The 230,686-nt window shown below is 29.6% G+C and carries 213 protein-coding genes, 7 tRNA genes, 2 rRNA genes, 1 other RNA gene, 2 pseudogenes, 3 riboswitches and 4 other annotated features (1 of these 232 cut by a window edge); of the genes and pseudogenes, 189 read left to right on the top strand and 36 right to left on the bottom strand.

What is annotated here, in order from left to right; all coding sequences use genetic code 11:
• The 4 genes from T514_RS0103775 to T514_RS0103790 all read left to right on the top strand — a co-directional run.
• Nucleotides 1–124, top strand: a 23S ribosomal RNA gene (locus tag T514_RS0103775); the annotation flags it as partial.
• A gap of 80 nt (nt 125–204) precedes the next feature.
• A 5S ribosomal RNA gene (gene rrf / locus T514_RS0103780) occupies nt 205–321 on the top strand.
• A gap of 130 nt (nt 322–451) precedes the next feature.
• On the top strand, nt 452–1,192 hold the full coding sequence (locus T514_RS0103785) for an NAD-dependent protein deacylase (RefSeq protein WP_027623566.1): 741 nt from the start codon (nt 452–454) through the stop codon (nt 1,190–1,192).
• Between the two features lie 85 nt (nt 1,193–1,277).
• Nucleotides 1,278–1,351: transfer RNA gene (locus tag T514_RS0103790), tRNA-Cys, on the top strand.
• Nucleotides 1,352–1,431: 80 nt separating this feature from the next.
• Here the strand turns inward: T514_RS0103790 and T514_RS0103795 are convergent.
• Nucleotides 1,432–2,382, bottom strand: coding sequence for a magnesium transporter CorA family protein (locus T514_RS0103795; protein ID WP_027623567.1), 951 nt, complete (start codon nt 2,380–2,382; stop codon nt 1,432–1,434).
• A gap of 317 nt (nt 2,383–2,699) precedes the next feature.
• On the opposite strand from T514_RS0103795, the gene T514_RS0103800 reads away from it, so the two are divergent.
• Complete coding sequence (locus tag T514_RS0103800) at nt 2,700–3,203, top strand: hypothetical protein (protein WP_027623568.1); 504 nt, start codon at nt 2,700–2,702, stop codon at nt 3,201–3,203.
• Between the two features lie 23 nt (nt 3,204–3,226).
• Here T514_RS0103800 and T514_RS0103805 read toward each other — a convergent pair whose 3' ends face one another.
• On the bottom strand, nt 3,227–4,390 hold the full coding sequence (locus T514_RS0103805) for a zinc-binding metallopeptidase family protein (protein WP_027623569.1): 1,164 nt from the start codon (nt 4,388–4,390) through the stop codon (nt 3,227–3,229).
• Between the two features lie 151 nt (nt 4,391–4,541).
• On the opposite strand from T514_RS0103805, the gene T514_RS0103810 reads away from it, so the two are divergent.
• From T514_RS0103810 to T514_RS0103860, 11 genes are all read left to right on the top strand, one after another.
• Nucleotides 4,542–4,754 carry a sigma factor G inhibitor Gin gene (locus T514_RS0103810; RefSeq protein ID WP_027623570.1) on the top strand — a complete coding sequence of 71 codons (213 nt, stop codon included), beginning with the start codon at nt 4,542–4,544 and terminating at the stop codon, nt 4,752–4,754.
• On the top strand, nt 4,733–6,157 hold the full coding sequence (locus T514_RS0103815; protein WP_027623571.1) for an aminotransferase class I/II-fold pyridoxal phosphate-dependent enzyme: 1,425 nt from the start codon (nt 4,733–4,735) through the stop codon (nt 6,155–6,157). Before T514_RS0103810 ends, T514_RS0103815 begins: the two co-directional genes overlap by 22 nt.
• A 30-nt stretch (nt 6,158–6,187) precedes the next feature.
• Complete coding sequence (locus T514_RS0103820) at nt 6,188–6,868, top strand: dTMP kinase (protein ID WP_027623572.1); 681 nt, start codon at nt 6,188–6,190, stop codon at nt 6,866–6,868.
• 78 nt (nt 6,869–6,946) lie between these two features.
• Complete coding sequence (locus tag T514_RS0103825; RefSeq protein ID WP_027623573.1) at nt 6,947–7,276, top strand: cyclic-di-AMP receptor; 330 nt, start codon at nt 6,947–6,949, stop codon at nt 7,274–7,276.
• Between the two features lie 13 nt (nt 7,277–7,289).
• Nucleotides 7,290–8,231 (top strand): DNA polymerase III subunit delta', encoded by a 942-nt coding sequence (locus tag T514_RS0103830; protein ID WP_027623574.1) that lies wholly within the window; start codon nt 7,290–7,292, stop codon nt 8,229–8,231.
• A gap of 7 nt (nt 8,232–8,238) precedes the next feature.
• Nucleotides 8,239–9,144, top strand: coding sequence for a PSP1 domain-containing protein (locus tag T514_RS0103835; RefSeq protein WP_027623575.1), 906 nt, complete (start codon nt 8,239–8,241; stop codon nt 9,142–9,144).
• Between the two features lie 9 nt (nt 9,145–9,153).
• Nucleotides 9,154–9,357, top strand: coding sequence for a heavy-metal-associated domain-containing protein (locus T514_RS0103840; protein ID WP_027623576.1), 204 nt, complete (start codon nt 9,154–9,156; stop codon nt 9,355–9,357).
• A gap of 82 nt (nt 9,358–9,439) precedes the next feature.
• Nucleotides 9,440–9,610: a DUF362 domain-containing protein gene (locus T514_RS0103845; protein ID WP_027623577.1), complete on the top strand. Its 171-nt coding sequence runs from the start codon at nt 9,440–9,442 to the stop codon at nt 9,608–9,610.
• A gap of 189 nt (nt 9,611–9,799) precedes the next feature.
• Nucleotides 9,800–10,561, top strand: a complete 762-nt coding sequence (locus T514_RS0103850; protein WP_034868140.1) for a tRNA1(Val) (adenine(37)-N6)-methyltransferase — start codon at nt 9,800–9,802, stop codon at nt 10,559–10,561.
• Nucleotides 10,554–11,399: a 16S rRNA (cytidine(1402)-2'-O)-methyltransferase gene (gene rsmI, locus T514_RS0103855; protein WP_027623579.1), complete on the top strand. Its 846-nt coding sequence runs from the start codon at nt 10,554–10,556 to the stop codon at nt 11,397–11,399. Before T514_RS0103850 ends, rsmI begins: the two co-directional genes overlap by 8 nt.
• A 169-nt stretch (nt 11,400–11,568) precedes the next feature.
• Nucleotides 11,569–12,663 (top strand): C40 family peptidase, encoded by a 1,095-nt coding sequence (locus T514_RS0103860; protein WP_027623580.1) that lies wholly within the window; start codon nt 11,569–11,571, stop codon nt 12,661–12,663.
• A 394-nt stretch (nt 12,664–13,057) separates the two neighbouring features.
• On the opposite strand, the gene T514_RS0103865 is transcribed toward T514_RS0103860, so the two are convergent.
• Nucleotides 13,058–13,300: an AbrB/MazE/SpoVT family DNA-binding domain-containing protein gene (locus T514_RS0103865; RefSeq protein WP_027623581.1), complete on the bottom strand. Its 243-nt coding sequence runs from the start codon at nt 13,298–13,300 to the stop codon at nt 13,058–13,060.
• Between the two features lie 659 nt (nt 13,301–13,959).
• On the opposite strand from T514_RS0103865, the gene fsa reads away from it, so the two are divergent.
• Nucleotides 13,960–14,601, top strand: coding sequence for a fructose-6-phosphate aldolase (gene fsa, locus T514_RS0103870; RefSeq protein ID WP_027623582.1), 642 nt, complete (start codon nt 13,960–13,962; stop codon nt 14,599–14,601).
• Nucleotides 14,602–14,958: 357 nt separating this feature from the next.
• Here the strand turns inward: fsa and T514_RS0103875 are convergent, their stop codons facing one another.
• On the bottom strand, nt 14,959–15,900 hold the full coding sequence (locus T514_RS0103875; protein ID WP_051541768.1) for a polysaccharide deacetylase family protein: 942 nt from the start codon (nt 15,898–15,900) through the stop codon (nt 14,959–14,961).
• Between the two features lie 605 nt (nt 15,901–16,505).
• Here T514_RS0103875 and T514_RS26465 point away from each other — a divergent pair.
• Nucleotides 16,506–16,673 (top strand): hypothetical protein, encoded by a 168-nt coding sequence (locus T514_RS26465; RefSeq protein WP_156939792.1) that lies wholly within the window; start codon nt 16,506–16,508, stop codon nt 16,671–16,673.
• A 155-nt stretch (nt 16,674–16,828) separates the two neighbouring features.
• Nucleotides 16,829–17,296, top strand: a complete 468-nt coding sequence (gene ispF, locus T514_RS0103885) for a 2-C-methyl-D-erythritol 2,4-cyclodiphosphate synthase (RefSeq protein ID WP_027623584.1) — start codon at nt 16,829–16,831, stop codon at nt 17,294–17,296.
• A 15-nt stretch (nt 17,297–17,311) separates the two neighbouring features.
• On the opposite strand, the gene T514_RS0103890 is transcribed toward ispF, so the two are convergent.
• Nucleotides 17,312–18,343, bottom strand: a complete 1,032-nt coding sequence (locus T514_RS0103890) for an AI-2E family transporter (protein WP_027623585.1) — start codon at nt 18,341–18,343, stop codon at nt 17,312–17,314.
• 178 nt (nt 18,344–18,521) lie between these two features.
• On the opposite strand from T514_RS0103890, the gene T514_RS0103895 reads away from it, so the two are divergent.
• The 3 genes from T514_RS0103895 to T514_RS26470 all read left to right on the top strand — a co-directional run bounded on the left by T514_RS0103895 (nt 18,522) and on the right by T514_RS26470 (nt 20,721).
• Nucleotides 18,522–18,905 carry a RidA family protein gene (locus T514_RS0103895; RefSeq protein ID WP_027623586.1) on the top strand — a complete coding sequence of 128 codons (384 nt, stop codon included), beginning with the start codon at nt 18,522–18,524 and terminating at the stop codon, nt 18,903–18,905.
• 158 nt (nt 18,906–19,063) lie between these two features.
• Nucleotides 19,064–20,599, top strand: coding sequence for a sodium-dependent transporter (locus T514_RS0103900; protein ID WP_027623587.1), 1,536 nt, complete (start codon nt 19,064–19,066; stop codon nt 20,597–20,599).
• A gap of 14 nt (nt 20,600–20,613) precedes the next feature.
• A complete protein-coding gene (locus T514_RS26470; protein WP_156939793.1) occupies nt 20,614–20,721 on the top strand; it encodes a MetS family NSS transporter small subunit in 108 nt (35 codons plus the stop codon).
• Between the two features lie 39 nt (nt 20,722–20,760).
• Here T514_RS26470 and rluF read toward each other — a convergent pair whose 3' ends face one another.
• From rluF to T514_RS0103920, 3 genes are read right to left on the bottom strand one after another with little or no spacing between them, the layout of a single operon-like run.
• A complete protein-coding gene (gene rluF / locus T514_RS0103910; RefSeq protein WP_034868143.1) occupies nt 20,761–21,516 on the bottom strand; it encodes a 23S rRNA pseudouridine(2604) synthase RluF in 756 nt (251 codons plus the stop codon).
• A gap of 28 nt (nt 21,517–21,544) precedes the next feature.
• Complete coding sequence (locus T514_RS0103915; RefSeq protein WP_027623589.1) at nt 21,545–22,870, bottom strand: HAMP domain-containing sensor histidine kinase; 1,326 nt, start codon at nt 22,868–22,870, stop codon at nt 21,545–21,547.
• Nucleotides 22,871–22,891: 21 nt separating this feature from the next.
• Nucleotides 22,892–23,554, bottom strand: coding sequence for a response regulator transcription factor (locus T514_RS0103920; protein ID WP_027623590.1), 663 nt, complete (start codon nt 23,552–23,554; stop codon nt 22,892–22,894).
• Between the two features lie 183 nt (nt 23,555–23,737).
• Here T514_RS0103920 and T514_RS0103925 point away from each other — a divergent pair, with 183 nt between their 5' ends.
• A complete protein-coding gene (locus tag T514_RS0103925) occupies nt 23,738–25,234 on the top strand; it encodes a glucosaminidase domain-containing protein (protein ID WP_027623591.1) in 1,497 nt (498 codons plus the stop codon).
• Nucleotides 25,235–25,274: 40 nt separating this feature from the next.
• Here the strand turns inward: T514_RS0103925 and T514_RS0103930 are convergent, their stop codons facing one another.
• Complete coding sequence (locus tag T514_RS0103930; protein WP_027623592.1) at nt 25,275–25,517, bottom strand: hypothetical protein; 243 nt, start codon at nt 25,515–25,517, stop codon at nt 25,275–25,277.
• A 145-nt stretch (nt 25,518–25,662) separates the two neighbouring features.
• Here T514_RS0103930 and T514_RS0103935 point away from each other — a divergent pair, with 145 nt between their 5' ends.
• Both T514_RS0103935 and T514_RS0103940 read left to right on the top strand, forming a co-directional pair.
• Nucleotides 25,663–26,238: a nucleoside recognition domain-containing protein gene (locus tag T514_RS0103935; RefSeq protein ID WP_027623593.1), complete on the top strand. Its 576-nt coding sequence runs from the start codon at nt 25,663–25,665 to the stop codon at nt 26,236–26,238.
• A 12-nt stretch (nt 26,239–26,250) separates the two neighbouring features.
• Nucleotides 26,251–26,769 (top strand): spore maturation protein, encoded by a 519-nt coding sequence (locus tag T514_RS0103940; protein WP_027623594.1) that lies wholly within the window; start codon nt 26,251–26,253, stop codon nt 26,767–26,769.
• Between the two features lie 58 nt (nt 26,770–26,827).
• Here the strand turns inward: T514_RS0103940 and T514_RS0103945 are convergent, their stop codons facing one another.
• Complete coding sequence (locus T514_RS0103945; RefSeq protein ID WP_027623595.1) at nt 26,828–28,195, bottom strand: MATE family efflux transporter; 1,368 nt, start codon at nt 28,193–28,195, stop codon at nt 26,828–26,830.
• Between the two features lie 103 nt (nt 28,196–28,298).
• Here T514_RS0103945 and T514_RS0103950 point away from each other — a divergent pair, with 103 nt between their 5' ends.
• The 13 genes from T514_RS0103950 to T514_RS0104010 all read left to right on the top strand — a co-directional run bounded on the left by T514_RS0103950 (nt 28,299) and on the right by T514_RS0104010 (nt 41,421).
• Nucleotides 28,299–28,865, top strand: a complete 567-nt coding sequence (locus T514_RS0103950; protein WP_027623596.1) for a uracil-DNA glycosylase — start codon at nt 28,299–28,301, stop codon at nt 28,863–28,865.
• A gap of 79 nt (nt 28,866–28,944) precedes the next feature.
• Nucleotides 28,945–29,183, top strand: a binding site (T-box leader).
• Nucleotides 29,184–29,278: 95 nt separating this feature from the next.
• Nucleotides 29,279–31,219, top strand: a complete 1,941-nt coding sequence (gene metG, locus T514_RS0103955) for a methionine--tRNA ligase (protein ID WP_027623597.1) — start codon at nt 29,279–29,281, stop codon at nt 31,217–31,219.
• A 260-nt stretch (nt 31,220–31,479) separates the two neighbouring features.
• Nucleotides 31,480–32,415: a glucosaminidase domain-containing protein gene (locus T514_RS25535; RefSeq protein ID WP_051541770.1), complete on the top strand. Its 936-nt coding sequence runs from the start codon at nt 31,480–31,482 to the stop codon at nt 32,413–32,415.
• Between the two features lie 193 nt (nt 32,416–32,608).
• Nucleotides 32,609–33,376 carry a TatD family hydrolase gene (locus T514_RS0103965; RefSeq protein ID WP_034868145.1) on the top strand — a complete coding sequence of 256 codons (768 nt, stop codon included), beginning with the start codon at nt 32,609–32,611 and terminating at the stop codon, nt 33,374–33,376.
• Between the two features lie 300 nt (nt 33,377–33,676).
• Nucleotides 33,677–34,717 (top strand): 3D domain-containing protein, encoded by a 1,041-nt coding sequence (locus T514_RS0103970; protein ID WP_027623599.1) that lies wholly within the window; start codon nt 33,677–33,679, stop codon nt 34,715–34,717.
• 212 nt (nt 34,718–34,929) lie between these two features.
• Nucleotides 34,930–35,487, top strand: a complete 558-nt coding sequence (rnmV, locus tag T514_RS0103975; protein ID WP_027623600.1) for a ribonuclease M5 — start codon at nt 34,930–34,932, stop codon at nt 35,485–35,487.
• A complete protein-coding gene (gene rsmA / locus T514_RS0103980; protein ID WP_027623601.1) occupies nt 35,474–36,310 on the top strand; it encodes a 16S rRNA (adenine(1518)-N(6)/adenine(1519)-N(6))-dimethyltransferase RsmA in 837 nt (278 codons plus the stop codon). The genes rnmV and rsmA overlap by 14 nt, the downstream gene beginning before the upstream one ends.
• Before the next feature lie 95 nt (nt 36,311–36,405).
• Nucleotides 36,406–37,650, top strand: a complete 1,245-nt coding sequence (locus T514_RS0103985; RefSeq protein ID WP_027623602.1) for a DUF7922 domain-containing protein — start codon at nt 36,406–36,408, stop codon at nt 37,648–37,650.
• A gap of 80 nt (nt 37,651–37,730) precedes the next feature.
• Nucleotides 37,731–38,321 carry a hypothetical protein gene (locus T514_RS0103990; RefSeq protein WP_027623603.1) on the top strand — a complete coding sequence of 197 codons (591 nt, stop codon included), beginning with the start codon at nt 37,731–37,733 and terminating at the stop codon, nt 38,319–38,321.
• Nucleotides 38,322–38,438: 117 nt separating this feature from the next.
• Nucleotides 38,439–39,215, top strand: coding sequence for a prolipoprotein diacylglyceryl transferase (locus tag T514_RS0103995; protein ID WP_027623604.1), 777 nt, complete (start codon nt 38,439–38,441; stop codon nt 39,213–39,215).
• An 18-nt stretch (nt 39,216–39,233) separates the two neighbouring features.
• Entirely contained in the window at nt 39,234–40,073 is an 840-nt protein-coding gene (locus T514_RS0104000; RefSeq protein WP_027623605.1) for a YhfM domain-containing protein, read from the top strand.
• 167 nt (nt 40,074–40,240) lie between these two features.
• A complete protein-coding gene (locus T514_RS0104005; protein ID WP_027623606.1) occupies nt 40,241–41,089 on the top strand; it encodes an Mrp/NBP35 family ATP-binding protein in 849 nt (282 codons plus the stop codon).
• Nucleotides 41,090–41,232: 143 nt separating this feature from the next.
• Entirely contained in the window at nt 41,233–41,421 is a 189-nt protein-coding gene (locus tag T514_RS0104010; RefSeq protein WP_027623607.1) for a ferredoxin, read from the top strand.
• Between the two features lie 63 nt (nt 41,422–41,484).
• Here the strand turns inward: T514_RS0104010 and T514_RS26900 are convergent, their stop codons facing one another.
• Entirely contained in the window at nt 41,485–41,661 is a 177-nt protein-coding gene (locus T514_RS26900; protein ID WP_169735797.1) for a hypothetical protein, read from the bottom strand.
• A gap of 156 nt (nt 41,662–41,817) precedes the next feature.
• On the opposite strand from T514_RS26900, the gene T514_RS0104020 reads away from it, so the two are divergent.
• The gene (locus T514_RS0104020; protein ID WP_051541771.1) at nt 41,818–42,921 is read left to right on the top strand and encodes a sensor domain-containing diguanylate cyclase; all 1,104 of its coding nucleotides are present in this window, start codon (nt 41,818–41,820) and stop codon (nt 42,919–42,921) included.
• A gap of 73 nt (nt 42,922–42,994) precedes the next feature.
• Here T514_RS0104020 and T514_RS0104025 read toward each other — a convergent pair whose 3' ends face one another.
• Nucleotides 42,995–43,999 (bottom strand): DUF3048 domain-containing protein, encoded by a 1,005-nt coding sequence (locus tag T514_RS0104025; RefSeq protein ID WP_027623609.1) that lies wholly within the window; start codon nt 43,997–43,999, stop codon nt 42,995–42,997.
• 310 nt (nt 44,000–44,309) lie between these two features.
• Between T514_RS0104025 and T514_RS0104030 the strand changes: the two genes are divergently transcribed.
• The 3 genes from T514_RS0104030 to T514_RS0104040 all read left to right on the top strand — a co-directional run bounded on the left by T514_RS0104030 (nt 44,310) and on the right by T514_RS0104040 (nt 47,463).
• Complete coding sequence (locus T514_RS0104030) at nt 44,310–46,427, top strand: anaerobic ribonucleoside triphosphate reductase (RefSeq protein ID WP_027623610.1); 2,118 nt, start codon at nt 44,310–44,312, stop codon at nt 46,425–46,427.
• A gap of 1 nt (nt 46,428) precedes the next feature.
• On the top strand, nt 46,429–46,932 hold the full coding sequence (nrdG, locus tag T514_RS0104035) for an anaerobic ribonucleoside-triphosphate reductase activating protein (protein ID WP_027623611.1): 504 nt from the start codon (nt 46,429–46,431) through the stop codon (nt 46,930–46,932).
• A gap of 165 nt (nt 46,933–47,097) precedes the next feature.
• A complete protein-coding gene (locus T514_RS0104040; RefSeq protein ID WP_027623612.1) occupies nt 47,098–47,463 on the top strand; it encodes an ArsR/SmtB family transcription factor in 366 nt (121 codons plus the stop codon).
• 194 nt (nt 47,464–47,657) lie between these two features.
• Here the strand turns inward: T514_RS0104040 and T514_RS0104045 are convergent, their stop codons facing one another.
• Nucleotides 47,658–48,299 carry an MBL fold metallo-hydrolase gene (locus T514_RS0104045; protein ID WP_027623613.1) on the bottom strand — a complete coding sequence of 214 codons (642 nt, stop codon included), beginning with the start codon at nt 48,297–48,299 and terminating at the stop codon, nt 47,658–47,660.
• 291 nt (nt 48,300–48,590) lie between these two features.
• Between T514_RS0104045 and murI the strand changes: the two genes are divergently transcribed.
• The 19 genes from murI to T514_RS0104140 all read left to right on the top strand — a co-directional run bounded on the left by murI (nt 48,591) and on the right by T514_RS0104140 (nt 74,985).
• A complete protein-coding gene (gene murI / locus T514_RS0104050) occupies nt 48,591–49,376 on the top strand; it encodes a glutamate racemase (RefSeq protein WP_027623614.1) in 786 nt (261 codons plus the stop codon).
• A gap of 204 nt (nt 49,377–49,580) precedes the next feature.
• Nucleotides 49,581–49,916, top strand: coding sequence for a DUF3870 domain-containing protein (locus tag T514_RS0104055; RefSeq protein ID WP_027623615.1), 336 nt, complete (start codon nt 49,581–49,583; stop codon nt 49,914–49,916).
• Nucleotides 49,917–49,940: 24 nt separating this feature from the next.
• Nucleotides 49,941–50,114, top strand: a complete 174-nt coding sequence (locus T514_RS26475) for a hypothetical protein (RefSeq protein ID WP_156939794.1) — start codon at nt 49,941–49,943, stop codon at nt 50,112–50,114.
• A gap of 331 nt (nt 50,115–50,445) precedes the next feature.
• Nucleotides 50,446–52,212: an N-acetylmuramoyl-L-alanine amidase gene (locus tag T514_RS0104065; protein WP_051541773.1), complete on the top strand. Its 1,767-nt coding sequence runs from the start codon at nt 50,446–50,448 to the stop codon at nt 52,210–52,212.
• Nucleotides 52,213–52,283: 71 nt separating this feature from the next.
• Nucleotides 52,284–52,503, top strand: a binding site (T-box leader).
• A 131-nt stretch (nt 52,504–52,634) separates the two neighbouring features.
• A complete protein-coding gene (ileS, locus tag T514_RS0104070; RefSeq protein ID WP_027623617.1) occupies nt 52,635–55,742 on the top strand; it encodes an isoleucine--tRNA ligase in 3,108 nt (1,035 codons plus the stop codon).
• A gap of 218 nt (nt 55,743–55,960) precedes the next feature.
• On the top strand, nt 55,961–56,959 hold the full coding sequence (locus T514_RS0104075) for a LacI family DNA-binding transcriptional regulator (RefSeq protein ID WP_027623618.1): 999 nt from the start codon (nt 55,961–55,963) through the stop codon (nt 56,957–56,959).
• Nucleotides 56,960–57,171: 212 nt separating this feature from the next.
• Nucleotides 57,172–61,230, top strand: a complete 4,059-nt coding sequence (locus tag T514_RS0104080; protein WP_027623619.1) for an AAA domain-containing protein — start codon at nt 57,172–57,174, stop codon at nt 61,228–61,230.
• A 130-nt stretch (nt 61,231–61,360) separates the two neighbouring features.
• Entirely contained in the window at nt 61,361–62,068 is a 708-nt protein-coding gene (locus tag T514_RS0104085) for an MgtC/SapB family protein (protein WP_027623620.1), read from the top strand.
• Between the two features lie 140 nt (nt 62,069–62,208).
• A complete protein-coding gene (locus T514_RS0104090; RefSeq protein ID WP_027623621.1) occupies nt 62,209–63,246 on the top strand; it encodes an ABC transporter substrate-binding protein in 1,038 nt (345 codons plus the stop codon).
• A gap of 51 nt (nt 63,247–63,297) precedes the next feature.
• A complete protein-coding gene (locus T514_RS0104095) occupies nt 63,298–64,980 on the top strand; it encodes an ABC transporter permease (RefSeq protein WP_027623622.1) in 1,683 nt (560 codons plus the stop codon).
• A gap of 11 nt (nt 64,981–64,991) precedes the next feature.
• The gene (locus tag T514_RS0104100) at nt 64,992–66,068 is read left to right on the top strand and encodes an ABC transporter ATP-binding protein (RefSeq protein ID WP_027623623.1); all 1,077 of its coding nucleotides are present in this window, start codon (nt 64,992–64,994) and stop codon (nt 66,066–66,068) included.
• A 348-nt stretch (nt 66,069–66,416) separates the two neighbouring features.
• Nucleotides 66,417–67,100 carry a beta/alpha barrel domain-containing protein gene (locus T514_RS0104105; RefSeq protein ID WP_027623624.1) on the top strand — a complete coding sequence of 228 codons (684 nt, stop codon included), beginning with the start codon at nt 66,417–66,419 and terminating at the stop codon, nt 67,098–67,100.
• Between the two features lie 86 nt (nt 67,101–67,186).
• Nucleotides 67,187–68,254 (top strand): mannose-1-phosphate guanylyltransferase, encoded by a 1,068-nt coding sequence (locus T514_RS0104110; protein WP_027623625.1) that lies wholly within the window; start codon nt 67,187–67,189, stop codon nt 68,252–68,254.
• A 195-nt stretch (nt 68,255–68,449) separates the two neighbouring features.
• Nucleotides 68,450–69,055, top strand: a complete 606-nt coding sequence (locus tag T514_RS0104115; RefSeq protein ID WP_027623626.1) for a DNA-3-methyladenine glycosylase — start codon at nt 68,450–68,452, stop codon at nt 69,053–69,055.
• A 110-nt stretch (nt 69,056–69,165) separates the two neighbouring features.
• Nucleotides 69,166–70,353: a nickel pincer cofactor biosynthesis protein LarC gene (gene larC, locus T514_RS0104120; protein WP_027623627.1), complete on the top strand. Its 1,188-nt coding sequence runs from the start codon at nt 69,166–69,168 to the stop codon at nt 70,351–70,353.
• A gap of 11 nt (nt 70,354–70,364) precedes the next feature.
• A complete protein-coding gene (gene larE, locus T514_RS0104125; RefSeq protein ID WP_027623628.1) occupies nt 70,365–71,183 on the top strand; it encodes an ATP-dependent sacrificial sulfur transferase LarE in 819 nt (272 codons plus the stop codon).
• Nucleotides 71,176–71,922, top strand: a complete 747-nt coding sequence (larB, locus tag T514_RS0104130) for a nickel pincer cofactor biosynthesis protein LarB (protein ID WP_027623629.1) — start codon at nt 71,176–71,178, stop codon at nt 71,920–71,922. Before larE ends, larB begins: the two co-directional genes overlap by 8 nt.
• A 237-nt stretch (nt 71,923–72,159) precedes the next feature.
• Entirely contained in the window at nt 72,160–73,539 is a 1,380-nt protein-coding gene (locus T514_RS0104135; RefSeq protein ID WP_027623630.1) for a radical SAM/SPASM domain-containing protein, read from the top strand.
• A 255-nt stretch (nt 73,540–73,794) separates the two neighbouring features.
• Nucleotides 73,795–74,985 (top strand): ABC transporter substrate-binding protein, encoded by a 1,191-nt coding sequence (locus T514_RS0104140; RefSeq protein WP_027623631.1) that lies wholly within the window; start codon nt 73,795–73,797, stop codon nt 74,983–74,985.
• Nucleotides 74,986–75,031: 46 nt separating this feature from the next.
• Here T514_RS0104140 and T514_RS0104145 read toward each other — a convergent pair whose 3' ends face one another.
• Nucleotides 75,032–76,153 carry a glycosyltransferase family 4 protein gene (locus tag T514_RS0104145; RefSeq protein WP_027623632.1) on the bottom strand — a complete coding sequence of 374 codons (1,122 nt, stop codon included), beginning with the start codon at nt 76,151–76,153 and terminating at the stop codon, nt 75,032–75,034.
• A 156-nt stretch (nt 76,154–76,309) separates the two neighbouring features.
• Here T514_RS0104145 and T514_RS0104150 point away from each other — a divergent pair, with 156 nt between their 5' ends.
• Genes T514_RS0104150 through T514_RS0104160 form a run of 3 tightly spaced genes read left to right on the top strand, consistent with a single transcriptional unit; the run spans nt 76,310 to nt 79,113 of the window.
• Entirely contained in the window at nt 76,310–77,317 is a 1,008-nt protein-coding gene (locus tag T514_RS0104150; RefSeq protein ID WP_027623633.1) for a CotS family spore coat protein, read from the top strand.
• Nucleotides 77,318–77,333: 16 nt separating this feature from the next.
• Nucleotides 77,334–78,086, top strand: a complete 753-nt coding sequence (locus tag T514_RS0104155) for a protein kinase family protein (protein WP_027623634.1) — start codon at nt 77,334–77,336, stop codon at nt 78,084–78,086.
• A 10-nt stretch (nt 78,087–78,096) separates the two neighbouring features.
• Nucleotides 78,097–79,113: a CotS family spore coat protein gene (locus T514_RS0104160; RefSeq protein ID WP_027623635.1), complete on the top strand. Its 1,017-nt coding sequence runs from the start codon at nt 78,097–78,099 to the stop codon at nt 79,111–79,113.
• 41 nt (nt 79,114–79,154) lie between these two features.
• On the opposite strand, the gene T514_RS0104165 is transcribed toward T514_RS0104160, so the two are convergent.
• Nucleotides 79,155–80,279, bottom strand: a complete 1,125-nt coding sequence (locus T514_RS0104165) for a glycosyltransferase family 4 protein (protein ID WP_027623636.1) — start codon at nt 80,277–80,279, stop codon at nt 79,155–79,157.
• 143 nt (nt 80,280–80,422) lie between these two features.
• Between T514_RS0104165 and T514_RS0104170 the strand changes: the two genes are divergently transcribed.
• From T514_RS0104170 to spoIIR, 12 genes are all read left to right on the top strand, one after another.
• Nucleotides 80,423–81,427, top strand: coding sequence for a CotS family spore coat protein (locus T514_RS0104170; RefSeq protein WP_027623637.1), 1,005 nt, complete (start codon nt 80,423–80,425; stop codon nt 81,425–81,427).
• A gap of 107 nt (nt 81,428–81,534) precedes the next feature.
• Nucleotides 81,535–82,410: a sporulation peptidase YabG gene (gene yabG / locus T514_RS0104175; protein ID WP_027623638.1), complete on the top strand. Its 876-nt coding sequence runs from the start codon at nt 81,535–81,537 to the stop codon at nt 82,408–82,410.
• 254 nt (nt 82,411–82,664) lie between these two features.
• Entirely contained in the window at nt 82,665–82,898 is a 234-nt protein-coding gene (locus T514_RS0104180) for a Veg family protein (RefSeq protein WP_027623639.1), read from the top strand.
• 518 nt (nt 82,899–83,416) lie between these two features.
• Nucleotides 83,417–84,979, top strand: a complete 1,563-nt coding sequence (locus tag T514_RS0104185; RefSeq protein WP_027623640.1) for a DUF3794 and LysM peptidoglycan-binding domain-containing protein — start codon at nt 83,417–83,419, stop codon at nt 84,977–84,979.
• 105 nt (nt 84,980–85,084) lie between these two features.
• Nucleotides 85,085–85,882, top strand: a complete 798-nt coding sequence (locus tag T514_RS0104190) for a cyanophycinase (RefSeq protein ID WP_027623641.1) — start codon at nt 85,085–85,087, stop codon at nt 85,880–85,882.
• Between the two features lie 3 nt (nt 85,883–85,885).
• Complete coding sequence (gene cphA / locus T514_RS0104195) at nt 85,886–88,501, top strand: cyanophycin synthetase (protein WP_027623642.1); 2,616 nt, start codon at nt 85,886–85,888, stop codon at nt 88,499–88,501.
• Between the two features lie 136 nt (nt 88,502–88,637).
• A complete protein-coding gene (ispE, locus tag T514_RS0104200; RefSeq protein WP_027623643.1) occupies nt 88,638–89,480 on the top strand; it encodes a 4-(cytidine 5'-diphospho)-2-C-methyl-D-erythritol kinase in 843 nt (280 codons plus the stop codon).
• A gap of 151 nt (nt 89,481–89,631) precedes the next feature.
• On the top strand, nt 89,632–89,826 hold the full coding sequence (locus tag T514_RS0104205) for a CLC_0170 family protein (RefSeq protein ID WP_027623644.1): 195 nt from the start codon (nt 89,632–89,634) through the stop codon (nt 89,824–89,826).
• Nucleotides 89,827–89,855: 29 nt separating this feature from the next.
• Nucleotides 89,856–91,313: a spore germination protein gene (locus T514_RS0104210; protein WP_027623645.1), complete on the top strand. Its 1,458-nt coding sequence runs from the start codon at nt 89,856–89,858 to the stop codon at nt 91,311–91,313.
• Between the two features lie 25 nt (nt 91,314–91,338).
• Nucleotides 91,339–92,439 carry a GerAB/ArcD/ProY family transporter gene (locus T514_RS26905; protein WP_027623646.1) on the top strand — a complete coding sequence of 367 codons (1,101 nt, stop codon included), beginning with the start codon at nt 91,339–91,341 and terminating at the stop codon, nt 92,437–92,439.
• Nucleotides 92,436–93,632, top strand: a complete 1,197-nt coding sequence (locus T514_RS26910) for a Ger(x)C family spore germination protein (protein WP_051541775.1) — start codon at nt 92,436–92,438, stop codon at nt 93,630–93,632. The genes T514_RS26905 and T514_RS26910 overlap by 4 nt, the downstream gene beginning before the upstream one ends.
• A gap of 83 nt (nt 93,633–93,715) precedes the next feature.
• A complete protein-coding gene (spoIIR, locus tag T514_RS0104225; protein WP_027623648.1) occupies nt 93,716–94,369 on the top strand; it encodes a stage II sporulation protein R in 654 nt (217 codons plus the stop codon).
• A gap of 47 nt (nt 94,370–94,416) precedes the next feature.
• Here spoIIR and T514_RS23780 read toward each other — a convergent pair whose 3' ends face one another.
• Nucleotides 94,417–95,607: an MGDG synthase family glycosyltransferase gene (locus T514_RS23780; protein ID WP_034868154.1), complete on the bottom strand. Its 1,191-nt coding sequence runs from the start codon at nt 95,605–95,607 to the stop codon at nt 94,417–94,419.
• A gap of 263 nt (nt 95,608–95,870) precedes the next feature.
• On the opposite strand from T514_RS23780, the gene ypeB reads away from it, so the two are divergent.
• The 9 genes from ypeB (at nt 95,871) to phnD (ending at nt 106,577) form a co-directional block, all read left to right on the top strand.
• Nucleotides 95,871–97,241: a germination protein YpeB gene (ypeB, locus tag T514_RS0104235; protein ID WP_027623649.1), complete on the top strand. Its 1,371-nt coding sequence runs from the start codon at nt 95,871–95,873 to the stop codon at nt 97,239–97,241.
• Nucleotides 97,242–97,549: 308 nt separating this feature from the next.
• A complete protein-coding gene (locus tag T514_RS0104240) occupies nt 97,550–98,581 on the top strand; it encodes a D-alanine--D-alanine ligase family protein (protein WP_027623650.1) in 1,032 nt (343 codons plus the stop codon).
• Between the two features lie 36 nt (nt 98,582–98,617).
• A complete protein-coding gene (locus T514_RS0104245) occupies nt 98,618–99,598 on the top strand; it encodes a DUF814 domain-containing protein (protein ID WP_027623651.1) in 981 nt (326 codons plus the stop codon).
• Nucleotides 99,599–99,643: 45 nt separating this feature from the next.
• Nucleotides 99,644–100,066 carry a YwiB family protein gene (locus T514_RS0104250; RefSeq protein WP_027623652.1) on the top strand — a complete coding sequence of 141 codons (423 nt, stop codon included), beginning with the start codon at nt 99,644–99,646 and terminating at the stop codon, nt 100,064–100,066.
• A gap of 121 nt (nt 100,067–100,187) precedes the next feature.
• Nucleotides 100,188–100,490: a hypothetical protein gene (locus T514_RS0104255; protein ID WP_027623653.1), complete on the top strand. Its 303-nt coding sequence runs from the start codon at nt 100,188–100,190 to the stop codon at nt 100,488–100,490.
• A gap of 210 nt (nt 100,491–100,700) precedes the next feature.
• On the top strand, nt 100,701–102,299 hold the full coding sequence (locus T514_RS0104260; RefSeq protein ID WP_027623654.1) for a CTP synthase: 1,599 nt from the start codon (nt 100,701–100,703) through the stop codon (nt 102,297–102,299).
• Nucleotides 102,300–102,464: 165 nt separating this feature from the next.
• Entirely contained in the window at nt 102,465–102,809 is a 345-nt protein-coding gene (locus T514_RS0104265; protein ID WP_027623655.1) for a hypothetical protein, read from the top strand.
• A gap of 201 nt (nt 102,810–103,010) precedes the next feature.
• Entirely contained in the window at nt 103,011–104,522 is a 1,512-nt protein-coding gene (gene rho, locus T514_RS0104270) for a transcription termination factor Rho (RefSeq protein ID WP_027623656.1), read from the top strand.
• 162 nt (nt 104,523–104,684) lie between these two features.
• Complete coding sequence (gene phnD, locus T514_RS0104275) at nt 104,685–106,577, top strand: phosphate/phosphite/phosphonate ABC transporter substrate-binding protein (protein ID WP_242850551.1); 1,893 nt, start codon at nt 104,685–104,687, stop codon at nt 106,575–106,577.
• 56 nt (nt 106,578–106,633) lie between these two features.
• Here phnD and rpmE read toward each other — a convergent pair whose 3' ends face one another.
• On the bottom strand, nt 106,634–106,846 hold the full coding sequence (gene rpmE / locus T514_RS0104280; protein WP_027623658.1) for a 50S ribosomal protein L31: 213 nt from the start codon (nt 106,844–106,846) through the stop codon (nt 106,634–106,636).
• 165 nt (nt 106,847–107,011) lie between these two features.
• Here rpmE and T514_RS0104285 point away from each other — a divergent pair, with 165 nt between their 5' ends.
• From T514_RS0104285 to mreB, 29 genes are all read left to right on the top strand, one after another.
• Nucleotides 107,012–107,599: a thymidine kinase gene (locus tag T514_RS0104285; RefSeq protein ID WP_027623659.1), complete on the top strand. Its 588-nt coding sequence runs from the start codon at nt 107,012–107,014 to the stop codon at nt 107,597–107,599.
• The gene (locus T514_RS0104290; protein WP_027623660.1) at nt 107,600–108,532 is read left to right on the top strand and encodes a DUF1385 domain-containing protein; all 933 of its coding nucleotides are present in this window, start codon (nt 107,600–107,602) and stop codon (nt 108,530–108,532) included.
• Nucleotides 108,533–108,538: 6 nt separating this feature from the next.
• Nucleotides 108,539–109,411, top strand: a complete 873-nt coding sequence (gene prmC, locus T514_RS0104295) for a peptide chain release factor N(5)-glutamine methyltransferase (RefSeq protein ID WP_027623661.1) — start codon at nt 108,539–108,541, stop codon at nt 109,409–109,411.
• A 93-nt stretch (nt 109,412–109,504) separates the two neighbouring features.
• Nucleotides 109,505–110,578: a peptide chain release factor 1 gene (prfA, locus tag T514_RS0104300; protein ID WP_027623662.1), complete on the top strand. Its 1,074-nt coding sequence runs from the start codon at nt 109,505–109,507 to the stop codon at nt 110,576–110,578.
• A gap of 30 nt (nt 110,579–110,608) precedes the next feature.
• Entirely contained in the window at nt 110,609–111,217 is a 609-nt protein-coding gene (locus T514_RS0104305; RefSeq protein WP_027623663.1) for a hypothetical protein, read from the top strand.
• 79 nt (nt 111,218–111,296) lie between these two features.
• Nucleotides 111,297–111,998 carry a ZIP family metal transporter gene (locus tag T514_RS0104310; RefSeq protein ID WP_034868204.1) on the top strand — a complete coding sequence of 234 codons (702 nt, stop codon included), beginning with the start codon at nt 111,297–111,299 and terminating at the stop codon, nt 111,996–111,998.
• Nucleotides 111,999–112,036: 38 nt separating this feature from the next.
• The gene (locus T514_RS0104315; RefSeq protein ID WP_027623665.1) at nt 112,037–113,089 is read left to right on the top strand and encodes an L-threonylcarbamoyladenylate synthase; all 1,053 of its coding nucleotides are present in this window, start codon (nt 112,037–112,039) and stop codon (nt 113,087–113,089) included.
• An 88-nt stretch (nt 113,090–113,177) separates the two neighbouring features.
• Complete coding sequence (locus T514_RS0104320) at nt 113,178–113,633, top strand: low molecular weight protein arginine phosphatase (RefSeq protein WP_027623666.1); 456 nt, start codon at nt 113,178–113,180, stop codon at nt 113,631–113,633.
• A gap of 68 nt (nt 113,634–113,701) precedes the next feature.
• Nucleotides 113,702–114,151, top strand: coding sequence for a ribose 5-phosphate isomerase B (gene rpiB / locus T514_RS0104325; RefSeq protein WP_027623667.1), 450 nt, complete (start codon nt 113,702–113,704; stop codon nt 114,149–114,151).
• A 17-nt stretch (nt 114,152–114,168) separates the two neighbouring features.
• Nucleotides 114,169–114,798: a uracil phosphoribosyltransferase gene (gene upp / locus T514_RS0104330; RefSeq protein ID WP_027623668.1), complete on the top strand. Its 630-nt coding sequence runs from the start codon at nt 114,169–114,171 to the stop codon at nt 114,796–114,798.
• Nucleotides 114,799–114,926: 128 nt separating this feature from the next.
• Nucleotides 114,927–115,415 (top strand): deoxycytidylate deaminase, encoded by a 489-nt coding sequence (locus T514_RS0104335; protein WP_027623669.1) that lies wholly within the window; start codon nt 114,927–114,929, stop codon nt 115,413–115,415.
• Nucleotides 115,416–115,429: 14 nt separating this feature from the next.
• Complete coding sequence (locus T514_RS0104340) at nt 115,430–116,464, top strand: glycosyltransferase family 4 protein (protein ID WP_027623670.1); 1,035 nt, start codon at nt 115,430–115,432, stop codon at nt 116,462–116,464.
• A gap of 33 nt (nt 116,465–116,497) precedes the next feature.
• On the top strand, nt 116,498–117,652 hold the full coding sequence (gene wecB / locus T514_RS0104345) for a non-hydrolyzing UDP-N-acetylglucosamine 2-epimerase (protein ID WP_027623671.1): 1,155 nt from the start codon (nt 116,498–116,500) through the stop codon (nt 117,650–117,652).
• 130 nt (nt 117,653–117,782) lie between these two features.
• Nucleotides 117,783–118,961 carry an acetyl-CoA C-acetyltransferase gene (locus tag T514_RS0104350; protein WP_027623672.1) on the top strand — a complete coding sequence of 393 codons (1,179 nt, stop codon included), beginning with the start codon at nt 117,783–117,785 and terminating at the stop codon, nt 118,959–118,961.
• A 633-nt stretch (nt 118,962–119,594) separates the two neighbouring features.
• A complete protein-coding gene (locus T514_RS0104355; protein ID WP_027623673.1) occupies nt 119,595–119,957 on the top strand; it encodes an ATP synthase subunit I in 363 nt (120 codons plus the stop codon).
• Nucleotides 119,958–119,975: 18 nt separating this feature from the next.
• Nucleotides 119,976–120,656, top strand: coding sequence for a F0F1 ATP synthase subunit A (locus T514_RS0104360; protein ID WP_027623674.1), 681 nt, complete (start codon nt 119,976–119,978; stop codon nt 120,654–120,656).
• Between the two features lie 31 nt (nt 120,657–120,687).
• Nucleotides 120,688–120,942, top strand: a complete 255-nt coding sequence (gene atpE, locus T514_RS0104365; protein WP_027623675.1) for an ATP synthase F0 subunit C — start codon at nt 120,688–120,690, stop codon at nt 120,940–120,942.
• 41 nt (nt 120,943–120,983) lie between these two features.
• A complete protein-coding gene (locus T514_RS0104370; protein WP_034868158.1) occupies nt 120,984–121,460 on the top strand; it encodes a F0F1 ATP synthase subunit B in 477 nt (158 codons plus the stop codon).
• A gap of 2 nt (nt 121,461–121,462) precedes the next feature.
• A complete protein-coding gene (locus tag T514_RS0104375) occupies nt 121,463–122,002 on the top strand; it encodes a F0F1 ATP synthase subunit delta (protein WP_027623677.1) in 540 nt (179 codons plus the stop codon).
• 10 nt (nt 122,003–122,012) lie between these two features.
• Nucleotides 122,013–123,515, top strand: a complete 1,503-nt coding sequence (atpA, locus tag T514_RS0104380; RefSeq protein ID WP_027623678.1) for a F0F1 ATP synthase subunit alpha — start codon at nt 122,013–122,015, stop codon at nt 123,513–123,515.
• Nucleotides 123,516–123,545: 30 nt separating this feature from the next.
• On the top strand, nt 123,546–124,397 hold the full coding sequence (gene atpG / locus T514_RS0104385; protein WP_027623679.1) for an ATP synthase F1 subunit gamma: 852 nt from the start codon (nt 123,546–123,548) through the stop codon (nt 124,395–124,397).
• A gap of 18 nt (nt 124,398–124,415) precedes the next feature.
• Entirely contained in the window at nt 124,416–125,813 is a 1,398-nt protein-coding gene (atpD, locus tag T514_RS0104390) for a F0F1 ATP synthase subunit beta (RefSeq protein WP_027623680.1), read from the top strand.
• Nucleotides 125,814–125,827: 14 nt separating this feature from the next.
• On the top strand, nt 125,828–126,097 hold the full coding sequence (locus T514_RS23785; RefSeq protein ID WP_051541777.1) for a F0F1 ATP synthase subunit epsilon: 270 nt from the start codon (nt 125,828–125,830) through the stop codon (nt 126,095–126,097).
• Nucleotides 126,098–126,409: 312 nt separating this feature from the next.
• A complete protein-coding gene (locus tag T514_RS0104400) occupies nt 126,410–127,099 on the top strand; it encodes a YwmB family TATA-box binding protein (protein ID WP_027623681.1) in 690 nt (229 codons plus the stop codon).
• A gap of 23 nt (nt 127,100–127,122) precedes the next feature.
• A complete protein-coding gene (gene murA / locus T514_RS0104405; RefSeq protein ID WP_027623682.1) occupies nt 127,123–128,382 on the top strand; it encodes a UDP-N-acetylglucosamine 1-carboxyvinyltransferase in 1,260 nt (419 codons plus the stop codon).
• A gap of 79 nt (nt 128,383–128,461) precedes the next feature.
• Nucleotides 128,462–129,514 (top strand): stage II sporulation protein D, encoded by a 1,053-nt coding sequence (gene spoIID, locus T514_RS0104410; protein ID WP_156939795.1) that lies wholly within the window; start codon nt 128,462–128,464, stop codon nt 129,512–129,514.
• 158 nt (nt 129,515–129,672) lie between these two features.
• Nucleotides 129,673–130,407 (top strand): M23 family metallopeptidase, encoded by a 735-nt coding sequence (locus tag T514_RS0104415; RefSeq protein ID WP_027623684.1) that lies wholly within the window; start codon nt 129,673–129,675, stop codon nt 130,405–130,407.
• 107 nt (nt 130,408–130,514) lie between these two features.
• Entirely contained in the window at nt 130,515–130,769 is a 255-nt protein-coding gene (gene spoIIID / locus T514_RS0104420; protein WP_027623685.1) for a sporulation transcriptional regulator SpoIIID, read from the top strand.
• Between the two features lie 94 nt (nt 130,770–130,863).
• Nucleotides 130,864–131,895, top strand: coding sequence for a rod shape-determining protein (mreB, locus tag T514_RS0104425; protein WP_027623686.1), 1,032 nt, complete (start codon nt 130,864–130,866; stop codon nt 131,893–131,895).
• Between the two features lie 67 nt (nt 131,896–131,962).
• Here mreB and yyaC read toward each other — a convergent pair whose 3' ends face one another.
• Together yyaC and T514_RS0104435 are read right to left on the bottom strand one after the other, a co-directional pair.
• The gene (gene yyaC, locus T514_RS0104430; RefSeq protein ID WP_027623687.1) at nt 131,963–132,496 is read right to left on the bottom strand and encodes a spore protease YyaC; all 534 of its coding nucleotides are present in this window, start codon (nt 132,494–132,496) and stop codon (nt 131,963–131,965) included.
• Between the two features lie 63 nt (nt 132,497–132,559).
• Entirely contained in the window at nt 132,560–133,279 is a 720-nt protein-coding gene (locus T514_RS0104435) for a tRNA 2-thiocytidine biosynthesis TtcA family protein (RefSeq protein WP_027623688.1), read from the bottom strand.
• Between the two features lie 263 nt (nt 133,280–133,542).
• Here T514_RS0104435 and T514_RS0104440 point away from each other — a divergent pair.
• The 9 genes from T514_RS0104440 (at nt 133,543) to hpf (ending at nt 140,528) form a co-directional block, all read left to right on the top strand.
• A tRNA-Thr gene (locus tag T514_RS0104440) sits at nt 133,543–133,618 on the top strand.
• A gap of 5 nt (nt 133,619–133,623) precedes the next feature.
• A tRNA-Tyr gene (locus T514_RS0104445) sits at nt 133,624–133,709 on the top strand.
• A gap of 21 nt (nt 133,710–133,730) precedes the next feature.
• Nucleotides 133,731–133,806 (top strand) — tRNA-Thr (locus T514_RS0104450).
• A 5-nt stretch (nt 133,807–133,811) separates the two neighbouring features.
• Nucleotides 133,812–133,897: transfer RNA gene (locus tag T514_RS0104455), tRNA-Tyr, on the top strand.
• A 135-nt stretch (nt 133,898–134,032) separates the two neighbouring features.
• A riboswitch (SAM riboswitch) is annotated at nt 134,033–134,134 on the top strand.
• Between the two features lie 74 nt (nt 134,135–134,208).
• A complete protein-coding gene (metK, locus tag T514_RS0104460; protein WP_027623689.1) occupies nt 134,209–135,384 on the top strand; it encodes a methionine adenosyltransferase in 1,176 nt (391 codons plus the stop codon).
• 216 nt (nt 135,385–135,600) lie between these two features.
• Nucleotides 135,601–137,820: an SF1B family DNA helicase RecD2 gene (gene recD2, locus T514_RS0104465; RefSeq protein WP_027623690.1), complete on the top strand. Its 2,220-nt coding sequence runs from the start codon at nt 135,601–135,603 to the stop codon at nt 137,818–137,820.
• Between the two features lie 41 nt (nt 137,821–137,861).
• A complete protein-coding gene (locus T514_RS0104470; protein ID WP_027623691.1) occupies nt 137,862–138,899 on the top strand; it encodes a hypothetical protein in 1,038 nt (345 codons plus the stop codon).
• Nucleotides 138,872–139,549 (top strand): ComF family protein, encoded by a 678-nt coding sequence (locus T514_RS0104475; RefSeq protein ID WP_027623692.1) that lies wholly within the window; start codon nt 138,872–138,874, stop codon nt 139,547–139,549. Before T514_RS0104470 ends, T514_RS0104475 begins: the two co-directional genes overlap by 28 nt.
• A gap of 448 nt (nt 139,550–139,997) precedes the next feature.
• Complete coding sequence (gene hpf / locus T514_RS0104480; protein ID WP_027623693.1) at nt 139,998–140,528, top strand: ribosome hibernation-promoting factor, HPF/YfiA family; 531 nt, start codon at nt 139,998–140,000, stop codon at nt 140,526–140,528.
• An 11-nt stretch (nt 140,529–140,539) separates the two neighbouring features.
• Here hpf and T514_RS0104485 read toward each other — a convergent pair whose 3' ends face one another.
• Entirely contained in the window at nt 140,540–141,313 is a 774-nt protein-coding gene (locus T514_RS0104485) for a hypothetical protein (protein ID WP_027623694.1), read from the bottom strand.
• A 173-nt stretch (nt 141,314–141,486) separates the two neighbouring features.
• On the opposite strand from T514_RS0104485, the gene secA reads away from it, so the two are divergent.
• Together secA and prfB are read left to right on the top strand one after the other, a co-directional pair.
• The gene (gene secA / locus T514_RS0104490; protein WP_027623695.1) at nt 141,487–143,997 is read left to right on the top strand and encodes a preprotein translocase subunit SecA; all 2,511 of its coding nucleotides are present in this window, start codon (nt 141,487–141,489) and stop codon (nt 143,995–143,997) included.
• Nucleotides 143,998–144,013: 16 nt separating this feature from the next.
• Nucleotides 144,014–145,121, top strand: a protein-coding gene (gene prfB, locus T514_RS0104500; RefSeq protein ID WP_423219344.1) for a peptide chain release factor 2 whose coding sequence is annotated in 2 segments (ribosomal slippage) — nt 144,014–144,091 and nt 144,093–145,121 — 1,107 coding nt in all. Because the reading frame shifts where the segments join, the coding sequence is not laid out codon by codon here.
• Between the two features lie 21 nt (nt 145,122–145,142).
• Here prfB and T514_RS0104505 read toward each other — a convergent pair.
• Nucleotides 145,143–146,477: a M28 family metallopeptidase gene (locus T514_RS0104505; RefSeq protein ID WP_027623697.1), complete on the bottom strand. Its 1,335-nt coding sequence runs from the start codon at nt 146,475–146,477 to the stop codon at nt 145,143–145,145.
• 127 nt (nt 146,478–146,604) lie between these two features.
• Here T514_RS0104505 and T514_RS0104510 point away from each other — a divergent pair, with 127 nt between their 5' ends.
• The 7 genes from T514_RS0104510 to T514_RS0104540 all read left to right on the top strand — a co-directional run bounded on the left by T514_RS0104510 (nt 146,605) and on the right by T514_RS0104540 (nt 155,357).
• Entirely contained in the window at nt 146,605–148,770 is a 2,166-nt protein-coding gene (locus T514_RS0104510; protein WP_027623698.1) for a Tex family protein, read from the top strand.
• A 90-nt stretch (nt 148,771–148,860) separates the two neighbouring features.
• Nucleotides 148,861–148,975: riboswitch (FMN riboswitch) on the top strand.
• Between the two features lie 95 nt (nt 148,976–149,070).
• Nucleotides 149,071–149,691, top strand: a complete 621-nt coding sequence (locus T514_RS0104515) for an ECF transporter S component (protein WP_027623699.1) — start codon at nt 149,071–149,073, stop codon at nt 149,689–149,691.
• A 117-nt stretch (nt 149,692–149,808) separates the two neighbouring features.
• Nucleotides 149,809–151,461: a hypothetical protein gene (locus T514_RS0104520; protein ID WP_027623700.1), complete on the top strand. Its 1,653-nt coding sequence runs from the start codon at nt 149,809–149,811 to the stop codon at nt 151,459–151,461.
• A gap of 30 nt (nt 151,462–151,491) precedes the next feature.
• Nucleotides 151,492–151,755, top strand: a complete 264-nt coding sequence (locus T514_RS0104525) for an EscU/YscU/HrcU family type III secretion system export apparatus switch protein (RefSeq protein ID WP_027623701.1) — start codon at nt 151,492–151,494, stop codon at nt 151,753–151,755.
• Between the two features lie 4 nt (nt 151,756–151,759).
• Nucleotides 151,760–152,446, top strand: a complete 687-nt coding sequence (locus tag T514_RS0104530; protein WP_027623702.1) for a metallophosphoesterase — start codon at nt 151,760–151,762, stop codon at nt 152,444–152,446.
• Nucleotides 152,447–152,521: 75 nt separating this feature from the next.
• On the top strand, nt 152,522–152,806 hold the full coding sequence (locus tag T514_RS0104535; protein ID WP_027623703.1) for an ArsR/SmtB family transcription factor: 285 nt from the start codon (nt 152,522–152,524) through the stop codon (nt 152,804–152,806).
• A 37-nt stretch (nt 152,807–152,843) separates the two neighbouring features.
• The gene (locus T514_RS0104540; RefSeq protein ID WP_027623704.1) at nt 152,844–155,357 is read left to right on the top strand and encodes a CoA-disulfide reductase; all 2,514 of its coding nucleotides are present in this window, start codon (nt 152,844–152,846) and stop codon (nt 155,355–155,357) included.
• Nucleotides 155,358–155,392: 35 nt separating this feature from the next.
• Here the strand turns inward: T514_RS0104540 and T514_RS0104545 are convergent, their stop codons facing one another.
• Nucleotides 155,393–156,286 (bottom strand): DUF2225 domain-containing protein, encoded by an 894-nt coding sequence (locus T514_RS0104545; RefSeq protein WP_027623705.1) that lies wholly within the window; start codon nt 156,284–156,286, stop codon nt 155,393–155,395.
• 158 nt (nt 156,287–156,444) lie between these two features.
• Here T514_RS0104545 and yjbM point away from each other — a divergent pair, with 158 nt between their 5' ends.
• Complete coding sequence (gene yjbM, locus T514_RS0104550; protein WP_027623706.1) at nt 156,445–157,233, top strand: GTP diphosphokinase; 789 nt, start codon at nt 156,445–156,447, stop codon at nt 157,231–157,233.
• A gap of 32 nt (nt 157,234–157,265) precedes the next feature.
• On the opposite strand, the gene leuS is transcribed toward yjbM, so the two are convergent.
• From leuS to T514_RS0104580, 5 genes are all read right to left on the bottom strand, one after another.
• Nucleotides 157,266–159,704: a leucine--tRNA ligase gene (leuS, locus tag T514_RS0104555; RefSeq protein WP_027623707.1), complete on the bottom strand. Its 2,439-nt coding sequence runs from the start codon at nt 159,702–159,704 to the stop codon at nt 157,266–157,268.
• A 72-nt stretch (nt 159,705–159,776) separates the two neighbouring features.
• Nucleotides 159,777–159,980: a binding site (T-box leader), on the bottom strand.
• A gap of 85 nt (nt 159,981–160,065) precedes the next feature.
• Nucleotides 160,066–160,141, bottom strand: a tRNA-Gln gene (locus T514_RS0104560).
• A 596-nt stretch (nt 160,142–160,737) separates the two neighbouring features.
• Nucleotides 160,738–161,352: a J domain-containing protein gene (locus T514_RS0104570; RefSeq protein WP_027623709.1), complete on the bottom strand. Its 615-nt coding sequence runs from the start codon at nt 161,350–161,352 to the stop codon at nt 160,738–160,740.
• The gene (locus T514_RS0104575) at nt 161,336–162,220 is read right to left on the bottom strand and encodes a DUF5685 family protein (protein WP_027623710.1); all 885 of its coding nucleotides are present in this window, start codon (nt 162,218–162,220) and stop codon (nt 161,336–161,338) included. The genes T514_RS0104570 and T514_RS0104575 overlap by 17 nt, the downstream gene beginning before the upstream one ends.
• 3 nt (nt 162,221–162,223) lie before the next feature.
• Nucleotides 162,224–162,769, bottom strand: a complete 546-nt coding sequence (locus T514_RS0104580; protein ID WP_027623711.1) for a class IV adenylate cyclase — start codon at nt 162,767–162,769, stop codon at nt 162,224–162,226.
• Between the two features lie 158 nt (nt 162,770–162,927).
• Here T514_RS0104580 and T514_RS0104585 point away from each other — a divergent pair, with 158 nt between their 5' ends.
• The 3 genes from T514_RS0104585 (at nt 162,928) to T514_RS0104595 (ending at nt 164,665) form a co-directional block, all read left to right on the top strand.
• Nucleotides 162,928–163,134, top strand: coding sequence for a hypothetical protein (locus tag T514_RS0104585; protein ID WP_027623712.1), 207 nt, complete (start codon nt 162,928–162,930; stop codon nt 163,132–163,134).
• A 32-nt stretch (nt 163,135–163,166) separates the two neighbouring features.
• Nucleotides 163,167–163,445, top strand: coding sequence for a spore coat protein (locus T514_RS0104590; RefSeq protein WP_027623713.1), 279 nt, complete (start codon nt 163,167–163,169; stop codon nt 163,443–163,445).
• A 185-nt stretch (nt 163,446–163,630) separates the two neighbouring features.
• A complete protein-coding gene (locus T514_RS0104595) occupies nt 163,631–164,665 on the top strand; it encodes a nucleoid-associated protein (RefSeq protein ID WP_027623714.1) in 1,035 nt (344 codons plus the stop codon).
• 55 nt (nt 164,666–164,720) lie between these two features.
• Here the strand turns inward: T514_RS0104595 and fba are convergent, their stop codons facing one another.
• From fba to T514_RS0104610, 3 genes are all read right to left on the bottom strand, one after another.
• Nucleotides 164,721–165,665, bottom strand: coding sequence for a class II fructose-1,6-bisphosphate aldolase (gene fba / locus T514_RS0104600; protein ID WP_027623715.1), 945 nt, complete (start codon nt 165,663–165,665; stop codon nt 164,721–164,723).
• 167 nt (nt 165,666–165,832) lie between these two features.
• Nucleotides 165,833–166,213, bottom strand: coding sequence for a DUF4363 family protein (locus tag T514_RS0104605; protein ID WP_027623716.1), 381 nt, complete (start codon nt 166,211–166,213; stop codon nt 165,833–165,835).
• Between the two features lie 16 nt (nt 166,214–166,229).
• Entirely contained in the window at nt 166,230–166,907 is a 678-nt protein-coding gene (locus T514_RS0104610) for a DUF421 domain-containing protein (protein ID WP_027623717.1), read from the bottom strand.
• A gap of 123 nt (nt 166,908–167,030) precedes the next feature.
• Between T514_RS0104610 and T514_RS0104615 the strand changes: the two genes are divergently transcribed.
• Nucleotides 167,031–168,689 (top strand): nucleoside kinase, encoded by a 1,659-nt coding sequence (locus tag T514_RS0104615; RefSeq protein ID WP_027623718.1) that lies wholly within the window; start codon nt 167,031–167,033, stop codon nt 168,687–168,689.
• A 68-nt stretch (nt 168,690–168,757) separates the two neighbouring features.
• Nucleotides 168,758–169,087, top strand: coding sequence for a hypothetical protein (locus tag T514_RS0104620; protein ID WP_027623719.1), 330 nt, complete (start codon nt 168,758–168,760; stop codon nt 169,085–169,087).
• Between the two features lie 42 nt (nt 169,088–169,129).
• On the opposite strand, the gene pssA is transcribed toward T514_RS0104620, so the two are convergent.
• Nucleotides 169,130–169,642 (bottom strand): CDP-diacylglycerol--serine O-phosphatidyltransferase, encoded by a 513-nt coding sequence (gene pssA, locus T514_RS0104625; protein ID WP_027623720.1) that lies wholly within the window; start codon nt 169,640–169,642, stop codon nt 169,130–169,132.
• 207 nt (nt 169,643–169,849) lie between these two features.
• On the opposite strand from pssA, the gene T514_RS0104630 reads away from it, so the two are divergent.
• Together T514_RS0104630 and T514_RS0104635 are read left to right on the top strand one after the other, a co-directional pair.
• Nucleotides 169,850–170,278, top strand: a complete 429-nt coding sequence (locus T514_RS0104630; RefSeq protein WP_027623721.1) for a CBS domain-containing protein — start codon at nt 169,850–169,852, stop codon at nt 170,276–170,278.
• A 357-nt stretch (nt 170,279–170,635) separates the two neighbouring features.
• Nucleotides 170,636–171,577: a YegS/Rv2252/BmrU family lipid kinase gene (locus tag T514_RS0104635; RefSeq protein ID WP_027623722.1), complete on the top strand. Its 942-nt coding sequence runs from the start codon at nt 170,636–170,638 to the stop codon at nt 171,575–171,577.
• 18 nt (nt 171,578–171,595) lie between these two features.
• Here the strand turns inward: T514_RS0104635 and T514_RS0104640 are convergent, their stop codons facing one another.
• Nucleotides 171,596–173,446 (bottom strand): YgiQ family radical SAM protein, encoded by a 1,851-nt coding sequence (locus tag T514_RS0104640; RefSeq protein ID WP_027623723.1) that lies wholly within the window; start codon nt 173,444–173,446, stop codon nt 171,596–171,598.
• A 281-nt stretch (nt 173,447–173,727) separates the two neighbouring features.
• A riboswitch (M-box (ykoK) riboswitch) is annotated at nt 173,728–173,893 on the top strand.
• 264 nt (nt 173,894–174,157) lie between these two features.
• Here T514_RS0104640 and T514_RS0104650 point away from each other — a divergent pair.
• The 8 genes from T514_RS0104650 (at nt 174,158) to T514_RS0104690 (ending at nt 181,973) form a co-directional block, all read left to right on the top strand.
• Nucleotides 174,158–175,423, top strand: a complete 1,266-nt coding sequence (locus tag T514_RS0104650) for a magnesium transporter (protein ID WP_027623724.1) — start codon at nt 174,158–174,160, stop codon at nt 175,421–175,423.
• Nucleotides 175,424–175,557: 134 nt separating this feature from the next.
• Nucleotides 175,558–176,265, top strand: coding sequence for a spore cortex-lytic enzyme (gene sleB / locus T514_RS0104655; RefSeq protein ID WP_027623725.1), 708 nt, complete (start codon nt 175,558–175,560; stop codon nt 176,263–176,265).
• A gap of 62 nt (nt 176,266–176,327) precedes the next feature.
• Nucleotides 176,328–176,565 (top strand) — a binding site (T-box leader).
• 54 nt (nt 176,566–176,619) lie between these two features.
• Complete coding sequence (gene cysK, locus T514_RS0104660; RefSeq protein ID WP_027623726.1) at nt 176,620–177,531, top strand: cysteine synthase A; 912 nt, start codon at nt 176,620–176,622, stop codon at nt 177,529–177,531.
• 56 nt (nt 177,532–177,587) lie between these two features.
• The gene (epsC, locus tag T514_RS0104665; RefSeq protein WP_027623727.1) at nt 177,588–178,157 is read left to right on the top strand and encodes a serine O-acetyltransferase EpsC; all 570 of its coding nucleotides are present in this window, start codon (nt 177,588–177,590) and stop codon (nt 178,155–178,157) included.
• A 12-nt stretch (nt 178,158–178,169) separates the two neighbouring features.
• Nucleotides 178,170–179,153 (top strand): tRNA epoxyqueuosine(34) reductase QueG, encoded by a 984-nt coding sequence (gene queG, locus T514_RS0104670; protein WP_027623728.1) that lies wholly within the window; start codon nt 178,170–178,172, stop codon nt 179,151–179,153.
• Nucleotides 179,154–179,191: 38 nt separating this feature from the next.
• On the top strand, nt 179,192–179,911 hold the full coding sequence (locus T514_RS0104675; protein ID WP_027623729.1) for a lysophospholipid acyltransferase family protein: 720 nt from the start codon (nt 179,192–179,194) through the stop codon (nt 179,909–179,911).
• A gap of 87 nt (nt 179,912–179,998) precedes the next feature.
• Nucleotides 179,999–180,640, top strand: a complete 642-nt coding sequence (nth, locus tag T514_RS0104680; RefSeq protein ID WP_027623730.1) for an endonuclease III — start codon at nt 179,999–180,001, stop codon at nt 180,638–180,640.
• Nucleotides 180,641–180,800: 160 nt separating this feature from the next.
• Complete coding sequence (locus T514_RS0104690) at nt 180,801–181,973, top strand: NAD(P)-dependent malic enzyme (protein WP_027623731.1); 1,173 nt, start codon at nt 180,801–180,803, stop codon at nt 181,971–181,973.
• A 145-nt stretch (nt 181,974–182,118) separates the two neighbouring features.
• Here T514_RS0104690 and T514_RS0104695 read toward each other — a convergent pair whose 3' ends face one another.
• A complete protein-coding gene (locus tag T514_RS0104695) occupies nt 182,119–183,363 on the bottom strand; it encodes a competence/damage-inducible protein A (protein WP_027623732.1) in 1,245 nt (414 codons plus the stop codon).
• A 123-nt stretch (nt 183,364–183,486) separates the two neighbouring features.
• On the opposite strand from T514_RS0104695, the gene T514_RS0104700 reads away from it, so the two are divergent.
• The 9 genes and pseudogenes from T514_RS0104700 (at nt 183,487) to T514_RS0104745 (ending at nt 190,901) form a co-directional block, all read left to right on the top strand.
• Complete coding sequence (locus T514_RS0104700) at nt 183,487–183,789, top strand: response regulator (protein ID WP_242850559.1); 303 nt, start codon at nt 183,487–183,489, stop codon at nt 183,787–183,789.
• A 17-nt stretch (nt 183,790–183,806) separates the two neighbouring features.
• Nucleotides 183,807–184,802 carry a CPBP family intramembrane glutamic endopeptidase gene (locus T514_RS0104705; protein WP_027623734.1) on the top strand — a complete coding sequence of 332 codons (996 nt, stop codon included), beginning with the start codon at nt 183,807–183,809 and terminating at the stop codon, nt 184,800–184,802.
• Nucleotides 184,803–184,848: 46 nt separating this feature from the next.
• Nucleotides 184,849–185,940: pseudogene (locus tag T514_RS27630) on the top strand (ATP-binding cassette domain-containing protein); the annotation flags it as partial.
• Between the two features lie 51 nt (nt 185,941–185,991).
• On the top strand, nt 185,992–186,207 hold the full coding sequence (locus tag T514_RS27245; protein ID WP_027623736.1) for a hypothetical protein: 216 nt from the start codon (nt 185,992–185,994) through the stop codon (nt 186,205–186,207).
• 125 nt (nt 186,208–186,332) lie between these two features.
• Nucleotides 186,333–186,908 (top strand): LemA family protein, encoded by a 576-nt coding sequence (locus T514_RS0104720; protein ID WP_027623737.1) that lies wholly within the window; start codon nt 186,333–186,335, stop codon nt 186,906–186,908.
• 2 nt (nt 186,909–186,910) lie between these two features.
• Nucleotides 186,911–187,723, top strand: coding sequence for a TPM domain-containing protein (locus tag T514_RS0104725; RefSeq protein WP_027623738.1), 813 nt, complete (start codon nt 186,911–186,913; stop codon nt 187,721–187,723).
• Nucleotides 187,724–187,963: 240 nt separating this feature from the next.
• Nucleotides 187,964–188,956, top strand: coding sequence for a zinc dependent phospholipase C family protein (locus tag T514_RS0104730; RefSeq protein WP_027623739.1), 993 nt, complete (start codon nt 187,964–187,966; stop codon nt 188,954–188,956).
• Nucleotides 188,957–189,151: 195 nt separating this feature from the next.
• Nucleotides 189,152–190,201, top strand: coding sequence for an S-methyl-5-thioribose-1-phosphate isomerase (gene mtnA, locus T514_RS0104740; protein WP_027623740.1), 1,050 nt, complete (start codon nt 189,152–189,154; stop codon nt 190,199–190,201).
• A gap of 46 nt (nt 190,202–190,247) precedes the next feature.
• Nucleotides 190,248–190,901 (top strand): class II aldolase/adducin family protein, encoded by a 654-nt coding sequence (locus tag T514_RS0104745; RefSeq protein ID WP_027623741.1) that lies wholly within the window; start codon nt 190,248–190,250, stop codon nt 190,899–190,901.
• Nucleotides 190,902–191,092: 191 nt separating this feature from the next.
• Here the strand turns inward: T514_RS0104745 and T514_RS0104755 are convergent, their stop codons facing one another.
• On the bottom strand, nt 191,093–192,133 hold the full coding sequence (locus tag T514_RS0104755; protein ID WP_027623742.1) for a M42 family metallopeptidase: 1,041 nt from the start codon (nt 192,131–192,133) through the stop codon (nt 191,093–191,095).
• Nucleotides 192,134–192,277: 144 nt separating this feature from the next.
• Between T514_RS0104755 and T514_RS0104760 the strand changes: the two genes are divergently transcribed.
• The 26 genes from T514_RS0104760 to ssrA all read left to right on the top strand — a co-directional run bounded on the left by T514_RS0104760 (nt 192,278) and on the right by ssrA (nt 223,637).
• Nucleotides 192,278–193,654: a VanW family protein gene (locus tag T514_RS0104760; RefSeq protein WP_027623743.1), complete on the top strand. Its 1,377-nt coding sequence runs from the start codon at nt 192,278–192,280 to the stop codon at nt 193,652–193,654.
• 93 nt (nt 193,655–193,747) lie between these two features.
• Nucleotides 193,748–194,698 (top strand): AAA family ATPase, encoded by a 951-nt coding sequence (locus tag T514_RS0104765; RefSeq protein ID WP_027623744.1) that lies wholly within the window; start codon nt 193,748–193,750, stop codon nt 194,696–194,698.
• Nucleotides 194,695–195,852 (top strand): DUF58 domain-containing protein, encoded by a 1,158-nt coding sequence (locus tag T514_RS0104770; RefSeq protein WP_027623745.1) that lies wholly within the window; start codon nt 194,695–194,697, stop codon nt 195,850–195,852. Before T514_RS0104765 ends, T514_RS0104770 begins: the two co-directional genes overlap by 4 nt.
• Nucleotides 195,853–196,123: 271 nt before the next feature.
• Entirely contained in the window at nt 196,124–198,112 is a 1,989-nt protein-coding gene (locus tag T514_RS0104775; protein ID WP_169735798.1) for a transglutaminase-like domain-containing protein, read from the top strand.
• Nucleotides 198,113–198,263: 151 nt separating this feature from the next.
• A tRNA-Leu gene (locus tag T514_RS0104780) sits at nt 198,264–198,346 on the top strand.
• Nucleotides 198,347–198,382: 36 nt separating this feature from the next.
• On the top strand, nt 198,383–199,156 hold the full coding sequence (locus tag T514_RS0104785; protein ID WP_027623747.1) for an N-acetylmuramoyl-L-alanine amidase family protein: 774 nt from the start codon (nt 198,383–198,385) through the stop codon (nt 199,154–199,156).
• Between the two features lie 68 nt (nt 199,157–199,224).
• The gene (locus T514_RS0104790; protein WP_027623748.1) at nt 199,225–200,058 is read left to right on the top strand and encodes a Cof-type HAD-IIB family hydrolase; all 834 of its coding nucleotides are present in this window, start codon (nt 199,225–199,227) and stop codon (nt 200,056–200,058) included.
• A 68-nt stretch (nt 200,059–200,126) separates the two neighbouring features.
• Nucleotides 200,127–201,134: a spore photoproduct lyase gene (splB, locus tag T514_RS0104795; RefSeq protein WP_027623749.1), complete on the top strand. Its 1,008-nt coding sequence runs from the start codon at nt 200,127–200,129 to the stop codon at nt 201,132–201,134.
• Nucleotides 201,135–201,258: 124 nt separating this feature from the next.
• Nucleotides 201,259–201,726: a tRNA (uridine(34)/cytosine(34)/5-carboxymethylaminomethyluridine(34)-2'-O)-methyltransferase TrmL gene (gene trmL, locus T514_RS0104800; RefSeq protein WP_027623750.1), complete on the top strand. Its 468-nt coding sequence runs from the start codon at nt 201,259–201,261 to the stop codon at nt 201,724–201,726.
• A 14-nt stretch (nt 201,727–201,740) separates the two neighbouring features.
• Nucleotides 201,741–202,580, top strand: a complete 840-nt coding sequence (locus T514_RS0104805; RefSeq protein ID WP_027623751.1) for a DegV family protein — start codon at nt 201,741–201,743, stop codon at nt 202,578–202,580.
• An 835-nt stretch (nt 202,581–203,415) separates the two neighbouring features.
• On the top strand, nt 203,416–204,531 hold the full coding sequence (locus T514_RS0104810) for a BMP family lipoprotein (RefSeq protein ID WP_027623752.1): 1,116 nt from the start codon (nt 203,416–203,418) through the stop codon (nt 204,529–204,531).
• An 80-nt stretch (nt 204,532–204,611) separates the two neighbouring features.
• Nucleotides 204,612–206,156, top strand: coding sequence for an ABC transporter ATP-binding protein (locus T514_RS0104815; protein WP_027623753.1), 1,545 nt, complete (start codon nt 204,612–204,614; stop codon nt 206,154–206,156).
• Entirely contained in the window at nt 206,149–207,240 is a 1,092-nt protein-coding gene (locus T514_RS0104820) for an ABC transporter permease (RefSeq protein WP_027623754.1), read from the top strand. The genes T514_RS0104815 and T514_RS0104820 overlap by 8 nt, the downstream gene beginning before the upstream one ends.
• Entirely contained in the window at nt 207,233–208,168 is a 936-nt protein-coding gene (locus tag T514_RS0104825) for an ABC transporter permease (RefSeq protein WP_027623755.1), read from the top strand. The genes T514_RS0104820 and T514_RS0104825 overlap by 8 nt, the downstream gene beginning before the upstream one ends.
• Nucleotides 208,169–208,301: 133 nt before the next feature.
• Nucleotides 208,302–209,657: an RNA polymerase factor sigma-54 gene (gene rpoN, locus T514_RS0104830; RefSeq protein WP_207640920.1), complete on the top strand. Its 1,356-nt coding sequence runs from the start codon at nt 208,302–208,304 to the stop codon at nt 209,655–209,657.
• A gap of 340 nt (nt 209,658–209,997) precedes the next feature.
• A complete protein-coding gene (locus T514_RS0104835) occupies nt 209,998–211,026 on the top strand; it encodes a sugar-binding transcriptional regulator (protein ID WP_027623757.1) in 1,029 nt (342 codons plus the stop codon).
• A gap of 148 nt (nt 211,027–211,174) precedes the next feature.
• Entirely contained in the window at nt 211,175–212,182 is a 1,008-nt protein-coding gene (gene gap, locus T514_RS0104840; RefSeq protein WP_027623758.1) for a type I glyceraldehyde-3-phosphate dehydrogenase, read from the top strand.
• 225 nt (nt 212,183–212,407) lie between these two features.
• Entirely contained in the window at nt 212,408–213,604 is a 1,197-nt protein-coding gene (locus tag T514_RS0104845) for a phosphoglycerate kinase (RefSeq protein WP_027623759.1), read from the top strand.
• Nucleotides 213,605–213,790: 186 nt separating this feature from the next.
• Nucleotides 213,791–214,540, top strand: coding sequence for a triose-phosphate isomerase (tpiA, locus tag T514_RS0104850; protein WP_027623760.1), 750 nt, complete (start codon nt 213,791–213,793; stop codon nt 214,538–214,540).
• Nucleotides 214,541–214,550: 10 nt separating this feature from the next.
• Complete coding sequence (gene gpmI, locus T514_RS0104855; RefSeq protein ID WP_027623761.1) at nt 214,551–216,092, top strand: 2,3-bisphosphoglycerate-independent phosphoglycerate mutase; 1,542 nt, start codon at nt 214,551–214,553, stop codon at nt 216,090–216,092.
• A 107-nt stretch (nt 216,093–216,199) separates the two neighbouring features.
• Complete coding sequence (gene eno, locus T514_RS0104860) at nt 216,200–217,495, top strand: phosphopyruvate hydratase (protein WP_027623762.1); 1,296 nt, start codon at nt 216,200–216,202, stop codon at nt 217,493–217,495.
• A gap of 208 nt (nt 217,496–217,703) precedes the next feature.
• Nucleotides 217,704–217,931 carry a preprotein translocase subunit SecG gene (secG, locus tag T514_RS0104865; protein ID WP_027623763.1) on the top strand — a complete coding sequence of 76 codons (228 nt, stop codon included), beginning with the start codon at nt 217,704–217,706 and terminating at the stop codon, nt 217,929–217,931.
• 84 nt (nt 217,932–218,015) lie between these two features.
• Nucleotides 218,016–220,037: a sodium-translocating pyrophosphatase gene (locus tag T514_RS0104870; protein ID WP_027623764.1), complete on the top strand. Its 2,022-nt coding sequence runs from the start codon at nt 218,016–218,018 to the stop codon at nt 220,035–220,037.
• A 150-nt stretch (nt 220,038–220,187) separates the two neighbouring features.
• Nucleotides 220,188–222,440 (top strand): ribonuclease R, encoded by a 2,253-nt coding sequence (gene rnr, locus T514_RS23795; RefSeq protein WP_084284299.1) that lies wholly within the window; start codon nt 220,188–220,190, stop codon nt 222,438–222,440.
• 224 nt (nt 222,441–222,664) lie between these two features.
• Nucleotides 222,665–223,135: an SsrA-binding protein SmpB gene (smpB, locus tag T514_RS0104880; RefSeq protein ID WP_027623765.1), complete on the top strand. Its 471-nt coding sequence runs from the start codon at nt 222,665–222,667 to the stop codon at nt 223,133–223,135.
• A 174-nt stretch (nt 223,136–223,309) separates the two neighbouring features.
• Nucleotides 223,310–223,637: a transfer-messenger RNA gene (gene ssrA / locus T514_RS26030) on the top strand.
• Between the two features lie 319 nt (nt 223,638–223,956).
• On the opposite strand, the gene T514_RS0104890 is transcribed toward ssrA, so the two are convergent.
• Nucleotides 223,957–224,367, bottom strand: a complete 411-nt coding sequence (locus T514_RS0104890) for an LAGLIDADG family homing endonuclease (RefSeq protein WP_027623766.1) — start codon at nt 224,365–224,367, stop codon at nt 223,957–223,959.
• A 174-nt stretch (nt 224,368–224,541) separates the two neighbouring features.
• Nucleotides 224,542–225,147 carry an ECF transporter S component gene (locus T514_RS0104895; RefSeq protein ID WP_027623767.1) on the bottom strand — a complete coding sequence of 202 codons (606 nt, stop codon included), beginning with the start codon at nt 225,145–225,147 and terminating at the stop codon, nt 224,542–224,544.
• Between the two features lie 189 nt (nt 225,148–225,336).
• On the opposite strand from T514_RS0104895, the gene T514_RS0104900 reads away from it, so the two are divergent.
• From T514_RS0104900 to T514_RS0104925, 6 genes and pseudogenes are all read left to right on the top strand, one after another.
• Entirely contained in the window at nt 225,337–225,678 is a 342-nt protein-coding gene (locus tag T514_RS0104900; RefSeq protein ID WP_027623768.1) for a PadR family transcriptional regulator, read from the top strand.
• Nucleotides 225,675–226,400: a DUF2812 domain-containing protein gene (locus T514_RS0104905; protein ID WP_027623769.1), complete on the top strand. Its 726-nt coding sequence runs from the start codon at nt 225,675–225,677 to the stop codon at nt 226,398–226,400. The genes T514_RS0104900 and T514_RS0104905 overlap by 4 nt, the downstream gene beginning before the upstream one ends.
• A 382-nt stretch (nt 226,401–226,782) precedes the next feature.
• On the top strand, nt 226,783–228,294 hold the full coding sequence (gene yjeM, locus T514_RS0104910) for a glutamate/gamma-aminobutyrate family transporter YjeM (protein ID WP_027623770.1): 1,512 nt from the start codon (nt 226,783–226,785) through the stop codon (nt 228,292–228,294).
• 176 nt (nt 228,295–228,470) lie between these two features.
• A pseudogene (locus T514_RS23800) lies at nt 228,471–228,900 on the top strand (sugar O-acetyltransferase).
• Nucleotides 228,901–229,016: 116 nt separating this feature from the next.
• Complete coding sequence (locus T514_RS0104920) at nt 229,017–229,709, top strand: response regulator transcription factor (protein WP_027623771.1); 693 nt, start codon at nt 229,017–229,019, stop codon at nt 229,707–229,709.
• A gap of 16 nt (nt 229,710–229,725) precedes the next feature.
• A protein-coding gene (locus T514_RS0104925) for a sensor histidine kinase (RefSeq protein WP_027623772.1) crosses the window boundary here: on the top strand, nt 229,726–230,686 show its 5' portion. It continues 89 nt past the right edge of the window; only the first 961 of its 1,050 coding nucleotides appear in the window; it begins with the start codon at nt 229,726–229,728; its stop codon lies off the right edge, out of view.

Here is a 230,686-nt window from a genome sequence, read left to right on the forward strand (position 1 = left end):
AGATTAGATTTCCCATAGCGTAAGCTAGTAAGACCCCTTGAAGAACACAAGGTTGATAGGCTAGAGGTGTAAGTGTAGCAATACATTCAGCTGACTAGTACTAATAGGTCGAGGGCTTGATCTTAAAATTACTTTGTGCAATTTTGAAAGAATATTTCTTTCAAACTGATTTAAAACGAAATCGAAGATTTCTGTAAATCAGCATCTGGTGATTATGGCTCAAAGGTAACACCCGTTCCCATACCGAACACGAAGGTTAAGCTTTGAAGCGCTGATGGTACTGCAAGGGAGGCCTTGTGGGAGAGTAAGTCGTCGCCGGGTCAAAAAAACACACCAAGTAATTAGCTTGGTGTGTTTTTTTATATATTTAATTAGATATATAAAAACTAGATAAAATTAGGTTAAAAGGTATATAATAATTATAATAATAATTAATTAGGGAGTCGATAATATGGATAGCATAAAAAAACTTGAAGAAATTATAAAAGATAGTTCTAATGTAGTGTTTTTCGGAGGAGCAGGAGTTTCTACTGAGAGCAACATACCAGATTTCAGATCAGCAGCAGGATTATATAACTCAAAAAATAATTTCGCTTATCCACCAGAAGTTATGCTAAGTCATAGTTTTTTTTGTGATTATACTGAAGACTTTTTTAAATTTTATAAATCAAAAATGATATATAAAAATGCAAAGCCTAATGCAGCACATTATGCTCTTGCAAAGTTAGAGAATATAGGAAAATTAAAGTCAGTTATAACCCAAAATATAGATGGACTTCATCAAGAAGCTGGATCTAAAGAAGTGATTGAGCTCCATGGAAATATACATAGAAATTATTGTACCAATTGCAATGCATTCTTTAATTTAGATTATGTACTAAATAGTAAAGATGTTATTCCTAAATGTGATCATTGTGGAGGAATAGTAAAACCGGATGTAGTTTTATATGAAGAGGAATTAGATATGGAAGCAATAAATAAGGCGATTTATTATGTTGAAAATGCTGATGTATTAATAATAGGAGGTACATCTTTAGCAGTATATCCAGCAGCAAACCTAGTTCATTATTATAAGGGAAATAAATTGATTCTTATAAACAAGTCCTCAACACCGTATGACAATAGAGCTTCTCTAGTTATTAATAACAAAATAGGAGAAGTTTTGGGAAAAGTAGTAGATAAATTAGAGTAAATTAATGATGATATCATTTAAAAGTTGTTGACAAAATAATTTTTAAATGATATCATATTAAAGTGTCAGGGATATAATAGAATATGGCGCTATAGCCAAGTGGTAAGGCAAAGGTCTGCAACACCTCTATCCCCGGTTCAAATCCGGGTGGCGCCTCCAGTTAAAAAAGGATTCAACACCATTGTTGAATCCTTTTAGTTTTTATTTAATAATTAAAACATATCTTTTTTATTTAATAATTAAAACATATCTTTTTTATTTAAGAAAATAACTACAACTGTAGCAATGGTAATTACAATACCAAATATTATCCAAAATCCATAAGGGGAGTTTGCAAAAGGAATTGCATTTACATTCATACCAAACATTCCTGAAATCATATTAGGTATAGACATTACTATAGTAACAGATGCTAAAAGTTTCATAACTATATTTAAATTATTAGAAATTACAGAAGCAAATGCATCCATTGTACCACTTAATATGTTACTGTAGATATTAGCCATTTCTATTGCCTGTTTATTCTCTATTATTACATCTTCTAAGATATCTTGATCTTCCGGATATTTTTGCATAATATCAAGTTTAAGCATTTTTTCAAGAGTTATTTCATTTGATTTAAGTGACGTTGAAAAATAAACAAGTGATTTTTCCAAGGATAAAAGTTGAATTAATTCTTTATTTCTCATAGATTTATGAAGTCTTTTTTCAATCATTAAGCTTTTTTTATCTATTTGTCTTAAATATATCAAATAATAACTAGCTACTCTATAAAGTATCTGAAGAATAAATCTAGAACGTTTAAAAGTAAAGAAAGATCTGACCTTTCCATCAATGAAATCTAAAACAACTTTACTATTTTTTAAACATATGGTAATTAGCACGCTTTCAGTATGTATAATGCCAAGAGGATAAGTATCGTAGGTTAATGAGTTATCCTCCATTTCTGTAAAAGGAATATCTAATAGAACTAATGCATTATTATTTTCATCAATATCTATACGAGAAGTTTCTTCATCATCTAGAGGGGCTCTTAAAAATTCTAAAGGAACATTAACTTTCTTGGATATAAATAATAGTTCTTGGTCAGATGGAGCTACTATATTAATCCAGCAACCAGGTTCTATATTATCTATTTGTTGTAATATTGTGGAATTATTTTCTTCTAATGTTTTATATATTGTAATCATAATAAACCTCCTAGACCAATAGTAATACTTATATTATATCTTATATATTTATAATGTCTATAACATAGAATTAAACTGAAACAAAAAATTCAATAAGCTTATATTAAATGAATAATAAATTTCAGTTTTATTATGAAAAGATATGAAAAATGAAGAGATACAGAGGTAATATAAACATGTTGATGAAGAATAATAAAAACTTGTGTGTAGTAAGGATTAAAGAACTATTACAAGCTATAATCGATGTGGATTAATATTAAAAAGCCTAGTATAATCTCTATGTTATAATAAATAGGGTGGTTTTTGGAGGGGTTTATATGGGTAATATGTATAAAGAGACAATATCAAGAAGGAAGTTGCCTTCGATAGTAAAATTATTTACTATACTAGTTGTGGCTTTGTTTTTGGCGGAAGTTATCAAAGATACGACTATCAATGGACAAGATATTGGAAGGATAGCAATAGTGTTCTGTGTAACTTTAGTTGTAGGAACCTTAGTTTTTGAAATATTCCGTTGTAGGGTAAAATATACCTATTCTATAATTGCAGATCAATTTATTATTCATAGGATAAAAGGATCAGAGGATAAGGTAGTTGAGAATATAAAGTTAAGAAATATCCAATATATAGGCAGAAATGATATGCCTAAATTAAATGAAAGTATTAAGAGTTCTAAAAAGTATGTATGTTCAATACTTAATTTAAATCCTTATTATTGCATTTATAAAGATGGAGATAAATTAAAGAGATTTTACTTTGAACCAAGTACTAGATTGATTGAAAGAATAAAAATAAATAGAGAAAAAAGATTAGCTAGTTAAAAACTAAGCTAATCTTTTTTTATTTAAATGCTTTTTAACTGTAAATGAAACTCACTTTTTATTTCTTGTAAAAGAGATTCCTTTTCTATTATATCTAAGGCTGTTAAAGATAGAGCTTGAGCGGTTTTTATAACTTTATCATGAGCAAATGGTGAGAGTGTTGCCATTCCAAATTCTTTTGAAGAGTATTTTATACGATCATCATCTATAACAGAGATATAAGGGTGTATACATGGAACTAGATGGCTCACTGTACCTAAACTAAGAGCAGATAAAGTGTTTTTAGCAGGGCCTATTTCTATAATTCCACTTTCTTTAAGGTTATGAGAAAATATTCTTGATAAAGTAGTATTGGTTATTAGTTCTTCGTAAGGAAGTTCATATATGCTAGATTCAGAATGTATATCCATTAAGTCACCTATAGTTTTCACTAAATCCCTAAGTTTTTTTTCAAGTTCAGTTACATGCCACATTTTTGGGCCTCTTAAATAAAATTTACTCTCGCATTCTGAAGGTAATAAAGAAGGAGAAGTTCCCCCTTTTGTTATAATACCATCAATAGTCATTTCGTGCTGAATTCCTTTTGATAGTGCATTTATAACATTAAAAGTTAGGAGACAGGCATCTAGTGAAGAATAAGAGCCTACTGTTCTAGATTTTAATCCTAATTCACCTCTATACATTATTTTTAGTGGAAGTAAAGCCATAGAGGTACCACTCTCAGCAGTTGCAATATCAGGATGAGCCATTAAAACTACATCGATGTCATTAAATACGCCTTGTTTTGCCATAGTTACTTTTGAACTACCTATAAATTCTCCAGGACAGCCTATAACTATAATAGAACCATGCAATTTATCTATAACACTAGATAGAGAAAGGGCTGCCCCAATAGAAATAGAAGAAATTAAGTTGTGACCAGTTATATGGCCTTCATTTTCTATAGCATCATACTCACAGATAAAACATATTTTTGGATGGCCATCACCATATTGAGCATAAAATGCAGTGGGGATATTTATAAAGTTTTCTTTTACATTAAAGTTATATTTTTTTAATATATTTATTAGGTAACTACAACTTTTATATTCATGAAAACTAACCTCAGGATTATCATATATATATTTAGAGAGGTTAAATATCTCTTTGTCTATACTATGTAAAAAACTAACTATGTTTTGTTTCATAATATCAACTCCATAATTAAAAGATGTTATTAGTATAACCAAAATTTATTTAATATATTTATGTGGACAAAATAAATATGGACACTATCCTGAATAAAATATAGTATAAGAGGCAAAAATTTAGATACTAGCAATTTCAAGGAGGATTTTTATGAGAAAACAATGCTGTATTATATGTGGAAAGCCTCTAAATGGTGGTATAATTATTAATGGAAAAGGGATATGCAGAAGTTGTGAGAAAAAAATAATAAATGTTAGAATGGATACAGATTTTTATATGTATTATAAGAATTGCATAAAAAAATCTATAATATACCCTATGATAAGAGGAGAGGATAGTAAGTGTCAAAATTACCACTTGTAGAAGGGGTTTTAAAATATGTGAGGGAAGACAATATTTCATTCTCTATGCCAGGTCACAAAAATGGAAGAGGATTTTTCACTACTTTAAAAGGAAAAGAGTTAATGGACAATTTCATAAATTGTGATATCACCGAAGTTGACGGTGTAGATAATCTTCATAAGGCTGAAGGCATAATTAAGGAGTCAAGTGAACTTCTTTCAAAATTCTATGGTAGTGAAAAATCATATTTTTTAGTTAATGGAAGTACCAGTGGGAATTTAATTATGATTTTTTCTTCATTTAATGAAGGCGAAAAGATAATTGTAGATAGAAATTGCCATAAGTCTGTATTTAATGGAATTATAATGAGAAAGTTAAAACCAGTATATATAAAAAACATAATAGATACTGAATATAATGCTCCATTTTCTATTGATATGGAGCATTTTTTTAAAGTTATACAAGAAAATAAAGATGCTAAGGGAATTATATTAACTTATCCTAATTATTATGGTGTTTGCTTTGACATAGAAAAGGTAATTAAAGAGGCACAGAAAAATAATATGAAGGTTTTAATTGACTCTGCTCATGGTGCACACTTTGGGGCTAATGATAACTTACCTAAGAGTGCAGTAAAGGCAAAGGCTGATATGGTAGTAGTAAGTGCGCATAAAACACTAGCTAGTGTCACTCAAACTGCATTTTTACATGTAAATAATAAAGAGGATATAGATAAGGTGAATTTTTATTTTAGTGTTTTTTCTAGTACTAGCCCTTCATATTTATTTATGTGTACAATGGATTATGCAAGGTATTATCTAGAAAGTTATGGAGAGAAGGATTATGATAATTTAATCTATTTAGCAGATAAATATAGAAAACGAATAGAAAAAATAGATCATATTAACATAATAAGTAGAGAATACGTTAGAAAAAATTATGATTATGATTTAGATCCAACAAGATATATTTTAAACTTAGATAAGGGGTATAATGGAAATTTGTTATTGGATTACTTAAGGGAAAAAAGCATACAATGCGAAATGAGTGATACCTTTAATTTAGTATTAATATTTTCTCTATTTAATACTGAAGAAGAATTTCAATATCTTTATAACACTTTAAAGGAATGTGATATATTTAAATTTAAGGCTAATAGTATAGAATTAGTAAATAATTATCATATACCTAAAGAACAAATATTACCTTATGAAGCTATGGAAAAGAGGAAAAGAAGAGTTAGGATAAGTGAAGCCGTAGGTTGCATATGTGGCGAGAATGTTATACCTTATCCTCCAGGTATACCAATAATTATGATGGGCGAAATGATAGATAAAGATATCATAAATATGTTAGAATATTATATAGAAAATCATATTAATATATTAGGAATAGATGAAAATAAAATAACAATATTAGAATAATAGAATGAAGGTTGGTATAAAATGAAGGAGATAAAAAAAGGAAAGTTAATAGTATTAGAAGCTTGTGATGGTAGCGGAAAGGCAACACAAACTAAAAAACTTTATGAAAGACTTATTCTTGAAGGATATGATGTACTAAAGGTTGAGTATCCTGATTATGAAAGTGATTCTTCAGCTTTAATAAAGATGTATCTAAATGGGGAGTTTGGAGACAAGCCAGAAGATGTAAATGCATATACAGCATCTACTTTTTATGCTGTAGATAGATATGCTTCTTTTAAAAAACATTGGAAAAGCTTTTATGATAGGGGAGGTATTATATTAGCTGATAGATACACTACATCAAATATGGTTCATCAAGCGGCTAAAATAGATAACGTAGAGGAAAAAAATAAATTTTTAAATTGGCTATGGGATTTAGAATTTAATTTGATGGAATTACCTGTACCAGATATAGTAATATTTTTAAATATGCCACCTGAATATAGTAAAGAACTTATATTTAATAGAAAAAATAAGTTTACTGGTGAAGATGAAAAGGATATACATGAAAAAAATGAAGAATATCTAGTGCATTCTTATAAAAATGCTTGTGATATTGCTGAGAAGTATAATTGGGAGCAAATAAATTGTATCTCTAAGGGTAATATAAAAACTATTGATGATATACATGAAGAAGTATATGAAGCTATAATTAAAAAACTACAATAAATATGTTAGAATTTTTATAAAATATGGTAGAATATAGTTATAGATTGATTCATAATCAGTTAATAGGGAGGGAATTTTATGAAGCTTATTATTGCAGTTGTTCAAGATGATGACGCTAGTGATTTAATAGATTTATTAACAGATGCAGGTTTTAGAGTAACTAAGCTTGCTACTACGGGTGGATTTTTAAAGTCAGGCAATACAACACTTATGATAGGTGTTGAAGAAGAAAAAGTAGATAAAGTAATAGGTACTATTGAGGAAATCTGTAAGACAAGAAAACAGGTTGTAACAGCACCATCACCTATAGCAGGATCAACTGGAATATATGTTCCATATCCTGTTGAAGTTGAGGTAGGGGGAGCTACTGTATTTGTATTAGATGTAGATAAATTTGTAAAAATATAATGGAGGAATAGCATTGAGCTTTCAGGATATAATAGGGCATAGTGATATTAAAAATGAAATTATTAATTCTATTAAGCATGAAAGGTTTGCCCATGCACATATAATTTCAGGAGAAGATGGTATAGGAAAAAGTCTAATAGCAAAAGAAGCGGCTTTTAAACTTTTAAATAAGAAATCTGGTAGGGAATATGCTGATATAATAGAGTTTAGGTTATTGAAGAATAAGAAGTCTATAGGAGTTGAGGAATTAAAATCAATTATTAGAGAAATAAACACTAAGCCCTACGAAGGAGATAAAAAGGTAATAATTATCCATAATGCGGATTCTATGACAGTAGAAGCGCAAAATGCATTTTTAAAAACTGTAGAAGAGCCTCCTAAAGGAATCTTTATATTATTATTATGTGAAAAGGTAGAAAATTTACTAGATACAATAAAATCTAGATGCCAAATATATAAGCTTCACCATTTATATAAAGAAGATATGGAGGAGTTTTTGTTAAAAAAGTATTCTTATTTGGATAAAAAAGAACTGAATTCTATATGTGTGATTAGTGATTGTATCCCAGGACGAGCAGAAAGGTTTATGGAAGATTCTGAATTAAAGGATATACGAAATCTAACGTTAGATATATTGGTAAATATTACAGATGAAGATGTAGATATATTTAATTATGAAGAGATGTTATTAAAATATAGATCTAATTGGGAAGAAACCTTAACTTGGTTTCTTTCATACATAAGAGATGCTTTAATATATAAGGAAACGGGAAATAATAATATTATAGTTAATATAGATAAAATGGATGGTATAAAGGGGATTTCAGAAATATTTTCATTTACTCAATTAAATGATATTATAGACATAATAAAAGATACAAGACTTAAATTAGAAAGTAATGTGAATGCAGCACTAGTTTTTGACTCAATGTTGCTTAAAATGCAGGAGGTATAAATATAATATGGTAAAAGTAGTAGGTGTACGTTTTAAAAAAGCCGGAAAGATATATTATTTTGCCCCAGGAGATTTAAATATAAATAAAGGTGATAGCGTTATAGTTGAAACTGCTAGAGGTGTGGAATTTGGAGAATGTGTTATTGGAATAAAAGAAATAGGTGAAGATGAGATAGTATCACCGTTAAAAAGTGTTATAAGGAGAGCTACAGAAGAAGATATACAGAAGCATTTAGAAAATAAAAATAAACAAGAAGAGGCTTTTGCTATTTGTTTAGAGAAAATTCAGCAACATAATTTACAAATGAAGCTTATAGATGTAGAGTATACATTTGATAATAATAAAGTTATTTTTTATTTCACTGCTGATGGAAGAGTGGATTTTAGAGAATTAGTTAAGGACTTGGCAGCTATATTTAGAACCAGAATAGAATTAAGGCAAATTGGAGTAAGAGATGAGGCAAAGATGATAGGTGGACTTGGTCCTTGTGGAAGAGCAATGTGTTGTTCAACTTATTTAGGTGATTTTGCTCCAGTATCAATAAAGATGGCTAAGGAACAAAACTTATCCTTAAATCCAACAAAAATATCAGGAATTTGTGGTAGACTTATGTGTTGCTTAAATTTTGAGCAGGAAACCTATGAAGAAATCAGAAAAAGGCTTCCTAAAGTTGGATCTATAATTAGAACGGAGTATGGAGATGGAGAAGTAATTTCTAATAGTGCAGTAAAAGAATGTGTAAAAGCTAAAATAAAAGTTTTAAATGGAGAGGAGATTATAAAGGAAGTTCCAATAGAAGAATTAAGCTTAGTCTCTGGATCCTATGAGGGAATAGTGAACGAAGATGACATAAAGATAGAAATAGATGAAGAAGATGAAGCTATAATTAAGGAACTATTCAAAGAAAACTAGGAGGAAGCTATGAAGTCGGTTTTGAAAGTGTGTAATATGAAAACTATGGTTGATGTAAGTAATATTAGAAAAGCTATTTCAAAAAATGAAGGGGTAATAGCTTGCCACATAAGCCCAGAAAAAGGAGAAGTTAATGTAGTCTATGATAACTATTCTATAAGCTTAGATGATTTGACAGAATGTATAGAAGATTTAGGATATACTATTTTGTAAAAATGACTTTAAAAATTTTTATAAACGTGGTAGAATATAAATCGGATATACTTGTCCAAAACTTTAAGGAGGTGTACATATTATGGCATACAAAATAGCAGATACTTGTATAAGCTGTGGAGCATGTGCTTCAGAATGTCCAGTTAACGCTATAAGCCAGGGAGACACTCAGTTCGTTGTAGATGCAGGAGCTTGTATCGATTGCGGAAACTGTGCTAATGTTTGCCCAGTAGGAGCAGCTGTTCAGGAATAATAATAGTAAGAAAGACCACTGTTAAGGTGGTCTTTTTTATAAATTAATACATTATAAAGAATTATGAAACAAATAATAGTTAAGAATTATTTGTTTCTTTTTTATTATATAGATTGTAATATATTTGACATCCTAAGGTAATTAGCCAATAATATTAATTAAAGTTGAATTAGAAAGGGAATATTATATATGTTAAAAGCCAAATTAGTTAAAGAAGATGAAACTTTAGATGATTTACAGCTAAAAGAAATCTTTGTAATACAAAAGGTACATGGGTTTAGATTTGGAATGGATGCTGTTCTATTAGCCAATTTTGCGAAATTTAAGAAGAAAGATCTTGTTGTAGATTTATGTAGCGGTACTGGTATAATACCATTTATAATAACAGGTAAAAATGAAATTAGTCATATAACTGGAGTAGAAATACAAGAGGATATGGTAGAAATGGCTAATAGAAGTGTTTTATATAATGAACTTGAAGATAAAATGCAATTTGTACATGGAGATTTAAAGGATGAAAAGCTATTAAAGACAATAGGAAAAGTTGATGTAGTAACTGTGAATCCTCCCTATAAGTTGCAAAACTCAGGTATAATAAATGAAAATAATAAGGATGCCATAGCTAGACATGAGATTTGTTGTACTTTAGAGGACGTAATAAAAGCTTCAAATATTCTTTTAAAAGACAAGGGAAAGTTATATATGGTACACAGACCTGAAAGAATAGCAGATATATTATGTATAATGAGAAAATATAAAATAGAACCTAAATTAATAAGAATAGTTCAACCAAATGTAAAGAAGGCTCCTAACTTAATATTAATTGAAGGGCAAAAGAATGCAGGCAAGTTCTTGAAATGGGATAATACTTTATATGTATACTCTGAAAATGGAGAGTATACAGAAGAAATAAATATGATTTACGGTAAAATGGAGGATAGTCATGACTAGAGGAAAACTTTTTGTTGTGCCAACACCTATAGGAAATTTAAAAGACATAACTTTAAGAGCATTAGAAATTTTAAATTCTGTAGATATAATAGCAGCTGAAGATACAAGACAGACATTAAAACTTACAAATCATTATAATATAAAGAAAACATTAATAAGTTATCATCAGCATAATGAACAGGGGAAAAGTGATAATTTAATAGAAATACTTAAAGAAGGAAAAAGTATAGCATTAGTAAGTGATGCTGGTACTCCTGGTATATCTGATCCGGGTAGTGTTATTATATCAAAATGTATAGAAGAAGATATAGACTTTGAAGTGCTTCCAGGGGCTACAGCTGCTATTACTGCACTTGTATATTCAGGTATGGATACTACTAAATTTTTATTTAGAGGTTTTATTCCAAGGGATAATAAAGATAGAAAAGTAGTTATGGAGGAAGTAAAAGATAGAAAGGAAACTTTAATTTTTTATGAAGCGCCTCATAGATTGATAAATACTTTAGAATTTTTAAAGGAAAATTTAGGGCAACGTAGAATAGCTATATGTAGAGAATTAACGAAACTTCATGAGGAAATCATGAGGTTTACAATTGACGAAGCTATAAAGCATTATAAAGTAAACAATCCAAGAGGAGAATATGTACTTATTGTAGAAGGAAAAAGTGAAGAAGCTATAGAACAAGAAGAAATTTCAAAATGGGAAGGTCTTACTATAGAGCAACATATATTAAAATATATGAATGAAGGATTTAGTAAAAAGGATGCCATAAAAAAAACAGCTAAGGATAGAAAGCTATCTAAGTCAGAAGTATATAAGTATTCCTTAAATATTTAATATAAATATAGTAATATATTAAATATTTAATTTGATAATATAATAAATACACATTTTTACATTGAGATTTTTAATAAATAGATGGTATAATAAAATGGTAATAAAAATACATATTCCAAAGAAAAAATACAAAATTCACATAAGATTTAATTTTTCGGGGGGTGTTGGTGTGAATAAAAGATTAGTGTCTATTATTACCGCATTAACGATAGTAGCAACATTTAATGTTTCAGTATTAGCAGAACCACTATCTGAAAAGATAAAAATTCAACAACAGAAAATTCAAGAAAACACTAAATCATTAAAGGATGCTCAAAAGAAAAGAGAAGATTTAGAAGTAACTGTGGAAAAAATGGACAATCAAATCGAAGGGCTTATGAAAAATATAAATGACACAAAAAAGAATATTAAGAAAACTCAAAATGATATAAAGGTTGTAGAAAAGGATATTGAAAAAGCTGAAAATAATATAAAAACTGAACAAGATTTATTTAACAAAAGAGTTAGAGCCATGTATGTAAGTGGTGCAGGAAGTTATTTGGATATAATACTTGAGGCTAAGGGATTAAGTGATTTAATATCTAAGGTAGAAGCCGTTAAAAAGGTTATAGAATTTGATAACAAAATAATTGCAGATCTTAACGGTAAAAAACAAGATATAGAAAAGAAAAAAGAAATTTTAAATAATCAAAATAATAAGTTATTGGCTCTTAAGGCAGATAATGAAAAAAAATTAGCAGAGATGAATAATAAAAGAAAAGAGCAGTATAATTTAGTAGCGGAGCTAGAACGTCAAGAGAAAATGTATGCTTCAAAAATTAATGAGTCACAATCATACATAAATTCTGCTATGGCACAGATTAATAGCATTAGAAAGTCAGCACCTAAGTATACTCCTTCTAGAGGATCAGCATCTATATCTTCGAATTCTATAGTTGCATATGCATCAAACTTCTTAGGTACACCTTATGAGTGGGGTGGAAATGGACCAAGTACTTTTGATTGTTCTGGTTATGTAAAATATGTGTACGAGCATTTTGGTGTAAGCTTACCAAGAGTAGCGGAAGATCAACAGAATGTAGGTTCATCAGTATCAAGAGATGAATTACAACCAGGAGATTTAGTGTTCTTTGGATATCCTGCACATCATGTGGGAATATACGTAGGAGATAACTGTTATATGCATGCACCAAAAACGGGAGACGTAATTAAAATATCACCTTTGACTAGAAGTGATTATAGTGGTGCAAGAAGAGTAAGATAAGTTTAATATAATTTGGAGAGAATATTTATTCTCTCCAATACACAATGATTTAATTATAAATTTTAGTTTTAAATGTTGATAAGATTTATTAAAATCCTTAAAGTTCATTTTATTAATATATTCATGTCTATATTTATCATATCTATAATAAGATAATTTTATATTTCTCACTTCATTTATATTGGTCATAAGCAATTTATGCATTTTTATAAAAATTTATAATTAGATATGCTTGTTTTATTGTATAAATATATTTTCCAACTTTTTCATAAAGAGTTGGATTTTTTTTGTTGGTTCTTATTTTTTTAAAGTAGTAATCCAAAATTAAGGGAATATAAAAACCCACATGAAACATGTGGGAATAGAGGATTAATATCCTATAAATAAAATTATATTATTCACCTTTTAATTCATTTAAACAATTCTTGCAGATATTTTTACCTTTATAATTAATAACATCTCTTGCATCTCCGCAGAATATACAAGCAGGTTCATATTTCTTTAATATGATTTGTTCACCGTCAACATAAATTTCTAAAGCATCTTTTTCAGCAATATCCAAAGTTCTTCTCAATTCTATTGGAATAACAATTCTTCCAAGTTCATCCACTCTTCTTACAACTCCAGTTGATTTCATTATATAGTTCCTCCTTAATAACAGATAATTTAAATACATAATTCGACATATTTTCTTGTAAATAGTAACATAGTAACCATTAAAAGTCAATATATAAATTATGAATTATTTTATAATATTACAAATTTCTTATTTAATTTCATCTAATGTTACTATACTACCAATTTATTCAAATGTCAATATATTTTTGAAGTGAAAATACATTTTTTTACTAATAGCTTAAGTGCTTATAGTTCAAAGGATAAAGAGACATTTGATAATATATAACATTGTATTAGTTGCTATATAAATAAATAGTTAACATTGACTGTTAATTTAAAAAATAGTAACTTAATGGTATTTATGTAGTTGATGTCGAATTATCAAATATATTTTTATAATAAATATGAAAAGCATGTTAATATTAATTGAATATAAGATAAAACATAACAATTTGACTTACATATATAGTAATATGGATCAGTATATGTATATATGTTTGCATATAGCTATATAGTTGACTAAATTAATGTAAAAAACAAGTAATTTTTTATAATGACTTTTATCTTAACTAGTTACCAACATAAAGAGTTAAGAATAGGGAATTAAATTTATAAAATATAAAATTTGTTAAATATGATATAATAATTATATAAAAATTCCGAGAGGAGAGATTGTAAATGAAAATATTTATTGATACTGCTAACGTAGAAGAGATTAAAAAAGTAGCAGAATGGGGGATACTAGATGGAGTAACTACTAATCCTTCATTAATTGCAAAGGAAGGAAGAGATCTAAAAGATGTAATCGAAGAAATATGTTCAATTGTTGATGGACCTATCAGTGCAGAAGTTATAAGCTTAAAGTCTGAAGAAATGGTAAAGGAGGCAATGGAACTTTCTAAAATACATAAAAATATAGTAATAAAAATACCTATGTGTGAAGAAGGACTTAAGGCTGTAAGTAAGTTAAGTAAGCAAGGTATAAAAACAAATGTTACATTAATATTCTCAGCACAACAGGCACTACTTGCTGCAAAAGCAGGAGCATCTTTTGTAAGTCCTTTTGTAGGTAGATTAGATGATATAGGAAATGGTGGATTTTCAGTAGTTAGTGATATAGCTGAAATATTTGATATATATGGAATAACCACTGAAATTATAGCTGCTAGCATAAGAACACCTATGCATGTATTAGAATGTGCAAAAATAGGAGCAGATATAGCTACAATACCATATAAGGTATTAACTCAAATGTTAAAACATCCTTTAACAGATAATGGTATAGAAAAATTCTTAGAAGACTACAAAAAGATGCAGTAATCTAGGCAATTGTATTTAATTTATAAATAAAATATTTGAAATAAATGTAAATGCCTTATTTGCGATAAAAAGAAAATAAATAAAAAAATGAAAGAAATACAATGCATATTGTCTAAGTATTCCACAGCTGAATGGACAAGTTATCAACAGGGTAAATGTTAGTAATGTTGATAAGTATATGTATGTCAATGAAATCAAAGATCAATATCCATGATGTTATCCACAAATTATGTGGATAATGTCATGGATATTGTTGATAAGTTTGGACAAGGGTGAATAAATTGAAATTTTATTTTATAATCTATTAAAATTTTATTTATTCAATATTGTCGAAAAATAATTTTGAAAGGACGACATTTATTTATAATTTCTATTTGTTAATCTTCTATGAAATTCATTTATGTCAAAATTAGCACTAATATATACTCTATCTAAGGTATATATCCCATCACTTTTATCTGACCAAGTACCATTTGTAGTAAAGGCCATTTTATAATCGGTTTCTTTAATTGCTTTTATAGTATTTTCATTCCAATTGCCATAGGGGTAAGCAATATAAGATATTTTCCTGCCTAAGATATTTTCTAAAAAAAATTTTGAATTTTTTAAAGTTTCTAATTGTTTATTATAAGTTAAAGTAGCAAGTTTTTCATGATCAACAGTATGACTTTGAACTTCTATGCCGTTATTAGCTAATTCTATAATTTGATTGGAAGTTAAATAACCTTTACGGTTATCTATATTATTAGTAATTACAAAGACTACTGCATTAAAGCCAAATTCTTTTAAAATAGGATATGCATTAGTGTAGTTATCTACATAACCATCATCAAAGGTTAACACTACAGATTTTTCTGGTACAGGTGAATTATTGACGAAAAATTCATGCAATTCATTTAACGTAAGAGTTGTATAACCTTTTTCTTTAAGAAAGCACATTTGCTCTCTAAACTTTTCTTTTGGAATTCTTAGTTCATTTCCTTTTTCATAAGCTATTGAATGGTACATTAGGACAGGAATGCCCTTATTATTATATTTTAAATTTGGTCCTGTAAAAGTTCTATTATTAAGTACATTCTTTGGAGTTTCTTTATTTAGAGAAGACGCTATAGGAGGTTTTATTGAAGCATCTATAGCAGTTTTCTCAGGGATGTTAATTTCTTTGTTGATAACTTGTGTATTATTATTTTGAATATCTTTTGCAGCTATATTTAGGTTTTTGGAGCAAGATGTAAGTATACAGGGAAATATGAAGCTAATAATGAATAATGAACATTTTTTCGATAAATTCTTAAACATTGTTACACCTCACAATAAAAATATAATAAACCCTTTATTTTAAAGGCTTGAAGCAAATTATTCTTTATATATGGAGAAATAGTTTGTGTGTATAATAATATAACTATACACATTGTCCACAATTTGGGTGTGGATAACTTGTGAAATTAATGTTGATTTTTAATGTTTTCAAGCTAATATAAATAATAAACAATATTCACTCAATAATTTTTGTTGAAAAATGTATAAATTTTTGAAAATCTAAAAATTATTATTAACATTATCCACAGAAATGTGGATAAGTTGTGGACAACTATTGATATACTATTTTAGTTTAACCAGATTTAAGTAAAATATGTAAAAAAGAATTTTTTTCTAAATAAGTGTATCAAAAATTATAATATTTAAATATTATAAAGTATGTTGCTTCATAGCCCATTTATGCAACTATTTATTAATATTTTTATTAAAATTATACCATGTAAAATTGGTAAATGCGCTTAGTTCATTAGAATTAAGTGCATATTTTTATAAATAAAAATTATATTTTGAGAATTTTCTTAACAATTCGTATATTTTGTGATATCATTATAGTATAAAATAAATTGGTAAAGGGTGTGACGAAAGTGAAAGATAACGTAATCTATGTTGATTTTTCAAAAAAGCATAATGGTAAGAGAGGTAATGAAAGTTTTTATAGAAGAATCATAAATAGGATTAAAATGATTTTTCATTTAAAAGCAGGAGTTCCCACACCTAAAAATGTAATCAATTACAGAAAGAATATATCTTAAATACAACAAGCAGTAATATATATATCAGTGTATAAATATCAGTATATAAATAGAAGGCACATTAAGCATATGTGCCTTTTTTCTGTAGCTTTTATCATATGATATGTTGATGTATACTTATATGGATAAAATATAATTTAAAAAGGAGAATAAATATGAGAATTGGAATGGGATATGATGTCCACAAGTTAGTAGAGAGAAGAAAGCTTATTATAGGAGGAGTAGATATACCTTATGAAAAAGGATTATTAGGGCATTCTGATGCAGATGTATTGCTACATGCTATAATGGATAGCTTATTAGGAGCAGCAGCTTTAGGGGATATAGGAAAGCATTTTCCGGATAACAATATTACATATAAAGATATAAGCAGTATAAAACTTTTAGAAAAAGTAAATAGACTGATAAGAAGTAGTGGATATGAAATTATAAATATTGATGCAACCATAATAGCACAAAATCCTAAAATGTCACCACATATTCAGGTTATGAGAGAGAATATATCAAAATCATTAGAAATATCAGTAGATATGATAAATATAAAAGCTACAACAGAGGAAGGCTTAGGATTTACAGGGAAAGGCGAAGGTATAGCTGCACAAAGTATTTGTCTTATAGAATAATAATAAAGGGATAGATTAATCTTCATCTATCCTTTTGCTATTATCTTTTACATTTAATATATCTAATAGGAAAATAAATAATGGTATACCTATGAGTAGCCCCCATACTCCCATAAAGTGTTCTGATATTATAAGAACTGAAAATACAACAAATACAGGTAAATGGGTTTTAGCTGACATAAACTTTGGATTTAATACATAACTTTCTAGTGCATGCAATAAAGTTATCAGTATAATTACATATAATACTTTTGTAAGCCCTCCAATGTTGAAGGCTATTATAGAGAGAGGTATTAAAGATATTATAGTGCCAGCTACTGGTATTAAACCAAGTATAAATATCATCAATCCTAATCCAAGAAGTTGAGGAAATCCCATTATGCTTAAACTTATTATAGATAGTATAGTGTTTGTAGTTGAAATTAAGATTTGAGCCTGAATTACTTTACCAAAAGAATTTAAAAAGTTTACACCAAAATATTTTGTGTATTGATAAAAAATTCTTATCCTACTATTATTAAATTTGTCTAAGAAGTCGCTTATTTCGGCTCTTTCCAGCATAAAAAAAATACTTAAAATAAAGGCTATTACTATATTGAATCCCCATCGACCTATATTAGTAGCAAATTTTATTAAAAAATTAGTACTATTTTTTAAATAATCATCAATATTCATGCCTTTAAATAAAGGCATTATAAACTGCTCTATTTTATATTGTTGAGTATTGATCTTAAATTCACTTAATTCTTTTATAATGTCTGAAATTTGATTTATTATTATAGGTACATATTTATAAACAAATAAAGAAAAACTTATAAATAAAAATAAATATAAAATTATAGTAACCAGCTTTTCATTTATGTAAGCAACCTTATTTATTTTTGTAACTATAAATTGCTGAAGACTATATATAAGGTAAGTTAATAAAAAAGTTAGTAATATTAAATTTAGAAAAGATCTTAATAAATAAAAAAATAAAATCAAAGTTAAAAATACTAAGACTCTTTTTACAAAATCCTTTTTCGTTAGACTATTAAACAATCCCATATTTTTTTCCCCTTCGTATATAATAATATAGTTTAATTATACATTTAAAAACGTTTATTTAATATATAAAATGTTATTATTAGTATGCAACTTATTAGATAAAAAATTTACATGATTAAAGGAAATAATATGATGATGTTGAATACTAACTATATAAACTTCAAGGAGGTATGTATATATGAAAAAAGTTATTAGTACAGATTTGGCACCAAAGGCTATAGGACCATATTCACAAGGCATAATGGTTGGTGATTTAGTATTTGTATCTGGGCAGATACCAGTAAATCCACAAACTGGTGAAATAGTTACAGGAGAAGATACAATTACATTACAAACTCATCAATCATTGAAAAATATTAAAAGTATATTAGAATCTCAAGGCTTAGGATTTGAAAATGTATTAAAAACTACTGTTTTCATTACAAGTATGGATGACTTTGCTAAGGTGAATAGTGTCTATGCAGAATATTTCAAGGAGCCATATCCAGCTAGATCTTGTGTACAGATAGGAAAGCTACCTAAAGGAGCTTTAGTTGAAATAGAAGTTATTGCTCACAAGTAAAGATGGCAGTATTTCTATTGACAATTCTATATTAATATATATATAATGGCGATTGCAAAGGTAAATTTTAAAAAAATTTTAAATTTACTATTTGTAGTCGCCATTAATAGTTATTACATAGATTAATAAACTTTATACAAATAAAGGGGGGAGGGCTTATGGAAAAAGATAATAGAGAACAATGGGGATCAAGATTTGGATTTATTATGTCAACTATAGGTGCAGCAGTAGGTTTGGGAAATTTATGGAGATTTCCGTTTATGGCTTATCAAAACGGAGGAGGAGCATTTTTAGTACCTTATTTTGTAGCATTATTAACAGCTGGACTGCCTTTAATGATTCTTGAATTTGGATTTGGTAGTAAAATGAGAGGTGCGAATACTTTGGCATTTGCAAAGCTAGGCAAAAGGTGGGAGTGGCTAGGTTGGTGGCCTGTTATGATTCCACTTATAGTGGTTACTTTTTATTCTGTTATCATAGCTTGGGGCATTAACTATTTCGTATTTTCTTTTACAGGAGCATGGGGAAATGATCCAAATGCTTTTTTTGGAGTAGAATTTTTAAAAATTAGTAGAGGCCCTTGGAATTTTGAAGGGATAAGGTGGAATATAGCTATTGCAGTAGCATTAGTTTGGTTTTTTAATTATTACATAACACAAAAAGGTATTTCAGCAGGAATAGAAAAAGCTTGCAAAATAATTACACCAACACTGGCAATATTGATGGTTATAATGACAGTTAGAGGTATTACATTACCAGGAGCAGCAGAGGGATTAAATTGGTTTTTGAAGCCTGATTTTAGCAAAATCGCCAATGGAAGGGTATGGATATCAGCTTATGCACAGGTGTTTTTTTCAACAACGTTAGCTGTAGGAGTTATGACAGCATATTCAAGCTACTTACCTCCAAAATCAGATATAGTTAATAATGCTTGTATTACAGTTTTTTCAAATGCCAGTTTTGATTTTTTATCAGGATTATGTGTATTTAGTATTTTAGGATATGCAGCATATGCATCTAATCTTCCTATGGATAAAGTTGTGGCAGCTGGTCCAGGAATAGCTTTTGTAGCCTTTCCTAATGCTATAAATTTAATGCCAGGGGGAGCAGTAGTTAGATCAATATTAGGAGCTATGTTCTTTTTCTGTTTAATAATAGCGGGAATATCTTCAAGTATATCTATGGTTGAATCTTTTGCATCAGCAGCTTTAGATAAGTATAAAATTCCAAGAGAAAAGATGATAAGAAAAATTTGCTTATCAGGTTTTCTTGCTAGTATGTTATTTTCAACTTGTTCTGGAATACATCTACTTGATATAGTTGATCATTTTGTATCAAATTATGGAATAGCCCTAATAGGGTTAGTTGAGGCTATAGTGCTAGGTTATGTATATAAGACAGAGCGGATGAGAGTAGAGGTAAATGAATATTCTGATATAAAAGTAGGGCTTTGGTGGGATGCTTTAATAAAATATGTAACTCCAATTTTACTAAGTTATATGACCATTGATAACATTATTACAGAATTTAAGGCTCCATATGGAGGTCATCCGGCGAGTGCTCTAATTGTATTTGGATGGTTAATTGCTATAGGTATATTTATTATAGGAGTATACTTAAGTAGGAGACCTTGGCCAGATGAAAATATTCTTAAGATAAATAATGAAATTGAGAATATGGCTTGCAAAAGTTAGAAGGGGGAATCTATATGGAAACTAGTTCGATTATAATGCTTATATTTGGAATTATATTGCTTTATGGAGGATTAGGTTATTTTATATATAGAGCTTTAAAAGTAGAAAAACAAAAACACTAGATTAATAGAAGCAGGATTATTTTATCCTGCTTTTATAATTTATTTAGAAGCTTCTTCAGTTTTTACAGATGTTTTTACTAATTTGTTTATTGTATCTATCTCACTTTGTGTAAGGTATCTCCATTTTCCTATAGGTAGATTTGAAAGTGTTACGTTCATAATTCTTATTCGTTTAAGTTTAACAACTTTATATCCTAAGGCTTCGCTCATTCTTCTAATTTGTCTATTCAATCCTTGAGTTAGTATTATTCTGAACACAAATTTTCCCTCTTTATATACTTTGCAAGGCTTTGTCATTATGTTAAGTATTTTAACCCCAGAAGACATTTCTTTAATAAATTCATTTGTAATAGGTTTATCAACAGTAACTATGTACTCCTTCTCATGGTTGTTTCCAGCTCTTAAAATTTTATTTACTATATCGCCATCATTTGTAAGAAATATAAGTCCTTCTGAATCCTTATCCAATCTTCCTATATGAAATATTCTTTGGGGATAATTAATAAAATCGATAATATTACCTTTTATCTTTTTTTCAGTAGTACAGGTTATACCCACAGGTTTGTTTAGAGCTATATATACTAGTTTAGGTTTTTTACTTATAATCTTACCATTTAGCTTTACCTCATCACCAGGAAAAACCTTTGATCCAGTAAGGGCAATTTCATCATTTATTGTAACTTTGCCATCTGCTATTAATTTATCAGCTTCTCTTCTAGAGCAAATACCTTTTTCACTAATAAATTTATTTATTCTTATTGAATTTTCATTATCATGTTGAATGTTATTATTCATATAATAATAAACCCCATTTCTAGTAAAGTTAATTTTTATTATTCTTTATATATTTATTATTTATTATGAAATAGAAAATTGATCCTTCGTTAATCTTACTATTAACTCCATACTGAAAGTCGTGAAGCTTTAGAATTTCACTACATATTGCCAATCCCAACCCCATTCCACCACTTTCAGAATGTTTATAATATCTATTCCATATTTCAGATAATTTATTTTCTTCAATACCAAGTCCATTATCTTTAACGGATATAATTATATCACTATTATTATACTTTGAGGATATATCTATGGTTGAATTATCCGGACTGAATTTTATAGAATTATCAATAAAGTTAAAAAGAACTCTTTCTAGGGCATTCTTATTTCCATAAATATATATATTTTTATTATTCAACTCAAAATTTAAATTGATTTTAATTCCCCTTTTTTCAGCTTTAGTGAGAAACCTATATAAACAAGAATAAAGAAGATCATATAAGTTTATATAATCTTTATTTAATTTATGAATTCCTTCCTGAAGTTTAGATAGTTCTAATATATCTATTACTAATGAGTTAAGTTTATCTACTTCGTTTATAATTTCTTTGGAATATTTTTTAGCTTCATCAAGAGAAACTAGACCATCCTCTATAGCTTCACTATAATTTCTTATTATACTTAATGGTGTCTTAAAATCATGAGAAACATTAGCAATAAAGTCTCTTTGTAGTGAGTATTTTTTCTCTAAATTTAATGCCATGTTGTGAAGGCTTAAAGATAAATCTTCTATCTCATCTCCAGTAGATACCTTTATATCCGTGGAAAAATTTCCGTTGGCAATATCATTTGAAGCTTTTTGAAGCTTTAATATAGGGTAAGTAAATTTTTTGCCTATAAGAGATATAAATGGAATAGATAATATTAAGGCTAATAAAAATACAGCAGTTAATATTATATATGTTATTTTTAAATATTCAGAAACAGTTTTTATATTTTGAAATACTACTATTTCCCCTAAATCTGTATTTAATTTATAATATAAAAACTCCTCATTCATTCCATTTCTAAATGTACCCTTTTCGTTGAGAGTATCTATATTGTGTATAAAACCCATCATGCCCATCCTACCTTTGCCTAGCATAAATATTGATTTATTTTTTATAATGAAGCCGGGTATATCAATAGTGTTTAGTGATGTACCATTTTTAATAGAATCATAGGCACTTTCACATTTGTTTTTTAAATCATTATATTGTTGTGCTATATAAAACTTTGATAAGAAAATACTGCTGCCCATAAAACATAAAGTAACCACAATAGTTATCATAAAAAAGAAATTTTTAATAAGTTTTTTTGTTATTTTTTCCATAGTGTACTTCCTCCTAGGGAGTTATATTTCAAATTTATATCCTACTCCCCATACAGTTTTTATGTTTTTTTCACAAAAGGTTATTTTCTCTCTTAAATTTTTTATATGAGTATCTACTGTTCGAGTATCACCAACAAAGTCATATCCCCAAACTTTATCTAAAAGTTGACTACGATTAAAAACTTGGGAGGGATTTTTACATAAAAACAATAATAAATCAAATTCTTTTGGTGTTAAGTTTATAGTTTCATTATTGTCCAAAACCTCCCTTTTTTCCTCATTTATAATTAAACTACCAAAAGCTAAAGATTTATTTCTATGGAAACATGCATTTATTCTTAAATTCACTCTAAGGACTAGCTCACGCATGCTTAAGGGTTTTACCATATAATCATCTGCACCTAGTTCAAGTCCAAAAATTCTATCATCCTCTTCACCACGAGCAGTAGTAAGTATTACAGGAGTATTAGAAATAGATTTTATTTTTCTTAATAAGAACCAACCATCTTTTTTGGGCATCATAACATCCAGTATAATTAAGTCAAAGATATTACTTTCTATGATTTTTTCCCCTTCCTCACCATCATAAGCTGTAAAAACTTCATAGCCTTCTTTTTTTAAATATAAACTCATTACATCTGATAATTTTTTTTCATCTTCGATTATAAGAATTTTATTTTTCATAATTTTTATCCTTTCTATATACATATATTATTAGAAATTATATCAATTATTATATAAATTTTATTGTAATACTTATATAATGTTATTAGGGAAAAATATATGAATAATTTCCCATAGAAAAATTATAGAATATTCTATATAATTATGATATGGAATAATTTTTTCATCAGGAGGTAATTTTTAATGAAAATAGTAAAAAATACTGTGGTAGCTTTGGCAATTACTAGTACCATGTTTGCAGGTAGTGTATTTGCATCAGATAGTGGAATTAAGGAGTTTGAACCTAGGACAAGCATATCTACGGATAAAAAATGGACAATACAATTTAATTTTAGCTTGAATAAAGAAACTATTAATAGTGATAATATAATTGTAACAGATATAAAGGGAAATAAAATAAAAGCTTATATAGCCCCAGGAGAAAATGATAAAAGTGTTGTAGTGACCCCAAAAACAGAGGGATATGTTCCAGCTCAGGCTTACTATTTAAATTTAAGTACAGGAGTACAATCTGCAGGAGGAAAAAAATTAGTACAACCAGTTAGGATGAAGTTTACTATAGCAGATAGATACTTAGACACTTCTAATTATGAAAATTTACCTAAGATTACAGACCTAAAAATGCAATATGAACCAATGCTTCCTAATCAAAAACAAATCTTTTATATAAATTCCTCAGCAGGCTCACAGACACAATACAGAATATATGTTAGCAAATATACATATAAAACAGATAGTTATGGAGCTTATGAAGAGATAACCAATGGGTATACATATGCTAATGATGGAAAGATAACTTCCAATAAATTTTTTGATGCGGGAGAAAATGGGGAAAAATATAAAGTCCTAATATATGTAAAAAGACCTAATGTAAAGGGAGCACAATTGGATGATAATACAGACTTTGATAACTATTATATAGATTATTTTAGATGTGTTAAAAGTATTAGTGATAAGGGTGTTACTAAGGTGAATTATGATAAAGGGTTACAGGAAGTTTTAAATAGCCAAATAAAACCTGGAGTTTCAGTAACAGATGAAGGGCCGTCTTCTTGGGTAGGTGCAAGCAATAATCAAATTAAGTATTATTTAAATCCAAATAACTTTATGGACGAATCCGGAAAATATATGTTTTTAAAATTAAATTATATAGATGATAGTATAACAGAGCAAGATTTAAACAATATACTTAAAGGAAGAGGTACACTAGAGAATACAGGTAAAGCATTTATACAGGCAGGTAAAGATAATAATGTAAATCCTGTATATTTGGTTGCTCATGCTATACATGAAACTGCTAGTGGAACATCTAAACTTGCTAGTGGTATTGAAGTGGACGGGGCTGAAGGTAAAAAGAAAGTTTATAACATGTTTGGAATAAAGGCTATTGATTCAGATCCAGAAAAATATGGCTCAGAGTATGCTTATAGTCAAAAGTGGTTTACCCCAGAAGCGGCTATAATAGGTGGAGCTAAATTTATAGCAGAAAAGTATGTAAATAATCCTAAAGAAAAAAGAGATACTTTATATAAAATGAAGTGGAATCCGTTTGCGCCTGGAAGTTATCAATATGCAACAGATATAGGCTGGGCATATAAACAGGTGCAAAATATTAAGACTTTACTTGCTCAATGTAAAAATCCTACTTTAGTATTTGAAGTACCGGTATATAAGAAATAATATAAAGGGTTTATCCTTATTAAGGATAAACCCTCATTTTTTAATTAAGTTTACTTTTAAGTTTTTTTTGATCTTTTTCATCTACAAATGGAGCGTAAAATTCAAATGTTTTTTCATGACCACAGTGTGAACAAACACAACTACATACATCATAAGGAATTCCATCTATAAGATCTATTTGTAAGTTATCTGCAAAATATTCTCCTCCACAGACTTCGCAAGGAGTACTATTTATAATATTATATTCGCTTTCAATATATTCCATTATTTCCTTTATAGTCATAGGAAGCCTCCAATACAACAAATTTATAAATACATTATACATGGTAACACTATTAAAATTTAATTGCAATACAAAGGGGATATTACACATATACATTAATTGAGTAATAATTATGAGATATGTAAATATTTAGGAGGAGGAGTATATGATAAATTATATTTGGTTTTTCATATTGAGTTTTGGCATTGTTATAGGGCTGATTACTGGAAGAGGAGAAATTATTTCTAAAGCCATATTAGCTTCAACAAATTCTACTGTTGAATTAACAATCAAGTTGTTAGGAACAATGTGTCTTTGGTGTGGGGTAATGAAAATAGCTGAAAAAAGTGGACTAACTGATAAAATAGCTAAGGTATTAAAGCCTATTTTAAGGTTGATATTTAAAAAGGAAGGTAAAAATGAGGAAGCATTAGGAGCTATAGTTATGAATATTACTGCTAATATGATGGGATTATCAAATGCAGCGACCCCATTTGGAATCAAAGCTATGGAAAATATGCAGAAATTAAATAATAATAATGATACTGCTACTAATGATATGGCTTTATTTTTAGTTTTAAATGGAGCGTGTATACAATTTATACCCACTACTGTAATATCTATAAGAGCAGCGGCAGGATCTAATAGTCCAGGAGAAATAATATTACCTGCTATATTGACTACAGGAATAGCTGCTTTAGTTGGAGTCATAAGTTGTAAGATATTGCAAAATTATTTTTAGCAGGAGGAGCTCATGAATATAGGAAATATAATAATACCAATAATAATTATTTCAATAGTTACATATGGAATGTTGAAAGGTGTTAAAGTATACGAATGTTTTATAGAAGGAGCCAAGGATGGTATAACTATATGCTTTAAAATTTTCCCATATCTATTAGCTATGATACTTGCAGTAGCTGTGCTTAGGGAATCTAAAGCATTGGACTATATAATAATGTTAATAAGTCCAATAGTGAAATATATAGGGCTGCCAGGGGAAGTAGTGCCGCTTGTATTAATTAAACCACTATCTGGTAGTGGAGCATTAGGAGTATTTACAGATATAATAAACAATTATGGAGCAGATAGCTATATTGGAAGAATAGCATCTACCATAATGGGATCTACTGAGACTATATTTTATACTCTTACAGTTTATTTTGGAGCGGTAGGTATAAAGAAAATTAGGCATACACTTTGGGCAGCTATAATTGCAGACTTAACAGCTATAATTATAGCTGTTATAGTGGTAACTTCAATATTTTACTAATAATAAAAACCCTATGTTTACAAATTACATAGGGTTTTCAATATTTGTATATTAGTATTTATGTGTTGGTATTTGTCAAATGGTTTTGGATAAGTTTATTAAATCTTTTTCTAAATAAAGTAATCATAATTATTGCATCAATAACCCATTGAATAGATGTTATCCACCAGACATAAGTAACTGATGCTTTTAATGAATATATAAAATATAGCATAAGTGGAAGTCTAATAACCCAGTTAGAAATTAAGGCAACTATGAAAGGAGATTTAGTATCCCCAGCACCTTTCAAGGAACCACCAAGTATCATAGAAATACCCATAGCAGGCTGCTCTATAGATGCTATCATAAGACATAGTGTGCCTAAACCTATTACCTCTATTTCTGCTTTATTTATAAAAAGTGAAATAAGAAATTTAGGAAATAATAAAAACATTAAACCACACATAAGCATCACAATAGTTCCTAAAATAGTGCAAGTATATGCATATTGTTTGGCTTCAGATAGTTTATTTTCTCCAATTTTATGTCCAACTAAGGTAGTAGCCGCAATTGCAAAACCAGAACCAGGCATAAAAGAAATTGATTCTATTGTAGTGGTTATTTGATTTGCAGCAAAGGCCACTGCACCAAGATACATAATCATTACAGTTCCTAATAGTCTTGTTAAATTAAAAGCTGCCTCTTGAAGAGATGAAGGAATGGACAGCTTTAGTAATCTTTTTAATTTGTTTAGTCTTAAATTTTCAATATACTTAAATCTAGGCTTTACTTGTGAGAATTTTATTGTGTATATAACTATGAAAATAAATCCACTTATATGACCTAGAGCAGTGGCTATAGCGGCTCCTCTTATACCTAGTTCAGGCAAGCCAAATTTTCCGAAAATTAATGCCCAATCTAAAAACGTGTTTACTATATTTACTATAGCAGAGGCGATGAGGGGAATTCGAGTATTTTTTGACCCCCTTAATATTGAATTTAGAACATTCATTACCATATTAAAAAATAATCCTATGGATGTTATTCTCATATAAATTATTCCTTGGGATAATATTTGATCTCTAGCCCCAGCATAGTATAAAATTTTAGGAGAAAAAGTAAAAGCAGTTATACATATTAAAAGAGATAAAATAGAGCCGTTTAGTAATCCCATAGTGGCATATTCTTCAGCAACAGATTTTTCATTAGCTCCTAATTTTCTAGATACTAGAGAAACAGTTCCAACTGAAATTCCAGCAGCAATGAAAATATTACTTAAGGTGTACATTATCTCAGAACTAAGTCCCACAGTACTTACAGCAACTTGTCCACCATATTGACCAACCATCATAGTGTCTAAAACCCATATCATCATATATAGAATCATTTCACCTACCGCAGGCAATGCTAGAGATACTACTTCTTTTATAAGTTTTTTGTTAAACATAAATTCCTCCCATTTTAAAACTTTTATTGTGACAAATATTATAATTAGAGTAAAATAAAGATATAAATATTATAATATAAAATTTCAGTTTGAGGTGACAAAATTGTTGAAATGGAAAGAACTTTATGATGAATGTTTAAATTGTAATAAATGTGAACTTAAAAATAGCAGAAATAATATGGTATTTGGAGAGGGAAATCCTAGATCTAGACTTATGTTTATAGGAGAAGCACCTGGTGCAGACGAGGATAGATTAGGGAGGCCTTTTGTTGGTAGAGCAGGTATGCTCTTAACAAAGGGATTAACAGCACTAGACTTAATAAGAGAGAGGGATTATTATATATGTAATATATGTAAATGTAGACCTGAAAATAATAGAACACCTAATGAAGTGGAGGCAGAAGCATGTTTACCTTACTTAAGGAATCAAGTTGCATTAATAAAGCCAAAAATTATTATATGTTTAGGATCCACTGCTATGAAATATATACTTGGTTCTGATTGGAGAATAACTAGAGATAGAGGTAAGTGGATTGAGAGAAAGGGATGTTACATAATGCCTACCTTTCATCCAGCAGCTCTTTTTAGAGATGAGAGTAAAAAAATATTATTTTGGCAGGATTTAAAAAGTGTTAAAAGAAAATTTGATGAATTAAGAAACGATTTATAGTATATTTAAAAACAATTATGGAAATAATAAATGAAATAAAGTGGTTGACAGTAAAATTTATATATATTATGATTAAACTTGAAATGCAATGATGGGAAGAGTAATAAATGAAACTGTTTAAAAGAGAGCTGGAAATAGGTGAAAGCCAGTAATAGGGAAGTTTATGAACATGGCCCCAGAGCATATTACTCAAAATTAAAGTAGAGTAATACGGGAAGCAACCGTTATATTGCAGAGTGATTATATAGTCACTTCATAAGGTTTTATTTGTGAAAATGAAACGAACTAGAGTGGTAACGCGTTAAATACGCCTCTATGCAGTTTATACTGTATAGAGGTTTTTTTAGTTTATAAATAACAGAATATGAAGTATAAATTATACATTATTTAAAATAAATAAAGGAGGGGTTTTCATGGAAAAGAAAACTTTTTATATTACTACACCTATATATTATCCATCAGCAAATCTACACATAGGAAATACTTATACAACTATAGCAGCTGATGCATTAGCTAGATTTAAAAGACTTACAGGATATGATGTAATGTTCTTAACAGGAACAGATGAGCATGGACAAAAAATTCAAAGATTAGCAGAAGCTAAAGGCGTAACTCCAAAGGAATATGTAGATAAAATAGTTGCAGGAATCAAAGATTTATGGGAAATGATGAATGTAAGTTATGATAAATTTATCAGAACTACTGATGATTATCATGTAAGTGCTGTTCAACAGATTTTTAAGCAATTATATGATCAAGGAGACATATATAAAAGCGAATATGAAGGATGGTATTGTACACCTTGTGAGTCTTTCTGGACAGAAACTCAGTTGCAAGATGGAAAATGTCCTGATTGTGGAAGACCAGTAGAAAAAGCTAAGGAAGAAGCATACTTCTTTAAAATGTCAAAATATGCACCTAAGCTTATAGAGTATATAGAAACTCATCCTGAATTCATTCAACCAGAGTCAAGAAAAAATGAAATGTTAAATAACTTCTTAAAACCAGGATTACAAGATCTTTGTGTATCAAGAACTACATTTGATTGGGGAGTTCCTGTAACTTTTGATGAAAAACATGTTATATATGTATGGATAGATGCATTAGCTAATTATATAACAGCACTAGGGTATAATGGTGAAAATCAGGATTTATTAAATAAATACTGGCCAGCAGATGTACACCTTGTTGGAAAGGATATCTTAAGATTCCATACAATATACTGGCCAATAATGTTAATGGCGTTAGGATTACCACTACCAAAGCAAGTATTTGGTCATGGATGGCTACTAGTCGATGGAGGAAAAATGTCAAAGTCAAAGGGTAATGTAGTAGATCCTGTGGTGCTTGTAAATCATTTTGGAACAGATCCAGTAAGATATTATCTTTTAAGAGAAATACCTTTTGGAGCAGATGGTATATTCAATAATGAAATATTTATAAAGAAGATAAATTCAGATTTAGCTAATGATTTAGGGAATCTTTTATCAAGAACTACAGCTATGATTGAAAAGTATTTTGACGGAACAATGCCAGCTCAATTAGCTAAAGAAGATATAGATGACAGTCTAATAGAATTAGCCTTAGATACACATAAGAAGGTAGAAAAACATATAGATAGTTTAAGAATACCAGAAGCTTTAGATGAAATTTGGGCACTTATAGGAAGAGCTAATAAATATATAGATGAAACTACACCATGGATATTAGCTAAAGATGAAACTAAGAAAGAAAGACTAGGAACTGTTCTTTATAATTTAGCAGAAACTCTAAGGATAGTTTCAGTATTAATATCAGCATTCTTGCCAGAAACTAGCATAAAAATAAATAAACAGTTGAATATAGAACTTACTACTTGGGAGAGTATATCATCTTTTGATGGTACAAGAGCAGGAACTAAGATAATTAAGGGAGAAGCAATATTCCCAAGAATAGATGTAGAAGCTAAAATTGAAGAATTAAATAAATTAAAAGAAGAGCAAATGAAGGCTAATGCACCAAAGTCACAAATGCAACCTTTAAAAGAAGAAATAGCTATAGAGGACTTTGAAAAAGTTGACTTAAGAGTAGTAAAGGTTTTAGAATGTGAGCCTGTAAAGGGAGCAAAAAAACTTCTTAAGTTAAAAGTAAACTTAGGTGGAGAAGAAAGACAAGTAATATCAGGAATAGCAAAATACTACAAACCAGAAGAGTTAGTTGGAAAATATGTGGTTCTTGTAGCAAACTTGAAACCTGCAAAATTAAGAGGAGAAATTTCACAAGGAATGATTTTAGCTGCTTCAACTGATGATGATAGTAAATTATTCGCAGTTACTATTCCAGAAGAACTTCCAACTGGTAGTATTGTAAGATAAACAGAATTCTAAGCTTCGGAATGAGTTTTTACTCCCTCTGAAGCTTAGAAATCGTTATCCAGGGACGTAGCCGCTCTTTACTTCCACTTTGAAGAAGAGGGGAGTATTAGAGCGGGTAGTCATCGGATAAAAAATTAATCCCCTTTTATTAGGGGATTAATTTTTTTATAATTTGTGAAATTGTAGAAAATTAATATGATTTTTAGTATAATTAAAATGAATTTTTCAACTAATGATATTAATGTAGGGAGAAACTAATTATGAAAAGAATAATATATAAAATCACTTATTCTTTATTTATATTGCTGTTTTTTTTGGGTATGGAGGTAAAAGCAGCAGGTTCCAGTAATATAAATTGGAATAGTTATTATCCAAACTATAAGACATTTACCAAGTTTAATGATGTACCTATAGATAAGAAATTCACAATTCGATTTTCAAAAAGTTTAGATAAAAATCTGGTAAATAGTAGTTTAATAGAAATAAAGGATAGCAATATGAATAGCATTCCTATTACTATCAATATAAAAAATGATAAAATTGAGGTTATTCCCAAGAGCAATTTAAATTATGGACAAGCATATTGTTTAATTATAAATAGCAATAAAAATAAAAAAGGATGGATAAAGTATGGGGCGATTTCTCCAATTAAGGTTAAAACAATAGCTCCTTTACCAAATGATAATACTAATGAAGTTAAGGAACTTTCCCAACAGGAGTTTATAGATTTGGTATCTGCTGGAGCAATGAAAACTTATAAAAAATATGGTGTTATTCCTTCTGTAACTATAGCTCAAGCAATTTTAGAAAGTAATTGGGGGAAAAGTGACAAGGCCGTACAATGCAACAATATTTTTGGAATAAAAGCAGATAAAAGCTGGACAGGTGAGAAAAAGGAGCTTCCAACAACAGAATGGATAAATGGGAAATTAGTTCCAGCAATGGCCGAGTGGAGAGCATACCCTTCTTTTGACGAATCTATAGAAGATCATGGTCAATTTTTGTATACAAGACCTCGATATGCTGATGCAGGGGTATTTGAGGCTACAAATTATAAAGAACAGATAATTGCTATAAAAAACGCAGGATATGCTACAGATCCTAAGTATGCAGAAAAGATTTGTAGTTTAATTGAAAGATATACATTGTGGAAATATGATGAAAATGGAAAAGATTTATCAGAAAAACTTCAATAAAAGATGAAAAAGCCGTTAATTTAATAACGGTTTTTTATTTTTCATATTTATAATTTGAAAATTTATTTTAAGTTTCCTTCTAGTGAAACGAGGAAAAAGTCTTTGTATTTGCAAAGCTGTACTCTAAAAAAGTTGCATCGCAATGTTTTTATATTATAATATAAAATTAAGTATATATTTAGGAGGAAGATCAATGTTTATATTTGATTCACATGCACATTATGATGATGAGTCCTTTGATGAAGATAGAGAATTAGTAATAAAAGAATTAAAAGAAAATAATATAATAGGAGTATTGAACTGTGGAGCATCCTTACAGGGGGCTAGAGATTCTGTAAAGCTTGCTAAAGAAAATAGTTTCTTTTATGCAGCAGTGGGTATACACCCCGAATTTGCCAATGAAGTAGGTGATTTAGCTTTAAATGAATTAAGAGAGCTTAGTAAACATGAGAAGGTAAGGGCTATAGGAGAAATAGGACTTGATTATTATTATGATGAAAATCCATCAAGAGAAGTACAAAAAACTGCTTTTATAAAGCAAATGGAGTTAGCACAGGAACTCAAACTTCCGGTAATAATACATAATAGGGATGCCCATGAGGATACACTTGAAATTTTAAAGATGTTTCCAGAAGTAAAGGGAGTAATACATTGCTTTTCTGGTAGTGTAGAAATTGCAAGGGAGTGCTTAAAGTTAGGATATTATATAGGCTTTACAGGTGTAATAACCTTTAAAAATGCTAGGAAAATAGTAGATGTAGCAAAAGAGGTACCACTAGATAGGATTTTAGTTGAGACGGATTGTCCTTATATGGCACCTGTACCTTACAGAGGGAAGAGAAATAGGTCTGAATACATAAAATACATTATAGAGCAGTTGGCACAAGTTAAGGATTTAGAACCGGAAAATGTAAGTGAACAAACTATTTTAAATGTTAATAAGTTGCTAAATTTAAAATAATAGTGTAAAATATGTTTATGTAACTTTAGAAAAGTAAATTAATTGTAATTAATGGGATAAAAATACTTTTTTGGTACAAGTGATTAAAATAAAAATAACAGGCATATAATATAATAAGTTTTACTAAGTTATTCCACCTAATTTGGGCTGTCAAATATGTTAAAACCGCAATCATTTTTTTTTATATATTTATGCACAGTGTTGCATTAGACAGTCGAAAATTTTAAGGAAATTTGACAAAACGTAATTTGAACATTATAATGTTCAATTGTCTGCGCGTTTTGCCAAAGGGAGGTTTTTGTGGTGGAAAAATTAAAAAATTCTATTAAAAGTTATTTTTCCAATGGTCCTAAGGCAATCTTTATCGTGATATTGATTTTAATGATCTCTACAATTATAATAACTAGTACAAGAAAGACTTTGTATGTTTATGTAGATGGTAAAGAGAAAAAAATAACTACTTTTAGAGCGAACTTAAAGAACGCTTTAGTTGCTAATAGCATAGTAGTAGGACCAAAGGATAAGACAACACCTGGTCTCGACAGTAAAATAAAAAATAAAGATAAAATATACATTAAAAAAGCAGTCAATGTTGAAGTGAATGTAGATGGTAAGAAACTAGTTCTTCAATCAGCAGAAAAAGATATAGAGACAATGCTTGCTGAAGAAGGAATAAAGCTTAATGAATATGATAAAGTTTCTCCATCAAAAGAAGATCCGTTAAAGGATGGCTTACAAGTAGCCATTACTAGGGTAGAAACTAAGATTATTAAAGAATCAAAATCAATAGATTATGCTACAGTTTTAAAAAAGAATAATGACTTAGAAGAAGGAAGAAAGAAAGTTATTCAAGAAGGAAAATCAGGTGAAAAGGTTACAACAACAAGAGTAGTATATGAAAATGGCAAAGAAGTAAGTAAAAAAGTAATTAGCGAAGTGGTTACTAAAAAGCCAGTTGAAAAAGTGGTAGCTATGGGAACTTTGGGGGTATATACTCCTTCACGTGGTGTAAGTGTTCGTTATTCCAATGTTATGAAAATGAGGGCAACTGCTTATACAGCAGATTATGCTTCTACGGGTAAAAGTCCTGGAGATTATGGTTATGGAATAACAGCTACAGGAACTGTAGCAAGAAGAAACCACGGTGGATATAGTTCTATAGCTGTAGATCCAAGAGTAATTCCCCTAGGAACTAAGGTATATGTAGAAGGTTATGGTTATGCTATAGCAGAGGATACTGGAGGAGCAATAAAAGGTGATAGAATAGATGTATTCTTTGATGGTAATAATGAAGTATACAATTGGGGAGTAAAATGGGTAAATGTGTATATATTGAAGTAATGTGAAAGGAGCCATAGGCTCCTATTTTTTCTATATACATAAACAAAGTTATTGGCTTCAGAGGGGATTTTTACTCCCACTGAAGCTTAGAAATCGTTATTTAGGAAAGTAGCTGCTTTTTATTCTCACTTTGAAGAAAATGGGAGTATTAGAGCGGGTAGTCATCGGATAAATATTTATATAATGTAAGACGTAATTAATAGGAGGATAACATGATTAAGGAAGTTATTGTAGTAGAAGGAAGAGATGATATTACTGCTGTAAAAAGGGCTGTAGATGCAGAAATTATAGCGGTAGGTGGTTTTGGAATAAATGCAAAAGTTATAGGAAGAATAAAGGAAGCCCAAAAAAGGCAGGGAGTTATAATTTTAACCGATCCAGATTTTGCAGGGGAAAAAATTAGAAAAATAATATCTAAAAGAGTACAAGGAGTAAAACATGCGTATATTTCTAAAGATGAGGGCTTAAAAGATGGAGATATAGGAGTGGAAAATGCATCTCCTGAAAGTATAATAAGTGCATTAGAAGCTGCTAAATTTGAGGTAAAAGAAAAAAGGTGTGAATTTAGCATTCAGGATATGATGTATTTTGGACTTTGTGGTAATAATAAATCTAAAGAGAATAGAGATAGGTTAGGAAAATTATTGAGAATAGGATATTGTAATACATCTCAGTTTTTAACTAGATTAAATAACTATGGAATAACAAAGGATGAATTTATAAAAGCATTAGAGATTATTGATAAGGAGAATGAAAATGGAAAAAAATAATACTAAAGAGATAGTAAGCAAGTATAACTTTAAATTTACCAAGAGTCTAGGACAAAACTTTTTGATAGATTCACAAGTTTTAATGGATATTGTAGATGGCGCAGAAGTAAATAAAAATGATTTCATAATAGAGATAGGACCAGGAGTAGGTACATTGACTAAAGAACTTCTTAAAGTTTCAAAAAAGGTTACAGCCATTGAATTGGACTCAGATTTAGTACCTATTCTAAAAGAGGAGTTAAAGGAATATGAAAACTTTAGCATTATAAATAAGGATGCGTTAAAGGTAGATTTTGATGAAGTAATTGGGAAAGAAGAATCAGTAAAATTGGTAGCTAATTTGCCGTATTATGTGACTACACCTATAATTGCTAAGTTACTCAATGAACACTATAAATTTAAATCTTTAACTATAATGATACAAAAAGAGGTAGGAGAAAGAATAGCAGCAGAGCCAAATACTAAGGAATATGGTGCTTTATCACTATTAGTACAATATTATTGTGATATAAAGGTAATAAGAAAGGTATCTCCAGCTTCGTTTATACCAAGACCAAAGGTAGATTCTATAGTTATCAGATTAGACAGATTAGATACTCCCAAGGTTAAAGTAGAAGATGAAAAATTGTTTTTTAAGATAATAAGAGCATCATTTAATATGAGAAGGAAAACTCTTTGGAATGCTCTTAAAAGTTTAGGAATAAATAAAGATTTATTGGAGAAAGCATTAGAAGAAGCTGGTATAGATCCAAAAAGAAGAGGGGAAACATTATCCATAAATGAGTTTGGAAAACTATCAGATTGTATAGGTAAATTAGCATAAATAAAAATCTTTTTATAACTTTTACTTGTTATTGTTCACTTTTTGAATAATGTCTCATATATTATAATGAATAAAATATATGGAGGTACTTTAAGTTGGCACAAAAAAAGAGTTATAGTAGATATTTTATTATATTGCAAGAAGACGAAAGAGGATATGCTCTTGCTTCTGATAAATTACCTACCGGTTATGTAAAGTTGGAGCTAAAGAATGATAAATGTAAGGTTTCTTATTATGTTCAAAACTTAAAGAAGGAATCAGCACCTTACTATATGACATTAATACTAGGGAAGAAAGATACTAATAAAATAATAAAAATTGGGGAATTGAACATAGATAATTATGGAAGATCAGAGGTATCATATGAATATCTAGCTGATAATATAGCTGATACTGGAATGTCCATGGATAATGTGTCAGGAGCAGCTATAGTTAAATTATTGGATAAAAATATAATATCAGTACTTAGTGGATTTTTAACATCAGATATACCTAAATGGAGAGAATATGAAATAATTGAAGCTGCAGTTAGAGGAGAAAAGGAAGAAGAAGTACAAGAAAAGGTAGAAGAGAAATTAGAGGAAAAAGTAGAAGAAAAAGTAGAAGAGAAAGTGGAAAAAAAGTTAGAGGAAAAGATAGAAACAAGAGTAGAGGAAGAAAAAAATATATTCGATAAGTATGAAGAAAGTATAGAACAAAGCAAACAACAGGTAGAAGAGCCAAAGTTTGAGATAGCTGAAGTGGAAAGGCAGGAAGAACCTGTTGTACAGGCAGTAGATAGAAAAGAAAGCATAGAAGATGTTGAAAAAATAGATGAAGTTATAAATTTAGATAAAGAAGATAATTTAAAAAATAATGTAGAAGAAAAAATAATAGAAAACAAAGATATGAGAGATGATAAAAGAAATAAAGATTGGCCTAATGGAAAGACTGGTGAATTTTTTAGGGAAGTAGCTAAAGGGTTTGAGGAATTAAAAGGAGAAATCGAAGACATAAAGAAATGTGTATGGTATAGGGTGCCTATAAAAGATGCAAGTGATATGTGTTGCATTTCAAACTATAATAAATATGCAATAATGTATTATCCTATGGTAAACTATTATAAATATATAGTACCTTATGGTCACTATGTTGTAGGATATAAATGTGATAGTGAAGGAAAAATGAAATATTTAGTATATGGTATTCCAGGAGGAAAGGACAAAAAATATCAGCCGTTTGGTGGGAAGTCTGGATTTGTAACTTGGGTACCAGCAAGGTCTAGAAATAATGAATATGAAGGTTACTGGTTAATGTTTTATGATTTTAGAACTTGTACTATATTAATCCCTGTTAAATAGGTATGCAAAGGCATACCTATTTTTATTAATATTTTTAAAAGGTGTATCATATAATTTAATAAAAAAGGAGTATGATTAGTATGAGGGTTATTATATTAAACAAGAAGAGATTAGGGGTTTCAATAATTATTATAGGGCTTATGATAATAATGTTTAGTATGCAAAATAAATTCAGAGATCAAATGAAATTAACTACATTAATGCAAAGTAACATAAATTCATTAAAAGAGTATACTGCCCTAAATGGTAAGTTAACATATAAATTACCTTCAGAGTGGATTACTACTGAAAGATCTTTTGGAGGTAGTGAAATAATTTATCATAATGATTTTCAATCTAAGGATTTAAAAATACATGGATTTGCACAAGTGTGGGATATGAAAGAGGATTTGGATACATTTCTTAAAAAAAGTGAGGAGATATCAAAAAAGCAAAATATAATTAGTAATTACAGTGTTAAAGAAGTAACAATAAATAATAGAAAGTGGAAATTAGTTGAATATGTAATACAAAATTCGGAAAATTTAAAGTTTAGAAGCTACGAATATTTTATAAAAAGTAATGATAAGCTTATTAGATTTTCATTTTTTGTCAGGAATGAAAATTTCAAGGAGAACATGCCTGTTATATTTAAAACTATAGTACAAACCTTAAATTATGATGGCAAATAATATAATAAAAGTAATTAATGTTAGAAAATAAAATATAATTATTGATTAGTTTATATGTTATAATGTTATTAAAGTTTTAACTTTAAGTGACTTATTACATAGGAGGAAATAATAAGTATGAAGCCAGTATTATTTGAGGTACTAGGTATAAAAGTATATGGATATGGAACTATGATAGCATTAGGAATTCTATCAGCATTATTATTATTAAATTATAGAGTAAGAAATAAAAATTATAATGAAGATGATATTTTTAATATGTCTATAATTGCTATAATATCTGGAGTAATAGGTGGCAAGTTATTATATATTATAACTGAGATTAAGGATATAATTTCAGATCCATCTATATTGAAGAATGTTGGTAATGGTTTTGTAATATATGGAGCTATAATAGGGGGAGCTGTAGCAGTATATTTATTTTGTAAGAAAAAACATTGGGAACCATTAAAGGTATTTGATACAGTTATACCTACTGTTTCATTAGCACAAGGTTTTGGTAGGATAGGATGTTTTTTTGCAGGCTGTTGTTATGGAAAGGCTACAACATTATCTATAGGAGTTGAATTTACTAATTCCCCATTTGTGTCTTCTGGAGTTATAAGACATCCGACACAAATTTATTCTGCTATTTTTGATTTTTTATTAACCTTTTTTTTATTGTGGTATGATAAAAAAGAAAGAAAAAGTGGTAGAGTATTTTCTGCTTATGTTATAATATATAGCATTGGTAGAATAATAGTAGAGTTTTTTAGAGATGATCCTAGAGGTGTAGTAGGAGTATTATCTACTTCTCAATTTATAAGTTTATTTACAGTTATAATAGGGATCATCATTTTTAATTTAGACAAGTTTAAGAAGCTTAAACAAAATGATGAAAATATTTACAATTAACCTAGGAGGTTAAGTAGATTGTTAAAGGGTACAAGGAATTTAAAGAAAAAAGTAATATTAGTATTATTAGCTTTTAGTTTGTGTTTTACTGGTTGTGGTAAACTGGATTCATTAAAGGTTAAGTTTGGATTGAAAAATAATGACTTTGAATATATAAAACAAAATAAAATAGAAAAAATAGTTATACAAAATACTAGAGATCAAGGGTATAGATTTGTAGTAACTGATAAGAGAGCTATTCAAGAACTTTATGAAATTTTGTCAAGTGCTAAAGAAGCAAAAGAAAAATCAACACTAAAACCAGATTATGTTTTTGAAATGCATGAGGCTCATGATAAGGTTCATAAGTTTAATTATATAGCAGGATTAGATAAAAAGGATGCAGGAAACTTATATAGTGAAGATAAAATATATATTGTATCTAAAAGAATAGATAATGATATAATAAAAAGTTTTTGGAATATAAGAATTCCTAAAGATTTTACTGATATTTATTATAATTCAATTTTAAAAGTTTTAAATGAGTACTCAAAGAGTGTGAATAAAAACAAAAATATAGGTATCAACTTGGATGAAGATATAGATATATCAAAGTTTATTCTTTCTACAGATTTAGAGGATTTTAAGAGCAAACTAAAGGGAAAATATAATAATGCAAGTTTAGTAGAAGGAGATAATTCTAAATATAATGTAGTAATGACAGTAAAAACTCAAGGATATAAACGACTTTTATATAAATCTATTATAACTTTTTATGATAGAGTAGATAAAAGCGAAACTAAGTATTATGTAAAGGCTGAATATAAAAGTAGATCTTGGAATGTAGAAGTATCTAATAGTAGACCAGATGGATTTTAAAGATATTGCGTAATAGCAATATCTTTTTTAGTTTAGTTAGGGAAATATTGTACATAATAATAAATGGTTCATATTTTTGTAGTTTAGTATTAAGTGTTCAACTATTTAACATTTAGTGCTATAATTATTAAAGTATTCATACATAGAGATAGTTGGGAGGAAAACTTATGAGTAATTGTGAAAGTTGTCCAAGTAAGGGTAAATGTGATAGCAAAGAAGCTAGTTGTTCTAAATTAGTACCTAAGCATGGAAAGATAAAGCATATAATTGGAGTAATTAGTGGTAAAGGTGGAGTTGGAAAGTCTACAGTTACTGGTATATTAGCAGTTCAGTTAAGAAAAGCTGGATACAAAGTTGGAGTTTTAGATGGAGACATAACAGGACCATCAATGCCAAGATTCTTTGGAATAAATGAAGAAAGAGCAGATATACTTCAAATAGAAAATACTGAAGAAGTGAAGTTTAGTCCTGTAGAAACTTCACTTGGAATAAAAGTTATTTCTTTGAATTTATTAACTGAACAGGAGGAACAACCTGTTATTTGGAGAGGTCCAGTTATTACAGGAGTTTTAACACAAATGTATGTTGATACCGAATGGGGAGATTTAGATTATCTTCTTATTGACATGCCACCAGGAACTGGAGATGTAGCATTAACTATAATGCAAAGTATTCCTGTAGAAGGTATGGTAGTAGTATCAACTCCTCAAGAAATGGTTTCTATGATTGTTAAAAAAGTTGTAATAATGGCAGAAAAATTAAATGTTAATATAATAGGCGTTGTAGAAAATATGTCTTATGTTCAATGCGGAAAATGTGGTGAAAAGATAAGAGTATTCAGTAAAAAATCTGCAGAAGAACAAGCTGAATATTTGCAAATTCCATTAATTTGTGAAATGCCAATTAACTTAGATTTAGTAGAAAGCATGGAAAAGGGTGAAGCTGAAAAATTTGTAAGTGAATATGAAGGATATAATGAATTAATAAATAATTTTAATTTATTATCTAATAAATAAAAGAATTAAAACATATAGCCTTATGAAGAATAAGGCTATATGTTTTTTTGCTAAATTTGGAATCAAAATATGGTTATAAATAAATAATAATAGGGTAAAAATAAAACTATAATATTACTTATATATATAAGGAGGTTATAGCAATGAGAGCTTTTATAAATAAGGAAGCATGTATAGGTTGTGGATTATGCCCATCAGTAGCACCAGATGTTTTTGAAATGGATGATGATGGAAAGGCTAGAACTATAGTAGAGGATGTACCAAGTTCATCTGAAGATGCTGCTAAAGAAGCAGAATCTAGTTGCCCAACAAATGCAATTGCTACAGAATAATGAAAAAATAAGGAGATAGATTTCTCCTTATTTTTTTATAGTAGTAAGTATTTATGTATGGCTTTAGAAGAAGTCGATTAATTTATCATTTGTAAGTCTCATTACATTAGGATCTATGTTTACTGTATCTCCTACATGTACATTTTCAGGGAGACTAAATTTACTTACCTCCGTAGTGATTCCATTCTCAAAACTTACAAAGGCTTCTGTATTATTCATATCAATTATTCTTCCTAGCATAATGTTACCTCCATTATAATAATATTATTAATAGTATTTACATGTTTAATTAATTTAATTACTGTATTAAAAACAATGATATAAATAAGTTGTAAATTAAATCTATGGAGGATATAATTCTAATTAAAAGTATAGCGTGATCAAATGGAGGCAAAAATGATTAACAAGTTGTTAATTGGCATATTAATATTATTAATAGGTGTTATTTTGCTACAAACAATAAAAACTAGGAAAATGGAAAGTTATATTCAAACAGTAGAAAAAATAAGATCAACATTATATGATGTTGCTTATACTATAAGTAATACAGATAATGAAGAGGAGATATATTCTAGAATATTAAATACATCTATAAAATTAATTCCATATGCTTCTAAGGGAAGTATAATTATATTAGATGATGATAATAAGTTTTATTTCAAAACTTTAGTGGGATATCCAAAAGATTTAATGAATATTTCTTTTAGAAAGGAAGAATTATTTATAAATAATATAGAATCTAAAGAAAGTATAATAATAGAAAATCCTTTTAAATTTGATGAAAATTTTTTAAGTAAGCGGAACATTAATAAGTTAAAAGAAAATAACGCACTAGATATTAGCTGCACTATAAGTTGTCCACTATATATAGATAATGATTTAATAGGATTGCTAAATATAGATAGTACAAGCTATAATAAGATTTTTACAGAAGAAGATAGGATATTTATGAATTATATAAAAAATGAATTGGAGTTAGTATTAAAAAATTCTTTAACACAGAAGAAATTAAGGTATATGGCAAATTATGATGAGCTTACTGGGCTTATTAATAGAAGATATTTTAAGAGTATTTTTATAAAAGAAATAGAAGAAATAAAAAAGGAAATGAGTATGCTAGCAATTGTAGCAATGGATATTAACAATTTTAAATGCATTAATGATACTTATGGGCATAATATAGGAGATGGAATACTAAAGGTTTTTGCCCAAGTATTAAAAAGTAGCATTACAGAAGAACATATATGTGCTAGAATATCAGGAGATGAGTTTATACTATTATTTAAAAATTATACTCTAGAAAATGCAGAAAATAAAATAAAAGAAATAAAGAATGAATTAAGAAATTTAAATTTAGTAAATATAAATTTAGATTTTAGTTATGGTATTTATTGCGTTAGTTATGATGATAAAATATCATTAGATGATATTTTGATAAAGGCAGATAGAGAAATGTATAAAGATAAAAAGAAATATCATTGTAATAATGAAAAAGGTTAGTAACATATATTATAATGAGGATGATAATATATATTTAATAAATTAAACGTATATTATCATCCTCATTGTTTAATTATTTAATTTTTATTTCAGCCTGCTTATCTATAATGTTCCACCAAGTTTTTCCTTGAGATAAAGGGACTTCTTTATTTTGGTCATCTAAAAATACAGTGTTAGAATTAAGATCTTTTTTATACCATTTACCTTTAATAAATTTACCATTACTGATAATATAGCATGTACCTTCACCTGTAAGACGTATGTTTATATGTTGTAAGGCATCTTTTTTTAATGTTATATCTGTTATTTGAACTATAATATTATTTACAACTATGGGGGCATTATCTTCTCTATTTTTACATTGATTTGATGACATATACTTATAGTATAGTCCATCTTTATATGTGTAAGAAGTATTATAATATTTATTAAGTTTTAATAATGTGCTACTACAATCAGATAAAGTAGCATTTTTCCAATAATCACTGTTAAATTTAAAGTGAAATTTAGAGCTAAAAGAAAATTTATTTTGTTTTATCAATTCCCTTAACTTAGATGAAGAAGTATAAAGACTATGTTCATATTTTCTGCTTTTATCTCGCCAATAAGCTTTTCCGTATGTAAATTCATTTAAACTAGGTAATTGTTCTTTTTTTATTCTTATTTCAGCTTCTTCACTATAGCCACAATGGGCAAATGGAAGATTATTTTCTATAGCTATATCAAGGAAATAAGGTCTAGCACTTCTGACAGGTCCAATTTTTTCTGAGTCGTTTTTATGATAAAGGGCCATAAATCTAGGGATTCCACCTTCTGCCATGGTTTCATAAACTATATCTGCTTGGATCAAACCAGATTGAGGACGAGCGTCTTTTGAGTTTTCTATTATTACCATAAATGGTATTTTGTCATAAATATCTTTTGTTATCTTTTCTCCTGTATAAGGGGAAAAATATGATTCTTCAATTTTTTTGGGAGGTTCTTCTGTTGCTATATCCTTTTTTTCTTCATTAGGTTTATTACAACTACTAAACATAATAAATGGTATACATAGTAATAAAAAAATGATTTTTTTCATAATAAATACTCCTATTCTATAGTTAATCTTAATATTATTTTATACAAATTTTACCATATATGCAAATGTAAAATCTTTATATAATAATTATATTTGAAGTTATTACATTTAAAGTAATAAAGGTACCAAATTATATATTTTTAAAATATCAACATCATCATGGGTATAAGAAAATGAAAAATAGGAAGATAATAAGGAGAAAATAAATCTAGTATCATTTCAATGTTATTTTTAAAATTGCCTAAAATAATTTGCCATAGTATAATGTCAAGGTGCATACACAATATATGGTAGGTAGGGGGAATTAGTTGTGCTACATGTTGTAAAAAGAGATGGCAGGAAGGCTACGTTTGATTCGACAAAGATTACGAATGCTATAAAGGGAGCTTCTGAAGAAATAGGGTATAATCTAAAGGAAAGTGAGTTCATAGATTTAACTCAAAAAGTAATAAGAAGGTTAGAAGATACTGAGGAAAAGGAAATTTCTGTTGAAGAAATTCAAAATATATTAGAAAAAACTCTTTTAGAGAATAACTATAGAGAAGTGGGAACGGCTTACGCAAACTATAGAAAAGAAAGAACCAAAATAAGAGAAATAAAATCTGATTTAATGAAGGCAATAGAGAAAATAGGAGTGGAAACGGATAGAGATAATGCCAATGTAGGAAATAATTTTTCATCAAAATTATTAAGAATAGCTAGTGAATCTAATAAATGGCATAATCTATATACAATGCCTAAGCATTTGGCAAAGGCACATGAAAATGGAGATGTATATTATCATGATTTAGATAGTTATAATTTAACTACTAACTGTTTACATATACCCACTAAGGAAGTATTGCTTAGAGGATTTAATACAGGATATGGATATATAAGACCGCCTAGAAGAATAGAGTCAGCTTGTGAATTATCATGCATTTTATTACAATCTACTCAAAATGATATGTTTGGAGGACAAGCACATCCAGATTTTGATAATGATATGGCGTCCTTTGTAGAGCCTACTAGAAATGAGATAAGGGAAGAGTTAATAGAAGTAGGTTTGGATAGGGAAAAAGTAGAAGAATTAGTAGAAAAAAGATTAATGAAAAATATAAGTCAAGCAATGCAGGGCATTGTATATAATTTAAATACAATGCATTCTAGAGCAGGTTCTCAAGTACCTTTTAGTTCAATAAATATAGGTATTCCTCAATCAAAGGATGCAGCGCTTATATGTGAAATATTTTTAAAAGAATATGAGAAAGGCTTAGGAAAAGGGGAACAACCAATATTCCCTAACATTATATTTAGGGTGAAAAAGGGAGTAAATAAAAATCCTAGTGATCCTTATTTTTACTTATTTGAGTTAGCATGCGAAGTTGCTAGTAAAAGAATGAATCCTACTTTTATGAATATAGATGCTGATTTTAATCTTGAGTATTATGAAAGAGGATATCTACCTGCGACCATGGGATGTAGAACTAGAGTGCAGTCTAATATAAATGGTGAGCCTACAGTAAAAGGAAGAGGTAATATAGCTCCAACTACCATTAATTTACCTAGATTAGGTATATTAGCTAAAGGAGATATAGATAAATTCTTTAGTCTTCTAGATAATAGATTAAATTTAAGTAAAGAATCTTTATTGCATAGATATGATGTACTTAAGAGATTAAGGGTAAAGGATTTACCTTTTGTGGCTGGACAAGGGTTAATGAAAGGTTCAGAAGATTTATTGCCTGAAGATAGCATAGAGCCAATTTTAAAGCAGGGTACTTGGGCTATAGGATTTATAGGTCTTGCAGAAACTTTAACTGCTTTAATTGGAGAACATCATGGGCAGTCAAAAAGGGCAAAGGAATTAGGATTAAAAATTATAAGTTATATAAAAGAATTTGCTGATAGAATTACAGAAGAAACTCATTTAAATTGGAGTTGTTACGCCACTCCTGCAGAAGGATTGAGTGGTAAGTTTATTTTACAGGATAAAAAAGTTTTTGGAGAGATAAAAGGTGTTACTGATAAGAATTACTATACTAATGGTTTTCATATACCAGTAGGATATTCTATTTCTATAAAGGATAAAATAGATATAGAAGCGCCATATCATAAATTATGTAATGGAGGACATATTACATATATAGAATTGGACGATTATCCAACACAGGATGTAATAATGGATATATTAAACTATGCATATGAAAATACTAATATAAATTATATAGGTATAAATTTTCATATAAGATACTGTAAGGATTGTGGAACATATCTTATTAATGATGAAAATAGTTGTCATGAGTGTGGAAGCTTAAATATTCAGGGAATATCAAGAGTTACAGGATATTTAAGTTTAGATGAAAGATTTGGAGCTGGAAAAGTGGCAGAAAGAAAAGATAGGGTATCTCATACTCATGGAGTGCGTTTTTATGAGGTGATGAACTAACATGGAGGAGCTTCAGGTAGCAGGATTTTTAGATAATTCTTTAGTAAATGGGCAGGGGCTGAGGTCTGTATTATTTGTCTCAGGTTGCCATCATAACTGTAAGGGATGTCATAATAAAGCTATGCAGGATTTTTCTTATGGAGAGAAAGTAAATATAGAGGAGATTTTCTTTAGAATAAAAAGAAATATTCCTATAATAAGAGGAGTAACATTTTCAGGAGGAGAGCCTTTTGAACAAGCAGGTGCATTATGGAAGTTGGCTGAACTAGTTAAAGAGGAAGGACTTAATATTTGGTGCTATACAGGATATACCTTTGAATATATATTAAATAATATAAATAATGAAGGTTGGAAAGAATTAATAAATACTATAGATGTTTTGGTAGATGGTAGATTTGAAGAAGATAATGTTATAAAAGATTTGAAGTATATGGGTTCTAGTAATCAAAGAACTATAGATGTAAAGGAAAGTTTAAAAAATAATAAAGTAATTATTTATAGTTAAGCTAAATCTAGTAGGTAACCTTACCATGAAAATTATAAGCATAATAAGTTTTTATGGTGAAGGTTATTTTTTATATTAATTTTTATTTATCACCTTTAAAGTTGAATAAAAAATTAAAAGAATATATAATACATATGAAGATATTTTGGTATTTGAGGTGAAAAAATGAAAAGTACTGAAGAGATAGAGGTTTGCAGCTGTTGCAAAGTTCATAACGATTGTGTTAATTGTGTAAAAAAGAATATGTTAGATAATGAAACCTTTACAAGATTATCTGATTTGTTTAAGGTGTTGGGGGATTATACTAGAATTAAAATAATATATGCTTTATTCAATAAGGAATTATGTGTTTGTGATATTGCAGAGTTGCTAGATATGAGTCAGTCTTCTATATCTCATCAATTAAGAATATTAAAGGCTGCCAGGTTGGTAAAGTTTAGAAAAGAAGGTAAAGTGGTATTTTACTCTTTAGATGATAATCATATAGATCAAATAATAAATTCAGGATTAGAACATGTTGAACATAGTTAAGGCACATTAAAAAAATAAATAAGTCAGTATGCTAGGCTATTTTGCATCATACTGCGTCATCAGAACCCACTGATAGCTCTACTAGCAGTGGAATCTGCTTCCTTGCCTGATACAAAATATCCGTTGCATCTTTGACTTGTTATTTATTTTAATGTGCCTGAAGAGTCATAGCAATATGACTCTTTAATTTTAAGTTATTTGTAATCTAGTATTTCTACGTGATTTTCAAGGTCATTTAAGTCTCCAGTAATAGTTATAGAATTACTGTTAGCTTTATGAGCATTTTTTATATGTTTAAGAAAAGTTTCAAGTCCTTCTAATGGAAAAGTAAGATCAGGAGTTTTGTAGTGCATAGGTATTATCATGTGACTTTTAATTAACTTTGTTATCTGAGCTGCTTCTTTACCATCAATAGTATAATGACCACCTACTGGAATAAATAATATATCCACGTTTTCCAATTCCTTTAATTCTTCCTTAGATGGAACGTATCCTAAATCACCTAGATGGCATAGCTTATATTCATCTACTTGGAACAAGTAAATTATATTTTCACCACGTTTTGCTCCTTCTACTTCATCATGATAGGATGGTATACCTTGAATATTAATATCAGAAACGTAGAAATGACCAACTTTATCAACTATTTCTGTATCTTTTAAGGAAATTTCTTTTGTATAATCATGATCAAAATGATGGTGACTAATTGTTACTATATCCACATCCCCAGAAAAAGTATTATATCCTATAGAGTTATCAAAAGGATCTGTTAAAATAGTTCTTCCCTTAGAATCTTTTATAAGAAAAGAAGAGTGTCCTAGCCATGTTATTTCCATAATTCACACCTCTGTAATAATATTTTATATTAATTATTATATCCTAAAATAAGTTATTAAAATAATTTTCTGAAAATATAAAATAACAAAACAATTGACAAGCTTGGACTAATTTGATACAATATTTTTAAAAGATAGATGAAGTGATATTAAATAAATTTAATATATACTGTTCATTATATTGGTATACAAATTAAGTATAAAATAAAACTTTGTATATATAAATGTAATGAAGCCGGTTTTCTGATTGACAGATAACCGGCTTATATTTTTTGTGGGAGGGCGGTTTTTATGATGAAAAAAAATAGTGCAATAGGAGTTATGGATTCTGGAGTAGGAGGACTTACTACTGTAAAGGAGCTTCAAAAACTTTTGCCAAAGGAAAATCTAATATATTTTGGAGATAATAAAAATGTACCATATGGCAATAAAAGTGAGGAAGAAATTATAGCTCTAACTAGAAGAATGATAGAATTTCTTATAAGCCAAGATGTAAAAGTAATCGCTGTAGCATGTAATACAATATCCACAATAATAGATGAGATAAGTAAGGATTATGATATTAAAATAATTAAAGTAATTGATCCTGTAGTTGATAATATAAAGAATACGCTAAAAAAAGACAAGGTTGGATTAATAGCAACTAATTTCACAGTTAATAGTGGTTATTATGATAAGATGTTGGGGAATATAAGGGTATTTGGAAAAGGGTCTGCAGAGCTTGCTGCAATTGTTGATAGTGGAAAGATAGATAGAGAAGAAGTTAAAAGAATAATAAAACTACATGTAGATAAAATAATTGAAGCGGGACATGTAGATACAATAATATTAGGATGTACTCATTATCCAATACTAAAAGATTTATTCCAGGAGTGCTATCCAGATATTAACTTTATAAACCCAGCGTTCCAACAAGCAGAGGCGATAAAGGATTACTTAAAAGAAAAAGAATTAATTAATGAAGTAGAAGATAAATACTTTAAGATATTTACTTCAGGAGATAAGGATAAGTATGATGTAATAATGGAGATGTTAGATTTAGAAGGTCCAAAGGAGATAATACAATATAAAGATTGATTTATATATTTTCAGAAAAAAGATTCGGACTGATTAAAAACAATCAGTAATCCGAATCTTTTTAATTTAAAGTTGATATTAATATCTCTTTAGTTAATTAAAGTACTAATAATTTAATTAATTTTGAATAGTCAGTAGTTTATAACTAATGAACTAGTGTATAATCTAATATATAGTTATAACAAAATTAAGGAGGGATACTAAATGAACTATGATAAAAATACCATATACATAACAGGTATAGCTAGAGCTAATAACACTGATCCAATTACAGTAATGTATAACTGTTTCTTTTTAGGAGTAATAGTTAATAGGGAAAGTGGAATTATTGTAGACATAACATGCAATACAATTAGCAATGTTACTACAGATTTTATAAGATCTATTCTTGTAGGATATAATCTTGGAAAGGATTTAGAAAAGATGATAAACGAAGTACATGAAAGATTTTTAGGAACAGCGCAAAAGGCTTTGGTGGTAGCTTTAAAGGATGCTTACAATAAATTTTTAATTGAAAGAAAAAAGCACAATAAGGAATAGATATAATAAGATTGGGTGATTATTATGGGGATAGTATTATTTACTCCTGCTTTAATAATACTGGTGTTAGCTATTTTTAAAGTAAATGTGAAGGTATCCATGCTTTTAAGTATATTAGTAGCATCGGTGAATTTAATATATTTTTGGTTTAGTAAAGATAATGTTAAAAAATCTAATATTAAATATATGAAGATATAATTATAAAAGATAAAAATATATCAAATTGAAAAGATGATTTTATGAGTTGGATATATTTTTTGGTATAATTTTTAAATATGATATATTTTTAGGTATAAAAAATTTGAAAATTATATTATAATGTAATTAAGTATGATAAAAAAATTACGAAATAAATTTTTAGATTATAGAGCATAGAGCAAAGAGCATAGATAAAAAAGTAGCATAATTTTTAGTAAAAAATAAAGAAAAATTATCCTTAATCTGTGCTTTATGATCTATGCTTTAAAAAGTTGTAGTCATATTTAAACATAAAATTAAATATAAGTGGGGTGGTTACTTGAAGAACGTCGTGATAAAGTTTATAACAATATGTACATTTTTATTAGCCATATTTTTAGGTGCAGGTCAGGTAAATGCAGCTTCAAATTATAAGGCATGGCCTTCTAAAGATAAGGTTGAGCAAAATAAGACTTGGATTATAAAATTTAATAGTGAAATAAAGAGAAGCAGTATAAATGAAAGCAACATTTATGTTACCAGCGAAAGTGGACAAACCATTCCTGTTAATATACAAATTGCTGCAGATAATAAATCTATACAAGTTTCCTTAAAAAATACATACAAGTATGAATCTAGTAGAAAGTATTTTTTAGTAGTAACTGAAGGAGTACAAAAGGTATCGGGAAAGGCTTTAGCAGACCCAGTAAAAATGCAATTTACTATTAAAGAGGATACATCACCTAAGCCTACAAATAAAGATCTTGTTGTATGTATAGACCCTGGTCATGGAGGAAAAGATATTGGTATTACAGGAGCTACTGGAGTAACTGAAAAGGATGTAGATTTAAGTGTTGCTTTAAAAGCAGGTAATATATTAGAGAAAAATGGAGTAAAGGTAATTTATACAAGAAAAGATGATAATATTACTTGGGAAAAGGATGATATGAAACCACGTTTGCAAGTTCTAAGTATAGAAAAAGTAGATTATTTGGTAAGTATTCATTGTAATATGGCGAGTAATAGTGATGCTAATGGTGTAGAGACATTTTATTTAAGTGGAGATTCAAAGGGTGGAAAGTTAGCTGACAATATACAGAAAAAAATAGTTTCTTCTACAGGAATTAGGGATAGAGGAGCAAAGACAGGGGATTTTCCTGAATTAACATTTGCTAATGTTCCATCAGTAAAAGTCATTCTAGGATTTTTAAATAATCCTGACGAAGAAAAAAAGTTAGCAAGCATTGATATGCAAAATAAATATGCTCAAGCTATAGCAGATGGTGTTATTAGTTCTAGAGAAGTACAAGGTGTAGAGGATTTAATAAAATATGTTTCTGTAGAAGATATAATAAATAATGTAACTGAAGGAGAAAAATACACATTACCAGAAAAAGTAAAGGCAAAGACCAAAGATGGAAATGTTGAAGAGGTTAGTGTAACTTGGGGTAATAGAACTGTAGATACCAGTAAGGCTGGAACTTATAGCTATACTGGAACTGTTGATGGATATAAGGGCACAGTTAGTTTAGCTTTACTTGTAACATCTAAAGGTGATAGTAGATATGTGGTATGTATAGACCCAGGTCATGGAGGGTATGATTCTGGAGCAGTTGGACCAACAAAGGTAAAAGAAAAAGATGTTACTTTATCCGTTGGACTTAAAGTAGGAAATATTCTTCAAAGTAAAGGTGTAAAGGTAGTTTATACAAGAACAAGTGACAATGTTTCATGGCCTTCAAATGAAAGACAAGATCTTCAGAAAAGATGTGATATATCTGATAGTGTAAAAGCAAATTATTTTGTAGCTATTCACTGCAATTCTAATGATGTAGCTGCTGCTAATGGAACTGAAACTTATTATAGTAGTGGAAGTGCAGCGGGTGAAAAGCTAGCTACATATGTTCAAAATGAACTTATTAAAAATCTAGGCACTACAGATAGAAAAGTAAAGACTGCAGGATTTTATGTACTAAAAAATACGGATGCTCCATCTATTTTGGCAGAATTAGAGTTTATATCTAATCCAACAGGAGAGAAAAATTTAAATAGTGATTCTTTCCAAAATAAATGTGCCCAAGCTATAGCGGATGGAATATTAAAAGCTTTGGGAAAATAAATTGACAATAAAAAATTGTTATAATATAATATAAGATAAATTAAGAGACAATAATTAAATTTTTAGCTGTTTTAAAGGCTGTGAAGAGGAAAAGTAGTTAAGATGGATACCTTAAAGAGAGTGGAGGTTGGTGAGAATCCACAGGTAAAATTTTAATGAAAATCACCTTGGAGTCGAATGCCGAAGTAATAGTAAGCTTATCCGTAATCCTGCGTTAAAGGATAGAACATTATTGTGTTTGAATTTATTTAATACCATAGGTGGTATAGCGAATATAACTTCGTCCTATTTAGGGCGAAGTTTTTTTATTATTGCGAAACCAATATAATTTAGTATATGTTGTTTTGAGAAAGATATTTCCATTAAAGTGATTAATAAATAAAAACAAAGTTAAAATAAATAAAAATAGGAGGGATCTGCATATGTATAAAAAAATCGATAATTCCAAAGGTTTTGTTCAAATAGAAAAAGATGTATTAGAACTTTGGAATGAAAAACATATAGTAGAAAAGAATTTTGAATTAAACAAGGATGGAGAGTACTTTACATTTTATGATGGACCACCAACAGCAAATGGTAAACCTCATGTAGGTCATGTACTTACAAGAGTTATAAAGGACTTAGTACCAAGATATAAAGTTATGAGAGGATATAGGGTATTAAGAAAGGCTGGATGGGATACTCATGGTCTTCCAGTAGAGCTAGAAATAGAAAAGAAATTAGGAATTTCAGGAAAGCAACAAATAGAAGATTATGGCGTAGAAAAGTTTATAAAAGAATGTAAAGAATCTGTATTCACATATTCTAAGATGTGGAAGGATATGTCAGAGAAATTAGCATTTTGGGTTGACATGGATAACCCATATGTCACATATCATAATGATTATATAGAATCAGTATGGTGGGCATTAAAACAAATGTGGGATAAGGGACTTTTATATAAAGGACATAAGGTAATTCCTTATTGCCCAAGATGTGGAACAGCCCTTTCTTCACACGAAGTTGCTCAAGGATACAAAGATGTAAAAGAAGCTACAGCTTTTGTAAAATTTAAGGTAAAAGGTGAAGAAAATAAATATATACTTGCATGGACAACAACTCCTTGGACATTGCCAAGTAACGTAGCTCTTGCTGTAAATAAGAGTTACGATTATGTAGAAGTTTTAAATAATGGAGAATATTTAATTCTTGCAAAAGGACTTTTAAATGTACTAGAAGGAGAGTATGAAATAGTAAAGGAATTCAAGGGAGAGGATTTACTTGGATTAGAATATGAACAGTTATTCAATTTTTATACTCCTGAAGAAAAAGCTTTCTATGTATTACATGGAGACTTTGTTACATTATCAGATGGTACAGGTGTTGTTCATATGGCACCAGCCTATGGTGAAGATGATAATATAGTTTGCAAGAAACATGGATTACCATTAATTAATTTAGTTGATGGAGAAGGAAAATTTGTAGATTGTGTAGAGCCATGGAAAGGACTATTTGTTAAAAAGGCTGATCCTAAGATATTAGAATACATGAAAGAAAAAGGAATACTTTATAAATCAGAAAAGTTTACACACTCATATCCTCATTGCTGGAGATGTGATACTACACTTCTATACTATCCAAAGGATAGCTGGTTTGTAAAAATGACATCTTTAAGAGATAAGCTTTTAGAAAACAATAATAAAGTTAATTGGTATCCGGATAATATAAGAACAGGAAGATTTGGTAAGTTCTTGGAAAATGTTATTGACTGGGGAATCTCAAGAGATAGATATTGGGGAACACCTCTTCCAATTTGGGAATGTGAATGTGGTCATAGAGAATGTATAGGAAGTGTTGCTGAACTTAAAGAAAAGGGAATAAATGTACCTGAAAATATAGAATTACACAAACCATACATTGATAATGTTAAATTATCATGCCCACATTGTGGAAAAGAAATGACAAGAACAGGAGAAGTTATTGACTGTTGGTTTGACTCAGGTTCAATGCCTTTTGCTCAACATCATTATCCATTTGAGAACAAGGAAATATTTGAATCAAATTTCCCTGCTCAATTTATTTCTGAAGCAGTAGATCAGACTAGAGGCTGGTTCTATACATTAATGGCTATATCTACATCATTATTTGATACAAATCCATTTGAAAATTGTATAGTTTTAGGTCATGTTCTTGATAAGCATGGACTTAAAATGTCAAAGCATAAGGGAAATGTTGTAGATCCATTTGAAGTGCTAGATAAAGTAGGAGCAGATGCTTGTAGATGGCATTTCTATACAGCTAGTGCACCATGGCTTCCAACTAGATTCTCTGTTGAGGATGTAGAAGAAACTCAAAGAAAGTTCTTAAGCACTTTATGGAACGTTTATTCTTTCTATGTGCTTTATGCTGATTTAGATAAATTTAATCCATTAGAATACAAAAACTTTGTAAGTGATAATGTAATGGATAAGTGGATTATGTCTAGATTAAATACATTAATTAAAGATGTAGAAGAACATATGGATGGATATAGAATAACTCAAGCAGCACTTGCTATAGAAGATTTTGTTGATGAGTTATCTAACTGGTATGTAAGAAGAAACAGATCAAGATTCTGGAGTGAAAAATTAACAGATGACAAAATTGGAGCTTATGTAACATTATATAGAGTTTTAACGACTGTATGCCTTGTTGGAGCACCATTTGTACCATTTATAACTGAAGAAATATATGAAAACCTAGTAAAATCTTTAGATAATGATGCGCCAGAAAGTATACATTTATGCAAGTGGCCAGAATACAATGAAGATTTAATGGATAAAGAATTAGAAAGAGAAATGGAAGAAGCTTATAAAATAGTTAAGCTTGGAAGAAGTGCAAGAAATGGATCTAACATAAAAAATAGACAGCCGCTTTCAAAAATGCGTGTAAGCTCAAAATCTCTTCCAGAATATTATGGAGATATAATAAGAGATGAACTTAATATTAAGGAAGTTCTATTTGGAGCAGACTTATCAAAATATGTTAACTTTGATATTAAACCAAACTTACCTGTACTAGGTAAAGCTTATGGTAGATATATTCCAGTTATAAGAAAAGAGCTTGGTGCTATGGATCAAATGGAACTTGCTCAAAAGATTCAAACAGGTGGTAGTGTAGTTATAAAAACTGGAGATGTGGAAATAGAACTAAATAGCCAAAACTTACTTGTAACAATGCAGGGACTTGAAGGATTTGCTTTTGCAGGTGAAGGTACTATAGGTGTTGTATTAGATACAACTATAACTGATGAATTAAAAGAAGAAGGAAACTTGAGAGAAATATTAAGTAAAGTTCAAAATATGAGAAAAGAAAGTGGTTTTGAAGTAGCTGATAAAATTAAATTATATGTAACTGGAAATGAATTACTTGAAAGTGTAGTAAATAAGTATGAAGATTTAATTAAGAGAGAGACTCTTTCTACAGAAGTTTACTACAATAAAGAAAGAGAATATACAGAATGCAAAATCAATGGTGAAGACTTTAAAATTGCAGTTGAGGTTGTAAAATAGGCAATATGTTTAAAAAGAGCATAGAAGAATATTCTTCTATGCTTTTTTTAAAAGCTTTAGAGAGTATTTTTTTATAATATGGTTAAGTTTAATAGTAAGTAATTTATGAAGGAATTTATTCTAATATGGAGAATATATAGTTTATAGCAAAATATAGTTGTAATATGAAAATTTTAAAAGTATAATTAATGAAAATAAACTGTATTAGGAGTGATAATATGGCAGCATCAATTAAAGACGTTGCGAGGGAAGCAGGGGTATCAATAGCTACCGTATCTAGAGTATTAAATGATGTGGATGTAGTTAATGAAGAAACAAAGAAAAAAGTTTTGGCTGCAATAAAAAAATTGGGATATAGACCTAATATAGTAGCTAGAAGTCTTAAGACTCAGAAAACAAAAACTGTTGGTATAATTATACCTGATATATCTAATCAATTTTATCCTGAAATTGTTAGAGGTGCAGAAGACGTAGCTAATATTTATGATTACAATATAATATTATGTAATACAGATTTAGATGCTGAAAAGGAAACAGATTATTTAAAGGTATTAAAGGAGAAAATGGTAGATGGAGTACTATATATGAGTACTTCTCTTGGAGAGGATACAATAGGTTTAATTAATGAGCTTGAACTTCCAACAGTATTAGTAGAAACTATAGATAAGGATAGAAGTTTTCCAAGTGTAACTATAGATAATGAACAAGCAGCTTATGATGCAGTGAAATACCTTGTAGAAAAGGGTAATAAAAAAATTGCTTACATAGGCCCTAATGATGACGTGATGAACGCAACATCTTTAAGGTATAAAGGATATAAAAAGGCATTAACTGAAAATAATATACATTTGGATTCAAACTTAGTGTGTTTTTCTGGAATTAAAGCTAGAGATGGATATGAAGGGATAAGAAAAATTTTAAGTAATACTCCAATAGATAGTGTATTTTGTGCTAGTGATGAAATTGCTATGGGAGTAATAAATTCTTTGAGAGATAAAGACATAAATGTACCAAAAGATGTAGATGTTTTTGGATTTAATAATATTTATGGTGCAGAAATATTCTATCCAAAGTTAACTACTATTGCTCAACCTATGTATGATATGGGTTCAGTAGGAATGAGAATGCTTATTAAAATGATAAATAAAGAGTCTTTAGAAAAAGAACATTATGTTTTAGATTATCAATTAATAGAAAGAAATTCCTGTAAAAAATAGAAGATAAATCTCTATAAGATAAAAAACACAGCAAATGCTGTGTTTTTTTATTTTTTAAATAAATAAATATGTCATTTGTATAGGGATAATGTTTTATGAAAATTTTGAAATGAAATTATCCAAATGGTATAATTTAACATACAAGGAATATATTAATAGATTAAATTGTTTTTTAATATAATAAATATCAACTATAAATAGGGGGGATTGGTATGAAAACGAGAGAAAAGATTAAAAACATATTTAATTATCTCCTTAGTGTAAAAAGTATTAATGAAAAAATAGTCAGAAATATTAAGGAATATGATAAGGTTTTTTTGGAAAAGGATATAGATGGTTTAGTAGGTTGTAGTGTGAATAAAGACTTGTGTGGAGATTGGTGGATAAAAGTTGATAAAAGATCCAAGGATATATACAATTATTTATTTAATGTTTATCAGAATATACAGAAAAAAGGAGAGAATATAGAATTAGTTCATGGAAATGGATTGGTTAAGTTATCTGTTAATGGAGAAGATATATATCACCCGATTTTTACTACACCATTAGAGTTAAGTTTTCAATTAGAAGAAGGAAATTTTTATTTAAAAGCATGTACTAATGCAAATTTAGAAAACTATTTTCTTCAAAACCTTACTATAGATCATTCTAAGTTATCAAAATTAAAAGATGATATAAAATTTGAAGGTATAAATTCAAGAGATACAGAGACTATAGAAAAGTATTTTAAAGATATAATAAATATATTAAATAATGGTGACTTAAATATGCCTGAAAAACCGTCAATACATATAGAATCAATGTTTATAATTAGAAAAGCTAGTACGAATTTATGGAGAGAAGAAATAAAAAATATATTAAGTGAATTAGATAAAGGATTAGCTATTCCAAAATCTATAGAGGCATTAGTAAGTGACAATATTATAGTAGAAGATGAAAAAGTAAAAGAAGAATGGGGAAAAATAAGTGAAGATTTATTATTTCCACTCCCTGCCAATGAAGAGCAAAAAGAAGTTGCTAAAAGAATAGGAGAAAATTTTGGAGTAGTAGTACAAGGGCCGCCGGGAACAGGAAAGAGTCATACCATAGCTAATTTGATATGTCATTTTTTAGCTCATGGCAAAAAGGTATTGGTAACCAGTGAAACGGATAGGGCTTTAAAAGTTTTAGAAGAAAAAATACCCGAGGAGATAAGATCATTATGTATAAGTTTATTAGGTAATGATGCAAAGTCCTTTAGGGAGTTAGAAGAGTCTGTAAGAAAAATAACCGATAGTTTATCTTTAAACCCAAGAGATTTGGAAAAAGAATTAAATATGCTTAGAAAGGAACTAAATTTATGTAAGGATAATGAGAAAATATTAGTTACCAAGTTAAAGGAAATAGATGAGAGAGAAAATAAAAGTATAAATTATTGTGGTCAGAATTATAAGTTAGTGGATATTGCAAAGTGGTTAAGAGACAATGAAGCGGAATATTCTTGGATAGAGGATGATATAAAGCCGTATAGCAAGTCACCTATTTCAGAAAAAGATTTTGAAAAATTAAAGGATTATGTTAATAAAATAAGTAAGGAAGATATAGAAATAATTAATAAGGTAGGAATTATAATAGATAAATTTTCTGGTTACAGAGAAATCTATGATGCTATTATTAAATATATGAAATTAAAAGAAAAGTATGATGGAAATAGAAATCTAATAGAAGGTTGGAATATCTATGACAATAAGAGATTTCAGTATACAGAAGTAATAAATGTTATAGAAAATGCTATATGTAAATTAGACAACGTAGAGAGAAAAGGTTTTAGTAAAGTTTTAGTAGATTATTATACTAGTAATATATTAAGCCATTCTATTTCAGGTTTATTATTAAGATGGAATGGATATATTAAAAGACTAGCTGTAATAAAAAAAGAATTAAATGACCATTGTATATGTCTGCCTAAAGATGTAAATATAATGAATTTTGAAAAAGATTTTAATAAGGTTTATGAGGAATTAAACAAGAAAGGAAAGTTAGGCAAATTTTTCTTTGTGATTAATAAAGATTGCAGATATATAGAAGAATGTTTAGTTGATTATAAACCATTAGAAACGTTACCACAAGCTATTACAGTAAAGTTATATTTGGAGGAGAAATTCATAGAGCGAAATGTAATAGATTTGTGGAATAATACTTTTAAATCATATGAAAATCTAATAATAGATAAGAAATGTATCAACAACATAAAACTCATAGAGGAGTATATGAGTATAATAGAAGATATAGTTAGTTGGGATGAAACAGTAAAGTTAGAAGTGTCCAAGCTATTAGGAAGAATACAATTCCCAATAAACATGAACTGGTATATAAAAGATACATTAAAACATATAAAAAATTGTATAATTGCCATTAATGAAATTTATGAATATAAAGATGTGGAAGCTTATTTACAATCAATAAAAAATTTGTTGTATGATATTAGAGAATTAGATATATTATATAACGCTATAGAGAATCTAAATTTAGATGAGCTAAAAGAAGCATTTCTAGAAATAAATAGATTGAAAAAAATGAAATCTTATGTAAGTGATATGAAGTTAATATTATCAAAATTAAGTAATACGTGTCCTAAGTTGGCTTTAAAAATATTATCTGGGGACATAGAAAATCTGAAAAATTGGAATAGGGCTTGGAGATGGGCAGAGTGGAATTCTATGTTAAATGATTTAAATAATATTAACGAAGTTGATTTAGAAGAAAGGCTAGAAAATGAGAAGGAAAAAGAAAGATATTTAATTAAAGAAATAATAAGTAAACAGACTTGGTACAATCAGGTACTTAAGATCTCAGAGAATGAGAAGAGAAGCCTATTCTCTTGGTTACAGGCAGTAAAAAGAATTGGAAAGGGTAAGGGAAAATATGCAGGAGAATATGCCAAGTTAGCTCAAAGGGAACTGGAGAATTGTAAAAGTTTTATACCTGTTTGGATAATGCCTTTAAATAGAGTAATAGAGAATATCAAACTTACTGAAGATAAGTTTGATGTAATTATATTTGATGAGAGCAGTCAAAGTAATATATTTGCGTTATGTGCTTTGATGAGAGGAAAAAAGGCTGTTATAGTGGGAGATGATAAGCAGATAAGTCCTGAACTTATAGGAATAGAACAGGAAAGTATAAAAAATCTTATCAATAGTTATCTTAGAGACATTCCTAATAAGGAATGGTTTGATTTACAAACAAGTTTGTATGATACTGCTTTAAGAGTATTTCCAAGTAGAGTTATGTTAAAAGAACACTTTAGATGTGCTTCTGAAATAATAGGTTTTAGCAATAGATTATGCTACTCAGGAGAAATACTACCTTTAAGATATCCCCAAAGGTTTGAAAGATTTGACCAACCTATAGTGCCTGTAAAGGTGATGAATGGAAAACGTGAGGAGAAAAAAGGAATTAATATAGAAGAAGCAGAAGCAATAGTTGGAATGATATATGATTGTTGCAGAGATAGAAACTATAGAGGAATGACTATGGGTGTTATATCTTTGCTAGGGGAAGCTCAGGCAGATTATATACAAGAACTTTTAAGAAATAAAATTGGTGAAGAGGAGATGATTAGAAGAAAGATAGTCTGTGGGGATGCTTATTCTTTTCAGGGGGATGAAAGGGATATAATGTTTTTATCAATGGTTATAGGAGATAACATGAAATTTGTACCACTTACTAAGGAGTCAGATATTAGGAGATTTAACGTAGCTGCTAGTAGGGCTAAAAATCAAATGTGGTTATTTTACTCCATAGATCCACAGAGCTTAAATAGGGATTGTGTAAGATTTTCCATTTTGGATTATTGTATCAATTATGAGAGTTATGGGAAAGAAAATAAAAATATTGATTATGTATTCTATTCACAGCTTCAAAGAGATGTATATAAAATATTATCAGAAAAAAATTATAATATATGTCCTAATGTAAATATAGGTGGATATAAAATAGACTTTGTATTAGAAGGGTTTAAAAATAAAGTTGCTATAATATGTGAGGACCAAGATGAAAAAACTATATTAAATTGGGATGAACAGTATGAGGCACAATTAAAATTAAAGTCTTCTGGTTGGAATATTATAAAGATAAGAAATATACACTTTTATAGGAATATGGATAGTACTATGAATAAGATTTTTTCAAAACTTGAAAAACAAGCAATGCTTCCCTACAAGGATAATAAGGATGTAGTAAATAATAAGCAGTTATTTAAAAGTTCAAAATCACTTAAAGTAGTATAAAAATATTGTTTAAAGGTGAAACATTAAAATATTATATAACAATATGGCATAAATATAGTGTTTATTATATAATATAGACACTATATTTTTATTATTGAAGAAGTTTATAATATATAAAGGGGAAGTACAAATGAGTTTACAAGAAGTAGTTATAAGGTTGACGCTTGCTATTACAATAGGTGGAATTATAGGATATGAAAGAGAATTTCAACGTAGGCCAGCTGGTTTTAGAACGCATGTGTTAGTATGCGTTGGGGCAGCAGTTATATCGATGATACAACTTTTTGACTTACAATATACAGTAAATTTAATTAAATCTAATCCTGAATTAGCTCCTTCAATAAAGACTGAAGTTGGTAGATTAGGGGCCCAAGTTATAAGTGGAATAGGTTTTTTAGGAGCAGGAACTATAATACGTGACAGTGGGGCTGTAAAAGGCTTGACAACAGCAGCAAGTTTATGGACTGTAGCTTGTATTGGGCTTGCTGTTGGGATGGGACATTATACTTTAAGTATATTATCTAGTATAGCAGTAGTAATTTCACTAGTTACTTTAAAAAAATTTGAGTCCAGGTTTATGGAGAAGAGTAAGTTAGTACAATTAGAAATAGAATATTTGGAAAAAAATAATATGATTCAAAAAGTTTCAGAATACTTTGAAAGGAAGGATATAAAAGTTAGGAATATAGAATTTGTTTTTGATATTACTCAGGAAAATGAGAAGAATGTTTATGGAAAGAGTTTATTTACTATAATGATACCTAGATATATTAATTTATCTCAAATATTAAGGGATTTAGTTATTGTCGATGGAATTGTAAAGGTAAATGTAGTGTAGTAAATAAAGATGATTTTATAAAAATGCTTGTGATTATTTGAGAAGTAGTTCTCAATAGGCACAAGCATTTGTCATTTTTAAATAAAATTATGCATATATAAATCCAAAACTAAATAAATATATGATAAGGAGGGGGTCATATGTTAAAGATAAAAAAGGTGTTAGGATTAGTTTTAGCTTCAACTATGTTAATAACAATGGTTTCTGGCTGTGGAGCTAAAGAAACAGAAGAGAAAAATAAGGTTAAAGCTGAAAAACTCACTATATATTGTGGACTAATGGAAGATCATATGGTAGCAGCTGTAAAAGAATTTGAAAAGGAGACAGGCATTAAAGTTGATGCAGTAAGAATGAGTTCAGGAGAAATAATGGGGAGAGTAAAGGCTGAAAAGGAAAATCCTAAGGCATCTATATGGTTTGGAGGTCCAGCAGATGGATTTATACAGGCTCAAAAAGATGGGTTGCTAGAAAAATATATATCAGCAAATGCTAAAGATATACCAGAACAGTTTAAGGATAAGGATGGATATTGGACAGGAATATATAAAGGTTACTTGGGGTTTGTTTCAAATAAAAAGTTATTAGGAGAAAAGGGTGCTCAAGCTCCACAAAGTTGGGAGGATTTATTAAAACCTGAATTTAAAGGACAAGTAGTAATTGCAAATCCAGGATCATCAGGAACAGCATATACATTACTTTCCACTGTTATACAAATAATGGGCGAAGAAAAAGGCCTTGCATATATGAAAAAATTAAATGGACAGATTAAATCATATCAAAAGTCTGGAACTGCTCCAGGAAGAATGGTTGGTCAAGGTGAAGCTACAGTAGGAGTAACATTTTTACATGATGCTATAAAATATAGAGAAGAAGGAATGAAGGACATAGTATTATCAGTACCTAAAGAAGGAACAGGTTATGAAATAGGAGCTGTAGCTGTTCTAAAAGGTGGCCCAGATCAAGAAGCAGCTAAAAAGTTTGTTGATTGGTGCTTAACAGTAAAGGCTCAAGAATTAGGTCAAACAGTAGGATCTTATCAATTCTTAACTAACCCACAAGCCAAAGCACCAAAACAAGCGAATGAACTAAAGGACACTAAGCTTATTAACTATAACCTTGAATGGGCTGGTAGTCACAAAAATGAATTAATTGAAAAATGGAGTAATGCTATCAAATAATTTAAAGCCCATCTTTTAAGATGGGCTTTAATAAAAAGCCGAGGTGATTATATGAATAATAGAATTAAAACAGAACTAGATGATGCAAAAAAGATTATAAGAGATCCTATACTTTTTACTGTAATAATAATAGTAATAGCAGCTCTTATTATATTTATATTATGGCCATTATATGATGTTTTAAAGGAGAGCTTTTTACAAGGTAATGGGGGAATAACATTTAAATATTATAAGCAGATATTTAGTCAAGTTGAGACTAAAACTGTATTAATCAATACATTAGTACTTGGAGTGTTTGTAAGTGTAGTATGTACAGTTATAGGGTTTTTATTTGCATATGCAAATGCATATATTAATCTAAAATTTAAAAAGATATTTAGCATACTTACCATACTTCCAATAGTATCTCCACCTTTTGCTTTAGCAATGTCATTTATAATGCTTTTTGGACAAAGAGGTTTTATAACCTATAGTATATTAGGAATTAAGGATGCCAATGTGTATGGATTTTGGGGACTAGCTATAGTGCAAATACTAACATTTTTCCCAGTAGCATATTTAGTTTTAACAGGGTTATTAAAGCAAATAGATCCTTGCTATGAAGAAGCAGCAAGAAATATGGGAGCATCAAGAATTTATATATTTAAAACTATTATATTACCTTTGCTTAGACCAGGAATAGCTAATGCATTTTTATTAGTATTTATTCAGAGTGTTGCGGACTTTGGAAATGCAATGGTAATAGGAGGGAACTTTACTACTCTAGCGGCAAAAACCTATTTGCAAGCTATGGGGAATTATGATATTAAGGGTGGAACAGCATTGGCTACAGTGCTTTTAAGTATATCTATAATAATGTTTGTATTACAGAAGTATTGGGTTGGAAATAAATCTTATGTAACTGTTACAGGAAAGCCTTCAAGACAGAGGGATTATATAACCGAAAAATCAATTATAATTCCTGTAGAAACTCTGTGCTATCTAATATGTATATTTATACTTATACTTTATGTGTTAATACCTTATGGATCTTTTGTTAAGCTATGGGGTATTGATTATACACCTACACTAAGCCACTATAAATATATAATGAATTTAGGAATGAAACCTCTATGGGATACAACATTATTATCTTTAATAGCAATGCCTATAACTGGAGTTATGGGTATGATAATAGCATTTTTAATAGTTAGGAAAAAATTTTTCGGAAGAGAAGCTGTTGAGTTTGTATCAATGCTTTCTATGGCAGTTCCGGGAACAGTAATTGGTATGGGATACGTTTTAGCATATAATAAAAAACCATTAATATTAACAGGTACATCAGCTATTATAATATTAGCTTTTATATTTAGAAGTATGCCCGTAGGAATAAGATCAGGAGTTGCGTCTCTTAAACAGATAGATCCAGGAATTGAGGAAGCAGCACAAGATTTAGGTGCTAATTCTTTTAAGGTGTTTACATCTGTTACAATCCCTTTAATCAAGTCTGCTTTCTTTAGTGGTCTTGTTTATAGCTTTGTAAGAAGTATGACTGCTGTTAGTGCTGTAATATTTTTAGTATCAGCCAATTATAATCTACTTACAGTAACAATTATGTCTCAAGTTGATGTTGGAAGGATAGGAGTAGCAGCAGGATATTCCACTCTATTAATACTTATAGTTATGATGGTAGTTGGAATTATGAAATTCCTATTAAGAAAGATAGGAATAAAAACTTCAACTAGAGAAGTTTAGGAGGAATTATAATGAGTTCAAAGTTTGTTAAATTAGAAAATATAACAAAAATTTATAAGACTGTTGGAGGTAAGACCTTTACAGCAGTAGACAACATTTCTATTCATATAAAACCAGGTGAATTTGTGACACTATTAGGACCTTCAGGGTGCGGGAAAACTACTACATTAAGAATGATAGCTGGGTTTGAGGTGCCTACCAATGGGTATGTGTATATAGGAGAAGAAAAGGTTAACAATCTTACACCAGATAAAAGAGATACTGCAATGGTATTTCAGAGTTATGCTTTATTCCCACATTTAAATATATTTGAAAATATAGCTTATGGTTTAAGAATAAAAAAATTACCTCAAAAAGATATAGAAAAAAGTGTAAGAAATATACTAGAGCTTGTAGGATTATCAGATTTGGAGAATAGGGCGCCTAATCAACTGTCAGGGGGACAACAGCAAAGAGTAGCTTTAGCAAGAGCTTTAGTAATGCAGCCTTCGGTACTTTTATTTGATGAACCTTTATCTAATTTAGATGCTAAGCTTAGAGTTTATATGAGAACAGAGATAAGAAAAATACAAAAGAAAATTGGGATAACTAGCATTTATGTAACTCATGACCAAGCCGAAGCTATGAGTATGTCTGATAGAGTAATTATAATGAACAAAGGATTAATAGAGCAGGTAGGAACACCTCAAGAAATATATAAAAATCCCGCTACAGACTTTGTGGCTGACTTTATAGGGATAGCAAATATATTTGAATCTTATATTAAAGAAGTAGAAGGAGAATATGTCTATATAGAACTTTTTGATAAAACATTTAAAATTAAACCTAACAGAAAGTTTAGATTAAATGATAAAGTTAAAGTTGTTATTAGACCTGAAGCATTATATTTTGAAGAAGAAGGAGATATAAAAATAGGCATAAAATCTTCAGTGTTTATGGGCTCTTATCAAGATTATATTTTAAAGTATAAGGATATAGATATAAAACTTGTAGACTATAACCCATTAAATAAAAAAGTTTATGAAGAGGGACAAAGTACTTTCCTTAAAATTGATGAAGGAAGTGTTCATATAATACCTATAAGTTAAAATGAATAATAATTTTTAAACCACCAATCCACTTTATTGCTCATAGCATATTATGAACAATAAAGTGGATTGGTGGTTTTTGGGTACTAATTTTCGCAAGTTAGAAGTTAATTATAGTAAGATCCTCAAAAATGGGGAAAACTATGTTATAAAGTTAAAAATTTTATAGCAAATGTTAGCTAGGAGGTGAATAAAATGTTACAATATGAAATATATTTTAAGATTTAATCTACAATGGTGACTTTTTCATTGAGAATTATACAGGAAAATAAATTTGTAGAGTTCTCAATAAAATAAAAGATAAACTAGGTTTAAAAATTATAGAAAAGCATATGAGGAGGATTTATTTTGGAGAACAGGGTAAAGGATAAAAAATATGTGCCAGTAATAGAAACAAGACTTAGAAAGAGAATTGTAGAGGTTCCAAAGGAAATATATGATGCAAGTGGAATCAATGTTTTAGGAAAAAGGATAAAATCATTAATTTTTTCAACAGATGTTGCCATAATCAAGAATTCCAATGCGGACGGAGTAATTGCAGTTTATCCATTCACTCCTCAGCTTTCCATAACACATGCTATTATAGAAGTATCTCCTAGTCCAGTATTTGTAGGAGTAGGAGGAGGACTAACAACAGGACAAAGATCTATTGATATTGCACTTAATGCTGAGTTATATGGAGCTTTTGGTGTGGTAATGAATGCTCCTACGCCAAATGAATTGATTAAGGAAATGAAACAAAGAATTGATATTCCTATTGTAATTACTGTAGTATCAGAAAAGGAAAACATTGAAGAGAGGATAAAGGCAGGTGTTTCTATATTTAATGTTTCAGGAGGAGCTAAAACAGCTCAGATTGTTGAAAATATAAGAAGGAGATTCCCGGATGTAGCTATAATTGCAACAGGGGGGCAGAATGTGGAAAGTATTCGTAATACAATTAAAGCAGGGGCTAATGCAATTACATATACCCCTCCAAGTACTGGGGAAATGTTTTCTGACATCATGGATAAGTATAGGGAGACACTATAAACAATGAAGGTTATTTAAAACTTTTAATTCACCACTCCGCTTTATTGTTCATAATATAATATGAACAATAAAGCGGAGTGGTGGTTTTGTTATATGCACTAATTCTTGCAGGTGGAAAAGGAACAAGACTTTATCCATTATCAAGAGAAGATAATCCAAAACAATTTTTAAAAATAATAAACAATAAGAGTTTTTTAAGAAATACTGTAGACAGAATAAAACCATTAGTTAATAAAGAAAATATATATGTTGTAACTAATGAGAAATATTTAGATAAGGTATACGGAGAATTGCCGGAATTGAATAAGGAAAATATATTTGTAGAACCCGCCAATAAAGAGACTGCTACATGTATAGGGTTATCTGCAGTAAGACTGTTAAAGAAGGATAAAGATGCATTAATGATAGTACTTCCTTCAGATCATTATATTGAAAATGAAAAAGTGTTTATAGATACTATAAATCAGGCAGTAGATACTGTAGATAGAAGAAGAGGGCTAATAACTATAGGGGTGCCACCAACAAGGCCAGAAACAGGATATGGATATATAGAAGTAGGAGAAAGAATCTTTGGTGATATTGCAGCATACAAGGTAGAGAGATTCTTGGAAAAACCCAACCTAGAAGTAGCAAAGGATTTAATTTTTAAAGGAACTTATTTGTGGAATAGTGGTATGTTTGTGTGGAGGGCAGATGTATATTTAAGAGAAATGGAGAAGTATTTGCCGAAGATGTATAAAAGTATGATGAATATTTATTCTAATTTAGGTACAGAATCAGAAAAAGAAATTATAAGGGAAGAATATAATTTAATTGATGGTATTTCTGTTGACTTTGGCATAATGCAAAAGACAAGAAAAGCTTATGTAATAAAATGTGAGTTTATATGGGACGATATAGGAAATTTTGCGTCATTATCTAGGTTTTTAAAAAATTTCCGAGGAAATAATGTTAATGGAAATACTTTTATAGAGGAAAGTGACAACTGTATGATCTTTGGTGGCGAAAAATTGGTTATTGGATTTGGTATTAAAGATTTAATAATTGTTGATGCTGGAGATGTAATTTTAGTTATGGATAAAAATAAGGATCAGGAAATAAAGCATTTGGTAAATAAATTAAAAGAATATGATGGTTTTGGTAAATATACCTAAAATAATAGGTTAAAGGATGCATATGCATCCTTTTTTAAATTTACAGTAAGGTATTCATATATATTATTAGTTTTTTAAATGTTAAGTGTTCTTTTTCAAGTTAAAAAAGTTAAGGTGTATAGCATTGTTATTTTGATGATATAATATTTTTAAAAGATATTATTTAATATAATAACTTATAAAGGAATGATAAATTTGAAATTACCTAGAGAGTTCTATAATAGGGATACCATTGAGGTGTCAAAGGAATTATTAGGAAAAGTATTAGTAACAAAAGAAAATGGTATAGTATGCAAGGGGAAAATAGTAGAAGTAGAAGCTTACATGGGAATTGAAGATAAAGCTGCTCATTCTTATGGTGGAAGAAAGACAAAAAGAGTAGAAGTAATGTATGGAGATCCGGGATTTGCTTATGTTTATTTTATATATGGATTATATTATTGTATGAATGTAGTTACTAGGGAAAAGGGAGTTCCCCAAGCTGTATTGATTAGAGCATTAGAACCTATAGAAGGATTTGATGTAATAAGCAATAGAAGATTTAAGAAAAATTATGACGAACTTACTAAAAGGGAAAAAATAAATTTAACTAATGGGCCTTCTAAACTATGTGCTGCTATGAACATAGACAAATTATTAAATGCAGAGGATCTTTGTGGAGAAGTTATTTATATAGAAGAAGGGGAAAAGGAAGATTTTCAAATTGTTGAATCCAAAAGAATTGGAATAGATTATGCGGAAGAAGCTAAGGATTATCTATGGAGATTCTACATAGAGGGTAATAAATATGTATCAAAATGATCCATTATGAAAATTACAGTTAAATGGTAAATTATTATTGTAAATGTTAAAATAATAAAGTAACTGTATGATGTTTACTTAAGAAAATATTTAAAGGGATGGGTGGAAAAATGAGAATACTTTATTATGATTGTTTTTCAGGAATAAGCGGAGATATGAATTTAGGCGCAATGATAGACTTAGGAGTGGACAAGAATTATTTGATAGAAGAGTTGTCAAAGTTAAATTTAGATGAATATAGAATAGAAATAAATAAAGAAGAGAGAAAGGGCATAATTGGTACCAAAGTTAATGTAATATTAGAACATAATCATAGTCATAATCATGAAGAACATTATCATAGAAATTTAACGGATATAGAAGAAATAATATATAATAGTGGATTACGAACTGAAGTAAAAGAATTAAGTATGAATATTTTTACAAAGGTAGCGGAGGCAGAAGCAAAGGTTCATGGCAAGCCATTATATGAAGTGCATTTTCATGAAGTAGGTGCAGTGGATTCTATAGTAGATATTGTAGGAGCAGCTATTTGTTTTTATTGTTTAAAAATAGATAAAGTTATAGCTTCTAAAATAGAGTTAGGAAAAGGTTTTATAAATTGTGCCCATGGTGTTTTACCTGTACCAGCTCCAGCTACTACTGAAATATTAAAGGGAATACCTGTAACGTTGGGAAACATTCTCTTTGAAGCTACAACACCAACAGGAGCTGCTATAATAGCCACATTAACAGAAGAATTTATAGAAAATGTAGATTTTAAAATAGACAAAGTTGGGTATGGAGTAGGGCAGAAAGATGAAGGTAATATACCTAATGTTTTAAGAGTATTTATAGGGGAAACAGAGGAGAAGAATAGTCACTATATTATGGAATGCAATATAGATGACATGAATCCAGAAGTATATTCCTATGTAATAGATAAATTATTTGAAGTGGGAGCCTCAGATGTTTATTTAACACCTATAATTATGAAAAAGGGAAGACCTGCAACAATGTTATCTGTGCTTTATGAAAAAAAAGTAGAAGATAGGCTTAAAGATATAATTTTTAGGCAGACTACTACTATTGGAACTAGAAAGTATAAAGTAGAAAAAGAATTTCTCCAAAGAGAGATATTATATTTAAATACTCCATACGGTGAGGTAAGAGTGAAGAATTCTTACCTAAATGGAGAAAGAATAAAATATAAGCCAGAATATGAGGATTTAAAAAGAATATCAGAGGAGAAGAATATACCGCTTATAAGCATTTATAATATAGTTCAAAATTTAATAGACAAACACCATAATATTTGAGGTGAGGGTTAATGATATATGATGATAAATATTTAGAGTTAATTAATTATATAAAGGATTTGGGCAAAGTAGCCATTGCTTTTTCAGGAGGGGTAGATAGTACTTTTTTACTAAAGGTGGCAAAAGAAGCTATAGATAATGGAGTAATAGCGATAACAATAAAGTCTCCATATATACCAGAAAAAGAAATAAAAGATGTTAAAGATATTATAAATGAATTAAATGTAACACATTATTTTTTAGAATTTCCTATTGTGGAGGAGATAAGATACAACCCTAAGGATAGATGTTATAGATGCAAAAAGAATTTATTTAAAGAAATAATAAATTTAGCTAAAATAAATGGTATAGAGTATGTTTTAGATGGTAGTAATTTTGATGATACTAAAGATTATAGACCTGGTATGAAAGCATTAGAGGAATTGAATATAAAAAGTCCGCTAAAAGAATTAAATATTACTAAAGCGGAAATAAGAATGTTTTCCAGAAAGTTAAATTTACCAACATGGAATAAGCCATCTTATGCATGTCTGTTGTCTAGATTACCATATGATACAGAGATAGACTTAAAAGAATTAGTTAAAATAGAGAAAAGTGAAGAGTATTTATATAGCATAGGATTTAAAGAGGCAAGAGTTCGTAGTTATAATAATATGGCAAGAATAGAGGTTAATAAAAAAGATATAAGTAAATTCTTAAATGGGGATTTAGTACAAGACATAGTGAATAATTTAAAAAAGTATGGATATCAGTATGTAGCTTTAGATTTAGAAGGGTATAGAATGGGAAGTATGAATGCAGTTATAAAGGATGGTAATGGAGATGAATGAAAATGATATAAGACAACTGTTGGAGGGGATAAAAAGTGGTAACATAATGATAGAAGAGGGAGTGGAAAAATTAAAGGAACTTCCTTTTAAGGATTTAGGTTATGCAAAAATTGATAATCATAGAGAAGTTAGAGTAGGATATCCAGAGATAATATATTCTGAAGGGAAGACTGTAGAACAGGTAAAAGAAATTGTAAAATTTATGTTAACCAGGGGGAATAATATATTAGCAACAAGAGCTAATGAAGAAATGTATATAGAAATACAAAAGATTTATAAAGAAGCTGAATATTTTCCTGAAGCTAGGATTATAAGGATAATACAAAGGGAAATAGAAAAGACTAAAAGTTATATTGCAGTTGTGACAGCAGGAACTTCTGATATACCTATATCAGAGGAGGTATCTATTACTGCAGAAACCTTTGGTAATGAAGTGAAAAGGATATATGATGTTGGAGTAGCTGGCATACATAGGTTATTTCATAAAATTGATATAATAAGAGGAGCCAAAGTAGTAGTTGTTGTAGCAGGTATGGAAGGAGCATTGGCTAGCGTAGTAGGAGGATTAGTGGATAAGCCTGTAATAGCGGTTCCAACTAGTGTAGGCTATGGTGCCAATTTTAAGGGATTATCTGCGCTTTTGGCTATGTTAAATAGTTGTGCTAGTGGTGTTACTGTAGTAAATATAGATAATGGATTTGGTGCTGGATATACAGCAAGTATGATTAACAAATTATAAAATGATTTTTTGTGAGAACTTATGAAGAGACTAAAGTTTCTGTATAAGTTCTTATTTTATTGCTTAAGTATGAATAATAAATAATAAAAATCATATATTTTATTAATACTTTGTTAAATATATCCATATCTTGTTGACTTGTAAGGGGTGAAGAATATAATATTATTATACTCATCAGTACAAAAAAACTGAAAAAAGCAATAATATTTATTATTTTTATATCGGGGGGAATTATAAATGAAGGTAATAGAGTCAATGGAAAAAGGAGTAAAAGATGTACTCGTTAAAAAAGGCGTTGAATTACTTAGTAAGGACCCGGAAAACAATGTTGACAAGTTGTTTGATATAATAAAAAAAACAATAAAAGATGAGGAAAACTTAAAAAGAGTTAATGATGTTCAGGAATACTATAATGATATACCTTCAGTAAATGAGTACATTAAAAGCTTATTAAAAAATACTGATAAAAAGTGCATGGAAAAATTATTTACCAACTTTTTTGCTAATGCTGTTTGGTATGGTATGCCAAAGAGAGCTAAATTACTGGAGGAAAAAGGCATAAAAACTCCTTTTGTCATATTGCTTAGCCCTTCAATGAGATGTAATCTTAGATGCACTGGCTGTTATGCAGCTAATTATAGTAAAAAAGATGACATACCTTATGAGGAAGTAGATAGAATAGTTAAAGAAGCTAGGAATATTGGCATATATTATTTTATCATACTAGGGGGAGAACCTTTCTTTAATGAATATATGTTAGACATATATAAGAAATATAATGATGTAATGTTTACTCCATTTACTAATGGAACTTTATTTGATGAAAAATTAGCAGATAAAATAAGGGATTTAGGGAATGTTGTCCCTATGTTTTCATTAGAGGGTTTTGAGGAAGAAACAGATGCAAGAAGAGGAAAGGGCGTATTTAAAAAAGTTATGCATGGAATGGACCTTCTTAGAGAAAGAGGAGTATTATTTGGGGTTTCTTCTGCTACTGGTAGACATAATGTTGATACTGTATCTTCAGATGAATTTATTAATATGTTGATAGAAAAGGGAGCAAAAATGAGCTGGTATTTCATATTTATGCCAGTAGGTGATGATCCAGACTTCAACTTAATGTTAACTCCAGAACAGCGATTAATGCTAGGAGAAAGGGTAAGAAAAATTAGAACAACTAAACCTTACTTTGCTATAGACTTCTTTAATGATGCTCCTTATGTTGGAGGATGCATTGCAGGAAAATATTATTGTCATATAAATTCTCATGAAGATGTAGAACCATGTATTTTTGCTCATTTTGCTACAGATAATTTAAAAAATAAACCATTAATAGATGTATTTAAAACACCTTTCTTTAAAGAATTAAGAGATAGACAGCCATATAATGATAATTTATTATTACCATGTATGATGATTGATAATCCAGAAGTGGTAAGAGAGGTTGCTGCTAAGACTGGCGCTAAGCCTACAGATAAGGGAGCAGAAATGATGCTTAATGATGAAGAATTTAAGAAAAATCTTGATAATTTAGCTAAAGAATTTAAACCTTATGCGGAGAAAGCGTGGAAAGAACAATTTAATTCTACTGGTAATTATGAAATGTCTAAAGGTTGATATATAAATTTAAAGCTACTGAGTATTTTATTCAGTAGCTTTATTAGTTCTACAAAAGGTGGTTCAAATTAAGTACTTTTTATAAATAAGTTCCACAATAAGCTAATAAAGAATTATAATTTTGACAATTTTATTACAGTAGATTATCATTAAAAATAAGTATCAAGTGATTCTTAGTATTCCGACCTGTAGATGTAGGGGTATTGTGGATTATAGCTATCAGATAAAAATAATAAATATATAGGGGATATGCTTATGAAAAAAAGAAAAGTTATGTTATTGGTTACTATATGTATATTTCTTTTTACTTTAATGGGATGTAATGAAAAAAAAGATTTAGCAGAAGGAGTAAATAGAAAATTAAAAGGAAGGATAAATATAGTTGCAGATAAACAACGTGTAAATTACATAAAAACATATTCAGATGAATTTAATAAAGTGTTCCCAAATGTAAAGATAGAGGTAAGGGAAGAGGATGACAATTATAAATCTTTAGAAAGTATTCATAAGAATCCTATAGATATAGCAGTAGTAAAGGATGAATATACTCAGTACTTTTTAAGCACTTTCACAAATAATTTTCTAGATGTAAGTGATAATATATCAAGTTATAAAGGTAATTTTTCTAAAGGTGAATTAAATAGTGTTTCTTTTAACAATAAAACATATGGTATACCATTAGATAGAAGTCCTTATATGATGGTATATAGGAAAGATATATTTGATAAGTGCAATATAAATATAGATGATATAAGGACTTGGAAGGACTATGTAGATGCATGTAATATAATAAATAAAAATTTAAAACAAAACTATAAGTTTCTTTGGGAACAAGATAAGAATTATTTATATAAAGTTTTATTAAATCAATTGGGAGAGACTTATAGGGATAAAAACGGTAAATTTGCATTAAGTTCATATAATTCCACAAAAGCTTTAGATTTGATGAAAAAAATTAAAGAGCAAAAAATTATACTAGAACAAACTTCAGATATAACTATGATAGAAGAAATAAAAAAAGGAAAATTGATGGCTACGATTTGTAGCATAAACGATATCAATTCAATAATGACTAAGTTGCCAGAAATGAAAAATAAATTAGTAGTAAGAAGGATACCGGCAATAGAGATAGGTGGTAATAGAGATATATCTATGGATGGATATAATATGCTAGTTCTAGGAAGTGATAAAAACAAGGAGGCTTTGTCATTGTTTTTAGAATTTATCCTAAGAAACGAAAAGCTTCAATTACAGTTATTTTTTACACAGGGTGTTTTCCCGGCTAATATTAATATATATAAATCTGAAGAATTTAATAAAACTGTAGAATACTTTAATGATAAGATCTGGATTACAGGAAGTAACATACAGACTCAATCTCCAGATATTACATATCCTGCTGATTTTATTAAGATAGAAGAATTATTACAAAAGTCCTTCCAATAAAGGAAGGACTTTTATCTTTTATTCAATATGTTTAGGGAAGTTAGGCCTATTGAGAAAAAACTTTGGTATAGGCCTGCAATGTTTTTTTGGCGGTATCTTTCCAGGAAAAAAGAGATGCTCTGTTTAATGCTTTATATTTAAGGTTTTTTTGAAGACTATTATCATTTAATACTTTTTCTATAGCAGTGGCTAGATCTTTTATATCTAAAGGATCAATTAGTATGCCTCCATCTCCTATTACCTCTGGAATAGATGACAAGTTTGAAGAAATTACACAAGCACCACAACTCATAGCTTCCAAGGGAGGAAGTCCAAAGCCTTCATATAAAGAAGGATACACAAATAAATCACAACCGTTATATAAAAGAGGTAAATGTCCTGTAGGAACGAATCCGGTAAATATTATTTTTGAAGAGATATCTAATTTATTACTTAGGGTAGTTAAATAATCACCAGTATCTTTATTGGCACCTACTATCACTAAGTTATATTCTTTATTTAATTTTTTATATACTTTAGAAAACGCCATTATAAGAGAGTCAACATTTTTCCTACTACTAAATCCCCCTATATATAGAATAAATGGTTTTTTAATGTTATAGAATTTACTTAATATATAAGCACATTTTTCTTTATCCATGGGTCTGTAAATTGAGTCAGCAGCAAGTGGGGTTACAAAAACTTTATTTTCATCTACTATAGGAAAAAACCTTAATATGTCTTTTTTTGACCATTCTGATACAGTAATAATTCCATTACTGTTATTAACTAATTTGGGGATTTCTTTTAGGAAGTTATTCAAATAACCTTTGCCTACAGTTTCTGGCATAATATAGGGTATAAGGTCATGAATAGTTATAATCTTTTTACAATGTATATTTTCAGATAGTCCAATACCGTTTTGAGGTACATGATATAAATCTATATTATCTTTTATTAAATTAGTAGGGAAATAAAGTTGTTCAAAAAAACTTTTTTGCTTTTTTGAAACCATAATTACTTTAGAGTTTTCTTTACAGTATTCAGCATAGTCTTTTCCGCACCAATATATATTATAGTAATTCTCTTTATCTACATTTAGTATATTTTTTAAAACATTTTCAGTATATGTTCCTATTCCAGTACCTTTGTATAAAGTAATCCCTCTAGCATCTACACCAATCCTCATATAATACTCCTCCTTAAATGTACTCAGGCAAGGCTAAAAATATTTCAGCTTATATATTAATAATATTATAGTTACATGAAAAATGTGTCATTTAGCACATACAAAGGAATTTTTACATATAATACAATTATAAGTAATAGGCAGGGGGAAGTAACTTTGCTGGAAGAACAGATAAGGGAAACTATTAGGGAAGAATATTCACTAGAAGCAGAAGCCATAGAGAAAATTAAAAATGTATATAAAATAACTACACAAAAAGATAAATATTGTTTAAAAGTAATTAAATATGAATTAAACCATTTTCTGTTTATAATATCTGCTATTAAACACTTACAAAATAATCATTTTCAAAAAACTCCAGATATAATAAAGAATAATTGTTCTAGGGATTATATAGCTTTAGGTAATAAATATGCTTATTTGACTCCTTGGGTGCAGGCACGGGAATGTAATTATAATAATCCTTTTGATGTAATGCTCGCCGCTTGTAAGTTAGCAGAGCTCCATAAAAAAAGTTTCGGGTTTGATGTGACTGAGGAGATGAAGCCTAGAATAGGTTGGCATAAGTGGGTGAACAATTTTAAAAATAAAAAAAATGAGATATTAATGTTTAAAAATATTATAGAGAATAAAGAAAATAAAACTGAATTTGATAGTTATTATTTAAAGTCAATAAATGAAGAATTAATAAGAGTTGATAAATCTATACAAGATTTAATAAAAAGTGATTATTTCAATAAAATGGCATGTGAAGTACAAAACAAGGGGTTTTGCCATCATGATTATGCTAACCATAACGTGCTTATAGAAGAAAATGGTAATGTAGATATTATAGATTTTGATTATTGCATTTTAGATACTCATTTACATGATTTATGTAGTTTAATTATAAGAGTAATGAAAAACGGAAAATGGGATGTAAACAATTCTATAAAAATAATAGATTATTATAGTTCGATTTATCCAATAGAACGGTTTGATATACCAATTATGGCGTCTTTTATAGAATTTCCTCAAGCTTTTTGGCAATTAGGAATCCAGTATTATATGGAGAAGCAACCATGGGGAGAAGAATTTTTTATAAATAAGCTAAATAAGATATATGAGGATAAGGACTTAAGACAAGAATTTGTAGATGAATTTAAAAATAAAAAATACAATTAATGCCGGAGGTTAGATTATGGTTAATTTAAATACTTTTGAGCAATATTTAATATCTAAAGATATAGAGGTAGTTAGAGATTTAGATGTAGAGATAAGCAAGAAGGATATAGATGAAAAGCTATTATTAGAACAGCTTAAATTGATAAGTGAATTTCATAAAAAGGCTATGGGGAGTACAGGAATTATAAAAGATAGATTAGATAGTTCTATAGGTAGAATTGTTGAAGATTATAAAGTAAATATAAAAAAAATAAAAAGAGATATGGATAGGTTAAAACAGTATGGCCCAAGTAATACTTTTGAAAAAATGTTACTTAAAAAGGCAAATGAGTATGTAGAAATAGGAGAAAAGGTTATTAAAAATGTATATCAAAATGGATATTATGATCTAATCAAAAGAAGCATGAGAAATAAAGAGATATGTTTAGCGGATGTAGATTTCTCTAATATAATAAAAGAGGATAAGATAAAAGTTAAAAATATAGAAAAGTGTTGCTATGATATGGTGGAGATGGATTGCTATAATCTTTTATATAAATGTAAAAAAGCTGGGTTAAAGTTAGATTATAAGGAGTTAGTATTAATGTTTTGTAATTTTGAAGGATTAGATAATAATAGTTATCAATATATAATTTCATTATTGTCATTCCCTTATGAATTTGCTAAGCAATGCAATAAGTATAGATTAAGAAAGAAAGATTTGACAGATGAACAATATGCTTTAAAACTTTATAAGGCCATAATACAGGATGATTTATGTTTAATATAGAGGTGATTATATGAATGTAATATGTGATGACAAGCAGTTCCTGGCACAATATGATTTAGATGTAAATTTATTTTATAGATTTAATGTAAAGCCTTATGATATTTATCCATTAAGAAGTATATTTGTAGTAAGCACAGATAAAGGAAACAAAGTGCTAAAAAAGATTAGTTATAGTAAAGAAGAACTGTTATTTATATATGATGGCATAAAATATATAAATAATAAATTCAATAGAACCATGAATTTTTCTAAAACTTTTGATGGAAAAATATATACTGTATTGAATGATGATATATATTGCATGATAGATTTAGTAGAAGGAAGGGAAAGTGACTATAACAATCCGATAGACTTAGGTATAGCAACAAAAGGATTAGCAGAACTTCACTTAGCTGGAGAGGGATTTAAAGGAACATTATCTAGTAGATATAATAGTGGTAAACTAATAAATAACTTCAAAAGAAGATTAAATGAAGTTAAGGTATTTAAGACTGTAGCGAGCATTAATGAACATAAAAGTGATTTTGACGATATGTTTTTAAATAAAGTAGATTACTACATTGAGGAGATAAAGAAAAGTATAAAGTTACTGGAGAATTCCTCATATTATAAATTGTGTGGTGAAGAGAATAAAGTAGTGTTTTGTCATCATGATTTAGCTCACCATAATATAATTATAAAAGGGGAAGAAGCATATTTTATAGATTTCGATTATGCCATAGTGGATCTAAGAGTACATGATTTATGCAATTTTATAACTAAGGCAATTAAAAATTATGCTTTCGATATAGAGAAAGGAAAAAGCATATTAAAAGAGTATTCCAATATAAATCCTTTGGATAAGAGAGAGTTAGCTGTGTTATATGCTATGTTAACTTTCCCGGAAGATTTTTATAGTATAGTAAAAGACTATTACACTAGAAGAAAAGATTGGACTGAAGAAACTTTTGTAGATAAAATGAAAAAGAAAATATCAGCAGAAGAGTTTAGAATAGACTTTTTAAGAGGATTTGAAGACGTATTATAATTTAAAGCCAATAGATAAATAAAAAATCTATTGGCTTTTTTTTAACTATTAATTATTTTATTATAAGCAATTATAGTACCTTTGGCAGTTTTATCCCAATTTAATTCGGAAGATCTGACTAAGCCTTTTAAAACCAAAGAATCTCTCAATTTTTTATCTAAGAGAATTCTGTACATTGAAGCACATATATCGTCAATATTATATGGATCTATAAGTAAGGCTGCGTCATCAACCACTTCTGGGATTGAAGTAGTATTAGAAGCAATAACGGGTACTCCGCAAGCCATAGCTTCTACTGGCGGTAATCCAAAACCCTCATAAAAGGAAGGATATACAAAAGCTTCACATCCATTATAAAAGTATGGTAAATGTTCTAATGGAATAAATCCAGGAAATATTACCTTATCTTCAATATGAAGTTCTTCACAACGCTTTTTATATAAAGCATAGGATTTACCTTGTTTGCCTGCTATGATTAATTTTATGTCACTTTTATATAGATTTAAAAGTATGCTAAACGCTTCGATAAGACCTATTATATTTTTTCTAGGACTAAAACCACCTACATACAATATATAATCCTCACTAATGGAATAATGTTCTTTTATAAGATTTTTGCATATACATTTATCTATGGGAGCATATATATCTTCACTTGCTAGATAAGTGACAAAAATTTTATCTTTAGGGAAGTTAAAAGCTTCTATAATATCATTTTTCGAATAATTTGATACTGTTATTATTCCATCACAGTTAGAAATGACATTAGGTAAAGTTTCATTAAAAAGCTTTAGGTATCTTTCGCTAGAGGTTTCAGGCATTTTATAAGGGATTACATCATGTAATGTTATGGCAAAGGCACATTTCTTATTTTCTGGAATTCCTATTCCATTTTGTGGTACATGGTATAGGTCTATATATTTATCTTTTAATATATTTGGTATATTTACTTCATCCCAAAAGTTGTTTTTCATATTTTTGGTTATTTCTGCTATAGAGAAATTTTTGTTGAAATCTATCATGTTATTACAATTATTAGGCATAAAGATCATATAATCATTGGCGGAATCTATCCTGTTAATATGTTTTATTAATTGATAAGTATAAGTACCTATGCCAGTACCTCTATACCAATTAGCTGCTCTGCCATCTATTCCTATTTTCATAAGAAGGTTCCTTTCATAAACTAATTATATTTCATTATATTAATATAAGGCTAAAAGTGTTAATAAATAACTTTATTACAAGAATATAAGTTATCTTCTAAAAAACATATGTGATACATATAAATTATAAGGAGGTGATTGCTATGATGAGAGAATTTGAAATTGAAAGACAATTTGATATTAAAATTGAAAGCCTAAAGCCTAATAGAGGTGTTTATTTATTAAAAACTAATAAAGGAATGAGGTGTTTAAAGAAAATTAATTATGGAATACAAAAGCTTTTATTTGTATATGGAGCTAAGGAACATCTTATGGCTCAAGGATTTACAAGAGTTGATAAATATTTTCTAAATACTGAAGGCCATCCTTATGCAATTGTAAATGACGATATTTATACTCTTTCGGAGTGGCTGGAAGGAAGAGAGGCGGATTTTAGGAATAAAGAGGATTTAGTAATAGCTGCAGAAAATTTGGCTTATATGCACTTAGCTTCAAGGGGATATGAACCTCCTGAAAATAGTAAGCTTAAAACTGATTTAGGAAGATGGCCTCATCTTATGGAGAAAAGGGTAAGAGCTCTAGATAAAATGAGAGATACGGCAAGAAAAAGGAACAACAAGAATAATTTTGAGATGAATTATATAAAATCAGTGCAATTTTACAAAGAGTTAGGTAAAAGGGCAATAAAGGTATTGAAAGATTCTAAATATGATGAGCTATGTAGAATAGCAGAAGAAGAAAAAAGTTTTTGCCACCATGATTATACTTATCATAATATAATTATTGATGAGGATAATTGTGTCAATGTAATTGATTTTGACTATTGTAAGAGAGAAGTTAGGGCATATGATGTATCATCATTTATGATAAAGGTTTTAAAAAGAGTAGATTGGAATATAGAGATTGGTAATTTGATATTAGATTCTTATAACAAGATATATCCTCTTAGTGATGATGATTATAGAGTTTTATTTGCATTTTTATTATTTCCTCAAAGATATTGGAGATTAGCAAATAGATATTATTATAACGAAGTAAATTGGCCAATAAATACATTTAATAATAAGATGGAGGAATTGATAGCTGAACAGGATAAGTATATTAAATTCATTGATGAATTTAAGGGAATATATAGTCAAGAGGAATAAATATTAAGGCATGTAATACTTAATAGGTAGTACATGCCAATTATTTTGCACTTAATTATGGGGATGGTCATATTATATACCATGAGTTTTTATATGAGGATGATTTTATGGAAGTAGGAGATATAGTTGTAAGAAAATCTTATGGTAAGGATATTACATTTAGAATAATAGATATAAAATATACAGGAGATGGGTATATATATACTCTTAAAGGGATAAACTTAAGAATAATAGCAGATTCTTCAGCCGATGACCTAGAACTTATTTCAGAAGGAAAATGTACTCAATATGAACAAGTATTTAGTAGAAAAATAAATACCTCAATAAAAAAGATATTGATAAATAGAAGTGACATTAAGAATTATACTAGGTCTGTGGTCACTAGGTCTGCGGGTGTAAATGAAAAAAAGGAATTGGCTTTTGGAAGACCTGGAAAAATACTTCATGTAGATGGAGATGCTGAATATTTAGATGTATGCCTTAAGGTATATAAACAATTAGCACTAGAAGCTGTTGGAAAGGTTATTGCTGAGAAGGATCAGCCTAAACAAGTTTTAGATATAGTTAAAGCAGTAAAACCTGACATTGTAGTCATAACAGGTCATGATGCAGTAGCTAAAGGAACTAAAGATTATATGGATTTAAAAAACTATAGAAATTCAAAATATTTTATAGAAACTGTAACAGAACTTAGAAATTATGAACCGGGTTATGATAATCTAGTTATTTTTGCGGGTGCTTGTCAATCTCACTATGAGGCTATATTAGATGCAGGTGCCAATTTTGCAAGTTCCCCTAGTAGAGTACTTATTCATTGCTTGGATCCAGTATTTGTATGTGAGAAAGTAGCTTATACTAATATTGAGAAGGTAGTAGCTATAAAGGAAGCTCTTGAAAATACTATAAGTGGATCAAAGGGAATAGGAGGGCTTCAAACAAGAGGGAAATATAGAGAAGGATTTCCTAAATCTCAATATTCATAGCAAAAATCCTGCTATGTTGGTTAATTTAAACATAGCAGGATTTTTGCTATGAATTTGAATATATATCAAAAGAATGGGGAATAATAGCTTGGAGTTAGATATTTCTATATAAATAATGTATACGTTTTAAAATATTTATCTTTTGAAGTAATATCCATATTGACAAATCGTTAAAATAAATATAAAATTAAAAGTTTGGTTGACATTTAATATATTATGATATATAATTAAAATGTGGAAAGAGGGTGTTTACTGTGGAAAGAGGAAATGTATTGGCTTCGATAAAAAGAGATATAGAAAGCCATGTTGGAGAAAGCGTAACTCTTAAAGCTAATGGGGGAAGAAGGAAGACCTTTGTAAATAAGGGGACAATAGAGAAAACTTACCCTAGTATATTTGTGATAAGATTGGAGAATGACACCCAAAGGACAGTGACATATAGTTATTCTGATGTATTAACAAAGACAGTTCAATTAGTTTATGCTTAATAAAGCAGTACCATTTAGGTACTGCTATTTTTGTATACATAATTTTTAAGTAAACAGAGTTCTTGCCTTCATAGGGAATTTTATTCCCACTGAAGTTTATTAACAGACTTCCAAGGAGTTATCCTTTAGGGAAAATCGTTATCTAGGAATGTGACTGCTCTTTATCCTCCACTTTAAAGAAGATGGGAGTATTAGAGAGGGTAGTCATGGGATAAAAAAGAAAGATGGTGGGTTCCATCTTTCAACTATGGTATAAAAGGGTATTGAGAATTTATGAGAGGTTATATGGTCAACAACCAAGTCCTATAATACGCCAAAATATTTCACATGTCAACAACAATAATAATAATAAAATGAAAGATTATATCATGATTTTTTAGAAAAATGATGAATTTTGTTGTAAAATAGTTATTTTAATATTTTAATATAATTATAAAAAAATATTAAAGATCAATCATATTTTCCCTAAATAAATTATATAAATAGATAGTAGGTTTATAATAGGAGGGAATATGAATATGGCTATAGAGTTAATTAGAGAGAATATAGAATGTGAACAGCTTCTTGGCGAAAGTACTTGTGATACTATTATTAAAGCTGAATATTTAATACCTGATACTCATCCAGACGTTATAAAAATTTTAACCGTTGATTCCAAACCATTTATAGTAAATAAGGAAGTTATGAAGGATAAGGTTTATTTGGACGGGCAAATAGAATATAACATTATCTATTTAGCTAAAGAAGAAGAGAAAATGGCAGTTTATAATGTAAATTATATTGGAAAGTTTTCCAATTATGTTGAGGTGTCTGGAGCTGAACATAATATGGATTGTGAACATGATTGTTATATCGAACATATGGAATGTAATATAATTAATGAAAGAAAGGTTGCTGTAGAAGGAGTAATAAAGCTAAAGGCAGAAGTATACAGGAATTATAACTTCGAAATAATAAAAGACATTACAAATTCAGAAGATATACAAATGTTAAAGAACCCCATGGAAGTAGATAAAATAGTAGGAACTATTAATACAGATATGATAGCAAAATGTCCCATAAAAGTATCCAATGATAAACCTGAAATAGGTAGTATACTTAAATGTGATATTAATATTCACAAAAAAGATATTAATGTTTTAGAAAACAAAATTGTGATAGAAGCGGCAGCTCTTATAAATATATTATACAAAGGAAAAGATACAAGGGATATAATAGCGCTACAAGAGGATGTAGATATTAGTAAAGAAGTTGATTATGAAGGAATTACTCCAAATATGGAAAGCTACACTGATTTTAGAGTAGATGCTATGGAAATAAATATAAAAGATAATGAATTGGGCGAAAATAGGATAATTGATGTAGAGGCTCTAATAAAAGCAGCTACAAGAGTAATGTATAAAGAAGAAATGGATATAATTCAAGATGCATATTCTCCATCTGTTTCTATGGAAATGAAGAAAGAGGATTATAAGCTGAATGTAGTTCATGGGCAAGCTAAAGGTGAACAGATAGTAAAAGGAGATATAGAACTTGATAAGGATGAGCCTAAGATATCAGAAATAGTAATGTGCTCAGGAAAGGTGTGTATTACAGAAAAAAGAATAGTAGAAGATAAGGTCATAGTAGAGGGCGTATTAAATGTGGATGTTATGTATAAGACAAGGGATGAGGATAAGTATATATGTAGTATTTCTGAAGAGATACCATTTACTTGTCCTGTAGATTTATCAGGATGCAAGATTCAGATGCAGAGTATAGCAAAGGCTTTTTTAGAAAGTATAGATGCTTCTATAGAAGCTGGTAATATAGCTATAAAGGCTGTTGTGCAGATATATGCAAGAGTAAATTATATTATGCCAAAGGAATTTTTAGTAGATATTTCACCTATAGAGGGTGAAATACCAAAAAAGAAGTCTAGCGTTACTATCTATGTTGTACAAAACGGAGATACTTTATGGAAAATAGCAAAGAAGTACTTTACTACAGTGGAAAATCTAATAAAAGTAAATAATATAGAGAATCCAGATGGTGTTAAATTAGGAGAAAAGTTAATAATACCTGGGAGAGCCTGTTTATAAGAAATAAAACCTGCGGTGAATGAACTGCAGGCTTTTTTTATCATTGTGTATAATACTTATAAAAATGGTAAAAATAAAAAATACCTATGAAAAGAGGTGTTTTTTTTGGAAGAAAAGTTACAAGGAGATCTAATAATAATAGGTGGGGCAGAAGATAAAGAAGGAGAGAAAAGTATACTGAAGGAAGTATGCAGCAAAATTAATAAAGAAACTGATGAGATTGTTGTAGCCACAGTAGCTTCTGGAGTGCCAGAAGAGTTGGGCTTTCAATATAAAAACATATTTCAAAACCTAGGTGTGAGCCATATCTCTATACTTAATGTAAGAGAAAGGAAGGATGCTTTTGATAATTATAATATAGAGTTAATTAATAAAGCTGCAGTAGTTTTCTTTACTGGCGGAGATCAGCTAAGGATTACTAGCTTATTAGGAGGAACCAGTTTATATACAGCTATGAAAGAAAGCTATGAAAGTGGCTGTACATATGTAGGTACTTCGGCAGGAGCTTCTGCAATGAGTGATACTATGATAGTAACTGGACCAGATGAAGAGTCTCCAAAGAAATGTACTTTAAAGATGGCACCAGGGTTAGGATTAATTAAAGGTGTAATAATAGATCAACATTTTGCACAGAGAGGTAGAATAGGCAGAATTCTTGTAGGCATAGCAGAAAATCCTCAAAGTATAGGAATTGGAATAGATGAAGACACAGCTATAGTTGTAAATAATAAGGCTCAATTTAAGGTAATAGGTTCTGGAGCAGTATATGTTATAGATGGGAGTGAAATAACTGATACAAATGTTTCTGAACAAAATCAAAATGAAATATTATCAATATTCAATATAAAAATGCATGTACTAAAAAAAGATGACAAATTTGATTTAAATAGGAGGACACCTTAGAAAATGAAAGCTTTAAACTTTAAGTATTTTGAGGGAAGAAATATATATTGCCATAAGCCTTGTATAAGAATGGAAGTTGATTTGGAGGGATTTAGTGATATTCCAAGCAATTCTATAGATGGGTTTAATGAAGGATTAGTAAATCTTATACCTAAATTAAAAGAACATAGATGTGGTATAGATGAGGATATGGGATTCATTAAAAGATTAAAAGAGGGAACTTATCTTGCTCATATTTGCGAGCATATAGTAATTGCACTACAAAATACAATAGGGATAGAAGCAGCTTATGGGAAGGCTAGAGAGATAAATGGAGATATTTATTATATTATATATGAATATAAATATAAAAACACTGCTATTGAGGCGGGAAATATTGCTATAAAGATAATAAATTCTTTAATAAGTAAAAAGGAATTTAATATGGAAGAGGCTATATCAAAGTTAAAGGAGATTTTAAAAGGAGAAGAATTAGGACCAAGTACTTTGGCAATAATTAGCGAGGTAAAAAAGAAGGGAATTCCCATATTAAAGATAGGTCATGAAAGTATTTTTCAATTGGGATATGGAAGTGCCTCAAAGATGATAGAAGCAACTATAAGTGGTAATACGAGTGGTATAGCTATAGATATAGCTTGCGATAAACTTTTAACCAAGAAAATATTATTTAATCAATATATACCTGTAGCCGATGGATTACAGGTAATAAGTCCTGTTCAAATGCTTTTAGAGGCAGAAAGAATAGGCTATCCAGTGGTCCTTAAACCAAGATATGGAAACCAAGGCAAGGGTGTTTTTGTTAACTTGAGGGATGAGAAAGAATTGGTTCAGGCTTATAAAACACTTTTAAAGCAATATAGTGATATTATTATAGAAAAACATATACAAGGGAAAGATTATAGAGTATGTTTAGTGGATTATGAGGTTGTAGCTGTATCAGAAAGAATTTCTCCATATGTTATTGGTGATGGGGAAAGTAGTATAATACAGCTTATTCATAAGTTGAATTCCGACGAGAGAAGAGGGGATGGACATGAGAAACCTTTAACCAAAATTAAAATAAATGAGGAATTAATTAATTATATATGGAAGAGCTCCTATTCGCTTAATTCTATACCTGAAAAAGGACAAAAAATTGTATTAAGAGAGAATGCGAATCTATCAACTGGTGGAATAGCTATAGATTATACTGATGATATTTGTAAAGAAAACGTTGAAATATGTAAGAGAGCTGCAAAAGCAATTGGACTTGATATATGTGGTATAGATGTTTGTTGTACAGATATAACAAAGCCAATGGATGGGGTTATTATAGAAGTTAATGCAGCACCTGGTATAAGGATGCATGAGCACCCTTACCAAGGAAGTAGTAGAAATGTTGGAGGAGCCATAGCAGATATGTTGCTAAAGGATATATCCAATCAAATTCCTGTAGTATCTGTTACTGGAACTAATGGAAAAACTACTACAACGAGATTAATATCTTATGTTTTATCTTTAGCAGGATATAAAACTGGTATGGCTACTACAGGAGGAATATACGTAAATAATTCTTGCATAGTCAAGGGAGATACTACAGGGTATGATAGTGCTATGACTATATTAAATAATAAAGAAGTAGAAGCAGCTGTATTAGAGACGGCTAGAGGAGGAATAATAAGAAAAGGGCTTGCTTATGATTTAGCTGATATAGGAATTATAACTAATATAACTTCAGACCATTTAGGTATAGATAACATAAATACTTTAGAAGAATTAGCTTTTGTGAAGTCTTTGGTAGTTGAAGCTATTAAGGAGAAAGGTTATGCTGTATTAAATGCTGATGATACTATGAGTATGAAAATATTAAATAGGGCAAAGGGTAATGTTACACTATTTTCTAAAGATAAGGATAACCCATATCTTAGAGAAAATGTTAAAAATGGAGGATATGGCATATACACATGGAAGGATGTTATATATGTTGAGAAGGATGATAATATAGTTCCCTTGATAAAAATAAAAGATATTAAAATTACTCTAGAAGGAAAGTTGAAATATAACATAGAAAATGCTATGGCAGCTTGTGCAGCGTTAATAGGATTAGGAATAGATTATTTAGTTATACGAAAAGGAATGCAAAGCTTTTATCTTGATGAAGAACATAATCCAGGAAGATTTAATATGTATAAACTTAAAGATGTTACTGTAATATTAGACTATGGTCATAATACAGAGGGATATAAAGCTGTATTAGAAGGACTAAGAGCATTAGATTATAAGAGGTTAATTGGCATAATAGGAGTACCTGGAGATAGAAAAAATGATGATATACTGGAAATAGGTGAGATATCAGCAAAAAATTTTGATCAAATTTATATTAAAGAAGATGGAGATAAAAGAAATAGAAGAGATGGTGAAGTAGCACAGTTATTAGAATGTGGTGTGCTAAAGGGAGGATTTAACAAAAAAAATGTTAGCATAATACTGGATGAGAGAAATGCATTGAAAAAGGCTATAGAGACTTCTAGAAAAGGAGATTTAATTATAATATTCTTTGAAGAATATGAACCACTATTAACAATAGTAAAAGAAGAAATGAATAGATTAAATAAAAGCTCTAATGAAGCATTGGCATAGTCAAATAGATTTTTTTAAATAAAAGTTATACTTATTAAAGTGTATAGCTTTTATTTTTTTTATGTATTATACTATTTTTTAAACTAGTGTTTTAGGCCAAACAGTTATAATTAACTTAATAGTCAGGAGGTTTATTATGGAATTAAAGGCTTATGCTAAAATAAATTTATCATTAGATGTAACCGGGGTAAGAGAAGATGGATATCATCTTCTAAAAATGATTATGCAAAACATAGATTTATATGATGTAGTAAGGGTAGAAAAAGGCAAAGAAGGTATTAATCTTAAGTGTAGTATAGATACAATTCCAGTAGATAATAGAAATATAGCATATAAGGCAGCGGAGCTTTTTATAAAATCATATGATATAAAAGAAGGAGTAGATATATATATAGAAAAGAATATACCTGTGGAAGCAGGATTAGCAGGGGGAAGTACTGATGGAGCAGCTGTTTTGAAAGCTATGAGAGATATATTTAAACCAAAAGTATCAGATTGTGAATTAGCTAATATAGGAGTGAAATTAGGAGCAGATGTACCTTATTGCATTTATGGTGGTACAGCGCTTTGTGAGGGTATTGGAGAAATAATAACTCATCTAAAGCCTTTTAGAAATCATATATTAGTATTGGTAAAGCCTAACTTTGGAGTCTCTACTAAAGAAGTTTATAAAGAAATTGATAATAAAAGTGTTTTAAATCATCCTAATATAGAGATTATGATAAAGGCAGTTGAAAATAATGATTTAAAATCAGTTTGTTCCAATATGGTAAATGTGCTAGAAAATGTTACAGTAGAAAGGTATCCGGAATTAAATTTTATAAAAGAAGAGGTACTAAACTTTAAAGGACTAGGAGCCTTAATGAGTGGAAGTGGGTCTACCATATTCGGTTTTTTTCAGGATATGTATTTTGCTCAAAAATACTATGATCATATGAAATTAAAATATAATCAAGTTTTTATTACAAGAACAATATAATTAATTTAATAAGGATAAAATGAATAGCTCTTTCAAAGGCAAGAATATGCTTTTGAGAGAGTTATTATTTTATAATTGCATACTATTCATGAATAATTAATTTTTATATGTAAAAAATAAGTAGGAATTATAAAGGTTAAGGTGATGCTTGATGAACATAATAGGTCTTTTTGATAAATATTTATTGATTCTAGTAATTATACAAGGACTTATAACTTCTTTTATAGACTATAAAAGTTTTAAGAGAGCAGGAATGAATAGAACAGCTAGAACAGCTAAAGTTATAGGAAGTAGCGAAATTATTATTTCCTTTCTTATGTACTTAATAGCTAACAAATTATATTAATTATATGGGGAATAGGAAGTGATATATTTATGAAGGAAGAGATAAGGAAAGTTATATCTGCAAATATAGATGATAATATAGAATATTTGAAAAATCTGTTAAAGGATAATTCAGATATAGTCTATAGGGAGTTTTACGTAGAAGATACAAAAGCTTTAATTATGTATGTAGATGGTATGGTAGATAAAATATTATTAGACAATTTTGTATTGGAAAGTTTAATGCTCAATAGAAAAGAGATAAAGATAGAGGATGTTAAAGATAAAATATTAACTGTATCAGATTTAAGGGAAGTAAAGAAGTTAGATGAAGCTGTAAATGCAGTATTAGCAGGAGATACTATGATGCTTTTTCATGGTATGGACGTATGCTATGTAATAGCAACTAGGTTTTGGCCTGCTAGGGGAGTATCGGAGCCGTCAAGGGAAACAGTATTAAGAGGAGGTAGAGATGGTTTTACAGAAACCATAAGATTTAATACAGCACTAATAAGAAGACGAATAAGAGATACTAGATTAAAAATGATCCCTAAAACTTTAGGGGTGAGGTCTAAAAGTGATGTGATTGTAATGTATATAGATGATATTGCAGATGACAAAATAGTAAAAAAGGTTTTTGAAAGATTAGAGGAAATAGAGATTGATGCTATTTTAGATAGTGGATATGTGGAACAACTAATTGAAGATAATAAGTGGTCGCCTTTTCCTCAAATTCAAAGTACAGAAAGACCTGATGTAGTTTCAGCAGCTTTATATGAAGGAAGAGTAGCTATTTTAGTTGATAATTCGCCTTTTGTATTAATTGTTCCAACTACTTTGCCTAATTTGTTTCAATCACCTGATGATTATTATCAGAGGTGGATTTATGGCTCCACATTAAGAATAATTAGAGTCATTTCAATTATATTATCTTTGATGCTGCCTGCAATATATGTAGCAGTAACATCGTTTCATCCCTCCATTATACCAACAAAATTAGCTTATTTTATAGCGGCTTCTAGAGAAGGAGTTCCTTTTCCAGCTTTTGTGGAAGCAATAATAATGGAGATAAGTTTAGCATTACTTATGGAATCTATAGTTAGGTTACCTAGGCCAATTGGTGCTACCATTGGAATTGTTGGTGGATTGATAATAGGGCAGGCAGCTGTAAGTGCAGGTATTGTAAGTCCAATAATGATAATTATTGTTTCTATTACAGCTATAACTAGTTTTACTACACCTAATTATGAAATTACATCAGCATTTAGACTTATAAGATTTTTGTTAATAATAGCTGCTTCCATTATGGGATTGTATGGAATAATGCTAAGTCTTATTCTAGTATTAATACATATAATAAGACTTAAAAGTTTTGGCATACCTTACCTAGCTCCATTAGTTAATTTTAATAAGAGTGATCTGAAAGATATGTTTATAAGAGCACCATTAAGACGATTAAAAAATAGACCTAGATACATGAATACAGAAGATAAGGTTAGGCAGAAGTAGTAATGACAATAGGAGGTGAATCTTTTTGAACAATAAGGAGTTTATTTCTTCATATGGATTGTTTGCTACCTTAGTGGTAACAGTAATAGGAGTTAATGTTTTTTCATATCCTAGTGAGCTTGCGAATTTAGTAGGCGGAGATGGATGGTTAGTGATATTTTTAAGCGGAGTTATAGTTTATACGTTAATATATTTTATTTGCAAAGTAGAGAAAAAAAATGACTATTCGCATACATATGAGATACTTAAAAGCAGGTTTGGAAAAGTTATTGGTATTTTAGTAGCTTTAAGTTTAATATGGTACAGTATTTTTTTTATATCTATGGGATTAAGAGTATTTACAGAAGAAATAAAGTTATATCTTTTAGAAAAGACTCCAACAGAATTTATATTTGTAGTAACAATTCTAGCAGGTACCTATCTTGTTAGAGGAGAAATAGATAATTTAATAAAATTTAATGAAATAAGCTTTTGGTTAATGTTTATACCTGTTATTTTAGTTCTTGTACTTTCAGTATATGATGCTGATTTTACTAATATATTACCTATCTTAAATAGTCCACCTAATAATTATGTAAAGGGTACTATAGCTGGTGTAAATAGGTTTGCAGGTTTTCAGATATTATTACTTATAATTCCTTTTTTAAAGGATAAGAAAAATGTAGCTAAGGTAGCTTTTAAGAGCATGTTATTTATAACAGTATTTTATGCGGCAGTATTTATTTTAGTTGTATCTGTTTTTGGAAAAAATCAAACTAAGATATTGCTATGGCCCGTGATTACTATGATAAAGTACATAAATATTCCAGGGTCCTTTATAGAAAGATGGGAAGGAATAATAATGAGTATATGGGTGATTTTCTATTTTACTACTTTTACAAATCATTATTATTTTGCTGCAGATCTGTTAAAGAAGGTATTGAAGCTTAAGGACATAAAATTGTCTTCTGCTATAATAGTTCCATTCATATATTTAATTGCTTTATATCCTAACAATGTAGCAGAAGTATATTCTTTAGGTACTAGGTATGGAAATATTTTTTTCCTAATTAACTTGATAATTATACCTGTAGTATTATTGCTTATGCCATCTCCTAGGAAAGGAGGAGGAAAAAATCCTGAATGATTTTTCAGGAAAATGTTATGAAGCTGAAAAAAGTTATATTAATATTGATATGTTGCATGTTCACCACCGGATGTTGGGATAAAGTAGAAATTGATAGAAGGATATTTGTCTCTACCATAGGTATAGATGCTGGGCAGGAGATCTCAAAGGAAAAGGAGTTAAAAAAACTAAATCCTAATGAAGCATTTTCAGATAACAATGTTAAAAGGTTGAATATAACCTACGGTTTTCCGGATATAAGCCAACTCGGTCCACAGAAGGAGGGCGTGGCTGAGCAGAAAAGTATAAATGTAGATGCATATTCTATGGAAGATGCATTTACTAAAGCTACTGCTAAAAGTAGTAGAAATATTAGTTTTGGACATTCTAAACTACTTATAATGGGTAATAACTTTTTTGGTTATCCTGAAGCGGTTAAAGAAGTATTGGATTATTTGCAAAGACAACCATCTTTAAACAGAAATACTTTAGTAGTAATGGCCGAAGGGAAAGTAGAGGACTATATAAAGTATAAGCCTAATCTAGAAAAAAATACACAAGAGTACATACAGGGACTTATAGAAAATAGCAATAGAAATAGCAGTGTCATACCAACTGATTTAAATCAGTTCTTGATGAATTTGGACGAAAACGGTAATAGCATCATACCAAGTTTAACCATAGATAAGGAAAAAAATGAAATTAAATTAGCAGGAACTTGTTTAATAAAAAATTATGTATTTAAAGGTATACTGTCGCCTACAGAAACTGCTGACATTAAAATATTAAGGGGCAAATTTAAAGGAGGTAAGAAAGTAATATATGAAGGGGGGCATCCTATAGATTTTGAAATAGATGATATGGAAAGAAAAATAACTATGGATAGTAAGGATAATAAATTAACATTTAATATAAATATTGAGCTAGAAGGTCAGATAAAAGAATATTATCTAGGCAAAGAATTGCTATCTCCTCAAACTATATCGAAAATAGAGGACGGCTTTAATAAGGCTTTAAAAGATGAAATGGAAAAAGTAATAAAGGTTACACAAAATAAATATTCAATGGATTTAATAGGATTTAGGGAACATGTAGAAAAGTATGAACCTAAGACTTGGAATAAGGTTAAAAAGGATTGGGATGAGATATATAAGAATGCTGTAATAAATGTTAATGTAAATACTCATGTGAGAAGAATAGGAGCAATTAAATAATTTTTTAAAGTGTATATATTAATATTAAATGGTAATAATAGTCAATAGTGGTTAAGGATTTAATAATAAGGGGGATATTTAAGATGAAAAAATTAATGACTATTATTACTATTATATTTATTATTGTTTCTATAAGTTTGGGTTTGCCAAAAGTAAAGACAAGCATTCAACAGAAACATATAGCTAATAAACTTATAAGGTTTCATGTTATAGCTAATAGCGACATGGTATATGATCAAAAATTAAAATTAGAAGTAAAGGATAGTATATTACAATACATATCGCCTAAATTACAGAAATCCAAAAGTATAGACGAATCAAGAAAGATTATAAAAAACAATGATAGAGCTATTAAGGAAATAGCAAATAAAATAATAAAAAAGAATGGATATGATTATAGTGTAAACACAACACTATCCTACGAAAATTTCCCTGTGAAAACTTATGGAAATGTAAGCTTGCCTCAAGGAAAGTATGAGGCATATAGAATAATAATAGGAAAAGGTGAAGGACAGAATTGGTGGTGTGTTATGTTTCCGCCATTATGTTTTATAGATATAACAAAAGGACAGATAGCATATAATGAAACAGAAAAAGAAATGAAAAGTGTACTTACAGAAAATGAATATAAAGCTATAGATAATAGAATAGAAAATGATAAAGTTAATTACAACAAAGATAAAAAAATAAAAATGAAATTTAAAATACTTGAAATAGCAGAAAATATATTTAAATAAAAATGATATAAAAAATCCAGAACCATCTGGATTTTTTATATCATTTTTTATTTTAGCATGTTGCTAGATTGCATTTTGTTTATACATTCTTCATTAAAAATAGTATTAACATATTCATTTTTTTTTATAAGTTTTAGTATAATATCATAAATATCTTTTCCTACAAAAGGTTTTGCAAATTTTCCGCAGTTTTCTTTTAGAGTGAGTAAATTATCTGGATCTGAAAGAAGATTTTCCATGGTACCTTTTATACTTTTATCATGACTTAAATCTATAGCTAAATTATGTTTTATAAGAAATTCAGCATTTTTTTCTTCTTGACCTGGGATGGGTGAAAATATCCCAATAGGTGTCTTGCATATGAGTGCCTCAGTTATAGTAAGACCACCAGGTTTAGTAAGAAGAAGGTCTGAAGCTTGCATATATTTATTAACTTTATCTGTAAAACCTATTATATAGGTCTTTTTAGTTTCTGTAGATATATTTTGATATTTCATTAACTCATAGTAAAGTTTTTTATTGTTTCCTGTTATCACAATAATTTGTATATCATTTTCTAATTCTAATAACTCTTCATAAATAGAATCTATTTTACCCATGCCAAGGCTTCCGCCCATTATTAATATTGTAGTTCGATCGGGCAGAAATTGTATTTCTTCTAATGTTTTTTTTCTATCATATTCTGTAAAAAAATTGGGGCTTATTGGTATGCCTATATCATAGATTGTATTTTTAGGTATACCCCTTGAAACCATTTCAGGTATCATATCTGAATTTGAAACAATATATGCATCAATATAAGGATGAAGCCAAAAACTATGTGGAGCATAATCTGTAAGTATTGACATAGTAGGTAACTCTGTTTTGTGCTTTATTTTTAATATAGATAGCATTTCCGTTGGAAAAGGATGTGTTGCTATCAATATATCAGGTTTAAACTCCTTTATTAATGGTAAAAGTCTATATGTCATTATTTCATTAAATTTTGAGCTAATTGTAGCTAGACCATAATCTGTCTCAGAGTAGTCGTATAATTTACCAAATAGTGATGGAGTTACCTTTATTGTTTTTAAATAGCTCCCGATGATTACTTTATCAATAATTGGATTTATGTACCTTAGTGTGTCTATTATTTTTACATCGGAATTAGGATTATAAAGATAAATATAATCTTTTAGTGCTTCTGCAGCTCGGCTATGGCCTCCGCCGGCAGAAACTGAAAATATTAATGCTTTCATGAATTATTGTTTCCCCTTTCATATTTAAAGCTGTTTATACTTTGTAGGAAAACTCAGTTAATAAATATTGTACACTATTTTAAATAAAAATATAAGGTTTTAAAATTATTTAACATTATATTAAATAGTATAACCTAAAAATTGACATAATATATATTGTTTATAAAAAAATTCAGAAATATTTAAGAATCTTGTTAACTCTAGTGAATAACTAATGTAATTATTACAAATAATAATACAAGAAATATGTGGGAGGAATTGCTATGAAAATGACAAAAAAGAGAATAGTTTATACTACCATAGTAACATTAATAGTTGTATTTTCATCAACCTTTGCAATACTCATGACGCTAGAAAGAACAGACTATCGAAATTATTTACAAGCACAGTATAGCAAAAATATGTATGAACTAATTGACTCTGTACAAAATATAAGAGTTAACTTAGGAAAGGCAGCAATAGTTGGTTCGAGAGAGCAAAGCATAGTAGTATTTGAGGAGATATTTAGGCATGCATCTATGGCTAATGATAAGTTACATTCTTTACCTATTGCACAAGATACTTTGGAAAATTCCAGTAAGTTTTTATCTCAAGTGGGGGATTTTTGTTATACATTAGGGAAGGTATCTTCTGAAGGAAAACAATTAAGTGAAAAGGACTATAAAACTATTGATAGTTTAAAAAATAGATCATTTCAACTAGAGGCTAATCTAAAAGGAATATCGAATGAAATTAATGAGGGAAGAGTTAGATGGGGTGATATAAGAAAAAAAGTTAGTGGAGTGTTTGCTCAAAATAAACCAGAGGGATTAGCTGAAAAATTCAAAGGAATACAAAAGCAAGTAGCTCAATATCCTGCTTTAATATATGATGGCCCTTTTTCAGATAATATTCTAGAAATAACACCTAAGGTTAATTCTCAAAAAGCTGTATCTCAGAAAGAAGCAGAAAGTATAGTGAAAAAGGTTATAGGTGCGAATAAAATAGAATCCATAAAAATAAGAGAAGAAAAAGCAAATACTAGAATACCTACATATTCATTTGATGTTTACATGAAAGGAAGAAATAAGAAAAATGATGTAGTTGCTTGTGAAATAAGTAATCATGGTGGTAAAGTCGTATACTTACTTGATAATAAAAGTGTTGGATCAGCTAAAATTAAAAGAGATCAGGCCATTAAAAATGGAATAGCTTATTTGAATAATCTAGGATATAAAAATATGATACCTATGTATTCTTTGAATTATGGAAATGTAGAAGTTATTAGTTATGTATATAGGCAAGATAATGTTATAATATATCCAGATCAAGTAAAACTTAAAATTGCATTAGATGATGGCAGTATAATAGGTGTAGAATCAGAAAAATATTTAGTTTCCCATGTTGAGAGAAGGAAAATTCCTAAACCTAAAATAACTATAGAGGAAGCTAGAAAAAGGGTTGGAAAGAAGTTAAAAGTTAATTCTACTAAGTTAGCTATAGTTCCTACAGAAACTAATAAAGAAGTTCTTTGCTATGAATTTTCAGGTAGTTATAATAATGAGCAGTTTATAGTTTATATAAATGCAGAAACTGGTTTTGAGCAAAGAATTATTCAAATAATAAATACTCCTAATGGTCAACTTACAATGTAATATCAAGTTATTTTTAGATTCAGATGGAGTTTGTTTAAGAGAACTACTTGCTCCATCTGAATCTTATTAAGAGATTTTTGAGAGTTTTATTTCTTGGATTTTAGGGAAAAAGTTTGTCTAGGAGAGTAGCTATCAGAAAAATATTATGAAATAAATAAAAGTTGTTGATTAAATCATTAAAAAAAATTAAACTTATATTTGAATGGGTAATTTTAATCACATTATAATATACTCATGATTTAATTGTTGCGATGGGTTAATAACATCCCAACAATTAGATTTATATAATTTGTGAGGAGAGATTAATAATGAAGAAAAAAATAGCTATACTTTTTGGTGGACAATCTACTGAACATGAAGTGTCAAGAGTGTCTGCAGCATCAGTATTGAAAAATATTGACCAAGCTAAGTATGAGATTTATCCAATAGGTATCACAAAGGACGGGAAATGGTTCGGATATAATGGGAAAATAGAAAATATAGAAAATGGTTTATGGGAAAAAGATGAGAAACAGAAAACACCAAATGGACAAAATATATTATTTAACAAGGAAGTAGAGGTAGTATTCCCAGTTATGCATGGTTTATACGGAGAAGACGGAACTATACAAGGACTATGTAAATTACTTAATATACCTTTTGTTGGGCCAGGAGTATTATCATCTGCATTATGTATGGATAAAGTATATACAAAGTATGTTCTTGAAAATTTTGGAATAAAACAAGCAGAATATGTGGTAGTAAATAAATTTGATTATAATAAGAATAAGGATAAATTTATAAAAGGCATAGAAGAGCATCTAGGATATGCTGTGTTTATAAAGCCATCAAATAGTGGATCGTCTGTTGGTATAACTAAAGCACATAATAGAGAAGAACTTATAAAAGGATTGGAAGAAGCATTAAAATATGATAGAAAAATACTAGTTGAAAAAGCTATAAATGCTAGGGAGGTTGAAGTAGCTGTTCTTGGAAATGATGAACCTAAAGCAGCAGTACCAGGAGAAATTATTCCTGCAAAAGAATTTTATGATTATGAAGCTAAATATCAGAATGAAGCTTCAAAGCTTTTGATACCAGCTGCATTTAATGAAGAAGGATTAGAAAGAATAAAAAAATTAGCTATAGATATATATAAAATGTTAGATTGTCAGGGAATGTCAAGAGTAGATTTTTTAGTAGATAAGGATACAGAAGAAGTATACTTAAATGAAATCAATACTTTGCCAGGGTTTACTAGTATAAGTATGTATCCTAAGCTATGGCAGGCTTCAGGGAAGGAATATTCTAAGTTAATAGACGAACTTATAGAGTTAGCTGTAGATAGAGGAAATGAATAAGGTAAAATTTGTTTTTAAAAGAGAAAGGTGAATTTTATGACAAGAGCATTAGCAATGATATCAGGAGGTTTAGATAGCATTTTGGCTGCTAAACTAATAAAAGAACAAGGTATAGAAGTTATAGGTATATGCTTCAAATCTCATTTTTTCAATGAGGAAAATGCGGTAAAAATGACTGAACAAATTGGAATACCTTTAAAGGTGGTGGATTTTTCCAAAGAGCATTTTAGTATGGTTAAACATCCGAAACATGGATATGGTAAAAACATGAACCCTTGTATAGATTGTCATAGTTTAATGCTTAACTATACAGGAAAATTATTACAAGATATGGATGCTGATTTTATTATAACTGGAGAAGTGCTAAATCAAAGACCTATGTCTCAGACTAAGCATTCCCTAGATTTAGTAAAAAAGGAATCAGGATTTAGTGATAAAATATTAAGGCCATTATGTGCAAAAAATTTAACTCCAACAGAAATGGAGTTAAGTGGACTTGTAGATAGAGAAAAATTAATGGATATATCAGGAAGAGGCAGAAAAGTTCAGATGGAATTAGCAAAGAGTTGGGGAATAAAGGATTATCCTTCTCCAGCAGGAGGATGTAAACTTACAGAGCCAAACTATTCAAAGAGATTAAGAGAGTTATTGAATCATAAAGATAATCCAAGTGTTAAAGATCTAGAATTATTAAAGTATGGAAGACATTTTAGAATATTACCAGATGCTAAAATTATATCTACAAGGACTCAGATAGAGGGAGACGAAGTTAAGCAGTATTTAGATAAGGAAGACTTTATATTTTTTGCAGAAGAATTTAATGGTTCTATGATTATTATAGTGGGAGAACCAACAGAGGAAGACATAGAATTTGCTGCAAAGATTACTGCTAGATATAGTAAGGGAAAAGACGAAGAATTAGTAAAAGTTAAGTATGGAAAATTCATGTGTCCCCTAGATGAGCATATAGAAGTGAAGCCTGCAACAGAAGATGAAGTAAATAAATATATATTATGATCAACAATTATTCAAATATCATAAGTTGGAGGTGAAATTAACTCTATGAAAAAGAACGCACTAATTTCAGTATCTAGCATGCAGTCAAAACAAGAAGGAGATACAATTGAGGTAGTGACTCCAGGAAGTTTCTATAAAAAAGAAAACTGTTATTATGTAGTTTATGATGAAACGAAAATATCAGGTATGGAAGGCACAACAACCACTTTTAAAATTAACTCTAAGGATAATAAATTCTCCTTAATAAGAGTGGGAACCACTACTACTAAAATGGAATTCCAGAAATCATCAGGAGACGTATCATTATATAATACTCCTTATGGTACTTTAGAATTAAAAATAGATACAAAAGATCTTAAAATAAATATAGATGACCAAGGAGGCAACATATTCGTAAATTATCATATGAGTGTTGCAGGTCAGAAACCCCAAGATACATTTTTGAAGATTAATATAAAAGCGCAGTAGGTAATACCTCTGTGCTTTTATTATTTAGACTCATGTTTAAAAACCAGTTTTTCGGGTAAAATTCTTACTAAAAGAACAAGGAGGGAAAAAGGAATTGTAATGAACAATTCTTTATAAAATAATGAAATATTTTAATAGAAGTATTAAGTATGAAAAAATAATAGAGCTACTATGTAGCTATAAAGGCATTAAGAGAGAAGAATTAATAAGAATATTAGAAGACGAGGAATGTAAATATCTATTATTTTTGCTTTTAAAAAAGTATAACTGCATGGATATAGAAAGCTTGACAAAGGATTTTGAAATAGATAATAAAAGAAAATTAAATAACAACTTAAAAAAGGCAGAGGAAAAGTTTCTAATAAATAAAAAAGTAAGGGAAATGTTTTTTGAAGCTGAAAATATTATAGAAGAAATACAATAAAAAACAAAAAAAGTAGTGGAAAATAATTTAATGATATGATATTATAAGGTGTGTATTTTAAAATACAAATATCCCATTTTATATGATAGGGTAATTATTATTATAAAATAAAATTAATGGCTTGTCAATGCCTTGTTTAATAAAATATTATAAACATTAATATAGGGGGTGAGTAATGTTCTGTAGAATTATTTTATGGAACATAATTATATGAGTACTAAATATATATTTGTAACTGGAGGAGTTGTTTCTTCTTTAGGTAAAGGGATAACAGCGGCTTCATTAGGAAGATTGTTAAAAAATAGAGGATTAAAAGTTTCTATACAAAAGTTTGACCCATATATAAATATTGATCCGGGAACCATGAGTCCATATCAGCATGGGGAAGTGTTTGTAACAGATGATGGCGCAGAGACAGATCTTGATTTGGGGCATTATGAAAGATTTATTGATGAAAATTTAAGCAAAAGCAATAATGTAACTACAGGAAAAATATATTGGTCGGTTATAAATAAAGAAAGAAAAGGTGACTATTTAGGAGGTACTGTACAGGTAATACCTCATATTACTAATGAAATAAAGGAAAGAGTTTATAGAGTAGGTAAGGAAAAAAATATAGATGTAGTAATAACTGAAATTGGAGGAACTGTTGGAGATATAGAATCACTTCCTTTTCTTGAAGCTATAAGACAAATAAAATATGATGTTGGAAGAGAAAATGTGTGTTTTATCCATGTAACTCTTGTGCCGTATCTTGGTAAATCTGGAGAACTTAAAACTAAACCTACACAACATTCTGTTAAAGAGTTAAGAGGAATTGGTATACAGCCAGATATAATTGTCTGTCGTTCTGAAAAATTTATATCAGATGAATTGAAAAATAAGATTGCTCTATTTTGTAATGTAGAACAAGGTTGCGTTATACAAAACTTAGATGCAGAAAATTTATATGAGGTTCCTCTAATGCTACATAAGGAAGGATTAGATAGCTTAGTTTGCAAGAAACTGAAGTTGGATTGTCATAGTATAGATAATACCGAATGGGGCAAAATGGTGAGAAGCATAAAGAATATTCACAAACAGATAACTATAGGATTAGTAGGAAAATATGTAGAGTTGCATGATGCATATATATCTGTAGTAGAATCTTTAAATCATGGTGGATATGCTAACAACGTAAATATAGATGTTAGATGGATAAATGCAGTAGATGTAAATAGGGAGAATGTAGATGAAATTTTAAAAGGTGTAAATGGAGTTTTAGTGCCTGGAGGTTTTGGAGATAGAGGAGTAGAAGGTAAGATAGAAGCTATAAGATGGGCAAGAGAAAATAATGTACCTTTTTTAGGAATATGTTTGGGAATGCAATGTTCAGTTATAGAATTTGCAAGAAATATATTAGGATATGAAGGAGCTCATAGTTCTGAAATACTTCCTGATACAAAATATCCAGTTATAGATTTAATGCCTGAACAAAAAGATATAGACGAAAAAGGTGGAACTATGCGATTAGGAGTATATCCATGTAAACTTACTAAGGAAAGTAAGGCTTTTGAAGCTTATGGGGAAGAAATTATTTATGAAAGACATAGACACAGATATGAATTTAATAATGAATATAAAAAAGATTTAATAGAAGCTGGACTTATTATTTCAGGAACTAGCCCTGATGGAAGGTTGGTAGAGATTGTTGAAGTAAAAGATCATCCATGGTTTGTTGCAGTGCAATTCCACCCTGAATTAAAATCAAGACCTAATAGGCCTCATCCGTTATTTAGAGAATTTGTTAAAGCAGCATTAAATCAATAATTTTATAATTAACGATGTATATCTACAATATGGATATATGTCGTTAATTTTTTTGGAAATAATCGATAAAAATGGACAAAAAATATCAAAAATATTGAAGGATTTTATTAATGCATATAGAAATATTATTTTATAGAGATTTTAAGAGAAGTATGAGGTGATAAAATGTTATTGGATTCTAAAATAAGTATTGCAATAAAAAATGAAAGTGGTAAATATATAATAAGAAGCACATGTTTTTTTAAACTTAAGGAATTAAATAAAGAAATCACCTCTTTAAATAGTATAAAAATATTTAACGGGGAAATACTGTTTAATATACGTTGTCCATTATGCGGAGAAATCCATTGTTACAAATATAGTTTAAAGGAATTAGTATTACGGGATATATTAATTGGTGGTTGTGACGAGATAGGTATTCCGATATTTTATATAGGAAATTATGAAAAGATCAAAAGGAAAATCTTAAATTATGATAACATAAATAAAGATATATATGCCATGATATAAAGCAAAAGTATATTGTATACTTTTGTTTTATAATTGCATTTCTTAATAAATTTGCACACTAAAAAATTCGCTGGATTAAAATATTAAAATGGGTTATAATGTTATACGTAATACATCATTTCAAGTGTTATCTTTTGATAATTCCCCAAAGGTTATTTATATAAATTATATTTTATAATTAAATATAGGAGGTGTTATTTTTTGGCTAATAATGATTTGGAGAGTATGACCGTGATGGAGCTTAAGGAATTAGCTAAGCAGTTAGGGGTAAAGGGTATATCAAAATATAAAAAAGCTGAATTAATAGAAGAAATTAAAAGAGTATCACCTAGTTCTGTTGAAAAAAATGGAGTTATTTTAAGAGAAAAGATAAGTCCTAAAGCTACATCTAAAGGTGAAGAAATGCTAGAAAATAAAGAGCGAAATAAGTACATAGAACCAAAAAAGAAAGAATCATGGAACAATGAAGAAAAGAAAGCAGCAGAGGATGTTAAAGTGGAAAAAGAAGCAATAGGGGAAAACGATAAAGGAAATGTAGAAGAAAAAAGAGAAAAACTTATAGAAATGATTAATGAATCAGATACTGCAAAGGGAGTACTTGAGATAATTGAAAATAATAATTACGGCTTCTTAAGAGGTAGAAATTATTTAACAGGTCCAGATGATATATATGTTTCACCATCTCAAATAAGAAGATTCAACTTAAAGACAGGTGATGAAGTAGAAGGTAAGGTTAGAACGCCAAAAGAAGGTGAAAAATTTAAAGCCTTACTTTATGTGGAAAGGGTTAATGGAGAAAATCCTGAAAGAGCGGTAGGAAGGAAACCTTTTGAAAAATTAATACCTATTTATCCAAATGAAAGAATAAAATTAGAGACTAGTGGTTCTGATTTATCTAGCAGATTAATGGATATTATATGCCCTATAGGAAAGGGGCAAAGAGGAATTATAGTTGCGCCACCCAAGGCGGGAAAAACTACCCTTCTAAAAAAGATAGCTCAAAGCATTTCTAGAAATCATCCAGAAGCAAAATTAATAGTTTTACTTATAGATGAAAGACCTGAAGAAGTTACAGATATGCAAAGATCAATAAATGGTGAAGTAATATATTCAACTTTTGATGAAGAACCAGATCATCATACAAAGGTTGCTTATATGGTTTTGGAAAGAGCTAAAAGAATGGTTGAACAGGGACAGGATGTAGTTATATTATTAGACAGTATAACTAGGCTTTCAAGAGCGTATAATTTAACTATAACTCCTACAGGAAGAACTTTATCAGGTGGATTAGATCCAGGAGCTTTAATTATGCCTAAAAAATTCTTTGGAGCTGCTAGAAATATAGAAGAAGGCGGAAGTTTAACTATACTTGCCACAGCTCTTGTGGAGACTGGAAGTAGAATGGATGATATGATATTTGAAGAATTCAAGGGAACTGGAAATATGGAAGTTCATTTAGATAGAAAACTTCAGGAAAGAAGAATATTCCCAGCTATAGATATATATAAATCAGGTACAAGAAAAGAAGATTTATTACTTTCCGCTAAAGAATATGAAGCTGCATTTAACATAAGAAAAGTATTATATGATGAAAATAATACTCAAAATATAACGGAACAGCTAATAAATATGTTATTTAAAACTAAAGATAATGAAGAGTTTGTAGGTTTAATAAGTAAGTTGGATTTTGGTAAGGATAAAAATAATAGATAAAAAATGAGCAGATAAACACTGCTCATTTTATTTTTTTCTATGGTAATTTACATTGATGGTTGTTACAAAATATGGTATCATGATGTTATGTTGAAATTAATGTAAGTAATGTAAGTATATTCATTTGAACATATTATTATGAGGGGATTGAGGGGGATTAAATTGCATAGTATAAAAAGTTTTTTTACCATCTCTATAGGAATTACACTTATAAATGCGCTGTTATATTTTTTCATAAATAATAGAATGATTATTTTCCTTATTTCAACTTTATTTACTGTAGCTGTGATTTTCTTTGTTTTTAGTTTTCAAGGGAAAGGACAAACCCATAATAAAGAAGATAATGTTAACAATGAGAAAGAATTGAGGATGAATAACCAGTATGAAGAAATGCTTTCTTTTTCAGAAACTTTAGGATTCGATGTGCAACAATTACTATGGTTATATAAAGACAGTATGAATATGTTATCTCAAATAATTAATATATCTAGAAATGTTCAAGAATATAGTGAACAAAATGCTTCAAACATCCAAGAAATAGATGCAGCTATAGATGAACTAGTAAGTATGAGTGAAAAGCTTAATAATATTATTATAAATATTGAAGAAAATTCAATAACATCTTTTTCTATGTTAAATAATAATAAAAGTACTATTGAGAGTATTGGAAATTATTTAGTATATTTAAATGATGATATAGAGAATTTATCTAATGTAAATGGTAGATTTGAGGAGTCTTCAAAAAAAATAAGTAATTTCGTAGGGAATATTAAACAAATATCAAGCCAAACAAATTTATTAGCCCTTAATGCTTCCATTGAAGCTGCTAGAGCAGGGGAAATGGGAAAAGGATTTTCTGTAGTAGCTAATGAAATAAGAAAATTATCTGAAGAAACGGAAAAGGCTGTATTACAAATAGAAACTATAGTAAAAGAAATTATAACAGACGTAAATGGTTCTAATATTTCTATGAATAAATGTTTGAATAAGATAAAGGGAGCCCATAATATTGTAGAACAGTCTTTTCAGTTGGTAACTGATATCCAATCAACAGTTGATAATATTAAAACATCTATAGGAAATTTAAAGGATTTTTCTACGGAACAAATGAATACTTCTAATGGCATAGGAGAGGCGATTAGATCTATAGCTTCTTCGGTAGAAAAAACTTATATTGTAACAGTAGATGGATTGGAGGCAATAGAATTACAGGATAAGAAAAATAAGGATATACTTGATTTTTGCACAAAGTTAAGTGATATAGGGGATAAAATTCAATATACCGCTGCTAAGTTAAAAAAAGATAATGAAATTATTTTTGGTGTAAATCCGTTTACTTCTCCTGAAAATATTAAAGGATCATATGCTCCAATACTAGAAAGAGTTTGCAATAAAATTGGATGTAAAGCTAAGGTTATTATAGCAAAGGATTATGATGCTTTAGGAAAAGGAATAAAAGATGGCGTAATAGATGTAGGGTGGTTCTCGCCTTTTGCTTATGTAAGTGCTCATGAAAAGTTTGGCGTAATTCCTTTAGTAACCCCGAAAGTAAATGGTAAGACATCTTATAACGGATATATAATATCTAAGAAAGATAGTGGCATAAAAAGTGTTAAAGATTTAAGAGGCAAACATTTTGGATATGTAGATGAAAAGAGTGCCTCGGGGTATTTATATGCCAGAGAAATATTAAAGAATAAAGGCGAAAATCCTAATACTATGTTTAAGCAGGTATCCTTTATGGGAAGTCATGATAATGTAATAAAAGCAGTTTTATCAGGAGAAATAGATGCAGGAGCAACGTATAGCGAGGCTATGGATAGTGCTAAAAAGTCTAACTTGAATATAGAGGATTTAATTATAATAGAGAAAACTAACGATATACCTAAAGATGCTATAGCTGTAAGTCCAAGTTTAAATAAAGAAATGGTAGAAAAATTGAAGAAGGCTTTTGAAGAATTTAATGATTTTCATGGAATTAATTCATCTGTAGATGGTTTTATTATAAGTGATAATGATAAATATGATTTAATAAGAAGGGTGATAACAAAATAAAAGTAAACCCGAATATTTTTAATATTCGGGTTTACTTTTATTTAAAGAACTAAATTCTATTCTTCATTACTTAAGTTGAACTTCTTCATAAATCTTTCAACTCTTCCGCCAACATCAATTATCTTCTGTTTTCCTGTATAGAATGGGTGGCACTTAGAGCATATTTCAACTTTTAGTTCTTTATGTGTAGAACCAGTTGTAAAAGTGTTTCCACATGCACACTTAACTACCGCATCATGGTGGTATTCTGGATGTATGCCTTCTCTCATCTTTTTCACCTCTTTCGAATTCTAAATCCCTTATCGGAATTTTTAACTACTAAATTATAACATAGGCTTTATCTATTAGTCAATAAATTTTATGTATACTCTTTAATATATGGTTTATGTTTGATAAAATATATTTGTTTATAAATAGTGAGGAGGAATTTTAGAATGTACGGACCAAAAAATCACGGTTGGATAGAAGTTATAGCTGGACCTATGTATAGTGGAAAATCTGAGGAACTTATAAGAAGAATCAGAAGGGCGAAAATTGCTAAGCAAAAAGTTCAGGTGTTTAAACCAGAAATTGACGATAGATATAGCAAAGAAGATGTAGTATCTCATTGTGGAGATAAAGAGGGAGCTATACCAGTTAAAAATGCTAGGCAAATATTAGAGTTGATAGAAGAAGATGTGCAAGTTGTAGCCATAGATGAAGCTCAATTCTTTGGTGAAGATATAGTAAAAGTAGTGAATTACATAGCGGACAAAGATAAAAGAGTAATATGTGCAGGATTAGATATGGATTTTAGAGGAGAGCCTTTTGGATATATGAATGAGCTTATGGCTATTGCTGAATTTGTTGATAAAATTCAGGCTATATGTATGATTTGTGGAAATCCAGCGACTAGAACACAAAGGCTTATAAATGGTAAACCAGCAAGTTATGATGATCCTATAGTTTTAGTTGGAGCAAAAGAGTCTTACGAGGCAAGATGTAGAAAGTGCCATATAGTTCCTAAAAATGGGGTGAAATAAATGAAAAAAAAATGTTCAGTTGGGGGTCAAGCTGTAATTGAAGGCGTAATGATGAGGGGAAGCAAAGGTATTGCTACAGCAGTTAGAAAAACCGATGGAGAAATTGTAGTAAACAGTGAAGGGTTTTTACCATATTCTAAGAGAAATAAATTTTTAGGGATTCCTATAATTAGAGGATTTGTTTCATTAATAGAATCATTAGTAATAGGTATAAATACATTGAACTATTCAGCATCTTTTTTTGAAGATGATGAGAAAGAAGAGTCAAAGTTTGATAAATGGTTTCAAGATACTTTTAAGGATAAAGGGGAAAGAATATTAACTGGTATCACATTAATAATATCTTTAGCAATTTCTATTCTTTTGTTTGTAGCATTACCAAATATATTTGCTAATTTATTTAAAAAAAATTATATAGAAAATACTGTAATATTGAATATAATAGAAGGAATAATAAGAGTAGGTATATTTTTAATATATATTTTCTTAATTGGCAAAATGGAAGATATAAATAGAGTATTTCAATATCATGGCGCAGAACACAAAACCATATTTTGTTATGAAAATGAAGAAGAGTTAACTCCAGAAAATGCACAGAAATATTGTAGATTTCATCCAAGGTGTGGTACAAATTTTTTATTTCTTGTTATGATAGTAAGTATATTATTATTTTCTTTAACGGGTTGGAATTCTCTTTTAGAAAGAATGCTATATAGAATATTATTGCTTCCAGTGGTATCAGGAATTACTTATGAATTAATAAAATGGATGGGTACAAGTAATAGTAATATATCAAAGATTATGGCTTCACCAGGACTGGCCCTTCAAAAGCTTACTACTAGGGAACCTGATTTTAGCCAACTAGAGGTTGCAATAAAAGCTTTAAAGGTAGCGGAAGGAATTGATGATGAGAAAGATATAAATGAGGTATGATGTTTTATGAATCAATTAATAAATTTAAATATAGGGAAGCTACTAATTAGTGGATTTCAAATACTAAAAGAAGTGGGAATAGAAAGTTATAAATTAGATTGTCAGTTACTATTATCTAAGATCTTAAAAAAAGATAAGTTGTTTATTATGTTAAATAGGGATTTTAAGGTAGAAAAAGAAGAAGCAGAAGAATATTTTAAGTTAGTTAACCTTAGAAAAAATAAAATGCCTATAAAGTATATACTTGGAGAATGTGAGTTTATGGGGTTGAATTTTAATGTGAAAGAAGGAGTTTTAATTCCAAGACCGGATACAGAGATTTTGGTTCAGTATTCTTTAAAAGATATAGAGGAGAATAATTATAAACATATATGTGACGTTTGTTGCGGAAGTGGAATAATAGGGATATCCGTTGGAAAGCTTACAGAAGACACATTAGTAGATTGTTTTGATATTATGGATACACCTTTAGAAGTTACAAAAAAGAATATTTTATTTCATAAGTTAGAAGAAAGGGTAAAGGTGTATAAAAGTGATCTGTTGAAATATGCCATAGAGAATTGTAGAAAATATGATATGATAATATCTAATCCACCTTATATAAAGGAAAATATAATAGAAACCCTTATGGATGATGTGAAAAATTATGAACCGCATGTTGCTTTAAGTGGTGGAGAAGATGGATTGAATTTTTATAGAAAAATTATAGAGGAAAGCAAGCTTTTGCTTAATAAGAATGGTAGTATAGCTTTTGAAATAGGTTATGATCAAGGAGAGGAAGTAATGACCCTACTAAAGAATAATGATTTTTATAATATAGAATGTATAAAAGATCTTGCAGGTTTGGATAGGGTAGTAAAAGGTCGATATGGATTATAAATAATAAGTTGAAAAATTATTTACATTGCTTTATATTAAATGAATATGATATAATTTATAGTTGTTAAAATATATTTACGGAGTGAGAAAAATATGTTAGAAAGACTTAATTTTATAGAAAATAAGTATGAAGAGTTGTCAATAAAAATAAGTGACCCAACAGTTATGACAAATCAAAAAGAATGGCAGAAATTATGTAAAGAGCATGCAGATTTAGAAAGCGTAGTTATAAAGTATAGAGAATATAAAAAGGTACAAGAAGATATAGAAGCTGATAAGGAAATGCTTAGAGAAGATCTAGATAGGGAATTAAAAGAGATGGTTCAGGAAGAAATAAAAGAATTAAACGAAAGAGAAGGAATTTTACTACAAGAATTAAGAATTTTACTTTTGCCAAAAGATCCTAATGATGATAAGAACGTATTTATTGAAATAAGAGGGGGAGCTGGAGGAGAAGAAGCAGCTCTATTTGCAGCAAATCTTTTCAGAATGTATACTAGATATGCAGAAAGACATGGTTGGAAAATAGAACCTGTAAGTTCAAATGAAACAGATATTGGTGGATTCAAAGAAGTAGTATTTATGGTTAAAGGAGATTCAGCTTATAGTAAGCTAAAATACGAAAGTGGAGTTCATAGAGTGCAAAGAGTTCCAGATACAGAATCAAGTGGAAGAATTCATACATCTACAGCTACTGTAGCAGTTTTGCCAGAGGTTGAAGATGTTGATGTTGATATAAACCCAAATGATTTAAGAATAGATGTATTTAGGGCTTCAGGTCACGGTGGACAGTGCGTTAATACTACAGACTCGGCAGTAAGAATAACTCACTTGCCTACAGGACTTGTAGTTAGCTGTCAAGATGAAAAATCTCAGTTAAAAAATAAAGAAAAGGCTATGAAAGTATTAAAGTCAAGATATTATGATATACTTCAAGCTGAAAGAAGTGCTAATATAGCGGAAGATAGAAAGAGTCAGGTGGGTACTGGAGACAGAAGTGAAAGAATAAGAACCTATAATTATCCACAGGGAAGAGTTACTGACCATAGAATAGGATTAACTATATATAGATTAGAGGCATTTCTTGATGGAGATATAGATGAAGTGCTTAATGCATTGATTACTGCTGAACAGGCAGAAAAAATGAAAAATTTAGGAAGTAATTAAATAAAGGTTTTGTGGGAAAAGAGGTAAACTATGGATGTGAATAAAGCCATTAGAAAGCAAAAAAAATCTTATAAAAGATTTATGCTGATAATGAGCTTTATTTTTTTTGCATTACCTATAATTTTAACCATTACTGGAAGGATTACATGGTTCTATATATTGTATTTAGTTATTATACAATTGTTAGTTATATTAGCAGTTTTAGCGAAGATAAATAATGATAACTTAAAATTTACTTATGATAATTATAGGATAAAAGTTTCATCAGGCATTAGAAGAGATAAAATTAATATAGTATGTAATAAGGTGGCTTTTGTCCATGTGGAAAATATAATAAGAAAGACAGATAAAGAAAGAGATTTTATAATAATTCTAATTGCTACATCTAGATTTAGAAGTAGAAGAATGATTCCTATAAATGAAAAACTCTTAAAGAATCATCCTTATATAGCGTTCCATTATCAAAAGATAAAGAAACTTAATCCGGAAAAAAAATATGCATTTACAATAATAAAAAAAGGAAAGTTGTATAAGTATGAATTATTAGATACTATATATAGAAGCTGCGTTTATGCTACATTTACAGATGATGCTATTGATAAAATAAAAGAATATAGGAAGGGTTTATCTCAGAAATAAGAATATTTATTTATTACCTTAAATATTATCTATAGAGAGTAAATTTAAAAAAGGTGATAAATTGAATAATTTAATTCTAATGATTATATTGGGAAGTATTATTTCCCTTTCAGGTACTACTTTAGGTGGGATAGTGGGAGTAATGGTGAAGAATCCTTCAAGGAGGACTCTTGGAACTTTAATTGGTTTTTCAGGTGGACTTATGCTATCCATAGTGGTGTTTGATTTGATACCAGAATCATTACAAGACTGGGGGGTTACTAACACAATTATATGTTGCATAATGGGGATTGTTTTAGTAACTCTTGTGGATAATTATTTACAAATGAACAAAGTAGATAAACATATTAAGATGGCTCTTATAACTGCCATTGGATTGATGATTCATAATTTTCCAGAAGGTATAATTATGGGGTGCGGCTTTGCGACAGGCGGAAGTTTAGGAATAAAAATGAGCCTTTTAATTGCTATACATGATATTCCAGAGGGAATAGCTGTAGCTGCACCTTTAATGGCATCAAGGGTAAAAGCGTTAAAGATACTGACATATACGATAGCTACGGCGGTTCCTACTGTTATAGGAACTTTTATAGGAGCTTATATTGGGAAAGTATCTACAGATGCTTTGGGAATAAGTTTATCTTTTGCTTCAGGTATAATGCTTTATGTTGTTTGTGGTGAAATGATTCCAGAATCATCAAAATTATGGGATGGAGTTGCCAGCACTATTGGCGTATTATCTGGGGTGATTTTTGGATTAATTTTGATAAGATTATTGTAGATTATATTTATCTATGATATTTAAAAGGAGATGTAATTTTGAATACAAAAGTTGTGAAGATGGATGAACATAATTTAGATAAAGGATCATTAATAGAGTGTGGAAAAATACTTAGGGAAGGTGGACTTGTAGTCTTTCCTACAGAAACTGTATATGGATTAGGAGCAAATGCTTTAAATGCAGAAGCGGTAAAAAAGATATTTGAAGCTAAGGGAAGGCCTCAGGACAATCCGTTGATAGTTCATGTATGTGATATAGAGTCAATAAAACCTTTAGTTAAGGAAATACCCGAGATAGCATGCAAATTGATGGGAAAATTTTGGCCAGGACCAATGACTATAATATTACCTAAATCTGATTTGATACCAGAGGAAACTAGCGCAGGGCTTGATAGTGTAGGTATTAGAATGCCTTCAAACTTAATTGCTAGAGAATTAATTAGAGTTTCAGAAGTACCCATAGCAGCTCCATCGGCAAACATATCTGGAAGACCAAGCCCTACAGATTTAGAAAGATGTATGGAGGATTTAATGGGGAAGGTAGACTACATTATAGGAGGAGAAAAATGCGATGTAGGAGTGGAATCAACAGTAATAGATTGCACAATATATCCTCCATGTGTTTTAAGGCCAGGTGGTATTACTTTAGAAATGTTTAGAGAAGTAGATGATAAAATATATATAGATCCAGCTATAATGAAGAAACCAGATAAGGATTTTAAACCTAAGGCTCCAGGAATGAAATATAGGCATTATGCCCCAAAAGCTCCAGTTAAAATTGTTCAGGGAGAATTAAATAAAACAGTAGAAAAAATTAACGAAATAATAAAAGAGTGTGTTAGCGAAAACAAGATAGTTGGTGTAATGGCCACAGATGAAACAGCTAATTATTATAAAAATGCAGTAATTATATCATTAGGAAGTAGAAAAAATTTAAATACAATTGCTCAAAATTTATTTGGAACTTTAAGAAGCTTTGATGATAAAAAAGTGGATATTATACTTTCTGAATCTTTTGAGGAAGAGGGTATAGGTATAGCTATTATGAATAGATTAAAAAAATCTGCAGGTTTTGATATTATAAAAGCATAGCATTTTTCTAAAATTTATAGTTGACATATAAACTCTTGTAAGTTAAAATGTTTAACTGATAGTTGTTAAAGTTATTTTGGAGGTAGCTATGAAGATATTATTTGTTTGCACAGGAAATACATGTAGAAGTTGCATGGCAGAAGCTATTTTTAATAGTGTAAAAGAAGAAGATTCAGTTATGGTATCTTCAGCAGGAATAGCTATTTTCCCTAATAGTAAAACATCTTTAAATTCAGCTTTAGTAGTAAAGAAAAATTTAAATATAGATATAAGTGAAAGATATGCTGTTCAATTGACAAAAGAATTGTTAGTTGAAAATGATTTAATTCTTACTATGACATATAATATAAAAGAATCATTAGTAGGTAAATTCCCCGAATTTGGTAATAAAATTTTTTCATTAAATGAGTATGTCGGCATCAAAGGAGACGTTTTGGATCCTTATGGCGATACAGTTATCGTTTATGAAAATACTTTCAAACAGTTAAAAGATGGTATTTTATTACTATTAAATAAATTAAAAGAAGATAAAAGTATTCGTTAAGATACTCCTATCTTCTTTTTTTGTGGGTAAACTAGAATAAAGTATAATTATTATGGAGGTGTATTGTTTTGAGAATTGCATTAGGGAGTGACCATGCAGGATTACCATTAAAAAAAGAAGTAATAAAACATTTAGAAGGTAAAGGTATAGAAATTGAGGATTTTGGTACCCTTACAGAGGATTCATGTGATTATCCAGACTATGCTATTCAGGTAGCAGAGGAAGTAGCAGGAAAAAAATTTGATTTTGGTATATTAGTATGTGGTACAGGTATAGGTATTAGTATTGCTGCAAATAAGGTTCCAGGAATAAGAGCTGCTCTTTGTGGAGATACTTTTAGTGCTCATGCGTGTAGAGAACATAATGATGCCAATATATTAGCCTTAGGACAGAGAATAGTAGGTGTAGGGCTAGCTTTAGATATAGTAGATGCATTCCTATCAGCCAAATATGAAGGTGGAAGACATCAGAAAAGAGTAGATAAAATTTCAGCTATAGAAAAGAAATATAATAAATAATTTTAGGGGGAAATAATATGAGTAAAGTAACACAAATAGCACATCCATTAATATTACATAAGTTAGCATTGATAAGAGATAAAAATACAGGTTCAAAAGATTTCAGAGAATTAGTAGAAGAAGTTGCAATGCTTATGGCATATGAAGTAACTAGAGATCTTCAACTTCACGAAGTAGAAATTCAGACTCCAATATGTACCACTAAGTGTAAGATGTTAGCTGGTAAGAAAGTTGCTATAGTTCCTATATTAAGAGCAGGACTTGGTATGGTAGATGGTATGTTAAAGTTAATACCTGCTGCTAAAGTTGGACATATAGGCTTATACAGAGATGAAAAAACTTTAAAGCCAGTAGAATATTTCTGTAAGCTTCCACAAGATATAGGAGAAAGGGATGTTATTGTCACAGACCCAATGCTTGCAACTGGTGGTTCAGCAGCAGATGCTATTACATTATTAAAGAAAAGAGGAGCAAAGAATATAAGACTTATGTGCTTAATATCAGCTCCTGAAGGAATTCAGGCGGTGATGGATGCTCACCCTGATGTAGATATATATGTAGGTTCAATTGATGAAAAATTAGATGAAAATGGTTATATAGTGCCAGGTCTTGGAGATGCTGGAGATAGATTGTTTGGTACTAAATAGATAAAAGTCGGCTTAAGGCCGACTTTTAATTTTTAGCTCTTGTACTTTTAATTATTGGATTTTTAGTATAGAATAGTACGTAGTATGAAAAAAGTGAAGCGTACTTTTTATAAGTTGTTGGAGGAACTATGGAGAGAATAGATAAAAATAACTATTATTTAGATATATGCGAAACAGTTCTTGAAAGGGGAACTTGTTTGAGAAGAAATTTTGCAGCAATAATTGTAAAAAATGATGAGATAATGGCTACTGGGTATACAGGAGCTCCAAGAGGAAGAAAAAATTGTTCTGATATGGGGTATTGCAGAAGAGAGGAATTAAATGTACCAAGAGGCACTAGATACGAGTTGTGTAGGTCAGTTCATGCAGAACAAAATGCTATAATATCTGCAAGAAGACAGGATATGATAGGATCTACTATGTATTTAGTAGGAAAAGAACAAAGTACAGGAGAGTTAGTTAATAATGCATCCCCCTGTGCACTTTGTAAAAGGCTTATTATTAACGCAGGTATAGATAAGGTTGTTATAAGAGATACAAAAAAAGAATATAGGGTTATTCCAGTAATAGAATGGATAGAAAATGATGATTCACTTATTGGAGATGGATCTTATTAATGGAGAGATAAAGTATGGATAAGTTGATTTTTGTGGCACTATTTTCAACAGTATTTTCTTTTTTATTAACACCTTTAGTAAAAAGGTTTGCAATAAAGGTGAATGTAATAGATGTTCCTAAGGATGAAAGAAGGGTACATAAAAAACCAATACCCTTATTAGGAGGATTGGCAATATATATATCCTTTATAACTACTGTATTATTAAAAAAAGGCCCCTTAACAGGCTCAGAGAAAGGAATAATAATAGGTGCAACCATAATTACTATAGGAGGATTTCTTGATGACAAGTATGAATTAAGACCTATAGTAAAATTGATCTTTCAAATATTAGCAGCCATTAGTTTAATATTTTTTGGAGTTAAGATATCACTATTAACTAATCCTTTTCCAGGTGAAGCATCTTGGATAGATATAGGATGGTTTTCCGAGCCTTTAACTATACTTTGGGTAGTAGGAATAACAAATGCGATTAATTTAATTGATGGATTAGATGGGCTTGCTGCAGGAGTAGCACTAATATCTTGTCTTACTCTGCTTATAATTGCTGTGTTTAAAATAGATACTAGATTTGAAGCAGCTTTTTTAACTTGTGCCTTAAGTGGATCTATATTAGGATTTTTACCATATAACTTTAATCCTGCATCTATATTTATGGGGGATGTAGGAGCACAACTTTTGGGATTTTTACTAGCTTCCATATCTATAGAAGGAGCTATAAAATCTGCAGCAGCTTTTGCTATATCAGTACCTATTTTAGCATTAGGGTTGCCTATATATGATACACTTTTTGCAATGATAAGGAGGAAAATCAATGGTAAACCTATAATGGGAGCCGATAGAGGGCATTTACATCATAGGTTATTAGATATGGGATTAACACAAAGGCAAGCTGTTATAATAATGTATCTAATAAGTGCTATCTTGGGTAGTTTTGCTATATTAGCTATGCAGATAAGCAGTCAAAGTTCTTACTTCTTGTTAGCTGTGATAATGATAATTTTAGTATTAGCAGCTTGGAAGTGTGGCTTTTTTAAACATAGAGAATAGCGGATATTGACTATGAATTTTGGAGGTAAATCGATGGAAAAGATTAAAATTATTACTATTTTTGGTACGAGACCTGAGGCTATTAAAATGGCTCCATTGGTAAAGGAATTGGAAGGTAGGAAAGAAATAGATAATAAAGTTTGTGTAACAGCCCAGCATAGAGAAATGTTAGATCAGGTATTAAATCTTTTTAATATTACTCCTGACTTTGATTTAAATATAATGAAGAATAAGCAAAGCCTTACAGGAATAACAACAAAGGTACTAGAAGGACTAAAGGAAGTTTTTGAAAAAGAAAAGCCTAATTTAATACTAGTGCACGGAGATACTACTACAACATTTGCTGGAGCTTTAGCAGCATTTTATCAAAAGATAAAGGTAGGTCATGTTGAAGCTGGATTAAGAACTCACAATAAACACTTTCCATTTCCTGAAGAAATGAATAGGAAACTTACAGGAGCTATTGCGGACCTGCATTTTGCTCCAACAATGGGATCAAAAACAAATTTATTAAAAGAAGGAATAAGTGAAGAAGGCATATTTATAACTGGTAATACAGTAATAGATGCTATGAAATTTACTGTAGATGATGATTATAGATTTGAAAATGAAGAGTTAAATTCTATAGATTATAAAAATAAAAAAGTTATTATGGTAACTGCTCATAGAAGAGAAAACTGGGGCGAAGGTATAAAAAACATATGTATAGCTTTAAAAAATATAGTGCAAAATAATAAGGATGTGGAATTAGTATATCTGGTTCATTTAAATCCTATAGTTAAGGATGTAGTATATAAACATTTAGGAAATGAAGAAAGAGTACATCTTCTTTCTCCCCTAGATACTAAGGAAACTCATAATTTAATGAATAAATGTTTCATGGTAATGACAGATTCAGGAGGGCTACAAGAAGAGGCACCACATCTTGGAAAACCTGTTCTTGTATTAAGAGATGTGACGGAAAGACCAGAAGCAGTAAATGCAGGTACGGTAAAACTTGTTGGAACTAATGTAAATCACATTTTAAAAGAGGCTGATCTATTAATAAATGATCCAGAAGAATATGAAAATATGAAGAGAGCTATAAATCCTTATGGGGATGGCGGTGCTTCAAGTAGAATAGTAGATGCTATATTATTTTATTATGGTTTTATAGAAGAAAGGCCTGAGGAATTTAAATTAATGTAAACATTGTGTTTTTTTTAACAAAATCTATTGATAAAAAATAAAAATATGGTTATAATTAAATTGTTGACAGAAAAATTTGTGAATTGTAGATTATAAATGTAAAAACATTGAATATTTAGGAGGGTTATTAATGAAAGAAGTTGTTATTGCAAGTGCAGTTAGAACTGCCGTTGGTTCATTCGGTGGAGCATTGAAGGATGTTCCAGCAGTTGAATTAGGTGCTACTGTTATAAAGGAAGCTGTAAAAAGAGCTGGATTAAAGCCAGAAGATGTACAGGAAGTTATAATGGGTAATGTTCTTCAAGCAGGACTTGGACAAAATCCAGCAAGACAGGCAGTTATAAAAGCAGGTCTTCCAGAAGAAGTTCCAGCATTTACAATAAATAAAGTTTGTGGATCAGGATTAAGAGCTGTAAGTTTAGCATGTCAGATGATAAAAGCTGGAGATGCTGATGTAATAATAGCTGGTGGTATGGAAAACATGTCAAGAGCTCCATATGTATTAAATAATGCTAGATGGGGACAGAGAATGGGAAATGGCCAAATGGTTGATGAAATGATAAACGATGGTTTATGGGATGCATTCAATCAGTACCACATGGGAATAACTGCAGAAAACATAGCTGAAAAATGGGGCTTAACAAGAGAAATGCAGGATGAATTTTCAGCAGATTCTCAGAATAAAGCTGAAGCAGCTGTAAAATCAGGAAGATTTAAGGATGAAATAGTTCCAGTTGTTATTCCTCAGAGAAAGGGAGATCCAAAAGTAGTTGATACAGATGAGTTCCCAAGATTTGGAACAACTAAGGAAGCATTAGCTAAATTAAAACCAGCATTTAAGAAAGACGGAACAGTTACAGCTGGTAATGCTTCAGGTATCAATGATGGTGCTGCTGCATTAGTTATAATGAGTGCTGAAAAAGCTAAAGAATTAGGAATAAAGCCATTAGCTAAAATAGTTTCCTATGGATCAGCAGGATTAGATCCAGCTATAATGGGATATGGACCATTCCATGCAACAAAAGTTGCTTTAGAAAAAGTTAACTTAAATGTAGAAGACTTAGACTTAATCGAAGCAAACGAAGCTTTCGCAGCTCAGAGTTTAGCAGTTGCTAAAGACCTTAACTTTGATATGTCAAAAGTTAACGTAAATGGTGGAGCTATAGCTTTAGGACACCCAATAGGAGCTTCAGGAGCTAGAATATTAACAACTCTTCTTTATGAAATGGAAAAGAGAGATGCTAAAAAAGGTTTAGCTACACTTTGTATAGGTGGCGGAATGGGAACAGCTATTATCGTTGAAAGATAATTATAAATAATTTTATAAGAATCAGGAGATTTATCTCCTGATTTTTTTTATTTGTATTTAAATATTATTTTGTTTTAATAGATACTATGTTTATATAGTAGAATGCAATAAAAAATATAAAATACAATCATAGTGAGTTTTAAATAATAGTTAACCTACTTTATCGTGATTATAAAGTATTTCTTTAGAATATATACGATAATTAGCTTGTATTTCTAATAATTATTTAAATTAATAATTTGTTAACAAATAAATATCACACTAAATTGCAATAATGCAATAGAAATACGTTCAATTTTCTGAAAATTAAGAATAGATTATGAGATGATAATAATAGGAGGAAAACAAAGATAGAGGAATATTACTTAATAATTAATAGTGCTATATGGAAATTGAGGAACATGTTAATGATAGTTAAATAATTAATAAATTGAATAACGTAATATTATGTTCAATTTATATTAATAATAAAGCAAGATATAGAAAGCTATGTAAAAAAAACAAGGTATAAATTTGATTAAATAAAGGAAAATAGTAATAAAGAAAGAAATTTAAAGATTTTTGAAATTTGTATAAAAAAATGTCGAATATATAATATATATTATAACTAATAAGTCACTGGAGTGAGCAAATTTGGTAGAAGAACTTATAATAATGTTGAAAAAAGTATTATTTTATGATTTTTTAATATTAGGAATAATGTTTATAATAACATATTCACTATTTCATAATTGGTATATATATATATTACTTGGGATTATGGTAGCTGCCGTTAATTTTGTTTTAAATAGTGTTTTTACAAACTATATTGTATCTAGTAAAAGTCATGGACATAAAGTATATATGCCTATTAGCTCACTTATTAGGATAGTGTTTGTATGTGTAATAGCTATGTTACTTTATAATTACAATGAAGTTAGCATTATACCTTTTTTAATAGGATATAGCTTACATTTTTTAGCTATTATAATATACTCTTTAACTATCAGAAATTAAAAGAAGAGGGGGGATACAGTGGAAACTGCAGAACCAATATTTGTATTAAATTTTTTAGGACTAAATTTTAAAGTTACTTCTAGTATATTGATTCAATGGGCAATAATAATAATAGTTGGAGTTTTATCTTTTATTTTTACAAGAAACCTTAAAAACATTCCAGATAAAAAGCAAAGTATATTGGAGATATTTGTGGAAACTGTAACCAAATTAGTTAAGGAAAATATGGGAGAAGATTATATGAATTTTGTTCCTTTTATAGGAACTATGATTATATATCTATTATTGATGAACTTGGTTGGACTAATTGGACTTGTGCCACCTACATCGGAATATAGCATAAATTTGGGCATAGCAGCAATATCATTTTTCGTGGTACAGGCATATGCAATAAAGAAAGTAGGATTAATCCATTATTTCACAGCATATGGAAAGCCGTATTTGTTTATGTTACCACTAAATATTATTGAAAGAATTATGTTGCCGATATCTTTAAGTCTTAGATTATTTGGTAATATGACTGCTGCAGTTGTAATAATGGAACTTATATATAAAGCATTAGGAGGAGTAAGTTGGTTTGCACAATTAGTAGTACCAATACCACTTCATATATATTTTGATGTGTTTGATGGAACTATACAAATGATTATATTTGTAATGCTCACTATGATTAATATAAAAATAATAGGAGAACATTAATAATTTTAAGGAGGAATTTATTATGAATACTATTGATCCAAAAGCATTTGTAGCAGGTATGGCAGCTGTAGGAGCAGGACTTGCAGCTATAGGTTGTATAGGAGCTGGTATAGGAACAGGTAATGCTACAGGAAAAGCAGTTGAAGGTATCTCAAGACAGCCTGAGGCTAATGGTAAAATTATGAGTGCATTAGTTATAGGTAGTGCCTTTTCAGAAGCTACAGCTATTTATGCAGCATTAATTGGATTACTTTTAATATTTAAGGTGATTTCAAAGTTAATTTAATTGTTATAATAAATTAAGTCTGAAAGGAGGCCTTAAGCTTAATGATAGATATCTCACAATCTATAGCTACTATAATAAATTTTATTTTACTATTAGGGGTAGTAACCTATTTTTTAATTAAGCCTGTACAAAGAATATTAAGTACAAGGCAACAGGATATAAATAATAGAATAAAGAAAGCTAAAGATGATGAAGAAAAGGCTGAAGCTTTGAAGAATGAAAATACTAAGCTATTAAGAGAGTCTAAAGAAAAGGGAAGAACTCTAATAGAAGAATATAAAGTAAAGGCCGAAAAAGTTTCAAATGAAATAATAAGGGATGCTAAGAAAGAAGCCTCTTTAATTGAAGAAAGATCAAGAAATGAAATAAGACTTGAGAGAGAAAAGGCTACAGAGGAAATGAAAAAACAAATTATTGATTTATCACTTTTGATGAGTGCTAAGGCATTGGAAGAAACTATAGATGAAGAAAAACATAGGGAACTTATTAAGGAGTTTATTACTAAGGTAGGTATATAACTATGTATGAGTATTTGGATAGAAGATATTCCCTTGCGTTATATGAAGTTGCAGAAAAAAAAGGCAAGGTAGAAGAATATAGAAAAACTTTAAAAGAAGTTACACAGGTAATAGATAGTAATAATGAACTTATTCAACTTATTAAACATCCACAAATTAGTACTTCTAAAAAGAAAAAGGTATTTATTGAAATTTTTAAGGGCAAAATAGATGAGGAATTATTGTCCTTTTTATTAATTTTAATAGAAAAGGGCAGAATACTGCATCTTAAAGAAAAGCAGATAGAGCTTGAAAAAATATATTTTGAAAAACACAATATGCTGTTTGTAAATGTTAGAACAGTAATACCATTAGATCAAGAGGATAGAAAAAATCTAAAGAATAATTTATCTAAAAAGTATAATAAAGAAATAGTATTAAAAGAAGAAATTGATCCAAGTATTATTGGAGGAGTTTACATAAGAGTTGGAGACGATGTAATTGATGGAACAATTAAATCCAAGTTAAATGAAATGAAAAAATTAATGCTCAGAACAGAATAGAGGTGATACTATGAATATAAATCCTGAAGAAATTACATCAATCATAAAGAAAGAAATAGAAAGATATGAAAAAAAGATACAAACTGAGGATTCGGGTACAATCATACAAATAGGTGATGGAATAGCAAGGGTTTATGGACTTGATGATTGTATTGCGGGAGAATTATTAGAATTTCCTAATGAAGTATATGGAATGGCTTTAAACTTAGAGCAAGATAATGTAGGATGCGTGCTATTTGGTGCTGAGGAAGGATTAAAAGAAGGAGATATAGTAAAAAGAACAGGCAGAGTTGTAGAAGTGCCTGTTGGAGAAGAGCTTATAGGAAGGGTAGTAAACTCTTTAGGAAGAGCTATAGATGGAAAAGGATCAATAAAAACTTCTGAAAAAAGACCAGTAGAAGTTCAAGCGCCTGGAGTTATATATAGACAATCTGTAAAAGAACCTTTGCAAACAGGAATTAAAGCTATAGATTCTATGATACCTATAGGAAAAGGTCAAAGGGAGTTAATAATAGGAGATAGACAAACAGGAAAAACAGCTTTAGCCATAGACGCTATATTAAACCAAAAGGGTAAAGATGTTATATGTATATATGTGGCAATTGGCCAAAAACAATCAACTGTGGCTCATATAGTTAATGATTTAAGTGAGATGGGAGCTATGGATTATACAATAGTAGTATCTTCCACAGCTTCAGAAACAGCACCGCTTCAATTCCTTGCACCATACTCTGGATGTAGTATGGGTGAGTATTTTATGAACAAAGGCAAGGATGTATTGATAGTTTATGATGATTTGTCAAAGCATGCAGTTGCTTATAGAACTATGTCTTTACTTTTAAGGAGACCACCAGGAAGAGAAGCTTATCCAGGAGATGTCTTCTATTTACATTCTAGACTTTTAGAGAGAGCTGCTAAACTTTCAGATAAACTAGGAGGAGGATCTCTTACAGCTATTCCCATTATAGAGACTTTAGCAGGAGATGTAACAGCTTATATTCCTACTAATGTTATATCCATAACAGATGGCCAAATATTCTTAGATGCTGATTTGTTTTATGCAGGAGTAAGACCAGCTGTAAATGCAGGTATTTCTGTATCAAGAGTTGGGGGAAATGCACAAATTAAAGCTATGAAACAAGTAGCAGGAACTCTTAGATTAGAGCTTGCTCAATATAGGGAATTAGCTTCTTTTGCACAATTCGGATCAGATCTTGATAAGGAATCTAAAAAAAGATTAGAAAAGGGAAAAAGATTAGTACAGATATTGCAGCAGAAACAATATGAGCCAATGCCTGTGGAGAAACAAGTAATGATACTTTATGCAGGTGTTAATAATTATTTGATGGATGTTCCTATAGAGAATATAGGAAGATTTGAAAAAGAATTTTTAGATTATATGGATATCCATCATGGAGATATTGGAAAACAAATATTAGAAGAAAAGCAACTATCTGATGAAATAAAACAAAAACTTAATTCAGCTATAGAAGATTTTAAAAAATATTTTTAAGTCAGTGATATGTTGTTTTAGGAGGGAAGCATGGCAGCTGTAGGGCTTATTGAAATAAGAAGAAGGATGAAATCAGTAACTAACACTCAAAAAATCACAAAGGCTATGGGAATTGTTGCTACATCCAAGCTAAAAAAAGTTAGAGTAAAGCTAGAAGGAAATAAAGCTTATAATGATCATTTTGAGGATGTTAAGAATCACATTGTAAACTCTTTAGAGGGCAATAATTTATATACAAAAAAAACTGGGGAAGGAAAAACGCTTTATTTAGTTATAACTTCAAATTTAGGGCTTTGTGGTGGATATAATATAAATGTAGTAAATGAAGCGATAAAAGCACTAACCGATAATAAGGAAAATTCTATATTAATGGTGGTTGGTCGTAAAGGTAAATCTTATTTTAATAAATTTAGAATTCCAATAGAAAAAGAATTTTTAAATATAGATGATGACCCTAAGTTAGAGAATATAAAAGATATAAGCAATTTAATACTTAATTTATATAAAGATAAAACTATAAATTCTGTATATATAGTATATACAAGATTTGTATCTACAGTTAAGCAAGAAGTAGAAACAAAGAAAATACTTCCTCTCCAAATAAGTGATAATGTTGATTTAAAATATAATTTTGAATTTGAAATTAGCCCTAATATGATGCTGGAGCAAATGGTAGAACCTTATATAAATCAAAAAATCTTAAATTATTTATTAAATTCTAAGGTGTCAGAGCAAGCAGCTAGAATGACCGCAATGGATGGGGCTAGCAAGAATGCAAAGGATATACTTGATAAATTGAATACTCAATATAACAGAATAAGGCAAAGTGCTATTACTGAAGAAATATCTGAAATTATTGGAGGAGCTGAAGCTCAAAAGTAATTTGCCAGGAGGTGTAATATGTCAGGAAATGTAGGGAAAGTAATACAAGTAATTGGTGCAGTTATAGATATAAAGTTTGATTCTGAATATCTTCCTAATATATTTAATGCAATAGAGATAGACTTAGATGGTAGAAAGATAATAGCTGAAGTAGAACAACATATAGGAGACGATGTAGTAAGAACTATAGCCATGGAATCTACAGATGGTTTAAAAAGAGGAATAGATGCTGTAGATACAGGAAAACCTATATCAGTACCAGTTGGAGAAAATGTATTAGGAAGATTATTTAATGTATTGGGAAAGCCAATTGATGAATGCGGTGAAGTGGATGGAACTACATATTATCCAATACATAGAAAGGCACCTACTTTTGAAGAACAATCGGTAGAACCAGAGATGTTTGAAACGGGTATTAAGGTTATAGATTTATTGGCACCTTATGAAAAAGGCGGTAAAATAGGACTTTTTGGAGGCGCTGGAGTTGGAAAGACAGTTCTTATACAAGAGCTTATAAATAATATTGCTAAACAGCATGGTGGATTATCAGTGTTTACAGGAGTAGGTGAAAGAACAAGAGAAGGTAATGATCTTTATAATGAAATGAAGGAATCTGGTGTTATTGATAAAACTGCTTTGGTATTTGGACAAATGAATGAACCACCTGGAGCGAGAATGAGAGTGGCATTAACAGGACTTACTATGTCAGAATATTTTAGAGACAAAGGTCAAGATGTTCTTTTGTTTATAGATAATATATTTAGATTTACTCAAGCAGGTTCAGAAGTATCAGCTTTACTTGGTAGAATACCAAGTGCAGTAGGTTATCAGCCAACTCTTGCTACAGAAATGGGAGCTTTACAAGAAAGAATAACTTCTACTATCCACGGGTCAATTACTTCAGTGCAGGCTGTATATGTACCTGCGGATGATTTAACAGACCCAGCTCCAGCTACAACTTTTACGCACTTGGATGCAACTACCGTTTTATCAAGATCTATAGTAGAGCTAGGAATTTACCCAGCAGTAGATCCTTTGGAATCAACATCTAGAATATTAGATCCTAGAATAGTTGGTGAAGAACATTACAAAGTAGCTACAGAAGTAAAACATGTTTTAGAAAGATATAAAGAATTACAAGATATAATAGCAATTTTAGGAATAGACGAACTTTCAGAAGAAGATAAAGCAGTGGTAGCTAGGGCAAGAAGAATTCAAAGATTTTTATCACAACCTTTCACAGTAGCAGAACAATTTACTGGAATGCAGGGTAAGTATGTTCCGGTTAAGGAGACTGTAAGGGGATTTAAAGAGATATTAGAAGGAAAGTATGATGACATTCCAGAAGCTGCATTTTTATTTTCTGGAACCATAGATGAAGTAGTGGAAAAAGGTAAAGCCATGATTAATAAATAAGGGAAAGATGATATATGAATAATAGCATTAAGCTTATAGTAAGTACTCCTTTTAAACAATATTATAATTTAGATATAAGGAAACTTATTACTGAAAGTGTAGTTGGAAAAATAGAAATACTTCCAATGCATTCAGATCTAATAACTCCACTAAAATCTACATTAACCGAGTTTGAAGATATAAATGGTAAAAGATATAAATTTCACAATTCTACAGGGTTAATGAAAGTAACTAATGATGAAGTAAAAATAATATGCGAATATATTGAAGACTCTATATCTTAGGATATAGGGTCTTTATTTATTTGATGACTAGCTGATCTTTACTGCCATCTTCTTCAAATTGGGAGTAAAAACTTTCTCTAAATCAAGAACACTGTTTACATGTTTAACTTTCTGGAATTATATATTAAAGAGTATAAAAAACGCAATAAATATAATTTGTAACACTTTTTTATAGAAATTATATATTAGTAGTATATTTAGTGAATAAATATTTTGTATATGTCTATAATTTAATTTGAAAAGATAATTTGGTAAATTATGTATCTTTTTATATTAAGTTATGGGGGGGAAGCTATTTAAAATAGCGAATATATGAAGAGAAAAGGTTTATTAATTTTAGTTATAGTTTTTTTATCTGGTACTTTGTTTTTATTTGCAGGTAATTCTAAAACTGTGAAGAATGAGGATGTTTTTAATTGTATACTTAAAGATACCAATGGTAAGGTAGTTGAGTATGGTTTAACAACTAATTTTTATAGTAAAGAAGATGGAAATAAAGTTTGTAAAGAAATATTAAAAAAACTAAAAGTTTCTCAAGATCATTATAGGAACACGATTAAAAACGGAAAAATATATTGTATAGAATTTAAGGACAATAACCTAGAAGGATATGTACAAAGTACAAAATATGATAATTATAATGTAGTTACAATAAACGTAAAGGAAAAAAATAAAATAAATGAATTAAATAGACTAGAAGAACAATTTACAGAAATAATAAATAATAAAGATATTAAATTTTTTAAATACGTAAAAGCACAAATAGATGGAGAAGATCTTCAAAAAACAAATAAAAAAATAATTGCTTTGTTGAAAAACGCTAGAGGAGAGAATATTGAAACCATCAAATTAGATAAAGGATATAGTACTACTGCATATACAAAGAAATATAACCCAATAAATGTTAATGGAAAACCAATTGATTTTAATTATGCTTTATGTAGATATCATTCAGGTAATTATATAATAATGGGAACACCGGAGATACTTATTTCTTATTAGCAATTTATATATGGAGGATAAGAATGGATAAGATCATAGTAAAAGGTGGTAATACTCTAAGTGGAGAAGTAAAAATTAGTTCTGCTAAGAATTCAGTATTACCTATTATTGCCGCTAGTATATTAAGCGGGGACAAATGTATTATAGAGAATGCGCCTATGCTAGAGGATGTTTTTGTTATAAGTGATGTTTTGAGATCTGTATCAGCGGATATAGATATAGATAAAAATAGCAATAAAGTTATTATAGATACATCTGATATCTGTGACTGTGAGCCTTGTAGTGAGTTAGTGAAAAAGTTAAGAGCTTCTTTTTTGATAATGGGACCTATGATTTCACGGTTTGGCAAATTTAGGATATCGCTACCAGGAGGATGTAACATTGGAACAAGACCTATAGAATTGCATTTAAAGGGTCTTAATGCTCTTGGAGCAGAGGTAAGTGTGGGACATGGTTACGTAGAAGCTAGAGCTAGAAAATTGATAGGAAATAAAATATATTTAGACTTTCCATCTGTGGGGGCTACAGAAAATATAATGATGGCAGCAGTTATGGCACAAGGAGAAACAGTAATTGAAAATGCAGCAGAAGAACCTGAGATAGAGGATTTAGCGGAGTTTCTAAATAGTATGGGTGCAAATGTTACAGGTGCGGGTACAGATACTATTAGAATAGTAGGAGTTAAAAAACTAAAGGGTACTGTTCATAAACCGATATATGACAGAATAGAAGCTGGGACTTTTATGGTGGCCGCAGCGATTACTAGAAGCAAAATTAAAATAGTGGGAATTAATGAAGACCATATGAAACCCATTATAGCTAAGCTTACAGAAATGGGAGTATCAATAGAAGTCCAAGGACAAAGTCTTGTAGTTGATGGTACAGGTGTACTTAAGCCAATTGATATTAAAACTATGCCCTATCCAGGATTCCCTACAGATATGCAAGCTCAAATGATGGGTCTATTATCTTTGGTAAAGGGAACAAGTATTATAACAGAGACAATATTTGAGAATAGATTTATGCATGCACCTGAAATGAAAAGAATGGGTGCTAATATAAAAATTGATGGAAGAAGTGCAATAATTGAAGGAGCAGATCGACTTACTGGATGTGAAGTTAAATCCACAGATTTAAGAGCGGGGGCGGCATTAATATTGTGTGGATTATCAGCAGTTGGATCCACAGAAGTAACAGATGTTTATCATATAGATAGAGGTTATGTAAACATTGAGAGGAAACTTCAAGGATTAGGTGCTAATATATATAGAAAGTGCATTTAAATATTAAGTAATAAGTGAAAAATTTTTCTCATATAGTTAATAATAAGATACTTTAGATTAAAATAAAGGAGAAAACTATATGAGAAAAAATGATATGTTTTTTTATTTAAGTAGATTTTTAATAACTGTTTTAATTAGTATTACATTTATAACCTTAATTTCTTTTATTATCCTAAGACCAGTGTCTGGCACAAAAGAAAATATAACTAAGCTGGACAAGTCTGAAATAAAATCTAAAAATATTCCCAATGTACCTATTAAAAATCACGAAAAAAATATTAAAGTAAAAGTGTATATTTCTCAGAAAAGGACTGTAGAAGAGATGGATCTAGAAGAATATATAAAAGGAGTAATAGCAGCAGAGATGCCTGTAGAGTTTAATATAGAAGCTTTAAAAGCACAAGCAGTAGCTGCAAGAACCTATGCCCTAGCACATATAGAATCTGAGGGTGGAAAAAGGTGTAGCAATGTTTTGAATGCTGATTTGTGCAATACAACCCATTGTCAAGTATTTATGCATAAAGATGAGAGGATGAAAGATTGGCCTAAAAGTAAAGGAGAAGCTTATTGGAGGAAAATAGAGGATAGTGTTAAAGAAACAAGATCTGAGGTAATAACATATGGCGGAAAAGTGATAAAAGAACCTTATTATTTTGCAGTAAGTAGTGGAAATACAGAAAATGCATCAGAAGTATTTTCTGAATCTATTCCATATTTAAAGAGTGTGAAAAGTCCTGGTGAAGAAAGTGCACAAAAGTATAAAACATCTATAAGTTATTCTAACAATAGTTTAACTAATATAATAAATGGTTATTATCCTAAATCAATTCCTTCATCTAATAGTTTAAAATCCAATATAAAAATAAAGAGTAGAACTGAGGCTGGTAGTGTAAAGGAATTACAATTAGGCAAAACTACAGTTTCAGGAGTTAAATTTAGAAGTATGTTGGGATTGAACTCTACTAATTTTTCTATTGTATTTAATAAGAATAGTGTAGATATAGTATGCAAAGGCTATGGTCATGGTGTAGGAATGAGTCAATGGGGAGCTAATGCTATGGCAAAGAGTAACAAAAATTATAAAGAAATACTGGGCCATTATTATCAAGGAACTAAGGTGGAAAAGTTGTAATTACCCCAATATTTGATAAAGGGAGCATATACTTTAATGTATGTGCTTCCTTTTTTGTCAAAATATATATAAAAAAAATGAAATAAAAAGAAAAAAATTTAAATAAAAAATGTATTTTTTACTAACGTCTGGACAAACTACAAAAAGGAGGTGTTGATATGGATAATAAAAATTCAAACAAGTTTTCAAACTTTATAAAGAAGGAGGGTTTTTATGTAATACTGTTTCTTTGTTTATGCATTTTAGCTGCAGTAGCTGTTATAACTACAAAAAATAATAAGCAGGCTAGAAAACAACTTCCATCTCAACAACCAAGTGTTGTTCAAAATGAAAGTGGTAAGGAAGTAGCAAAAGGAACAGAGCAAACTTATCCTGATTATGATAATGCTCTTCAAGTAAAGAATGAAGAAAAAAAGGAAAATGCTAATAATCAGGTTCAAAAAAATGAAAATAAGACTGCTCAGGTAGCTAAAAATGTTGAGACAAAGTTTATTAAACCTGTGCAAGGAATATTAGCAAGAGGATATTCAGAAGAACCTGTATTTTGGAAATCTACTAATAGCTACAGGCCTAATTTTGGAGTAGATATTAAATGTGAAGTTGGTAAGCCAGTAGTTGCAGTTACGGATGGAAAAGTAGAAAGCATTGAAACTGATGGGATAGATGGTATTCAAGTTACAATCAATCATCAGAATGGTTTGAAAACAATATACTCAAATTTGGATTCCAAATTGGCTGTGAAGAAAGGTGAAATGGTTAAAACAGGATCAAAGTTAGGTTGTGTAGGTAAAACTACAGTAAGAGCTTCCTATGAAACTTATGGGGATCATTTACACTTTGCAGTTTTAAAAAATGGAGAATTTATAAATCCATCTAAGTATATAAAGTATTAACAATGAGCCATTTTCCGAGGTTTATATCGGAAAATGGCTAACCAAATGTAATTTAAATATAGGGCATGGCATATTTATAAATATAGAAGGGTTAAGGAGGTAGCAGGTTGAAAGACTACATTGAAGAAAGAGTTCTTGAAGTTGCAAATTATATTATAAGTTCTAAAGCTACGATTAGAAAAACAGCCAAGGTATTTGGAGTTAGTAAAAGTACTATTCATAAAGATATGACGGAAAGGTTACCTAAAATAAATCCTCAAATTGCAAGGGAAGCAAAAAATATACTTGATTACAATAAATCTGAAAGGCATATAAGAGGTGGAAAAGCAACCAAAATGAAGTACAAGGCTATTGAAGGATAGATACATTCCTATTATAATTAAATTATATTGTAATAAGAAATTAAATAATCTTATTAGATAAAGAATAACGAAAGAGTAGGTGGGAATAATAGGAATGTTTTTTAATGTTGGAACTGATATGGGAATAGATTTAGGGACAGCTACTGTATTAGTATTTATTAAGGGTAAAGGTGTTGTTTTAAAGGAGCCTTCAGTAGTAGCTATAGATAAGAGTAAAAACAAAGTGTTAGCTGTTGGAGAAGAAGCTAGACAAATGATAGGAAGAACTCCAGGGAACATTATTGCTACTCGTCCGTTAAAGGATGGAGTTATTTCAGATTATGATTTAACAGAAAAGATGTTAAAGTATTTTATAACAAGAGTTTGTGGAAAAAGGAAAATGGTTTCACCTAGAGTAGTAGTGTGTATACCATGTGAAGCAACAGGAGTAGAGAAAAGAGCAGTAATTGATGCAGCTAAAAATGCAGGAGCTAAAAAGGTATTTTTAATTGAAGAACCTTTAGCGGCAGCTATAGGATCAGGGCTTGATATAACAAGAGCTAGTGGAAGCATGGTTATAGACATAGGAGGAGGAACTACTGATATTGCTATTATATCTTTAGGAGGAATAGTAGTCAGATCTTCCATAAAAATTGCAGGAGATAAGTTTGATGAAGCTATAATAAGATATATAAGAAAAAAACATAAGTTAATGATTGGAGAAAGAACTGCAGAAGATTTAAAAATGAATATAGGTTCAGCATATAAAAGAGAAGAAGAAGTAACTATGGAAATAAGAGGAAGAGATTTAATTACAGGACTTCCCAAAAATATATCAGTATCCTCGGAAGAAATGAGAGAAGCTTTAAGCGAGACTGTAAATGCTATTGCAGAATGTACACATTCAGTTTTAGAAAAAACTCCACCTGAATTGGCAGCTGATATAGCTGATAAGGGTATAGTAATGACAGGAGGCGGTGCCCTCTTATATGGACTTGATAAGTTAATACAGGATGTAACAAAAGTTCCTGTACACATATCAGAAGAGGCTGTTTCCTGTGTAGCTATAGGTACAGGTAAAGTCTTAGATTATTTAGACAAGTTAGATGTAACCTTTAGCGGTGACGATATTAGTTTAATTGATTAGTGTTTTTACTAATTTGGTTATTAAAAGCAAAGGCTTTATCCTTTGCTTTTAAATTTATTTATAATCTTTAATTAGTTGAATTTAAAAAGTTTAAATTATAAGCATATAAAAGGGAGTCTGTTATTACCTTAGAGATATTCAATACTAAATCTAATCTTATTGTGTTATTAGTGAATATATTATTTTCTGTAGAATCTACAATTCCTATTATGGAGGCCTTTCCAACGTGTGGAAGTGTTTTTCCAACCCCTTTGCCGGGATGAATAGAATAATCTCTAGCATGAATTTCTCCAATATTATCAGTATCACCAAGACAGGCATCTATACCTATCATATTTGATGTAGGATAAGCAAGTTTAATTTCTTGCAACTTTTTATCAATATTTAAAGCGTGTATAGGCTCCGATATTGTTCCGAACACTGGAAGAGAGAAGTTTTTTTCTTTTAATAAGGTTCCTACTAAAGGGCCAAGGCAATCGCCTATGCATCTATCTGTACCTATACATACTACTATAGTATTCACATCTAGATAATCTTTTATAAAATAAGCGAGTTTATAATAGGATAAAGGATCTTTAAAATGTGCTTTAACTTTATTCAATAGCTACACCTCCTTAATTATTTATATGAAGCATAGCTGTTGAATATTAAAGTTATTTATGAACTAATATTTTGACTTATCCCATATACTTAATTGTTCCACATTCATTAAAGCCTTTAAAAGATGATCTTTTAAATCGGGAATTTCTTTTTCCAATGAATAGGTCAAGTCCTTTACAAATTGTCGTTTAGTATATCCATTAGCAGGACAAGGGTTTGTTATTATAGGGAAATTATGTTTTTTTGCTAAGCTTTTTATGTCTAATTCATCTATATATACCATCGGTCTTATTACAGTTATTTCTTTTCTGTCTAGGTAGGTTTTGGGTGAAAAGCTACTTATTCTACTTTCATAAAACATAGACATAAGTAATGTTTCTATAGCATCATTTTTATGATGACCTAATGCAACCTTAGTACATCCAAGTTGTTTAGCATTATCATTTAGTATTCCTCTTCTTAAGTTAGCACAAAGAGCACAGGGATTTTTTTCTTTTCGTATATCAAATACGATTTCTTTTATATCAGATTTTACTATATAAAAAGGTACATTTAAATCTTTGCAAAGAATCTCCATAGGTGAAAAATCTACCCCAGTGCCAGGATCTATTGTTATAGCTATTAAATCAAATGGTTCAGGAGAAAATATTCTATATCTGCTTAATAGATGTAATAATGTTATGCTATCTTTACCACCAGATAATCCTATAGCTATTTTATCGCCAGATTGTATTAATTTAAAATCAGCTACTGCTCTTCTTAATTTGCTTAAAAGTTTTTGCATATATATCCCCTCATTTTATAAAAATATAGTATATAAAAAGAATTATAATATAAGAGGCTATATAAATAAAGAAGAAATATTTTATAAATGTAATTTAAATAAATTAAAATCATACAAGTATTTAAAATAGAGAAAAAGTTAGAAAAATGGAGTAATGTCCACAAGATTTGCGATAAAGGGCAGTATTTATGTTTGAAATTTATTTCATATGATTGTATACTAATCCTTGTCAACGCACGAAAGTTGAAAAAACAACTTAATATGCTGGTATAGCTCAGCAGGTAGAGCAACTGACTTGTAATCAGTAGGTCCCGGGTTCGATTCCTGGTGCCAGCACCATATGTGGAGGAATTCCCGAGCGGCCAAAGGGGGCAGACTGTAAATCTGTTGGCTATCGCCTTCGATGGTTCGAATCCATCTTCCTCCACCACATAACCTAACAACTTAATATGCTGGTATAGCTCAGCAGGTAGAGCAACTGACTTGTAATCAGTAGGTCCCGGGTTCGATTCCTGGTGCCAGCACCATACATGGAGGAATTCCCGAGCGGCCAAAGGGGGCAGACTGTAAATCTGTTGGCTATCGCCTTCGATGGTTCGAATCCATCTTCCTCCACCAAAAGACACTTTAATAGTGTCTTTTTTTCTATGTAGCCATTTGATAGTATACATAATTTTACATATTATTAATAATTTAATAATTGACATAAGCTTTATACTATGTTAACATTATAGAATAAAATAGTATAAAAAGCTCTTATCAAGAGAGGTGGAGGGAAAGGGCCCTATGAAACCCGGCAACCAGTACTTTGTACTACGGTGCCAATTCCTGCAGAAGATTTCTGCAAGATAAGAGGAATGGGAATAAATCACCTCTTCTTATTGAAGAGGTTTTATTTTTTGTAGGTTCATTGAAATGGAGGTAATAAAATGAGAAAATTATTTACATCAGAGTCAGTTACAGAAGGACATCCAGATAAAATTTGTGATCAGATTTCCGATGCAGTTTTAGATGCCATACTTGCACAGGATCCAAATGGTAGAGTAGCTTGTGAAACTACAGTAACTACTGGTATGGTATTAGTTGTGGGGGAAATTACAACTAATTGTTATGTAGATATTCCAAAAATTGTAAGACAGACAATAGAAGGAATAGGATATACAAGAGCTAAATATGGTTTTGACAGTGATACATGTGCTGTTTTAACTTCAATAAATGAGCAATCTCCTGATATAGCTATGGGAGTTAATGAAGCTTTAGAAGCTAAGCAAGGAGAAATGGATAAAGAGGATGCGATAGGTGCAGGAGACCAAGGTATGATGTTTGGTTTCGCAACTAACGAAACTCCTGAATATATGCCTATGCCAATAGCTATGGCTCATAAATTATCAAGAAAGTTATCAGAAGTTAGAAAGAATGGAACATTAGATTACTTAAGACCAGATGGGAAAACACAGGTTACAGTAGAATATGAAGATAATAAACCAGTAAGAATAGATACTATAGTAATATCAACTCAACATAGTCCTGAGGTTACTAGGGAGCAAATAGAGAAAGATTTAATTCAGTATGTTATAAGTGAAGTTGTACCAGCTGGATTATTAGACGAAAATACTAAGTATTATATAAATCCAACAGGTAGATTTGTTGTGGGAGGACCTCAAGGGGACGCAGGTTTAACTGGAAGAAAAATAATAGTTGATACTTATGGTGGATATGGAAGACACGGTGGTGGAGCATTCTCAGGAAAAGATCCAACAAAGGTTGATAGATCAGCAGCTTATGCAGCAAGATGGGTTGCTAAAAATTTAGTTGCTGCTGGAGTAGCAGATAAATTAGAGATTCAATTAGCTTATGCTATAGGAGTTGCTAAACCAGTTTCTATATCAGTTGATACTTTTGACACTGGAAAGATTAAAAATGATAAAATTGTTGAGATAGTGAATAAAGTATTTGATTTAAGACCAGCTGCTATAATTAAAAATCTTGATTTAAGAAGACCTATTTACAATCAAGTAGCATCCTATGGTCACTTTGGAAGAATAGACTTAGATCTTCCATGGGAGAGATTAGATAAAGTAGAAGAAATAAAAAAATATCTATAATATATATAAGCTAAGACGGTTACTACTAAAAGGTAGTAACCGTCTTAATTTTATTTATGGGATTTTTATTCATACACTAATACTGACATCCTACTTATGCTGAAATAAAGGATATTGAATAATCAGAAAGTTGCTTAAGATTCAATGAGTTTATCTTGAGAAAATTATTGTAATACAGTATGCTATAATATATAAAAAAGAAGTAGGAGAGATCTTATGGAAGAAGTCCATGGAATTGTAGATTCTATAATATTTAAAAATGACGAAAACGGATATGTAGTTGCAAAGATAAAGGAAGAAGGAAAGTTATTTACTATAACAGGATGTATTCCGTATATTATGGAAGGACAAAGCTTAAAATTAGGGGGAGAATGGATTATTCACCCTCAATTTGGTGAACAATTTAAAGTGGAGTTATGTGAGGAAGCCCTTCCTAATACATCAGCAGGAATTGAAAGATATTTAGCTTCAGGAGTAATATCTGGAATAGGACCTGTAACTGCAAAAAAGATTGTGGAAAAATTCAAGGATAAAGCATTAGATGTACTTGAAAATAATATTGAAAGATTAAAAGAAATAGAAGGAATAGGAGATAAAAAGATATCCATTATATATGAATCTTATAGTAAACAAAAAGAACTTCAAAATATAATGATGTTTTTTCAAAGTTATGGAGTAACACCTAATCAGTGTATAAAGATATATAAAAGATTCAAAGAAGAATCTGTAAGAATGGTAAAGGAAAATCCATATGTATTAACAGAAGAGATATCTGGGATAGGATTTAAAACTGCAGATAAAATAGCTAGAAGCTTGGGTATAGAAGCCACTTCCACCTTTAGAATACAGAGCGGTATAAAATACATAATTAATCAGTTTTGTGGATTAGGGAATACTTGTATGCCTGTTTCCAAGCTTATAAAAGATGGGTTAAATATATTAGGAGTAGCAGAAGAGATTATAAGAGAAAATCTATTAGCAAGTGCTTATGAAGGAAGGATTAAGGTTGAAGCTATAGAAGATAAACAGTATGTATTTACTATTCCGTACTATTACTGTGAATTAGGAGTTACAAAGAAAATTATAACTTTATCTCTTTGTAATTATAATAAATTAGACATGGATATTGATAAAGAAATAGAAGAGTTTGAAGGCAAAAATAACATTAAATTTGCATCTTCCCAAAAAGAAGCAATAAAAGGTGCGCTATCTAGTGGAGTGGAGATAATAACAGGGGGACCTGGTACAGGTAAAACCACAATAATAAATTGTATAACTCAAATTTTTGAAAAGCATGGTTTTAGAGTTCTTATGGGAGCGCCAACAGGAAGAGCTGCCAAGAGAATGTCAGAAGCTACAGGAAAAGAGGCCAAAACTATACACAGACTATTAGAAATGGGTATAAGTGAAGATGAGGAAATGTCATTTTGCAAAACAGAAGAAACTCCATTAGAGTGTGATGTAATAATAGTAGATGAAGCCTCGATGATAGATATAGTACTTATGAATAATCTTTTAAAAGCCGTGTCTTTAGGAACTAGGCTTATAATTGTAGGCGATGTAGATCAACTTCCGTCTGTAGGACCTGGTAATGTTTTAAGGGATCTAATAGAAAGTAATTGTGTTAAGGTTATAAGACTAAAAGACATATTTAGACAGTCATCTAAAAGTATGATTACTGTAAATGCACATAAAATAAATAATGGAGAAATGCCAGTGTTAAATGAAAGAGGAAAGGATTTTTATTTTATAAATTGTGAAGAAAATAATAAGATACTAGATACTCTAGTTGGTCTTATAGATAAAAGGCTTCCAAATTATAATAAGGATTGGGATAAATTAAAGCATATTCAAATATTAACCCCTATGAGAAAAGGCGTTTTAGGAGTAGAAAATTTGAATAAAAAGTTGCAACAGGTATTAAATCCTCCATCAGAAAGTAAAAAAGAAAAGGAATTTAGAGATAATATATTCAGGGTTGGAGATAAAGTAATGCAAACTAAGAATAATTACTCTCTTAAATGGATTAGAATAGCTGGAATAGGAGAAGATGAAGGAGTAGGTATATTTAATGGTGATATGGGATATATAGAAGATATAGATGAGGAAAATAATACCGTATCAATTATATTTGATGATGAAAGAAAGGTAATATATGAAACTATATATTTAGATGAGATTGATTTAGCTTATGCTATTACAATACATAAGAGCCAAGGTAGTGAATTCCCTGTAGTCATTGTTCCATCCTTTATGGGACCTCCATTACTTATGAATAGGAATTTGTTGTATACTGGGATAACTAGGGCAAAAAAGTTAGTTGTACTAGTAGGTTCTATTAAAGCTGTTAAATTTATGATTGATAACAACAGAAGTTTTGAAAGGTATTCTCTTTTGCAGTGGAGAATAGAAGATGTATTAAGTAATGTTGATTAAATTTAAAACTTTTAATAAATGATATTGGAGTGTACTTGGTTATGCCTATAAATAGAAGTTTCAAGTTTTCCTTAGAAGTAGAAAAGATAAGTAATTATATTGAAAATTGGTTGCATTATAGTAGTGAACAATTTTTAAATGTTATTACAGTGCCTCATAACTCAACATTAATTTTTATTAAGGCTATAAATAGCTATATTAATAAAGGTAAGAAAGTTTTATATATAACTAATGAGAGAGAGGAATATATAGATATTATAGCTAATATAAGGAAATATACTGATTCTAAAAATTATGCATATTTAAGAAGTAATAGAGTAGAGTTACAGAAAAAATTAATAGTTTCTAATTATAAAAATGCTTCAAATATAGGTGATAAGTTTGATTTGGTAATTTATGATGATGTTAGAAGTTTGCCTATTTATACTGAAGATGAAATTATACGTATAATGGCTAGAAATTGTAGGGAAAGAGGTAAATTTATAATCTTTTCTGTAGAAAGCATATTCAAAAATAAAAGAGAAGTATTATTGCCCATTTGTGACAATAGGATGCCGATTATAGAACCAAGAATAGTAGTTACAAAAATAAATTTAAATAGCGATGTGCCATACAACATTTATGAGTATTTAAAGTGGAATATAGAATATGAAAAAAAAGCTATAATTTATGTGCCAGATAAACAGAAGCTTAGTAATGTATTTAGATATTTAAGTGTATATTTTAAAGATATAAATAGAAGCTTATTTTATTTTTTTAAGGAAAGTGAAGATTTAAAAACAATATTTAATTTTATGAAAATGAAGAGGGGTATAATAATAACAGATGATTTTAAAGAAAAAACTTATAGAATTACAGAAGATAGAGAAACAAATGAAATAGTATTTTTTGCAGATGATTATACTTTTAACTATAAAAAACTTGTTTATTTCTGTGGGGAATCAGCCTTGATTAAAAAGAATATTATGAGAGAAGTAATCTTTTTAGGAAATGAGGAAACAGAACATATGGATAGAGCTAAAAATATAATAAGGAACTTTAATAAAGAAGCTTGGGAAAAAGGATTAATAAGTATTTAGATCTTATTAAGGAAGGAATCTGTTCGGTAGTATATAGTGAAGAGGCTGAATGTCCAATATGCAAAGTGTATTCACAAGATGGAACTCTATGTGAAAAGTGTTCATCTAGAATTAAGCTTTGTTATAATAGTTATATACTAAATCATAATAATATTGATTTCAAATATTATAGTGCAGCGTATTATGCTGGAACTATGAAAGAATTAATACTTAGGTTAAAGTATAAAAGTGATTTTGTTTCTGGTGAAATATTAAGTAATTATATGATAAGTAAAATAATAGAGGAAAATATTTGTTGTGATATTTTAACATATGTACCTATGAGTAGAAAGGCTTTAAGAAAAAGAGGATACAATCAGAGTGAATGTTTGGCAAGAAATATAGGGAAAGAGCTAAATATACCTATAATAAGGACTTTAAAAAAGATAGAAAATACCCAGGATCAGATTGGATTAAATGGAGAAGAAAGATGGCAAAATATTAAAGACTCTTTTAAAGTTATTAATAAACAAAAATTAAATAATAAAAAAATAATTTTAATAGATGATGTTATAACCACTGGTGCTACAGCGTTTTATTGTGCTAGGGAGTTACTTAAAGGCGGAGTGAGAGAAATAAATATCTTGACTGCAGCTAAAAGTAATGTATAATTTTTATTATATTAGGTTAGGTTTGTGATTGAAAGTCGATGCCAGTCGCAGGCGAAACGATCCACGTAAGTTAAATAAAATGTTTAATGAGCATGGTGCGGCTTAGAAGTAAGTCCTGCCGTTAAAAAATAACGAGAGGATTAGTAGTGAGAGGTTAATTCCGGGTAGCAAAAGTTCCAGCAGGCGAGTGTGGGGTCAAAGATCAGGTCAGCTAACTTAATATTTTAAGTCCTTATTTCTTTATTGAAATAAGGACTTAAAATTTTTTTGAAGGTAATAAAAATGAATTTATAAGAAAAAATAAGAAAGCTTAAGTAATAATAACAACATTTATTTTAATATTTTGTAAATTTAAATAATTCATCTTGTTATTTCACGTAAATAGTATTAAAATATAATTAATAAAACATAACATTACTCCATAGGGGTAAGGAGAGGGGCTGAAGGTATGAGAATTACAGTAACAGGAAAAAATATTGAAATAACTAATGCGTTAAGAAATATGGTGGAAAAAAAGCTGGAAAAATTGAGCAAGTATTTTAATCCTGATGTAGAGGCCCATGCTACATTGAGTGTTCAAAAAAATAGACAAATAATAGAAGTTACAATTCCATTTAATGGCGTAATATTAAGAGGAGAAGAGTCAAATGAAGACATGTATGCTTCTATAGATTTGGTAATTGATAAATTAGAAAGACAAATAAGAAAACAAAAAACTAAACTCCAAAGAAGAAATCATGGAGATTCACTTAAATTTCAAACTATACCAGATATAGATGATAGAAGTGGCCAAGAGTCAAGAATTGTAAAAACTAAAAAATTTGCAATTAAGCCAATGTCAGAAGAAGAGGCAGTTTTGCAGATGGAACTTTTAGGACATAATTTCTTTGTATATGAAAGTGCAGATACTCAGGAAGTACATGTAGTTTATAAAAGAAAAGATGGTAATTATGGTTTAATAGAGCCAGAATTTGAATAATAAAGAGGAGGTTACACCTCCTCTTTTAAGTTTAGAAAATATAATAAATTTTCAAAGCTATCTATAACTAGATTTGAATCGTAGGGAGATCTAATATAGTCATCAAAGGTAAATTTATTTGTTAATAAGAGAATAAGTTTACATCCTAATCTTTGAAATTGCATATAATCATCTCTAAGAAAATCTGCAATAACAATAGTATTTTTTGTTTCTATGTTAAGTCTTTTAAATAAATATACACTATTATAAAGTGGCGGAAGGTCTGGGATAATTATTCTATTACTATAAAAAGTCTTTATATATTTTAAGCTACAGTCCTTATTACACATATTACAATTATAAAACCTATTAGCACAAAGATTTGAAGAGAAAACAAGGGGGACATTGAGTTCGTTTATTGTTTTTAAGTTATCTTTTGTGATATTAGTAGTAGAAATAAAAATAAGAGAGGGATTGTCATAATCTATATGTATATTTTGAAGATAAAAGTCGTCTAAGTCATTTGTAGTACTTATTGGGTATATAGTAAAATTATCATATAGATTTTTGCAATGGTCTAATAGGAGATAAGTAGGTGTTAGTATATTATCAAAATCACATGAAACGCCATTTGATATTAATGTTTTATACAAGGACCTTTTACTTAGATCGCAATCATGAGTGAAAAAGTAACACTTGGACATAGGGACTCTGTTTATAAATTTTAAACATTCCTTCTTTAATTCATTGTTATTTAAAAGAGCATTTTCTACATAAAAGATATAGTTATTTAAATGAGATAGCATAATATCACTCCAATTTAATCTTACTTTTATTATAATACCTAATTGTATTTATTGTAAAATATTATTTAACAATTTCATATTTGTCAGTATATAAGTTGAACACATATAAAATAGGTGTTATAATTTATAAAGTATATACTATATTGAAAATATAATAGTGAGGATGGAAAAAAATGAGACTTTTTGAAAAAATTTTTGGAACATATAGCGATAGAGAAGTAAAAAGAATAGTGCCATTAGTAGATAAAATAGATTCATTAGATTCAAAAATGCAGGCCTTAACAGATGAGCAGTTAAGAGCAAAAACTGATGAATTTAAGGAAAGATTAGAAAAAGGTGAAACCTTAGATGATATATTAGTAGAGGCTTTTGCTGTTGTTAGGGAAGCTGGAGATAGAACATTAGGTCTTAAACACTTCAGAGAACAGCTTATGGGTGGTATAGTTCTTCACCAAGGAAGAATTGCGGAGATGAAGACTGGTGAAGGTAAGACATTAGTGGCTACCGCACCAGCATATTTAAACGCCCTTGCAGGAAAAGGCGTTCACATAGTTACAGTTAATGATTATCTTGCAAAAAGAGATAAAGAAATTATGGCTCCTTTATATGAGTTTTTAGGATTAACTGTAGGAGTTATACTTCATGATTTAGAGCAAGCTGAGAGACAGGAAGCTTATAATTGCGATATTACCTATGGAACAAATAGTGAATTTGGATTTGATTACTTAAGAGATAACATGGTTATTTATAAAGAAGAAAAAGTACAAAGAGATCTTAACTTCGCTATAGTAGACGAAGTTGACTCTATTTTAATAGATGAAGCAAGAACTCCCCTTATAATATCAGGTCAAGGAGAAAAATCTACTGAATTTTATAAAGTAGCAGATTACTTTGCAAAATCATTAAATAAAGATAAAGATTTTACTGTAGATGAAAAGGCTAATTCAGTAATACTTACAGATGAGGGTGTAGATAAAGCAGAAGCTTATTTCAAATTAGAAAATTACGCAGATCCAGAAAACATGGAAATTCAACATCATGTTGTTCAGGCGTTAAAAGCTAATTATATGATGAAAATGGATAAAGACTATATAGTAAGAGACGGCGAAGTAATGATAGTAGATGAATTTACTGGAAGGGTTATGGAAGGAAGAAGATATAGTGATGGTCTTCATCAAGCCATAGAAGCTAAAGAAGGAGTAAAAGTAGAAAGAGAATCAAAAACTTTAGCAACTATAACATACCAGAATTACTTTAGAATGTTTAAAAAATTATCTGGTATGACAGGTACTGCCCAAACTGAAGAAGGTGAATTTAGACAAATATATGGTCTTGACGTAATAGTAGTTCCAACACATAAGCCAGTTGTAAGAATAGACCAGCCAGATTTAGTTTATAAGACTGCTAAAGGAAAGTTTAAGGCTATAGTTGATGAAATAGTAGAAACTAATAAGAAAGGTCAGCCTATACTTGTTGGTACAGTAAGTATAGAGAAATCAGAATTACTTTCAGAAATGCTTAAAAAGAGAGGAATTCGTCATCAAGTTCTTAATGCTAAATATCATGAAAAAGAAGCAGAAATAGTATCTCATGCTGGTGAATATGCTATGGTAACTATTGCTACGAATATGGCAGGACGTGGTACTGATATTAAGCTAGGAGAAGGCGTAGTAGAAGCAGGTGGACTTAAGATAATCGGTACAGAAAGACATGAATCAAGAAGAATTGACAATCAGCTAAGAGGACGTTCTGGTCGTCAAGGAGATCCTGGTGAATCAAGATTCTATGTATCTTTAGAAGATGATCTAATGAGAATATTTGGTTCTGATAAGCTAAAGGGCATAGTTGAAAAATTAGGCCTTGAAGATGATGAAGCTATAGAAAGTAAGATGGTAAGTGGTGCTATAGAAAATGCACAGAAGAAGGTAGAAGGAAATAACTTTGATATAAGAAAAACATTAATACAATATGATGATGTTATAAATAAGCAAAGAGAAATAATTTACAAACAGAGATCCGAAGTTCTTGAAGGAAGAGATTTAAAAGATCAAGTTCAAGAAATGGTGAAAGATGTGGTTTATTCAGCAGTAGATTCACACATTTCTGGAGTGGAAGAAGAATTTGAAAATGAATTAGGAAATTTAGTTCATTACTTAGAAGATATATATCTTCCAAAGGATTATGTAAATGTTGATGATTTAGCTAAACTATCAAATGATGAAATAAAAGAGAAACTATATACAATAGCTTTCAATATGTATGAGGAAAAAGAAGAAGAATTTGGTCCTGAACAGATGAGAGAAATTGAAAGAGTAATTCTTTTAAGAGTTGTTGATACAAAATGGATGGATCATATAGATGATATGGATCATTTAAAACAAGGTATTGGTCTTAGAGCATATAAACAACAGGATCCAGTTCAAGCTTACCAATTTGAAGGAAGCCAAATGTTCGATGAAATGATCTATAATATAAGAGTAGAAACTATTAAGTACCTTTTCCATGTTCAGATACAAAGAGCACCAGAAAGAGAAAGAGTAGCTAAAGAAACTGCTACAAATTATGATGGTGATGGTTCAGTTAAAAAGGAACCTGTAAGAAAAGAAAATAAAGTGGGAAGAAATGATCTTTGTCCATGTGGAAGCGGTAAAAAATATAAAAATTGTTGTGGAAGAGAAGCATAATAGGAGTTGATATAAAGTGTTATTGGAGTTAGAAGAGGCTTTAGGCCAGTTAAACTCAATGGAAGTTACACTTAAAGAGATTGGTGATTCACTTTGACTTAGTTTCCTTAAACTATAGAGTGGAAGAGCTGCAAAATAAGATGCAGGAGCCTAATTTTTGGAGTGACCTAAAAAAGGCTCAAGAAGTAACTCAAGAGGAAAAGTTTTTAAAGGAAAGATTAAGCAAATACAATAGCTTTTTAGGAAGAATAGAAGATGCCAAGGTTTTAATAGAGTTAATTAAGGAAGAGGAAGATAAATCTTCCTTAGTTGACTTATTAGGAGAAGTAAGTGACCTACAAAATACTGTAGAAGCTTTTAGAGTAGAGGTCTTATTATCAGGAGAATATGATAGAAATAATGTTATTATTACTTTACATGCTGGAGTTGGAGGCACAGACGCTCAAGACTGGACTGAAATGCTACTAAGAATGTATACAAGATGGGCAGAAAAAAAGGGATATAAGGTAGAAACTATAGACCTACTTCCAGGAGATGAAGCGGGAATAAAAAGTGTTACTCTTAAAATTATTGGGGATTTTGCCTATGGATATCTGAAAGCTGAAAAGGGTATACACAGATTAGTAAGGATATCCCCGTTTAATGCTAATGGCAAAAGGCAAACTTCTTTTGCATCTCTTGAAATATTGCCTGAGCTTACAGAAAGTCAAGATATAGAAATCAGACCAGAGGATTTAAAAGTAGATACCTACAGAGCAAGTGGTGCAGGTGGACAGTATGTAAATAAAACGGAATCAGCTATTAGAATGACTCATATACCTACAGGAATAGTAGTTCAATGTCAAAATGAAAGAAGTCAGCATTCTAATAGGGAAACTGCTCTTAAAATGTTGAAATCAAAATTAGTAGAATTGAAAGAAGCTGCGCATAAAGAGAAAATAGAGGATTTAACTGGAGAGCTAAAGGATATGGGTTGGGGAAGTCAAATACGTTCCTATGTATTCCATCCATATAATCTAGTTAAGGATCATAGGACTGGAGCAGAAACAAGTAATTTAGGTGCAGTTATGGATGGAGATATAGATTTATTTATAAATGAATATCTTAAGCAAAAACAGCAGTAATATATCAAAAGGTGCTATATGTTAGCACCTTTTAATTTTTAAATGAAATAGAAGTAATATGGTTATTAAAGAAATAATACAAAATGCCTTATAATATATAATTAGAGGGTTATTATCAAAAGCATATTTAATAATTTCTTTAGAGGCTATATTAAAGCACCTATCTATAGATTTAGTACTTATAAAGGAAGCTTTGTCATTAGGTGTATGAATACGAGTTGAGTCGTTATCTATAAATGTTATTGCATCAATGCCAGCAGTTGTAAAAGCCTCATGATCACTAGAATCCTGGAATAGATAATCAAAGTATATTTTTTCTTTAGCACACACAGAAGCAGCAGATTTTATAAGAGGAGAATTTTTAGAGTTATTTTCTCCGCCCATAATACACAATGGAATAGAATTATTAGTTCCTATCATGTCAAAATTAAAAACTTTACTATTCTGTAGTATTTTAAAGTTTTCTTTAACAAATTCATTGGACCCTAAGCAACCAAATTCTTCCCCGTTGAAGGCTATAAAGATTATGTTTTTATCTGGTTTACCTATGGAGTTTAAGTATTTGCTCATCTCTATTACAAAAGATATTCCAGATGCATTATCTAAAGCTCCTGGATATACTGTATTTTTCAAATCTGTACCTAAGTGATCAAAATGAGCCGATATTATAATAGGTGATGAAGAAGTATCTTTTCCTGGAACAATACCTATTACATTATTAATATTTGTTTCTTTTACTGTAAAAGGTATATAGCAGTCAATTTTATATCCCTTATTTATATAATTAATAATTTCTCCTTTTACATAACTAGTAAGCATTATACCCATATCTATTCTGCTGTTATGTGAGAAAGAGCTCCTAAACTCCAAATTATCATTTTCAGGGACAAAGAATGCAAAATTACCCTTGGAAGAGTTTACTGTAAAAAAGTTATCATCAAGAGATATGTTGTCTGCTTTATTAAAAGTTAATTTGTTCTTTCTAAAGTTTATCATATCTTCTTTATAGTCTTTTGAATAAATATATTCTTTTATTAACTCATTCTGCTTATTAATAACCTTTAGATAAGGTTTTTCATTTAATTTTTCAGGATAAAATGTAGAAAAACTATGATAATAGTTTTCGTTGAAAGGATCAATTTTATTTTCCATAAATTTATTTTTGATAAAATTTGCTGCTTCTAAATTTTCTATAGATCCTGCTAACCTACCCTTTAATTCATCAGAGGATAAATATTCTATATTTTTTTTAACAGAATAACTATTAAAGGGTTTTATATTCAAGAATAGGTTAAAACTAAAGTAAAATATTATAAGAAAAAGAGTTATAATATAGCTAAGAATTTTTTTAAACATTGGTATCTCCTTAATAAAATTAATATCTTCTAAAAGATATATATTACATTGCAAAATAGTATATAACTGTTGTAAAATAATTTTGACCATAAGTTATTGGAAAAAAGTAAAAAAAATGGAGGAAAATATGAGAAGCATAGAGGAAAGATTAAGTAAAGAGTTAAATGTTAGTATAAATCAGGTGAAAAGCGTTATAGAATTATTAGATGGGGGTAATACTATTCCCTTTATTGCCAGATACAGAAAAGAAGTTACTGGTGGTTTAACAGATGTAACGTTAAGACAACTCTCAGAAAGACTTACATATTTAAGAAATTTGGATGAAAGAAAAGAAGATGTTATAAGAATTATAGAAGAACAAGGAAAGTTAACTGAAGACTTAAAAGAAAATATATTAAAGTGTGATACACTAACAGAGGTAGAGGATTTATATAGACCATTTAAACCTAAGAAAAGAACAAGAGCTACAATAGCAATAGAAAAGGGATTAAAGCCATTAGCAGATTTAATACTAGAAGGAAGTTTTAAAGGCAATATTGAGGAAAAAGCTTCCCAATATATTGATGAAGAAAAAGGAGTTACTACAGTAAAGGATGCTTTAGAAGGAGCACAGGACATAATAAGTGAGATTATATCTGATGAGGCAGAGTATAGAAAATGGATTAGAAATTTTGTAAATAAGGAAGGAATAATTCAAACCAGCGGGGAAAGTAAAGAACCAACTCCATATGAAATGTATTATACTTATAGTGAGGCTTTGAAAAGTATACCTTCTCATAGAATACTTGCTATAAATAGAGGAGAAAAAGAGAAAATACTATCTGTTAAAATTCTAGCAGATAATGATAGAATAATAGACTATTTAAGAGGGAAAGTATTGAAGGGAAATACAGTAACAGATACATATTTGGAAAACAGCATAGCAGATTCTTTAAAGAGACTTATATATCCATCTATAGAAAGAGAAATTAGATCTGAATTAACTGATAGAGCGGAAGAAGGAGCAATTGAGATATTCATGGCTAATTTAAAGGCTCTTCTTATGCAATCACCAATAAAAGGAAAGGTAGTTTTAGGCTATGACCCAGGTTTTAGAACCGGCTGTAAAATAGCTGTTTTAGATGATACAGGTAAGCTTTTGGATATAGCTACAGTTTATGCTACTGCTCCGCAAAATGATGTAGGAGGTTCAATTAAAAAACTTAAAGAATTAGTATACAGATATGATGTGGATGTAATTTCTTTGGGAAATGGAACAGCTAGTAGAGAGTCAGAAGAAGTTATAGAAAAACTTATAAAAGAAGTAAAAGAAGAGAAGGGAAAGGATCTATATTATGTAATAGTATCTGAAGCTGGCGCTTCTGTATATTCGGCTTCTGAATTAGCAGTAAAAGAGTATCCTGATATAGATGTATCAATAAGAGGAGCAATATCAATAGGAAGAAGATTACAAGACCCTTTAGCAGAGCTTGTAAAAATTGATCCTAAATCTATAGGAGTAGGACAGTATCAGCATGATGTAGCTCCTAAGAAATTAGATGAGTCTTTAAAGGGAGTAGTTGAAGATTGCGTTAATAATGTGGGAGTGGATCTAAATATAGCTACACCTTCTTTATTATCATATATTTCAGGTGTGAATTCATCTATAGCACAGAATATAGTAAGTTACAGAGAAGAAAATGGAAAGTTTAAAAGTAGAAAAGAACTTCTTAAAGTTAAAAGATTAGGAGCAAAGGCTTTTGAACAATGTGCAGGATTTTTAAGAGTAATGGAAAGTGGCGAATTTTTAGACAATACATCAGTGCATCCAGAATCCTATGATGCAGCTAAAAAACTATTGAATATTTTGGGATATAATATGGAAGATCTAAAAAATAGTAGATTGGATGACATAGATAAAAGAGTTCAACAAATGGAAGTAAATAGCTTAGCGGAAAAGTTGAATATAGGAGTACCAACTTTAAATGATATAATAAAAGAATTAAAGAAGCCAGGAAGAGACCCAAGAGAAGAACTGCCAAAGCCAATATTTAAAACAGGGGTTGTGGATATAAATCAGCTTAAACCTGGTATGGTACTAATGGGGACTGTGAGAAATGTAGCTGATTTTGGAGCTTTTGTTGATATAGGAGTACATCAAGATGGTTTAGTACACATAAGTCAGCTTGCAGATAAATTTGTAAAGCATCCATTAGACGTAGTTAAGGTAGGAGATGTAGTGCAAGTAACAGTTTTAGAAGTTGATGAAAAAAGAAAAAGAATAGCATTAAGCATGAAAGAAAATGAGAAGTGAAAATTAACTAATAATTACTTTTAGAGAACTATTGAATTTTAAATAAAAATGTCATATAATAATGTTGTAATATAAATTAAATAATAAGAATAGTATCTTCAGGGCGGGGCGAAATTCCCCACCGGCGGTATAGCCCGCGAGCCGAAAGGCATGATTCGGTGTAATTCCGAAGCCGACAGTAAAGTCTGGATGAGAGAAGGTATAATAGTAAGTATGTTTATTGTGCCCTGACAATATTTTGTCAGGGCTTTTTATTATGCCTTACCTTAAGAAGATATAATAATTAGGAGGGTGAAATAAATGAAAAATGTCCGATTAAGTAGATTGATTAAGGTGTCATTGCTCAGCGTTATTGGATTTTTGCTAATGTATATTGAGTTGCCATTACCTTTATTTCCAGAGTTTTTAAAAATAGATGTAAGTGATCTTCCAGCGTTAGTTGGTACATTTGCATTAGGACCTATTGAAGGGGTAGTAATTGAACTTATAAAAAATATACTTCATGGATTGTTTGCCACAAAAACTGCATTTGTAGGAGAACTTGCAAATTTCATAGTTGGATCAGCAATGATACTTACAGCAGGATTTGTATATAAAAATAAGAAAAATAAGAAGTCCGCAGTAGTTGGACTAGCAATAGCTACTGTAGTTATGTCTATAGTTGCAGGAGTATGCAATTACTATATATTCTTACCATTATATGAAAAAGTACTTCATATACCATTAGCTGCTTTTGTTCAATTAGCACAAAAGGTTAATCCTGCAATTACAAATATAAATACTTTTATAATATGGTCTATCATACCATTCAATTTTATAAAAGGTATATTTGTATCAATTATAACAGCGGCCATTTATAAAAGTGTGTCACCAATACTTCATGAAGAGAGTGTTAATAAAGAGTTAGCTAAAAATAATTAAATGTAACTTTAAATTCTAAATATATTAATTATATTTTAAATGTAAAGGCAAACTGCACTATGTAGTTTGCTTTAGTATTATGGAAATTTATACGATAACTAGGTAGGAGGTGATTTTATGGCAGGAATATGGAACATAAATAACGTCTATAATCTTAATTCGAAAAGAATTACAAATACATTATCTTTTCAACTAGGAGAGGTATTCTTAGCAAGACTAGTAAGCTTGGATGAAGCAAGTGAAGAAGTATTATTGAGATTAATGGACGGATGGCAATTTTCTGCTAAGTTAAAAAATCCCCTGGAGTTTCTACCATCAGGTCTTATTAAATTTCAGGTTGATGGCTTTGAAGAAGGAAAGCTACAATTAGTCATTGTTAACGATAAAAATTCCGAAGAAAAATCACAGCAAAATTCAATAGAAAATATACTAAAAAATGAAAATATAAAGGTGAACAAAGATGAATATTCTGTATTAGAAAAAATGGTTAAGCATAATATTCAGCTTACAAAGGAAAATATATCTGAAGTAAAAACATTATTAAATTTTATGAACAAAGTCTCTAAGGGACCATCAGAAGAGGAGAATTTCATACAAAAGTACATGGAAAGTAGGGGGATAAATTTAGATTCTCTAGAGGGAAAAAAGGCAGAAGGTGTTTTAAAGGGATTTTTCTCAGAGCTGAAAAAATTAGATGAAGATAGTATTTTAACTTTATTAGAAAACAATTTAGATTTAACTGAAGATACTATAAAAAGTTTTAATAAGGTTTTTAAGGAACCTATGTCTGTATATAAAAGTTTGCAAAATATAAAAGAATTTATAAATACAGATAAGAATGAAAACATGAAGAATAAGGATGTAACTATAGAAAATAATGTGTCAGAGAATACTATCGTGGATGATAATGAAGTTTCTCAGAAAGAAGTTTCTCAGAAATTAGATAATAAAGATAATGGATCACAGAAGAGTTATTCTATTGAGGCAAAGAAGGAGACTTTAGAAGGATTATTAAAAGAAAAGGTTGTAGAAAGTAATGGGAACAAAGAAGTAAATAATAGAGAAGAATTAACTTTAAAAAATACTGAAGAAAATGTAGAAGGTAAATTACAAGATAAAAATGCATCAAAGCAGAATGCTGATATAGAAAATAATAATGTTCAAAAGAATAGTACATTAGTGAAAAAAGAAGTAATAATAAAAGATAGCATTGCAAATTTTTCTGATAAGGTAAAAGGAGAGATAAATTCTAAGATAGAAGATATGAAAAATATTATCAAAACAGTAATAGAAAGAAAAGATGATACAAACGGTGAAACATATGATAAGATAATCCAGTTTGTAAAACAGGAGAGTAATAATTTTAAGGTATTTAATACAGTATCTAATCAATATTATTATATGGATATACCTGTAGATGTAAATAAAGGGGAATATGAGTGTAAACTAATAATAAAGGATGAAAGAAAAAAAGGAAAAAAGATAGATAGTAAAAATGTTAAAATTGCTACCTCAGTGAAAACAATTAATATGGGAGTAGTGGATGCATTTATTTCAGTAAATAATAGTAATATGAATATAGACATAAAATGTAATGAGTGTTGGATAAAAGTTTTGGATAGTGGAAAAGATAGAGTATTGAATGCACTCAACAATACAGGGTATAATGTATATGTGAAAGTGGAAGAAAAGAAGGAAGAATTGGACTTAATTAGCTGTAGGGAATTCTTTGATGATAATAATATGGGTGCTATTAATATAAAAGTATAATGGCCTTCCTAAAAATTGGGGGAAATATTTATGAAAAAGAAAAAAGCAGCAGCATTAACATATGAAAAAGGGTATGACGTTCCTGTGGTTACAGCAGCTGGAATGGGATATATTGCAGACAAAATAATAGAAAAGGCTGAAGACAATAATGTGCCTATAGTTTGTGATGAGGAACTAGCTAGTTTGCTTACCAGTGTAGATGTAGGTAATGAAATACCCTATGATTTATATGATGCTGTAGCAAAAGTCATAGCTTATGTGATGGATGTAGATGAACTTATAGACAGAGGGTGAATAAATGTCAATTTATGCAATTTCAGATTTTCATTTGGCTTTTACTACAGATAAGCCTATGGATGTATTTGGAGACAATTGGTATAAACATGAAGAAAAAATAAAAGAAAATTGGGCAAATATTATTAGTGATGAAGATACTGTATTAATAGCAGGTGATATATCTTGGTCTATGAAGATGGAAGAAGGAATGATGGATTTAGAGTGGATTCATAATCTTCCAGGAAGGAAGATATTAGTTAAAGGGAATCATGATTATTGGTGGACTAGTATTACTAAGTTAAATAAATTGTACGAAGATATGAATTTTATTCAGAATAATTATTTTTCATATGATGATTATGCTATATGTGGTACTAGGGGATGGGTATGTCCTGGAGTAGAAAAGTTTACAGCTCAAGATGAAAAGGTATATAACAGAGAATTAATAAGATTAAGATTATCTTTAGAATCTGCTGCTAAGGAAGGTTTTAATAAATTTATAGTTATGCTCCATTATCCTCCTACTAATGATAAATGCAGGGAATCTGGTTTTGTAGAAATATTTAAAGAGTATAACGTAGAAAAAGTAATATATGGTCATTTGCATAATGTAAGTAAGGATAAGGTGCTTGACGAAGAAATTGATGGAATAGGATATATTTTAACTTCTTGTGATTATTTGGATTTTAAACCTATAAAAATTATCTAATTTTTGTAGGTTTAATTATTGACAACTATATTCAAAAATCGTAATATATAAATATAATGATGGAGGACGATAATTATGGATAATTACAATATAGATGATTTTAATGAAAAAGCAGAGGTTTTAAAGGTGTTAGCTCATCCAGTTAGGTTATGTATAGTAAGAGGATTAATAGAAAAAGGACAGTGTAATGTCAGCCATATGCAAAATTGCCTTAGTATGCCTCAATCTACTATATCACAGCATTTACAAAAACTAAGAACAGCAGGAATAATAAAGGGGGAAAGGAATGGACTTGAGATAAATTATAGTATTTGTGACGAAAGAATATGCAGATTAATAAAGACTTTGTTCCAGGAGTAGAACTTTGTTTATAAGTAATTTATGGAGGAATTTGATTATGAGTAAAAAGATTTTAATTGTAGGTGGAGTAGCAGGGGGAGCTTCTGCAGCAGCTAGACTTAGGAGATTAGATGAAGAAGCTAACATAGTCATGTTTGAAAAAGGAAGCTATATATCTTTTGCTAATTGTGGATTGCCGTATCATATAGGAGAAACCATAAAAGAAAGAGAAAAGTTAGTAGTCCAAACACCAGAAAGCATGGAAGGTAAGTTTAATATAGACATAAGAATAAATAGCGAAGTAATAGAAATAGATAATGAAAATAAAAAGATAAAAGTTAATAGCAAAGATAGGGGTATATATGAGGAAAGCTATGATTATCTTATACTTTCACCAGGTGCAAGACCTATTAAACCACCTATCGAAGGTATAGAAAGTAATAAAATATTTACTTTAAGAAATATACCAGATACAGATGTTATCAAAAATTATGTAGACAATGGGAAAGTAAAAAATGCAGTAGTTATAGGTGGAGGTTATATTGGTGTTGAAATGGCTGAGAATTTAACTCACAGAGGAATAAAAGTATCCTTAGTAGAAGCAGCACCTCATATTTTAGCACCTTTTGATTCAGATATGGTTACTTATGCTGAGAAGGAGCTTCAGGATAATGGTGTAGGAATAATTTTAAATGATGGAGTAAAAGCTTTCAAAGATTATGAAGATAAAGTAGAAATAATATTAAATAGTGGTAAAGTATTGGAAACTAATATAGTTATACTGGCTATTGGGGTTAAGCCGGATACAGATTTTTTAAAAAACAGTGGACTAGAACTTGGAGTTAAGGGTCATGTTTTAGTAAATGAATATATGCAAACAAATATATCCAATATATATGCAGTAGGTGATGCTATAGAGGTAGTAGATTATGTAAATAAAGCTAATACTACAATACCTCTTGCGGGACCAGCTAATAAGCAAGGAAGAATAGCTGCAGATAATATATGTGGATTAAATTCTAAATACAAAGGAACTCAAGGAACAGCTATAATAAAGGTATTTGATCTTACTGCTGCAAGTACAGGGAATAATGAGCGTACATTAAGTAAATTAAATATTCCTTATAAGGTAATATATGCTCATCCTCAATCTCATGCTTCATATTATCCTAATTCAATACCTATGAGTATAAAGTTAATATTTAATAAGGAAGGTAATATTTTAGGAGCTCAGGCATGTGGATATGACGGAGTGGATAAGAGGATAGATGATATAGCTATAGTTATGAGACTAAATGGAACAATATATGATTTAGAAGAGTTAGAACTTGCTTATGCACCTCCATATTCTTCAGCAAAAGATCCTGTAAATATGGCTGGATTTATAGCAGAAAATGTTCTTACAGATAGGGTGGAAATGATTTTGCCAAAGGATATAGATGAGAGAGATAAGGAGAATACAATACTTTTAGATGTAAGAAGTGCCTTGGAGAATGCTGGAGGAAATATAAACGGTTCTATTAATATACCATTAGAATTGTTAAGAGATAGATTGAATGAGTTAGATAAGAATAAAGAAATATTAATTTATTGTCAAATAGGCTTAAGAGGATATATAGCATATAGAATTTTAAAAGCTAATGGATTTAAGGCTAAGAATTTAACAGGTGGATATAAGACATATATTATGAGTAAGTTTACTCCAGATGTAGTGGATACAGATAAATTTAAAGAATATAGCCATAAAATTGAGAACTGTTGTGATTGTTTAGAAGAGGATATGAATTCACAAATTCCTAATAGTAATGAGGTGAAAAGTGTGGATAAAGTGGATAAAGAAATAGACTTATGTGGATTGTGTTGTCCAGGACCATTAATGCAGGTAAACTCTACAGTGGAATGTATGGGAGAAGGAGAAGTTTTAAAGGTTAAAGCCTCTGATCCAGGATTTTTCGAAGATATAAAAGCTTGGTGTAAGAGAACTAATAATAATCTCTTAGAAGTTAAAAAAGAGAATGGAATGGTTATGGCATTAATAAAGAAGGAAAACAAAAAACTAGAAAGTATTAATCAAGGAGGAAATACGGTTAATGTTTTAAATAAAGAAAATAAGACTATCGTGGTATTCAGTGGTGATTTAGATAAAGCTATAGCATCTTTTATAATAGCCAATGGTGCAGCAGCGATGGGAAGAAAAGTTACTATGTTTTTTACCTTCTGGGGATTGAATATTTTAAGAAAACCAGAAAAAATAAATGTTAATAAAGGTTTTATGGACAAAATGTTTGGAGTAATGATGCCAAGAGGAAGTAAGAAGTTAAAGCTTTCAAACATGAATATGCTTGGTATGGGTTCTAAAATGATAAGAAAAGTAATGAAAGATAAAAATATAACTTCTTTAGAAGATCTTATTAAATCAGCTATAGATAGCGGAATAAATATTGTAGCTTGTCAAATGTCAATGGATGTTATGGGACTAAAAAAAGAAGAACTTATAGATGGAGTACAGATAGGTGGGGTTGGATATTATCTTGGAGAGGCTGAAGACTCAAATGTAAATCTATTTATTTAATGAAAAAATATGGTGCATGCATATGCACCATATTTTTATTTTCCAAAAAGTTTAGAGAAGAAACCTTTCTTTTTCGTTGGGACTTCTTCTTTATCTGTAGATGATGTAGTATCTTCAGATTCTTCCTGCTTCTTTTTTTCTAATAGTTGTTGTTCTTCTTTTATTAGGTCTTTTTGGTCTCTTGCTAAATCTTTTAGTTTAGGAGAAACAGCTGGAGCGGTTATAACCTGTCCAAACCATAATAGAGCTTTTTCGTTATCGCCTGTTCTTCTATTAAGCTCACCTATTAAATACATTAAGGCGAAGCTATTCATTCCATATATAGGGAAGCCTTCATTGTAGTAGGCATCGTTAAATCCTTCTAAAGCTTCTTTTAAGAATAATAGTTCCTCTTGTGCATCGTTTAGTATTCTATACATCCATGCTATTTTTAAACAAGTCATAGCCTTTTTGCTAGATTTAGCTTCCATAATGGTATAATTCAACAAAGCTAATTTGTATCTTTCTATAGCGATATCTACATCATAAACCTCTGGGTAAATTTTACCATGCCACCTGGGCGTGATTTTTTGTTTAACCAGTTCTATTTGATGATCTCTTATTTTTTCAAAATCTATTTTCATTGAAGCATAACCGCATTTATTACATAACCATACATCATAAAAGTAAGGATTTTCTGAAAGGTATCTTATAAAAAAATCCGTATCTTTTTTTTCCATTCTATAATGTGAAGATTTTAAAGCTCTAGCTTTAAATGTGTTTTGACATACTGGACAAATAACTTCTTTATCATATATAGGAGATAATTTTGGGGCGTTTTTTTCTTCTTTTACGTCATCCTTGGTTGGATCATCTTTTTTATATATCTTTAGATTATGAACGTTATCAAAGCCCAAGTCCTCCAATCCTGAAAAAATATTATTATCCATAAAATCACCCCGTTAGTAATAATCTTAGTAAAAACGACATTAAATTTATTATATCAAAAAATATTAATAAAATATATTATTAATTGTAATGGAGTATATTATAATTATATTATATAAATATACGATTATAATAATAACTAGCAAAGGGGGAATAGATTATGGCTATAAGAGAGTGGAAGACCTTTTTAATACCCTATGAGCAGGCAGTAGAAGAATTAAAGGTAAAATTTAGGAGTATAAGGAGAGAATATAGAAGAAAGAATGAATATTCACCTATAGAATTCGTAACAGGTAGGGTTAAGGAAATATCTAGCATACTTGAAAAAGCTAATAAATTTGATATACCTTTAGATAGAATAGAATATGAGATGGAAGACATAGCTGGAATAAGAGTAATGTGCCAATTTGTGGATGATATTGATAATGTAGTTAATTTAATTAGACAAAGAAATGATATGCAAATTATATATGAAAAAGATTATGTTACTGATGTAAAAAACAGCGGATACAGAAGTTATCATGTGATTATAAAATATCCTGTTAATATGGCAGAAGGAAGAAAGGATATACTTGCAGAATTCCAGATAAGAACTTTAGCTATGAACTTTTGGGCTACTATAGAACATTCATTAAATTATAAATATAAGCATGATATACCACAAGAAATAAAATATAAGCTTAAATCAGCAGCAGACGCTGCATTTCAGTTGGACCAGATGATGCTTGAAATAAAGGATGAAATAAAAGACGCTCAAAAGCTATTTGAAGTTAAATCAAATATTATATCTAATATAATGGATAACATATTAACCTTATCCTCTATGGGCAAGCATGCGGAATCTGTAAGATATCAAAGCCAATTAAATAAATTAATTGAAGAGGGGGAAGTATTTGAACTTAACAATCTGTTAAGAGTTACAGAAAAGACTTTAGAAATGTACAAATAAAAGGCATGTAGAAAACTACATGCCCTTCTTTTTTATTTTATAACTATATTAACTAGTCTTCCTTTTATAACAATCACTTTTACTATATTCTTGCCTTCTGTATGTTTCTTTACATCTTCGCAGTCTAAGGCTGCTTCTTTAATAGCATCTTCTGAAAAATCTGATGGAATATTTATTCTTGATTTAACCTTACCATTAATTTGAATAGCTATTTCGATTTCATCTTTAATTAATGCGCTAGGGTTAAATTCTGGCCATTTTTCATTAAACACTGAGAATGGCATCCCTAAAAGTTCCCATTGCTCTTCACCAAAATGAGGAGCAAAAGGAGCAATTAATTTTATAAAGTCAACTAAGCATTCTTTTAAGAATGAAGCATTTTTGCTATCTTCATTAATATATTTAGATAAAGTATTAGTATATTCCATAAGTCGTGCAATACAAGTATTAAATTGCATTTTTTCAGCATCTTCTGTAATGGACTTTATAGCAAAGTGTCTTATATAGTTTAAATCTTTTTCTGCGCTATCTAAAGTAGTTTTATCATTAACAGGACTATTTATATAATCTCTACAAGATTCTAAGATTCTTTCTACTCTATCCACAAATCTACCTATGGATTTTATTCCGTCATCACTCCATGCGCCACCCTCAGTATAATCGAAACCAAACATTAAGTACATTCTAAATACATCTGCACCAAACTCTTTAATGCAATCATCTGGGGAGATAGTATTACCTTTTGATTTACTCATTTTCTGTCCATCTGGTCCAAGTATTAACCCTTGATGAGTTAGAGAAGTAAATGGTTCATCAAAATTTAGATATCCCATATCTCTTAATGCTTTGTTGATAAATCTTGCATATAAAAGATGCATACAAGCATGTTCAGGTCCACCTACATATTTATCTACTGGAAGTATTTCATTTATCAAATCTGTATCAAAGGCTTTTTCACTATTTTTATTATCAGGATATCTTAAATAATACCAAGAAGAACATACAAATGTATCTAAAGTATCAGCTTCTCTTTTTGCTGGTTTACCACAAACTGGGCAAGTAGTGTTTATAAATTCATCACATTTAGCAAGAGGAGATTTTCCGTCTGGTGCAAATTCCACGTTGTATGGAAGTTCAACAGGTAGCTGATCTTCTGGAACAGGTACAGTTCCACAATGTTCACAATGAATTATTGGAATAGGAGCTCCCCAATATCTTTGCCTTGATACTAACCAATCTCTTAATCTATAATTAACTTTTTCAGAACCTAATTTTTCTTTTTCTAGTTTTGCTACTATAGCTTTTCTTGCTTCATCTGAATTCATTCCATTAAATTCAGCACTATTCATCATTAAACCTGATTCTGTATAAGGAAGAGATTCTCCGCCTTCTATAACTCTTTCTATTGGTAAATTGTATTTTGAAGCAAAAGCAAAGTCTCTTTCATCATGTGCAGGAACTGCCATTACAGCACCTGTACCATATGTGCTTAATACATAATCTGCAACCCATACAGGAACTTTTCTTCCATTAACAGGGTTTATTGCATAGGCACCAGTGAATACGCCGGTTTTTTCTCTAGTAATAGATTGTCTTTCTATATCAGATTGTTTTTTAGCCTGATCTTTATAAGCTTCTACTTCTTCTTTATATTCATTTGTTACAATTTTATCTACTAATGGGCTTTCGGGAGCTAAAACTACATAAGTTACACCAAATAATGTATCTGCTCTTGTAGTAAATACATTGAATGAAACGTCTGAATCTGCAACTTTAAAAGTAACTTCTGCACCTGTAGATTTTCCAATCCAATGTTTTTGCATAGCTTTTGTTTTTTCAGGCCAATCTAATTCATCAAGTTTTTCTAATAATTCTTCTGCATAATCTGTTATTTTTAAGAACCACTGAGTTAAATCCTTTTTAATAACTTCTGTACTACATCTTTCACAACATCCATCTAGAACTTGCTCATTTGCAAGAACAGTGTTACAACTTGGGCACCAGTTTACAGGAGCTTTTTTTCTATAAGCTAACCCTTTTTTATATAATTGTAAAAATACCCATTGAGTCCATTTGTAATAATCAGGGTTGCAAGTAATAACTTCATTTTCCCAATTAAACATAGCTCCCATAGCTCTTAACTGTTCTTCCATGGTTTCTATATTCTTTAAAGTTGAATCTTTTGGATGGATTCCTGTTTTTATAGCAAAGTTTTCTGCAGGAAGACCAAAAGCATCAAAACCCATAGGTTGAAATACATTATAACCTTGCATTCTTTTAACTCTTGCCCAAGAATCTACTGGACCATAGTTAAACCAATGTCCTGCGTGTAGTTTGCTTGCAGAAGGGTAAGAAAACATTTCAAGTACATATAGTTTTTTGCCTTCTTTATTTTTATCAAATCTATAAAGATTTGAATCCTCCCAGATTTTTTGCCATTTTTTATCGATGGAAGTGCTATATTTAGTCATGTACATCGCTCCTTTAATATGTGTATTTTATAATTAATTTATATTTTACAAATAAAAAACTTCGTCTCTTAAGAAAGAGACGAAGCTAAAACTCCGCGGTACCACTCTAATTAAAGCCTATATTAGGCCTTCGCTTAAAATTCTAACGTAATAACCGTATCTGCTTTTAACAGATAAACTCCTAGGCAAGTTCGTATTCTATCACTGCTGCTTTGCACCTCCCAACAGCTCTCTTAAAGTGAATCAAATATTACTACTCCTATTCACAGTCTTTAATTATAAATTTATATTAAATTTTATATCATTAGTGAAATATTGTCAAGAATATACAAGAAAAACTCTTGATAAATCAAGAGTTTCATGGCTGCCCATGCTGGACTCGAACCAACACAGTGCCTGCTCCAGAGGCAGGTGCCTTACCATTTGGCTAATGGGCATCATTTCAATTTTGTCATTCTGTCGCTGTCGACATTTATTATTATATCAAATTTTCAAGTAGTGTCAACACTTTTTTTGAAAAAATTTTTTTCTAACTTCATATATAAAAAGTGTTAAAGCATAGTCGTATAGCAAGAATATGACCTGTATGCCAAGGACTAATGCAGGTATAGGAATAAAAAATTTAGATAAATCTATGTTAGGAAAAAAACTTTTGTAAACAAAAAAAGAAATTAGGAGAGAAAAATTTAAAAAACAAAATTTTAGAATTAACTCTAAAGCCATTTTTTGTAGTTTTTCTATATATAATTTAATAATACCATACAAGCCAAAAAAAATTATATATAGGTATACATTGCCTTTAATTCCTATGACAAGCAAACTTAATAGGCTTGTGCTTATATAAGTTATAATACCTACTTTTGTATTACAACTAACTATTGTTATAGGTATCAAACAGGAAGATACAATTAATAAAAATAATTTGTTAGTTGGAACTAAAGTGCTTAAATATATAAATATTACACCCATAGCAGTTAATATGCTTCCTTTAGTTAAATAAGCAGTTTTCAAATTAATCATCTCCTAGGATTTTCTAACAACAACTTATAATATCGCCACCTAAACATTCGCAGCAACAGTCTGCACAATAGATGGTAGCACATATGTCACAGATGTCTCGATCTCTGCCGTTCCTACTAGTATAATAGGGCTGTCTATAAGAGCTATTCATATTATTCATGCGATTAAAGGCATCTCTATATTCCATATTATTTGGATCTATATTACAAGCAGTTTTTATATAATTATTAGCAGCATCATACCAACCTTTTTTTAGATTAATTACTCCCATAAGAAAGTTCCACTCTGCATTTCGTACAGATATTTTACTTAATTTTTCTTCAGCAGCAGAGAAGTTTCCATTTTGAATATCCATTCTTATAGATTGATAGTCTATATAATTATTTGAACTATAAGAGTTTGTATTATAAGAATTTGATTTATATGAGCTACTACCATTGTCTGCATTTTTCATAAGATAATCATAAGCTTCATTTAATTCACGCATTTTGTCTTCAGCCAGATCCCTTAATGGATTATTTCCGTATTGATCTGGATGATATTTTTTAGCTAATTCTCTATAAGCTCTTTTTATTTCTTCTTTAGAACATCCTTCTTTTACTCCAAGTATCTCATATGGATTTGCCATAATTAAAATCACTCCTTTTAAATGTTTTATCCATTTTTTCCATTAAACCATATTGTAGAATGTTATATAAAAGTTCCTCATTTTTTTTTATCTGTAGTTCATTTAAATAGTTTAAGCAGTGTGTTCCACACATAGTTAAAATAAAATCTATTCTTTCGGATACATCTCTTTTTAAATCATCATAGGTTTTATTGTTTTTGTTCAATATAAAATTAATTGGATTAAATTTTTGTTCTTTCATATCTTCTTTCAAATCATCCCAAGCATCTATTATATATATCCACTTTCCTAGGTTATAGCCTAGATTATAAAGAATAGTATTATTAATGTCGCCTTCCGTTACATATGAAGATAATATGTAACCAGTAAGCTCTGCAAAGGGATGACTTATTTCGTCTAAACTTACAAAACTTTTATTTTTTTCTAAGTCATATAATTCACTTAACTTTTTCTCCATATGCTCCATTTTATTCCCAAATTTTTCACATGACTTTTTTATATATCTTTTTAAAAAAGTAGATAAAATCTTGCTTTTGATAGAGTTATCGTCAGCAACATTATCTAAAAGCTTATAATAAGCTAAAGTTATGTTGCAAAAGGCTGCATATTCTAAAGGTGAGTTTTTTACCATAATTACTTTTTTTCCAATAGGATGAACTATACAATGTTCCTTTACATAAGAAGGATTATCATTGTCTAATGAATGAAGTAAAATGGCAAGAAATGTCATATCATAATTTAATACACCTCTAGGTAGATTTCCATAGTTAGACTTTATTGTTTTACAAAGGCCACAATAATAAGCTTTAAATTTTTCATAATCCTTTATTTTTAATTCCATTTTACATGGCGTTACATATCCAAACATATATTAAAATTCCTTGTTTTTAAAAATCTCTATAAGTTCATAGATACTTTTTGATGTAGTATCTTTTATATTATAACCTAATTTCAGTACTACTTCTTCTAATTCCTTTTCATTAGGAGATTCAATTTCTATATAAGGAAAAGGACAGAAGGATTTTTCATTTATGTCTATTTCTATAAGAGAGTTTTTATACTTATAACTTTCTCTATATTTTTTTATAGAGTGAGTAAGTTGTAAACCCAAAGACTTAAATATGTTTTCACCTTCAATAGCATCTGATATCTCAACTTCATTTTCATCCATTACTTTAAATCTGTCTTGGCTTAATATTCTTTTTGTTGTCATATAGTATTTAGTGATATTATGCATGATATCTTCTACAATTCGTATTCTTGCATATCCTTGTTGTTTTAGTAAGTCTTTTGTCTCGAAATCAAATAAATTATTTATTTGATTTTCTTCTTTTACTTTTTCACAGTTTAACTCAACCATTTTTTTACGTATATTATCAATATCTATATGCAATATTTTTACTTCTAATTCTTTCAAAATTCTCACTCCTTATTATATTGAGATTATAACATAATTATCTATTTTATAGGTAAGCAATCTATAAATTTCTTGATGAAAAAATAAATATTTGATTCTAACCAGGGAACAATAAATAACGTGATAAGAGTTAAAATGAGTTTACAGGAGGTAGAAAAATGAATACACAAAATAAACAAATAGAAAGCAATAACTTAAAAGTTATATCTGATCAATTAACACATGAATGCTTAATGAATAAAAAGTTTAACTTATATGCACAATATTGCACAGATCAAAGTTTAAAGGATTTATGTAATTCAGCAGCTAATGTTCATAAACAAAACTTCAATGATTTAAAATGCTATTTAGAATCACATCAATAAAATTATTTTTGATATTTTAGGAGGGAAAGTCTATGAATACTTCACCAAATTTAAGTGAAAAAGATTTAATGCAAGACTTATTAACTACAGAAAAACAAGTTATATCAGCATATAGTACTGGAATTACAGAATCATCATGCCCAAATCTTAGAAATGTACTATTAAATAACTTTAGAAATGCTGAAGATACACAATATAAAGTATTTGACGCTATGAAACAAAAAGGATGGTATCAAACTAAGGATGCACCAGATAATGAAGTGCAACAGATAAAATCAAAATCGGCGCAAATGCAGCAAGAATTAAGATAGTTAATGTAAAAGGGTAAGCAATTTAAAGTCTTACCCTTTTAGTTTGTTAAATTTTTAGAAATATTGTTATAGTTTGATTTAAATGAGTCAATATAATATTATATTATACAAAGAAGTAATTTATGAATTAATATAAAAATTTGATAAACTTATATATGGTAATATTAAAAAGGGGAAGTGAAATTTTGGAATATATTAATGAAATAAATATAAATGAGGCTGTAATTCATATTCTGGATAATAATTCAGATGAACCTATATTAAATGAATTTAAGCTTAAATTTAACGAAGAAACATATAATTTTTTACTAAAACACATAGAAAGATGTGTCAAAGATGAAGAATTAAAGTATGCAATATTTAATGAAGAAAGAAATATAGTAAAAGAAGTAAGTCAAGAATATTTAAATGGGCAAAGTGATATAGTAGAGGTTTCTAAAGAAATAGGAAGACAACTTTTTATATTAATGCAGGCTAATGAAAATATACCTTCTTGTGACTTGATTGTAGTTTCTATATCAACAGAATATGGTCCAATGCTTTGTATAATTAAAATGGATTATGTCAAAAATTATACTCATAATATAAATTTTGTCGAGGATAAGGTTGGAATTGAAATAATTCCTGAGTTAACAGGACTTCCTGTAAGTTCACAAAAGATACAAAAGTGTGCTTTTATTAAACCTGTAAGTGAAGATAATGAATTTGACTTAATGGTTATAGATAAACAGAAAAAAAGCAAAGATGAAGACTATGGTTCAAATTATTTTATTAATAAATATTTAGGATGTAGGATAGTTGAAAATAAAAGGGATGTAACTAAAAAATTTGTTACAGCTGCAGAACAATGGACAAGAGTTAATTTAAAAGAAAATGCTGATGTAGCGGAAAAAGTAAGAAGTAGTATAAAGAAAAAATTAAGAGAAGAGGAAAATGTAGATTTACATCAAGTGTCTGAAGATATATTTGAAGATAATAAAGAGGCAAAAGCAAGCTTTGTAGAATATATATCAGCAGAAGGAGTAAACGATAAAATAGAAGTAGACAAAGATTGGATAGAGAAAAAGTTTAAAAGAATAAGATTAAAAATTGATAAGGATATTGATTTATACATAAATGAAGAAGCTTATAATGATGTAAATAGATTTCAAATACATAGACATGGAGACGGTTCAATAGATATAGTTATTAAAAATGTAATAAATTATATTGAAAAATAGGACATTACTAAAAAGGAATTTTGCATAACAAAATTCCTTTTTAAACTAATGGATATTAAAGAGTATTAGAAGAGCCTAATACATTTTTAATTTTATTTTCTACTAATAATTCTATAGCTTCTCTTGCAGCTCCAAGATATTTTCTTGGGTCTATTTCTTTTTTGTTTTCGCTTAAGACTTTTCTTACTGATGCTGTCATAGCAAGTCTTAAATCTGTATCCATATTTATTTTGCAAACAGCCATGGAAGCAGCCTTTCTTAACATTTCATTTGGGACTCCTTTAGCTCCGCCAATTTCTCCACCAAATTCATTGCACATAGCTACAAATTTTGGTTCTACAGAGGAAGCACCATGTAAAACTATTGGGAAGTTTTTAATTCCTGCTTCTTCTAATTTTTTAGTTATTGTATCTAGTCTATCAAAGTCAAGTTTGGCTTCACCTTTAAATTTATAAGCACCGTGGCTAGTTCCTATAGCTATAGCTAGGGAGTCAACACCAGTTCTTTTTACAAAGTCTACAGCTTGATCAGGATCTGTATATGTAGCTTCATGACCAGCAACTTTAACATCATCTTCTACACCAGCTAGTTTTCCAAGTTCTGCTTCAACTACAACACCTCTACTATGAGCGTAGTCAACTACTTCTTTTGTTAATTTTACGTTTTCTTCATAGTCGTAATGAGAACCATCAAACATAACAGAAGTAAATCCGGATTCTATGGCAAGTTTTACTTGATCCATATTTGCGCCATGATCTAAATGAAGGGCTATATCAATGCCGGTTTCTTCAATAGCTGCATCCACCATGTGTTTTAGGTATTTTGGACCAGCGTATTTTAAAGCACTTGAAGATACTTGTAAAATAACAGGAGATTTTTGTGCTTTTGCTGCATTTACTACTGCTTGAATTATTTCCATATTGTTAATGTTGAAAGCACCTATAGCATATTTTCCTTCATAAGCCTTTTGAAACATTTCCTTTGTAGTTACTAAAGCCATATATATTCCACCTTCCAACTATATTTTATATTTAGTATATTTATTTATAGTTACATTATAAAGCATAATAATGTAATTGGCTACAATTATTGAAAAATATTCGTTAATAAAACTTATATAAGTTTGAAGTAGTATATTATATATACGTTATAAATGTAACACATATGCTAAAATATATTCTCTATATTAATTTTTTCTAGTTTTAGAGTATGTTCAAAAAAGAATCTTACAGCATAAAGACTAGCCATAGCTTCTTCTTTGTTATGATATTTGATATATTGTGTTAATTTACTGAATTCATTATTTATATTGTCTATTTCCATATGGTTTACAAATATGGAGATTTTACTAGAGTTAGTTTCTATCTCATTAGATATTTCTTTAACTAATTTATCCGCAGAGTTCCAGTTTTCTTTATCGATAGATTGCTCTAAGTCTATAGTTAATTTTCCTATATTAGTATATATTTTATCTAAATAATTAATAGAAAAAATAATAGAAAATATCATACATATAAATAAAATTAAAGAAATATATACATTTTTCATATAATCACCTTTTAAATTAATTTTTTTTATTTGTTTGGCAATAAAACTTTCCCTGTGAATCAAGTAAGGCTATAAAAACTTCATTGATGTCATTTATATTATTTTTATTAAGATTTTTATTTAACCAACTCATATTTTGATTAATAAGTTTTAAATTTTCATGATTTACTTTTCCATCTATTATTAAAGTTACAGGTAATGTATCTTGGGTACATTTAATATTCATATCTTTTTTAGTGGCAAAAGTAAGTTCTGTTTTAGGAATTATGGATATCTTACCACTGGTCTCCAAAATGGCATATTCTATATCTGCAATATTGTAATAGCCATCTATTCTTAGTTCTTCCATTAAATCATTAATATTAAATCTTTGAGACCTTAATTCCTTAATATCTAATTGACCATTTTTAATTAATATACTAGGTTTTCCATTTATTATGCCCCGAAGTTTTTCACTTTTAAGTTGAAGAAGAGAGAGTACAGTTTGTAATAGTAGTAAAGTTATTATAGGTATAATCCCATGAATTAGTGGAATACGGGTGTCTTGCATTGGCAAAGCAGCTAATTCTGATATCATAATGGTTATAGCCAATTCAAAAGGTTCTAATTGACCAATTTCTTTTTTACCCATTATTCTCATAGTAATTATGACTAATAAGTATAATATTGCAGTTCTAATTAATACAGTAAACAAAAAAATCACCCTTTCATAAAATATATTTTTTTCTAAAATGCAAAAAATTATAAGTGAAATAGGGTAATTTTTAAAATTATCAGTATAATAATATTAAGACTACTAAAATGTGGGGGGATAAATATGACTAAATTAAATCTTGAACTAAGTAATGGAAATAGCATTTACGTTGATAAAGGGACACCCTTATATAAGGTTGTAAAAGATAATTTTTTAGAAAGTAATATACCTATAGTATTGGGAAAAATCAATGATACTATATATGAATTAAGTTGTGAATTACAACAAGAAGGAAAGTTTGATGTAATAGATATTAGCACTAATATAGGAATTAAAACTTATACTAGAACACTTCAATTTGTATTAATAAAGGCTGTTTTAGATCTTTTTCCTGAGGCTAGAATTTCAATAGAGCATTCATTAAGTAAAGGCATATATGGGGAAATATACAAGAATGGTAAGTTAAGTATGAATGATGTAGAAAAAATAAAAGAGAAAATGAAAGAGATAATACTAAAGGATATAATTATAAAAAAGATAAACGTAAAAAAGGATAAAGCAATTGAAATATTTAAAAATTATAATATGCAAGATAAGGTTAGGCTTTTAAAATATGTGGGTGTAGAAGATGTAAAGCTTTATGAATTGGATGGTAGATATGATTATTTTTATGGACCTATGGCGTATTCCACAGGTATATTAAAGACCTTTGATTTAATGTATTATGAGCCAGGTTTTCTATTAAGATATCCTACAGAAGATAATCCTACAGATATACCAGAATTTATTGAGCGTAAAAAACTATCTAAAATATTTAAGGAAACAGAAGAATGGGGAAAAATATTGGAGGTAGCAGATGTAGGATCTTTAAATACTAAGGTAGAAAATAAGGATATTATAGATATTATAAGGGTAGCAGAAGCACTTCATGAAAAAAAGGCAGCTTATATTGCAGATATGATTAGTGATAAAAAGGATGTAAAAATAGTGTTAATTGCAGGTCCATCTTCTTCAGGTAAAACTACTTTTGCAAGAAGATTAGGGATACAGCTAAGGGTAAATGGGCTAATACCTGTACCTTTAAGCCTAGATGATTATTTTGTAGATAGAGAGTATACTCCTAGAGATGAGAATAGAGAGTATGATTTTGAGTCTATTTATGCACTGGATTTGGAGTTGATTAACAAAAATCTTCAATCAATACTCAAGGGAAAAGAAACGGAAATACCTAGTTATAACTTTAAAACTGGAAAAAGAGAATGGAACGGAGAAAAAATCAAACTTCCTAGAAATGGGATATTAATAGTAGAAGGTATACATGGGTTAAATGAAATTCTTACTTCCTCAATTCCTAAAGAAAGTAAATTTAAAATATATATAAGTGCGTTAACTCAGTTAAATCTTGACAATCATAATAGAATAGCTACAACAGATGTAAGAATAATAAGAAGAATAGTTAGAGATTATTTATCAAGAGGATATGGAGGAGAAGAGACTTTAAAAATGTGGACTTCTATAAGAAGAGGAGAAGAAAAAAATATATTTGTATTTCAGGAAAATGCAGATATTATGTTTAATTCGACTTTAGTATATGAACTTTGTGTATTAAAAAGATTTGCATTAGATGAGTTAAGTAAAATAAAGCCAACAAGTTCAGTTTATTATGAAGCGTTAAGATTAAAGAGTTTTTTACATTTCTTTAAAGATGTAGACATAAACTATGTACCAGAAAATTCAATACTAAGGGAGTTTATTGGAGGAAGTTGCTTTTATAAATATTAAGTCATAAACTTTAACATCATTCCATATAGATAAATATAAAATATCATTTTAAATATGTGGTGATGGATATGAACCATAGAAAAATAGTTCAACAATATTATGGAGATATTAGTAATTTATCGGAACTTCTTGCCAAGCTAGTAAATTCCTATAGACTTTTAATTGGAGGGGCAGGTGAATTAAATACTATAGCTTTGGCTAAAAAAAATGATGTGAAACATGCATTGGAAAGGGCTAATGAACTAGGAGAAGTAATAGATGAAATAATAGAGGTGTTAGAAGAAACATCTTGTGGATATATGGATTATTGTAAAATAAAGTCTCAGCTAATAGGATGTAAAGTTGAAGCAAAATATATACAAACGGAACTAGATGAGGAATTAAAATTAAAAGAATAAAAGAATAACCCAAATATTAAATAAAAGGGTTATTCTTTATTTTTAAACTTTTTTAAATCTTAATTTGCTTACCATAAGATATGAACATATAACCACTAATATTATTGTAAGTACTGGGTTGTTAATTCTGTTCATAGTAAGTAGTGAATATAGAGCCATAAACATGCCTGCTGCTGTTATTGGAATACCAGTAAATATTCCATCAAATGAGGTAACGTTATATCTTGCTAGTCTATATGCTCCTGATAATGGGAATAATAATACTAATAGATAACCTAGTAGTCCCAATTCTGAAAAATTAAAAATATTAAAAACTAGAATAGATGGAGCTACCCCAAAAGAAACTAAATCTGCAAGAGAATCTAATTCTTTGCCTAGCTCACTAGAGACATTTAAATATCTAGCTACTCTACCATCATATCTGTCCATTAATCCAGCTAATAATATAAAAAAGCAAGCATTCCTATATTCACCTTGAAAAGTCATCATTAAAGATAATACGCCGCAAGCCAAATTGCCTAAAGTAAAAATGTTTGGAACAGCATTTTTTGCCATTAAATTATCACTCCTAAAAATTAATTGATAAGCCTGTGTAAATATTAACAATAATACTTATATTATATTATAACTCATTTTCTATATAAATTTAAGAGAATTTATAATTTTTTTATGGAAATTTTGTATTTTATTTAATATTGAGCATATTATTGCTCTAATATTATAGATTTTTTATGGGCAAAATATCTTTAGGAGGTGTTTATAATGAAAGTAAAGGATATAATGACAAAAAGTATAGCAAGTTTAAATGCAGAGGACACTGTAGAACATGCAGCTCAATTAATGAAAGAACATAATATAGGCTCTCTTCCAGTATGTAATGGAGAAAAGGTAATAGGAATAGTTACCGACAGGGATGTAACTTTAAGATCTACAGCAGAGGGAGAAAATGTACAAAAGCAGACTGTAAGAGATATAATGACTTCTAATCCTGTAATAATAAGTCCTGAAATAGAAGCAGGAGAAGCTGCAAGAATAATGAGCGAAAGACAAATTAGAAGACTTCCAGTAGTAGAAAATAATAATTTGGTAGGCATAGTTTCACTAGGTGATATTTCAGTAGAACCAGATTTAGGTCGTAGTGCAGGTAAAGCTTTAAGTGAAATTTCTGACCCAAGCACACCTAATATTTAAATTAGAAATTAGTAATAGATGGGTTTAAAGAACAAGTAACAGAGCATATATAAGAACGGCTTTTTATATAAACCATAAACTTAAATTTTTTTATTACAATTCATGTAAATGGAGGGTTGAGAATCGAAAGTTAAAAATCTTATTGTATAGAAAAGTTTCTATAATTCTCAACTCTCCATTTTCAATTTTAAGTTATGTTTACTTTTCATTAAAAAAGGTTAGACTGCAATCTATATAATTAATAATTTATATTTTATGATCTGAAAAAAACACATTGTGCTTTCTAACTTTAGTGACATAGGACATATATAATGATATAATAATGGTGCACATTATTATAATTAGGAGAGTTATATTATGAATAAGGTGAAATTTATTTATAATCCATATTCAGGAGAAAATACAATAGCTTCAGATATAGATACAGTTATTATGGTACATCAGAAATATGGGTATACCGTAGTACCTTATAGAATAAGTATGGAATATGATATGTCTATGGCTTTTCAGAATATAGATGAAAGTTATAAATATATTTTAATAGCTGGTGGAGATGGTACAGTAGATAATGCAGTTAACCATATGAAAAATTTGGGAATCAATATTCCAATAGCTATATTACCTGCGGGAACTGCAAATGACTTTGCACGATTTATAGGCATGCCACAAGACATAAAACTGGCCTGTGAACAAATTTTAAATAGTGAACCTAAAAAGTTGGATATTGGCAAAATAAATGATAAATATTTTTTAAATGTTGCAAGTACAGGGTTGTTTACGGACGTATCTCAAAGAACTGATGTTAACTTGAAAAATACTATAGGTAAGCTTGCTTATTATGTAAAAGGTATAGAGCAACTTCCGAGCTTTAGAAAACTAAAGATAAAAGTAACTTCAGAAGTTGAAAATTATGATGGAGATATGTATTTAATGCTGGTCTTTAATGGTCAAACTGCAGGTAATTTTAAACTTGCATATAAAGCTGAAATTGATGATGGACTTTTAGATGTAATAATTATAAAGGCTGGAATGATAATAGATATAATACCTCTGTTTATAAAAATGTTAAGAGGGGAACATTTAGAAGATGTAAATGGACTCTTATATTTTAAAACAGATAAGTTACATATAGAATGCTTTGAAGATATTGTTACAGATATTGACGGAGAAAGAGGACCAGATTTTCCACTTACTATAGAGTGTGTAAAAGAAGGTATAGAAATGTTAGGGGTAATGAATACAAAACAAATTCCTAAAAGTAAAATGGTAAAACTAATAAAATCAAAAAGTTTAAGATAAAAATCACTAAGTATAAACTTAGTGATTTCCTTTATGTGACTTCTTTTTAAAAGTATTCTTTTTTCTTATATCTTTATAAGGAATTAAACAGTTTTTGCCTGTTCCAATCAAGTCTTCTCTTCCGCACTTCTCCAAAGCTTCCCTAACTAATTTATAGTTTTGAGGCATACCAAACTGAAGTAAGGCTCTTTGCATATTTTTTTCTTTTTGTTCTCTAGGTATATATACAGAATTACCTGTTAAAGGGTTTATACCTGTATAGTACATAGCTGTAGAGAGACTGCCTGGAGTTGGGTAAAAGTCTTGAACTTGTTCTGGTGTATAACCCATCTTTTTTATATATTCAGCTAATTCTACAGCAGCATTTAAGTCAGAACCAGGATGACTTGACATAAGATAAGGAACTAAGTACTGTTTTTTATTAATTTTTTTATTTATATTATGATACTTTTCTGCAAATTTATCATAAATATTCTTATTTGGTTTGCCCATTAGTTTCAATACTTTATTGCTTATATGTTCTGGAGCAACCTTTAATTGACCGCTTATATGGTACTTACATAACTCTTGAAAGAAGGTATCATTTTTGTCACACATTAAATAGTCAAATCTGATACCTGAACGTATAAAAACCTTTTTAACATTTGGAAGAGATCTTATTTTTCTTAATATATTTAAGTATTCACTATGATCTGCTATTAAGTTTTTACAAGGTGATGGAAACATACACTGTCTATCTTTACAAGTACCAACTTTTTCTTGAATTTTACAAGCTTTATGTCTAAAGTTAGCCGTAGGGCCACCTACATCATGGATATAACCTTTAAAGTCGTCTAAACTGGTTAATAGTTTAGCTTCTTCTATAATAGAGTCACCACTTCTATTTTGAATTATTCTCCCTTGATGGAATGTTAAAGCGCAGAAAGAACAAGAACCAAAACATCCTCTATGGCTAGTTATAGAAAATTTCACTTCCTGAATAGCAGGTATTCCACCTTTTGATTCATACATTGGATGATAAGTTCTAGTATAAGGTAGAGAATAGACTATATCCATTTCTTCCTGGGTAAGGGGAAGTTGGGGAGGATTTTGAACTACATATCTATCATTATGTTTTTGTATAATACCTTTACCTCTTATAGGATCTTGTTCATAGTATTCTAATTTAAAGCTTTCAGCATAAGATTTTTTATTTTCCACACATTCTTCATAGGAGGGCACTTTAACATAGTCTTTCAAATTACTTATATCATTTGTTGAATATACAGTTCCTCTTAAATTAGTTATATTTGAAAATGTCATTCCATATTTTAATAAATCAGCAAGCTGGACAATTGTTTTTTCTCCCATACCATATATTAAAAGATCAGCTTTTGCATCTAGAAGTATACTTCTTCGTACTTTATTATCCCAATAGTCATAGTGAGCAAATCTTCTTAAACTACTTTCTATTCCACCTATTACTATAGGAACATCTTTATAGGCTTCTTTAACTTTGTTGGAGTATACTATTACAGCCCTATCAGGTCTGTGACCTTCCTCTCCACCTGGAGAATATAAATCGTCATGTCTTCTCTTTTTTGCAGCAGTATAGTGATTTACCATGGAGTCTATGTTACCAGAGTTTACAAGAAACGCTAATTTTGGTTTTCCCAAAACTTTAAAGCTATTTACATCTTTCCAATCAGGTTGTGCTATAACTCCTACAGTATACCCTGCATCTTCTAATACTCTTGAAATTATTGCAGTACCAAAGGAGGGATGATCCACATAGGCGTCCCCAGTTACTAAAACAAAGTCTAATTGATCTATGCCTCTATCTTTTAAGTCTTTTTTATTTATAGGTAGAAAGTTCTTTTCTAATTTCATTTATAATAAGTCTCCATTTCAATTATATTTTTACTTTATAATATTAGCATAAGTGAATAAAAAGGCAACATTAGTGAATAATTAATATTATTTTAATTGTAAAAATTATATTATACAATTTATTATTAAAAGAAAAACTTAAATATTGAATAAAATTTGTAGCATTTTTAAAAAAGTTATAGATAAGATCATATAACAAAGAAATTTAAATAAATTTACTATTTTATAGTTGATTTTTCTCCCTTTAGTAATATAATAATAGTGTAGAATAAAATTTAAAAAATTGTTATGGTTAGGTGAGGCTCCTATATAGATATACGCTGCTGCCCGGAAACATCGAGAGATGCCAATGGGTGAACAGGTATTACCGAATTAAGGTTTTACTTAATGTAGCTGGACTTTGATCTAAAGCTATATAGTGCTAAAACTCAACGAAAATTAACTGCGTTTAGTTTAGGGAGCCTTTTTAATGAGCTCTTTTTATTTTTTTATGGAAATAAATATAATTATTTAATTTGATTTTAGGTGGTGAAATTAGATGGATTGTGGCCCTCGTGGTGGTCGGACAAATTTAAAAAATTTAATATTGAAAGCAGAGGGATACTTATTATTACTATAGAAATCATATTAGGTTTTATAGATATATTTTCATAAAAAAGTGTTTTCTATTCACAATTGTAAATGTTCCTCTGCTTAGAAGGAGGAATATTTATGAAAAGAGTAGCAAGTTTCTTCTTAAGCAAGGTGCTTTACAAAAAAGTATACGATGAATTTGGAGATAATATAGGAAAATTATGGGATGTATATGTCACTAAAGAAGATGGTATGCCAAGAGCCATAGGATATAAGTTGAAAAAAGATGGAGAAATGTTTAACTATGAATTTAAGAATATAAGCTTTTTTCAAGAGGATAGTGGCAAAATGTCTATAAAAGTAAAAGGTGTTCATGAAATAATTCCTAGAACTTATTCATATCTTTTATCAAAGCATTTATTAGATAAACAAATTGTAGACATCAATGGTAAGAAGTTAGTTAGAGTTAATGACTTAAGAATGGCAGAAATAGCTGGAGAATTAAAGGTAATAGCTGTAGATACGGGTATAATGGCATTAGGTAGAAGATTAGGAATAGAATCATTGGTAATTAATGTTTATAAGTTTTTAAGTAAAAAGCCTAAGGATAGTTTGATAATGTGGGATAGTGTAGAATCTCTGGAAATGATGAGTGATAGTTTAAAGTTATCTGTACCTTATCAAAAATTGTCTAAGCTTCATCCAGCAGATTTAGCAGATATATTAGAAAAAATGGATACTAAATATAGAAAGAAAATCTTTGAAAGTATTGATGAAGATCTAGCAGCTAATATATTGGAAGAAATTGAACCTGAAATACAGGCAGATATATTAGAAAATTTAAGTCAATCAAAAAGAACGGAAGTTTTAGACAGTATGCCTAATGATGAGATTGCAGACATATTGGATGAGGTTGATGAGGAAACAGCAGAAAAGATTCTTTTAACTATGGAAAAAGAAGATGCAGAGGAAGTTAGAAGTCTTATGATGTATGAAGAAGAGGTTGCAGGTAGTATAATGAATAAGGATTTTATATCTTTTAGTATAAATATAACTGTTGAAGAAACTATAGAACTTTTAAGGGATATAAAACCAGATGATGAAGTAATGCATTATATATATATCGTAGATGATGGAGAAAGACTGAAGGGAGTAGTATCTCTTAGAGATCTAATTATATCTTCTCCAGATAAGAAACTACTAGATATAATGAATAAAGATTTAACTAGTATTAGGGATAGCCAAATTATAGATGATGCAGTAGAGCTTGCAATTAAATATGATCTTTTATCTATACCTGTGGTAAATGATGATAATAAACTATGTGGTATAGTTGTTATAAATGACATTGTAGAAGACATTTTAGCTCCAACTTGGAGAAAAAGATTTAAAAAAGCAGTGTAGATTTGATGAATATTTGTGTCACATGAGAAATGTAAGAGTTTTTCATGTGACATATTTTTTTTATGTATTTTTTTTCTTATCTTAGGTAAAAATAAGGGCGTATACATCATTAATTGACTGAGGAGTGTATTAACATGAAAAAACAATTTTCACTAAGAAAAGTTGTACTCTATATGATGATAGCACTTATAACGTATTTCAGCCTGTACATATATTTTGCTCCTTATAATTATGCAGTAAATGTTGCTACTTACTACTATGGATCTAGAGGAGGAACAGTATATGAAATACAAAAGAGGCTTAAGAATTGGGGGTATTATGATGGAGGTATAGATGGCATATATGGCTATGGAACCTATACTGCGGTTAGAAAGTTTCAATCTTATAATGGCCTGGCTGTAGATGGAATAGTTGGAAACCGAACATTAGAAGCTTTAGGCATATATGAGGGTCCTACTAATGCAGGAAATAATAATAATTATAATACCAACAATCAAGATGTAAATTTACTGGCTAGGCTTATAAATGGAGAAGCGAGAGGGGAGCCATATGAAGGGCAAGTAGCGGTTGGTGCTGTGGTACTTAATAGAACAAGGGATTCAAGATTTCCAAGTACTATAGCGGGTGTTATATATCAGCCAGGAGCTTTTACTGCAGTAGACGATGGACAGATAAATGCTCCATTAGAGCAAACTAGTGTAAAGGCAGCAATAGACGCTTTAAATGGATGGGATCCGTCTAGTGGAGCAGTATATTATTTTAATCCTGCTACAGCAACTAGTGCTTGGATATGGTCAAGACCATTAATAAAAGTTATTGGAAAGCACAGATTTTGTAAGTAAGAGGGTTGACAAATTTAAAAAATTGAATATAATAAGAATATAGAAATCATACCAAATTAGTCTGAAATACATTGAAAGAGGAAAGTAACATATATGAAATATACAGAGAAGGAATCTAATATGCTGAGAAGGTTCCTATAGGGAATTTATGTGAAGTGCCCTCTGGAGTAGTGCACCGAATTAAGTAGGCTGCATCGGTATCACCCGTTATAGTGATAGAGCATTGAGTTGTGCTTGAAATTCAGTTCAACACCGTATTTTGGTAGAGTGGAACAGCGAAGTTATAACTTCGTCTCTATACTGTAGAGGCGAAGTTTTTTGTATAAAAAATTATATTTTAGGGGGAATTTTATAATGATATACAACAATGCAATAGAGATGATAGGTAATACTCCAATTATAAAATTAAATAATATTGTAAGTGAAGATATGGCAGAAATTTATGTAAAATTAGAAAAATTCAATCCAGGTGGAAGTATAAAAGATAGGGCTGCTTTAGGAATGATAGAAAAAGCTGAAATGTTAGGTTTGTTAAATCCCGGAGATACTATTGTAGAGCCAACTAGTGGTAATACAGGCATAGGACTAGCTATGGTTGGAAGGCTTAAAGGATATAAAGTTATTATTGTTATGCCAGATAGTATGAGTATGGAAAGAAGAAATATTTTAAAAGCCTACGGGGCAGAATTAGTACTTACTGAAGGAAAATATGGAATGAAAGGTGCCATAGATAAAGCAGAAGAAATAGCTGATGGCAAGAAGGGGTTTTATATACCACAACAATTTGATAATGAAGCAAATCCAGAAAAACATTATAAAACCACTGCAGAAGAGATTATTAAAGATATTCCAGATTTAGATATATTTTTAGCTTCTGTAGGTACAGGGGGAACTCTTATAGGAATAGGAAAAAGATTAAAAGAAATAAAGAAAGATATAAAAGTAATAGCAGTAGAACCTGCTAAATCACCATTATTATCTGGTGGAGAAGCTGGACCTCATGGTATACAAGGAATAGGAGCTAATTTTATACCAACTATATATAAGAAAGAAATAGTTGATAAAATAATAACAGTTTCAGATGAAGAATCTTTTAAATACGCAAAACTTATGGGAAGAGAAGAAGGGATATTAGTAGGAATATCATCTGGAGCAAATATAGCAGTAGCTATAGAGCTAGCTAAAAAACTAGGAAAAGGAAAGAAAATTGTAACTGTTGCTGCAGATGGAGGAGAAAAATATTTGTCTACAGGAATATATGAATAATTAAAAGATATATACAGAGATATTAATTATTTAATAAAGTAAAAATGGAGGGTAACATGTTTAAAAATTTAAAATATGATATAGATAATGTAATGAAGAATGATCCCGCAGCAAGAAATGGACTAGAAGTTTTTTTACTATATCCTTGTATTCATGCAATAATAAATCATAGAATAGCACATTTTTTCTATAAAGCGAAGATGTATTTTATAGCTAGACTTATATCTCAAACGTCTAGACACTTTACTGGTATAGAGATACACCCAGGAGCAAAAATAGGAAAAGGTTTATTTATAGATCATGGCATGGGTGTTGTTATAGGAGAAACAGCTGAAGTAGGAGATAATGTAACTATGTATCATGGAGTAACTTTAGGTGGAACAGGGAAAAATAAGGGAAAGAGGCATCCGACTGTAGGTAATAATGTGATAATAGGAAGTGGAGCTAAAGTATTAGGGCCAATAAACCTTGGAGATAATGTTAAAATAGGTGCTAATGCTGTAGTGTTAAAGGATATACCTGCTAATTCTACAGCGGTAGGTATACCTGCTCAAGTGGTTAAAAGTAATAATAATGAAGTAATAATAGATATGGAACATTATAGAAATACTGCAAAAGGGTTTTAATGGAGTGAAAATATGAGCAATAAACAGAAGATAATTCAATATTGTTGTAATGTGTTAGGTTTAGATACGGTAGGCTTTACTTCTTGCAGAAAGTTTAAGGAGTTAGAGAAGTTCCTTTCTTTAAGAAAAGATAAAGGATATGAAAATGAGTTTGAGGAAAAGGATATCCTAAAGAGAATAAATCCTAATATTTATATGGAAGAAGGAAAGGCAATAATATCTATTGCCTTTCCTTATATATTTAATAAAAACTTTAATAATAAGATTTGTTTTTCTAAGTATACTATGGGTAGAGACTATCATATAGTGGTTGCTGAGTATTTAAAAAAATTGTGTGCTTTTATAGAATCATTAGGAGGAAAAGCTAAGTACCTTGTAGATAGTAATACTTTGCCTGAAAGATATATAGCGAAGTTATGTGGAATAGGATTTATAGGAAAAAACAATATGATCATAACTAAAAAATATGGTTCTTATGTATTTTTGGGAGAGATAATTACTGATTTAGAATTAGATGAAGATGAGCCTTTAATGTGCCAATGCGGAGAATGCGAATTATGTTTAAAAGCATGTCCAGCAGGGTCTATAGGGGAAGATATAAATAATCCTAATGTATGCTTATCCTATGTAACGCAAAAGAAGGAAATAGAAGATATATGGTTTGACAAATTACAAGGAAGAATTTTTGGATGCGATAATTGTCAAAAAGTTTGTCCTTACAATAAAGAGATAGATTTTTCTGGAATTGAAGAATTTAAACCTTTTGTATTTATGGAGAATCCAAATATAGAAGAGATAATTAATATGAATAATAGGATTTTTAAGGATAAGTATGCACTAACATCCAGCGGGTGGAGAGGGAAAAATATACTTATAAGAAATGCTTTGATAAGTTCATTTGCAAAAGGCGAAATCCATACAATTACTATAAAGGAGTTTAGTTCACCTTATGTAAAAGATTATTATGGTAGACTTTTACGGTTCTACAAATTATAATTTAAGTATATATTGTTTTATGAAAGGTGGAGCGGTTTATGATTTCTCCTACTATGGTTAAGATTATATCTCATCTTCCAAAGGGGCTCGTTGCTTCTGTTTCAAAGAAAATTTTAAATGGTTATCTTAAAAAGTATGCAAATATAGAAGTAAAAGGTTTAGAGAACTTAAAGAATATAAAAAAGCCAATATTATTTATTTGTAATCATTTAAGTAATTCTGATGCATTAGTTATAAATCATGTTTTAAAAGATCAAGACATAACTTTTGTAGCTGGAATAAAACTTTCACATAATCCTCTTACAAATTTAGGAATAAGCATGACTAAAACTATAACTATTAAGCCTAATACAGCAGATAAAGATTCTATATCTAATATAATAAAAACCTTAAAACAGGGAAATAATATACTGATTTTTCCCGAAGGAACTAGAAGTAGAGTAGGCAGTATGATAGAAGGCAAAAAGGGTGTAGTTTTAATACAAAAATTATCCAGAGCTACAGTGATTCCTATGTCAATATTTGGATCTGAAAAGTTGCTTCCAATAAATGAGGAAGGTATGGATAAAGAAAAGTTTCAGTATGCAGATGTAAAAATTACTATAGGTAAAGCATTAGACATACCTAAACGAGAAGAGGGCGAAGAAAAGCATCACTATGAAGATAGAGTGCTAAATTATATGATGAAAAATATAGCGGCACTTTTACCTAAGAAATATCAAGGAGTTTACAAGATAGATAATAGAGATAATAGATGATATAAGAAAATATTTTTTTATCTGTACTCTGTGCTTTGTTATCTGTTATCTGTTATCTGTACTCTGAAATAAGGGTGTGGTGAAAATATGAATAAAGAAGGTATAGATAAAGTATTAGAAATATTAAGGCAAACGTATCCTGATGCAAAGTGTGCTTTAAATTTTGATTCTCCTTATGAATTGTTGATATCTACTATATTATCTGCTCAATGTACGGATAAAAGAGTAAATATAGTTACAAAAGATTTGTATAAGGAGTATAATACCCCAGAAAAAATGGTAACTCTTTCAGAAGAGGAGTTAGGGGATAAGATTAGAAGTTGCGGTTTTTATAAAAATAAAAGCAAAAATATACTGGAAGCCTCAAAGACTATATTGAGTGAACATAATGGAAGAGTACCAAGTACTATGGATGAGTTAACCAAGTTGCCAGGTGTTGGTAGAAAAACTGCTAATGTAGTTTTATCCAATGCTTTTGGTGTACCTGCTATAGCAGTAGATACTCATGTTTTTAGAGTCTCCAATAGAATTGGGTTAGCAAAAGGCAAAACCCCAGAGCAAGCAGAAAAAGAATTAATGAAAAATGTACCTAAAGACATGTGGAGTGACACTCATCATTATTTAATATGGCATGGTAGGAATATATGCAAGGCTAGAAAGCCTGAATGTGAAAAGTGCCCTTTAGCTCCATATTGTGAGTATTTTGCTGGAGCAAGTAAAGAGGAGTAATGAACAATAACTATTTTTTATTTAGTGAAGAATTGATAGTTGAAAGTAGAAAGTTTCCATTGTATTCAATTCTCAATTATTTTAATTTAAACAAAGAAGGGAGGGAGCTTTGTTAGATTTAATCTATGCAAGCTAAGGTTAAGTTTAATAAGCGTTAAAAATGGATATTAAAGAAGAAGCTTTAAAAATGCATTCAGAGAAAAAAGGTAAATTAGAGGTAATAGGGAAAGTTCATGTAAAGGATAGACATGATTTAGCGGTGGCATATACTCCTGGAGTTGCTGAACCTTGTATAGAAATTTCCAAGGATAAGGATAAGGTATATGAATATACAATAAAGGGAAACACAGTAGGAGTAGTAACAAATGGTACTGCAGTTTTAGGGTTAGGAAATATAGGAGCAAGTGCAGGGTTACCTGTAATGGAAGGAAAAGCACTATTATTTAAGGAATTTGCAGGAATAGATGCTTTCCCAATTTGTTTAGATACGGAGGATCCTGAAGAGATAATAAATACTGTAAAACTTATATCCCCAGTTTTTGGAGGAATAAACCTTGAGGATATAAAAGCACCGGAATGTTTTTATATAGAGAAAAGATTAAAAGAAGAATTAGATATTCCTGTATTTCATGATGATCAACATGGAACAGCTATAGTAGTTTTAGCAGGATTATATAATGCACTAAAATTAGTTAATAAAAACTTGGAAGAAGCTAAGATTGTAATAAATGGAGCAGGTTCAGCAGGTATTGCTATTTGTAAACTTTTGTTAAATGCTGGAGCTAAAAATGTTACTATGTGTGATATTAACGGAGCCTTAGTAGAAGGTGACGAAAGATTAAATCCAGCTCAAAGAGAAATAGCAAAGGTTACAAATAGAGAATTGGAAAGAGGAACTCTTAAAGATGTAATAAAAGGAAAAGATGTATTTGTAGGAGTTTCTGCACCTAAGGTATTAACTAAAGAAATGGTAGCTACTATGAATAAAGATAGTATAGTCTTTGCTATGGCAAATCCTACACCAGAAATAATGCCTGATGAAGCTAAAGAAGGTGGAGCAAGGGTTGTGGCTACTGGAAGATCTGATTTTCCAAATCAGATAAATAATGTGCTTGTATTCCCAGGAATATTTAGAGGAGCTTTAGATGTAAGAGCAAAAGAAATAAATGAGGATATGAAGCTTGCAGCAGCGAAAGGAATTGCTAATCTTATAAAGGATGAGGAATTAAAGGAAGATTACATAATCCCAGATCCATTTAACAAAGAAGTGTGTGAATCTGTAGCAAAAGAAGTAAGAAGAATAGCAAGAGAACTAGGCGTAGCTAAGATATAGTTTTATTGCTTTTGAATATAAAGTATAATTTAATAGAGTAAAAATAAGTGGGTAGACTGTTGCAATGAAGTTTACTCACTTATTTTTATCAGCTGCTTTTGATTTTTACTAAAAGATACACTATTTTTTATATATAATCTTTCATTTATCCTCTGTATTCTGAAATAAGTTTTCTTCTTAAAAAGTCCAATGCAATAGTAACAGTTCTTGCCCTTATTGATTGTCTATTTCCAGCTAAATTTAATTTTTCAACATATATTTTTCCGTTTATATAAAGACCAATATAAACAAGTCCCACAGGCTTTTCAGTGCTTCCGCCGCCGGGGCCTGCAATACCAGTTGTAGAAATTCCTATAGCTGCTCCAGAAGTTCTAGCTATACCCTGTGCCATTTCAGCAGCAGTTTGTTCACTTACAGCTCCAAAATAATTTAAGGTTTCTGGTCTAACACCTAATCTTCTCATCTTTGCATTATTACTATAAGTAACAGCTCCTTCTATAAGTACTTCTGAAATGCCAGGATAATTTACAAGCCTTCCGCATAAAAGACCTCCTGTACAAGATTCTGATATTGCAATTGTTAAATTATTATCTATAAGCATTTTTCCTATAACACTTTCTAGAGAATCTTCATCAATTCCATAAACATTATCTCCAAGGATATGTCTAATTTCTTTTTCTATAGGATCTATTAAAGCATAGCCTTCTCCCTTAGTTTTAGCTTTTGCAGTTATTCGGAGTGTTACCTCATTTTCTTTAGCATAAGGGGCTACTGTTGGATTAGATTGATTATCGATAATATGGCCTATTTTTGTCGCTACAGAGGATTCTCCCATACCACATATTTTAAGGGTTTTAGATATTAATGTATATTCATTAAATTTTTGAAGATAAGGTACAACGTAGTCTTCAAACATAGGGATATTTTCTTTTGGTGGGCCAGGAAGTAGTACTAAGGTTTTACCATTTCCATTTATTATACAACCTGGTGCGGTACCATGATTATTTGGAAGGATTATAGAACCTTCAGGAAAATAAGCTTGCTTTTTATTATTTTCACTTATTTCTTTATTTTGTCTTCTGAAGTATCCTTCTATTAGTTCTAAAGATTCTTTATGAAGAACCATTTTTTTACCGAAGTATTCAGCTGCTATTTCTTTAGTTAAATCATCTTTAGTAGGGCCTAAACCTCCAGTAGTTATAACTATATCAGATCTTCTAAATGCCAAATCTAATTCTTGTCGAACTCTTTCGCCATTGTCCCCTATTACGGATTGATGATAAATGAATATACCCATATCTGCTAACCTTCTAGATAGATATTGAGCGTTAGTGTTTAAAATATCTCCCAGTAATAGTTCGGTTCCTACCGCAACTATTTCACCAATCATAAACTAAGACCTCCTTGAATTAAGTTTTTGTAAAAGAAAGTATTTACGATTTAATTTTACCACAATATTGAATATGATTGGAAAAAGATTATGATATAATATTATTTAGTATAGTTGATAAAAGTGGTAAATATGGAAGCAGTTATAGACCAGGCAAAAAGTGGAGGTATTTTTAGTATGTTTCGTATTGGGATATGTGATGATGAATCAATGATATGTTCTCAGATTGAAGATATAGTATTAAAAGTCAGCAATGAAATCAAGGAAAAAATTGAAATGGAAGTGTTTTATTCGGGAGAAGAACTATGTGAATATATGTTAAATCAATCAAGTTTTGATTTGATTTTTTTAGATATTGAATTAAAGTTATTAAATGGTGTTCAGGTTGGTAGGAAAATACAAGAGGAAATGAAAAAATATATATAATAATGAGGTGGTAAAAAGTGTCTGAATACAATTTCTCCAACAAAGATCTTTTTATATTTTTTGCGGTAACTTTTGGCTTGACCATAGGTATGGGCATTGTTATGGGGTTTGCATACACTAAATACCCATTGGATTCTTTTACCTTGACACAGGCATATTATCCATCTATAGGTGTTATGACAGCTTTATTGTTAAACAAAGAAAGACGCAAAAACCTTCCCATGAAATTTTATGGAACTTATTTGTTTTTTACCATTACATCAATTTTAGTTCTTTTAATAGACATATATGTACTTCATAAAGATCCAAATGCGTATATGAACATGGTGTGGGTTATAGGAAGCATTACCTTATGTCTTGTATACTTTGCAGATAAAAAAGAGAAAATATATGATTTCGGATTGGGGCTTGGAAAAAATGTGAAGGCATCTATTGGGTATATTTTGTTATTTGTGGTTCTATGTATATGTGGAAACTTTTTAAGTGCACTTACCTTGGGAAACGGTAAAAAATTTATTGATGCTTTCATAAACACAAAAAGATCCACTGGCTTGATTTACTTCCCGAGTCTGTGTATTGCATTTTTAGGAGAAGAATATGGCTGGAGATATTTCCTTCAACCTGCTCTTCAACAAAGAATCGGTAAACGAAAGGGTGTAATTCTTTTGGGCATTATATGGGGTATATGGCATTTGCCAATAAACCTGTTTTATTATAGTCCAATGACGCCTTTTTACTCTATTCTAAATCAATTGATTATCTGTATTTCCTATTCTATATTCTTTGGTTTTGTGTATATGAAGACAGAGAACATATGGACTGTTTCTATAATCCATTGCGTAAACAATGGAATTCTTCCTATTCTTAACAATGCTGTAGGGATTAATGTTGTTCTTAACGGGAAATTAGTATTAGCAAACTTAATTTGTTTCTGTGTAGTCTATTTGCCTTTCCTATTTACAAAAGAATACAGGAAGGATGAAAGAGAAGTAGAGTTTACAAATAAGTTATAACAAAGTTTAAGGAATATGAAATATGACGCAATATAATTTAGAAGTTATGAACCCTATATATTTTGGGTTAACAAAATATTTCAAATATAGGAGAAACTCAGTTATCAATTTTTATCTTACCTTAGTAGTTCTAATAGTTCCAATTATTAAGTATTTTATAGTTAAAAACATAAATATAAAGCAATTTAAAATAATAAAAGCTAGAACTAATCAGGAGAGAAAGGCATGGTATTGTGATTATATTATCAAAAATGGAGATAGTTATAAAGAATTAAAAACTTATAAATTATTTGATTACTTTATAAATAAGTACAAGAAATATATTGAGGGCTTTAATGCACAGGATTTAAAGATTGCAAAGCAATCTACATTATATCTGTCCATTGTGGATATTGTTGAGCAGATTTTAACTGCACTTATGTTTGCTTACGTTGCTTATAGTGGATATATTGGTGAAATGTTAATAGGAAATGTCATAACTTATACAAGGACAATTATGGATATAAAGTCTTATATTCAAAAAATATTGGAAGCATTTGCAGGTATACAAAAGGAAAGTATTTTTATAGATCAATTATACGATTTTTTAAATTTAAATAATAAAAGGGAAGTAACAAATTTAAAGAAAATAGATGAAATAAGAATAGAACATCTTTATTATAAGTATAAAGAATATGGAGACTACATATTAAAAGATATTAATTTAACTATAAAAAATGGTGATTTTACTGCTATAATAGGCAGAAATGGAAGTGGGAAAACTACTTTAATAAAAATAATAATGGGATTCTACAATGATTATGAAGGTAATATATACATAAATGGAATTGACTTGAGAGAAATAGACAAATCTGAGTTATTAAAAAGAATAGGAACTCTATTTCAGGATTTTGCTAAGTTTGAAGCTACTTTTAGAGAAAATATAAGCTATGGAAATTTAGATATTATGGGAAACGACAATCGAATTAATGAAATTAGTAATAAATTCAATTTGAAGAGCTTGACAGCTAATGAACCTAAAAACATTGATGTTTAGTTAGGTTATTGGTTTGATGATGGTAAACAAATATCAATCGGTCAATGGCAGAGGGTTGCCTTAGCAAGAGCATTTGTAAAAGAAGCTGATTTATATATATTAGATGAACCTAATGCAGCGTTAGATGCTATATCAGAATACAATTTGTCTAATATGTATAATGATTTATTGAAAAATAAAATAGGTATAATTGTAGCTCATAGATTCAACAATTTTATTAAGCAGGCTAATAATATAATTGTTTTAGAAAAAGGAGTTGTTGTAGAAAGCGGGACCCATGAAGAACTCATTGATTTAAAAGGAATTTATAATACGCTATATAATATTCAAATAGGTAATTATGAAACGTATATAAATATATTTAATTAAAATGGAATGTATTTTTGTTATAACAAATTATTTGTATTAATAGTTTGGTAGTGTATAATATAATAAAAAGTAAAGAAGAGAGGTGAGGTTTAGTGGTGGGATACGCTCCCTCACTAAAGGCAAAAATGAATAAAACATTAAGAAATGTATTAATAGTACTTGGAATATTAATAGTATTAATTGCACCAATAATATCTAGTTATAATAAAATGGTATCTTTAGATCAAAAGGTAAAAAGGGCAGAATCTAATATAGATAGCGATCTTCAAAGAAGATCTGATTTAATACCTAATTTAGTAGAAACAGTTAAAGGATATGCAAAACAGGAAAAGGATGTATTTACTGATATAGCTAATGCTAGAGCAAAACTTGGTGGAGCACAGAATATAACAGATAGAGCTAATGCGGATAATGAATTATCTAGTGCTCTTTCAAGGTTACTTGTAGTTGTAGAAAGATACCCTGAACTTAAATCTAATGAAAATTTTAGATCATTAATGATTCAGTTAGAGGGAACAGAAAATAGAATTAATATAGCTAGAAAGGATTATAATAGTACTGTAGACGAATATAATTCTACTATTAAAGGCTTCCCTAAATCTATAATAGCATCAATTTTTAGATTTGAAGAAAAGAGCTATTATAAGGCTAGTGAAGGAGCAAAGGTAGTACCAAAAGTAGATTTTAACGTAGGTAAATAATTATGAAAAAATTTAAAAAGTTTTTAGGGTTACTATTTTTTATATTAATATTTTCTGTTTTTCCTGTAAACGCAGAAATAAATATACCAAAGCCCACAAACTTAAAATATGTAAATGATTATGTCAATGTATTAAGCCCAGAGGCAAAGGAATATATAGTGTCTGTAGGAAAAGAACTAGAAGATAAAACAGGGGCCCAATCAGTAGTAGTTATTGTAAACTCCCTTGGAGAATACGATATAGAAACCTATGCCAATACTCTTTTTAGAAAGTGGCAAATAGGGCAAAAGGAAAAAAACAATGGTCTTCTTATACTAGTTTCTATGCAGGATAAGAAGAGAAGAGTTGAGGTAGGATATGGCTTAGAGGGACCTATACCAGATGCATATACTGATAGGGTAATGGAAAGCCTTTTTAAACCAGCTTTTAAAAATAAAGATTATGACAAGGGAATAAAGGAGTCCTATTCAGCTTTTGCAGATGCCATAGCTAAAGAATATAATGTAAAATTAGAGAAAAATGAAAAAGTTACATTACCGCAACAACAGAAAAATAATAAAACTTCATCCGCAGGACCTGTTATAAAAATAGTATTATTCTTATTTATACTTGATTTAGTATTGAATAGGGGTAGAGTTACTAGGCAATTATTAAGTTTCCTATTCTGGGATTCATTCTGGAATGGAAGAGGAGGCCGTGGTGGTGGTGGCGGTTTCGGAGGTGGTGGTTTTGGCGGAGGTTCCTCTGGTGGGGGAGGCTTCGGTGGCTTTGGAGGAGGCTCCTCAGGAGGAGGAGGATCTTCCGGAGATTGGTAATGTAAAAATTGGCAATAGATTTATTTAGTGGAGAATTGAAAATGAAAAACTCAATTCTCCATTTTTAGCTTTAATTTTAAGCTTTTCTGTAGTGATAATGGAAGAAAAGTATCCATAACTGTCAATTGTCTTCTATAAACTAAAAAAGTGCGATGCACTTTTTTATTGTGTTTTTTGAATAATAAATACAGCAATTGAGAATTATAAAAACAAAACTGCAATTATTTGGGAGGGACTCATATGCCAGATTCAAGAACACATATTTTAGCATGTAATGAAATAGCAGAAGGTATACAAAATAATAAATATAAAAGTATTATAGAAGATAATATAAAATTTTATCAATATGGATCACAAGGACCAGATATATTTCTTTATTATTGTGCATTAATACCTAGTAAGCATAAGAGAGTTATGAAGTTAAGCCAGCGTCTTCATACAGATAAAACGGGGAATTTTATTATATATTGTATAGATAAATTAAAGGAATGGAAGGATGAGGATGACTATAATATATTACTTTGTTATATACTGGGGTTTATAACTCATTATGCATTAGATACTTCTGTACATCCATTTATATATTATTTTGGTGGAATATATCATCCGGATTTGCCACAAACAAAGAAGTATGATGTTTATCATAAGCAATTGGAAAAAATTATCGGCTTTATAGAATTAGAGAAAAAAAGAGGTACAGTTGCTTATAATACTCCACTATGTAATGAAGTAAATATAGGGAAAAATGTACCTGAGATAATAAGTAGACTATATTTTAATGCTTTATATGATATATACAATTTAGAGATAAAAAATTATGTAATAAATTATTGTTATAAGGACATGAAATTTGGAATTAGATTTTTAATGGAACCAAATGCAATAAAGAATGGAATTTTTGCTATTGCAGAATATATAATTAGAAAAAAAACTAATGCTAATATAGTTATATATCCAAAAAAGATAAAGGATAAGTTAGATTATTTAAATAAAGAACATAGAAAATGGAATCATCCATGTAATATAGAAGAAGTAACACAAAAAGATGTAGAGCAGTTATATATGGAGGGAGTTAAAAAAGGAATAGATATAACTAATGTGGCTATAAAATATTTGGAAAATGAAATTAATAAGGAGGAATTAATAAAAAGCTTTCCTAATTTATCTTACGAATCTGGGAAGCCATTAGATGAATATAAAAAAATGTTATATTATAAATGCATATTTGAATAAAGGAAAGAAGTGTTTTTGCAAAACTTATGGAAAATTTATACTTAAATGTTATAATTAGATGGAGATTTACTTGCTTCAATTAAAGTTTAGAAGAATTTATCTAGGGCTGTATTCGCTATTATATATTCACTTTAAGAAGTTGAATATACTGGGCAGGTACATATTAGATAAATCTAATTAAGAGGAGGATGAAAAATGGCACAAGTAAAAACTATAGAATGGAAGGATGATAAGCTTATTCTTATTGATTGTACAAAGCTTCCTCTAAAAGAGGAATATTTGATTTGTAAAAAATACTCTGATTTAGCTAAGGCTATTAAGTCATTAGCTGTAAGAGGTGCGCCAGCTATAGGAGTATCAGCAGCTTATGGAGTAGTGCTGGCAGCTATAGAGGGAGAAAAGGAAAATAATAATAAAGAACAATATATGGAGTTTATTTATAAAGCAATTGAACAATTAGCTTCTACAAGACCTACAGCAGTAAATTTATTTTGGGCATTGGATAGAATGAAAATGATATTAGATATTAATAAAGAGTTATCTAAAAATAAAATTAAAGAAAAATTATTAAATGAAGCTAATTTAATATATGAAGAAGATATACAATGTAACAAGAATATAGGAAAGTATGGAAATGAAGTTATTCCTCATAGGGCTAATGTACTAACCCATTGTAATGCAGGGGCACTAGCTACAGCAGGTTATGGAACTGCTCTAGGAGTAATAAGATATGCTCACCATTTGGGTAAAAATATTCATGTATATGCTGATGAAACTAGACCCCTTTTGCAAGGTGCACGATTAACAACATGGGAGTTACAAAAAGAAGACATACCTGTTACACTAATAACCGATAATATGGCAGGGTATGCAATGAAGCTTAATAAAATAAATTTAGTCATTACAGGAGCAGATAGAATTACTGCTAATGGAGATACAGCAAATAAAATAGGAACTTATTCAGTAGCGCTTTTAGCTAAAGAACATAACATTCCATTTTATATAGCAGCGCCAATATCTACCATAGACATGAATTTAAAATCAGGAGATGAAATAGTGATAGAGGAGAGAGATAATCAAGAAGTAAGAGAAGTATTTGGACAAGCAATAGCTCCTAATAATATAGATACATTTAACCCTGCATTTGATGTTACACCGAACGAATATATAACTGGCATAATAACTGAAGTAGGCATATTAAGACCTCCTTATAACATATCTATAAAAAATGCAATGAAGCTTTAAAAAATTACTTGGCGATTTTTTTTAAATAAAAGCGGGGGTGGGTAATATGTTTGAAAAAGAAAAACAGCAAATAGTAAATATGTCATTAAGATTATATAATGAAAAATTAATCGTAGGTACATGGGGGAACCTGAGTATGAGATTGAAAGATAAAAATGGTGAGGAACTATATCTCGTGACCCCATCAGGAATGGAATATGAGGATACTAAAATTGAAGATTTGGTTATACTTAATGAACAAGGAGATATAGTAGAAGGCCATAGAAATCCTACTTCAGAATTAAAAATGCATATAAAAATATATAAATCTATCAATAATATAAATGCTATTATTCACACCCATAGCACTTATGCTACAGCTTGTGCAGTAGCAGGGGTTACTATACCTATGATGGTGGAGGACATGATTCAACATATAGGAGGGGATGTAAGAGTTGCAAAATATGCTCTTCCAGGTACTGATGAATTAGCTTCTTATGCAGTAGAAGCACTAAAGGAAAGAAATGGAGCATTGCTTAAAAATCATGGAGTAATAGGAATAGGAAAAAGCATGGTAGATGCCTATAAATCCTGTATATTAATAGAGAAGAGTGCTAAAATACTTATATATGCTAAAATATTAGGGCATGTACATCTTTTGAGTACAGAAGATGCTGAAAAAATGATTGAATATTATAATAATAAATATGGACAAAAATAGTTATATATAGTGAAGAATTAATAATGAATAGTGAGCAGTTAAGGAAAGAACCTATTATCTATGCAAAATTTATAGGTAATAGAAAGGCCTTGCAATGCAAGGCCTTTCTAAATTATATGCATACTTTTAACACAGTTAAAAATATAATAATTTATTAGTTACTCTTAATTATTCAGTCCTCATTAAATGAACTATTCTGTTTGACAATACTTGATTATCAAATCTAAAGTAGATAAGATACCTTCCATGTGCGTTCTTTCATATCCATGGGAAGCAAATACTCCTGTTCCTATTAAGGCAGTTTTAATATCCCAACCTGCGCGTAAGGCTGCAGAAGCATCAGAACCGTAATGAGGATATATATCTATTTTATAAGGAATATTTTGTTCTTTACATATATTAACTAGTTTCTTTCTTAATTCTAGATCATATGGGCCAGAGGAATCTTTAGCACATATACATACTGCATATTCTGAAGAGTTTTGATCTAAACCAGGAGCACCCATATCTACAGATATGAATTCTTTTATATTTTTAGGAAGAGCAGCAGAGGCACCATGGCCGACCTCTTCATAATTACTTATAAAAAAGCTAGTTGTATATGGAAGTTCTATAGAATTTTCTACTAAGTATTTTATTGCATAAAGGATAATAGCAGCACTTGCCTTATCATCCAAATGTCTACTTTTTACAAAACCGCTAGGGGTAAATGCAGTTCTAGTACTAAAACATACAAAGTCTCCCACATCTATACCAAGTTTTTGGGTATCTTCCTTTGAAAATACCTTTTCATCAATAACTATTTCCATATTTTCTGGAACTCTTTTTAGTTCACGGGCTTCATCTCCGCTTATATGGACGGAAGGTTTAATACTTTGAATTGTTCCAGTGATTTTTCTACCATCAAGAGTTTCTATAGTGCAGTTTTCACCTTCAATAGAATTCATCATGAAGCCACCAACAGGAACAAATGAAAGAGTCCCGTTAGACTTTATACTTTTAACCATGGCTCCTAATGTATCTATATGTGCTGAAAATACTCTCTCATAATCTTTATTTTTTCCTTCTAATGTAATAACAACAGCACCCTTATTAGTGATAAAATAAGGAACATTTAATATATGTAATTCTTCTTTAATATAGTCCATTACTTTTTCAGTAAACCCACTAGGACTTGGAATGGTTAGAATATTTTTAAGATAATATTTGATTTTTTCGTCATTATATTCCATAAAAATCACTCCCTTTATAGTTTTTACTCTTGTTCTATTATATTCTATCATAGTGAAAACTTTCATGTCATAAAAATCTCGCAATTATTGTATAAATAATTATTTATAGTATAATTAATAAGTGTAAATTGCGAGGTGATGCATATGGTAAGAAAAAAGAAATCTAAGAAAAAAGGACTTATAATAATATTTAGTTTATTAGCCGTAATTTTACTGGGAATTGTTTCAGCTGGTGTAACTTATGCATATAGTTATGTGAAATATTATGATAACTTATTTTACCCAGGAGTTAAAGTAGAAGGTGTAGATCTATCTGGCAAAAAGTTTGATGAAGGCAAAAAGATTATAAAAGAGCAATTAGACGATAAAATACCTAACAAAAAATTAATTATAAAAACTCCAGATAAGAATTATACTTTAACTTTTGATAAAATTAATGCCAATTATGACGAGGATAAGGTTCTTCAGCAAGCTTATTCTTATGGCAAGAATCTAAACTTAATTAGTAAATATAAGTTAATAAAGAATGCAAAGGAAAAGGTATATAAGTTTAACTTTTCTTATAATCAAAAACCAATAAAGGATCTTATAGAACAGATTGAAAAAGATGTAAATAGAAATGCGGAAAATGCTAAGATTAGCAAGTCATGGAGCGGATTTGATATAACTGCTGAAAAAACAGGTAAAAAGTTAAATAAGGACAAGCTACAGCAAGAAATATTTGAAAAAATTGATGGAGATACTGAAAAAGATATAGAAGTAAATGCACCAATAGATGAGATAAAACCTCATATAGTTAAAGAAAAATTATCTAGTATAAATAATTTAATATCAACTTTTCATACTAATTATGGAGATATTTCTTCTAGTCAAAGGGCAAATAATATTCAAATTGCTACAAAAGGCATAAATAATACAATATTAATGCCAGGGGACGTATTCAGTTTTAATGACATAGTAGGAGAAAGAACTGAAGCAAGGGGGTATCAATCAGCTGCAGTTATAGTAGGAAATCAAGTGGATTCAGGGCTTGGAGGAGGAATATGTCAGGTATCCTCAACTTTATATAATGCTGCACTTAAAGCTAATTTAAAATCTGTAGAGAGAGTACATCATACTTTACCTTCAAGTTATGTGCCTTTAGGTAGAGATGCCACAGTAGATTGGGGAAATATAGATTATAAGTTTAAAAACACATTACCATATCCTATATATATAGAAGGAATTACTAGTGGAGGAAATGTTACTTTTAATATTTATTCAAATTCGTCATTAACAAGCAGATACTATGATATAACTACAGATGTCTATTCTAGAATAGAAACTACTACAAAAAAGGTAAATGATCCAAACCTTTTAATTGGTACAGAAGAAGTAGTACAGAAGCCTTATACAGGATTTAAAGTAAATGTATATAAAAACACTTATGAAAATGATAAATTAATTAATAAGGAGCTTATATCTAATGACTTTTATAGACCGGTAGAAGGTCTAATAAAAGTAGGAACTAAGAAAAAGTAAAAGTAAGGTTGTGCATTATTAAAAAACAATGTACAACCTTACTTTTGGTTTATGGTATATAATGTGTATAATATTTACAAAGGAGTGTTGATTATGGGAGAAAGAGAATTAATAAAGAATATAGTTTATAATATTGATAAGGTAATTATAGGAAAGGAATATGAAATTTATAATATAATAAAGGGTATTATTGCTAATGGACATATACTTATAGAAGATGTTCCTGGGGTAGGCAAGACTACATTGGTAAAGGCTTTGGCTAAATCTCTAAATTTATCTTATAAAAGGATACAGTTTACACCAGATTTACTTCCATCAGATATTTTAGGAATATCTATTTATAATCAAAAGACCATGGAATTTGAATTTAAAAAAGGCCCTATATTCTCTAATATAATATTAGCAGACGAAATAAATAGAACTTCACCTAAAACGCAATCTGCACTTTTAGAGGTAATGGAAGAAAAGCAGGTTTCAGAGGGAAATGAAACTTATAAATTAGATGAACCTTTTATAGTATTAGGAACTCAAAATCCTATAGAATATGAGGGCACTTTTACATTACCTGAAGCACAATTAGATAGATTTATACTCAAAGTAAATATAGGATATCCGGAAAAGGTTTATGAAAGCCAAATGTTAAAAGTTTATAAGAACAATGATCCTTTAAAGAATATAGGTAAAGTTGCAGATGCTACAGATATTATACAAATTCAGAAAAAAGCAAGAGATATTCATGTATCGGATGAAATAAATTATTATATAGTAAATATAGCAGAGGCTACAAGAAATAACAAATGTCTGTCATTGGGAATAAGTCCTAGAGCATGCCTAGCTTTATTGAGAGTATCTCAGGCATCTGCTCTTATAAATGGAAGAGATTATGTAATACCAGAAGATATAAAAGAAAATTCTATTTCTGTTTTAAGTCACAGAGTTATAATGTCTCCTTATGGAAGAGCTAATAACTATACTAGAGAAGAGGTAATTAAGGAGATATTAAAAATCTTACCAGTCCCAAAGATAAAGGGTGATAAAATATGATAAAGGTTGGAAATAAAAATTTTTTGGTATTGTTTTGTATTTCTTTTATCTATGCTTATTTACAAGGTGGAAATTTACCATATTCAATATTTTATGCACTATTATGTATTGTAAGTTTTTCCTTAATATATGTGTTGATAATAGGAAGAAATATAGTTATAGATATAAAATTTAGTAGAGATACCTTTTACACTTTTGAGGACACAGAAATCCATACGGTAATTAAGAATTATGGTATATTACCTGTGTATTATATAGAGATGCATAATACAGTTCTTTATGAATTAGATAAGAGTTATAAAGGATATGTTTTTAGCTTGGATATGGATGCAAATAAACGATTAAATACAAAAGTAAGATTTTTTACTAGAGGAATATACAATTTTGGAGAAAGTAAGCTATACTTTAAGGATTTTTTTTCACTTTTTAATTTTGAAAAGGTTATAAAAAAGAGAAATATAATTAAGGTATATCCTAAAATTTATCATCTAGATAAATTTAATTTTTCTGGAGAAGATTTATTTAACACTACAATAAAAGAAAAAGGAAACATTAGAGAGGACTATTCTATAAGCGATATAAGAAAATATAGAACAGGAGATAATTTAAGAAATATTCATTGGAAAATAAGTGCTAAGTATGGAGAGTTATACACAAAAAACCTTGAGATGGTTAATGGAGAAAAAACTAACATTATATTAAATATGAATAAAGAAGATTATTTCAATGAAAAAAGCGAAGAAAAAGAAGAAGAATTAATAGATTTAACCTCTTCTTTAATTAATATGATGATAGTTAGGGGGATAAAAAGTAATTTGCATATTTGTAATAATGAAATGAAAAGTTTTAGTGTAAGTAAAAGGAATGATTTTCAAGAAATAATGGAGTACTTTTTAATGCATAAAAGTGAGGGCGAAGAAGACTTTTTTAAGTTTATTATAGACAATTTAAATAGAATAGATAAAAATAGTTTTGTGATACTTATAACTCCAAAAATAAACGAGCAAATAAAAGATAATTTAATATATCTAAGAAGATTAGGATATAAAATTTTAGCTTTCTATTCTGTAAGTAGTTTTGACAATATTGAGAATGTATCTACTCTAAAGGAAATGAATATAAGATGTATAAGTTTTAATGAAGCTATTGGCTAATGAAAGGATATATTTTATGGAAGATTTCAAAAATAATATAATATATATATGTTTAATATATATTAATATGTTTTTTATAATGATAGTTATGAAGAAATGTTTTAAAATAAATAACTTTTCTTATGGATTTTTTACTTTTATGTTTATTTTAGCATCAATTATATATTGCTTTTATAGTAGCTTATTAAAGAGATTTTTATATAGGCTTCTATTTATATTATTGATTATTTTGTTTTCATTATTATTTATATATTATAATACAGGTTATTTAATGAAGTTGTATAATTTAAATATAAAATATGTAACGGAGTTAAATAACAGCATATATAATGGAGAAATGACAGCATTTTATCAATTCAAGGTTATCTTGGCTATAATAATCCCATTACTTATGTTTTTAACATTATGGATTAGTAACAAAGTATGGTCTAATTTTATATTGCTTATTACCACATCTTCCATGGTGTTTTTTTGGCATTATGGATATACAGAAGCAATAAAAAAATATACGCCCTATTTTATTATTATAAGTATTATTACTTATTGTATAAGTACTTATATGAGTAATATAGATGATTTAAAATATAGAGAAGTAAAAATATTTATATCTTCAAAAAAAATAGTAGTATATGTAGTTATGATAAGTTTTTTTATAACAGTAGTTCAAGGTTTTCTTCCTAAGGAGATAGGAGGAAAGTATAACAGGGAAAGTGCAAAGAAAATTATAAATAAATTTTCAACTAATAGAAGAGATTTAGAAAATGTGTACAATATAAGTTCTTCAGGTTATACAAATACAGACAAAAAGCTTGGAGGACCAATTACTATAGACAATAAAGAAGTTTTTAAGGTTAAAGCAGATAGGCCATATTATCTAAGAGGTATCAGTAAAGAGTATTATGATGGATTCTCTTGGAAGGGCATTCAAAATAATTATGAAAGAGTTGATAAGAATAATTATGCATTGGAACCAAAGGGTAGTAATATCCTCTCTATATTAGGAGAATCAAAAGTTGACTATATTACAATCTATCCTAAATACATTAATACATCTACTTTATTTGCTCCTATGTATACTACAGGTGTAGATATAAAAGGAGAAAAAGTATTCTATGATAAGGACAATAATTTTATAGCATCCAATGATATAAATAAGGAGTATACTGTAAAGTTTTATAATGATAATTTGAAATACTCTGTAATGTCAAATAATATATATAACAAAAAAAATATTATTACTACTATAATGGACTATGGATATAAACGGTCGTTAAGTTTAGAACCAGAAAAATTTAAAGAGTATGATGTATATTTACAATTGCCAGATAATATTCCAAAGAGAGTATTTGATTTGGTTAAAAATATTACTAAGGGGGAAAAGGATCCTGGAGAAAAAGTGTTTAGAATTTATCAGTACCTTAATGAAAATTATAAGTATTCTTTGGAAGTTCCACCACTATCAGATGGAAAGGAATTTGTAGATAACTTTTTGTTTAAAGAAAAAAGAGGCTATTGTACTTACTTTGCTACTGCAGCTACTATAATGTGTAGAATAGCTGGAATACCAGCAAGATATGTAGAAGGATTTAACATGACTTATGATAAGGATACGAACGGACTATTTATTGTATCTAATAAGAATGCACATGCTTGGTCAGAAGTATTGATTGATCCTCTTAGTAATAGCTGGTCTATATTAGATACAGTACCCTCAGCACCAGATGAGATACAAAGAGATTTAGAGAAACAAAAAGAAAATGTAAATCAAGGGAGTGCTAAGATTGAGGAACACAATAAAAATAATATAAAAAAAACTGAGGAAAAAACTATAGAAAAAGAAGAAATTAAAAATTATAAAGAATGGTATTTTAGCAGCTTATTTGGATTATTGTTATTAATGCTTTTTTCAATAATAGTAAGAATATTAATAATTGTAAACAATAGAAGGAAAGTTATTAAGGCTAAAAGTATAATTCCCCTGTATTTATATATAATTAGTAGACTAAAATCTATAGGCATATATAAGAATGAAAATGAAGGTGACAAGGAATTTATTCAGAATATAGAGGATGTATCCTTAAAATTTAAAATGGAAGAGATAATAGAACATGTCTATATTGAGTTCTATGGAGAAAAACAAAATATAATAGAATATAACGAAAAAGAAGAGTTATATGAATTTATAGAAAAATATATAAAAGAGAATCAAGGAAGAGGCAAGTATTATACAGTAAAATTTTTTAGGCGAATCAAGAGTTAGAAATAGAAAAGTTATATGTAAAAGTACTATAATATTACATATAACTTTTTTATTAATTTTATTCTGCCGTTATATAAAATATTCCAAATATGTGATATAATATTAAACATCAAGTGATTTTTAGGCTAAGATGAGAATGGAAAAATAAAATGCGGGTATGGCGGAATTGGCAGACGCACTAGATTCAGGTTCTAGCGGGAAACCATGCAGGTTCAAGTCCTGTTACCCGCACCACAAAAAATACAATAAAAAAGGATAGTGAAGAAGTATATGAGAAGAAAGAACAAGGAAAGATTACTAGTTTCTTGTATTTTTTTTAACTTATTAATGGTATTATTTGTAAATTGTGATATAAAATACAATAAAAATATACTTGTAGTAAGCAAACCTCATGTTGTATTGGGAGAGAAGAAAAAAGTTGCTAAAGAAAATTTGGATAATCTAAAAATGGACAAGCCGTTTAAAATGGATGAAAAAATTGATAGAAAATTGGATAGAATAATAGTAGTTGATCCAGGTCATGGAGGAGTTGATAAGGGTACCAATATAGGTAATTTGTACGAAAAAAATATAAATTTAGCAATAGCCTCTTATACAAAATCTTATCTTCAGCAGAATGGTTTTAAGGTGTATATGACAAGAGAGGAAGATAAATTAATTCCATTAAAAGAAATAGGTAACTTTGTTAATGATATAAGACCTGAAGTTTTTGTGTCAATTCATGTAAATTCTTTTAAAGAGAACAAATATGAAGGTATATCTACCTATTATTATGACCCTAACGGGTTTCAGAGAGAAGAAAGAATTGAATTAGCTAAAAGCATACAAAAGCAAAATATAAAAGATGGAATATGGCATGATAGAGGAATACTAAGGCAGAATATAGCAGTATTAAGATATAGCAATTCTAACTGTGTTTTAGTAGAGTGTGGATTTATAACTAATGAGGGTGATAGAAAGAAATTACAGGACGAAAGTATATTAAAAAGTACTGGTGAAAATATTGCTAAAGGTATAATTAATTATATTAATAATAAAAACTAATAAAATTAAATATAGCTTTTTCTGTTATAATAAAATGTAGCAATAAAATAAGAAGGGAATGTTGTCAATTGTCATATAAACTAATATGCACAGATATGGATGGCACATTGCTTAATAGCAATAATGAAATAAGTAAAAGAAATTTGGAGGCTATTAAGAAGGCTTCTGAAAAAGGAGTGCAGGTAGCTGTAAGTACAGGAAGATTATTTGTGTCAGCAAATTATTATGCAGATTTAATTGGAGTAAAAACTCCAGTTATAGCATCTAACGGTGCTTATATAAGAGATAAGAACAAGGATAAAGTTATATATAAATCACTTTTAGGTTATAAAAACTGTAAAAAAATTATAGAGATAATTAAAAAGTATGATATGTATCCTCATTTCAATACTTATAATGGTATTATTACAGAAAAATTGGTTTATTCATCAAAATTTTATTCTAAAATGAATGAGAGTCTCCCAGAAGACAGAAGAATTAATATAATGATTACTTCAAATTGGGAGGAAAGTTTTAAGGAATATGAAAATGAAATACTAAAGTGTATAGTTATAGATAAAGACTATGAAAAGTTAAAGCTAGTTAAAGAAGAGTTATTAAAAGAAGAAGGATTAGAAGTAGTGAGTTCTTTTGTAAACAATATAGAAATTATGACTAAAGGAGTTTCTAAGGGAAATGCTGTTAGCATACTTGCAAATTACTATAATTTAACTAGAGAAGAAGTAATGTGTATAGGGGATAGTGAAAATGATCTTTCTATGATAAAATTTGCAGGAATGGGAATAGCAATGGGTAATGGTAATGAATTGGTAAAGAGTAATTCTGATTATATAACAGATACTAATAATGAAGATGGTGTAGCAAAGGCAATAGGAAAATTTATATTATCAAGCGATTCTTAGCTCCAGAAGCGTAGCTATCGGATAAAAATGTAATAAATAAACATACTAGTATTATGGAGGTGTGTAGTATGTTTATTCCTAAAAGAGTGATATTTGAAGAAAATGCTTTAAATTATGAGTTGGGCAAAAATCTTTTAAAGAGATTTAAAAATGAGAATATAGATATTCTATATTCCAAAAATGGAAGAATTACAGGTATACCAGGAAAAGATAATAGACAAATGTATATTGAAGGCAAAAATACCTTGGTAGTGGGAGTAAGGAAAACTTTGAATTTTGAATCTTGCAAGCCATCCGCTCATTATCAACTTCCTATAGTTAGTGGTTGTATGGGTATGTGTGAATATTGTTATCTAAATACTCAAATGGGTAAGAAACCATATATTAAAATTCATGCGAATATAGAAGAGATATTGGATAAAGCGGGAGAGTATATAGAAAGTAGGAAGCCAGAAATAACTATTTTTGAAGGGGCGGCTACTTCGGATCCCATACCTGTGGAAACTTATAGTGAAGCTTTAAAGAAATCTATAGAGTATTTTGGAGAAAACCAGAATTCTTTGTTTAGGTTTGTTACAAAGTATACTGATGTAGATGATCTTTTAAATTTAAAGCATAATGGAAGAACTACTATAAGATTTAGTATAAATACCAAAGATGTAATAACCAGATTCGAACATAGAACACCAAGTTTAGAGGAAAGGCTAAAAGCTGCTAAGAAAATTGGAGAAAGTGGATATAATTTAGGATTTATTATAGCACCAGTATTTATTTATCCATCATGGGAAAAAGATTATTACGATGTATTAGAAAACATATATGATAATTTTAAAGGAATAAACTTGAAATTTGAAGTAATATCCCATAGATTTACTAAAAGAGCAAAAGAAAATATATTAACTATATATTCTAATACTCTACTACCTATGGAAGAAGAATTAAGAAAATTTAAGTTTGGGCAATTTGGATATGGCAAGTACATATATAAGGATGAAGAATTAAATTATATGAAGGATTTTTTTAAGAAAAATATAATCAAATTATTTGGAGAAGAAAGTATAAATTATATTATATAGCAGCGTAATACAAAAAATGTAAAATGGTATTTTCATATCTTTACTATTTTCATATAATAGAGTAATATATTTATGTGAATGTAAATTCAATATAGTAATTGCGTTAGTACAAGGGGGAATACAATTGAACTTAAATATAGTATTATTTCAACCAGAGATTCCACAGAACACAGGGAATATAGCTAGAACTTGTGTACTTACAAATTGTAAACTTCATTTAATAAAACCTTTAGGATTTAGTTTAGATGAAAAACATTTAAAAAGAGCAGGTCTTGATTATTGGCCTTATTTAGACATAGAGATACATGAATCCTATGAAGACTTAAGAGAGAAATATAAGGATGGAACATTTTATTTCTCCACAACTCATGGAGAAAACTATTATAATGACGTAAATTTTAAAGAAGGAGACTTTATTGTATTTGGCAGGGAATCCTGTGGATTACCTGATGAAATAAGAAATAGTGATCCAGAAAGATGTATAAAAGTACCTATGATAAATACTACCACTAGATCACTAAATCTCTCCAATACAGTAGCTATTGTTACTTATGAGGCATTAAGGCAGATGGATTATCCGAATATGAAATAAAAGGGGGTTGGAGTATGCAGAAAATAAAGATAATAACAGATAGTACAGCAGACCTACCCAAAGAAATAGTTGAAGAGCATGATATTGAGGTTTTACCACTGCTTGTTAATTTCGGAGAAGAAACTTATATAGATGGAATTGATATAGATACACAGACATTATTAGAGAAGATGGAGAGTTCAGAGGACTTTCCAATTACAGCTCAGGTAAATCCTCAAAGATTTTTAGAGTGTTATAAAGGATATTTAGATGAAGGGTACAAAATAGTATCAATACATTTGTCGTCAAAAATGAGTGGAACTTATCAATCTGCATGTATCGCCAAGGATATGCTAGAAACAGATTGTATAAAAGTTATTGATTCTTTAAATGTAACTTCCGGATTAGGACTATTAGTTCTAAAAGCAGCTACATTAAAAGAAGCAGGATTAGATATTGGAGAAATAGAAAAAGAAATAATAAAAGCGGTACCACATGTGAAAAGTGTACTTGCCTTTGAGTATTTAGACAATTTAGTTAGAGGTGGAAGGTTATCAAGAACAGCAGGAATAATTGGAAATGTCTTAGGGATAAAGCCAATATTGGCTGTTAGCAATGGAGAAATGGTAGTTATAGATAAGGTTAGGGGTAGTAAAAGAGCTATAAGATATATAATGGATTATTTGGACAAGGTAGGCATAAAAGAGGATGAGCCTGCTATATTACTTCATATAGCTAATAAGGATATTCTAACTAATCTAAGGGAAACTATAAAAGAAAAAGGAAATCAGTTTATAGAATGTGAAGTTGGATGTGTTGTAGGAGTTCATGCTGGCAAGGATGCTTGTGGTGTGTTTTTTATAGAAAACTATTAAGATAATTTGTGATGATACAATAAATATATTTATAATTATTGTATTGTCATTTTGTAATATGAAAATGGTTACATATAATGTTGTACTATGTAGTGATCATTAATCATAGGAACAACATGTGGAATTAGTATATTAAATAAAAATACTAATCTAGTTAAAAAACCAAGTATAATTTTTTATATAACTAATTGTAGTTATTATAAAGTAATGATAAAATATATGTATTAGCCATAGTGCGTAATATATGTTATTGGAGTATCATTTTAAAATGTGAAAAGGGTTACACACTATGCTGGAATGCTCATTAATTATCAAATGTGGTAATAATATGTAAAAGATTAATTCTAGATAGTGGAAAATTTAATAAACTGCATGATGTAATTAATTGTAATTATTACAAAATCATGATAAAATGTATGTATTATCATTATTCTGTGATGGACAAAAATGAGAAGTATTATTTTCTAAGAATATATAATATTATGTAAAAAATACTTTATAATTATAGAATAAACAATATGTATAAAGTATTGTTATTGAAAAATGTGAAAAGGGTTACATATAATGTTGTACTATGGAGTGACTACTAAGCATATGAATAATATATAGAAAAATGCATAGAATGGGTATATTAAAATAAAACATAAGTTTTATTTATGCTTTAAAGATTAAGGTGAAGTGTTAATCCAATTGATTGTAATAATTTCAAAGTAATGATAAATATGAATATTTGAAATAGAATATAATACATAAGAAGGAAAATTATGAGTTTTGTAGAATATTATATTGCCATGTAAAATTTTTATTATATAACTTTATTAGGAGGGGTATTAAAATGAATAAAAAAAGAGTACTATCTCTATTAGCAGCTACAGTAATGTCAGTTTCATTATTTGCAGGCTGTGGTGGTGGAGAAAAGAAACCTGAAGCTGGAAAAGAACCAGCAAAACAAGAAGCAAAATTAAAAGTTGGTCTTGTTACAGATGAAGGTGGAGTTAATGATGGTTCTTTTAACCAATCAGCACTTGTAGGTATAGGAAAGGCTGAAAAGGAATTAAAAATTGAAAAAATTTCTCCAATAGAATCAAAACAACAAAATGCATACCAACCAAATCTAAAAACAATGGCAACAACTGCTGATTTAATAGTTGGATGTGGATTCATGATGAAAGATGCTATGAAAAATGTATCCTCAGAAATTAAGGATAAAAAATTTATGATAGTTGATGATATAGTAGATACACCTAATACTGTATCAATTACATTTAAAGAACAGGAAGGCTCTTTCTTAGTTGGAGTTATTGCTGGAAAATTAACTAAAACTAATAAAATTGGATTTATAGGTGGAAGAGAAGGAGAAGTTATAAATAGATTTGAATCAGGATTTGCAGCTGGAGTTATGTCAGTTAATCCAGAGGCAGGAAAATTATTAATGCCTGTAGGTGAAAATGTAAATAAACTTTCACCAGGAAAAAATGTTAAGTATATAGATTCATTTACTGACCAACAAAAAGGATATGAAGCTGCAAAAATGCTTTACAATAGTGGATGTGACATAATATTCCACGCAGCAGGAGGAGCAGGTACTGGATTATTTAAGGCTGCAAAGGAACTTAATAGATATGCTATAGGTGTTGACTCAGACCAGGCAGCAGATCCAAAGTTAGAAAAATACAAAGATACAATAATCATTTCAATGGAAAAACAGGTAGGAGAATCTGTAATAGATGTTATAAAATCTATTCAAGAAGGTAAATTCCAGGGTGGAAAACATTTAGTACTTGGTATAAAGGAAGATAGAGTAAGGGTAGCTCCAACAATAAATGAAAAAGTAGTTACAAAAGAATCAAAAGAATTATCAGATAAGTACAAAGAAGCAATAAAAGCAGATAAATTTAAGGTACCAGGAACAAGAAAAGAGCTTAAAGCATTTAAAGTTCCTCAGATTTAGTTAGTTTTAAGGCTAGGTGCTTAGGCATCTAGCTTTTTTTATCCAATGATAATTCTAAAACATAAGGAGGGAGGACTAAAATGGGTAATGTTGTGCAAATGAAAGCGATAACAAAAATATTTCCAGGAACAGTAGCTAACGATAATGTAGATTTTACATTAGAAAAGGGAGAAATTCATGTGCTGTTAGGGGAAAATGGCGCAGGTAAAACTACATTGATGAACGTACTATATGGTCTTTATCAGCCAGAAGCTGGTGAAATATATGTAAACGATAAGAAAGTTGATATAAAAAGTCCTAAGGATGCTATAAAACTTGGTATAGGAATGGTGCATCAGCATTTTATGCTTGTTCATAATTTTACTGTAGCAGAAAATATGATATTGGGACAGGAACCTAAAAAGGGAGCCCTATCAATAAATATAGAAAAAGCGAAAAAAGATACTAAGGAATTAGCAGATAAGTATGGATTTAACATTGATCCTAATTCTGTAATCGAAGATATAACTGTAGGGCAACAGCAAAAAGTTGAAATATTAAAAGCTCTATATAGAGGGGCAGAAATATTGATATTGGATGAGCCTACAGCAGTACTTACTCCTCAAGAAATAAAGGAATTAGGAGTAATATTAAAAAATTTGGTTAAGGAAGGTAAGTCTATAATTCTTATTACACATAAACTTAAAGAAGTTATGAGTATGAGTGATAGGGTTACAATAATAAGAAGAGGAAAATATATAGACACCGTTAAAACAAAGGATACTGATATAGATGGACTTGCGGAAATGATGGTGGGAAGAAAAGTTAATTTAGTAGTAGAAAAAAGTAAGCCTAAAATAGGGGATGCTATTTTAAAAATAGAAAATTTAAAAGCTTTGGATCATAGAGGTCTACCAGCATTACGAGGTGTAAATTTTGAGCTAAAAGCTGGAGAAATTTTAGGCTTAGCAGGAGTAGATGGGAATGGTCAGACAGAGCTTATTGAAACCATAGTAGGGTTAAGAAAAGCAACAGAAGGTAAAGTTTATTTAAAAGGTGAAGATATTACAGGAAAAACTACTAAAGAAATAACTGAATCAGGTGTGGGACATATTCCTGAAGATAGACATAAAAGAGGACTTGTCCTTAAATATTCATTACTAGAAAATTCAGTTTTAGGAATACATTATAGAGAACCTTTTGCTAAAGGAATTATGATGAATTATAAAAACATTAGAGAGCATGTTAATAATTTAATTAAAAACTTTGATGTAAGAACTCCTAATGAGGATGTAAGTGCTTCCGCATTATCAGGAGGTAACCAACAAAAACTTATTGTAGCAAGAGAAATAGAAAAGGATCCAGATCTTATTATTGCAGCTCAACCTACAAGAGGCTTGGATGTAGGAGCAATCGAATATATACACAAAAGGCTAGTTCAAGAAAGAGACAGTGGAAGGGCAGTTCTTTTGGTGTCACTTGAATTGGATGAGGTAATGGCGCTATCAGATAGAATAGCTGTTATATATGATGGAGAGATTGTAGATATATTAGATGCTAAAGATGCTACAGAACAAAAACTTGGAATACTTATGGCGGGAGGAAAGTTAAAAAAGGCTGGTGAAGGAGGTAAAGGAGATGAGTAAAAAAGGTAAAGTAAGTAATAACAATCATGCAAATATACTAAAGAATTTTTCCATATCTGCCATATCAATAATCTTAGCTCTATTTATCTCTGTATTTTTTGTTATGTGGGCAAAAGATTATAATTTTTCCCAGGCAGCAGAATTGCTTTTTAAATCTATATGGAAGGGAAGTTTTGGGACAAAGACAAATTTAGTAGAAACTTTAGTTTTTGCTACACCTTTGATTTTTACAGGACTTGCCCATGCAGTAGCATTTAGAACAGGACTTTTTAATATAGGTGTAGAAGGTCAATTTATGATAGGTATGATAGTTGCAACTATAGTTGGACTTATTCCAGGAATTCCAGCAATAATTCATATTCCTTTAACAATCATTGCTGGAACTATAGGAGGAGCTATATGGGCAGCAATCCCAGGATATTTAAAGGCTAGAGTTGGAACAAATGAGGTTGTAAATACTATAATGCTTAACTTTGTAGCTAGAAGTATATCAAATTATTTTACTATGGGGCCTTTTCATATGGAAAATTCAGCCTCAACAGAAAATATACAAAAATCAGCGGAATTGTTTAGATTTTTAGGTGAATATAATAGATTAAATGTAAGCATATTTATAGCAATAATAGTGGTGTTTTTGGTATATATTCTTTTATGGAAAACTACTATAGGTTATGAAATAAGAGCAGTTGGTTTAAGTGCTACATCAGCGGAGTATGGAGGAATAAGCATAGGTAAGAATATAATACTTGCAATGGTTATATCAGGTATAATAGCAGGGCTTGGAGGAGCTACTCATATAATGGGAGTACAGCATCAATCGGCACAACTTGGAGGATTCCCTGGCTATGGAATGGATGGTATAGCTGTAGCTTTAGTTGCTAAAAGTAATCCTATAGGAGTAATATTCTCAGCTGTTTTATTTGCTGCATTAAATTATAGTTCTGGAACATTAATGCTTGCAGGTATACCAAAAACTATAGTTTATTTAGTTCAAGGTATAATAATATTATTTATAGCTGGAGAATATGCATTTAGATTAATATCTCAAAGAATGAAAAAGAAGGAGGCTTTAGCAAATGAATAGTTCATTATTTATAACTATAATAGGAGTTCTTGGAGCCACATTAAGACTTGCAACGCCTCTTATATTTGCATCCTTAGGTGGAGTATTTTCTGAAAAATCAGGAGTTGTAAATATTGCATTAGAAGGTATTATGATTACAGGAGCTTTCTTTGGGGTGCTTGGATCTTATGTAACAGGTAATGCCTGGATGGGGATTTTGTTTGCTATAATAGCGGGAATTGCTGTATCATTCATACATGCATATTTAAGTGTTAATCTAAAAGCAGATCAAGTAGTATCTGGTGTTGGTATAAATGTATTTGCAGATGCTCTTATGAGCTTTCTAATAGTTAAATTTTTTGGTACTGCATCTCAAACAAGTGTAGTAGATTCAATACCATATCCCACAGAAGCTATGGCTAAAGTGCCCATATTAGGACCTTTACTTAAAGAACTTAATTGGTTTGTATTTTTAGCTTTTATATTGGTATTTGTATCTCATTATATTATATATAAAACTCCACTTGGACTTAGAATAAGATCAGTTGGTGAGCATCCAAAGGCTGCAGATACTTTAGGTATAAATGTATATGGAATCAGATATTTATGTGTTATATTATCTGGTATACTTGGAGCGCTTGGAGGAGCAACTCTTTCTATAGGAATTATGAATCTTTATAGAGAAGGAATGGTAAGCGGTAGAGGATACATAGCTTTAGCTGCTATGATATTTGGTAATTGGAAGCCAATAAATGCTATGTGGGCATCACTTTTATTTGCTTTTGCAGATGCCTTCCAATTATTTGCCAAGGGCTTTGGGTGGACACTGCCTGGAGAAATGTATGAGGCATTCCCATATATATTAACAATGCTTGTACTTGCAGGATTTGTTGGGAAAACACAAGCTCCAGCTGCTGACGGAGTACCTTATGAAAAAGGTCAAAGATAACATAATTAGTCTAGAAATGAAGGATATGATTTTATCATATTCTTTATTTTTTAATTAAAATTGCTATTCACTACACTATAAAAAAAATAGGTGATATAATATATTTAGTATGAAAGGGTGTTGTGATATGAATATGGATTTTAATTTATCTATATCGCAGGAGCAAAAGTTAATAATGACCCAACAAATGCAGTTATCTGTAAAGATACTTCAGTTATCCTCTTATGAGTTGCAAAAACTTGTGGAAAAAGAAATACAAGAGAATCCTCTTCTGGAGATAAAATATGGGGATGAAAATAAGGAGAATAGTTTAGATTATAAAAAACTAATAAAGTATTTGGAATTTGATAATTATAATCATTCTAATACTATAAAAAATAATGATGAGGAAGTATCGCCATTTACGTTTATATCTGAGAAAAAATCCTTAAAAGAATATCTAAAAGATCAAATTAGGGATCTAAATGTAAATGATTTCATGAAAGTTATCTGCGATTATATTGTAGAAAATATAGATGAAAAGGGATACTTAGGAGAAGCATTAGATGATATTGCAAAGGATTTAAAAGTCTCTAAAAATATTGTAGAGGGAACCTTGAAAATTGTACAAGGATTAGAACCTGATGGAATAGGGGCTAGAGATTTAAAGGAATGTCTAACAATACAGTGCGAAAAAAGAAATATAGAAGATGAAAACTTATATATAATAATTAACAATCATTTGGAGGATATTGCTGAAAACAGATATAATGCTATTGCAAAAAAATTAAATATCAGTGTGAAAGAAGCACAAAACTATGGAGATTTTATAAAAACATTACAGCCAAAGCCATCTAGAGGATTTTATACGGGAGAAGAAGTTAATTATATTATGCCAGATGCATATATAAAAAAGATTAATGAAGAGTATTATATAATTATGAATGATTCTTTAACGCCAAGACTTACTATAAATAACTTGTATAAAGGAATTATTAATGGAGAAGAAGATAAAGATGCTTTTGAGTATGTAAAAGATAGATTAGATAGTGCTGCGTTTTTGATTAAAAGTATAGAACATAGAAAAAGTACTATATATAAAGTTTTAGAAAAGATAATTCAGATTCAACGAGAATACTTTGATTATGGAGAAAAATTTCTAAAGCCTATGACATTAAGGGAAATTGCTGATAGCCTAAATATGCATGAATCTACTATAAGTAGAGCTATAAGAGATAAATATATATATACAGATAAAGGTACGGTAAAAATAAAGGATTTATTTATTACAGGGTTAATATCTAAAGAAGGAAATGAATCATTATCTACCATTGAGGTAAAAAAAGGTATAGAGAATTTAATAAACAAAGAAAATAAAAATGATCCCCTATCAGATCAGGTTATTGCTAACATTTTAAATGAAAAAGGTGTGAATATTTCAAGAAGAACTGTGGCAAAATATAGAGAAGAAATGGGTATAAAATCATCCAAGGGAAGAAAAAGATATTAAACTAAGTTTTGAAATCTATGGATAACCTAGGTTGAAGTAACCAAAATCCTATAAGAATTAAGTTAGATTATAAAAAAGAGTACAGAGTTTTAGAACTAAGGATCGTTTATAGATCAGGCAAAAAAGTGTGCTTGCTATTATGTAAAAAACTTGTGCTAAAAGTTTAGATTTCATTATAAAAGAACTGTTCTATCATCTGTACTCTAGAAAAATAAAACTATTTAAAAAAATATTAAAAAAATTTACACTTCCTCTTGGAAAATCATTGAATTTGTTTTATAATATAAGTGGGACATAAAAAATATCACTGGGACATTAAACGACCAGAGGGGTGCTTTGTTTGGAAGAAATATTAAAGTTACAACAGAAGATTATTCCTGAAATGATAGAATTAATGGAGAAAAGATATAATATTTTAAGAAATATATATTATAATCAGCCTATAGGAAGAAGGATTTTAGCTAGAAATTTAGAGCTTAGTGAGAGAGTTGTAAGAACGGAAATAAATTTTCTTAGGGAGCAAAATTTTATAGATATTACCCTTCCAGGAATGATTATTACTTCTGAAGGTGAAGAAATAATAGAAAAACTTAAAAATTTTATTCATGACATTAAAGGATTGTCCGAATTGGAGCATTCTTTAAAGAAAAAGTTAGGAATAAAGAATGTAATTATAGTCCCAGGTAATTTAGATGAAGATATTACAATAATGAAAGAATTAGGAAGAGCTTCAGCTAATTATTTAAAAAGCATATTAGTTGATAGCCAAATAGTAGCTATTACTGGAGGTAGTACTGTTAAAGACGTTATTGATAATATGTCCAAGATGAACAATTTAAGTAATGTAATGGCAGTTCCAGCAAGAGGCGGTATGGGAAGAAACCTAGAAACTCAAGCTAATACGTTAGTATCAAATTTTGCTAACAAACTAAATTGTAATTATAAACTTCTTCATGTACCAGATAATTTAAGCAATGAAGCTATGAATGCTATGATGAAGGAAAAGGATGTAAAAGAAATATTAGATATAATTGATGATACAGATATATTAATTTATGGAATAGGAAGAGCTGACGAAATGGCTAGAAGAAGAGGTTTATCCTCAGAAGAAATTCAAAAGCTAGTACATAAAGGGGCTGTAGGAGAAGCCTTTGGTTATTATTTTAATAGGCAAGGAGAAGTAATTTACTCAACTCCTACTATGGGAATAAGAAACGAACAAATTGGTAAAATACAGCACTTAATAGCGGTAGCTGGAGGAATGTGTAAAGCAAAGGCTATAATATCAACAGAAATAAATAATACCAATAGTATATTAGTGACAGATGAAGGCGCAGCTAGAGAAATTTTAAAATTATTTAGAAGTTAATATTTGTAAAAAAATACAAATGAGTTATAATCAAATTATTGTAACAATAATATCTATAAATGTATATCAATGTATAATAAAATAATTTTTATGACATACAATACTAGCATTAAAATATAATTTTTTTAATTTCAAGGAGGTACTTTAAATGATTAAAGTAGGTATTAATGGTTTTGGAAGAATAGGAAGAAATGTATTTAAGGCATTAGTAAAAAATTATGCTAATGAATTAGAAGTAGTAGCTATTAACGATTTAACAAATCCAGATACATTAAGACATTTATTAAAATATGATTCTCTTTATGGACACTTTGATGGAACTGTAGAAGCTACAGAAAATGCTATTGTAGTTAATGGAAAAGAAATAAGAATATATGCTGAAAGAGATCCTAAAAACTTACCATGGAAGGACTTAGGAGTAGATATAGTAATAGAATCAACTGGATTATTTACTGATGCTACAAAAGCAAAGGCACATATTGAAGCAGGAGCTAAAAAAGTACTTATTTCAGCACCAGCTAAAAACGAAGACATAACTATTGTTTTAGGTGTTAATGAAGAAAAATATAATCCTGCAGAGCACAACATCATTTCTAATGCGTCCTGCACAACTAACTGTTTAGCACCATTTGCTAAAGTTTTAGATAGAGAGTTTGGTATAGTAGAAGGACTTATGACTACAGTTCATTCATATACAAATGACCAGAAAATTCTTGATGCCCCACACAAAGATTTAAGAAGAGCAAGAGCTGCTGCAGAAGCTATGATACCAACAACAACAGGAGCAGCAAAAGCAGTTGCATTAGTTCTTCCTCAATTAAAAGGAAAATTAAATGGTATGGCTGTTAGAGTACCAACACCAACTGTTTCAATGACTGATTTAGTGTGTACATTATCAAAAGATGCTACAGCTGAAGAAATAAATGCAGCATTCAAGAAAGCAGCAGAAACAGAAATGAAAGGAATATTAGGATTCAGTGATGAACCATTAGTATCAATTGACTATAGAGGTGATGAAAGATCTTCAATAGTTGATGGGCTTTCAACTATGGTAATGGGTAAGAGATTAGCTAAAGTAGTTGCTTGGTATGATAATGAATGGGGTTATTCAAATAGATTAGCTGACTTAACTAAATATGTAGCTGACAGACTATAATTTAAACTTAAAACAGTTTGTTTAACTTATAGTATAGTTGAGAATAACTGAAGAGGGTTTTGGTTTGTAGTTATAGCTATAAGGCAAAGCCCTTTTTTAAATCTATATGAAGTTGTAAAGTTTTAAATCTGTGGATAACATTAAAAAGCAGTTTATTTAGTTGACAATTGTCCTCTGTCAACTAAAAAAGTGCTTAGCACTTTTTTTATAGAAAGGATGATATTTGTGGGATTTAATAAAAAAACCATAGAAGATATAGATGTTTTAGGCAAAAGAGTTTTAGTAAGATGTGATTTTAATGTGCCTTTAAAGGATGGAAAGATAACTGATGAAAATAGATTGCTAGGAGCACTACCAACTATTAAATATCTAATTGAGCATGGAGCAAAGGTAGTATTATGCTCTCATATGGGAAAGCCAAAGGGAGAAGTTAAACCTGAATTATCTCTATCTCCAGTAGCAAAGAGATTATCAGAATTATTAAATAAGGAAGTAATATTTGCAGCTGATGATAATGTGGTAGGAGAAAATGCTAAAAAATCAGTAGAAAATGCAAAAAATGGAGATGTAATATTACTAGAAAATACGAGATTTAGAAAAGAAGAAACAAAAAATGAAGAAACCTTCTCAAAGGAACTGGCTTCTCTTGCAGATATATTTGTAAATGATGCATTTGGAACAGCTCATAGAGCTCACTGTTCTACAGTAGGAGTTACAGAATTTGTATCAGTAGCTGTATGCGGATATTTAATTCAAAAGGAATTGAAATTCTTAGGGGAAGCAGTAGAAAATCCAGAAAGACCATTTGTTGCTATTCTTGGAGGAGCAAAAGTTTCAGATAAAATTAATGTAATAAATAATCTTTTAGATAAAGTAAATTCATTGATAATTGGTGGTGGAATGAGCTATACTTTCTTAAAAGCTCAGGGATATAGCATAGGAAATTCTCTTGTTGAAGAAGATAAAATAGAATATGCAAAGGAAATGATAGAAAAGGCTAAGCAAAAGGGAGTAAACCTACTTTTACCTGTAGATAATGTGGTAGCAGATAAATTCGCAGCAGATGCAGAACCTGTTGTAACAGAAGATGAAAACATAAAAGAAGGATACATGGGACTTGATATTGGGCCAAAGACTGCAAAAATCTATACTGATGAAGTGAAAAATGCAAAAACTGTAATATGGAATGGCCCAATGGGTGTGTTTGAATTTGATAATTTTGCCAAGGGTACTAAGGAAGTTGCAAAAGCTATGGCAGAGTCTAATGCTACTACAGTAATAGGTGGAGGAGATAGTGCAGCAGCAGTTAACCAATTAGGCTTTGGAGATAAAATGACTCATATATCCACTGGTGGTGGAGCTTCATTAGAATTCCTAGAAGGAAAGGAACTCCCAGGAATTACAGCGCTTAATGATAAATAAATTTATCAATAAATAGTGAAGAATTAAGAATTAGGAATGAAGAGTAATGGTAGATGTTTTTAACTAAATTAAAAATATCAAAAGAATTAAAATAGTTATTTTTATTAAGGCATTAAGAAAAAATATCTTTACTCTTCACTTTTCACCATTAACTCTTTGCTAAATAAAAAAAGAGGGGTGTTTATGTTGCGTAAAGCTATAATTGCAGGAAATTGGAAAATGCATAATACTATAGAAGAGGCTGTTAAGTTAGTTCAGGAATTAAAGCCAATGGTAAAAGATGCTCAGTGTGATGTAGTTGTATGTCCAACTTTTGTATGTCTTCAAGCTGTAAAGAATGCAGTAGAAGGTACAAACATAAAGGTAGGAGCTCAGAATATGTATTTTGAAGAAAAGGGAGCTTTTACTGGAGAAGTTTCACCAGGTATGCTTGAAGCTTTAGGTATAAATTACGTTATAATAGGACATAGTGAAAGAAGACAATATTTTAATGAAACAGATGAAACTGTAAATAAAAAATTAAAAGTTGCTTTTGAACATAATTTAATTCCTATTCTTTGTGTAGGCGAAAGTTTATATGAAAGAGAAAACAAAATCACAGAGGAAGTTATAGGAAGACAAGTTAAGCTAGATTTAGCAGGATTAACTCCTAATCAAGTAGAAAATCTAGTGATAGCTTATGAACCTATATGGGCTATAGGAACAGGGAAGACAGCTACATCAGAACAAGCAAATGAAACTATAGCATTCATAAGGAGTATTGTAAAAGAATTGTATGGAGAAGAAGTAGCAGAAAAAATTAGAATACAATATGGTGGATCAGTAAAACCTTCTAGCATAAAGGAGCAGATGGCTATGTCAGATATAGATGGAGCATTAGTTGGAGGAGCAAGTCTTAAGGCTGGAGATTTTGCCGCTATTGTAAACTATAAATAGGGGGTAAAAAATGATTAAAAAACCAGTGATGTTAATGATCCTTGATGGATTTGGAATAACAGATAAAGTAGATGGAAATGCTATAATGTCAGCGCATAAGCCTAATTATGATGCACTTTTTAATAATTACCCTCATACGCATATAAAGGCAAGTGGTATGAGCGTTGGTCTTCCTGAAGGGCAGATGGGAAATTCAGAGGTAGGCCATCTAAACATTGGAGCTGGAAGAATAATATATCAAGAGCTAACTAGGATTACTAAGGAAATTGATGAAGGTAAGTTTTTTGAAAATGATGTAATAAATGAAGCTATGGATAAAGCTATAGCTAATAATACTTCTCTTCACTTGTTAGGACTATTGTCTGATGGAGGAGTTCATTCACATATATGTCATTTAAAGGCGCTATTAAAACTTGCCAAAGAAAAGGGAGTAAGGAATGTATATATACATGCTTTCTTAGATGGAAGGGATGTTCCACCTTCTTCTGCTAAGGAGTATATAGTTGCAATAGAGGAGTATATGAGAGAACTTGGTGTAGGAGAAATAGCTACTATATGTGGTAGATACTATGCTATGGATAGAGATAAGAGATGGGAAAGAGTAAACCTTGCTTATAATGCTATGGTATTAGGTAAGGGAGAGTTTTCAAAGTCAGCTATTGAAGCTGTAGATAACTCTTATCATGATAATAAAACAGATGAATTTGTTTTACCAACAGTAGTATTAAAGGATGAAAGACCTACTGGTATGATAAAAAATGGAGACTCAGTTATATTCTTTAACTTTAGACCAGATAGAGCAAGAGAACTTACTAGGGCTTTAAATGATAGAGTATTTGATGGGTTCCAAAGAGAAACCTTAAGTCTTAATTTTGTTACAATGACTCAATATGATAAAACTTTAGAGAATGTGAGTATAGCTTATAAACCAGAAAGTTATACTAATACTTTAGGTGAATATATAAGTAGTTTAGGATTAAAACAATTAAGAATTGCAGAAACTGAAAAATATGCTCATGTAACCTTTTTCTTTAATGGAGGTGTAGAACAACCTAATGAAGGAGAAGATAGAGCGCTTATACCATCTCCGAAGGTTGCAACTTATGATTTAAAACCAGAAATGAGTGCTTATGAGGTTACTGATGAAGCTTTAAAAAGAATAGATTCAGATATATATGATTTAATAATATTGAATTTTGCCAATCCAGATATGGTAGGACACACTGGAGTATTTGATGCTGCAAAAAAGGCTATAGAAGATGTAGACGTATGCTTAGGTAAGATAGTTAATAAGGTGCTAGAGAAGGATGGAACTGTATTTATAACTGCAGACCATGGAAATTCTGAGCAGATGATAGATTATTCTACAGGAAAACCAATGACTGCTCACACTACTAATGAAGTTCCTTATTTATATGTAAGCAATTATTCTAAGGGCAAACAGTTAAGAGATGGAGGAATACTTGCAGATATTGCTCCAACAATTCTTGATGAAATGGGACTTAAGAAACCAGAAGAAATGACAGGCGAAAGCCTTATTATAAGAGAATAGATAACAGAGGTCAGATAACAGAGAATGAAAGAATTTTGCATAGAAAAATTCTAGTAATATCTGTATTCTATACTCTGTACTCTAAGTTAAAGGGAGGAATTTTAATTATGAAAAATTATGTAGAAATTGTTGACGTAGTAGCAAGACAGATTCTTGATTCAAGATGTTTTCCTACAGTAGAAGTTGATGTTATTTTAGAAGATGGTACAGTAGGAAGAGCAGCAGTGCCATCAGGAGCATCTACTGGAATATTCGAAGCTGTTGAATTAAGAGATGGAGACAAATCAAAATATAACGGAAAAGGTGTACTTAAAGCTGTTGATAATGTAAACAATATAATTGCTCAAGAACTTATAGGAATGAACGTATTTGATCAAGTTTTAATAGACAAAACATTAATTGAAGTTGATGGAACAGAAAATAAAGGGAAATTAGGTGCTAATGCAATGCTGGGAGTATCACTTGCTTGTGCTAAGGCTGCAGCAGAGCATCTAGGATTAAGTATTTATCAATACATAGGAGGAGTAAATGCTAAGGTTCTTCCTGTACCAATGATGAATATAATTAATGGTGGAAAGCATGCTGATAACAATGTAGATCTTCAAGAATTTATGATTATGCCAGCAGGAGCTACTAGTTTCTCTGAAGCATTAAGAATGAGTTCAGAAGTTTACCATGCATTAAAGTCATTATTAAAATCCAAGGGATATGATACAGGAGTTGGCGATGAGGGTGGATTTGCTCCAAACTTAAATTCCAATGAAGAAGCAATTCAGGTTATAGTAGAAGCTATAGAAAAAGCTGGATATACTCCAGGAAAAGAACTATTTATAGCTTTAGACCCAGCTTCATCAGAAATATTTGAAGATGGTAAATATAATTTGAAAGGTGAAGGAAAAGTATTAACTCCAGCAGAGATGGTAGAATACTATGCTAAGCTTGTAGAAAAGTATCCAATAATATCTATAGAAGATGGTATGGCAGAAGAAGATTGGGAAGGATGGAAGCTTATCACTGAAAGACTTGGAAATAAGATTCAGTTAGTTGGTGATGATTTATTTGTAACTAATACTAAGAGATTAACTATGGGTATAGAAAGAAGAGTAGCAAACTCTATATTAATTAAATTAAATCAAATAGGAACTTTAACTGAAACATTAAATGCTATAGAAATGGCTGAAAGAGCAGGATATACTGCTGTAGTATCACATAGATCAGGAGAAACAGAAGATACTACAATAGCTGATCTTGTTGTTGCTGTAAATGCAGGACAGATTAAGACAGGAGCACCTGCAAGAAGTGAAAGAGTTGCAAAATATAATCAACTTTTAAGAATAGAAGAAGAATTAGGAACAGTTGCTGAATATAGAGGACTAAAGGCATTCTATAATATAAAAAAATAAGTTTAAATAAAAAGTAAGAAAGGGAGAAATGTTATATTTTAAGTATTAACATTTCTCTTTTTTCTAAATTTTTATTTCTAAAATAATTGATGTTAAAAATTTACTATTATTATTTATCCAGCACATTGTTCATTGTGAAAACTTATGCTAAAATATACTTAATTAAAACTTATGGGGAAATTATATTAATAATAATGGAGGTAATGTAATGAAAAATTTGTTAATAGCTGTGCAAGTAATTGTATCTATTGTTTTAATAGTATCTGTACTTGCTCAACCAGCAAAAACACAAGGTTTTAGTCTTTTAACAGGAGCTACTGATACTTTCTATTCAAAGAATAAGACAAGAACTTTTGAAGCAACTATGTCAAGACTTACTATTATATCAGCTTTAATTTTTGCAGCAGTAACCTTAGCTTTAAATTTAGTTAAATAGTTTTTTTATGGGGGATAGTTTTATATTTACATAAATATATAAAATTATAGAAAACTCTAAAATGGGTTAGGGGGATATGGTAAAATGAGTAATTATCTTATTTTCACAATTTTAGCGGGAGTATTAGCATTAGCTTTCGCATTTTTTTTAGGTAGTTCAATTTCCAAAGAGAACCCAGGAAATGAAAAAATGAAGGAGATATCTGGGTACATTCATGATGGAGCTATGGCATTTTTAAAAACAGAATATAGGTATTTGGCTGCATTCATAGTAATAGTGGGTGCAGTTTTAGCTATATTTGTAAAATGGCAAACCGCAATATGTTTTGTGTTTGGTGCCCTATTCTCTATCTTAGCAGGGTATTTTGGTATGAATGTAGCAACCAAGGCAAATGTAAGGACTGCAGAAGCTGCTAGGCACGGCCAGAGTAAAGCTTTAAAAATTGCTTTTTCTGGTGGAGCAGTAATGGGAATGTGTGTTGTGGGCCTTGGAATATTTGGGTTAGGAGTCATGTATTTTATATTTGAGGGAAACATGGAGGTTGTAACAGGGTTTGGTCTTGGAGCAAGTTCTATTGCACTATTTGCACGTGTTGGCGGTGGAATTTACACTAAAGCTGCCGATGTAGGTGCAGACCTAGTTGGCAAGGTTGAAGCTGGAATACCAGAAGATGATCCAAGAAATCCTGCTGTAATTGCAGATAACGTTGGAGATAATGTAGGTGATGTAGCTGGTATGGGTGCAGACTTATTTGAATCTTATGTAGGCTCAATAGTGTCAGCTTTAACTTTAGGAGCAGTATTATTTAGTAACAAAGAAGGAATAATATACCCTCTATTGTTATCGGCTATAGGAATATTGGCTTCGATTATAGGTGTATTATTTGCTAGAAATAATAAGGGGACTAATCCACAAAAGGCATTGAATTCAGGAACCTATTTAGGTGGTTTTATTGTTATAATATCAGCAGCTATACTTAGTAATGCAGTTTTTGGAAATTTCAAAGCTTTTGGAGCTATAGCTTCAGGATTAGTTGTTGGTATGGTTATAGGAAAAGTTACAGAAGTTTATACATCTGATGAATATAAATATGTAAAAAGAATTGCAGAACAATCAGAAACTGGAGCAGCCACTACCATAATATCAGGTCTTGCAGTAGGAATGTTTTCTACATTATGGCCAATTGTATTAATGTGTGTTGGAATTATGGTTTCTTATTTTATTATGGATGGAAAGACAAATGGCATGATGGGGCTTTATGGAATAGCCTTGTCAGCAGTAGGAATGCTTTCTACCACAGGTTTAACAGTAGCAGTAGATGCTTATGGCCCAATAGCAGACAATGCTGGGGGTATAGCTGAAATGTCAGAGTTACCTCATGAAGTAAGAGAAATTACTGATAAACTAGACTCAGTTGGTAATACTACAGCAGCTATAGGAAAAGGTTTTGCTATAGGATCAGCAGCACTGACTGCATTAGCATTATTTGCATCTTATGCACAAGCTGTAGAACTTAAGTCTATAGATTTACTAAATCCTATAACTCTTGTTGGTGTATTTATAGGAGGAGTACTTCCTTTCCTATTTGGAGCATTAACTATGGAATCAGTAGGTAAAGCAGCTAATGAAATGATTGAAGAAGTGAGAAGACAGTTTAAAAATATACCAGGACTTATGGAAGGAAAGGCAAAACCTGATTATAAGAAATGTGTAGATATTTCTACTGCAGCAGCAATTAGAGAAATGATACTACCAGGAATATTAGCTATTATAGTTCCAATTGGTGTTGGAATATTAATTGGGAAAGAAGCTTTGGGAGGACTTATAGGAGGAGCAGTTGTTACAGGAGTTCTAGTAGCTATTTTAATGGCTAATGCTGGTGGAGCATGGGATAATGCTAAGAAGTATATAGAAGGTGGAACTCATGGTGGTAAAGGAAGCTTTGCACATAAAGCAGCAGTAGTAGGAGACACAGTAGGAGATCCTTTTAAAGATACATCAGGGCCATCTATGAATATACTTATAAAGCTTATGACTATAGTTTCTTTAGTATTTGCACCAATTATAGTAAAGTATGGTGGAATATTAATAGATTTATTAAAATAAATTAGAGATATATTCTGATAAAAGGACTCATCTTTAAGATGAGTCCTTTCGTAAACTGAATAATTTTATAATATTTTACCTAAACTAAGAAAAAGTGTATTAATAGTATAGGTTTTTAATAATTTGGATTAATGAATTTGGAGGTGTAATATGAATATACAGGAGAATATTATTAACTTTATGAGAGAACAGGCTTATAAGCCTATGGATGCTAGAGAATTAGCTAGAATTTTTGATGTGAAAAAAAGTGAGTTCGAAGAGTTCTTAAAAATGTTAAGCTATATGGAAAAGGATGGATTAATAGTAAAAACACGTACAGAACATTATGGTGTTCCAGAAAGAATGGGATTGGTAGTAGGAAAACTTCAGGGACATCAAAAAGGATTTGGTTTCTTAATAGCTGATATAGAAAGACCGGATGTATTTATTCCTTCATCAAATATGAATGGAGCCATGCATAATGATAGAGTAATGGTGAAAATATTAAGAGAAGAGAATAATGGTAAGAAGTGCGAAGGAGAAGTTATAAGAATACTAGAAAGAGGCAATAAAACTGTAATTGGTGTTTTTGAAGAAAGTAAAAATTTTGGGTTTGTTGTTCCAGATGAAAAGAGAATTCATCAGGATGTATTTATTTCTAAGGGAGATACCATGGGAGCAAAGTCAGGCCAAATAGTTATTGCAGAGATAGTAAGATGGCCTGAAACAAGAAGAAATCCTGAAGGAAAAATAGTAGATATTTTGGGTAAAAAGGGAGATAAGGGCATAGATATTTTAACAATCATAAAGAAATATAAATTGCCAGAAGAATTCCCTGCAAAGGTACAAAGTTATGCTGAAAACTTATCAGAAGAAATTCCACAAGAAGAATATGAAAGAAGAAAAGATTTAAGAAATCTAAAGATAGTAACTATAGATGGGGAAGATGCTAAGGATTTAGATGATGCAGTTTCTATAGAAAAACTATCAAATGGCAATTATTATTTAGGAGTACATATTGCGGATGTAACTCATTATGTAAAGGAGAAAAATCCATTAGACAAGGAAGCATTAAAAAGAGGAACTTCAGTATACTTAATTGATAGAGTAATTCCAATGTTACCTAAAAAACTTTCTAATGGATTATGCAGTTTAAATCCTAAAGTAGATAGATTAACTTTAAGCTGTTTTATGGAAATAGACAAAACAGGTAAGGTAGTAGATCATGAGATAGTTGAAAGTATAATAAAAACAAGTGAAAGAATGACTTATACAGATGTAACAAAGATTTTAAGAGATAAAGACGAAGAACTTATTAAAAGATATGACTATCTATTAAATGAGTTTAAACTTATGGAAGAGTTATGTCATGTACTATATAAAAAGAGAATTACTAGAGGGGCTATAGATTTCGATTTTGAAGAATGCAAGATAATATTAGATGAATTAGGAAAACCTATTGATATTAAGCCTTATGAAAGAGCTATAGCTAACAGAATAATTGAAGAGTTTATGTTAGTTTGTAATGAAACTGTAGCTGAGCATATGTTCTGGGTAAATGTACCTTTTGTATATAGAATTCATGAAGAGCCAGACTTAGAAAAGCTTACTCATTTTAATGAATTTGTTTATAATTTGGGTTATTCAGTAAGGTTTGGACAGGAGGTTCATCCAAAGGCTTTACAGGATATAATAGATAAAGTTAGAGGAAAGAAAGAAGAAACAGTAGTAAATACTTTACTTTTACGTTCATTAAAGCAAGCTAGATATTCTCCAGAATGTGTTGGACACTTTGGATTGGCGGCTAGATACTACTGTCACTTTACTTCACCTATAAGAAGATATCCTGATTTAATTATTCATAGAATAATTAAAGAATTTATAAATGGCAAGGTTACAGAGAATAGAGGCAAAAAACTTATAGTAGAAGTAGAATATGCTTCAACACAGTCATCAGATATGGAAAGATTAGCAGATGATGCAGAAAGAGAAGTAGACGACTTAAAGAAAGCTGAATACATGAGTGAAAGAATAGGAGAAGTTTATGAAGGAATAATTTCCTCAGTAACGGCTTTTGGATTATTTGTTGAGCTTCCTAATACTATAGAGGGACTTGTGCATATAAGTACTCTATTAGATGATTACTATGTATACGATGAAAGACATTTATCTCTTGTAGGGGAAAGGACTAAGAAAATACACAGATTAGGTGATGATGTAAAAATAAAAGTTGATAAAGTAGACTTAGATTCCCATGAAATTTATTTTGAACTTTTAAATGATGAGAAGGAAGACTCTTTAGAAGAATTAGGGGATGAATTAACAGAAGAAAACATTGATTCACAAGGAAAACAGGAAGAATTACAAGAAGGAGAAAGTGAAATAACTGCTCCAATATCCCATTATAAATCTGATGAGGAATAAATAACATAATTATTATATTAAGTAGATAGACTTAGCAAAGTGGCTTGTAAGATAATCCATAAATATTAAAGAGATTTTACAGGTCACTTTTTTATTTTTACAATAATTTCTGTTTTTCTAAGAGTATCTTTAGTAATTCTCTTCTATACATTTGTATTATATGCTATAATATAATACAAACATAAATTATAGATTACCTTTTAGAGTTAAAGTAGGTGTTTTAAATGGGTAAAGATTCAAGAAATAAAACTTTAGCAGAAAATAGAAAAGCAAGACATGATTATTTTATAGAAGAAAGTTTTGAGGCAGGAATAGAATTAGTAGGAACAGAAGTGAAATCCATAAGAGCTGGTAAAGCTAACTTAAAAGATAGTTATGCAGATATAAAAAATGGGGAAGTATTTGTGTGTAATATGCATATAAGTCCTTATGAACAAGGAAATATATTTAACAAAGATCCTTTAAGAGAAAGAAAACTTCTTCTTCATAAACAAGAAATACTAAAGCTTACAGCATATACTGCTCAAAAGGGGTATACCCTAGTTCCATTATCTTTATATTTAAAGAATGGAAGAGTAAAAGTATGTTTATCTGTAGCTAGAGGTAAAAAGGATTATGATAAGAGAAACACTATGTTAGAAAAAGCAGCAAAGCGCGACATAGATAGAGAAATGAAGGAAAGAAGTAGATATTAAACAATAGATTATAAATATAACCTAATAATTACTATTGATAAATATCTAAAATTGATATATTATATTAATTGTCGGGAGACAATAACAATTTAATATAAATGTATATTGTGAAATGAAGGTTATCGTTTTGAAGATTTAAATTAAATCTTGTAACCTCCTTAACATGGGGGCGTACATGGTTTCGACGGGGGTAAGTTGTCCCTGGGAAGCGAGTCGAGGGGTCCTGGGCCCGCGTTAAAAAACTGGGAAAACAAATAAACGCAAACGATAATTTTGCATTAGCTGCCTAGTTAGCAGCTCGTCAGCCTAAGAGTCCCACGACTTAGGGTCTGGCGTCGACAGTGGGGTACCGAGACTAGGAAAGCTTTGACCTAGGAACGGAATTTATGAAGCTACTGAAACCAGAAGCCTGTCCTTGGGCGTCTGGTAGAGGGAATGTTAAAATAAGGACTGCACTCGGAGATGCTCAGGGATTGCTACTTTCGGACAGGGGTTCGATTCATAAGAGTCGCCTTATGAAGTGATTCATAAGTGAAAATCCGGCTTTATCGGTGAAACCGTAACGTGTTATGACGACGGCAATACCGAGTGGTATGTAGGGAAATCTAACAGCCACGTATCGACTCATAGGCTTCTAAGTCTTAAAGATATGAAGTACTAGGATAGAAGTTTTCAAACTATAATATAACTTCTATAACATGCCGGGGGACTTACTAAAAGTAAGTTCAAGATATAGTCAGCACCATTTGGAAACAATGGAATAATGTGTCCCCTCGCCTCCACCAAGAATAAGCTCTATACACAATATGTGTATAGAGCTTTTACCTTATCTTCATAAACCTTTCATAAAAGAGTTCTTTTGCTTGGAGCATTTCTTTAGAATACCTTCCATTTCGAGGTGTTACTTTTTTATATTCATTTATAATTATTATAGCTCTTTCCTTTTTTTCATTGATTATTAAGTAAGGATATATCCAGGTTAAAAGTTCAATTGCATCATTATATTTTAGTTCGTATGTATACGAGTTTTTATGCTTATCAGGATTATAGTTTCTTTTAGATTTAATTGTTCCAGTATTTAATTTGTGCTTTATCCATTTTAATAATTCCATACTTGTTGAACTTATACTAATACACGGGGCAGGAAATTGATTGTTATGAAATTTAATAAGCATAATACTTCCTTCACCATCTATAATTCCTGCAATATAAGCAGTCTCTTCTGATGTCAATGAGTTCATATACATCATCCTAATAATATTTCTATATTTATATAAGAATATTATTATCTATCAGGGGTAGGATTTTACAGAAGATTTATTTTTTACATTGTTATCAAATTAGTGATACTACAAGATTTAAGCCAGTGCTTAGTGCCATTAAGCATTGGCTTTTAAGTGTCTTAATTACTTTTCATCTGATCCTACTGGTAGTAAAAATCCTGATTTTTTTAAAATTGGCATTATAGCATTATAGATTAAAGCTATCAATATTACAGATACTATTGCATTAAAAAATGTAGTAAATGCGCTTAGCTTTGCTAAGACTGATGCAGCCTTTTGAGGTTGTCCTAGAATGTATTGTTTATAAAAGTATCCTACAATAGGATCAAAAACAACATTAAAAGATAGTCCACAAATAGATGCAATAATGCTCCATTTAAATACGTATTTCTTATTATTGCTTTTGGTTATTTTGGCATAGTTGTGTGCAACTAATCCTGTTATTAAGCCAATACAAAATTTTAATACAAATGTTTTTGGTGCTACTAAAATATATACGGGATCTAGTAAATCAGCTATTGTCATTCCTATAGCTCCAGCTAATCCTCCGTACCATCCACCAAGAAGTAAAGCAGCTAATACACAGAAAGTATTGCCAACATGTAATGAAGTTGCATCTCCTCCTGGTACTGGAATTTTAATTTGAAGAAAAGTAAATGATACAAAACATAAAGCCGCAAATAATGCAGTCTGACTTAATTTTAAGATTTTTATATTTTTATTTTTCATATAAGAACCCTTCCTTATAATTAATATTTTTTTCATGAAAATTATACCAATATTATAGTACTAAAAAGATATTGAAACAATTGTATGGATACACTTGTTTGTTGACATATATATCATTTAATGATATATTATATTAAATGATATATCATTAAATGATATAAAAATAAATGATATGGAGAGGAAAATGATATGCCGCGAAAAGATTCTATTGATGTAGGAGAACTAACAGATTCTGCTTTTTACATATTATCAAGTGTAGTGGAGGAAAAACATGGATACTTAATCATGAAAATTATTGAAGAGTTAACTAATAATGAAGTGGTTATTGGTCCTGCATCACTTTATACAACATTGAAAAAGCTTTTAATAGCAGGACTTATTGAATTAAATGCTGCAACAGATGAAAATAAAAAAGTATATAAAATTACAAGTTTAGGACGTGAAATGCTTGTAAAGGAGATTGAACGAAAAAAAAAGATGGTGAAGTTTGCTGAGCACTTTTTGGGAAAAATGGAGGGGGATGTGAAATGAAAAGTAAGTATGTTATGATAAATGGATTTGCCTTTAGTGAAGAAAGTGACATGAAAATATTGGGGAATTACGCAAGGGAAGGTTGGATATTAGAAGATATAGTGGCAGGTTTCTTTTATAAATTAAAAAAAGATATACCTAAAGATATAGAGTATAGCTTAGATTATCAAAATGAAGCAACTGAAGAGTATTTTAGTCTGTTTTCAGCAGCTGGTTGGACACCTGTTATTTCTTTAGATAATGGAATACATATTTTTATGGCACAAGCAGGCACAAAGCCAATCTATAGTGATCGTGAATCAGAGATTGATAAATATGATAGAGTGAAGAAACAAACCAGTAAGGGAACTGTTTATTCTTTAATTACAGCTATTGCTCTTACGATTTTATTAGTTATTTCTGCAATTGCCATAAGACCTATTTTTCTAATTGTTTTATTATTATTGATAGTAGATATTTTTGTGTTTATTTTTAATTTTATGCCTTATTTAGCATATAAATCTCGTGTAAAACAGCTAAATAAAAATGGTAAATGTGATGGAGGAATAACTTCTAGTAAAAATTTATGGAAAATAGATGCGTTTACAGGCATTGTTTTCATGATCATAGGTATAATGGATTTTGTTGAGAAAAGCTACTTTGCAACTTTCTTTATTCTTTTGGGCATTTTCTATATTATTTCAAGTCTAAATAAGTATAAGCAAAAGAAAAAGTCTTTATAAAATTATATTATAAGACATAAAAATGGTCATATGTATCTTTGTTAGATTGTTTATAGGTACATTTTACTAATCATATAAGCTTTATATATAGTATGTATATAGTGCTTTTAATTTATGTTGATAATTTTCGTATAATTTAGATAGTGATAAAAATTTTAATATAGCTGTGTTAGTAATTCTAACACAGTTTTTTTATATTTAAATAGCAAATGTGTATTTTAGTCACCTTGAGTGGTTCAATTTGGCTGTTAGGGTTGATACATAAAAATAATGTAATGAGGAAAAAGTATTATTATTGTAATTGAAATTAAACAACAATATAAGAAAATGGATATGAATTGTTTAGCAAAGTTGGAACAAGCTATAAAACGAGGTGAAAAAAATGGATTCAGGCGAGAAGTCAACAAAAAAACTAACTTTGGTACCTTTGACATTGATGATTTTCACATCTGTTTATGGATTTAACAATATTCCAAGATCATTTTACAAAATGGGTTATGCTGCTATTCCTTGGTACATTTTTTCAGCAATAACTTTCTTTGTTCCGTTTGCATTAATGGTAGCTGAATTTGGTTCTGCTTTTAAAGAGGAGAAAGGTGGAATTTATTCATGGATGAATAGATCCATTGGTCCGAGATTTGCGTTTATTGGAACATTCATGTGGTATTGTTCTTATGTAACTTGGATGGTTAACGTTGCATCTGGTATGTGGATTCCAGTATCAAATGCTATATTTGGAAAAGATACAACACAAAGTTGGACTTTATTTGGACTTCAAGGGCCACAAGTTTTAGGAGTGTTGGGAATTATATGGATATTGGTGGTAACTTATACATCAACTAAAGGTATTGAGAAGATAAAGAAAGTAACCTCATTAGGTGGAAGTGCAGTTTTATTATTGAATGTGTTTCTTTGGGTTGGTGCTATAGCAGTACTTGTAGGAAATAAAGGACAGTTAGCTCAGCCAATTGAAGGAGTGAAATCATTTACACAAACACCAAATCCTAAATATGTTGGAAACATTATTGCTTCGTTAGCATTTGTAGTATATGCTCTATTTGCTTATGGGGGAATAGAAGCTGTAGGTGGATTAGTTGATGAAACTGAAGATGCGGAAAGAACTTTTCCTAAAGGAATTCTTATTTCAGCAACTGTAATATCAGTAGGGTATTCATTAGGAATATTGCTTGTTGGTGTATTTACTAATTGGGGAGCTGTAATGGGGATTAAAGAGGTTAATCTGGGAAACGCAAGTTATATAGTTATGTCTAATTTGGGATATTCACTTGGTACAGCTTTTGGAGCAAGTGAAAGTATAGCCATGGCCTTGGGACGAGGTGTTGCAAGATTTGTTGGACTTTCAATGTCACTAGCATTGTCAGGTGCGTTCTTTACACTGATGTATTCACCATTAAAACAGTTGATTGAAGGAACGCCAACTAAATTATGGCCTGGAAAGATTGGAGAGACAAGAGATGGATTACCTATCAATGCTATGTGGATTCAAGCTGCTATAGTTTGTATAATGATAGCATTAGTGTCTTTTGGAGGAAGTTCAATGGCTGCATTCTTTAATATACTTATTTCCATGACTAATGTAGCCATGACACTTCCATATATGTTTATAGCTATTGCATTTCCTTATTTTAAGAATAAAGAAGAAATTAAGAAACCCTTTGTAATATACAAAACTCAAGGGATTGCAAATTTTTGGACTTGGGTAGTTATTTTAACAGTAGGGCTTGCCAATTTGTTTTGTATAATACAACCAGCTATAGAAGGAGATATGCAAACAACAATTTGGAGTATAGCTGGACCAATAATATTCTCAGTAGTTGCATGGTTAATGTATAGCAATTATGAAAAGAAAAATAAAGGTGGCATTTTGAAATAAATTGTATAATTATTGAAGCGTGTAGTTTTGATAACATAATTCTAGTTATCAAGATTACACGTTTTTGTCATAAAGAATTATATAAAACATGATAAAATATGATTAGTATTATATAAAAGTAAGATTTTTTAAAAAATTAGGAGGGTATTTTAATAATAAAAAGCGAAAAAGAGAAAATGATTTCTGGCGAAGTTTATAACACTTTAGATTCACTTCTTCAAAAAGATCAAACGAGAGCAGAAAACTTACCAAAGAATATAATTTAATAGAGAAAGATGAAGGTGAAAAAAGAATAAAAATTTTGATTGCTTAATGTTGGATACCTGTGAAATTAAAATAGGTAAAAATTGTTTTATGGCACCAAGAACTTGTATTTATACAGCATGCCATTCATTAAAACCAGAAGAGAGAAATACACCGACCTGCTTTGGTAAGCCAGTTACAATTGGAAAGAATGTGTGGATTGGTGGAAACTGTGTTGTACTTCCTGGAGTTACAATTGGAGATAATGTAGTAGTTGCAGCTGGTTCCGTTGTAACTAAAAATGTGCCAGACAATGTAATGGTAGCTGGGAATCCTGTAAAAATTATTAAAAAAATTGAGTAATTATTAAATGGCCTAAAGATTAGAAAAATAAATTAAGAGTATGAATTGTTCATGCTATAATAAGTAATAAGTATTGAAAAATAATTATATATAAATATTTAAAGGTTGTGGTAAATTTGTATAGTATTATGATCATAGAAGATGACAAGAAAATGGCTAAACTTATAAAAAATCATTTGGAGAAATACGGATATAAGGCATGTTTAATTAAAGATTTTTCAAATATAAAAGATGAATTTCTTGAATGTAAGCCAGATCTTGTTTTAATGGATATAAATCTTCCCTTCTTTGATGGTTTTTATTGGTGCAGTGATATAAGAAGTCATTCAAAAGTACCTATAATATTTATATCGGCTAGAGATTCAGATATGGATCAAGTTATGGCAATAGATAATGGTGGAGATGAGTTTATAACAAAACCATTTTCTTATGATGTATTGTTAGCAAAAATAAAAGGTGTATTAAGAAGAGTATATGGTAGTTATTCTAAAGGAGCTACAGAATTTTTAAAAGTTGACGATTTGATACTATATATAAATAATAATGTATTGGAGTTTAAAGGGAAAAAAGTTGAACTAAGTAAAAATGAATTTTCTCTCTTACTATATCTTGTTAAGAACGTAAATAAAATTGTTTCAAGGGATACTTTACTTGAGATCCTTTGGAGTGATACTGACTTTATTGATGATAATACTCTTTCGGTTAATGTTACAAGACTTAGGAAGAAATTAGAGGAAGTAGGTATTACCAATGCTATAGAGACAAAACGTGGACAGGGATATATGCTTATTAATAATTGGATAGAGTAAAGAGTTGGTGAATAAAATGAAGTTTATAGATTTTTTGAAAGATAGGATAGCTTATACAATAGTTTATTTTATAAGTATATCTTTAGCTATTTTAATAATGTATTTAGCCATATCTATAAAAGTAATAGAATTTCCTATAGCAAATATATTGTATGCATATTTGGTTTCTATAGTTATATTTATAATATTTTTTATATATGAATATTTAAAAATAAGGACATTTTATAAACGGCTCTATGAAGTATCCAATTCTGAAAATATTATAGATGATGTTATAAATGTAGGTGAAGCCAGAACTATAGAGCAAAGGCTTTTTGTAAACACATTGAAAAAGTTGCATAAGGAATATGAAGGTAAAGTTTATAGATATGAAGATATCCAAAAGAATTATTCAAACTTTATAAATCAATGGGTACATCAAATGAAAACACCTGTATCTGTAATTAATCTAATATTACAGGAAGAAAATACATCGGAATTTAAAGAGATTTTTGACAGTATTGGTGAAGAAAATGAAAAAATATCACAAGGTCTTAATATTATGTTATATAATGCAAGAATAAATGAATTTAATCATGATTTTAATGTGGAAGATATAGATATACTGCTGATTTTAAGAAAAGTAGTAAATGATAATAAAAAATTACTTATTAGACATAAGATATTTCCTGAAATAATAGGTAAAACCACAATTGTTCAAACAGATAAAAAGTGGATATACTTTGTTATAAATCAAATTGTTATTAATTCAATAAAATATACAGCTGTAGTAAAGAAAGATAAAAAAACTATAAAATTTAATATACAAGAAGGTACTACCAAAATAGTTGTGAGTATTGAAGACAATGGAATTGGTATACCAAAGGAGGATTTAGGGAGAGTATTTAATGCTTTCTTTACAGGTAAAAATGGTAGAAAAACCTCTGAATCTACAGGTATGGGAATGTATTTATCAAAACGTATTTGTGAAGAGCTTG

Source organism: Clostridium lundense DSM 17049 (assembly GCF_000619945.1).
GTDB lineage: Bacteria > Bacillota > Clostridia > Clostridiales > Clostridiaceae > Clostridium_AO > Clostridium_AO lundense.

Coding starts and splice junctions, on each gene's coding strand:
- T514_RS27245 (WP_027623736.1), top strand. CDS start 185,992: ATGTATAATGATTTATTGAAAAATAAAATAGGTATAATTGTAGCTCAT.
- nrdG (WP_027623611.1), top strand. CDS start 46,429: ATGGAGGAGCTTCAGGTAGCAGGATTTTTAGATAATTCTTTAGTAAAT.
- T514_RS0104620 (WP_027623719.1), top strand. CDS start 168,758: ATGAACCATAGAAAAATAGTTCAACAATATTATGGAGATATTAGTAAT.
- T514_RS0104170 (WP_027623637.1), top strand. CDS start 80,423: ATGATGAGAGAATTTGAAATTGAAAGACAATTTGATATTAAAATTGAA.
- prfA (WP_027623662.1), top strand. CDS start 109,505: ATGTTAGAAAGACTTAATTTTATAGAAAATAAGTATGAAGAGTTGTCA.
- T514_RS0104135 (WP_027623630.1), top strand. CDS start 72,160: ATGAAGGTAATAGAGTCAATGGAAAAAGGAGTAAAAGATGTACTCGTT.
- T514_RS0104045 (WP_027623613.1), bottom strand. CDS start 48,299: ATGGAAATAACATGGCTAGGACACTCTTCTTTTCTTATAAAAGATTCT.
- T514_RS0104695 (WP_027623732.1), bottom strand. CDS start 183,363: ATGATTGGTGAAATAGTTGCGGTAGGAACCGAACTATTACTGGGAGAT.
- sleB (WP_027623725.1), top strand. CDS start 175,558: ATGAAAAAACAATTTTCACTAAGAAAAGTTGTACTCTATATGATGATA.
- T514_RS0104785 (WP_027623747.1), top strand. CDS start 198,383: ATGAGAAGAAAGAACAAGGAAAGATTACTAGTTTCTTGTATTTTTTTT.
- T514_RS0104505 (WP_027623697.1), bottom strand. CDS start 146,477: ATGTTTAAAAAAATTCTTAGCTATATTATAACTCTTTTTCTTATAATA.
- T514_RS0103850 (WP_034868140.1), top strand. CDS start 9,800: ATGTTAAAAGCCAAATTAGTTAAAGAAGATGAAACTTTAGATGATTTA.
- larB (WP_027623629.1), top strand. CDS start 71,176: ATGAATGAAAATGATATAAGACAACTGTTGGAGGGGATAAAAAGTGGT.
- T514_RS0104630 (WP_027623721.1), top strand. CDS start 169,850: ATGAAAGTAAAGGATATAATGACAAAAAGTATAGCAAGTTTAAATGCA.
- T514_RS0104350 (WP_027623672.1), top strand. CDS start 117,783: ATGAAAGAAGTTGTTATTGCAAGTGCAGTTAGAACTGCCGTTGGTTCA.
- yabG (WP_027623638.1), top strand. CDS start 81,535: ATGGAAGTAGGAGATATAGTTGTAAGAAAATCTTATGGTAAGGATATT.
- T514_RS0104085 (WP_027623620.1), top strand. CDS start 61,361: ATGAGTTTACAAGAAGTAGTTATAAGGTTGACGCTTGCTATTACAATA.
- T514_RS0104155 (WP_027623634.1), top strand. CDS start 77,334: ATGGTTAATTTAAATACTTTTGAGCAATATTTAATATCTAAAGATATA.
- T514_RS0103835 (WP_027623575.1), top strand. CDS start 8,239: ATGGTAAAAGTAGTAGGTGTACGTTTTAAAAAAGCCGGAAAGATATAT.
- mtnA (WP_027623740.1), top strand. CDS start 189,152: ATGGCACAAGTAAAAACTATAGAATGGAAGGATGATAAGCTTATTCTT.
- spoIID (WP_156939795.1), top strand. CDS start 128,462: ATGAGAAAAAATGATATGTTTTTTTATTTAAGTAGATTTTTAATAACT.
- rnmV (WP_027623600.1), top strand. CDS start 34,930: ATGATTAAGGAAGTTATTGTAGTAGAAGGAAGAGATGATATTACTGCT.
- T514_RS0103915 (WP_027623589.1), bottom strand. CDS start 22,870: ATGGAAAAAATAACAAAAAAACTTATTAAAAATTTCTTTTTTATGATA.
- T514_RS0103965 (WP_034868145.1), top strand. CDS start 32,609: ATGTTTATATTTGATTCACATGCACATTATGATGATGAGTCCTTTGAT.
- metG (WP_027623597.1), top strand. CDS start 29,279: ATGGAAAAGAAAACTTTTTATATTACTACACCTATATATTATCCATCA.
- T514_RS0104650 (WP_027623724.1), top strand. CDS start 174,158: ATGAAAAGAGTAGCAAGTTTCTTCTTAAGCAAGGTGCTTTACAAAAAA.
- epsC (WP_027623727.1), top strand. CDS start 177,588: ATGTTTAAAAATTTAAAATATGATATAGATAATGTAATGAAGAATGAT.
- T514_RS0103800 (WP_027623568.1), top strand. CDS start 2,700: ATGGGTAATATGTATAAAGAGACAATATCAAGAAGGAAGTTGCCTTCG.
- mreB (WP_027623686.1), top strand. CDS start 130,864: ATGTTTTTTAATGTTGGAACTGATATGGGAATAGATTTAGGGACAGCT.
- T514_RS0104160 (WP_027623635.1), top strand. CDS start 78,097: ATGAATGTAATATGTGATGACAAGCAGTTCCTGGCACAATATGATTTA.
- T514_RS0104245 (WP_027623651.1), top strand. CDS start 98,618: ATGACAAGAGCATTAGCAATGATATCAGGAGGTTTAGATAGCATTTTG.
- T514_RS0104165 (WP_027623636.1), bottom strand. CDS start 80,279: ATGAAAATAGGAATAGATGGCAGAGCAGCTAATTGGTATAGAGGTACT.
- queG (WP_027623728.1), top strand. CDS start 178,170: ATGAGCAATAAACAGAAGATAATTCAATATTGTTGTAATGTGTTAGGT.
- gap (WP_027623758.1), top strand. CDS start 211,175: ATGATTAAAGTAGGTATTAATGGTTTTGGAAGAATAGGAAGAAATGTA.
- T514_RS0104640 (WP_027623723.1), bottom strand. CDS start 173,446: ATGAAATTAGAAAAGAACTTTCTACCTATAAATAAAAAAGACTTAAAA.
- T514_RS0104250 (WP_027623652.1), top strand. CDS start 99,644: ATGAAAAAGAACGCACTAATTTCAGTATCTAGCATGCAGTCAAAACAA.
- T514_RS26470 (WP_156939793.1), top strand. CDS start 20,614: ATGGAAACTAGTTCGATTATAATGCTTATATTTGGAATTATATTGCTT.
- T514_RS0104240 (WP_027623650.1), top strand. CDS start 97,550: ATGAAGAAAAAAATAGCTATACTTTTTGGTGGACAATCTACTGAACAT.
- T514_RS0104185 (WP_027623640.1), top strand. CDS start 83,417: ATGGCTATAGAGTTAATTAGAGAGAATATAGAATGTGAACAGCTTCTT.
- T514_RS0103935 (WP_027623593.1), top strand. CDS start 25,663: ATGATAAATTATATTTGGTTTTTCATATTGAGTTTTGGCATTGTTATA.
- T514_RS0104285 (WP_027623659.1), top strand. CDS start 107,012: ATGTACGGACCAAAAAATCACGGTTGGATAGAAGTTATAGCTGGACCT.
- T514_RS0104760 (WP_027623743.1), top strand. CDS start 192,278: ATGGTAAGAAAAAAGAAATCTAAGAAAAAAGGACTTATAATAATATTT.
- T514_RS0104765 (WP_027623744.1), top strand. CDS start 193,748: ATGGGAGAAAGAGAATTAATAAAGAATATAGTTTATAATATTGATAAG.
- T514_RS0104825 (WP_027623755.1), top strand. CDS start 207,233: ATGAATAGTTCATTATTTATAACTATAATAGGAGTTCTTGGAGCCACA.
- ispF (WP_027623584.1), top strand. CDS start 16,829: ATGAGAATTGGAATGGGATATGATGTCCACAAGTTAGTAGAGAGAAGA.
- cysK (WP_027623726.1), top strand. CDS start 176,620: ATGATATACAACAATGCAATAGAGATGATAGGTAATACTCCAATTATA.
- rluF (WP_034868143.1), bottom strand. CDS start 21,516: ATGAATAATAACATTCAACATGATAATGAAAATTCAATAAGAATAAAT.
- ispE (WP_027623643.1), top strand. CDS start 88,638: ATGGAATTAAAGGCTTATGCTAAAATAAATTTATCATTAGATGTAACC.
- T514_RS0104005 (WP_027623606.1), top strand. CDS start 40,241: ATGAGTAATTGTGAAAGTTGTCCAAGTAAGGGTAAATGTGATAGCAAA.
- yjeM (WP_027623770.1), top strand. CDS start 226,783: ATGGATTCAGGCGAGAAGTCAACAAAAAAACTAACTTTGGTACCTTTG.
- yjbM (WP_027623706.1), top strand. CDS start 156,445: ATGGCTATAAGAGAGTGGAAGACCTTTTTAATACCCTATGAGCAGGCA.
- metK (WP_027623689.1), top strand. CDS start 134,209: ATGAGAAAATTATTTACATCAGAGTCAGTTACAGAAGGACATCCAGAT.
- T514_RS0103795 (WP_027623567.1), bottom strand. CDS start 2,382: ATGATTACAATATATAAAACATTAGAAGAAAATAATTCCACAATATTA.
- T514_RS0104720 (WP_027623737.1), top strand. CDS start 186,333: ATGAATAAAACATTAAGAAATGTATTAATAGTACTTGGAATATTAATA.
- larE (WP_027623628.1), top strand. CDS start 70,365: ATGATATATGATGATAAATATTTAGAGTTAATTAATTATATAAAGGAT.
- T514_RS0103895 (WP_027623586.1), top strand. CDS start 18,522: ATGAAAAAAGTTATTAGTACAGATTTGGCACCAAAGGCTATAGGACCA.
- T514_RS0103845 (WP_027623577.1), top strand. CDS start 9,440: ATGGCATACAAAATAGCAGATACTTGTATAAGCTGTGGAGCATGTGCT.
- T514_RS0104055 (WP_027623615.1), top strand. CDS start 49,581: ATGAACTATGATAAAAATACCATATACATAACAGGTATAGCTAGAGCT.
- T514_RS0104020 (WP_051541771.1), top strand. CDS start 41,818: ATGATTAACAAGTTGTTAATTGGCATATTAATATTATTAATAGGTGTT.
- splB (WP_027623749.1), top strand. CDS start 200,127: ATGTTTATTCCTAAAAGAGTGATATTTGAAGAAAATGCTTTAAATTAT.
- T514_RS0104415 (WP_027623684.1), top strand. CDS start 129,673: ATGGATAATAAAAATTCAAACAAGTTTTCAAACTTTATAAAGAAGGAG.
- T514_RS0104520 (WP_027623700.1), top strand. CDS start 149,809: ATGGCAGGAATATGGAACATAAATAACGTCTATAATCTTAATTCGAAA.
- T514_RS0104080 (WP_027623619.1), top strand. CDS start 57,172: ATGAAAACGAGAGAAAAGATTAAAAACATATTTAATTATCTCCTTAGT.
- T514_RS0104775 (WP_169735798.1), top strand. CDS start 196,124: ATGAAGTTGTATAATTTAAATATAAAATATGTAACGGAGTTAAATAAC.
- rsmA (WP_027623601.1), top strand. CDS start 35,474: ATGGAAAAAAATAATACTAAAGAGATAGTAAGCAAGTATAACTTTAAA.
- T514_RS0104255 (WP_027623653.1), top strand. CDS start 100,188: ATGAAATATTTTAATAGAAGTATTAAGTATGAAAAAATAATAGAGCTA.
- fba (WP_027623715.1), bottom strand. CDS start 165,665: ATGGCTTTAGTAACTACAAAGGAAATGTTTCAAAAGGCTTATGAAGGA.
- T514_RS0103840 (WP_027623576.1), top strand. CDS start 9,154: ATGAAGTCGGTTTTGAAAGTGTGTAATATGAAAACTATGGTTGATGTA.
- T514_RS0103930 (WP_027623592.1), bottom strand. CDS start 25,517: ATGACTATAAAGGAAATAATGGAATATATTGAAAGCGAATATAATATT.
- T514_RS0104310 (WP_034868204.1), top strand. CDS start 111,297: ATGATTATATTGGGAAGTATTATTTCCCTTTCAGGTACTACTTTAGGT.
- T514_RS0103875 (WP_051541768.1), bottom strand. CDS start 15,900: ATGTTTAAGAATTTATCGAAAAAATGTTCATTATTCATTATTAGCTTC.
- hpf (WP_027623693.1), top strand. CDS start 139,998: ATGAGAATTACAGTAACAGGAAAAAATATTGAAATAACTAATGCGTTA.
- T514_RS0104810 (WP_027623752.1), top strand. CDS start 203,416: ATGAATAAAAAAAGAGTACTATCTCTATTAGCAGCTACAGTAATGTCA.
- T514_RS0103920 (WP_027623590.1), bottom strand. CDS start 23,554: ATGAAAAATAAAATTCTTATAATCGAAGATGAAAAAAAATTATCAGAT.
- ypeB (WP_027623649.1), top strand. CDS start 95,871: ATGAAAATGACAAAAAAGAGAATAGTTTATACTACCATAGTAACATTA.
- rpoN (WP_207640920.1), top strand. CDS start 208,302: ATGGATTTTAATTTATCTATATCGCAGGAGCAAAAGTTAATAATGACC.
- T514_RS0104260 (WP_027623654.1), top strand. CDS start 100,701: ATGAGTACTAAATATATATTTGTAACTGGAGGAGTTGTTTCTTCTTTA.
- recD2 (WP_027623690.1), top strand. CDS start 135,601: ATGGAAGAAGTCCATGGAATTGTAGATTCTATAATATTTAAAAATGAC.
- eno (WP_027623762.1), top strand. CDS start 216,200: ATGAAAAATTATGTAGAAATTGTTGACGTAGTAGCAAGACAGATTCTT.
- T514_RS0104305 (WP_027623663.1), top strand. CDS start 110,609: ATGGATGTGAATAAAGCCATTAGAAAGCAAAAAAAATCTTATAAAAGA.
- rsmI (WP_027623579.1), top strand. CDS start 10,554: ATGACTAGAGGAAAACTTTTTGTTGTGCCAACACCTATAGGAAATTTA.
- T514_RS0103865 (WP_027623581.1), bottom strand. CDS start 13,300: ATGAAATCAACTGGAGTTGTAAGAAGAGTGGATGAACTTGGAAGAATT.
- T514_RS0104145 (WP_027623632.1), bottom strand. CDS start 76,153: ATGAGGATTGGTGTAGATGCTAGAGGGATTACTTTATACAAAGGTACT.
- T514_RS0104485 (WP_027623694.1), bottom strand. CDS start 141,313: ATGCTATCTCATTTAAATAACTATATCTTTTATGTAGAAAATGCTCTT.
- T514_RS0103805 (WP_027623569.1), bottom strand. CDS start 4,390: ATGAAACAAAACATAGTTAGTTTTTTACATAGTATAGACAAAGAGATA.
- T514_RS0104075 (WP_027623618.1), top strand. CDS start 55,961: ATGGCAGCATCAATTAAAGACGTTGCGAGGGAAGCAGGGGTATCAATA.
- T514_RS0104675 (WP_027623729.1), top strand. CDS start 179,192: ATGATTTCTCCTACTATGGTTAAGATTATATCTCATCTTCCAAAGGGG.
- T514_RS25535 (WP_051541770.1), top strand. CDS start 31,480: ATGAAAAGAATAATATATAAAATCACTTATTCTTTATTTATATTGCTG.
- T514_RS0104770 (WP_027623745.1), top strand. CDS start 194,695: ATGATAAAGGTTGGAAATAAAAATTTTTTGGTATTGTTTTGTATTTCT.
- T514_RS0104010 (WP_027623607.1), top strand. CDS start 41,233: ATGAGAGCTTTTATAAATAAGGAAGCATGTATAGGTTGTGGATTATGC.
- smpB (WP_027623765.1), top strand. CDS start 222,665: ATGGGTAAAGATTCAAGAAATAAAACTTTAGCAGAAAATAGAAAAGCA.
- prmC (WP_027623661.1), top strand. CDS start 108,539: ATGAATCAATTAATAAATTTAAATATAGGGAAGCTACTAATTAGTGGA.
- nth (WP_027623730.1), top strand. CDS start 179,999: ATGAATAAAGAAGGTATAGATAAAGTATTAGAAATATTAAGGCAAACG.
- T514_RS0104605 (WP_027623716.1), bottom strand. CDS start 166,213: ATGAAAAATGTATATATTTCTTTAATTTTATTTATATGTATGATATTT.
- T514_RS0103925 (WP_027623591.1), top strand. CDS start 23,738: ATGAAAATAGTAAAAAATACTGTGGTAGCTTTGGCAATTACTAGTACC.
- secA (WP_027623695.1), top strand. CDS start 141,487: ATGAGACTTTTTGAAAAAATTTTTGGAACATATAGCGATAGAGAAGTA.
- fsa (WP_027623582.1), top strand. CDS start 13,960: ATGAAAATATTTATTGATACTGCTAACGTAGAAGAGATTAAAAAAGTA.
- murA (WP_027623682.1), top strand. CDS start 127,123: ATGGATAAGATCATAGTAAAAGGTGGTAATACTCTAAGTGGAGAAGTA.
- murI (WP_027623614.1), top strand. CDS start 48,591: ATGATGAAAAAAAATAGTGCAATAGGAGTTATGGATTCTGGAGTAGGA.
- T514_RS0104575 (WP_027623710.1), bottom strand. CDS start 162,220: ATGTTTGGATATGTAACGCCATGTAAAATGGAATTAAAAATAAAGGAT.
- T514_RS0104320 (WP_027623666.1), top strand. CDS start 113,178: ATGAAGATATTATTTGTTTGCACAGGAAATACATGTAGAAGTTGCATG.
- T514_RS0104400 (WP_027623681.1), top strand. CDS start 126,410: ATGAAGAGAAAAGGTTTATTAATTTTAGTTATAGTTTTTTTATCTGGT.
- T514_RS0104755 (WP_027623742.1), bottom strand. CDS start 192,133: ATGGAATATAATGACGAAAAAATCAAATATTATCTTAAAAATATTCTA.
- atpG (WP_027623679.1), top strand. CDS start 123,546: ATGGCAGCTGTAGGGCTTATTGAAATAAGAAGAAGGATGAAATCAGTA.
- T514_RS0104435 (WP_027623688.1), bottom strand. CDS start 133,279: ATGCAAAAACTTTTAAGCAAATTAAGAAGAGCAGTAGCTGATTTTAAA.
- T514_RS0104290 (WP_027623660.1), top strand. CDS start 107,600: ATGAAAAAAAAATGTTCAGTTGGGGGTCAAGCTGTAATTGAAGGCGTA.
- leuS (WP_027623707.1), bottom strand. CDS start 159,704: ATGACTAAATATAGCACTTCCATCGATAAAAAATGGCAAAAAATCTGG.
- ileS (WP_027623617.1), top strand. CDS start 52,635: ATGTATAAAAAAATCGATAATTCCAAAGGTTTTGTTCAAATAGAAAAA.
- T514_RS0103995 (WP_027623604.1), top strand. CDS start 38,439: ATGAAGCCAGTATTATTTGAGGTACTAGGTATAAAAGTATATGGATAT.
- T514_RS0103990 (WP_027623603.1), top strand. CDS start 37,731: ATGAGGGTTATTATATTAAACAAGAAGAGATTAGGGGTTTCAATAATT.
- T514_RS0104340 (WP_027623670.1), top strand. CDS start 115,430: ATGGATAAGTTGATTTTTGTGGCACTATTTTCAACAGTATTTTCTTTT.
- T514_RS0103785 (WP_027623566.1), top strand. CDS start 452: ATGGATAGCATAAAAAAACTTGAAGAAATTATAAAAGATAGTTCTAAT.
- T514_RS0104515 (WP_027623699.1), top strand. CDS start 149,071: ATGAAAAATGTCCGATTAAGTAGATTGATTAAGGTGTCATTGCTCAGC.
- T514_RS0103825 (WP_027623573.1), top strand. CDS start 6,947: ATGAAGCTTATTATTGCAGTTGTTCAAGATGATGACGCTAGTGATTTA.
- T514_RS0104615 (WP_027623718.1), top strand. CDS start 167,031: ATGACTAAATTAAATCTTGAACTAAGTAATGGAAATAGCATTTACGTT.
- T514_RS0104690 (WP_027623731.1), top strand. CDS start 180,801: ATGGATATTAAAGAAGAAGCTTTAAAAATGCATTCAGAGAAAAAAGGT.
- T514_RS0104025 (WP_027623609.1), bottom strand. CDS start 43,999: ATGAAAAAAATCATTTTTTTATTACTATGTATACCATTTATTATGTTT.
- T514_RS0104895 (WP_027623767.1), bottom strand. CDS start 225,147: ATGAAAAATAAAAATATAAAAATCTTAAAATTAAGTCAGACTGCATTA.
- T514_RS0104090 (WP_027623621.1), top strand. CDS start 62,209: ATGTTAAAGATAAAAAAGGTGTTAGGATTAGTTTTAGCTTCAACTATG.
- larC (WP_027623627.1), top strand. CDS start 69,166: ATGAGAATACTTTATTATGATTGTTTTTCAGGAATAAGCGGAGATATG.
- T514_RS0104210 (WP_027623645.1), top strand. CDS start 89,856: ATGAAGGAAGAGATAAGGAAAGTTATATCTGCAAATATAGATGATAAT.
- T514_RS0104745 (WP_027623741.1), top strand. CDS start 190,248: ATGTTTGAAAAAGAAAAACAGCAAATAGTAAATATGTCATTAAGATTA.
- T514_RS0104805 (WP_027623751.1), top strand. CDS start 201,741: ATGCAGAAAATAAAGATAATAACAGATAGTACAGCAGACCTACCCAAA.
- T514_RS26910 (WP_051541775.1), top strand. CDS start 92,436: ATGATTTTTCAGGAAAATGTTATGAAGCTGAAAAAAGTTATATTAATA.
- T514_RS0104205 (WP_027623644.1), top strand. CDS start 89,632: ATGAACATAATAGGTCTTTTTGATAAATATTTATTGATTCTAGTAATT.
- T514_RS0103890 (WP_027623585.1), bottom strand. CDS start 18,343: ATGGGATTGTTTAATAGTCTAACGAAAAAGGATTTTGTAAAAAGAGTC.
- T514_RS0104540 (WP_027623704.1), top strand. CDS start 152,844: ATGAGTAAAAAGATTTTAATTGTAGGTGGAGTAGCAGGGGGAGCTTCT.
- T514_RS0104370 (WP_034868158.1), top strand. CDS start 120,984: ATGATAGATATCTCACAATCTATAGCTACTATAATAAATTTTATTTTA.
- atpD (WP_027623680.1), top strand. CDS start 124,416: ATGTCAGGAAATGTAGGGAAAGTAATACAAGTAATTGGTGCAGTTATA.
- T514_RS0104470 (WP_027623691.1), top strand. CDS start 137,862: ATGCCTATAAATAGAAGTTTCAAGTTTTCCTTAGAAGTAGAAAAGATA.
- T514_RS23785 (WP_051541777.1), top strand. CDS start 125,828: ATGAATAATAGCATTAAGCTTATAGTAAGTACTCCTTTTAAACAATAT.
- T514_RS0104375 (WP_027623677.1), top strand. CDS start 121,463: ATGTATGAGTATTTGGATAGAAGATATTCCCTTGCGTTATATGAAGTT.
- T514_RS0104730 (WP_027623739.1), top strand. CDS start 187,964: ATGCCAGATTCAAGAACACATATTTTAGCATGTAATGAAATAGCAGAA.
- pssA (WP_027623720.1), bottom strand. CDS start 169,642: ATGGCAAAAAATGCTGTTCCAAACATTTTTACTTTAGGCAATTTGGCT.
- secG (WP_027623763.1), top strand. CDS start 217,704: ATGAAAAATTTGTTAATAGCTGTGCAAGTAATTGTATCTATTGTTTTA.
- T514_RS0104820 (WP_027623754.1), top strand. CDS start 206,149: ATGAGTAAAAAAGGTAAAGTAAGTAATAACAATCATGCAAATATACTA.
- rnr (WP_084284299.1), top strand. CDS start 220,188: ATGAATATACAGGAGAATATTATTAACTTTATGAGAGAACAGGCTTAT.
- T514_RS0103945 (WP_027623595.1), bottom strand. CDS start 28,195: ATGTTTAACAAAAAACTTATAAAAGAAGTAGTATCTCTAGCATTGCCT.
- T514_RS0104545 (WP_027623705.1), bottom strand. CDS start 156,286: ATGGATAATAATATTTTTTCAGGATTGGAGGACTTGGGCTTTGATAAC.
- cphA (WP_027623642.1), top strand. CDS start 85,886: ATGAAAGCTTTAAACTTTAAGTATTTTGAGGGAAGAAATATATATTGC.
- T514_RS0104525 (WP_027623701.1), top strand. CDS start 151,492: ATGAAAAAGAAAAAAGCAGCAGCATTAACATATGAAAAAGGGTATGAC.
- T514_RS0104535 (WP_027623703.1), top strand. CDS start 152,522: ATGGATAATTACAATATAGATGATTTTAATGAAAAAGCAGAGGTTTTA.
- T514_RS0104870 (WP_027623764.1), top strand. CDS start 218,016: ATGAGTAATTATCTTATTTTCACAATTTTAGCGGGAGTATTAGCATTA.
- wecB (WP_027623671.1), top strand. CDS start 116,498: ATGGAAAAGATTAAAATTATTACTATTTTTGGTACGAGACCTGAGGCT.
- T514_RS0104095 (WP_027623622.1), top strand. CDS start 63,298: ATGAATAATAGAATTAAAACAGAACTAGATGATGCAAAAAAGATTATA.
- T514_RS0104905 (WP_027623769.1), top strand. CDS start 225,675: ATGAAAAGTAAGTATGTTATGATAAATGGATTTGCCTTTAGTGAAGAA.
- T514_RS0104140 (WP_027623631.1), top strand. CDS start 73,795: ATGAAAAAAAGAAAAGTTATGTTATTGGTTACTATATGTATATTTCTT.
- T514_RS23780 (WP_034868154.1), bottom strand. CDS start 95,607: ATGAAAGCATTAATATTTTCAGTTTCTGCCGGCGGAGGCCATAGCCGA.
- T514_RS0104635 (WP_027623722.1), top strand. CDS start 170,636: ATGAATAAGGTGAAATTTATTTATAATCCATATTCAGGAGAAAATACA.
- T514_RS0104815 (WP_027623753.1), top strand. CDS start 204,612: ATGGGTAATGTTGTGCAAATGAAAGCGATAACAAAAATATTTCCAGGA.
- rpmE (WP_027623658.1), bottom strand. CDS start 106,846: ATGAGAGAAGGCATACATCCAGAATACCACCATGATGCGGTAGTTAAG.
- T514_RS0104585 (WP_027623712.1), top strand. CDS start 162,928: ATGAATACACAAAATAAACAAATAGAAAGCAATAACTTAAAAGTTATA.
- T514_RS0104725 (WP_027623738.1), top strand. CDS start 186,911: ATGAAAAAATTTAAAAAGTTTTTAGGGTTACTATTTTTTATATTAATA.
- gpmI (WP_027623761.1), top strand. CDS start 214,551: ATGATTAAAAAACCAGTGATGTTAATGATCCTTGATGGATTTGGAATA.
- T514_RS26475 (WP_156939794.1), top strand. CDS start 49,941: ATGGGGATAGTATTATTTACTCCTGCTTTAATAATACTGGTGTTAGCT.
- T514_RS0103900 (WP_027623587.1), top strand. CDS start 19,064: ATGGAAAAAGATAATAGAGAACAATGGGGATCAAGATTTGGATTTATT.
- T514_RS0104570 (WP_027623709.1), bottom strand. CDS start 161,352: ATGGCAAATCCATATGAGATACTTGGAGTAAAAGAAGGATGTTCTAAA.
- T514_RS0104100 (WP_027623623.1), top strand. CDS start 64,992: ATGAGTTCAAAGTTTGTTAAATTAGAAAATATAACAAAAATTTATAAG.
- T514_RS0104335 (WP_027623669.1), top strand. CDS start 114,927: ATGGAGAGAATAGATAAAAATAACTATTATTTAGATATATGCGAAACA.
- T514_RS0104265 (WP_027623655.1), top strand. CDS start 102,465: ATGTTATTGGATTCTAAAATAAGTATTGCAATAAAAAATGAAAGTGGT.
- T514_RS0103810 (WP_027623570.1), top strand. CDS start 4,542: ATGAGAAAACAATGCTGTATTATATGTGGAAAGCCTCTAAATGGTGGT.
- T514_RS26900 (WP_169735797.1), bottom strand. CDS start 41,661: ATGCTAGGAAGAATAATTGATATGAATAATACAGAAGCCTTTGTAAGT.
- T514_RS0104900 (WP_027623768.1), top strand. CDS start 225,337: ATGCCGCGAAAAGATTCTATTGATGTAGGAGAACTAACAGATTCTGCT.
- T514_RS0103940 (WP_027623594.1), top strand. CDS start 26,251: ATGAATATAGGAAATATAATAATACCAATAATAATTATTTCAATAGTT.
- spoIIR (WP_027623648.1), top strand. CDS start 93,716: ATGAAAAAATTAATGACTATTATTACTATTATATTTATTATTGTTTCT.
- atpA (WP_027623678.1), top strand. CDS start 122,013: ATGAATATAAATCCTGAAGAAATTACATCAATCATAAAGAAAGAAATA.
- upp (WP_027623668.1), top strand. CDS start 114,169: ATGAGTAAAGTAACACAAATAGCACATCCATTAATATTACATAAGTTA.
- T514_RS0104510 (WP_027623698.1), top strand. CDS start 146,605: ATGAGAAGCATAGAGGAAAGATTAAGTAAAGAGTTAAATGTTAGTATA.
- T514_RS0104590 (WP_027623713.1), top strand. CDS start 163,167: ATGAATACTTCACCAAATTTAAGTGAAAAAGATTTAATGCAAGACTTA.
- T514_RS0104040 (WP_027623612.1), top strand. CDS start 47,098: ATGAAAAGTACTGAAGAGATAGAGGTTTGCAGCTGTTGCAAAGTTCAT.
- T514_RS0104530 (WP_027623702.1), top strand. CDS start 151,760: ATGTCAATTTATGCAATTTCAGATTTTCATTTGGCTTTTACTACAGAT.